195 protein-coding genes, 6 tRNA genes, 3 rRNA genes, 9 pseudogenes and 1 other annotated feature (2 of these 214 only partly in view) are annotated in these 230,686 nt (G+C 44.3%); of the genes and pseudogenes, 77 read left to right on the forward strand and 136 right to left on the reverse strand.

Annotated features, from left to right (window positions below):
- The 16 genes and pseudogenes from XPG1_RS12090 to XPG1_RS12160 form a co-directional block, all read right to left on the reverse strand.
- A protein-coding gene (locus XPG1_RS12090; protein WP_045959284.1) for an isopenicillin N synthase family dioxygenase crosses the window boundary here: on the reverse strand, positions 1–35 show its 5' portion. Its footprint begins 973 nt before the window's first position; 35 of the gene's 1,008 nt are visible here — the first part of the coding sequence; the start codon lies at positions 33–35; its stop codon lies beyond the left edge, outside the window.
- 435 nt (positions 36–470) lie between these two features.
- The gene (locus XPG1_RS12095; RefSeq protein WP_157879533.1) at positions 471–1,403 is read right to left on the reverse strand and encodes an IS3 family transposase; all 933 of its coding nucleotides are present in this window, start codon (positions 1,401–1,403) and stop codon (positions 471–473) included.
- Complete coding sequence (locus XPG1_RS12100; RefSeq protein ID WP_045957803.1) at positions 1,313–1,819, reverse strand: helix-turn-helix domain-containing protein; 507 nt, start codon at positions 1,817–1,819, stop codon at positions 1,313–1,315. The genes XPG1_RS12095 and XPG1_RS12100 overlap by 91 nt, the downstream gene beginning before the upstream one ends.
- A gap of 39 nt (positions 1,820–1,858) precedes the next feature.
- Positions 1,859–2,130 (reverse strand): annotated as a pseudogene (locus tag XPG1_RS17700) (DDE-type integrase/transposase/recombinase); the annotation flags it as partial.
- 425 nt (positions 2,131–2,555) lie between these two features.
- Entirely contained in the window at positions 2,556–3,461 is a 906-nt protein-coding gene (locus XPG1_RS12110; protein ID WP_045959286.1) for a LysR family transcriptional regulator, read from the reverse strand.
- 231 nt (positions 3,462–3,692) lie between these two features.
- Complete coding sequence (locus XPG1_RS12115; RefSeq protein ID WP_045959287.1) at positions 3,693–4,295, reverse strand: nitroreductase family protein; 603 nt, start codon at positions 4,293–4,295, stop codon at positions 3,693–3,695.
- An 8-nt stretch (positions 4,296–4,303) separates the two neighbouring features.
- The gene (locus tag XPG1_RS12120; protein ID WP_071825382.1) at positions 4,304–4,843 is read right to left on the reverse strand and encodes a DMT family transporter; all 540 of its coding nucleotides are present in this window, start codon (positions 4,841–4,843) and stop codon (positions 4,304–4,306) included.
- A 493-nt stretch (positions 4,844–5,336) separates the two neighbouring features.
- Positions 5,337–5,601, reverse strand: a pseudogene (locus XPG1_RS12125) (hypothetical protein); the annotation flags it as partial.
- 55 nt (positions 5,602–5,656) lie between these two features.
- The gene (locus XPG1_RS12130) at positions 5,657–7,327 is read right to left on the reverse strand and encodes a WD40 repeat domain-containing protein (protein ID WP_045959288.1); all 1,671 of its coding nucleotides are present in this window, start codon (positions 7,325–7,327) and stop codon (positions 5,657–5,659) included.
- 17 nt (positions 7,328–7,344) lie between these two features.
- Positions 7,345–7,953 (reverse strand): GTP cyclohydrolase II, encoded by a 609-nt coding sequence (locus XPG1_RS12135; RefSeq protein WP_045959289.1) that lies wholly within the window; start codon positions 7,951–7,953, stop codon positions 7,345–7,347.
- Positions 7,953–8,963 (reverse strand): formylglycine-generating enzyme family protein, encoded by a 1,011-nt coding sequence (locus XPG1_RS12140; protein ID WP_045959290.1) that lies wholly within the window; start codon positions 8,961–8,963, stop codon positions 7,953–7,955. Before XPG1_RS12140 ends, XPG1_RS12135 begins: the two co-directional genes overlap by 1 nt.
- A 15-nt stretch (positions 8,964–8,978) precedes the next feature.
- Positions 8,979–9,797: a class I SAM-dependent methyltransferase gene (locus tag XPG1_RS12145; RefSeq protein ID WP_084717309.1), complete on the reverse strand. Its 819-nt coding sequence runs from the start codon at positions 9,795–9,797 to the stop codon at positions 8,979–8,981.
- A gap of 135 nt (positions 9,798–9,932) precedes the next feature.
- The gene (locus XPG1_RS19015; RefSeq protein WP_366300585.1) at positions 9,933–10,064 is read right to left on the reverse strand and encodes an IS1 family transposase; all 132 of its coding nucleotides are present in this window, start codon (positions 10,062–10,064) and stop codon (positions 9,933–9,935) included.
- Positions 10,016–10,431, reverse strand: a pseudogene (locus XPG1_RS18775) (IS1 family transposase); the annotation flags it as partial. The gene XPG1_RS19015 and the pseudogene XPG1_RS18775, both read right to left, overlap by 49 nt.
- 476 nt (positions 10,432–10,907) lie before the next feature.
- Positions 10,908–12,224, reverse strand: coding sequence for an MFS transporter (locus tag XPG1_RS12155; RefSeq protein ID WP_084717310.1), 1,317 nt, complete (start codon positions 12,222–12,224; stop codon positions 10,908–10,910).
- 581 nt (positions 12,225–12,805) lie between these two features.
- Positions 12,806–13,393, reverse strand: a complete 588-nt coding sequence (locus XPG1_RS12160) for a TetR/AcrR family transcriptional regulator (RefSeq protein WP_045959292.1) — start codon at positions 13,391–13,393, stop codon at positions 12,806–12,808.
- 240 nt (positions 13,394–13,633) lie between these two features.
- On the opposite strand from XPG1_RS12160, the gene XPG1_RS12165 reads away from it, so the two are divergent.
- Positions 13,634–14,818, forward strand: a complete 1,185-nt coding sequence (locus tag XPG1_RS12165) for an MFS transporter (RefSeq protein ID WP_045959293.1) — start codon at positions 13,634–13,636, stop codon at positions 14,816–14,818.
- Between the two features lie 363 nt (positions 14,819–15,181).
- Here the strand turns inward: XPG1_RS12165 and XPG1_RS12175 are convergent, their stop codons facing one another.
- Positions 15,182–15,787, reverse strand: coding sequence for a LysE family translocator (locus tag XPG1_RS12175; RefSeq protein WP_045959295.1), 606 nt, complete (start codon positions 15,785–15,787; stop codon positions 15,182–15,184).
- A gap of 322 nt (positions 15,788–16,109) precedes the next feature.
- A complete protein-coding gene (locus XPG1_RS19105) occupies positions 16,110–16,220 on the reverse strand; it encodes a DUF2938 family protein (RefSeq protein ID WP_366301140.1) in 111 nt (36 codons plus the stop codon).
- A 164-nt stretch (positions 16,221–16,384) separates the two neighbouring features.
- Here XPG1_RS19105 and XPG1_RS12180 point away from each other — a divergent pair, with 164 nt between their 5' ends.
- Positions 16,385–17,056, forward strand: a complete 672-nt coding sequence (locus tag XPG1_RS12180; RefSeq protein ID WP_045959296.1) for an ArsR/SmtB family transcription factor — start codon at positions 16,385–16,387, stop codon at positions 17,054–17,056.
- Positions 17,057–17,150: 94 nt separating this feature from the next.
- Here XPG1_RS12180 and XPG1_RS12185 read toward each other — a convergent pair whose 3' ends face one another.
- On the reverse strand, positions 17,151–18,593 hold the full coding sequence (locus XPG1_RS12185) for an MFS transporter (protein WP_231853016.1): 1,443 nt from the start codon (positions 18,591–18,593) through the stop codon (positions 17,151–17,153).
- A 593-nt stretch (positions 18,594–19,186) separates the two neighbouring features.
- Between XPG1_RS12185 and XPG1_RS12190 the strand changes: the two genes are divergently transcribed.
- The 8 genes from XPG1_RS12190 to XPG1_RS12225 all read left to right on the forward strand — a co-directional run bounded on the left by XPG1_RS12190 (position 19,187) and on the right by XPG1_RS12225 (position 28,488).
- A complete protein-coding gene (locus tag XPG1_RS12190) occupies positions 19,187–19,405 on the forward strand; it encodes a hypothetical protein (RefSeq protein WP_045959297.1) in 219 nt (72 codons plus the stop codon).
- Positions 19,406–19,535: 130 nt separating this feature from the next.
- Positions 19,536–22,910 carry a non-ribosomal peptide synthetase gene (locus XPG1_RS12195; protein ID WP_045959298.1) on the forward strand — a complete coding sequence of 1,125 codons (3,375 nt, stop codon included), beginning with the start codon at positions 19,536–19,538 and terminating at the stop codon, positions 22,908–22,910.
- On the forward strand, positions 22,907–24,538 hold the full coding sequence (locus XPG1_RS12200) for a GMC family oxidoreductase (protein ID WP_045959299.1): 1,632 nt from the start codon (positions 22,907–22,909) through the stop codon (positions 24,536–24,538). Before XPG1_RS12195 ends, XPG1_RS12200 begins: the two co-directional genes overlap by 4 nt.
- Positions 24,535–25,293 (forward strand): thioesterase II family protein, encoded by a 759-nt coding sequence (locus XPG1_RS12205; protein ID WP_045959300.1) that lies wholly within the window; start codon positions 24,535–24,537, stop codon positions 25,291–25,293. The genes XPG1_RS12200 and XPG1_RS12205 overlap by 4 nt, the downstream gene beginning before the upstream one ends.
- Positions 25,294–25,300: 7 nt before the next feature.
- Complete coding sequence (locus tag XPG1_RS12210; RefSeq protein WP_045959301.1) at positions 25,301–26,431, forward strand: acyl-CoA dehydrogenase family protein; 1,131 nt, start codon at positions 25,301–25,303, stop codon at positions 26,429–26,431.
- A gap of 30 nt (positions 26,432–26,461) precedes the next feature.
- On the forward strand, positions 26,462–27,331 hold the full coding sequence (locus XPG1_RS12215) for a GNAT family N-acetyltransferase (RefSeq protein ID WP_045959302.1): 870 nt from the start codon (positions 26,462–26,464) through the stop codon (positions 27,329–27,331).
- Between the two features lie 48 nt (positions 27,332–27,379).
- Positions 27,380–27,844, forward strand: coding sequence for a group II truncated hemoglobin (locus XPG1_RS12220; protein WP_045959303.1), 465 nt, complete (start codon positions 27,380–27,382; stop codon positions 27,842–27,844).
- Positions 27,845–27,864: 20 nt separating this feature from the next.
- Entirely contained in the window at positions 27,865–28,488 is a 624-nt protein-coding gene (locus XPG1_RS12225; protein ID WP_231853017.1) for a flavoprotein, read from the forward strand.
- 114 nt (positions 28,489–28,602) lie between these two features.
- Here XPG1_RS12225 and XPG1_RS12230 read toward each other — a convergent pair.
- Positions 28,603–28,813 (reverse strand): annotated as a pseudogene (locus XPG1_RS12230) (transposase); the annotation flags it as partial.
- Positions 28,814–29,126: 313 nt separating this feature from the next.
- Here XPG1_RS12230 and XPG1_RS17720 point away from each other — a divergent pair.
- Positions 29,127–29,409: pseudogene (locus XPG1_RS17720) on the forward strand (transposase); the annotation flags it as partial.
- A 125-nt stretch (positions 29,410–29,534) separates the two neighbouring features.
- On the opposite strand, the gene XPG1_RS12235 reads toward XPG1_RS17720, so the two are convergent.
- The 4 genes from XPG1_RS12235 to XPG1_RS12250 all read right to left on the reverse strand — a co-directional run bounded on the left by XPG1_RS12235 (position 29,535) and on the right by XPG1_RS12250 (position 33,453).
- Positions 29,535–30,752, reverse strand: a complete 1,218-nt coding sequence (locus tag XPG1_RS12235; RefSeq protein ID WP_045959304.1) for an MFS transporter — start codon at positions 30,750–30,752, stop codon at positions 29,535–29,537.
- A 34-nt stretch (positions 30,753–30,786) separates the two neighbouring features.
- Positions 30,787–31,692, reverse strand: coding sequence for an acyltransferase family protein (locus tag XPG1_RS12240; RefSeq protein ID WP_084717311.1), 906 nt, complete (start codon positions 31,690–31,692; stop codon positions 30,787–30,789).
- Between the two features lie 138 nt (positions 31,693–31,830).
- Positions 31,831–32,616, reverse strand: a complete 786-nt coding sequence (locus XPG1_RS12245; protein ID WP_045959305.1) for an SDR family NAD(P)-dependent oxidoreductase — start codon at positions 32,614–32,616, stop codon at positions 31,831–31,833.
- Positions 32,617–32,664: 48 nt separating this feature from the next.
- Complete coding sequence (locus tag XPG1_RS12250) at positions 32,665–33,453, reverse strand: SDR family NAD(P)-dependent oxidoreductase (protein WP_045959306.1); 789 nt, start codon at positions 33,451–33,453, stop codon at positions 32,665–32,667.
- Positions 33,454–33,717: 264 nt separating this feature from the next.
- Between XPG1_RS12250 and XPG1_RS12255 the strand changes: the two genes are divergently transcribed.
- Positions 33,718–34,254 (forward strand): dihydrofolate reductase family protein, encoded by a 537-nt coding sequence (locus tag XPG1_RS12255; RefSeq protein ID WP_045959307.1) that lies wholly within the window; start codon positions 33,718–33,720, stop codon positions 34,252–34,254.
- Positions 34,255–34,648: 394 nt separating this feature from the next.
- On the forward strand, positions 34,649–34,981 hold the full coding sequence (gene raiA / locus XPG1_RS12260) for a ribosome-associated translation inhibitor RaiA (protein WP_045959308.1): 333 nt from the start codon (positions 34,649–34,651) through the stop codon (positions 34,979–34,981).
- 188 nt (positions 34,982–35,169) lie between these two features.
- On the opposite strand, the gene XPG1_RS12265 is transcribed toward raiA, so the two are convergent.
- The 4 genes from XPG1_RS12265 to XPG1_RS12280 form a co-directional block, all read right to left on the reverse strand.
- Positions 35,170–36,060: a DNA-3-methyladenine glycosylase 2 gene (locus XPG1_RS12265; RefSeq protein ID WP_052708315.1), complete on the reverse strand. Its 891-nt coding sequence runs from the start codon at positions 36,058–36,060 to the stop codon at positions 35,170–35,172.
- A gap of 94 nt (positions 36,061–36,154) precedes the next feature.
- On the reverse strand, positions 36,155–37,309 hold the full coding sequence (pheA, locus tag XPG1_RS12270; RefSeq protein WP_045959309.1) for a bifunctional chorismate mutase/prephenate dehydratase: 1,155 nt from the start codon (positions 37,307–37,309) through the stop codon (positions 36,155–36,157).
- Between the two features lie 300 nt (positions 37,310–37,609).
- Positions 37,610–38,527, reverse strand: a complete 918-nt coding sequence (locus XPG1_RS12275) for an AEC family transporter (RefSeq protein ID WP_045959310.1) — start codon at positions 38,525–38,527, stop codon at positions 37,610–37,612.
- Between the two features lie 234 nt (positions 38,528–38,761).
- Entirely contained in the window at positions 38,762–39,529 is a 768-nt protein-coding gene (locus tag XPG1_RS12280) for an SDR family oxidoreductase (protein ID WP_084717313.1), read from the reverse strand.
- 172 nt (positions 39,530–39,701) lie between these two features.
- Here XPG1_RS12280 and XPG1_RS12285 point away from each other — a divergent pair, with 172 nt between their 5' ends.
- Both XPG1_RS12285 and XPG1_RS12290 read left to right on the forward strand, forming a co-directional pair.
- A complete protein-coding gene (locus XPG1_RS12285) occupies positions 39,702–41,189 on the forward strand; it encodes an NAD-dependent succinate-semialdehyde dehydrogenase (RefSeq protein ID WP_045959311.1) in 1,488 nt (495 codons plus the stop codon).
- A 308-nt stretch (positions 41,190–41,497) separates the two neighbouring features.
- A complete protein-coding gene (locus XPG1_RS12290; protein ID WP_071825409.1) occupies positions 41,498–42,238 on the forward strand; it encodes a sulfite exporter TauE/SafE family protein in 741 nt (246 codons plus the stop codon).
- Positions 42,239–42,582: 344 nt separating this feature from the next.
- Here the strand turns inward: XPG1_RS12290 and XPG1_RS12295 are convergent, their stop codons facing one another.
- From XPG1_RS12295 to syd, 4 genes are all read right to left on the reverse strand, one after another.
- Complete coding sequence (locus tag XPG1_RS12295) at positions 42,583–43,029, reverse strand: flavodoxin (RefSeq protein ID WP_045959313.1); 447 nt, start codon at positions 43,027–43,029, stop codon at positions 42,583–42,585.
- 35 nt (positions 43,030–43,064) lie between these two features.
- Entirely contained in the window at positions 43,065–43,817 is a 753-nt protein-coding gene (truC, locus tag XPG1_RS12300; RefSeq protein WP_045959314.1) for a tRNA pseudouridine(65) synthase TruC, read from the reverse strand.
- Between the two features lies 1 nt (position 43,818).
- Positions 43,819–44,145, reverse strand: coding sequence for a YqcC family protein (locus tag XPG1_RS12305; protein WP_045959315.1), 327 nt, complete (start codon positions 44,143–44,145; stop codon positions 43,819–43,821).
- Positions 44,146–44,700: 555 nt separating this feature from the next.
- The gene (syd, locus tag XPG1_RS12310) at positions 44,701–45,252 is read right to left on the reverse strand and encodes a SecY-interacting protein (RefSeq protein ID WP_045959316.1); all 552 of its coding nucleotides are present in this window, start codon (positions 45,250–45,252) and stop codon (positions 44,701–44,703) included.
- Between the two features lie 352 nt (positions 45,253–45,604).
- On the opposite strand from syd, the gene queF reads away from it, so the two are divergent.
- The 3 genes from queF to xni all read left to right on the forward strand — a co-directional run bounded on the left by queF (position 45,605) and on the right by xni (position 48,795).
- A complete protein-coding gene (gene queF / locus XPG1_RS12315) occupies positions 45,605–46,450 on the forward strand; it encodes an NADPH-dependent 7-cyano-7-deazaguanine reductase QueF (protein ID WP_045959317.1) in 846 nt (281 codons plus the stop codon).
- 166 nt (positions 46,451–46,616) lie between these two features.
- Positions 46,617–47,984: a nucleotide 5'-monophosphate nucleosidase PpnN gene (ppnN, locus tag XPG1_RS12320; protein WP_045959318.1), complete on the forward strand. Its 1,368-nt coding sequence runs from the start codon at positions 46,617–46,619 to the stop codon at positions 47,982–47,984.
- Between the two features lie 28 nt (positions 47,985–48,012).
- A complete protein-coding gene (xni, locus tag XPG1_RS12325) occupies positions 48,013–48,795 on the forward strand; it encodes a flap endonuclease Xni (RefSeq protein ID WP_045959319.1) in 783 nt (260 codons plus the stop codon).
- Between the two features lie 160 nt (positions 48,796–48,955).
- Here the strand turns inward: xni and XPG1_RS12330 are convergent, their stop codons facing one another.
- From XPG1_RS12330 to tssI, 17 genes are all read right to left on the reverse strand, one after another.
- Positions 48,956–50,350, reverse strand: coding sequence for a TolC family outer membrane protein (locus tag XPG1_RS12330; RefSeq protein WP_157879497.1), 1,395 nt, complete (start codon positions 50,348–50,350; stop codon positions 48,956–48,958).
- On the reverse strand, positions 50,350–51,687 hold the full coding sequence (locus XPG1_RS12335; RefSeq protein WP_045959321.1) for an HlyD family type I secretion periplasmic adaptor subunit: 1,338 nt from the start codon (positions 51,685–51,687) through the stop codon (positions 50,350–50,352). Before XPG1_RS12335 ends, XPG1_RS12330 begins: the two co-directional genes overlap by 1 nt.
- Positions 51,688–51,738: 51 nt before the next feature.
- The gene (locus XPG1_RS12340) at positions 51,739–53,517 is read right to left on the reverse strand and encodes a type I secretion system permease/ATPase (RefSeq protein WP_045960739.1); all 1,779 of its coding nucleotides are present in this window, start codon (positions 53,515–53,517) and stop codon (positions 51,739–51,741) included.
- A 112-nt stretch (positions 53,518–53,629) separates the two neighbouring features.
- Positions 53,630–53,962 carry a protease inhibitor Inh/omp19 family protein gene (locus XPG1_RS12345; RefSeq protein ID WP_045959322.1) on the reverse strand — a complete coding sequence of 111 codons (333 nt, stop codon included), beginning with the start codon at positions 53,960–53,962 and terminating at the stop codon, positions 53,630–53,632.
- 240 nt (positions 53,963–54,202) lie between these two features.
- Positions 54,203–55,633: a serralysin family metalloprotease gene (locus XPG1_RS12350; protein WP_045959323.1), complete on the reverse strand. Its 1,431-nt coding sequence runs from the start codon at positions 55,631–55,633 to the stop codon at positions 54,203–54,205.
- A gap of 407 nt (positions 55,634–56,040) precedes the next feature.
- The gene (locus XPG1_RS12355; protein ID WP_045959324.1) at positions 56,041–56,244 is read right to left on the reverse strand and encodes a YbdD/YjiX family protein; all 204 of its coding nucleotides are present in this window, start codon (positions 56,242–56,244) and stop codon (positions 56,041–56,043) included.
- Positions 56,245–56,391: 147 nt separating this feature from the next.
- Complete coding sequence (locus XPG1_RS12360; protein ID WP_045959325.1) at positions 56,392–58,545, reverse strand: carbon starvation CstA family protein; 2,154 nt, start codon at positions 58,543–58,545, stop codon at positions 56,392–56,394.
- Between the two features lie 198 nt (positions 58,546–58,743).
- A complete protein-coding gene (locus XPG1_RS12365; protein WP_045959326.1) occupies positions 58,744–60,330 on the reverse strand; it encodes a phosphoethanolamine transferase in 1,587 nt (528 codons plus the stop codon).
- 473 nt (positions 60,331–60,803) lie between these two features.
- On the reverse strand, positions 60,804–61,640 hold the full coding sequence (locus XPG1_RS12370) for a hypothetical protein (protein WP_045959327.1): 837 nt from the start codon (positions 61,638–61,640) through the stop codon (positions 60,804–60,806).
- A 55-nt stretch (positions 61,641–61,695) separates the two neighbouring features.
- The gene (locus XPG1_RS18535) at positions 61,696–61,842 is read right to left on the reverse strand and encodes a hypothetical protein (protein WP_157879498.1); all 147 of its coding nucleotides are present in this window, start codon (positions 61,840–61,842) and stop codon (positions 61,696–61,698) included.
- A gap of 187 nt (positions 61,843–62,029) precedes the next feature.
- Positions 62,030–62,881 carry a hypothetical protein gene (locus tag XPG1_RS12375; protein ID WP_045959328.1) on the reverse strand — a complete coding sequence of 284 codons (852 nt, stop codon included), beginning with the start codon at positions 62,879–62,881 and terminating at the stop codon, positions 62,030–62,032.
- Positions 62,882–62,930: 49 nt separating this feature from the next.
- Positions 62,931–63,434: a hypothetical protein gene (locus XPG1_RS12380; RefSeq protein ID WP_045959329.1), complete on the reverse strand. Its 504-nt coding sequence runs from the start codon at positions 63,432–63,434 to the stop codon at positions 62,931–62,933.
- A gap of 210 nt (positions 63,435–63,644) precedes the next feature.
- Complete coding sequence (locus XPG1_RS12385; RefSeq protein WP_045959330.1) at positions 63,645–64,496, reverse strand: hypothetical protein; 852 nt, start codon at positions 64,494–64,496, stop codon at positions 63,645–63,647.
- 52 nt (positions 64,497–64,548) lie between these two features.
- Positions 64,549–66,171 carry a hypothetical protein gene (locus XPG1_RS18075; RefSeq protein WP_052708316.1) on the reverse strand — a complete coding sequence of 541 codons (1,623 nt, stop codon included), beginning with the start codon at positions 66,169–66,171 and terminating at the stop codon, positions 64,549–64,551.
- 11 nt (positions 66,172–66,182) lie between these two features.
- On the reverse strand, positions 66,183–66,452 hold the full coding sequence (locus XPG1_RS12395; protein WP_045959331.1) for a PAAR domain-containing protein: 270 nt from the start codon (positions 66,450–66,452) through the stop codon (positions 66,183–66,185).
- A gap of 20 nt (positions 66,453–66,472) precedes the next feature.
- Positions 66,473–67,303, reverse strand: coding sequence for a DUF4123 domain-containing protein (locus tag XPG1_RS12400; protein ID WP_045959332.1), 831 nt, complete (start codon positions 67,301–67,303; stop codon positions 66,473–66,475).
- Positions 67,300–69,312 carry a type VI secretion system tip protein TssI/VgrG gene (gene tssI / locus XPG1_RS12405; RefSeq protein ID WP_045959333.1) on the reverse strand — a complete coding sequence of 671 codons (2,013 nt, stop codon included), beginning with the start codon at positions 69,310–69,312 and terminating at the stop codon, positions 67,300–67,302. The genes XPG1_RS12400 and tssI overlap by 4 nt, the downstream gene beginning before the upstream one ends.
- A 657-nt stretch (positions 69,313–69,969) precedes the next feature.
- On the opposite strand from tssI, the gene mutS reads away from it, so the two are divergent.
- Positions 69,970–72,531 (forward strand): DNA mismatch repair protein MutS, encoded by a 2,562-nt coding sequence (mutS, locus tag XPG1_RS12410; RefSeq protein ID WP_045960746.1) that lies wholly within the window; start codon positions 69,970–69,972, stop codon positions 72,529–72,531.
- Positions 72,532–72,548: 17 nt separating this feature from the next.
- Positions 72,549–73,343: a tRNA isopentenyl-2-thiomethyl-A-37 hydroxylase MiaE gene (gene miaE / locus XPG1_RS12415; protein ID WP_231853019.1), complete on the forward strand. Its 795-nt coding sequence runs from the start codon at positions 72,549–72,551 to the stop codon at positions 73,341–73,343.
- A 139-nt stretch (positions 73,344–73,482) separates the two neighbouring features.
- On the opposite strand, the gene rpoS is transcribed toward miaE, so the two are convergent.
- The 8 genes from rpoS to ftsB all read right to left on the reverse strand — a co-directional run bounded on the left by rpoS (position 73,483) and on the right by ftsB (position 80,210).
- Positions 73,483–74,478, reverse strand: a complete 996-nt coding sequence (rpoS, locus tag XPG1_RS12420; RefSeq protein ID WP_045959334.1) for an RNA polymerase sigma factor RpoS — start codon at positions 74,476–74,478, stop codon at positions 73,483–73,485.
- Positions 74,479–74,531: 53 nt separating this feature from the next.
- Positions 74,532–75,602, reverse strand: coding sequence for a murein hydrolase activator NlpD (gene nlpD, locus XPG1_RS12425; RefSeq protein ID WP_045959335.1), 1,071 nt, complete (start codon positions 75,600–75,602; stop codon positions 74,532–74,534).
- 145 nt (positions 75,603–75,747) lie between these two features.
- Positions 75,748–76,374 carry a protein-L-isoaspartate(D-aspartate) O-methyltransferase gene (locus tag XPG1_RS12430; RefSeq protein WP_045959336.1) on the reverse strand — a complete coding sequence of 209 codons (627 nt, stop codon included), beginning with the start codon at positions 76,372–76,374 and terminating at the stop codon, positions 75,748–75,750.
- The gene (gene surE, locus XPG1_RS12435; RefSeq protein WP_045959337.1) at positions 76,368–77,132 is read right to left on the reverse strand and encodes a 5'/3'-nucleotidase SurE; all 765 of its coding nucleotides are present in this window, start codon (positions 77,130–77,132) and stop codon (positions 76,368–76,370) included. Before surE ends, XPG1_RS12430 begins: the two co-directional genes overlap by 7 nt.
- Positions 77,133–77,477: 345 nt before the next feature.
- The gene (truD, locus tag XPG1_RS12440; RefSeq protein ID WP_045959338.1) at positions 77,478–78,527 is read right to left on the reverse strand and encodes a tRNA pseudouridine(13) synthase TruD; all 1,050 of its coding nucleotides are present in this window, start codon (positions 78,525–78,527) and stop codon (positions 77,478–77,480) included.
- 21 nt (positions 78,528–78,548) lie between these two features.
- Positions 78,549–79,022, reverse strand: a complete 474-nt coding sequence (gene ispF / locus XPG1_RS12445) for a 2-C-methyl-D-erythritol 2,4-cyclodiphosphate synthase (protein ID WP_010845610.1) — start codon at positions 79,020–79,022, stop codon at positions 78,549–78,551.
- Positions 79,019–79,855, reverse strand: coding sequence for a 2-C-methyl-D-erythritol 4-phosphate cytidylyltransferase (gene ispD / locus XPG1_RS12450; RefSeq protein ID WP_045959339.1), 837 nt, complete (start codon positions 79,853–79,855; stop codon positions 79,019–79,021). The genes ispF and ispD overlap by 4 nt, the downstream gene beginning before the upstream one ends.
- Before the next feature lie 52 nt (positions 79,856–79,907).
- Positions 79,908–80,210 (reverse strand): cell division protein FtsB, encoded by a 303-nt coding sequence (gene ftsB, locus XPG1_RS12455; protein WP_045959340.1) that lies wholly within the window; start codon positions 80,208–80,210, stop codon positions 79,908–79,910.
- 206 nt (positions 80,211–80,416) lie between these two features.
- Here ftsB and XPG1_RS18540 point away from each other — a divergent pair.
- The 6 genes and pseudogenes from XPG1_RS18540 to XPG1_RS18650 form a co-directional block, all read left to right on the forward strand.
- Positions 80,417–80,530, forward strand: a pseudogene (locus XPG1_RS18540) (IS5/IS1182 family transposase); the annotation flags it as partial.
- Positions 80,531–81,164: 634 nt separating this feature from the next.
- Positions 81,165–81,659: a VapA/VapB family virulence-associated protein gene (locus tag XPG1_RS12460; RefSeq protein WP_045959341.1), complete on the forward strand. Its 495-nt coding sequence runs from the start codon at positions 81,165–81,167 to the stop codon at positions 81,657–81,659.
- A 273-nt stretch (positions 81,660–81,932) separates the two neighbouring features.
- Positions 81,933–82,107 (forward strand): annotated as a pseudogene (locus XPG1_RS19020) (IS5/IS1182 family transposase); the annotation flags it as partial.
- Between the two features lie 471 nt (positions 82,108–82,578).
- A complete protein-coding gene (locus XPG1_RS12465; protein ID WP_045959342.1) occupies positions 82,579–83,676 on the forward strand; it encodes a hypothetical protein in 1,098 nt (365 codons plus the stop codon).
- Between the two features lie 208 nt (positions 83,677–83,884).
- Entirely contained in the window at positions 83,885–88,948 is a 5,064-nt protein-coding gene (locus XPG1_RS12470) for an RHS repeat domain-containing protein (protein ID WP_045959343.1), read from the forward strand.
- A gap of 32 nt (positions 88,949–88,980) precedes the next feature.
- Positions 88,981–89,094, forward strand: a pseudogene (locus XPG1_RS18650) (IS982 family transposase); the annotation flags it as partial.
- Between the two features lie 58 nt (positions 89,095–89,152).
- Here the strand turns inward: XPG1_RS18650 and cysC are convergent.
- The 7 genes from cysC to cysJ form a co-directional block, all read right to left on the reverse strand.
- Positions 89,153–89,749 carry an adenylyl-sulfate kinase gene (gene cysC / locus XPG1_RS12475; RefSeq protein ID WP_045959344.1) on the reverse strand — a complete coding sequence of 199 codons (597 nt, stop codon included), beginning with the start codon at positions 89,747–89,749 and terminating at the stop codon, positions 89,153–89,155.
- Positions 89,750–91,192, reverse strand: a complete 1,443-nt coding sequence (gene cysN / locus XPG1_RS12480) for a sulfate adenylyltransferase subunit CysN (protein WP_045959345.1) — start codon at positions 91,190–91,192, stop codon at positions 89,750–89,752. It lies immediately after the preceding gene.
- 11 nt (positions 91,193–91,203) lie between these two features.
- On the reverse strand, positions 91,204–92,112 hold the full coding sequence (gene cysD, locus XPG1_RS12485; protein ID WP_045959346.1) for a sulfate adenylyltransferase subunit CysD: 909 nt from the start codon (positions 92,110–92,112) through the stop codon (positions 91,204–91,206).
- A 43-nt stretch (positions 92,113–92,155) separates the two neighbouring features.
- Entirely contained in the window at positions 92,156–93,595 is a 1,440-nt protein-coding gene (gene cysG / locus XPG1_RS12490; RefSeq protein ID WP_045959347.1) for a siroheme synthase CysG, read from the reverse strand.
- A gap of 319 nt (positions 93,596–93,914) precedes the next feature.
- Positions 93,915–94,646, reverse strand: coding sequence for a phosphoadenylyl-sulfate reductase (locus XPG1_RS12495; protein ID WP_045959348.1), 732 nt, complete (start codon positions 94,644–94,646; stop codon positions 93,915–93,917).
- Complete coding sequence (gene cysI / locus XPG1_RS12500) at positions 94,643–96,382, reverse strand: assimilatory sulfite reductase (NADPH) hemoprotein subunit (protein ID WP_045959349.1); 1,740 nt, start codon at positions 96,380–96,382, stop codon at positions 94,643–94,645. The genes XPG1_RS12495 and cysI overlap by 4 nt, the downstream gene beginning before the upstream one ends.
- 1 nt (position 96,383) lies before the next feature.
- On the reverse strand, positions 96,384–98,183 hold the full coding sequence (gene cysJ / locus XPG1_RS12505; RefSeq protein WP_045960748.1) for an NADPH-dependent assimilatory sulfite reductase flavoprotein subunit: 1,800 nt from the start codon (positions 98,181–98,183) through the stop codon (positions 96,384–96,386).
- A 269-nt stretch (positions 98,184–98,452) separates the two neighbouring features.
- Between cysJ and queD the strand changes: the two genes are divergently transcribed.
- Positions 98,453–98,815: a 6-carboxytetrahydropterin synthase QueD gene (queD, locus tag XPG1_RS12510; protein ID WP_045959350.1), complete on the forward strand. Its 363-nt coding sequence runs from the start codon at positions 98,453–98,455 to the stop codon at positions 98,813–98,815.
- Between the two features lie 34 nt (positions 98,816–98,849).
- Here queD and queE read toward each other — a convergent pair whose 3' ends face one another.
- Complete coding sequence (gene queE, locus XPG1_RS12515) at positions 98,850–99,521, reverse strand: 7-carboxy-7-deazaguanine synthase QueE (RefSeq protein ID WP_045959351.1); 672 nt, start codon at positions 99,519–99,521, stop codon at positions 98,850–98,852.
- A 169-nt stretch (positions 99,522–99,690) separates the two neighbouring features.
- Between queE and XPG1_RS12520 the strand changes: the two genes are divergently transcribed.
- Entirely contained in the window at positions 99,691–101,076 is a 1,386-nt protein-coding gene (locus tag XPG1_RS12520; RefSeq protein WP_045959352.1) for an amino acid permease, read from the forward strand.
- Positions 101,077–101,187: 111 nt separating this feature from the next.
- Here the strand turns inward: XPG1_RS12520 and XPG1_RS12525 are convergent, their stop codons facing one another.
- The 8 genes from XPG1_RS12525 to gmhB all read right to left on the reverse strand — a co-directional run bounded on the left by XPG1_RS12525 (position 101,188) and on the right by gmhB (position 108,567).
- A complete protein-coding gene (locus XPG1_RS12525) occupies positions 101,188–102,000 on the reverse strand; it encodes an endonuclease/exonuclease/phosphatase family protein (RefSeq protein WP_269450595.1) in 813 nt (270 codons plus the stop codon).
- Positions 102,001–102,420: 420 nt separating this feature from the next.
- A tRNA-Asp gene (locus XPG1_RS12530) sits at positions 102,421–102,497 on the reverse strand.
- A gap of 56 nt (positions 102,498–102,553) precedes the next feature.
- Positions 102,554–102,669 (reverse strand): 5S ribosomal RNA (rrf, locus tag XPG1_RS12535).
- A gap of 79 nt (positions 102,670–102,748) precedes the next feature.
- Positions 102,749–105,656: ribosomal RNA gene (locus XPG1_RS12540) — 23S ribosomal RNA — on the reverse strand.
- A 168-nt stretch (positions 105,657–105,824) separates the two neighbouring features.
- Positions 105,825–105,900: transfer RNA gene (locus tag XPG1_RS12545), tRNA-Ala, on the reverse strand.
- Positions 105,901–105,942: 42 nt separating this feature from the next.
- Positions 105,943–106,019, reverse strand: a tRNA-Ile gene (locus tag XPG1_RS12550).
- A gap of 71 nt (positions 106,020–106,090) precedes the next feature.
- Positions 106,091–107,633 (reverse strand): 16S ribosomal RNA (locus XPG1_RS12555).
- The 16S, 23S and 5S rRNA genes sit together here with 3 tRNA genes alongside, the layout of an rRNA operon.
- Before the next feature lie 367 nt (positions 107,634–108,000).
- On the reverse strand, positions 108,001–108,567 hold the full coding sequence (gene gmhB, locus XPG1_RS12560; protein WP_045960749.1) for a D-glycero-beta-D-manno-heptose 1,7-bisphosphate 7-phosphatase: 567 nt from the start codon (positions 108,565–108,567) through the stop codon (positions 108,001–108,003).
- 191 nt (positions 108,568–108,758) lie between these two features.
- On the opposite strand from gmhB, the gene metN reads away from it, so the two are divergent.
- The 7 genes from metN to rof all read left to right on the forward strand — a co-directional run bounded on the left by metN (position 108,759) and on the right by rof (position 115,096).
- Complete coding sequence (gene metN, locus XPG1_RS12565; protein ID WP_045959354.1) at positions 108,759–109,790, forward strand: methionine ABC transporter ATP-binding protein MetN; 1,032 nt, start codon at positions 108,759–108,761, stop codon at positions 109,788–109,790.
- Entirely contained in the window at positions 109,783–110,436 is a 654-nt protein-coding gene (locus XPG1_RS12570) for a methionine ABC transporter permease MetI (protein ID WP_045959355.1), read from the forward strand. The genes metN and XPG1_RS12570 overlap by 8 nt, the downstream gene beginning before the upstream one ends.
- 22 nt (positions 110,437–110,458) lie before the next feature.
- A complete protein-coding gene (locus XPG1_RS12575) occupies positions 110,459–111,274 on the forward strand; it encodes a MetQ/NlpA family lipoprotein (protein ID WP_045959356.1) in 816 nt (271 codons plus the stop codon).
- Between the two features lie 114 nt (positions 111,275–111,388).
- A complete protein-coding gene (gene rcsF, locus XPG1_RS12580) occupies positions 111,389–111,784 on the forward strand; it encodes an Rcs stress response system protein RcsF (RefSeq protein WP_045959357.1) in 396 nt (131 codons plus the stop codon).
- Positions 111,785–111,815: 31 nt separating this feature from the next.
- Positions 111,816–112,523: a tRNA (N6-threonylcarbamoyladenosine(37)-N6)-methyltransferase TrmO gene (gene tsaA, locus XPG1_RS12585; protein WP_045959358.1), complete on the forward strand. Its 708-nt coding sequence runs from the start codon at positions 111,816–111,818 to the stop codon at positions 112,521–112,523.
- A 115-nt stretch (positions 112,524–112,638) separates the two neighbouring features.
- Entirely contained in the window at positions 112,639–114,360 is a 1,722-nt protein-coding gene (gene proS, locus XPG1_RS12590; RefSeq protein WP_045959359.1) for a proline--tRNA ligase, read from the forward strand.
- Between the two features lie 469 nt (positions 114,361–114,829).
- The gene (rof, locus tag XPG1_RS12595) at positions 114,830–115,096 is read left to right on the forward strand and encodes a Rho-binding antiterminator (RefSeq protein ID WP_045959360.1); all 267 of its coding nucleotides are present in this window, start codon (positions 114,830–114,832) and stop codon (positions 115,094–115,096) included.
- A gap of 149 nt (positions 115,097–115,245) precedes the next feature.
- Here rof and ettA read toward each other — a convergent pair whose 3' ends face one another.
- Together ettA and XPG1_RS12605 are read right to left on the reverse strand one after the other, a co-directional pair.
- Positions 115,246–116,913: an energy-dependent translational throttle protein EttA gene (gene ettA / locus XPG1_RS12600; protein ID WP_045959361.1), complete on the reverse strand. Its 1,668-nt coding sequence runs from the start codon at positions 116,911–116,913 to the stop codon at positions 115,246–115,248.
- A 258-nt stretch (positions 116,914–117,171) separates the two neighbouring features.
- On the reverse strand, positions 117,172–118,188 hold the full coding sequence (locus tag XPG1_RS12605; RefSeq protein WP_436286831.1) for a GlxA family transcriptional regulator: 1,017 nt from the start codon (positions 118,186–118,188) through the stop codon (positions 117,172–117,174).
- 209 nt (positions 118,189–118,397) lie between these two features.
- Between XPG1_RS12605 and XPG1_RS12610 the strand changes: the two genes are divergently transcribed.
- From XPG1_RS12610 to trpR, 3 genes are all read left to right on the forward strand, one after another.
- Positions 118,398–120,296 (forward strand): beta-ketoacyl synthase, encoded by a 1,899-nt coding sequence (locus XPG1_RS12610; RefSeq protein ID WP_045959363.1) that lies wholly within the window; start codon positions 118,398–118,400, stop codon positions 120,294–120,296.
- Between the two features lie 514 nt (positions 120,297–120,810).
- Complete coding sequence (sltY, locus tag XPG1_RS12615) at positions 120,811–122,727, forward strand: murein transglycosylase (RefSeq protein WP_045959364.1); 1,917 nt, start codon at positions 120,811–120,813, stop codon at positions 122,725–122,727.
- Between the two features lie 133 nt (positions 122,728–122,860).
- Positions 122,861–123,199, forward strand: a complete 339-nt coding sequence (trpR, locus tag XPG1_RS12620; RefSeq protein WP_045959365.1) for a trp operon repressor — start codon at positions 122,861–122,863, stop codon at positions 123,197–123,199.
- Positions 123,200–123,303: 104 nt separating this feature from the next.
- Here trpR and yjjX read toward each other — a convergent pair whose 3' ends face one another.
- Positions 123,304–123,837, reverse strand: coding sequence for an inosine/xanthosine triphosphatase (gene yjjX, locus XPG1_RS12625; protein ID WP_045959366.1), 534 nt, complete (start codon positions 123,835–123,837; stop codon positions 123,304–123,306).
- 54 nt (positions 123,838–123,891) lie between these two features.
- On the opposite strand from yjjX, the gene gpmB reads away from it, so the two are divergent.
- Positions 123,892–124,539, forward strand: a complete 648-nt coding sequence (gene gpmB / locus XPG1_RS12630; RefSeq protein ID WP_045959367.1) for a 2,3-diphosphoglycerate-dependent phosphoglycerate mutase GpmB — start codon at positions 123,892–123,894, stop codon at positions 124,537–124,539.
- Here gpmB and robA read toward each other — a convergent pair.
- A complete protein-coding gene (gene robA, locus XPG1_RS12635) occupies positions 124,536–125,417 on the reverse strand; it encodes an MDR efflux pump AcrAB transcriptional activator RobA (protein ID WP_045959368.1) in 882 nt (293 codons plus the stop codon). The two genes, gpmB and robA, sit on opposite strands and share 4 nt — an antisense overlap.
- A 351-nt stretch (positions 125,418–125,768) precedes the next feature.
- Between robA and creA the strand changes: the two genes are divergently transcribed.
- Entirely contained in the window at positions 125,769–126,245 is a 477-nt protein-coding gene (creA, locus tag XPG1_RS12640) for a protein CreA (protein ID WP_084717316.1), read from the forward strand.
- Between the two features lie 134 nt (positions 126,246–126,379).
- Here creA and arcA read toward each other — a convergent pair whose 3' ends face one another.
- On the reverse strand, positions 126,380–127,096 hold the full coding sequence (gene arcA, locus XPG1_RS12645) for a two-component system response regulator ArcA (protein WP_045959370.1): 717 nt from the start codon (positions 127,094–127,096) through the stop codon (positions 126,380–126,382).
- A gap of 706 nt (positions 127,097–127,802) precedes the next feature.
- Positions 127,803–127,922: a sequence feature (Thr leader region), on the forward strand.
- 26 nt (positions 127,923–127,948) lie between these two features.
- Between arcA and thrA the strand changes: the two genes are divergently transcribed.
- Genes thrA through thrC form a run of 3 tightly spaced genes read left to right on the forward strand, consistent with a single transcriptional unit; the run spans position 127,949 to position 132,650 of the window.
- A complete protein-coding gene (thrA, locus tag XPG1_RS12650) occupies positions 127,949–130,423 on the forward strand; it encodes a bifunctional aspartate kinase/homoserine dehydrogenase I (RefSeq protein WP_045959371.1) in 2,475 nt (824 codons plus the stop codon).
- Positions 130,424–130,425: 2 nt separating this feature from the next.
- The gene (gene thrB, locus XPG1_RS12655; protein ID WP_157879566.1) at positions 130,426–131,355 is read left to right on the forward strand and encodes a homoserine kinase; all 930 of its coding nucleotides are present in this window, start codon (positions 130,426–130,428) and stop codon (positions 131,353–131,355) included.
- 2 nt (positions 131,356–131,357) lie between these two features.
- Complete coding sequence (thrC, locus tag XPG1_RS12660; RefSeq protein ID WP_045959373.1) at positions 131,358–132,650, forward strand: threonine synthase; 1,293 nt, start codon at positions 131,358–131,360, stop codon at positions 132,648–132,650.
- Between the two features lie 68 nt (positions 132,651–132,718).
- On the opposite strand, the gene yaaA is transcribed toward thrC, so the two are convergent.
- Complete coding sequence (yaaA, locus tag XPG1_RS12665; protein ID WP_045959374.1) at positions 132,719–133,495, reverse strand: peroxide stress protein YaaA; 777 nt, start codon at positions 133,493–133,495, stop codon at positions 132,719–132,721.
- Between the two features lie 172 nt (positions 133,496–133,667).
- Here yaaA and tal point away from each other — a divergent pair, with 172 nt between their 5' ends.
- The 3 genes from tal (at position 133,668) to XPG1_RS12680 (ending at position 136,856) form a co-directional block, all read left to right on the forward strand.
- Entirely contained in the window at positions 133,668–134,621 is a 954-nt protein-coding gene (gene tal, locus XPG1_RS12670; protein ID WP_045960750.1) for a transaldolase, read from the forward strand.
- Positions 134,622–134,738: 117 nt separating this feature from the next.
- Entirely contained in the window at positions 134,739–135,314 is a 576-nt protein-coding gene (mog, locus tag XPG1_RS12675) for a molybdopterin adenylyltransferase (RefSeq protein ID WP_045959375.1), read from the forward strand.
- A 264-nt stretch (positions 135,315–135,578) separates the two neighbouring features.
- The gene (locus XPG1_RS12680; protein WP_045959376.1) at positions 135,579–136,856 is read left to right on the forward strand and encodes an MFS transporter; all 1,278 of its coding nucleotides are present in this window, start codon (positions 135,579–135,581) and stop codon (positions 136,854–136,856) included.
- Positions 136,857–136,963: 107 nt separating this feature from the next.
- Here XPG1_RS12680 and satP read toward each other — a convergent pair whose 3' ends face one another.
- Entirely contained in the window at positions 136,964–137,536 is a 573-nt protein-coding gene (gene satP, locus XPG1_RS12685) for an acetate uptake transporter (protein ID WP_045959377.1), read from the reverse strand.
- 350 nt (positions 137,537–137,886) lie between these two features.
- Between satP and dnaK the strand changes: the two genes are divergently transcribed.
- Positions 137,887–139,797 (forward strand): molecular chaperone DnaK, encoded by a 1,911-nt coding sequence (dnaK, locus tag XPG1_RS12690; protein WP_045959378.1) that lies wholly within the window; start codon positions 137,887–137,889, stop codon positions 139,795–139,797.
- Positions 139,798–139,900: 103 nt separating this feature from the next.
- Positions 139,901–141,028: a molecular chaperone DnaJ gene (gene dnaJ, locus XPG1_RS12695; protein ID WP_045959379.1), complete on the forward strand. Its 1,128-nt coding sequence runs from the start codon at positions 139,901–139,903 to the stop codon at positions 141,026–141,028.
- A gap of 87 nt (positions 141,029–141,115) precedes the next feature.
- On the opposite strand, the gene XPG1_RS12700 is transcribed toward dnaJ, so the two are convergent.
- A complete protein-coding gene (locus tag XPG1_RS12700; protein ID WP_045959380.1) occupies positions 141,116–142,000 on the reverse strand; it encodes an IS982 family transposase in 885 nt (294 codons plus the stop codon).
- A gap of 389 nt (positions 142,001–142,389) precedes the next feature.
- Positions 142,390–143,238 carry a helix-turn-helix transcriptional regulator gene (locus XPG1_RS12705; protein ID WP_197541106.1) on the reverse strand — a complete coding sequence of 283 codons (849 nt, stop codon included), beginning with the start codon at positions 143,236–143,238 and terminating at the stop codon, positions 142,390–142,392.
- Positions 143,239–143,636: 398 nt separating this feature from the next.
- Between XPG1_RS12705 and XPG1_RS12710 the strand changes: the two genes are divergently transcribed.
- From XPG1_RS12710 to nhaR, 3 genes are all read left to right on the forward strand, one after another.
- On the forward strand, positions 143,637–144,824 hold the full coding sequence (locus XPG1_RS12710) for an MFS transporter (protein WP_045959382.1): 1,188 nt from the start codon (positions 143,637–143,639) through the stop codon (positions 144,822–144,824).
- Positions 144,825–145,220: 396 nt separating this feature from the next.
- Positions 145,221–146,402, forward strand: coding sequence for a Na+/H+ antiporter NhaA (gene nhaA, locus XPG1_RS12715; protein WP_045959383.1), 1,182 nt, complete (start codon positions 145,221–145,223; stop codon positions 146,400–146,402).
- Between the two features lie 224 nt (positions 146,403–146,626).
- Positions 146,627–147,553, forward strand: a complete 927-nt coding sequence (gene nhaR / locus XPG1_RS12720) for a transcriptional activator NhaR (protein ID WP_045959384.1) — start codon at positions 146,627–146,629, stop codon at positions 147,551–147,553.
- A 105-nt stretch (positions 147,554–147,658) separates the two neighbouring features.
- Here the strand turns inward: nhaR and rpsT are convergent, their stop codons facing one another.
- Complete coding sequence (rpsT, locus tag XPG1_RS12725) at positions 147,659–147,919, reverse strand: 30S ribosomal protein S20 (RefSeq protein ID WP_045959385.1); 261 nt, start codon at positions 147,917–147,919, stop codon at positions 147,659–147,661.
- Positions 147,920–148,267: 348 nt separating this feature from the next.
- On the opposite strand from rpsT, the gene ribF reads away from it, so the two are divergent.
- The 8 genes from ribF (at position 148,268) to carB (ending at position 159,961) form a co-directional block, all read left to right on the forward strand.
- On the forward strand, positions 148,268–149,212 hold the full coding sequence (ribF, locus tag XPG1_RS12730) for a bifunctional riboflavin kinase/FAD synthetase (RefSeq protein ID WP_045959386.1): 945 nt from the start codon (positions 148,268–148,270) through the stop codon (positions 149,210–149,212).
- A gap of 26 nt (positions 149,213–149,238) precedes the next feature.
- Complete coding sequence (gene ileS, locus XPG1_RS12735) at positions 149,239–152,052, forward strand: isoleucine--tRNA ligase (protein ID WP_045959387.1); 2,814 nt, start codon at positions 149,239–149,241, stop codon at positions 152,050–152,052.
- The gene (gene lspA, locus XPG1_RS12740) at positions 152,052–152,564 is read left to right on the forward strand and encodes a signal peptidase II (protein ID WP_045959388.1); all 513 of its coding nucleotides are present in this window, start codon (positions 152,052–152,054) and stop codon (positions 152,562–152,564) included. The genes ileS and lspA overlap by 1 nt, the downstream gene beginning before the upstream one ends.
- Before the next feature lie 175 nt (positions 152,565–152,739).
- Complete coding sequence (fkpB, locus tag XPG1_RS12745) at positions 152,740–153,210, forward strand: FKBP-type peptidyl-prolyl cis-trans isomerase (RefSeq protein WP_045959389.1); 471 nt, start codon at positions 152,740–152,742, stop codon at positions 153,208–153,210.
- Positions 153,191–154,144, forward strand: coding sequence for a 4-hydroxy-3-methylbut-2-enyl diphosphate reductase (gene ispH / locus XPG1_RS12750; protein WP_045959390.1), 954 nt, complete (start codon positions 153,191–153,193; stop codon positions 154,142–154,144). The genes fkpB and ispH overlap by 20 nt, the downstream gene beginning before the upstream one ends.
- 152 nt (positions 154,145–154,296) lie before the next feature.
- The gene (gene dapB, locus XPG1_RS12755; protein WP_045959391.1) at positions 154,297–155,118 is read left to right on the forward strand and encodes a 4-hydroxy-tetrahydrodipicolinate reductase; all 822 of its coding nucleotides are present in this window, start codon (positions 154,297–154,299) and stop codon (positions 155,116–155,118) included.
- A 437-nt stretch (positions 155,119–155,555) separates the two neighbouring features.
- Positions 155,556–156,716, forward strand: a complete 1,161-nt coding sequence (gene carA, locus XPG1_RS12760; RefSeq protein ID WP_045959392.1) for a glutamine-hydrolyzing carbamoyl-phosphate synthase small subunit — start codon at positions 155,556–155,558, stop codon at positions 156,714–156,716.
- 17 nt (positions 156,717–156,733) lie between these two features.
- Positions 156,734–159,961: a carbamoyl-phosphate synthase large subunit gene (gene carB, locus XPG1_RS12765; protein WP_045959393.1), complete on the forward strand. Its 3,228-nt coding sequence runs from the start codon at positions 156,734–156,736 to the stop codon at positions 159,959–159,961.
- A 115-nt stretch (positions 159,962–160,076) separates the two neighbouring features.
- Here carB and XPG1_RS12770 read toward each other — a convergent pair whose 3' ends face one another.
- The 16 genes from XPG1_RS12770 to XPG1_RS12845 all read right to left on the reverse strand — a co-directional run bounded on the left by XPG1_RS12770 (position 160,077) and on the right by XPG1_RS12845 (position 178,295).
- On the reverse strand, positions 160,077–160,352 hold the full coding sequence (locus tag XPG1_RS12770; RefSeq protein WP_045959394.1) for a helix-turn-helix domain-containing protein: 276 nt from the start codon (positions 160,350–160,352) through the stop codon (positions 160,077–160,079).
- An 18-nt stretch (positions 160,353–160,370) separates the two neighbouring features.
- Positions 160,371–161,210 carry an MrpH family fimbial adhesin gene (locus tag XPG1_RS12775; RefSeq protein ID WP_045959395.1) on the reverse strand — a complete coding sequence of 280 codons (840 nt, stop codon included), beginning with the start codon at positions 161,208–161,210 and terminating at the stop codon, positions 160,371–160,373.
- 66 nt (positions 161,211–161,276) lie between these two features.
- Positions 161,277–161,840 (reverse strand): fimbrial protein, encoded by a 564-nt coding sequence (locus XPG1_RS12780; RefSeq protein ID WP_045959396.1) that lies wholly within the window; start codon positions 161,838–161,840, stop codon positions 161,277–161,279.
- Between the two features lie 116 nt (positions 161,841–161,956).
- The gene (locus tag XPG1_RS12785) at positions 161,957–162,715 is read right to left on the reverse strand and encodes a fimbria/pilus periplasmic chaperone (protein ID WP_045959397.1); all 759 of its coding nucleotides are present in this window, start codon (positions 162,713–162,715) and stop codon (positions 161,957–161,959) included.
- Positions 162,716–162,858: 143 nt separating this feature from the next.
- On the reverse strand, positions 162,859–165,540 hold the full coding sequence (locus XPG1_RS12790; protein ID WP_231853020.1) for an outer membrane usher protein: 2,682 nt from the start codon (positions 165,538–165,540) through the stop codon (positions 162,859–162,861).
- A 589-nt stretch (positions 165,541–166,129) separates the two neighbouring features.
- Positions 166,130–166,672, reverse strand: a complete 543-nt coding sequence (locus tag XPG1_RS12795) for a fimbrial protein (RefSeq protein WP_045959399.1) — start codon at positions 166,670–166,672, stop codon at positions 166,130–166,132.
- A gap of 491 nt (positions 166,673–167,163) precedes the next feature.
- The gene (gene deoD / locus XPG1_RS12800; RefSeq protein WP_045959400.1) at positions 167,164–167,880 is read right to left on the reverse strand and encodes a purine-nucleoside phosphorylase; all 717 of its coding nucleotides are present in this window, start codon (positions 167,878–167,880) and stop codon (positions 167,164–167,166) included.
- A 73-nt stretch (positions 167,881–167,953) separates the two neighbouring features.
- On the reverse strand, positions 167,954–169,177 hold the full coding sequence (deoB, locus tag XPG1_RS12805) for a phosphopentomutase (RefSeq protein WP_045959401.1): 1,224 nt from the start codon (positions 169,175–169,177) through the stop codon (positions 167,954–167,956).
- A gap of 78 nt (positions 169,178–169,255) precedes the next feature.
- A complete protein-coding gene (deoA, locus tag XPG1_RS12810; protein ID WP_045959402.1) occupies positions 169,256–170,626 on the reverse strand; it encodes a thymidine phosphorylase in 1,371 nt (456 codons plus the stop codon).
- Positions 170,627–170,710: 84 nt separating this feature from the next.
- Positions 170,711–171,490, reverse strand: coding sequence for a deoxyribose-phosphate aldolase (gene deoC / locus XPG1_RS12815; RefSeq protein ID WP_045959403.1), 780 nt, complete (start codon positions 171,488–171,490; stop codon positions 170,711–170,713).
- Between the two features lie 408 nt (positions 171,491–171,898).
- Positions 171,899–173,164, reverse strand: coding sequence for a NupC/NupG family nucleoside CNT transporter (locus XPG1_RS12820; RefSeq protein WP_173425903.1), 1,266 nt, complete (start codon positions 173,162–173,164; stop codon positions 171,899–171,901).
- 342 nt (positions 173,165–173,506) lie between these two features.
- Complete coding sequence (locus XPG1_RS12825) at positions 173,507–174,277, reverse strand: TatD family hydrolase (RefSeq protein WP_045959405.1); 771 nt, start codon at positions 174,275–174,277, stop codon at positions 173,507–173,509.
- Complete coding sequence (locus tag XPG1_RS12830; protein WP_045959406.1) at positions 174,278–175,408, reverse strand: patatin-like phospholipase family protein; 1,131 nt, start codon at positions 175,406–175,408, stop codon at positions 174,278–174,280.
- Between the two features lie 243 nt (positions 175,409–175,651).
- Positions 175,652–177,241: a peptide chain release factor 3 gene (gene prfC / locus XPG1_RS12835; RefSeq protein ID WP_045959407.1), complete on the reverse strand. Its 1,590-nt coding sequence runs from the start codon at positions 177,239–177,241 to the stop codon at positions 175,652–175,654.
- Between the two features lie 222 nt (positions 177,242–177,463).
- Positions 177,464–177,916, reverse strand: a complete 453-nt coding sequence (gene rimI / locus XPG1_RS12840) for a ribosomal protein S18-alanine N-acetyltransferase (RefSeq protein ID WP_045959408.1) — start codon at positions 177,914–177,916, stop codon at positions 177,464–177,466.
- A complete protein-coding gene (locus tag XPG1_RS12845) occupies positions 177,885–178,295 on the reverse strand; it encodes a DNA polymerase III subunit psi (protein WP_045959409.1) in 411 nt (136 codons plus the stop codon). The genes rimI and XPG1_RS12845 overlap by 32 nt, the downstream gene beginning before the upstream one ends.
- 141 nt (positions 178,296–178,436) lie before the next feature.
- On the opposite strand from XPG1_RS12845, the gene rsmC reads away from it, so the two are divergent.
- The 3 genes from rsmC (at position 178,437) to XPG1_RS12860 (ending at position 179,886) form a co-directional block, all read left to right on the forward strand.
- Positions 178,437–179,450 (forward strand): 16S rRNA (guanine(1207)-N(2))-methyltransferase RsmC, encoded by a 1,014-nt coding sequence (rsmC, locus tag XPG1_RS12850; RefSeq protein ID WP_045959410.1) that lies wholly within the window; start codon positions 178,437–178,439, stop codon positions 179,448–179,450.
- 216 nt (positions 179,451–179,666) lie between these two features.
- A tRNA-Leu gene (locus XPG1_RS12855) sits at positions 179,667–179,753 on the forward strand.
- A gap of 46 nt (positions 179,754–179,799) precedes the next feature.
- Positions 179,800–179,886, forward strand: a tRNA-Leu gene (locus XPG1_RS12860).
- Positions 179,887–179,932: 46 nt separating this feature from the next.
- Here the strand turns inward: XPG1_RS12860 and phoA are convergent.
- Positions 179,933–181,366, reverse strand: a complete 1,434-nt coding sequence (gene phoA / locus XPG1_RS12865) for an alkaline phosphatase (protein ID WP_045959411.1) — start codon at positions 181,364–181,366, stop codon at positions 179,933–179,935.
- A 399-nt stretch (positions 181,367–181,765) separates the two neighbouring features.
- Between phoA and uriH the strand changes: the two genes are divergently transcribed.
- Positions 181,766–182,722, forward strand: a complete 957-nt coding sequence (uriH, locus tag XPG1_RS12870) for a uridine-preferring nucleoside hydrolase UriH (protein WP_045959412.1) — start codon at positions 181,766–181,768, stop codon at positions 182,720–182,722.
- A 66-nt stretch (positions 182,723–182,788) separates the two neighbouring features.
- Here uriH and XPG1_RS12875 read toward each other — a convergent pair whose 3' ends face one another.
- Both XPG1_RS12875 and XPG1_RS12880 read right to left on the reverse strand, forming a co-directional pair.
- A complete protein-coding gene (locus tag XPG1_RS12875; RefSeq protein WP_045959413.1) occupies positions 182,789–183,568 on the reverse strand; it encodes a sulfite exporter TauE/SafE family protein in 780 nt (259 codons plus the stop codon).
- A gap of 230 nt (positions 183,569–183,798) precedes the next feature.
- Positions 183,799–184,038 carry a helix-turn-helix domain-containing protein gene (locus XPG1_RS12880; RefSeq protein ID WP_071825385.1) on the reverse strand — a complete coding sequence of 80 codons (240 nt, stop codon included), beginning with the start codon at positions 184,036–184,038 and terminating at the stop codon, positions 183,799–183,801.
- Positions 184,039–184,187: 149 nt separating this feature from the next.
- Here XPG1_RS12880 and XPG1_RS12885 point away from each other — a divergent pair, with 149 nt between their 5' ends.
- Positions 184,188–184,400 carry a helix-turn-helix domain-containing protein gene (locus tag XPG1_RS12885; RefSeq protein ID WP_045959415.1) on the forward strand — a complete coding sequence of 71 codons (213 nt, stop codon included), beginning with the start codon at positions 184,188–184,190 and terminating at the stop codon, positions 184,398–184,400.
- Between the two features lie 42 nt (positions 184,401–184,442).
- On the opposite strand, the gene sugE is transcribed toward XPG1_RS12885, so the two are convergent.
- Both sugE and efp read right to left on the reverse strand, forming a co-directional pair.
- A complete protein-coding gene (gene sugE, locus XPG1_RS12890; protein WP_045959416.1) occupies positions 184,443–184,757 on the reverse strand; it encodes a quaternary ammonium compound efflux SMR transporter SugE in 315 nt (104 codons plus the stop codon).
- A gap of 207 nt (positions 184,758–184,964) precedes the next feature.
- Positions 184,965–185,531: an elongation factor P gene (gene efp / locus XPG1_RS12895; RefSeq protein WP_045959417.1), complete on the reverse strand. Its 567-nt coding sequence runs from the start codon at positions 185,529–185,531 to the stop codon at positions 184,965–184,967.
- A gap of 41 nt (positions 185,532–185,572) precedes the next feature.
- Between efp and epmB the strand changes: the two genes are divergently transcribed.
- Positions 185,573–186,604: an EF-P beta-lysylation protein EpmB gene (epmB, locus tag XPG1_RS12900; RefSeq protein WP_045959418.1), complete on the forward strand. Its 1,032-nt coding sequence runs from the start codon at positions 185,573–185,575 to the stop codon at positions 186,602–186,604.
- 188 nt (positions 186,605–186,792) lie between these two features.
- Here epmB and XPG1_RS12905 read toward each other — a convergent pair whose 3' ends face one another.
- The 4 genes from XPG1_RS12905 to XPG1_RS12920 form a co-directional block, all read right to left on the reverse strand.
- Positions 186,793–187,134: a DUF4156 domain-containing protein gene (locus XPG1_RS12905; RefSeq protein WP_045959419.1), complete on the reverse strand. Its 342-nt coding sequence runs from the start codon at positions 187,132–187,134 to the stop codon at positions 186,793–186,795.
- Between the two features lie 159 nt (positions 187,135–187,293).
- Positions 187,294–188,940 (reverse strand): chaperonin GroEL, encoded by a 1,647-nt coding sequence (groL, locus tag XPG1_RS12910; RefSeq protein ID WP_045959420.1) that lies wholly within the window; start codon positions 188,938–188,940, stop codon positions 187,294–187,296.
- A gap of 50 nt (positions 188,941–188,990) precedes the next feature.
- Positions 188,991–189,284, reverse strand: a complete 294-nt coding sequence (locus XPG1_RS12915; protein WP_045959421.1) for a co-chaperone GroES — start codon at positions 189,282–189,284, stop codon at positions 188,991–188,993.
- A gap of 174 nt (positions 189,285–189,458) precedes the next feature.
- Entirely contained in the window at positions 189,459–189,992 is a 534-nt protein-coding gene (locus XPG1_RS12920; RefSeq protein ID WP_045959422.1) for an FxsA family protein, read from the reverse strand.
- A 360-nt stretch (positions 189,993–190,352) separates the two neighbouring features.
- On the opposite strand from XPG1_RS12920, the gene aspA reads away from it, so the two are divergent.
- The 7 genes from aspA to XPG1_RS12960 all read left to right on the forward strand — a co-directional run bounded on the left by aspA (position 190,353) and on the right by XPG1_RS12960 (position 199,467).
- Entirely contained in the window at positions 190,353–191,777 is a 1,425-nt protein-coding gene (gene aspA, locus XPG1_RS12925) for an aspartate ammonia-lyase (protein ID WP_045959423.1), read from the forward strand.
- A gap of 1,130 nt (positions 191,778–192,907) precedes the next feature.
- Positions 192,908–193,810 (forward strand): TauD/TfdA family dioxygenase, encoded by a 903-nt coding sequence (locus XPG1_RS17735; protein ID WP_084717317.1) that lies wholly within the window; start codon positions 192,908–192,910, stop codon positions 193,808–193,810.
- A 54-nt stretch (positions 193,811–193,864) separates the two neighbouring features.
- A complete protein-coding gene (locus XPG1_RS12940) occupies positions 193,865–194,776 on the forward strand; it encodes an AEC family transporter (RefSeq protein ID WP_045959424.1) in 912 nt (303 codons plus the stop codon).
- Positions 194,777–195,405: 629 nt separating this feature from the next.
- The gene (locus tag XPG1_RS12945; protein ID WP_045959425.1) at positions 195,406–196,707 is read left to right on the forward strand and encodes an anaerobic C4-dicarboxylate transporter; all 1,302 of its coding nucleotides are present in this window, start codon (positions 195,406–195,408) and stop codon (positions 196,705–196,707) included.
- 195 nt (positions 196,708–196,902) lie between these two features.
- Positions 196,903–198,660 (forward strand): protein-disulfide reductase DsbD, encoded by a 1,758-nt coding sequence (locus tag XPG1_RS12950; RefSeq protein WP_045959426.1) that lies wholly within the window; start codon positions 196,903–196,905, stop codon positions 198,658–198,660.
- Positions 198,661–198,689: 29 nt separating this feature from the next.
- Complete coding sequence (gene dicD / locus XPG1_RS12955; protein WP_045959427.1) at positions 198,690–199,262, forward strand: division control transcriptional repressor DicD; 573 nt, start codon at positions 198,690–198,692, stop codon at positions 199,260–199,262.
- Positions 199,263–199,391: 129 nt separating this feature from the next.
- Positions 199,392–199,467: transfer RNA gene (locus XPG1_RS12960), tRNA-Phe, on the forward strand.
- 359 nt (positions 199,468–199,826) lie between these two features.
- Here the strand turns inward: XPG1_RS12960 and XPG1_RS12965 are convergent.
- The 8 genes from XPG1_RS12965 to XPG1_RS13000 all read right to left on the reverse strand — a co-directional run bounded on the left by XPG1_RS12965 (position 199,827) and on the right by XPG1_RS13000 (position 205,862).
- Complete coding sequence (locus XPG1_RS12965) at positions 199,827–200,840, reverse strand: tyrosine-type recombinase/integrase (protein WP_045959428.1); 1,014 nt, start codon at positions 200,838–200,840, stop codon at positions 199,827–199,829.
- A 210-nt stretch (positions 200,841–201,050) separates the two neighbouring features.
- Positions 201,051–201,944, reverse strand: coding sequence for a TraI domain-containing protein (locus XPG1_RS12970; protein WP_045959429.1), 894 nt, complete (start codon positions 201,942–201,944; stop codon positions 201,051–201,053).
- A 227-nt stretch (positions 201,945–202,171) separates the two neighbouring features.
- A complete protein-coding gene (locus XPG1_RS12975; RefSeq protein WP_045959430.1) occupies positions 202,172–202,855 on the reverse strand; it encodes an N-6 DNA methylase in 684 nt (227 codons plus the stop codon).
- A gap of 116 nt (positions 202,856–202,971) precedes the next feature.
- Positions 202,972–203,895: a DUF1281 domain-containing protein gene (locus XPG1_RS12980; RefSeq protein WP_045959431.1), complete on the reverse strand. Its 924-nt coding sequence runs from the start codon at positions 203,893–203,895 to the stop codon at positions 202,972–202,974.
- Positions 203,896–203,987: 92 nt separating this feature from the next.
- Positions 203,988–204,284 (reverse strand): TA system toxin CbtA family protein, encoded by a 297-nt coding sequence (locus XPG1_RS12985; RefSeq protein WP_045959432.1) that lies wholly within the window; start codon positions 204,282–204,284, stop codon positions 203,988–203,990.
- Positions 204,281–204,841, reverse strand: coding sequence for a hypothetical protein (locus tag XPG1_RS12990; protein WP_045959433.1), 561 nt, complete (start codon positions 204,839–204,841; stop codon positions 204,281–204,283). Before XPG1_RS12990 ends, XPG1_RS12985 begins: the two co-directional genes overlap by 4 nt.
- 120 nt (positions 204,842–204,961) lie before the next feature.
- On the reverse strand, positions 204,962–205,423 hold the full coding sequence (locus XPG1_RS12995; protein WP_045959434.1) for an antirestriction protein: 462 nt from the start codon (positions 205,421–205,423) through the stop codon (positions 204,962–204,964).
- Entirely contained in the window at positions 205,413–205,862 is a 450-nt protein-coding gene (locus tag XPG1_RS13000; protein ID WP_045960755.1) for an antirestriction protein, read from the reverse strand. Before XPG1_RS13000 ends, XPG1_RS12995 begins: the two co-directional genes overlap by 11 nt.
- Before the next feature lie 678 nt (positions 205,863–206,540).
- Between XPG1_RS13000 and XPG1_RS13005 the strand changes: the two genes are divergently transcribed.
- Positions 206,541–207,656 (forward strand): hypothetical protein, encoded by a 1,116-nt coding sequence (locus XPG1_RS13005; protein WP_155399078.1) that lies wholly within the window; start codon positions 206,541–206,543, stop codon positions 207,654–207,656.
- A 192-nt stretch (positions 207,657–207,848) separates the two neighbouring features.
- Here the strand turns inward: XPG1_RS13005 and XPG1_RS13010 are convergent, their stop codons facing one another.
- Positions 207,849–209,456, reverse strand: a complete 1,608-nt coding sequence (locus XPG1_RS13010) for a competence protein CoiA family protein (protein ID WP_045959436.1) — start codon at positions 209,454–209,456, stop codon at positions 207,849–207,851.
- Positions 209,457–209,704: 248 nt separating this feature from the next.
- Between XPG1_RS13010 and XPG1_RS13015 the strand changes: the two are divergent.
- The 3 genes and pseudogenes from XPG1_RS13015 to XPG1_RS13025 all read left to right on the forward strand — a co-directional run.
- Positions 209,705–209,884: pseudogene (locus XPG1_RS13015) on the forward strand (IS110 family transposase); the annotation flags it as partial.
- Positions 209,885–210,082: 198 nt separating this feature from the next.
- The gene (locus XPG1_RS13020) at positions 210,083–211,129 is read left to right on the forward strand and encodes an SIR2 family protein (RefSeq protein WP_045959438.1); all 1,047 of its coding nucleotides are present in this window, start codon (positions 210,083–210,085) and stop codon (positions 211,127–211,129) included.
- Entirely contained in the window at positions 211,126–212,982 is a 1,857-nt protein-coding gene (locus tag XPG1_RS13025; protein WP_045959439.1) for an ATP-binding protein, read from the forward strand. Before XPG1_RS13020 ends, XPG1_RS13025 begins: the two co-directional genes overlap by 4 nt.
- Before the next feature lie 776 nt (positions 212,983–213,758).
- On the opposite strand, the gene XPG1_RS13030 is transcribed toward XPG1_RS13025, so the two are convergent.
- From XPG1_RS13030 to tnpA, 17 genes are all read right to left on the reverse strand, one after another.
- On the reverse strand, positions 213,759–214,766 hold the full coding sequence (locus XPG1_RS13030; protein WP_231853021.1) for an HlyD family secretion protein: 1,008 nt from the start codon (positions 214,764–214,766) through the stop codon (positions 213,759–213,761).
- A 139-nt stretch (positions 214,767–214,905) separates the two neighbouring features.
- On the reverse strand, positions 214,906–215,535 hold the full coding sequence (locus tag XPG1_RS13035; protein ID WP_045959440.1) for a hypothetical protein: 630 nt from the start codon (positions 215,533–215,535) through the stop codon (positions 214,906–214,908).
- A complete protein-coding gene (locus XPG1_RS13040; RefSeq protein WP_231853022.1) occupies positions 215,535–217,100 on the reverse strand; it encodes an MDR family MFS transporter in 1,566 nt (521 codons plus the stop codon). The genes XPG1_RS13035 and XPG1_RS13040 overlap by 1 nt, the downstream gene beginning before the upstream one ends.
- Positions 217,101–217,169: 69 nt before the next feature.
- A protein-coding gene (locus tag XPG1_RS18085; protein ID WP_157879417.1) for an IS1 family transposase occupies positions 217,170–217,864 on the reverse strand; the annotation gives its coding sequence in 2 pieces (ribosomal slippage) (positions 217,170–217,612 and positions 217,612–217,864; 696 coding nt in all).
- Positions 217,865–217,999: 135 nt separating this feature from the next.
- Entirely contained in the window at positions 218,000–220,762 is a 2,763-nt protein-coding gene (locus tag XPG1_RS13055; protein WP_045959441.1) for a conjugative transfer ATPase, read from the reverse strand.
- Entirely contained in the window at positions 220,762–221,163 is a 402-nt protein-coding gene (locus XPG1_RS13060; protein ID WP_045959234.1) for a TIGR03751 family conjugal transfer lipoprotein, read from the reverse strand. The genes XPG1_RS13055 and XPG1_RS13060 overlap by 1 nt, the downstream gene beginning before the upstream one ends.
- Positions 221,151–221,507, reverse strand: a complete 357-nt coding sequence (locus XPG1_RS13065) for a hypothetical protein (RefSeq protein ID WP_045959442.1) — start codon at positions 221,505–221,507, stop codon at positions 221,151–221,153. The genes XPG1_RS13060 and XPG1_RS13065 overlap by 13 nt, the downstream gene beginning before the upstream one ends.
- Complete coding sequence (locus XPG1_RS13070) at positions 221,507–222,937, reverse strand: TIGR03752 family integrating conjugative element protein (protein ID WP_045959235.1); 1,431 nt, start codon at positions 222,935–222,937, stop codon at positions 221,507–221,509. Before XPG1_RS13070 ends, XPG1_RS13065 begins: the two co-directional genes overlap by 1 nt.
- A complete protein-coding gene (locus tag XPG1_RS13075) occupies positions 222,927–223,670 on the reverse strand; it encodes a TIGR03749 family integrating conjugative element protein (protein WP_231853096.1) in 744 nt (247 codons plus the stop codon). The genes XPG1_RS13070 and XPG1_RS13075 overlap by 11 nt, the downstream gene beginning before the upstream one ends.
- Positions 223,671–223,753: 83 nt before the next feature.
- Positions 223,754–224,410, reverse strand: a complete 657-nt coding sequence (locus tag XPG1_RS13080; RefSeq protein WP_045959444.1) for a PFL_4703 family integrating conjugative element protein — start codon at positions 224,408–224,410, stop codon at positions 223,754–223,756.
- Positions 224,407–224,781 carry a TIGR03750 family conjugal transfer protein gene (locus XPG1_RS13085; protein WP_045959238.1) on the reverse strand — a complete coding sequence of 125 codons (375 nt, stop codon included), beginning with the start codon at positions 224,779–224,781 and terminating at the stop codon, positions 224,407–224,409. Before XPG1_RS13085 ends, XPG1_RS13080 begins: the two co-directional genes overlap by 4 nt.
- A gap of 10 nt (positions 224,782–224,791) precedes the next feature.
- On the reverse strand, positions 224,792–225,169 hold the full coding sequence (locus tag XPG1_RS13090; protein ID WP_045959239.1) for a TIGR03745 family integrating conjugative element membrane protein: 378 nt from the start codon (positions 225,167–225,169) through the stop codon (positions 224,792–224,794).
- A gap of 35 nt (positions 225,170–225,204) precedes the next feature.
- Positions 225,205–225,441, reverse strand: coding sequence for a TIGR03758 family integrating conjugative element protein (locus tag XPG1_RS13095; protein ID WP_045959240.1), 237 nt, complete (start codon positions 225,439–225,441; stop codon positions 225,205–225,207).
- Entirely contained in the window at positions 225,438–225,767 is a 330-nt protein-coding gene (locus XPG1_RS13100) for an integrative conjugative element protein, RAQPRD family (protein ID WP_045959445.1), read from the reverse strand. The genes XPG1_RS13095 and XPG1_RS13100 overlap by 4 nt, the downstream gene beginning before the upstream one ends.
- A 164-nt stretch (positions 225,768–225,931) precedes the next feature.
- Entirely contained in the window at positions 225,932–227,437 is a 1,506-nt protein-coding gene (gene tnpC, locus XPG1_RS13105; RefSeq protein WP_045957449.1) for an IS66 family transposase, read from the reverse strand.
- Positions 227,438–227,507: 70 nt separating this feature from the next.
- Positions 227,508–227,861 carry an IS66 family insertion sequence element accessory protein TnpB gene (gene tnpB / locus XPG1_RS13110; protein ID WP_012986901.1) on the reverse strand — a complete coding sequence of 118 codons (354 nt, stop codon included), beginning with the start codon at positions 227,859–227,861 and terminating at the stop codon, positions 227,508–227,510.
- The gene (gene tnpA, locus XPG1_RS13115) at positions 227,858–228,187 is read right to left on the reverse strand and encodes an IS66 family insertion sequence element accessory protein TnpA (RefSeq protein ID WP_231853008.1); all 330 of its coding nucleotides are present in this window, start codon (positions 228,185–228,187) and stop codon (positions 227,858–227,860) included. Before tnpA ends, tnpB begins: the two co-directional genes overlap by 4 nt.
- A 94-nt stretch (positions 228,188–228,281) precedes the next feature.
- Between tnpA and XPG1_RS13120 the strand changes: the two genes are divergently transcribed.
- Positions 228,282–228,974 (forward strand): DUF5710 domain-containing protein, encoded by a 693-nt coding sequence (locus XPG1_RS13120; RefSeq protein ID WP_045959447.1) that lies wholly within the window; start codon positions 228,282–228,284, stop codon positions 228,972–228,974.
- Positions 228,975–229,091: 117 nt separating this feature from the next.
- Here the strand turns inward: XPG1_RS13120 and XPG1_RS13125 are convergent, their stop codons facing one another.
- Both XPG1_RS13125 and XPG1_RS13130 read right to left on the reverse strand, forming a co-directional pair.
- Positions 229,092–229,952, reverse strand: a complete 861-nt coding sequence (locus XPG1_RS13125) for a hypothetical protein (protein ID WP_045959448.1) — start codon at positions 229,950–229,952, stop codon at positions 229,092–229,094.
- A 181-nt stretch (positions 229,953–230,133) separates the two neighbouring features.
- A protein-coding gene (locus tag XPG1_RS13130) for a TIGR03747 family integrating conjugative element membrane protein (RefSeq protein ID WP_045959449.1) crosses the window boundary here: on the reverse strand, positions 230,134–230,686 show its 3' portion. The gene runs 206 nt beyond the window's last position; 553 of the gene's 759 nt are visible here — the last part of the coding sequence; its start codon lies off the right edge, out of view; its stop codon occupies positions 230,134–230,136.

A 230,686-nucleotide genomic window follows, 5' to 3' on the forward strand; every position in this document is an offset into this window, starting at 1 on the left:
AACATGTTTAATTTTAATACAGGTATGGTTGCCATTTTAAGCCTCTCAGTAAAAAAATGATTTATTCAACATGTAGTTGTGTTAAGTAGTCACCGTTCTGCTGCATTAAGTCATCGTCAAGTAACTCAGTAATTCTATATAAAAAATATGGGTATTACAGATTACTATCCTGTTTCTGTATTCTATTATAATCCTATTTCTATACTCAAATACACATCACGTATGGAACTCATCCCATATTTCATTAATTATGCAAGCATAACCGTGATTATTTTACAAAGAAATTATTTTATAAGAAATAAAATATCTATATGCCTTTTCATAATTATGAGACATTTATATTTCTTATTCCTTTCCGGTTATTTTCTGAAGCTGCATGCAAAAAATTCTTATTTTTTTAATCAATTGATAGAAAAAGGCTGCGAGTGACATCGGGCATTGAACTGACCCCAGAAAGTTGGACATTTTAGTTAAACGGCGTGTAAGGCCTGGTTTCGATATGCTATCGGAGTTAGGCCTTTTAATTTCACCTTGATCCGTTTTGTATTGTAATATTCAATGTATTCTTCTATTTTTTCAATCAGTTCATCCGCACTTTTAAAGTGCTGCTGGTGATACATTTCTGTTTTGAGTAAGGCAAAAAAGTTTTCTGCCATCGCATTATCCAAACAGTTCCCTTTCCTCGACATACTTTGTTTAATATCTTTATCAGCAAGTTGCTTTTGATAAGCCTTATGCCGATATTGCCAACCTTGATCACTGTGAATGAGTGGCTTAGCGTGAGCATCTAGCCCATCTAATGCCTCTTTTAGCATCTCTGTCACTAAAGGCAGACTCGCCTTTTTCGCCACGTTGTAAGCGATAACCTCTTGATTAAATAAGTCAATAATAGGTGATAGATAGACTTTTTGTTCATTCACTTTAAATTCTGTCACATCCGTTACCCATTTCTCATTAGGTTTTGTCGCGCGAAAATCTCTTGCCAACCAATTCGGTGCTGTTTTTCCAACTTCCCCACGATAAGAACGATATTTCTTCGGCCTTACCGTGGATTTTAGGTTTAATTGCCTCATTAATCGTTGTACTGTTTTATGATTGATTTTAAAGCCATTTTTTCTCAATGCTAAATGAATGCGGCGATAACCATAACGACCTTTATGCTCATGATAGATAGTTTTAATCATCTCTATTTCTTGTTCATAAGCACGCGTTTTTTTAAGCGCCTGGCATTGATAGTAAAACACGCTTCTTGCAAGATTAATGGCACAAAGTAAGTGCTTTAATGGATATTTCTTTTTAAGAGCTAAAACAATTAACGCTTTTTCTTTGCTCGTGGGCGTTTCTTCTGTTCCAGCTCTGCTAACTTTTTTAGGACCGCATTTTCTGCACGCAAATAAGCTAATTCTTCTTTAAGTTCCTTAACTGTCATTTCGTCATCAGATTTCGGCGGGGTTTTAGATCGGGATTTCATTGGGGGTCTTCCTCGCTGAGGACTTTCGAGTCCTTTGATACCGGTTTCATTATACTTATCAAGCCAGACTGATAAGGTACCTGGAGTCGTTAAATTGAGAACTGCACTAGTGTGAGTGAGGGACCAATCATGTGTCCACATTAATTTTAAAGCCTGGAGTTTTGTGACAGCACAAAGAGAGTGAGACGTTGGCAAAAAGGCGTTATCGCCATGAATGGCAACAACTTGAGCCCAGTATCGAATTTGTCGAGAAGAGATTGAATATTCCGCTGATAGCTTATCCGATGTGTTACCTGCCAGACATCGTTTAGCAATAATGATTTTTAGCTCACGACTATATTTAGACATAAAAAACCCCCCAGTAATTAGTTGTCCAACTATTGGGGGTCACTTCAAAACGCGGCTTTTGCAAATATTGTCCTTACGCACCATACTCAGCAATTCAATGCCTGCCAACAGAATCTGAGTTCGCCTGAACTTGTTGAATCCCAGCATGGAAGCGGTTCGCCGTTTGATGTTGCGATGATCCTGCTCAATGAGGTTATTGAGGTACTTAATCGCTTTTTTGAAAAAGCGCAAGGCCACTTTCTTATCCTGGCAGGCCGTCAGCAGAAAATCAAGGTATTACCGTCTGAGTCCATCGCCTGATAGAGGTAACGTCATTGCGCAGGCTCAGGGTATAAGCCAGATACCAACGAACACATCAGATGAATGGCCTTTATAACAGTGTCACCCGTGGCGACAACTTTGCTGTATTATTCAAAAAATAAACTTATCGTACGTTTCCGTACGGTTGGGCTTCAGACCCCTTAACCCTAAATTAGCTCAACCCTATGTAAAGCTCCGATATTGCTAGGTACAGATTCAGTAAACCTATTTTCATTTTCGGTAGAAAAACTATCTAAAAACTATCTAAAATAACAGTATTAGAACTCTTGAATGTTGAATATTTCCAGAAAGATATTAAATTAACATACGGGTGTACTATCCAATTAAATAACACTGTTTAATAAAAAACTTCACTCATAACAGACGAAAGTGAAGCTTTTTAGTAAGGATATGGAACAGATAACTGTACTCAATGTTATGTTTCGGAGAGAGAACGCCGAATCATTTTTCTCAACCAGATATGCGCTGGGTCTGTTGATTTCCTCTTATGCCAAATAGCACCAAAGTCAAAATTATCGATATGAAAAGGTGGCTGGAATATCGTTAGTTCATCCGTTTTTCCTAACGAGTCCAGCGCCTTCGAAGCAATAGTCAGTATCAGGTCAGTTCCCTTAACTAAATCACATGCTATGCCCCAATGAGGAAGAATCATGCTAATATTTCGCTTGTGACCTATTTTGCTCAAAGAGTTATCAATTTCGTTATCCTTGCCTTCTCTTAACGCGACAAGAAGATGAGAGCGTGCTAACCAAGAAGAAATATCCAAATAACCACATTCAGGCATCGTTGACTTATCCGCTACACATAGAAACTCCTCTTTAAAGAGTGTTTCTGATTGTAGTTCAGTGCCAATAGTCGGAAAAACGCCAAACGCCAGATCCGTTTCTCCATCAATGACACTTGCTATCATGGCTTCTCTACTTCCTTGAGTAACAATCAATTTAATGTTTGGCCCAATTGTACGGATTTGGCGTAGTAAGTCAGGTAGGAAGAGCTTCGCTCCGTAATCAGACATAGCGATTCGGAACGTACGATCAGCAAGATTGGGATCAAACTCTGGAGCCTCAAACAGTGATGTAAGTCTAGCAAGAGCCTCATCCAAAGGCTGCAACAGCTCTCCTGCTTTTGGTGTAAGCTCTAACTTTCCAGACTTCCGAATCAATAGAGGATCATCAAAAGTTTTCCGAAGATAAGCTAGAGAGTGGCTTACAGCAGGCTGGCTCTTACTCAGCCTCACTGCTGCACGTGAAATATGTTTTTCAGTTAATAAAGCCTGTAGGGTAACTAAGTGATTGAGGTCAATACGTCTTAGGTAATTCATATTATGATTTCTGATAAGTATAGCTACTTAATTCAATGTACAATATAAAAAAAATTACTTCATCCTAAATCATCCATCAGTCTATTTTGTGAACTACTGCATAAAGTTAATCTTTAACTCTATTGTCTTTAGTATCATGAATATCTGGAAGAAAATCGCTCGAAACAGAAGTTGCCGAGCGATTATCTTTGCTCTGAATCCGAAACTATCTGTTTGGATTCATGACGGGTTCTAGTTGAAAATGAGACAGCGCTCTTCATCAGGAATGAATTTTTTGTCATCTGGCATACTTTCTATCGTGCCAAATGGCATTTGTGCAATCAGTTTCCAGGATTGAGGAATTTGCCATTCTTGCGCGACAGAATCGTCAATTAACGGATTGTAATGTTGTAAATTTGCACCGATGTTCTCTGAAGCAAGTGCTGTCCAAACTGATAACTGAGCCATCCCATTTGCTTGCTCAGCCCACTTTTCAAAATTATTAGCATAGAGTGGATAGGTTTGTTCAAGTTCTTGGATAACGGAAATGTCCTCAAAAAACAGTACCGTTCCAAAACCAGCTGCAAAACATGCGTCAATTTTTGACAAACGACTCTCAAGCTCTTCTGGAGAAATCCGTTTACTCAATTCACGTTTTACCATAGCCCAAAGTTTTTGGTGATGGTCCCCAAAAAGAACGACAACACGTGTACTTTGTGAATGAAATGCAGAAGGCGATAACTTAATGGCTTGGTTAATCAATTCAGATATCTTATTCACCGGTAGCGTTACACTATTACCTAAATTATAAACTGATCGTCTTTTTTCTAAACTGGATAAAAACATATTATTCATTATTTCACCTATTTATTATATTCAATTACTGAAGTTTCTTGGGTTATTTCTTTATCAATAGAAACTTGCTTGTTTTTACCAACAGTAAAATATTGGACTAGCACCATCCCTAATATGATTAGAAAGACTCCAAAAATTCTGCCAGTGTTCATTTCTTTAATCGGCAACCCCATCAACCCGAACTTATCAATTATCAAGGAAACAATAACTTGACCTGAAATGACACAAACAATAAAAGCGGTAGCCCCAAGCTTTGGTGTTAATATCAAAGCTGCGGATATATAGATCACTCCCGCTATACCACCGAACCAGGCCCACCATGGCACACTACTAATAGCTTCAACTTTCATCATTGGTACTTTAAGTACCCAAATGACAGGTAATACAACGAATAAACTAACCAGAAGTGATACAACTGTAGCCCACAGGGGATGACCCAATTCTTTTCCTAAAAATGCATTACTACCCGCTTGGAATGGTACTAATGCGCCTGCAATCACTGCAATCAATGACAGTATAAATAAGGTTATCGTAAAGTTAGAAGACATATTATTACCTTTAATGACTTTAATAGAAGATAGAACTTATTCTTTCATAATTAGGATGACGAATAAAATTCTAATAAAACATTTTATATATTCGCCTGACGAATAATATTAAAGTTTAAATTAAAGCTAAAAAATAAAAAGGCTGTAATAAACGCAGCCGACCTTGTTTATGATTTGGTGTCATCGCCATTCTCATACCCATTAAATATAACCGTTTAAACGATCGCCGAATTCAATCATAAATCGACCCATCGTAAGACGCTCGGCTGATTTGGGGATAACACTCATCCCATTGTTCAGTAAAAGCCTGCAGAACCACTTCTTCTGCCGGGGTCAAATCTATTTCAAATCTTTTACCACCGCTTTCGCGTCTTTCTAAGGACACATAGCGCAGATTATTCCGTATCATGTGAACAATACGCAGTTGAAACCACGTTTAATTTTGCCTGACAATCTGGAGTTCAAACGTGCTTTCACGATCACGGGGAATTTATGGATCTAATTCCCCGTCTTCGGTCAGCAAGGTCTTGGTCGAGTAGCCATTACGGGTATTGTAGCCCAATTTCAGTTGGTGTTTTTCATGGCCCGATGCGCAGCCAGTTCGGTCTTAAGGTGGTTTCAACAATCAGTTTTTTGAGGATGTGGGCGAGCTGACTCAAATCTTCCGGCGTCTTAAGATTTTTAGTCAGCTCAGTGACCAGAACCTGTAACTTTTTTTCGTCCGTCTTTTCGCCTGTTTTAGTTGATGAATTAAACATACTAAAGACAGGCAATTACACAAATTTATTTACAGAGTCATGCAGCCTTAATTGACTATATATAATAGACTTGGCCATCATAAGAACTGGCAATAAAGGATTTCATTTTTTTGCAATATGTAATGCAGGAGATACCGCTTGTCGTTGGTTTTACTAACTTAACCCACTTACGTTCTACGAAATCGAAAATCGCAACCGTTCCGCCGTAGCTTCCAGTCGCAATGTGTCTTTCATCTTCACTACAAGCAATACATTTAATCGAGTTTTTATGAGGGCTACTATAAATATGCGGCTGTCCGTCAATCCAAAGTGTCAGTTTTAGGTCTCTACTGACACTCGCATATTGCATACCAACATCTACACATGCGTTCGAGATTTTCTCATGAGCATCTGGCAGATATTTAGATACTTCAAAATCTTGAATCTCGTGATAGGCTGCAGCTCCCGTTGCGCACACACTAAATATACTCTCACCGTTGGAAGCCAGTCCCTTTATCGCATTATCATGCATGGAAAGCGTTCCGTAATATTGAATTGTACCATTTTCATCTAGATTGAAAAGGATGCCTTCACCGGTGTATGTCCCCACAAGCGCAAACTGGACGCTATCGCGAATAAACGTAGTACAACAATTGAGAGGCGAACGGTGTTGATGTATAACTAGACCCGTTTTACCATCAAATATTGCACCCATCTGGCCACCAGAAAGGAGGTATTTACCGAACGGTTGGAGAAAATTACATAGACTCGACATATCATTGAGCTGTTGACCATTTTTAAATAACTTGCCTGAATCTCCTACCGTATATAGGTTACCATCAATACTAGCCACAGCATTGAGGCTTTGTGAATCTTCTATATGGTCGGTAGACCAAACATCTTCAACATAATCCCAGACCGCATAAGTTGACCCAAACGTAACAAACGCAACTTTGTCACTACCTAAAAATGTACAACTTCTTGGCCAAACAATGCTAGGTAACGCAGTTTGTGATTGTTTTACGAGAGTTCCATCAATTAACTGCCAAATGATTGCACTACGATCATAACTCAAGCTAATCAGTTTTTGATTTGATTCATCCCAAACAACACGCTTAACACCTGCCTTATGGGCATTAATTTGTGTCGTGTTTTCACCTTCAATGATGGTCAATCTACCGTCATCATCCCCAGCAAAGATCTTTCCATCGCAGCTCAACGCTATAGTGTCAGTTTCGACTCCCCCAAAATCTATACAATCTACTTGTTTTCCCTGTTGAACATCCCATGTTCGAATGGTGCCGTCATCGCTACTGGATATGAGGGAAGTACCGCAGGCGGACCAACTGATCGAAATAATATCGGCCTCATGACCATGCATAACTTTTAGAGAATTACCTTCTAAATCGAAGACACGTATGGTTTTATCTCGTGAACATGTAGCAACAAGTTTATTGTCTGGCGAAAACTGTGACATTTCTACATCATCCATATGGCCATATAGAACTGTTTTAAGGCGCAATTCTGGTAGCACCCAAATTCTCGCACTATAGTCACTGCTTGAACTCACCAAATATTTCCCATCAGTACTAAAACTGCACTGATTTGCTAGATGGTCATGGTTTACCTTATTAATCGGAGTACCGTCTAATGCATTCCACAGAATAATACTGTTATCATAACCTGCAGTTGCTATATATTGAGTTGAATAGCTGGCAATACCACTAATAGAAGAAATATGTTTCATGATCGCTTCCCTAGATTTCACAATGCGATGGAATGTTTTTTCTTGTCTGCTTTAGATTTCAGGTAACTGTGATTGTGCTCAGTAATATATACACCTGTTGGTATAATCTCTACCACATCAATCCCCATTTTCCTTAGTGTCGCGACCTTATCCGGGTTATTCGTGATAATACGACATTGAGTGATTTCAAGCGCTTCTAGCATTTTGACCGCATCGGAAAAATCTCGATCATCTTCAGGCAAGTTTAATTGCGTATTGGCTTCAAATGTATCAAATCCCATATCCTGTAAACGATAGGCTTCAAATTTAGAATACAAGCCAATACCTCTACCCTCTTGACGCAAGTAAAGCAGCACCCCTCCTTCGCGACTGATGATGTCAACAGCCTCATTCAGTTGCGGACCACAGTCACAGCGTTGTGAGCCAAATACATCCCCAGTCAAACACTCAGAGTGAATCCGAATCACAGGCACAGAATCAGAGGGAAGATCACCAAACACAACAGCAAAATGTTCTTCATTCCAATTTTTTCCAGCAAATGAATGAAATCGTCCGTTACGATTCTCTGGTCCCATAGGAATGAGGACAGCAGTTTTTACTTTCAGTTGAGTCCCATCGTTAATCATTATTTTCCATCCTCTGCTAACCTAAACCCCATTACATAGATATCGCTAGGAAACGCCCCATGACGACGAGTGTTTCTAGTCAAATCTTGGAATCTTGAAAAGCTGCCTCCGCGAGCAACTCTATATGCCCCAAGTTTGTTAACTAAATCATCTTCTATAAAATCTGCACCTGGGTAAGGGGCGTAGAAATCTGCAACAAATTCTTCAACATTCCCTGCCATATCTGTACAACCAATTGGAGAGTCAGCATGACAGAACAAACCAACAGGGGTAGTTGTTAGTAACCCAAACTCTGCAGTGTTGCAGTGATCTGGAAGAAAGTGATTACCCCAAGGGTATTGCAACTTGCCAGGACCAGAGGCTGCATATTCCCATTCATGTTCAGTGGGTAGCCTGAATTTACGGCCTGTTTTTTTATTCAACCATGAGATATAACATTCAGCATCTTCTTCACTAATTCCCATTACAGGGTGATTCGCGCATTCTCTTGGATAACGACCTAAAAACCAGTGTCTGGGAATTCGTTCTTCTCGGCTATCCAAAAGAAAATCTTTATATTCTTTGTTGGTAACTGGATATTTACCAATACGATAGCTGTCTAGATGAACTTGATGTTCTGGCGTTTCTTTCTCTATCCATATTCGATCGAGTTTTAAGTGATCGCAATCAACCATTACTTGGTCAATTTGCTCCGCGTCAATACCTACCGATACTATACCTCCCTTTACATCACACATTGACGGGTTTAGCGTCTTTATACGTGGATCGTCACGGTAGCAAAGAGCTTGACCTGCAAAATAGCGTATATCTAGAGATACATCTTTGTTTTCAATAAGATCAGCAAGGTATATCGATGTTTTATTTTCGATGGCGGTCTGGATCTCTTTCGTAAAAATAAATTCTCTCAGTTCAGTGAAACTCTCCGGAAAACCTATCAGTTCTCTATCCGTCATCTCAGGACGAGCTGTTTTTGTTAACAGCGGAGGGTAATAGTTAGTTCCATGCTTCATTACCATTACTCCAATCTACATTTTACAAACCAGGCCAGTTTGCAGACAGTTATTTTGGAATACATCCCAGAAACCGTCTGGACGATTTATAATATCTTGCTCTTGGAGTAGCGGCTTTTGCCAATAAAACTCACTGAAACCTGCTTCTTTTATGGCTTTCTCATAATCATCTCGACTCCAGCGGAAAAACGTAAATGGACTAGGAGGCGTCGTCACAAATTCAGCGGTATACCTATAGCCTTCTTCCCAAACTTCTTCTGTTTTGACATTTACGCCATATTTATCAAAATTACCTTTTTCAAGAGAAAAACTTGGTTCAACCGTGTAAGCAACCAATTTTGCTCCTGGCTTTAAGTTCGTGGCTATGTTTTTGAACATTGCCTTAAGTTTCTCAATAGATGAAGAGTAGTTAAACAACCAAGCTGCGTTGATTAAATCAAACTCACCTAGTTTTTCCATTTGAGCGGCATCTCGAACCCAGTATTTAATATCACGCTGGTTAGAGTCTGCAAAACCTTGGGCCAGCTCAATCATCTTCTCAGAAATATCAATCCCAACAACTTCTTTTGCTCCAGCCTGATGAAAGCGATTTGCAAAATACCCATACCCACAAGCTACATCGAGTACAGATAATCCCTCTACACTTCCAACCATAGACATTATTGTTCTGACTTCAATTTCTCGTTGTGCAGCCGTATTTGTAAAATCATTAAATAATTTTCCTATTGAGTCATAAGTAACCGCAGTTGACACAATTGTTTCTCCTACGTTATTGGTATTTTTAGTATTTACACCTGATTTACAGGTTATATTCTTTTGGTAAATTCCGGTCATTATTAATAATCTTTTTGCTTGAACTCCAATTACTTTGACTGATGATTACTATTCGCGATACGAATAATAGTTTTCTACTCTGATTTTTAGCTAAACAAATCCCGAAGATCTTTATAGACATGCTTATTACCCTTATTATTGGTCTTGACTCCAAAGGGTTGTAATGATGTTTTTCAATATATGATATGCGCCAATAAGTTTTTCGTGGATTTCCATTGAACGTGAGTAACAAATTGTTCTTCTCGCCAAAAAGCATACCAAAGCCAATGACGTTGTTTTTTATGACCGACAAAAGACCATTGCTCATCCAATTCACAGATAAGTGCGGCATCGTCATCAGCGGTCTGTCGCGATATTACTTGTTTTGGCGAGAGTTTTTTAATGTCCGCATCACCGTATTGATACCGAGACCTAACACACGGCCTGTGTCTCTCACGCCAGAGCCATTCATTGCCATATCCACAATTTTTTCTTTCATACCCGGTTTATGGCCGTTATAACGATAGTTGAGTTGAAAGGTTCTTTGGCAATCTTTGCAATAGTATCGAGGAAAGCCGGCCTTACCTGTTCCATGTTTGCGTACAGGTTCAGCTTGGTCGCAATATCGACAAGTCACTTCTATCGTAACAGTCATGATGATATCCCATTAAAAGGTACAAGAATATCAAATTAACGCTTTGAAGTCATAGCCCTATTATTGATGCTCTGTCGTGGTATGGTGAAGTAACAATAGTAAAGTTTCCCCGTCTCTTTATGCACCGGCTTATCATTCATGCAGAGCAATAGCCCTTACCACGTTTACAATTTATATCGAATGATATTTATATCAATGAATGGAGAAGCCTGATATAGCACAGATGAAACGCCTCTACCCCTTTGAGCATAGGTATCTACACATCGCCAAACTGACCTAACATCTGTACGGCAAGTTGGGTCAGTTCTTCTACTGGATATTTTGATGATAATCGACTTTGCGACGCTCTTTGCCCCTAATAAGCCAGCGGTATCCGCGGGCGCTGAGGGGCTTCATTATGCTGCGGGTACAGGATAACTGAACGGCGGATTAATCATTATATGTCTCTCGATATTTTATCGAGAGACAACATCAAATTATTTGTCATCAATATTTCTAATTCGTATATGTAAATATAATGAAGACACTAAAGAAACAAGCATCATTAAAAAAGCCATGCCAGAAATAAAATTAGGCTCTTCTGGTCTAATACTCATGATTAACACACCAACACCACTTGCTGCATATAATATCGATGTATTCCAGGACAAGCTTGTAGGAATATTATCTTTAGATAAAAAAATCACCGAATGTTGCTGGCAGCTATCAAAAGATCCTGAAAATAAAAACCAAATAAAGATAAAAATAACAGATAGTATCAAATATGACATTTGAAACGCCAATGGTACAGCTATCATTCCACCTAAAGAACAATATATCAAAAATATAATCACTCCATTTCTTCTTTTTACAAATAATCTTTCAGAGATATACCCGATAACCAGAGAGCCCAAAAAAGTGCCTATTCCACTTAATATTCCGATGAAACCAATATACTTATCATGAATAAAAAAATGCTTTGATAAATATATAGCCAAGAATGAATAAGCCCCTAAACTCGCAGAGTGAAATAAAAAAGTAACAATATAACTCCATCGCAAGTTTTTATCTTGCCAAGGAGATAAAAGTGTTTTTATTATATTATTATCAAAATGAGTATTATCTGGTGCCATTTCTATAGCATTTGATGAATGAGATGAAATTCTTTTCCAGATGCTAGGTAAAAGTAATATCGCGGCTATACCTATAATAGCTAAGACTAATTGCCATGAAAGAAAAGCAGCAGAATAGGCTCCTATAGGAACGCCAAAAACCTGCCCTAAAGCAAAAGAGGCCATACCAAAAGCAATAGCTTTGCCTCGTAAATTTTCTTCAATTCTATGGCTAATCCATACCCATGTTGAAGGACCAAAAAAAGCAACACCCAGACCAGCAATTCCACGACTACATACTACAAACCAATAATTATACGTCAGCGCAGATAAGATATTTCCGATAGAAAATATTATAATACCAATCGTTATCATAGCCCTAGGGCCTAATTTATCATACAAAGTACTAATAAATGGCCCAAGAATTGCCTGTATAATGACATAAGATGTGATTAACTGCGCTGAAGCAGCAATAGATACACTCAAATCGTAAGAGACTGCTTCAAGTAAAGGAGAAATAATATACATTTCACTTCCTACAAGAAATAATCCCATATAGAGTGGCCAAAATATCTTTATTAATCCACTAGATTGAGACAACTTAAAGTGTGACATTGACATTCTCTCCATATAAATTATACCAACAATGAAAGTTAAGAGCTGATTATGTCGATGAGTTAGATATAAATACCCCAGCTTCATCTACTACTACTAATACCAATTTGTTTAATTTTTTGAGATCAAATAATTCCCCAAAACGGGGATTATTCTAATCTAATATAAATTCTGGTTATTTTATGATTAAAAATTTGGCTGGAATTATATTTACATATTAATTTGTTTTATGTGAATTGCAACCTAATATTTTACCTATACTTTTACAATTTATTTTAGACATAAAAAATCAAGTTTGATTATAATAATCAAAATTAATAGTTACAATTTTTGATTACACCCATCTTCATTAAATACACAGCCATGATGAAATTAGCACCTTCCTAAGTTTATTTTATTGAGTTATTATAAAATACAATAACTAATAAAATCAGTACATATCACAAGCAAGGCAACCATATGAATATTTAAATTTCATCCATATCAGCAAAACCCGCTTGTAATATCTGCTCCAAAAAACTGTTTTTCATCCAAGCACGTTAACGTTTTTTTCCTAATACTTAACGTCTTACCATCTTTCTTTGTTGTTAACCCCTACGGCTCATGTCTTTTCTGTACCTCTGGTTTCCCTACCTGAAGCTATTTGAAACCTTACACACAAACGTCGCTTAACTGCGTTTTAAACCTTCAAGCATTAAGTCAAATGCAGAAAGCGTTTTTGAAAGTTTCGTTTCTGGGTCAGTATCTTCAGCAATCCATAAAGCAGCTTCAACTAAACTCCCATTGATTAAACAAGCCAAAACATCTGTATCAACGTCTTTTATCTTTTTTTCAAGAATCATTCTTTCCAAAAGAATTCTCATTGATGAAATACAATGCGTTTGCGACTCTCTAAATCGATCTCCTAGAACAATCCTCGAATCTTTCAACACGATTTGTTGAAATTCTGAATTGAGTGACATTGCCAAATAAGCTCGGCATCTATCACGAAATCCAGCCCATGAGTCAATTGTATTATCCGATATAGACTGTAGATGCTGATCCATTTCAGCGTCAATTTGCTCAACAACAGCCATTAACAAACCTTTTTTATCACCAAAATGATGATATAGCGCCCCACGCGTTAATCCCACTTTAGCGGTAAAATCATCCATTGAAGTATTAAAGTAACCTAAAGAACCAAAGGCATGGCGAGCAGTTATCAATAGCTTAATTCGAGTCTCTTCTTTCATTTCTAGACGGGTTCGCCGAGTCATTTATCCCCCAGTAATAGATTAACGATTATCAAAATAGCTACACCCAATATTCAATATAACGTAACTAATTGTATTTATAGAAAATAAATTAAATACTATCGAATATAAAAGGACATAAGGTTAATATTGTAACAATATTTTGACATACATTGTGTATGTTGATATGTTATTTAGCATACGCGACGTATATTAATTCCTGGATAAAACGTTATACAACCCATTATCACAATGAGAAACAATATGAGTAATCCTTATCGTGAATTATTCAAGCCATCGGGTACCGTAGGATTTTCCTTCGCTGGCTTTGTCGCTCGTATGCCACTCCCAATGACGGGAATCGGTATTATAACTATGCTATCACAGCTAAGTGGTAGCTATGGATTAGCTGGAGCAGTATCAGCAACCTTTGTATTCACTTATGCATTGCTAACCCCACAAGTTTCCCGTTTAGTCGATATTTATGGGCAATATCGAGTGTTACCTATTGCGGCAACGATCAGTGTCTTAGGTACATTATCTCTTTTAGTGTGTACACATTGGAATTATCCAATATGGACATTTTTTTTATGTGCTATTTTGGCGGGTTTTATGCCTAGTATGTCAGCGATGGTTCGTGCCCGATGGACCGCTATCTATCGTGGACGACCTCAACTACAAACAGCATACTCTCTAGAAACAGTCTTTGATGAAATATCGTTTATTGCTGGCCCACCGATATCGGTTGGTTTGAGCATAGCCGTTTTTCCTCAAGCTGGACCACTCGCAGCCGCAATTCTGTTAGCATTAGGTGTGTATTTGTTCGTTATGTTTAGGCACACAGAACCCCCTGTCAATGCTCATAACGCTACTTTGGAAACAAAAGGTTCCGTTATTCGCATTTCTGGTGTATGGGTTTTGGCATTACTACTTGTCTTCATGGGGATTATTGTTGGCACTGTAGACATAGTGAGCGTTGCTTTCGCTGAACAGGTAGGACGTCCAGCAGCCGCCAGTATCGTGTTGTCTGTTTACGCTATAGGCTCTTGTTTGGCAGGATTGATATTTGGTGCCCTTAAACTGAAAACACCATTACACAAACTTCTCCTGATAGGAGGATTAGCGACTGCTTTGACTACTCTTCCTTTTTTGATGGCTAATAGTATTTCGAGTTTATCTCTGGCTGTTTTTATCGCGGGGTTATTCTTTGCACCAACAATGATTCTATCTATGGCATTAGTTGAAAAAATGGTGCCAGAAAGAAAATTAACGGAAGGATTAACGTGGTTACTTTCTGGTCTCAATACAGGCGTCGCTTTGGGCGCTGCCACTGCTGGACAATTTGTCGATATCTATGGTCCTCGTGGTGGCTTTACCGTTTCCCTGATGGCCGGGCTAGGGATTGTTTTAGCGACGTTGTACGGTTTCTCGCGCAAGCGTTTTCTTTGACTGAATATCAACCAACGCATGCTCGCGCCCTGCCATATTTTCAAGGTTAATTTATTAGCCTATTAATATGGAGAAGACAAGGCCGCGCGTCGGTATCAGCCTAAAAAAACCAACGAATTTTTGTTACAATCAACAACTATACTAGACATATAAATAACTTCTAATTTAATAAAATTTCTTGTAATTTAGGTAATAGTTTTTCCTGAATCTGAGAGAGGTAATATATAAGGTAACTAATCACGATAACACAGAATTTGACACGCATCGTGAAGCCCAATGTTTGGAAGACAAAAGCATGACGATAAAATACATCCGTTTCATTGACGATCGCAAAACACAAGCATACCTGCAATGATCGGAGATTTAGTTAGAGTAGTTATGCAAAGAAAAATAAAATAGGCAGCATCCACCAATAATATTGATTGTTTTACTCAAAATGAGTAAATTAATTTTACTAGAGGCCAAAGAAACTAAATAGGCCATAATAGCCAACCATAGTACCATAATTAAAATATGAATTGATGCCAATATCATAAAGTGATCGATATAGGGCATGGCAACATCAGAAAAACGAGGTATAACTGTTAGATAAAACATAATGGCTTTTATATTAAATAGATTGGCAATGTAGGCTTCTTTTATTGTGATTTTTTTAGCCATTCCATAACGATAATTAGCGGTGTTAGATATCCCATTTTTTATCAGCAAAATAGCAATGTACATCAGGTAAACTGTACCAATTATATTTATAATACTCATTATGTGAGGGTATTTAGCAACGATACTACTTGTACCTAAACCAGCAAGGAAAGCGTGTGTATAAATACCTAAAGCGGTACCTAAAACAACAACGATTAGGCCTTTTATTCCCTGACTAACTACATTGGTCATCGCTAAGGTAAAACTGACACCAGGAGATAGTACAATAGGCAGAATAGTAATAATAAATTCCAAAATGTTCAATTTCATATCTCCATAGCCCGGTGCAGATTAAAATTTTTTATTTTGTGAAGTAAACAGGTCAGAGTAATCTGTTAACTTTATATTTTATGATTCAACTACAACCTAAAGATACTTTAACATATTGAATAAAAAAATATTTTAACGTAACAGACTGCAATTAAATTAAACAAGATTCCGTGTTATATTCATAATTCATTGTTTTAAATTAATTTTTAAGTGAACCTAAAACGGAAAGCGCTATGCCTTTCGAAAAACTATGCCTGTAAAATAGCACTTAGGTATATCCCAATTCCATACGAACCAAGTGAAATCAAGCTACGTTGGTGCGCTATATTAGGCCGTGGTGTCTTTTGGATGCAGCAAAACCAAAACCGAATCCAGGCTGCATGATAAAGAAAGGGGCAACGACGCTGATAATACCTATGGCAAGCGCCGTCAGGAATGCGGGATGTTCAAGCCAGCCCTAACCAGCGTCCGAGAACGTAACCTGTTTTGTAACACACTTCAGGTCAAAAGAAAGCAACGGTCAACTGGTTAGCCTCTGCAACCTTTGGTATGATTATTGTCAATTATTATATTGAATGATGAGGTAATAGAAACAGTATGCCAACACTCAATGGTGATAGTCAACGTCAAGTTTTTAACGAATTTGCAGAAGTGACACGTTCCTTGGGGAATTCACATCGTCTGCTGTTACTTGAACATATCGCACAGGGAGAAAGACCGGTCGAAAGGCTAGCGGAATTGTCTGGCCTTACGATAGCCAATGCTTCTCAGCATCTTCAACATCTCAAGCGTGCGGGGTTTGTACAATCACGCCGGGAAGGGAAAAATGTCTACTACCGTTTGGGTAGTGGGCCAGTCCAAAATATCTTGACGGCGATTCGGCAATATGTGGAATACCGGCATAGCGAGATCACGTTATTCGTTACCGATATTTTCAGTCAGCGTGAACGGCTGGAATCGATTTCTCGCGAAGAGCTGTTACTCCGCTTGAATGAGGGAGATATTACCCTGCTGGATGTGCGTTCACCGGAAGAGTTCGCTTCCGGTCACCTGCCCGGAGCGGTCAATATTCCGGCTGAAGAGCTTGAGGGTCGCCTGTCTGAACTGCTTAAAGAACAGGAGGTAGTTGCGTATTGTCGCGGACCTTACTGCGTTCTCTCTCTCAACGCCATTGAGACCCTGCACACCAATGGGTTTCTTGCCCGCTGCCTGGAAGATGGATTTCCTGAGTGGAAAGCCGCCGGACTGGAAGTGAAAACTAACCGGTAATCTTCCCATTTTCGCGGTTTATCGGTATAACTGGCCACGGGAATACCACCAGATCCTAATACTCAGCATTGCGGATCCGGTGGTATTCAGATTATTACGATTGATTGATTTTCCTCATTAAAATTAGCGCACCTATCGCAGTCAGCAAATAAATGCCTGCTGCCGAGCCAAACGCCCATGCGTAACCATTAACCACGTTCGTCTGGGTTGCCGCTACCGCCATGAATGCAGCCAGCCCCATCGTTGGACCTAATTCCATCGATGTGTTCATTACACCGCCCGCAAGGCCCGCTTGACATAAGGGAACATTTGCCGTTGAGAGCACCGCACTGCCAGAAAAGACCAAAGACGCCCCTGCGGGGAGAATAAATAAGCCAGGTAACAAACCAAATGCATAGTGGGTTTGCTCATTGAGCTGTGCCAATAAAAGCAGCCCAACGGCACCGATCACTAGGCCGACAATAGTGATCTGAAGAGCGCCGAAACGCATAATGAGCGCCCCGGCGACACGGTTCATGATCAAGAGTCCAACAGTATAAGGAATAAAGGCCATAGAGGTTGCGAAAGATGACCAGCCGCGGAACTGTTGCAAATACAGGGAAAGCAAAAAGGTAATCAACCCCATACCGGCAGCAGCGAGTAAAATACCAATCAGACCAGTCATGCGCGTAGGGTTGCGGATAAAGCCAGGAGGCAACAGAGGGGAGATAACATGCCGCTCGACGATCATAAATGTGAAAATGAGTAGCAGACCAACGGCAACTGGCAGGTAGACTGGAACAGCCAGCCAAGAATATTCACCACTCATGATCAGACCAAAGCTGAACAGTGAAATGCCACAGGTCGCCAATAGGGCACCACTTAAATCCAAGCCTGGAGAATCGTTGTTACTTACGGGCAGCGGCTTCATCATGCCACGCACCAAAAGCAGGCCGAACACGCTAACAATAACCGGAACGATGAACATCCAACGCCAGGATAACCATGTGGTGACGATGCCTGATGAGAGGAAACCAACGGCACCTCCCAATACCGATACTCCGCCCCAGGTTGCCATTGCATGGTTGAACTGGCCCACGTCGCGGTAGAGTTGGCGCAATAATGCCATCAGGGCTGGTGCAGTAAGCGCAGCACCGATCCCTTGAAGGAAACGAATTGCCACCAGGGTCCAATAGGTGGAAGCGAACATGCCGCTCAGCGACGCAAGGCCGAAAATCAGCATTCCCCAAGTAAACATTTTTCTTCCACTGTAACGATCAGTCAGCCGCCCGCCAAACAACAGTAGACCGCTAAATGGCAGCCCATAGGCGGCACTCACCAACACCAGTTCAGCTTGAACCAATTGGAATTCTGAGCCAATAGCTGGCAGTGGAACCCCAATCATGACAATAGTAAAAATCAATGTTGCCTGAATCGTGGCAAGGATAGCAAACACCAAAGCGCTATTTTCCTCTACTGGAATACTAGTAGCTAATGGTGGAGCCACGCTTCCAGAAGGTGCCGAATCGCGGTTATCTGTCATAAAGCTATTACTCATCTTATCACCTTGCTTATCATTTGTTAGCTGGGTCGATTTTCTTCTTAACTTTATTAATTATTTTCACATCTCAATAAAAAACATTCAATTGATTAATTGAATATTGTTCATATCAGTTTGATATTGTCAAGGTGAAGATAAAAACACGTAGGAATTAATATTAAATTTTCTTTTCTTTTTTTGGGGGTGAAGTAATGATTTTTTTCATGATCAATACTGATATTTTATTTTTATTTGAATAAATTCAAATTGTTATGTTATTTATGTCATGTTTTTTTTATGATATCAAATTGTTATATATTATGATGTTTATGCTTGACGTGGTAAAACACACTACTGTATCATTCAAACAATCAACAAACTCATTGAGTGATTGATATGTGCGACAGATGCTTAGTACGGCTTTATCTCAGACGCTTTTAACATCTCATCGATTCGATGCTTACCCTTAATAACCTTTTGAGTTTGCTATTAAGGTATTTTTGTGAATTTTTTATCTATAAATTTTAGTTACTCTAATTTTTATTACTCTTGAATCGATGAGTAACGCTCTTACATGCTATTTTTATCAAATAATTTCATAGGAGTTATCTATGCAAATAATGCAGGAGTCGGCCAATAGAATTGGTTTGAAACTTTCAGTGGAAGAAAATGGTCTCATCATCAATCAGGCTGAAAATTCCGTTGAGGAAAACTCTGTAAAAATAAATGAATTGCTCAACGGAAAATTACCTGTAGATAATTTAGTCGCATTTTATAATACGGTAGAAAGAAAAAAATATATTCGATGCTTGCCCTTAATAACCTTTTGAGTTTGCTATTAAAGTATTTTTGTGGATTTTTTATCTATAAATTTTAGTTACTCTGATTTTCATTACTCTTGAATCGATGAGTAACGCTCTTACATGCTATTTTTATCAAATAATTTCATAGGAGTTATCTATGCAAATAATGCAGGAATCGGCCAGTAGAATTGGTTTGAAACTTTCAGTGGAAGAAAATGGTCTCATCATCAATCAGGCTGAAGATTCCGTTGAGGAAAACTCTGTAAAAATAAATGAATTGCTCAACGGAAAATTACCTGTAGATGATTTAGTCGCATTTGATAATACGGTAGAAAGAAAAGAATATGATTCATTTCCCCTAACCGATATTCAATACGCTTATTTAATTGGTCGCAATGCGGGGATGCCCTTAGGAGGGATTGCGACACATTATTATTTTGAAGTAGAAATTTTTAACCCCGACCTTCAGCGGCTCAATGCGGCCTTGAATCAAACATTATCCCTTCATACTATGCTACGTGCTGAGCTGATCGATAGTGGCCGTCAACGTATCTCTGCGGTTCTTGAACATTATGAGATTGCCGTGACAGATTGCCAAGATATGGATGATGAACAGTTACAGGTATTTATTAATAGTACACGAAGTGACATGGAGACGCATTTACGTTCGTTAGCTATCTCGCCTTCTTTCGAAATCAGAGCCTCCCTGCTGAAGAATAAGAAGGTTCGTTTACATCTCTGTTTTGAACTCATGTTTCTTGATTTGCTTAGTGTGAAAATAGTGATGAGGGATTGGTGGCTGTTTTATAAAAACCCCCAACGAGTAAAATCTGCACCAAAATTTAATTTCGCCGATTATATTGAAAGAGAAAAGCAACTTCTGCAAAGTGCACAAGGTTATCGGGATAAGAATTATTGGTTAAAGAAAATAAATGCGATTGATACAGCACCTGAATTACCGCTGTATCAATCGCCAGAATTAATCAAAAAGCCCACGTTTAAAACGTTTTCACACCCGATCCCACTTGAATTAGTCAATAAGCTCCGCCAGAGCGCGACAGAACAAGGGATTACCCTGGAAACGCTTTTTCTTGGCGTTTATGTTGAAACATTGCGGCAGTGGTCCCGCCGCCAGAATTTTACCCTCACTTTAACCCAGCATGCGCGACGTAACTATTTCCCAGAAGTACAACAAAGCGTAGGGAATTATATTCAGTCAAGCCTATTGTGTGTTAAGGATGGTAAATCGGCGACATTTGGTCAACGCTTAGTGATGTTACAGACTGAACAACTGGTGAACTACTGGCATTCTTCATTCAATGGTATCCAAGTTCTACGCGAGATGACGCGTCGGAGTCAGGGAGGACGGGCACTCTCCTTCCCGGTAGTTTTCAGCAATACCTTGAATGCGGAACTACAAGATATAGTCACCGACTATGCCTGGGAAGGTACGGCGACAGTTAAGTATAGTAGCACCCAAACGCCCGGAGTCTGGCTCGAAAACCAGTTATTACGTATCAATGGTGATCTGGTAATGAATTGGAACTTCGTCGAGGGACTGTTCCCGACAGGGATGCCAGAAATGATGTTTGAAGCTGCCATTAAACTGCTGAACGCCTGTGGTGAAAACCCGCAGATTTGGTCACAGCAGGGTGCAGTGGTAACTTTAAGCATGGCCGACTGGCAGGAAAGGCAGGCCGCGAATGCGACGTATGATAAGAATCCACCTGCACTGTTGCAGGACTTGATTTTACATGCAGCACGCCAGTTTCCTACTAAAACAGCGGTTATCCAGGGGCAAAGAGAGGTTAGCTACGGGGAGTTGATCACCAGCGGTAACCACGTTGCCGAGCAACTGAGCTCTGCTGTCACAATTGAACCAGGTGACATTGTAGCTGTTTCTTTGCCGCAAGGACCGGAAATGCTGGCAGCCATTCTGGGCGTACTATTCGCGGGTGCGGCATATGTATCGATTGACCCACAACTTCCTGTGCAACGTAAAGCGAAATTGATTGAGCGCTGTGCTGCAAAAGCCATCGTGACACCTGCTGGCTTGGAACCAATAGATGGATTAATCAATATCGGTGTAGTCATTGATAGCACTGCACCGGTGAAGTTTCCTGCATCAGTGGCAAAACAGACACTGGATGATTTGGCCTACATCATCTTTACTTCCGGTTCTACCGGTGAGCCAAAAGGGGTGATGATTACGCACCGCAATGCCGCTAATACGATTTTGGATATTAATCGTCGTTTCAATGTCAATAAACATGACCGCGTCTTCTCCGTTGCGCCTGCAGGGTTCGATCTGTCCGTTTATGATTACTTTGGGGTTTTGGGGGCCGGTGGCAGCATCCTGTTTACTGCGGAATATGAGGCTAATGATCCGAAAATATGGGCCGAACAGATCACCAAACACGGGGTAACTTTGTGGAATAGCGTTCCGGCACCGATGAAAGCACTAGTTGAGCGAGCAGGTTCGTTACTTACCAATAGCTCTTTGCGCCTAGTGCTGATGAGTGGAGACTGGATCCCGGTCAACCTGCCGGATCAAATCAAAGCCGCCATCAACGGTGTTGATGTGATCAGCCTGGGGGGTGCGACAGAAGGCTCGATCTGGTCAATTGTTTACCCTATCCGGCACGTAGATAGCACCTGGAAAAGCATTCCTTATGGTAAGCCATTAGCTAATCAGCAATTCCATGTACTCAATGAATGGCTTGAACCTTGTCCCAAGTGGGTCACCGGCGAGCTATTCATTGCTGGCGAGGGGGTAGCGCAAGGTTACCTAGGCGATGCTGAAAAAACGCAAGCGAGTTTCTTTAACCATCCGCTCACAGGCGAACGGCTGTATAGAACCGGCGATTTGGGGCGCTATATTGATGAAGGGCTGATTGAGATCCTAGGGCGTGAAGATAATCAGGTAAAAATTAACGGTTATCGTATCGAACTGGGTGAAATAGAAGCTTGCCTGTTGGGACATCCGCAGGCGAACCACGTCGTAATCAACGCGGTCAGCCATCCGAAAACCGGTCAAAAACAGTTAGCTGCTTATATTGTGCCTAAACACCAGACTAGCGAGAACGAGAAAAATGTATTGGAAGGTGAACTACGCGGGCTTGCTCAAGCACATCTCCCTTCTTATATGGTACCAACTTGGTTTGTATTACTGGACAGTATGCCATTGACCAGTAATGGAAAAATAGATCGTAACGCTTTGCCCGTGTTATGGGGGGAAGCCGCGGCTACTGCGGACAAGAACGAACCCGCCGATGAGCTTGAAGCCCGTGTGTTCGACTTATGGTCAAAACAGCTTCAACACAATGATTTTGATGTCACTGATGGCTTTTTCGACATTGGCGGCGATTCATTGCACGCTGTGGGGCTGTTGAGCGCTGTACGCGAAACCTTCAAAGTAGGCCCATCCAGTGAACAGGATATGATCGAAAGCCTGTTCATGAATGCCTCTGTGCGTGATTTTTCGCGCATCCTTTCCAGTATATCGGACAAGGCTCAGGAGCAATACGTATGACGCATCCATTTAAACCGGCTCCAAAGTCGGTTGATTATGACTTTATTGTAGTTGGTGGTGGGACAGCAGGGTGTGTGATGGCTTCTCGTCTTTCCGAAAACGGCAAACACCGGGTTTTATTGCTTGAGGCAGGGCAGGATTCTGACGTTACTCAACCCGATAGCCCGTTGCTGGACGCTTCCCGTCTGGTTCTTGAAGGCTATAACTGGTCATACGAAGCCAATGTGCATGGGGCCGAGCGATTTTCCCATTTCGTCCAGTCTGAATCTCATCAGCCGTTAGCTCGTAACCGGCGTAAAGCCTTTAGCTATTGCCTGGGGAGAGTCATGGGCGGATCGTCTGCGATTAACGGTGCCGTGGCCTTAAGAGCCTTTCCCAGCGATTTTAACCATTGGGTAAATATGGGGTGTCGCCAATGGGCATGGAGTGACGTTTTGCCGTGGTACAAGAAGCTGGAAAATGATGTTGATCGTCCTGATTCTGCACTACACGGTTACCAAGGGCCGCTAAGATTGCGCAGGCCCGCAGGAGACGAGATCTTGCCGTTGGAACAAGCCTTTGCTGATGTATGCCAGCAGAATGGCATCGCTTTTATTGACGATCTAAATGATGGAGAGCATGCGGCGGTGGGTGTCGTGCCCGCCAATGTGGTGCAAGGTGTGGAAAGATACGATCTTTACCGCTCTTATCTTTCTGCAGCTCGCGAGCGGGAAAACCTCCAGATCCTCCCGCACATGACGGTTGAGAGAGTACTGTTTAACGCAGGCAAAGCGGTTGGTGTAGAAGTATCACACAACGGGGACTACATCACTTACCGCGCTCATCAGATTGTGCTGTGCGCCGGGGCAATAGGCTCTCCGGCGCTCCTACAGCGTTCAGGCGTTGGCGATACGCGTTTGTTACAGCAACTGGATATTCCCGTGGTTGCCGATCTGCCTGCCGTTGGTAACCATCTATCCGATCACGCTTCGGTAGTACTATGGGCGCTCCCCAAATCTGGAAATAGCATCCAGAAAACGCCGTGGCGGCAAACTGCGGCGCGCTTGAGCAGTGGCTACGATACTCAGATTGATGTGCAATTGGGATTAATGAACAACGTAGCAAGTAAGACTGTACCCGGTTTTCAGAATCGCATCGATTATCCGCGTCTAGTCGGTGCTTCTGTGATGCTTATGCGTCCCAAATCCAAAGGACGGGTGTTTATCCAGAGCAGAGATAGTCAGCAACTGCCGATGATCGATCTGCCTTTATCACAAGAACCGGAGGACATTGCACGTTTGATCGGGGGGGTACGTCAAATGTGGCGGTTGATCAATCACCCTGAGCTTGCGGCTTATCTCGACGGCATCCAATTCTGGTCTGAAGCAATGATCAACAATGATGAAGTTATGCAAAATGCCATCAAGAACCTAGTCAGCCCTGGCTGGCATGCTTCTGGTACGATACGGATGGGATGCGCAAGCGATCCACACACAGCAGCGGATGAACGGGGTAACCTGCACGGTCTGAGTCAAATCACTGTTGCTGATGCATCACTCTTCCCTTGTATCCCCTCCATGCCCACGAACCTCACTACTGTGATGGTCGCCGAGCGTATCGCCTCTTTCTTACTGGAGAGCCATGTATGAATCCGTCTACGCCCAAACGCGTTATTTATGCCTTCCCACACGCAGGTGCTAGCGCGAGCGTTTATCGCACTTGGCTCAGCCGTTTCAAGGAGGATACCAGTCTAGTGTTCAAGCCTATCGAAATACCTGGCCGTGACATGTTGAACCATGAAAAGGTGATCGATAATTTGCCGTTGTTAGTCGATCGGATCTGCACAGATATTCATGTGGATTTTATCAATCGCCAGCAGGCTGGGGTGACTGAATGGGTGACGTTTGGTCATAGTTTTGGTGGTGTGCTGAGTTTTATTGTGAGTGCAGCATTATCGGAAAACTACGCTATGCACCCGTTATTTTCCGTGATTTCAGGTTCCATTGCGCCGAGTATACAGGCTGATGATGACCGGCATTTGTGGACGGACGAGCAAATCATTTCAAAAATGCGGGCGGATAACGGGACGCCGGAGAGCATTCTCAATGAACCCGCCTTCGCCCGCAGGTTAGTGACCTCGCTCCGTACCGATTATATCTTGCGCCATCAGTTTCTAGCGTTTGCAGATAAAAAAGTGTCACAACCCTTAGACATTATTTCAGCGGATAAAGATGAACATGTCACCGAAGAAATGCAAGCAGCGTGGCGGCATCACACGTTTGCCACCACCCAGCTGCATCTTATCGAAGGGGGCCATTTCGCCATTTATAACTATTTTGACCTGGTAAAGGCGCTATTTTTACAGACACCAGAGACACCGGCATTAGTAGCGGAATCTTTATGAGGATAATATGAAAAACAAAGAGTTAGAACATTTTCGGCTCACCTGCCGTGATTTCTTGACGCATAAGGCTAAACCTTTTCTGTCTGAGTGGGAAGCTAACGGACTGATTGGACGTAATTTTTGGCGACACGCAGGTGACGCGGGATTATTAGGATTGGGCGTTTCCCGTGAATTGGGCGGCCAGCATAAGCTTGATTATCACTATGCTGCTGTCTTGACGGAGGAGTTAATCCGCGCCGAGATGACCGCGCCAGTCATTATCTCGCATAATGATGTCATTGCCAGCTATATAGACAGTCACGGTACCGATGAGCAGAAAGCTCGTTGGCTACCAGGGTTGTGCAGCGGCGAACTTATTGCGGCGATCGCCATTACCGAACCCAATGGTGGATCGGATTCGGCGGATATTGAGACGACTGCGTTAAAGCAAGGGCAGCACTATGTTGTCAATGGCCACAAAAGCTATATCACCAATGGGATTAATGCCGATCTTATTCTGACCGCAGTTAGAACCTCAGAAGCGTCACGCGGGCAGGGTATCAGTTTGCTGATTATAGAACGAAACACGCCAGGTTTTGAGCGCGGGCCACTGCTGAAAAAAATAGGTTGGCATGCCAGTGATACTGCTGATCTTCATTTCACCGCTTGTCAGGTTCCCTGCGAAAATCTTATTGGTCGTGAGAATATTGGTAACTTCTATCTTATGGGAGGAATGCCACGAGAAAGATTGAGCATTGCGACCGTTGCTGTTGCTACGGCGGAATATCTGCTCGAAAAAACGTTGGCATGGGTAAAAACGCGCAAGGCTTTCGGGCAGCCTATCGGATCATTTCAAGCGAATAGATTTATGTTGGCTAAGCTGGATACGGAGATAAAAATAGCCAGGGTGTATTTAAACGATGCCATAGATCGCTTTAACCAGAAAAGCCTTAGTGTTATTGATGCGGCAAGAATTAAACTCTGGACTACCGAACTTCAGATCAAAGTGGCCGATCGCTGTTTGCAGTTGCATGGAGGGGCTGGCTATATGAGTGAATCATATATAGGTAAAGCCTGGACAAATAGTCGGGTACAAACTATTTATGGTGGCACGAGTGAAGTGCTTAAAGAGTTTATCAGTAAGTCTATGGGGCTGTAACCTCAGTTACTTATCTGGCCAGGAGATAATATGAGTAAAATAACCAATTCCCCTGAAAGCCAATTTCAGGTAAGCGTCGCTACACCCGAAACATGGCAGGTAGTAGAGGAAATGGCACGTCAGGAGCGCTGGGATCTTGGGAAAGGAGACGCAGGTCGTTTCCTTAACGTGGATACACAGGGTTTTTATATCGGTTATTGGCAAGATAAGCCGATCTCTTCGATATCTGCGGTGAACTACACGCAAAATTACACTCATGTCGGTCATTATATTGTTAATCCCGATTTTCGTGGCCAAGGGCTTGGCTTGGCTGTTTGGCGTATAGCAATTGAACATGCTGAAGGGCGCTGTATTGGCTTGGATGGTATGCCTGCTCAAGAAGCCAATTATAAGAAGTGGGGGTTTAAAACACATTATCACACTTTCCGCATGGCGGGGGCTGCGACTAAAAACATTGTCGAGCTACACAATATTGAACTCGTTGATCAAAAAAACATTGCTTCTGTGATTCATTATGACGAGAGCTTCGTTGGGTATTCTCGTGCCAGTTTACTTGCCGAATGGTTTTTCGGACAGGGACGCAAAGGTCTCCTGAAAGTGGGCAATAAAGGGATTGAAGGCGTAATTGGTTTACGCCCTTCCGATGACGGGTATCGAATCGGGCCCTTCTATGCTGTTAATGAACACAGTATGAAAACGCTGATGTTAGCTGCAATGAATGAGATACCGCAGCAGACAAATGTCACACTGGATATTCCAGAATATGCTCAGCAAACCATCGCATTTGCCAACGCTTTAGGATTCAAGACGTTGTTTCATACTTGCCGGATGTATCGTGGAGAGCCTCTTGTCGACTATCAGTTAGGAATTAATGCCTTGGCTTCTCTGGAGTTAGGTTAAGTAATCAATTCATCTGAATCATCATCAATTAACTTTGCTGGAGTACTTATGTCAGAAAATACACCAACTTTATTTGAATGGATGGGTGGGAGAGAAGTATTGCAAAAACTCATGACGGCCTTTTATGCCAAGGTTGAAAAAGATGAGTTATTAGCGCCGATGTTTGCTCATATGGCGAGTGACCACCCAGAGCATGTAGCTATTTGGCTGGAAGAAGTTCTGGGGGGTGAGGCTAATTACACGGCTCATCGGGGTGGGTTTAAGGGCATGATTTCCAAACATCGTGGCAGGAGAATCCAACCTGAACAACGACAGCGTTGGGTGGACTTAATGATGGAGTGTGCTGACGAGGTTAACTTACCTACCGATCCTGAATTCCGTTCTGCATTTGCCGCTTATATTGAGTGGGGATCGCGTCGCGCCCAAGCGAATTCACAACCGAAAGCTCCGCGCCCTAAGCGGGAAACGGTTAAAAAATGGGGCTGGGGCGAAGCACCTCCAGGCACATTGTAATTCTAACAGGTACTGGATACATGAAAGTAAAAGCAGCAGCTTTTACTTTCATGATTGTGACTATTAACGAAACTTTTGTGTGGAGAACGTTTATGACGGGGAAGAAACGGATTTTAATTGGTGCTACCGGCTCGGTGGATATCACTTATCTTCCTGAATACCTGAAAGCGATTAAAAAGAATATTCACTGTTCGTTAACCGTGTTGATGACCCGGCAAGCGGAACTATTTATTCCTGCTGAAACATTGGGATTGTGGGCTGACCGTGTGATTGCGGGTGAAAAACCAGCTGATTGGCCTAATGACAAGCCTTCAAAAATTGTTGCTGACCATGACATCATGGCAGTGTTGCCAGCAACGGCGAATACACTGGCCTCAGTCGCTCAAGGTGCAGCACCGAATCGCTTGACCACGGTAGTGCTTGCTGCAAATTTTCCGGTGTTGTTCTTCCCAGTAATGGGAGCCGTGATGTGGGAGAAAGCGGCTGTACGCCGCAACGTTAACCAACTGTGTGAAGACGGTTACGAAATGATTCAACCGGTTTGGCATGAAAACTATGATACTGCGTTACAGCGCATGGTGAGTCATCCGTCTTTACCATCGGTGGATGATGTGGTGAAGTTGTTAACTTCTCGACTTACATAAGACTTCACAAAATGGAGCGGAAGCGATGGCAACAAAAGTGACTTGTCGCATTAACCATCCCATCTATACCGCAATGATGTCATCCGAGCCCTGTATCCTTATCACTATACGCAATTAACTTGAAGATGCAGGAATTAAAGTCTGGAAATTATCAGTCAGCCGGGTAACTAATTCCTGTCCTTTTTCGGGTAAGGTGACATGAAAAAAATGATGAAATGTTTCACGGAACGTTTTCATCCGGGAAATAGACATTGTTGCGTATCTGCTCATTCGCGTACTTCCATAATCGCTCAATCGGATTGAGATTTGGGCTATAGGGCGGTAGGTCAAGTTGCGCGGTGGCGTGCATCAAATTTGCAGTCAATGATGAATTTTCATGGTTGTTAACATGAGCTAATGTGGGTGAAAAATCAAGCATCTTCAATTACGATAGGTATATGTATTTTCACATCAGATTAACATTGAGAAATATAATTAATGTTTATCACCAGTAGAAATAACTATGCGATTAAATCGCATTAATAATTGATATTAACAAATCAACTATTTATTTCTCTGTAAAATAATCATTAAGAGCCTATCTCAAAAGGTATTTTGTAGTATAGTTATTCCGTCGTTTTATTGACCTCCATTTAGTGATGATTATAAGCAACAAAACGACATCACAATGGATCATTTCCGATGAGCTTTGGCAAAAAATGGAACCGTTACTGCCTGAACATAAAACCCATCATCCTTTGAGGTGCTATCGTCATTGCGTCGATAACCGTGCCGCGATGGCGGCTATCTTCTTTGTCTTGAGAACCAGATGTCAGTGGATGCCCTCAATGCCACGGGAATTTGCTCTTCAAACAGCGCTCATCGCCGTTTTCTAGAGTGGCAGACAGCGGGCGTGTTGAACAATGTTGGCAAAATGGCTTACGCGAAATGTGGGGTGTAGCCCCACTTATTCGCTCGAAGCGCCTGGTTCGCGTTTTACCTGAATGGGTAGATGAAATTACGCCAATCAATGTGGTTAGCGCTGTTCGTGAACCCGTTCCGCTTCGCTATTCACCATCAGCACCTGATGATAAAACGGGGCCATTTGATTTGCTCACAGACCTCATTGTATCCATATTCATCTGGACAAGTAGGATAGCTATAGCTATCACCGTTATAACAGAACCTACCCACGATAGACTTGTCAGTCCAATAGTATTAATTGCTACCCCACCTAATAAAGATCCGCATACAACACCTGCATTGAATGCAGCAATATTCATTCCAGAAGCAGTATCAACGGAATCAGGGCTATGTTTTTTAGCAAGATCAATAATCCTTGACTGTAATGGCGATATAGCCCCAAACGTTGTTAACCCAAGTAGAGTAATCAATATTGAAATCATGATGACATCACTTGAGCCAAACCAAGTGAGAAGTAATGTTACTCCAATACCAATTAACATCGTCAAAGAGGCTTTATCATTTCCTAATTTGTCAGTTAATACCCCACCAACATAGTTACCAATGGCTGCACCGATACCAAAGGTAAAAAGAAGTAAACTAGCCATAGTGACTTCTAAGTGTGTCATGTCTCTCAGAACCGGGGAAATATAAGTATAAAGAGTAAATGATCCTGTATATGACACCATTGGGATCAACGCGGCGCCTAATAAACGAGGATTGAGGATGACAGCCAGGTTTTTAGATATCCCACCAGGTTCTTTATCTGATTTATTTCCTTCATGAGGCATTAATTTCAAAAGACCTATTGTTCCTATAAATCCGAAGATACTTAACATCAAGAAAATAATTTGCCAATGGAAAACACTCCCCATCCACGTTCCAAGTGGTACACCAAAGGCCATTGCTACTGTGGCACCACCAAATACGAGTGATATAGCTGCCCCAGATTTGTTCTCAGGAACCAATCTTGTTGCGACACCAGCAGCAACTGCAATGAAGACACCATGCGCCAACCCTGATAGTAATCGACCAAAGAGTAACATTGTCAGATTATACGACATCCCTGCAATTAAATTGGCAATGATAAAGGTGCTCATGGCAGTAATGAGTAGTTTCTTCCTATTCCACTTGTTGGCTAAGGCTGTAAGAATAGGGGCACCAATAACGACACCAAGAGCGTAAGCTGTGACTGAAAGACCTACCGATGTTATGTTAAGATGAAGGTCATCAGCGATCGCTGAAACTAATCCTATAGTAACGAATTCAGTAAATCCTATTGCGAATGAACAAATGGTGAACATATATATAACTAAAGGCATTATCTTACTTCCTTATTTTACATATGAGAACTGTTTACATATCACCAAGCAGCGGCTTGTTATTTGTGATTTTTTGTTTGGCAAATTTCATTACTGGTTTCTCGACAAACACATATATCAGCCAAGCTAATAAAATAGAAACCATTAGAGAAATGAGTAGCATGACCATTGATGAGATGAAATCAAGGCTACTATGAATAAAATGCTTTTTAATGAATACTAGAACCAAGTAATGTACCATGTAAAAGGCGAACGAAATCTCACCTAATAAGATCATAACATTGCTACTTAGAAAGTTTTTCTCACCAGATAAATCCATTTTTGTTAAGATAAGAATAATCACTGCTATAGATATTATAGTGGTAACATTTAGGCCATATTGGAATGGTGCATATAACGCCAGCATATATCCGATAACAGCTGCTATGATTGCTATTTTCACCGATGCATTTTTCCATAATCCCTCAATGGCAATTCTTGATAGGATCATCCCAATGATAAATTCAAAAAGTCTCCCTGGTGGATAATTATATGATAACCACCATTGATTTTCAGATAACGGCCATAGTTCAAGTTTAGGTATTGCTGGAACAAAATCATCAACAAAAAACTGATACGCGATCAATCCAATAAAAGATAAAAAAAATGACATCCATAAATGCTGAGTTTTAATATTAAGAACAGGCTTTAATAATAGTGGGAACAACGCATAAAAAAGAAGTTCCGAACATAAAGACCAACTCGGCGGGTTAACACTCACAAATACAGACATCTGTGAAAACCACGAATGAACCAAAAATAAATTCGGTAGCCATATGTCTAGATTACTAAAATTTACAAATCCTAATATCATTGCTATCCCCCATGTAACGACATGCACAGGATATATTTTAAAAATACGATGAATAGCGCAACCAGAAACCTCATTCCAGTCAGTGATGGTAGAGAGGGTCTTTTAAAATCTGGTAAACATTTGCCTACATCAATATTCATAATATACCCGCCGATAATAGCAAGTGCTGGATGAGGGGGCCTCATCCTTCCTGCATAATTTAATTAACCAGTAATTCTACTGTTATCAAAAAATACTCTGGATAACACCGCCATCGGCTCGTAAAGCAGTCCCTGTGATTGCTGATGCTTGTGTTGACGATAAGAAGATAACCGTATTCGCAATTTCTTCTGCTGTAGCAAGTCTGCCAAGTAATGATGCAGGGCGAGCGGTTTCAATAAAGCGTTTACCCGCCTCTTCGATTGAGAGTGTTGGATCCGGGATAAGTTCTCGAATAAACCGTTCAACCCCTTCACTCTGAGTTGGTCCAGGGAGAATACTATTAACGGTCACTCCTGTTCCCGAAGCTGCTTGAGCAAACCCGCGAGCCGCTGCGACTTGAGCTGTTTTGGTCAAGCCATAATGTGGCATTTCGGTAGGAATTTGTAGTGCTGATTCACTGGAGATGAAAACCACCCGTCCCCAGCCTTTCTTCATCATTTTAGGGACATAAAATCTTGATAACCGAATTCCGCTCAGAACGTTTATATTGAAATAATTAATCCACTCATCATCCGTCAGTTCGAAAATTGACCGAGGTGAGAAAACCCCCGCATTATTAACAAGAATGTCTATTTCTGGATGTTTCTCGAAAATGAGCTCACATCCTCCTGCTGTTCCTGCATCAGCAGAAACATAGGACAGACGGGTAGAGTCGGGAAATGTTGCCATAGCCTTGACCAGTCGTTCTTCACTTCTTCCATTTAAAACAACTGAAGCTCCAGCTTGATAAAGCCCATGAGCTATTGCCAATCCGATTCCGGCAGTTGAGCCCGTCACAATGGCAGTTTTTCCCTCTAAATTGATATTCATATTAACCTCTATTTAATCAGCCTGATTGATATGTGTTTATGTCAACTTCTAAATAAAAGGAGTAACCCCACCGTCAACGAGATAATTTGCGCCAGTGATAAATGCCGCAGCATCCGATGCGAGAAATAGGAGAAGTGATGCAACTTCATCCGGTTTACCTAATCGACCTACAGCAACCCCCACATCCTCTGTATAACGCTGGATTGCTTCTTCCCGACCAATTTTATATTTCCGCTCAAGTTCGTCTCCTAATCCCCCCGACTTGTCATAAACAGCGGTGCGCACAAAGGCCGGTGATACGACATTAGATCTAATGCCATCTTTCCCGAATTCACGGGAAATTACCTTTGATAATGAGAGTACAGCAGATTTCAGAATGCTGTAGTCAGGTAAGTTCATGTTCGGCATTAGAGCCGCTTCTGAGGCTATGTGGAGTAAGACACCCCTTTTCCTACTCTGCATATAAGGTAGAACAGCTCTAGCCATTCTGATATAACCAAGAAGATTGATATCAATGGTGGTATGCCAATCTTCATCCTTGACATCAAGGAAACCTTTTCGGGGCTGAACTGATGCAGCATTATTGACCAAAACATCAATCGAACCATAACGTTCAATAACGTTTTTTACTACCTCATTGATATTATCCAAATTGCAAACATCAAATTCACAAGGTACTAATTTGTCATTAACTGGAAGGCTAAGTAATTGGCTAAGGTTAATATCCCCAGCAATTACTCGAGCTCCCGCAGATAAAAATGCAGTCGCTGTAGATAATCCTATACCAGAGCCTGCTCCAGTGATAATGATAACTTTGCTATCAAGGCCTTGTATCATAATGCCTTCCATTTATCCTTTGTAACCAAAGCGAGAAAATATTATTTGTTCTTTCAGCTTCTTTAAATTTTCCCTTATAGAATGCCTCGATGTTAGCGTGAATAGTCAATCTTTTGAATTTCAATAATGTCACATCTTTTGTGATTATTTTTCACATATAAAATTTAATTTATTGACATTGAATTGAGTTCCTGAATATATGTCTATTTTCCCATTTAACAGTTTTTGGTTTGGCGTGCTTAAACAAGCTATTAAGGAAAAAGAATGTCGAAGCTAGTTTATTACGTTGCCTCTAGCATGGATGGCTATATTGCCACTCAACAACACCAGTTAGACTGGTTAGAAAATTTCACGCTGGGGGATGATGCGACGCCCTACGATGACTTCTATCAGACTATTGGGGCGGTGATCATGGGGCGCGAGACCTATCATTGGATCATAAAAAACGCGTCCGGTGATTGGCCTTATCAAAATATTCCCGCTTTTATCATGACCAGTCGAGATTTACCGATACCCCCGGGTCTGGATATAACACTTGTGCAAGGAGAAGCTCGTGTTATCGCCGCACAAGCAAAGTGCGCCTCTAGGGGACAGAACGTTTGGCTGGTTGGTGGTGGAAAAACGGCAGCTTATTTTGCCGAGGCTGGTGAGCTGCAACAACTGTTTATCACTACCATCCCTGTTTTCATTGGTTCCGGCGTTGAGGTACTCCCTGTCAGTCATAATGTGAATGTGACCCCCAAAGTCCAGCGCATTTTGCAAAGTGGTGCGATAGAATGTATTTCTGATATAAACATCTAAAGCCTATCATGTGCCATGATAACGCCTCTTCTCTTCCTCAAGATCAGGGCAGTGCCAAATATAATCACCGGCGTGCGCCCAATGGGAGAGCGAGGCGACCCACGATATTTTACGTGATGACGGTGTGACGGAGCAGTTGGACGACAAACCCGACGTGCTCATAATCACTCACATTTCAGAATTATCACTCAGTTTATAATACCAAAACTGATCGATAATGATGCATAACCCCCCCTTTCGCAACAAATATTCTCCATATCTTCCTTGACTATCACAATTCTGCCACTGACTTCCGAAATCACCCGACAAAAGTGATTTAGATCATTCTTTTTACGCAAAAGAGCGCTATGCTGGTTACAACAAAGACGGAGCAATATTAAAGAGGTAACTATATATGTTAATGAACATTACCAGCAAACAAATGGAAATTACCCCCGCAATTCGTAGCCATATAGAAGACCGTCTAAATAAGTTGGGTAAATGGCAAGTCAATCTCATTAATCCACATATCGTACTCTCAAAAGAACCACAAGGATTCCTGGTTGATGCGACAATTGGGACCCCCAATGGCACATTAGTGGCGAGTGCCAAACATGAGGATATGTACACTGCTATCAATGAGTTGCTGACAAAATTAGAGCGTCAGCTCAATAAGGTGCAGCATAAAGCAGAAGGGCGACGCGCAGATAATAGTGTTAAAGAGTCTAATCTCAACTTAGAAGTATAATTAGCCTCAGTGTTGCTTAATCATCGCAATTTCATAGTCACGTAAATCTCATTTCGGCTTTTTCGCTTGGCATGTATAGGTAATGAGCACGAATACAACCGCCAGTAAAAAGCCGATTATGCTTCAGTGTCTTGAATATAAAATATGTAGAAAAATTTATAGATTGAATCCATTTTTGCTCTGAATAACTAAATCAAATTCCATAATTGGATGGACAAATAACTGCGCCAAGGACAGGAATTCTTATGATCGAAATTGTCGTATTTTTTTATTGCTTTCTTAATTCCCAAATCAGCCCCCATCCATATATCGGGATCCTTATTTGCTCTTAGTTTGATATAGTTCAGTGTCCAAGGGCCAACGCCTTTTATTGACAGGATATTATTGATATCGTAGTCAGGAGATTCGGGATCGTTTTCCATAAACCACCTTGCCAGAGCAAGGATAGTCTGTTTTTTGCTGTTGACTGTTTTTAGCACCGTCAAATCACTGTTTATCATGTCAATAGGCAATGGCATATAAACAAGACCATCGTTATCCATATAGCCGAAACGGTGTACTAATTGATTAAATAATTTGGTTGCGGCAGATACCGTGATTTGTTGTCCACAAATTGCCCTTAAGCCAGCTTCAAATTCACTAAATACCCCCGGTATTCTTAAGCCTTTTGATATGCCTATTTCAGGATATTGTCTAGAAAGAAAATCTTCTACGTATGTTAAATTGACATTCAAATCAAACATTTTGATAATTCTTTGATACACCTGTTCGAAAAAACGGGGGTTATTTACTTGAATGGATAGCGACATGCCTTTTTTAGTGGGACATATTTCAAAATACCCCCTATAGTTTAGCGAGTTAAACGTTCTGCCATACGTTTTGTCTCGTATCCATTCCATTCCTTCAACGAGCCGTTTTTGCTGAAATGATAAGAAATGTTCCCAATCATACGCATCGCTGAGGGGGTAAGTTATGTTTTTTTTCACGTTGCAATTTTGCATATTGGTTTTTATAGACGTCATCTTCGTTGTTTTCACCCAAATGAAAAAATTACCATTCAATCTCTTATCTCTACTCATGCTCGCTGATTGATAAATTTTCCACGGCTTAATAGAATTCAGGTTAATCAAAGATATTTAAACCGGATGCTTTCATCCGGTTTTGTTTTTTATATCAAACAGGATCGACAGGAATAATATTTTCGGATGGATAAGATCCCAACACTTTCAGTAAACGAGTAATTTCTGTAAGTTCTTTCAATGCCTGTTGCATTTTCATGGAACGTAGATTGGTTTGCACATCAATATAAAACATCTCTTCCCACGGTTTCCCATTTATCGGGCGAGATTCTAATTTACTCATGGGGATACCATGTTTCTTTAAAATAATAAGTACATCGACCAGTGCGCCTGCTTGCTGTCCAGTTGACATGATAAACGTGGTTTTGGCTGGCACTTGATCAGAAACATCAATAGGCTTACGGGAAACAACGATAAAGCGAGTACTATTTTCTTGCTGATTTGCCAGATCGTTTTCTAAAACATGTAATCCATACAGCGCCCCACCCGCCTCACTTCCTAAAGCAGCAACTTCTGGCGAATTGAGTTCAGCAACTTTTTGCATCGCAGCCGCTGTGCTTTCACAGTAGACAATCTTCCAGTCGGGATATTTATTGAGATATTGACTGCATTGTTGAAAAGGCTGTGAGTGGCTGTAAACGGTTTTGATCGTTGAGATATCAGTATGTCCGGCAATCAAAAGACAATGGTTGATGGGGAGAGTAATTTCGCCAACAAGGGATAAAGGCGTCTGTTGCAATAAATCATAAACTTCGTTGATTGCCCCTGAACTGGTATTTTCCAACGGAAGAATGCCATAATCAGCCTGACCAATCTCAACCAATGAGAAAATATCTGAAAATTTATGGCAACTACACTCAATTAACTGACTGAAATGACGGGCGGCAAATTGACGAGCGGCAATATGAGAATATGAACCTTTTGGCCCCAGAAAAGTAATGCGGGCAGAATCGTCAGCGGTCTGATTCAGGTGTTGCTGTAATAAAGCTTGTTGAGTGAGCACAGAATCTTCGATGATCATCTGAAATAGTCGGGTAATATAAAAACCGTCTAATCCGCGTGATTTCCCTTTATCTATTAATATATTTAATAGTTCCCGCTCTCGATTTTTATCCCGGATAGGGCGATGATCGAGCAATTTTGTTCGGGCGATGTTAACGGCTAACTCCCGCCGCTTAGCGAGTAAAACCAGCAAATCAGCATCAACCTTGCTAATTTCTTCTCGTAAGTTAACTAAATCTCGTTCCATAGTATATTCCTGACAGGCTTATTATGAGTATAGTTGATGTATCGTAGATATTTTTATGACCCGTAAAACAAAAAACCTCCCTGCTGATAGGAGGTTTTTATTCGTTTTCTTACCATTCTTCTTAGAAACGAAGCAACCTCCTTATAAGAAGGTGAAAAAGAAGAAGAAAAATAAGAAAGATGATTGACTAATCATATGGCCTTTAGCACGGTGTTTGTTGCAAAAATAAGGTTTCAATAATGTACTTTAATTAACCTATTTGGCCTGGAGTGTCAACCGAAGGCTTTTCATATTTATCTTTCAAACGGTCACACTACCCAGCATCAAACTCAAGGTGATAATCGACAGTAAGGTTGTCCAGGTGATAATGGATGCCATCACTTCATGATTCCCTCCCATTTGCCGAGCCAAAATATAAGCGTTCCCCGCACAGGGAACGGCAGAATAGAGAATCGCAATACTGGCAGGGAGTCCAGAAGCACCAAAATATTTCACCAGAGCAATGGTAATGAGTGGCATTGCAACCAGCTTGAGCAGCGTGGTATAAAAAATAGAAATCATTTGGTGGATATGCATACTAATAATCAGCCCTGCCCCAACCGACATTAAACTCAATGGCGTCGCTGCATTCGCCAAATACAGGAAAAGTTGCTTGAGTGCCCCCGTAATATGGATATTGAGTATATTCATCACAACGCCCAACACGGCACCGATAATCAACGGGTTTTTAGCCAACGCTAACACAGCGCTACTGAGGTTCTTTTTGCTACCAGTACCGTAATGATTCATCACTAATACACTCATGATATTCGTTAAAATGATCATATAGGCAACAAAAAAACCAGATAGCGCAACGCCTTCACTGCCAAACAGGGATTGGGAAAGGGCGATAAACACATAAGAATTATATCTAATTCCTCCTTGAAAAATTGAGGTAAAAAGCGCCGGAGGTATTTTCACAAAAAACTTAACGATAAATATAATGAGCGCGATAATTATCGTTGAAATGATGGTCGCCATAATGGGGTGAAAATTATCCGCACCGCTAAAATTTGCCTCGCTAATATCTAATATCAATAGCGCAGGAAAAAAAAGATAGTAAACAAATTTATCAGAAAATCCCCAAAATACCTTAACATCCTTAATATATAACTTAGATAAGAATCCTATAACGATGAGTAAAAAAATCGGAAGTATGGATAAGAAAACGTTCAACATTGTAGGTTTCTCTTAAATAGAAATATTAATGTCATGAATGAAATTCAAGAAACATTAACATCTTATTTAAGAAATTATAAAGATTAACTAACAAGATCCGTGATCGTAATCACTTGCCATAAATAGGATCAATATGAACGCCTCGCATTTGCAAGGTAGATAAAAAAAGAACGGCGCTATAGCCATTACCGGCTGGTACACCGCAGCCGGGATAACCCTCTAATGACAAAACAACTACAACGATAGTACTAACTCCTCACGAGTCGGGCCTTGGAAGTAAATTTCGCTAATATGGCAGCTACGGGGTTGGGAAAGCACAAACCGTATGGTTTCCCAGATTGAACGCCCATTCAGTAATTGCTGCCTCATCGTTTTATGATCATCCAATACTTCATCAAAATCATTAACTTCGAAATCCGGAGGATAAATCCCCGTTACCCGGATATTGTCTTTGCTTAATTGGGGAGAAATATTTTGGCAAAAACCACTCATGGCATGTTTGGCAGCAAAAAATGCGGGATGCGCGACAGATTGGGTAAAGTGAGAAATACCGCAGACTGAAACCATGGCAATAATATCGGCACCCTGCGATTTACGCAAACTCGGCAATAACGCTTTCGTCAATAATATCGAGCCGGTCGCTCCCGAATTGATGGTACTGATAATCTCCGCGTCGCTGTCTTCATCACTCAGATGACCTTCCAGCCATTGCGCAGCACTCAGGATCAGGATATCGATAGGCAGGTCATCTCGCAGCAACTTCTCGGCAAAAACACTCACCGATTGCGCATCACTAATATCACATTGATAACTTCTGGCGCTACCACCTTCATTGTGAATGATGTCACAAGTGGCTTCGGCACTGGCTAATTGGCGGGCACAAAGATCAACATGAGCGCCTTCACGCGCCAACCAAACAGAGATGGCTTGACCAAAGTCACGGCCACCTCCGGTCACGACAACCCGCTTACCTTTCAAGCCATTCAGCATACTGTAAGACATAGTGTTAACTTTCCTTAAGCCACGATCAAATTGAACAAAATTATGCCAACATGCGGGCGCTGGCGTTTATCATTGTCTGGTTGACGATGTAGACTGAACAAATGCTGAACAATAAACATCAACGACCTCGAAATCAACGTCTGTTTTCATTTTGTGAAATAAAGAGGAAATTATGACAAGTCATCTGGATACAGAATTGGCAGTCCAACAGGCTTATATCAATGGACAGTGGCTCGATGCGGACAACAAAACAACCTTTAAAGTCACCAATCCTGCCAATGGTGAAATCATTGCTAATGTCAGTGATTTGGGCGCGACTGAAACACAACGCGCCATTGAAGCCGCTAACAATGCACTTCCCGCATGGCGGGCATTACCCGCCAAACAGCGCAGCCAAAAGCTCAAACAATGGTTTGAGCTGATTCTGCATCATCAAGATAAATTGGCTGAAATACTGAGCACCGAACAGGGCAAACCCTACGCAGAAGCCATGGGTGAAATTGCTTACGGCGCCAGTTTTATTGAATGGTTTGCAGAAGAAGGTAAACGCACTTATGGTGAAACGCTCCCCTCTCCCATACCGGGACGTCGTCTTGCCACCATTAAGCAACCCATTGGGGTTGTCGCCGCCATTACACCCTGGAATTTTCCCCATGCGATGATCACCCGTAAAGTCGCGCCTGCGCTGGCTGCCGGGTGTACGGTAGTTCTAAAACCTGCGGCTGAAACGCCACTCTCTGCACTGGCACTGGCCGTATTGGCAGAACAAGCAGGACTTCCGGCGGGTGTTCTGAATATTGTCACTGGCATGGACGCCAAAGCAATCGGTGAGGTGCTGACATCAAGCCCGATCGTGCGCAAACTTTCGTTCACCGGCTCTACCCGTGTTGGCAAGTTGTTGATGGCTCAATGTGCCGATACCGTGAAAAAACTCTCCCTCGAACTCGGCGGCAATGCGCCTTTTATTGTGTTTGATGATGCTGATCTTGATGCCGCTGTAGAAGGTGCAATGGCAGTAAAATTCCGTAACAGTGGGCAGACTTGTGTCTGTGCCAACCGTATTCTGGTACAGGAACGTATTTACGATGCTTTTGCTGAACGTCTGGCACACGCCGTAAAACAACTTAACGTCGGGCCGGCAATCGATCCTGCGTCACAACAAGGCCCTCTGATTAATCAAGCGGCGGTAGAGAAAGTACAGGCACACATCAGTGATGCCGTTTCCAACGGCGCCCGGATTCTGGCTGGCGGCACACCGCATGCATTGGGTGGGCTGTTCTTTGAGCCAACAGTCTTGATCGATGTTACCGAAGCCATGCAAGTTGCCCACGAAGAAACCTTCGGCCCTCTGGCGCCCCTGTTAAAATTCGGTGATGAAGCCGAGGCTATCCGTATTGCCAACGACACAGAATTTGGTCTGGCGGCTTATTTCTATTCCCGCGATATCGGGCGAATTTACCGAGTGGCGGAAGCACTCGAAAGTGGCATGGTCGGCATCAATGAAGGTTTGATCTCCAACGAAATTGCACCATTTGGCGGTATCAAACAGTCGGGGCTAGGGCGTGAAGGTTCACGTTACGGTATAGAAGATTACCTGGAAGTGAAATATCTCTGCTTCGGGGGGTTAGACGCTAAAGGGAATGAATCCCCGATGCGATAGTCAGTCGCCGCATCCCTGATGACTCCCCGTTGACATCGGGCAGAGAAAAACCGTGAGCAAACCCGGAAAATTTTACTATCCAGACATTGTCATAGGTGAATGAGCCCGAAAACCTCACAAGCCGGCCAATTGTTAGGGGCTGCTGACGTTTTGAATTCATGATTCATGCAGCCCTCATTGGCAACCATAGGATGATAAAAAAGTCGTTTAATATGACAAAACCATTATATTTTGGCATGTTTTATGACAATATTTAAAACTAATCATAAATTCAGTGAATTACCTCGATAAGGATAAATGCCTTGAATGTGATTATATTATCGTTGCTATTTATCACGGCGGCTTTATTGCACGGTATCAGTGGTATTGGTTTTCCTATTGCCAGTACAGCAGCACTCAGTTTGTTTATGCCATTCAAAGAAGCGGTGATCTTAGCATTATGGCCAACGCTGTTAGTCAATGTCTGGAGTGTCGTTTCTGGCGGTAAAGTGGGTATTATATTACGTAAGTACAGTTTACTGGCCCTGTTTTCTTTGTTGGGTAGCTTTGTCGGCGCCAAACTGTTGCTATTGGTTAATCCAGCCTATTTACAGTTGCTGATGAGCGGTATCATTATTTTTTATATCATCAATAGCCTTTGTCGTAAAAATCAGCGCTTGCCAGATAATGTCGTCGTTTTGGCGTTATTTGGTCTGGTCGCCGGTATTATTGGTGGGGCTACAAATGCAATGTCACCAATATTAATGATGTGTCTATTGTCAATGAGTCAAAATCATCATGAAATTGCACGAGCTGCAAATTTATGTTTTTTACTGGGTAAAATTAGTCAATTAGTCGTGCTACATCAAGAAGCATTTGCACTTTTTTCTTCGGAATACTTGTGGGTAGTCCTTATATTGACTGCGTTATCACTACTGTCTCTCATTATTGGCACACGCCTAAGAACAAAAATCAGTCCATTATATTTTCGCAGGTTTGTTCTCATTATATTAGGCGGGTTAGCGGGAGTATCGGCAATTCAGTCTCTACGCGTTTTAGTGTTATCATAGTGCTATCTGTCATATTTGGATTGCGGCTTTGTTGGCTGCTGCTCATCCGCTTTCGGCCATATAGCGAGGTTGTCAGCCAGAATTGCCGAAGTTTCAATTCATCTGGACGTCACTCCCCTTTTCGACGATATAGGCCGATACAACGTTTGCCGGGTGATATATTGAACTAAGTGCCCGGAGAGTATAAAAATCTGTGAGGCACTTATTCAGCAACAGCTTCTGGCAAATCGCGAGTCTCCCCACCTAATTGTATTCCCAGATACCCATGCTCAAATCGGGCTTTTCAACCATCATGGAGTACCGCGATTCGTGTCTGAAGTATTAAATCCAGTTTATGCAAACTGTTATAACAATCCTCCCCACTGTTCAATCCAGTCCAGGGCAAAAGCTTCAGGCTCATACACCTCAGTGGCATCAATCAACAAGATCTCACCCATTCGTTTTGCTTCCTGTTCCTGTAACAGCTCATCAAAAGCCCGGCCACCACCACAGAAAGTGTCATAACTGCTATCACCTAGCGCGATCACACCATAGCGTAAATCAGGCTGATAGCCCAACGTATCATTCAATTCTGTATAGAGCGGCTGGATATTGTCAGGCAAATCCCCCTGCCCCGTTGTCGACGTCACCACCAGAACAACATGCTGCAAATATTCTTGCCATTGCGCTAAGGTCGCCTCTTCAAAAATCTCAACCTCATGCCCTTGCTGCTCAAGGAGCTGTTGCGCGTTTTCCGCAACCGCTAACGCATTACCATAAACAGTACCAACGAAAACACCAATCTTTGCCATAAATATTGATCTCTTTAACGGGTTTGATATTCAGTTCACTGATGAATAGTCAGACATTCCAGATCAGGCACAATACCCTGCCAGCCAAATTGTTCAAGTAAATGCTGCCATGATGGTTCCCACCGAGCCGTCAGAAACAGATCGACACCGGTCACAGGATGCCTGAGTTGAAGGTGGCTGGCATGTAACATTAACCTGCTTGTCTGATAATATTTAGCCACACCTCGGTTTTGTCGCAAATCACCGTGGGTGGTATCCCCAATAATCGGGTGTCGAATATGTGACATATGTCTGCGTAATTGATGCTTACGACCGGTTTTTGGCATCAATTCCAAAAGACTGAAACGGGATGTTGGATAACGCCCTATTGCAACCGGACACTCTACTTTTGCCAATGAACGGTAAGCCGTCACAGCTGATTGCGCTTCTCGCTGGGTATCCGCAAATTTGTCTGCAATTTTATCCAACTGCTCCATTAAGGCGTAGTCGATAATATCATTACCTTCGACATAACCCCTAACCACTGCGTGATAGGTTTTTTGTATATTGTGGCATTCAAACTGTTGGGAAAGTGTTCTGGCGACTTGACTTGAAAGTGCCATTAATAAAACACCGGAGGTTGGCCTGTCCAGACGATGGACAGGGAAAACATGTTGCCCAATTTGATCACGCAGGGTTTGCATCACAAACACGGTTTCATGGCGATCCAGCCAGCTACGGTGAACTAACCATCCGGCTGGCTTATTAACTGCAACAAGATGTTCATCCTGATAAATAATATCCAGCATCTCAAACATCCTGTGCAAACAGACTGTCTAATGTGCGTAAATGGTCAAGCAAAGGTAAATAGCGCTCTGTTTCTTCTTTATAAACTTCTTCAAAATACGGGGCAATCGTAAACGCCGTCGGTAAACTGGCTTTTTGCTCTATCAAAGCGCGCATTCTGGGGATTAACACCCACTGCAACCACACTTCCGCCGACATGGTATCAATGGAAAAAGGTTCGGTACTCTCAAAGGCCTCCGGTTTAGGTGGATAATGTTGCCATATCCCTACCGCCTTCATGGTAGCTTCAATTAACTGTAATTTATGTAGAATTTGTTTCTCGATACTCATGATATTGGATCTGATACTTGTCTGTTATTCAGATGACAAACAACGGCCATCACGTCATTGGGATCTAAGAATATCATTGATACGATTACAGCGGAAAAATTGTGGTCATTTAAATGAAATAAGGGAGGAGATAAAATCTCCTCCCTCTAGACGGGCTGTCGTAGCCATCCTGCTACATAAAGCATTCCCTGCTTATTTCCCTGACAAAAAGTATCCTTACCGTTGTCCTTAACTCAATCATTATATTGCTAGTTTTTGGCGTCCGGCCTGTACCTATCATCCTTGTACCATCTTCCTGATGGATTTATTCCCTGGTCATTGTTTGCTGTGATTCCTTGCGGAACAACAAAATGATCGCTGATTCAGCCTGTTGAAACAAGGTACTGGGTCAGCTTCACAAGGGAAATAATAAAATTAACGTAGTGATAACATCACTCATGTTATTGATATAAAATAAAAATAATATCATTAGGTAATATTCATACCGTGATTCAAAGAAATCTCTCACGCAACGTGTGAGAGATCTCTTACAAAAAAGGGCATCAATATCTGCAATCAACTGACCATGACCGGCGTCAGCGCGGAAAGAAAACTGGCTAAATCTTCGGATAACGTGGTTCGATCATGGCGACCAAACTGTTCAAGGATCACCTGCCCCGTCAAATTACAGACAGAAATCAATCCCATTTCTGACTCAGTTGTACCAATAAATACGGTAGGTGAAAGTTTTAAACGTTTCTGTGTGACAAGATGACCAATGAGATTTTCCTGTAACCGGATAAAATCATCTTCACTCCATACCTGAATCAGACTCAGGTTTTGCTCCCCAAAATGGGCAACCATATCACCCGCTAACTGCATCGTATAGTAATCATGAATAGATTCCTGTAAACGAATGTCCAATGCAGTCTCTACCTGTCTTAGTTTCTCCTGAGGCGAGAATGGGCGAGGTAACCAATGCACCACACCATCACCCGTACGTTCAATACAGGGCGAAGGGACACCATATAGCTCACTGCTGGCAGGGGGAAATCTCGTTTTCTCTTGCCACAGCTCAACATAACGGCGGGTAAAATCAGCGAGGGCTTCGGTCACATTAAAGGTCATGCTATATCATCCATCATTTTCAGGTCAGCAATGTTATCCCACTTATTCCTATCTGCTTTTCAGTAAAATAACAACGAAGCAATGATATTAGCATTTTCATCATAAGATGTTGATATTACTTTTATTAACGTTAGCCCCGCTGATTTATTCCAATAAAATCTAAATATGACAGATCCCTTTATTCCTGTTAAAGCCCACCTTCCCTGAATTTAAAATAATGGATTTGCAACAACACGTTGTGAATGTTCACACTCACTTTGCGGGGGTGAATAAAAATACGAAGCCTCAGCATTCCTTGATACACTACAAACTGTCTTACAGTCGAAAGATTCTTCAGTTTTAAGGAATAATCATGTCTTTATATCAGGATAATCAAGCGCTCTCCCAACTCACGTTAGGTAAACCAACTCCCTACCGCGATAACTACGATCCCACTTTATTACAGGCCGTTCCTCGCAGTATGAACCGGGAACCGCTCGGGCTATTTCCGCATAACCTTCCTTTTCATGGTGCGGATATCTGGACACTGTACGAACTTTCCTGGCTCAATGCGCGTGGCGTTCCTCAGGTTGCTATCGGCCATGTCAGCTTAGATTCAGCCAGTGAAAACCTGATCGAATCAAAAAGTTTCAAACTTTATCTGAACAGTTTTAACCAGACTCGCTTTGCTGATTGGGAAACAGTACAAAAGACCCTGCAACACGATTTATCGGCTTGTGCCAACGGCAATATTGAGGTTGTTTTATATCCCCTCCATGATTTCAGTCAACAGCCAATCGCTGAATTTACCGGGAAATGTATCGATCATCAGGATATTGACATTGATGATTATCAGTTTAGTCGGGATTATCTTCACCATGCAGCTACGGGCGCTGTCGTTGAAGAAACGTTAGTGAGCCATTTACTCAAATCGAACTGTCTGATCACGCATCAGCCCGACTGGGGCTCGGTCATGATCCGCTATAAAGGCGCGAAAATTGATCAGGAAAAACTGTTGCGTTATTTAGTCTCTTTCCGGCATCACAATGAATTTCATGAACAATGTGTCGAACGCATTTTCAACGACTTAATGACGTTATGTGCACCTGAAACGCTCACTGTTTATGCCCGCTATACCCGGCGAGGGGGCTTAGATATCAATCCGTGGCGCAGTAACGAAGCGTTTACACCGGCAACAGGAAGATTAGCCCGCCAGTAATCGGAGCAACCTGAATAATGACCGCTAACCATGCTGCCGGATGAAATCAGCGATACCCGCGAGATTCAGGTTGTTGTGATGGCGAAAAACCAGCAAAACGGCCGCTGACCAGACTACGGGTATCCATCATTATTGGGAAACCCCATAAAGGGGAAAGGAGATATTCTTGATTACACATGTCAATCCATTAGGATCAATGGATTTACTCTCTCAGCTAGAAGTCGATATGCTTAAGCGTACCGCAAGCAGTGATTTATACCGCCTTTTCCGTAACTGTTCACTGGCGGTTCTTAATTCAGGGAGTCAAACAGATAACAGCAAAGAATTACTGTCAAAATACGAAGATTTTGACATCAATGTACTGCGCAGAGAGCGTGGCGTAAAACTGGAACTCATTAATCCCCCAGAAGATGCCTTTGTTGATGGCAAAATCATCCGTTCTCTGCAAGCCAATCTTTTCGCGGTATTACGCGATATTTTGTTCGTTCACGCGCAAATTGCGAATCAACAGAAAACGCATAATTTGAATATGGAAAATGGTATGCACATTACCAATATCATTTTCTCTATCCTGCGCAACGCTAAAGCGCTGCATATTTCAGAAGACCCCAACATGATTGTTTGCTGGGGAGGGCATTCCATCAATCAGAAAGAGTATCTGTATGCCCGTAAAGTAGGAAATGAACTTGGGTTACGTGAACTGAACATCTGTACGGGGTGTGGGCCGGGCGCAATGGAAGCCCCCATGAAAGGGGCCGCAGTAGGACATGCACAACAAAATTACAAAAAAAGCCGTTTTATCGGCATCACAGAGCCATCAATTATTGCGGCAGAGCCACCCAATCCGCTGGTGAATGAATTACTCATTATGCCTGATATTGAAAAACGTCTGGAAGCCTTTGTCCGTATTGCTCATGGCATCATTATCTTCCCCGGCGGAGTGGGAACGGCAGAAGAATTACTCTATCTGCTGGCTATTTTGATGAATCACGACAATAAAGATCAAATTCTGCCGCTGATCTTGACCGGTCCCAAAGAGAGTGCCAATTATTTTCAGGGGCTGGATGAATTTATTGTTAGTACTCTGGGAAAACAGGCTCAGAATTATTACCGCATTATTGTGGATGCTCCTGCGGAAGTCGCTCGTATCATGAAAAAAGCCATGCCAAGCGTCAAAGAAAATCGTCTCTCGACCGGAGATGCCTACAGTTTCAACTGGTCATTGAAAATCACGCCTGACTTACAATCTCCCTTTACGCCATCCCATGCAAACATGGCTGACCTGAATTTGTACCCGGATCAACCACCGGAAAAACTGGCCGCAGCGCTACGACGCGCATTTTCAGGTATTGTCGCTGGTAATGTAAAAGAAGTGGGTATCCATGCCATAGAAAAATATGGTGCCTTCAAGATCCACGGTGATGCGGATATTATGCGCCGAATGGATCACCTCCTGAGGGACTTTGTGGCGCAAGATCGTATGAAACTGCCCGGTGGCACAGCTTATGCGCCTTGTTATGAATTAATCAGATAAAAACACGGCAAGGATGGAAGACAACGACATGATACACCTTTTGATTATAGACGCCTTAAATCTGATTCGGCGCATCCATGCAGTGCAGGGAAGCCCCTGTCTTCCTGCCTGTCAACATGCGTTAAAGCAGATCATGACGCATGCCACCCCAACCCATGCTGTCGCAGTATTTGACGAAGATGATCGTAGCCATAGCTGGCGCCATCACCTTCTGCCTGATTACAAAGCAGGTCGCTCGGCTATGCCCGATAATTTGCAGCAAGAAATGCCGTTGATTAAACAAGCATTGACGACATCCGGCGTCGCATGCTGGCATGCCGAAGGGCATGAAGCAGATGATTTAGCCGCAACACTCGCCACAAAAGTGGCTGATAGCGGACACCGGGTCACGATCGTTTCAACCGATAAAGGCTACTGCCAACTTCTGTCTCCCACTATCCAAATTCGTGACTATTTCCAAAAACGCTGGCTGGATTTACCTTTCGTTCGGCAGGAATTCGGCGTTGAACCGAACCAATTGCCTGATTATTGGGGGCTTGCAGGTGTCAGCAGCAGTAAAATTCCCGGCGTGCCGGGTATTGGTGCCAAAACCGCCGCCATCTTGCTACAACAAGCCGGTTCACTGGATAATTTATTTCTAAACCCGGAAGCCCTGCCAGATAAATGGCAAAAAAAATTGGCGTCTCATAAAGAGACGGCTTATATCTGTCGTGAAGTTGCGTCCCTCAAAACCGATTTATCACTCCAGGGGAATTTACAGCAACTTAGACTGACTCATTTCAACTTTGCTCAAAACAATCAAGATGACTGATCAATGAGGAGATGAAAAAAATTCAATTCATTATATTTGATAACGTGATTAAAAATAAAAGCAGCATAGTCTTACCAGGCAGATATGCTGCTTATCTGTCTCGATCTTATTGCGGTTTCAGCGTCAGTGATTATAATATTTTGGTTAACTGTCACTGCTATCAGCTAAAATAATTAGCAATTAATTGAATATGTTCACCGTTCAATTGACCAGACTCACTTAATAACCCAATCCACGCTTTCATATAGTCATATTTTGCCTGAGATAATTCACGGCGAGCGGTATAAAGCTGCTGCTCAGCATTCAATATATCGACATTGACTCTCTGCCCCAATGCAACACTTTTCTGCGTCGCTTTCACTTGTAATGCTGCCGCTTCCACCGCCATTTCATAGGCTCGTATCCGCTTTTCACCATTCACACAGGCATTATAATTGCGTCTCAGCGCATTCAGGATCTCCCCCGTCTGCGCATCCATTTCAAATTTCACCTTGCCATAGTTTGCGGCTGATTGACGCACCGCAGCCGACGTTCCCCCGCCATTATAGAGGTTCATGGATAAGCGTAATCCAATAGAATCCGTCCTGTATTTTTGATCAATACGATTATCGCTATTGGATTTATTTTCGCTATGAGAAGCATACAACTCCAGTTTTGGCAGATATCCCGCCCGATGACGTTCAATCTCGTGATACGCTGCTTCCACTTTCTGGCGCGCCGTGGCCAGTTGTGGATTATGACGTAATGCCCGCTCCTCCCAATCGGCGTAGTGTACGGAGTCCAGTTTAACTGTTTTGAAACGCTGAGAATGGGGTAAACGATTAACCGGTAAATCGGCTGGTAAGGGGATACCAACCAATAATTGCAAGTCACGGATTGCGGCATCCAACTCATCCTGCACCACTAACTCATCAGCCAGAACCTGACTGTAACGTGTCTGTGTTTCAGCAACATCAGTGCGCGTACCTTCGCCAGAAGCAAACAATTTCTGATTAAGCGCCAACTGCGCCTCATAAGCTAGCCGCTGCTGAGTCACCTGTGTCAACCGATCCTGCGCATTCGCCACCGCCATATAACTGTTGACCACCCTGACCGCCAACTGCTGACTATCCATCTGAAAACGGGTATCACTCATCAGCGCATAAGCCTGACGGGTTCGATAGCGTGCCCACGCTTCAAAATCCACCAATGACTGAGTCAGAATAATCGTTCCACTGTAACTGTGATACTGTCGGTGACGGCTTTCCTGAACGGCATTTTTCCGTAGATCAGAAGACGACGATGTCATTTTCTGCCAGTTTTGGGGCGCATTCTGGTAACTCATGGCAATGTTGGGCAACAACTCGGCTAACCCAAGATTTTTCTCTTCCTGTCCCGCTTCCTGATCTTTAATTGCCGCCTGAAATGTTGGATCATGCTGCAATGCCAATGCATAGGCTTCCGTCAGGGAAAGGGCATGTGCGGAACCGGAAATTAACGCAGCTAACAAGACCATCAACAATCGGGGCAATAAAGTCCGTTTATTGGCAAAACTGCAATACCTCAACATCTTCATTACTCCTCAATCAACGATGTCGATGCCCTATCCACCAGCGGCTTAAACAAATAGCTCAACAGAGAACGTGATCCTGTTTTGACAAAGACGTCAACAGGCATCCCCGGTTTGATCTTCAAGCCGGCCAGCTTTGCCATCCCCTCAGGAGTGACGCTCAATCGCATCTGGTAATAAGGCTCTCTTGTCACACCATCGACCAAACGGTCAGCAGAAACCACCGTCACCTTGCCAGCCACTTTCGGTGTCCGGTTCTGATTGAATGCAGTAAACATCAAGTCAACATCTTGCCCCACGGTAACCTTATCAATCAGGTTTACCCTCAAACGCGCTTCAACTTCCAGCGGACTCCGGGCGGGCAGAATCTCCATTAATTTCTCACCCGCAGCAACGACACCACCTTGCGTAAACACGGTTAATCCAACGACTGAGCCATCGACTGGGGCAATAATTGAAGTATGTGACAATTCAAACTCGGCCGTTTCCAGTTTATTTTTCAGTTCATTCGCTGAAACCTGTACTTCTGCCAACTGGTTGCGTACTTCGCGCAGGTAATCCGCCTGACGCTGGATAACCCGCTGCTGCGTTTCCTGCCGCTGTTTTTCAAGCTGGCCGATACGTCCTGTCATTTCCGCCATACTGCCACTCAATTCACTTTGACTACGCAGTAATTCCAGATAACGGTTACGGGGAAAATAGCCCTCTTCCGTCAGCGGCCGCAGGTTAGTCACTTGTTCCTTGAGCGAAGCCTGTTGCTGCTGCTTGTTTATCAGGGCTTCCCGCAACCCTTTAATTTGAAAACTCAGCCCTTCTCCGGTCTGCTGCATCCCCGCCAAATCACTCTGCAACATCTCCCGTCGGGACAGAAAGAGTTGTTTTTGCAAGGCAAGAATTTCAGTCAGGCGCGTCTCCGCTTGCTGATTCAATAATGTAGGGGGAAAAATAACGGCATCCAGCCCCTGCTGCTCAGCCAAAAGCCGAGCTTCTGTTGCCAATGTGGTATAAAGCTGCTGTTTCAGGGAATCAATGTGGGCATTAACCTGTACCTGACTGAGCTGAACCAACACCTGACCGGCCTTCACCTGTTCGCCTTCTTTCACCTGAATTTGCCGGATAAGGCCATTAACCGGAGATTGTACTGTTTTGCGGTTTCCATCAACCACAACCATTCCCGAAGAAGCGACCCCTTTATCAAGCGGTGCCAATGCCGCCCAAATAAGAAACCCCAGAATGCCAATCCCAATAACCAGCCAGCCTATTCGCAGGTAACGATTTGCATCCAGCGGCAATAATTCCGCTACCTCATTTCGGGCATCCTGTGCGTTAGTCTGATAGGACATCTTTACTCCCGGATAGAAATATCCCAACAATTGAAATATGGCTGAGTCATGTTACGAGGCATGTTCGACCGTTTTTATTTGTGATTGTGTGGGTGATTGCGAGGGTGATTGTGATTGAGACAACGCCGCCATCACCTGTGGTGAAGATCCAAACATTTTCATTTTCCCCTGTACCAATAACAAAATCTTGGTTGTTTGCGAGAGCAATGAAGGCCGGTGGGTGATAACAACCACGGTTTTACCTTGTTCCCGTAATTGAGCAATTGCCTGGTTCAGCGCTTTTTCCCCCGAATCATCCAAATTGGAATTAGGTTCATCCAACACCACAAGCGAGGGATTGCCATACAGTGCTCGAGCCAAACCAATGCGCTGTTTCTGCCCACCAGATAGCCCCATGCCACCCGCGCCAATCACCGTGTCATAACCCTGCTCAAGGTTGAGTATCAATTCATGGACACCGGCTTTTTTTGCCGCCTCAATAACCTTTTCAGGTTCAACCTCATGAAAACGAGCGATATTCTCCGCGATCGTGCCACCAAACAACTCAATATCCTGTGGCAGATAGCCGATGGAGATCCCTAACTCATCTTTATTCCATTGGTAAATATCCGCACCATCAAGCCGCACAACCCCCTCTTGTGCCGGCCAAATCCCCACCAACAAACGGGCCAGCGTCGATTTCCCCGATGCACTGGGACCAATCACCCCCAAGACATCCCCCGAACGCAAGGCGAAGCTGATATCCTGCAAGACATAAGAGGGCTTGGGTAATGCGCCATTTGGTGATGCCGGAACGGCTCGCCTTTTACTCGGTGGCATAGCGGATACGTTTTCCAGCAACAACGCGCCTTCAGGCGTCGGTAATGACATTCCTCTTTTCCGTTCAGGTTGGGCTGTCAGGAGCTTATCCAATCGTTGCCAGGACAAGCGGGCAGCACTCCAACTCTTCCATGCCTGGATTAATTGCTCAATCGGCGACAACGCCCTGCCCATCAAAATAGAACCGGCAATCATCATCCCTGGCGTGATATGCCCTTCAATTGCCAACCAGCCGCCCAAGCCCAGGATCAACGATTGCAAAGCCATGCGCACGGTTTTACTCAACGCCGTGATCGCCGCAGATCGTTCACTGGCAATACGTTGAAAATTGAGAAAACGTTGATGTAAACCAAACCAACGATGGCGCAATGTCGGCAACATGCCGAGTGCTTCAATCACTTCAGCATTGCGTAAGTGAGTACTGGCCAAATGCGTTGATCGCAAAGAAAGCGTATTGGCGGCCGCCAAAGACGCCTGAGATAGCCACTGATTTAATACCGCCAGCAAGATCAAAATAATTGCCCCAACCAGTGCCAGTAAGCCCAGATATGGGCTGAACAGGAAAATAACGCACAGGTAAACAGGAAACCAGGGCGCATCAAAAAAAGCAAACAGTGCACTGCCTGTCAAAAACTGGCGGATAGTCGCCAGATCATTGAGCATTTGACCTGCATCGGTGGAACCATTTCTCAGATTAGATTCATAAGATGCGGTATAAACCCGCTGGTTCAGGCGCATATCAAACTGACTGCCAATACGGATCACCACCATACTACGGATATATTCCAGCCCGCCCATCATAGCGAACATACCCAGAGTGATTAATGTCAGCATCAGCAAGGTCATCTTATTACTGGATGGCAACACCCGATCATACACCTGAAGCATATAAACCGAGGGAACCAGCATCAGCAAATTGATGAATGCGGTAAATAACCCCACAGTCCAGAAGACCTTGCTGCGTGCACGGATAACATCCGTTATTTCATCCTTTGGAAAGCGTAATTTCACGGCAATCCCTTCATCATTAACTGAAGCAAAATGCATGAGTGATCTCCCCTTATTGCGTTCAACCCACCGGAGTGTCACGCAAAAATAATGGGATATAAACCCGGCATCATTTTTATTTTGTTCCTGTTTTTGCTGCGCCGCTGAATGTCATGATCAGTTTCCTACCATCAACAAAGTAGGCGGCCCACTGTTCCGATTCATGGCTAAAAAAGGCCAGACTATTGCCATCCTCATCAGTCAGAGTGAGTCCATCGGGAGAGGGATACCATCCTTCAACAGACGCGCCAATCAATTGCGCTACACAAGCATCGCTTTTCAACGCCCAAATAAAACCGTCCGCTAAATGCGTATCCGTCAATTCAATGTTGCACTGCTGATTCCCATCGGTGAGCTGCCATAATCCTTTTAACTCGCCAGCAGACGGAAGTTTCAAACTACTCGCCATACATCCTCCAACAAAAAAGAGAGAAAAAATCACCCATAAAGTTAACGTTGATCGACGCCATTTCGAGATAAAAAATGACCCATCACCGGACAACACGTTGAAGAAAACAGACAGTAAACTTCGGCATCGATATAACACGTCGACCTCCTTTCCATCATGTCCACTTTTCACCCTTTCTTTGATAAGGCTGCCGCATTCAGGGCGGAATACGGCAGCCTTCGACCTATTTCATGACATCAATTAGACGATGAAATCTGCCTCCGTCAAGGGTTGACCGATAACCTTCACCAGAAAATCATTGCCAGCCAGATCCCCCCCCAGACTGATCCCCAGATCAGTAACATCATTTGCTTCATCGTAAGTGAGCAGCACTTCACCCGCCTTACCTGAGAACGCCTCCACAAATTTGATCTCGCCAGTTTCGCCGAAATTGAAATCAGACAAATCAATCTTATCTTCACCAGAGATGAAATCATGGATCCAATCCGGGTTATCTTTCAGTGATTCTTTGCCATCCAGATAAACAAAGGTATCGTTACCTTCTCCGCCCCACAAATGATCCCCCCCCAGGCCGCCATAAATGACATCATCACCCGCGCCCCCTTTCAGGATATTGTCGGCACTGTTACCCACCAGAATATCATCACCGCTGCCACCTATTGCGTTCTCAATCACAACGCCACGGGCAATAGACACGTTACCTTTCAGACCACCAACATCCGAGAAAGTCCCTTCATTCAGGTTAATACGCTGATTTTGGGTAAAACCCGAGAAATCAAAGGTATCTTCGCCACCCGCATCCCAGACACTGAAAACGAGTTTGCTGTCTGCATCCGTTGCCGTCATAAAATCGCGATCAGTATTGGAATTGAAACCATAGACGGTATCTCCCTGACGGGTTTCCATATTTGCACCATACAGTTCCTGGATGGCAGCGATATCATTCAGTAAAGGTGCCGATGAATATTGATATTTGAAATCTTGACCGGTGAATTTTTCACTGAAGTAACTCATCACTGTGTAAGCACGAGAATCTTCGAAATAATCCGCAGAGTTGATATAGCTTGGACGCTTTTTATCAGAAGCATCATAATCGGCAGGATGTTCTAGCCCTAATGCATGGCCAATTTCATGCGTGAAGGTCTGACGAGCATAACCATTCACGTCAATGTCATTGTCGACAAAAGTATGGCTTTCAGAATCATACCAAGTATAAGCTGTTCTCTGTCCCTGTGGCAGGGTCGCAAAGGCATAATCGTTATCGACACTATAATCAAAAAAACCAAAAGTGATATTCGCTTTATTTTCGCTACTCACCTCAGTAAATTTAATATTGGCAACATCAGCCCAGGATTGTAACGAAAGTTTCGCGGCATCTTTTTGTTCTTCATTAAACGCACTGAAGCCAGAAATTTTAAACAACGGCATGATAGCCGGTTGTGATTCCAGAAAATGGTAAGACAATTCCAGAGTACCGGAATGAATATATTTCTTGCCCCACTGGTAATCGCCACGTAAAAGTTTATCCGGTGCGTCTTCTGCTAATACTTTATGCGCAACGTGAATACCAGGGTCCACGTTTGGCATATAGGCGGTGAGAAGTGAATTCACATCCTGTACGGAATGTGAATCAGATAACCCCACATAGGTATATTTTTTCTTTGAGGCCATATTAATCTCCTGAAAAAAAGACAAATATCCTAGAACCCGAAAATTTTAAATAACGGGAGTAAAAGTTTTAAATGCTTCCTGAAACCTACCTGGAAATAAAACTCCAGAATAAAGTAGCGTTAATTACCGCCTGTGTAAAAATAATTAATATATCTTTTTAGCATACAAATTAAGTGAATTTAATTTATGTAATTAATTATTCATTCTTTAATTAAATTTTTTGACAATAACAAAATAACATTATTGCGTTATAAATAATGTTGCTTTTATCTACTGAAAATTGATCCTAAGGGAGAATTATCTCTTCATCCTCTTCTTTAAAAAAAGAGAAAACCGAACAGGAAAAAGGACATAAAAAAGGGAATGATCACCATCCCCGTTCTTGCTGTCATTCCTGCCGTTTTTCGCTAACAGCAGCGCATACCGCCTTTTCCATCACCACCATAGCGAGCATTCTGGCGTTCGCGAAAAAATTCTTCATAAGTCATATAAGGTTTATCAGGATGATGTTCCTTCATATGCTGTACATAGGTGTCATAGTCAGGCACGCCCACCAACATACGGGCAGCCTGTCCCAAATATTTGCCGGCACGACCAAAATTACCACGCATAAATCTCTCCTCAGGGCTGATTATAGCTAGCTTGTTGCATAAGGAAGGTTCCTCAATTAAGTACCCCACACAATATAGAGTCGATTATGTGGGGTATCATTGTGACTGATACAGAACCGTTATTCTGCTTTCAGTTTATATATCCAATCAGTGCGTAGAAGAAACTTTGACCCCACCTTCTGGCACCGGAACATAAGGTGTTTCATTATCAGTACGCTCCGGGTTTTTGCTTGCTTTGATCGCCGTTTTAATTCCGTAGATGATGATGCTATATACCACCACCAGGAACAGAATGCTTAAGCCAGCATTGGTGTAGTTGTTCACAACAATGTGATTCATGTTACTGATTTGTTCGGCAGTCAATTCTGCTCCCCCTGCCGCAATCCGTTGTTTATACTCTTTCGCCAGGAAGAAGAAGCCTTCAAGTCGTGGATCATCACTGAATAATTTCAGCCCCAGAGCCCAAGTAGTACAAATCAATAACCAAACCGCCGGGATCACCGTGACCCAAATATATTGCGCACGCTTCATCTTAATCAGCACAACCGTACCCAATACCAACGCAACCGCAGCCAGCATTTGGTTAGAGATCCCAAACAACGGCCACAGGCTCTTGACGCCGCCCAATGGATCAACCACGCCCTGATACAGCAAATAGCCCCACAGACCGACACAACCGGCTGTGCCAATAATGCCGGCAATCAGGGAATCTGTTTTTTTCAGGAATGGCACAAAATTACCTAAAAGATCCTGCAACATAAAACGACCAGAACGTGTCCCTGCATCCAACGCCGTCAGGATAAACAGCGCTTCAAACAGAATACCGAAGTGATACCAAAAACCCATATCGGCCGCAGGCAGGATCTGATGGAAGACGTAAGCAATTCCCACCGCTAACGTTGGCGCTCCGCCTGCACGATTCAGGACAGAGGGTTCACCAATATCTTTGGCCGTTTGCAGAATTTGATCTGGCGAGATGACAAAACCCCAAGCGCTAACCGTCGCTGCCGCATGAGCTGTGACGTCTTTCAGCGAAGCCATAATGGCAGGCGCTTCAGCCGTCCCCAGATTATGCAGATCAGGCATGGTAATACCCAACGCAGCTGGTGGGGTATTCATGGCAAAATACAAACCCGGCTCAATAATGGATGCAGCCACTAAAGCCATGATCGCCACAAATGATTCCATCAACATGGCACCATAACCAATGAAACGCGCATCGTTCTCATTGGCCAGCAATTTAGGCGTTGTTCCCGAAGCGATCAGGGCATGGAAACCCGATACTGCACCACAAGCAATAGTAATGAACAAGAATGGGAACAGTGTTCCTTTCCAAACTGGCCCTGTACCATCAATAAATTGTGTGGTAGCGGGCATTTTCAGTTCAGGATTCAGGATAATGATCCCAACCGCCAGACCAACAATGACCCCGATTTTCAGGAAGGTTGCCAGATAGTCACGCGGCGCCAAAATAAGCCAAACTGGCAATAATGCAGAAATAAAGGCATAACCAATCAGGGCATAAGTGATAGTGGTATCTTTGAAAGTCAGAGCTGGTCCCCAGTAGGGATCGGCCGCAACGACACCACCAAACCAAATGACAGCAATCAGCATAATAATACCAATCACGGAAACTTCACCTACACGTCCCGGACGGATATAACGCATGTAGATCCCCATGAAAAGCGCAATCGGCACTGTTGAGCAAACCGTAAATACGCCCCACGGACTTTCTGCCAAGGCTTTCACGACGATCAAAGCCAATACCGCCAGAATGATAATCATAATTAAGAAGCAACCAAACAAGGCGATAGTACCCGGAACCCGCCCCATTTCTCCTTTAACGATCTCACCCAATGATGCCCCATTGCGGCGGGAGGAGATAAATAACACGATAAAGTCCTGCACCGCCCCGGCAAGCACAACCCCGGCCAATAGCCACAATGTTCCCGGCAGATACCCCACCTGCGCCGCCAAAACAGGCCCGACTAACGGGCCGGCTCCGGCAATAGCGGCAAAGTGGTGACCAAACAGGACATTTTTGTTGGTGGGAACATAGTTCAAACCATCATTATTCACAACCGCCGGGGTTGCTCGTGTCGCATCCAGCTTCATCACCTTAGTGGCGATATAAAGGCTGTAATACCGATAAGCAACCAGGTAAACCGCCACGGAAGCAACAATGATCCACAAAGCGCTAACCTGTTCTCCCCGACGCAGGGCAACAACACCAAGGCAAAATGCGCCAATTATCCCTAGTATTATCCAGGGAATATGTTTTAAAAACTTATTATTATTCATAAAACTTCCTTTCCACAATAAGACAAACAGTCATGCATTATTTATACGTTATTCCCTATAAACCAACCCTCTATGGCACAATAAAGAAGCAATATCCATAAAAGAGATGCCCCCTCGCCACACGGCACTATGATATAAAACTCTTTCAGGCAAGACCAAGAGGAACGGGGTCAGCGGTTATCGCATTAAACGGGATATTTATAAAGCGAAATTAATGGCATCATCCGTCAATTGATGAATATCTTGATATTCATCACTAAATGAAATCACTGTATGTTGGTTCTGGCACGTTTGATTGGAAAACCAATCACATTTGGATTCCAGGCGGGGTTCTGCAACGCCCAACCAGGTGGATAGCATAGGTAATAAATTCAGGCCACTGCGGGGGGCCTCTATGACATTTTTACCGGTTTTGTTTCCGTCAGTATTTTTGAAGGAAAAGTTGTATCCAGTAATGAAAAAAGGCACTTGATAGTTCTGTTTATTCGCGTCGTTATGGGTCAGATTCTCACTATCCGTATTTTTATTCACAAATGACAAACCATGATCCGAAAAATAAAGCATCGTCCAGTGCAATTGATTTTTATTGGCCATATTTTCAACATCAGCCAGCAAAGTATCCGTATTTTGGATACTCTGGAGATAACATGAGATCTGTTTGGCATGAAAATAGCGATGATACTTTTCGTTAGTTCTGGCACAAGGTTGTGGATGCGACCCCATTAAATGAATAACAATAAGTTTCTTCTTATTCTCTTTTACTAATGCCTTGCGAATGTAAGGCAATAATTTGTCATCCGGTATATAACTACGGTCATCTGAACTGCCTTCTTTTAGAAAAGTATAATGATTGGCCTGCTGGCCGATCAGTGCGACAGGAGAATCAAAACCCCCTTTCATTCCCTGATTGGACAGCCAGTAAGTTTCAAATCCTGCTTTTTTTGCCAATGCAATAATACTGTTATTCAGTTGGATTTCATTGTCTGCACGAATTGCCAGAGAATTAGTCAGAGATAACTGTGTTGATGGTGCCGCCGAAATGTAGTTGGTTAACACTGTGGCAGGCGTGTTATCCAACCAAGGGGTATTTTTATCTGGAAACCCATAGGCATGCATAAAATCTTTTCGGACACTTTCTCCAATCACCATGATATAAGTATCATACTTTTCTTCTTTCACCACCGGCTGCCAGTTATCCCGATATTGGATGATCTTGGCAAACCGATTATTTTCTGACATAACCTGATGGTAGCTCTGATAGGCATCACTAAAAAAGCGGACTTCCGGTAAACTGACATGCAAAAGTTCCGAACTCTCTTCAAAATCCGATTTGATATATCCTTTGACTGGTGACCAGAAAGCCGAGATAACAAACAGGGTAAATAACCTTTTTTTACTTTTGCCTGATAAGGTAACATTTAACTTACAGGCAAATAACATCAGAAAAAAAATAGCGATAGCTGTTAAATAAGTTGAAATTGGCAGTCCACCAATATACTCCGCTGTTTCATGCCTATTTGTATAGATTAATGATCCGACTGCGTTGACATCGGGATAACCGTAATTGAGACCGATTGGGGTATAAAGGGCACCGACCAAAGAAAAGAAAGCAATCGAACAGATATATATCCGTTTACTTATTGCAGCCAACAATAAAAAGAAAACAAACGCACTTAAAACATAGATCAGTTTTAATTGATATCCCAAACATTTATGTATCAAAAAAATAAGAGAGAAAAGAACAATAAAATAAGAAAAATTCTTATTATCATAAAACCAAGACATAATTCCCCTGTCATTTCACATAGCTTTAAATAAATTTTATTTAAGTCAATTAATGGTATTTAGACAAAATCGAACTCATAGATTTTGTTCAATCCCCTAATATATCGTCATTTTCGTCAAACTTGAAGATAAAGATAAGTTTACTTTGTATCACGTTATGTCAGTTCGTTTCGATGAGGCACTGGTACTCATGAACAGTTCAAGCCAATATGCATCTTATCACTCATCAACCCCAAAGGACAAAGGGTAAAGCAGGGACCAATCAGACTCAATACACACATCAAGAGAACAGGTGATACATTCCGTTAGTTTTACGATTTTGGCAACTATTGGGAACATGAAATTGTTCTTAAAGAACCATCCCATACAGAATACAGATATCAACACCCGCATTTTCTCGAATAACACATTATTTTTGTTCATGAAATTTGGCTAATTATGATCTCTGATCACTAATTAGCCAAACCAAGCCATTACCTTGCGATAACAACTTTTCCATTAATTATGGATAGATAAGGGTTGTAAGTAATATCTTCTTTATTTTTCTTATTATGAAAGATGATAGGAGAAGAGCCTAATACACCTCTTTCTAAACGGAATAAACGGCCGTTTTTATAGTTAACCAATTTATAATTTTCCCAATCAGGTTCTTTAATAGAAAATTTATCGCTTATGTTTTCTTCAAAATCCATAGAGTTAAAAAATATTTTAGCGCTACTATTTTCTGCAATAGCCCACTCTTCCCATGCTGGTTGGCTCATTTTCCATACTTTATCCAAATCACGATGAGAAAAAGCATTGCTGATTTCCTGATAAATAGCCTTTATAGAAGGTAAATCATTTTCAGTAACCGGTGTGGCTTTTGTCCACATCCAGTTTGGCAATCCAGTAACAGAAAAATTTTTTTGTGCGGCAAAGATGTTTTCTTCTCCTTTCTTTGTTGACATATTTGCGTAAGCAAATTTTTCATTCGGATTTATTGAATTTTTAGTCGTTACGTTGCCATGTTCATCCACCGTTAACTTAATATTACTGATCATTTCGCCTTGGTCACCATGGGAAGAAACTTTTTTGATTGTTGCTTCACACCATGATTCTGGATGAAACTTTTCGTTTCCTTTGTCAAATGATTTACGCCCCATAAGTACTTCCATTGTATTATAGCCATTTTCCAAAAATGCAGATATATTATAGCCGCTGGATTCTGTACCTGTTCGTGAAGAGATATTTTCTAGTGTTAACATTCCATTTATTTTTAAAACACACAGGCTACGATGAGTATTAAATGAGACGAGATATTTATATTCCATAGTTGATTTACCTGATGCACATTTTATTGTCATTAACAATAAAAAAAATAATAAGCTACCCCAAAGAGATCCTGTAAGGAGATTTTTCTTTTGGCAGTGGTTCTTGAAATATCCAGTTTTTTTCAATTGGTTTATCTTCATTTGTGTTCTCTTCTAATTTATCCCATCCACCATAAATACCTTCTTCTTTTTTGATGCTCATCCTATATTTCACACTCGCTGATGAAAAATTAAGCTTCTAATTATGTCTACTTTTTAAAATAACAATATCATTTATCATAAGATTCCCAATCAAACATAACGTTCAGATCAACACTAAGGGATTTTTATTTTTCTAATAGGTATTTGGCTAATCATGCTCATTGGTCATGATTAGCCAAATTACGCCATTACCTTGCGATAACAACTTTTCCATTAATTATGGATAAATAAGGGCTGTAAGTTGCAGTATCACCTGTATATTTATTATCAAGTAGTATAGGTGAACGACCAAAAGCGCCTTTTTCAAGGCGGAACAAACGGCCATTTTTATAACTCACTAATCTGAATTTTTCCCATTCAGGCTTTACTCTTACAGAGTAATTATCACTATTTAGCATTTCTTCAAAGTCCATTGAGTTAAAGAATATTTTGGGATTACTATTATCTGCAATAGCCCACTCTTCCCATGCAGACTTACTCATTTTCCATAATTTATCTAAGTCTTTTTGTGAAAAGGTATCAATAACTTCCTGATAAAAAGCTTTGATAGAAGGTAAGTTTTTTTCTGATACAGGACTTGCTTTTGTCCACATCCAATCAGGTAATTCATTAATAGAATAAGTTTTTTTCGCTTGATACAACCCTTTTTCCCCACGAGTTTTAGACATACCTGAAAAATCAAGATCTGATGAATTATCAGTAATATGATTTGGTGAGGTATGGGTAACAACATCTCCATTTTTATCTACAGATAATTTAATGTAACTAATAATTTGACCTTGGTCATGTGAAGATGCTTTTCTGATAATTGCTTCACACCATGAATCAGGATTAAATTTTTTAAAATCCCTATCAATAGCTTTTTTTCCCATTGAAACAGAAAGTGTATTATTACCATTTTCTAAAAAGGCAGTGACATTGAATCCACTGGATTCTGTTCCACTCCGTGAATCTACGTTCTCCAGTGCCATCATCTCATTAAGGCGTACAACACAGACACTCCGATGCGTGTTCATTGATAATAAATATTTATATTCCATATTTGTTTTCCCTAACACATTAATAGCGGCTATAGTAAAAAAGAGAATACTAACCCAAAGAAATCCTGTATGACGATTTATCTTTAGGTAATGGTTCGTGAAAAACCCATTCTTTTTCAGCATTTGTATTTACTCCGTTATCTTTCTCTTCATCATTGTCATTACCTTTCTTACCTACACCAAAAGCCAACTCTACATTCACCATTGCTTTTATACCATCATGGTAAAATACCAAATCTAAAACTTTTTCATTTTGGGGATTTGGAGCAAACCCAATAAGCGCTTTAGCGTCTGCCGTAGCAGTTCCATTGACATAGCCACTTATAATGCCGTAACACACTCCTCCGCTGATATTGGCCTCGGCTTTAATGCTAAATCCCACTTCAAATATATCGTCTTTTTTAAATGACCAATCTCCTTTTTCATCCGATTCCCAACCAAATTTTACATCTAAGGCGCCCTCTGCAATGAGGTTTAATTCTACACCTGCATAAGCACCATCTTCACCTTTTTTCACTTTTTCCTCATAGAGTTCCCTTGCTTCACGAAGCATAGAAACCGCAGTATTGATTCTATTTTTTCACTTATAGAATGAGATAAATCGCCAAATGCCATAAAAATAAATATTGGATTTTTATAATATGCTTTATTAGCATAATGGATGCGGGGATTATATCAACCTAAGTTATTCTATGAATAACGGGCTTTTATTAATTAGCATTTGGTTAACCAAGTTAATTAGCAACAGGTTAACCAAAATTAATTATCTGGCAATAACAACCTTCCCATCAATAATTGATAGATATGGATCATAGGTATAAATATAGTCAGTTCCATTCTCATCCATTATTATTGGAGATCTCCCAAAATTCCCTTTTTCTAAACGAAACAGCCGCCCTCCTTTATACTTGACTAATCTGAAATCTTGCCATTTAGGAGACAGTCTGGGGGTATATATCTTGCTATCAGTCAGTCTTTCAAAATTCATTGAATCAAAAAATATTCTGGGATTGCTATTCTCAGCCATTGCCCATTCATCCCATGCAGGTTTACTTATTTTCCATAATTTATCGAGATCCTTATGTGCAAGAATATTGAGAATGTCTTGATAAAAATGTTTAATTGCAGGGAGGTCATTTTCTGTCACCGGACGCGCTTTAGTCCACCTCCAGTCGGGTAATCCATTCAGGTTAAATGATTTTCTTGCCTTGTAAAAGCCTTTATCACCAGGTGTGGTTGCCATCCCCGTGAATTCAAACTCTGATCCTGTTCTTCCTATTTGATTGAGTGACTCTGATGTTAGGGTATTGCCCTCCTTATCGACAGTCAATTTGATATGACTGATTATTTCCTCATCACCGAAAGCGGATACTTTTTTTAATGTGGTTTCACACCGCGCACTGGGATCAAATTTATTTGATTTTTTAGATGTTCTATCTTTAAAAAGTAATTCTATGGTATTAGTACCATTTTCCAGAAAAGCGGTTGCATTTAGACCACTGGATTGGACGCCATGGGTACCCGCACCGCGATTATCCATAGCAGGCATACCATTTACGCTTAAGTAGCAAAAACTTTTACTTGTGTTTATTGAGAGCAAGTATTTATAGTCCATTTTAGATTTTCCTAATGCATTATTTGATAAAGTACATGCAAAAAATAGAACACTAACCCAATGAAATCCGATACGTTGAATCTTCTTTAGACAGTGGTTTTTGGAATACCCATTCTTTTTCAGCATTTGTATTTACTCCGTTGTCTTTCTCTTCATCATTGTCATTACCTTTCTTACCTACACCAAAAGCCAACTCTACATTTACCATCGCTTTTATACCATCATGGTAAAATACCAAATCCAAAACTTTTTCATTTTGGGGATTTGGAGCAAACCCAATAAGCGCTTTAGCGTCTGCCGTGGCAGTTCCATTGACATAGCCACTTATAATGCCGTAACGCACTCCTCCGCGGATATTGGCCTCGGCTTTAATGCTAAATCCCACTTCAAATATATCGTCTTTTTTAAATGACCAGTCTCCTTTTTCATCCGATTCCCAACCAAATTTTACATCTAAGGCGCCCTCTGCAATGAGGTTTAATTCTACACCTGCATAAGCACCATCTTCACCTTTTTTCACTTTTTCTTCATAGAGTTCCCCTGCTTCACGAAGCATAGAAACCGCAGTATTGATTTTTAAAGCAGCTGCGACTAGTTGGATAACATCGAGCTTTAGTGATAATCCGAACAGAGGGGAAGCCGAAATTTCAGCACCAAATTTGCGGTATAATTTAAAATCGTCATTATGAGAAAGCTCATATTCGCCATGAACTTGAATTTCAGGATAAAGAACTTCCAATTTCAGAATTTTGAATTTATCACTGGGATGACCTGCGGTAAGGAAATTTGTGAATTTATCAATATTCTGTTTGAGCGAGTCAATGGATTTTAAAGTATTTCTACTTTTCTTAAATTCCTTTTCTAATAAGGTTTTTTTCCATGTTTGACTCGCTCCGCCTTTTTGAGTTTTAACGGCTCCTTCAATAGAATAAGCATTCCTTACTGCATAACGTGTCGTGTCATTACGCCAGCCTCTGTGTCCTCTCTGTCCTAAACCTTGTTCTCTATTAGTTTTACGTTGCTGCTTTCTTCTTTCTTGGTCTGTAAATTCATCCACTTCTTTATCAGCACTAAACGTCAGATCAACTTCTATCTTTTCCTTAGTCACTAAATAAATACTTGAGTTAAGTACCGTTTTTTTGCCACGCAGATAGAATAATGCTTTGTCTATTCCAGACTGTGTTTCCTTTGTTAGGGGGTTGTTAGAACATTCATCAACCAGAATCTGGTAATGTTGTTTCTCTATTCCCACATAGAAATCCTTGTCTAAGAAACGTTTTAAGATCATGAATGGACCGGGTATTAAAGTTAAAAAATCCTGTTGCGTTTTATTGTAAAACAGTTTTCCTTTGTACGTATTTTTTGGGGAAAACTGAGCAATAGGTTGGCCCTGTTCATTGAATACATTACCAATCGGACATTCTGGATTATGGGAGACACAACCTTTACTGACCGAACTTAATTTAATTTCTACATTCGGTTTTTCCTCCTTAGGCCATTCATCCAGAGAGGTAAACGTTGTTTTTGGTGCATCAAGCACATAATAGAGGGCTTGTGGGAACCAAGATTGTGTGTAGCTGAAGGTTTTATCACCTAATGTAATATCAATCTTATGTGTACAATCATCCGGGTTATCACAACCACATATTGCTGAACCGGCCTTTGTTGATGTCATTGATTATCTCCTTAACCGATATTCACACTGCCACCGCCAATTACAATACCGCCACAATCAACGGCATCCCCTGTTCTGGCAGCCGGTTTCCCCTCAATAAACACGGAACCGGAACCCCCGGCTATCGCCCGTGAGTGTGACGAATGAGAAGCCAGTGCATCCCCCTGTCGGGCAAGATAAGCCCCATCCACTTTCACCGTGCTGGCCCCGGTAATGACGGGCGTTGCCGAACAATCACCGTGCTCTGTGCCGATATCACCAATTTTGACTGCATTTCCCATCTTATTGTTCTCTGTTTTGGTTAAAGAGGCACTTGCCCCATTTCTTGGATTAACAAATTTTCTGCTCGCATATGCCCCGGCTGGTTATATTCAGTTAATTGGGAATATATCGCAGTCGGCAGATCATCAATCGTGAGGTAATGCCGCGTAATAAAGAGCTGAAGTAATCCGCGAACATTGCGATCATCGGTAATGCCGTTCTGGTTAAACCAGTCAAAAAATTGCCGGGCACACTCCACCGTGTCAATATGAGGGATAAAATCAAAATGCGCCTTTTCCAGCCATCCCGGGATCATACTGGCCAGTTTCTTGATATAACGCGCCGTGAAAACAGCCTGTATTTTCTCCAACTGAATGTCGGTAATGGCGAGCATCTTACGCTTGCTGGTTGCACCGGCAGGAAAAGGTTCTCTGATTTTAGCAAAGTTATCCGTACGTTCTTCCTCGAGGTAAAGGGTTGTGATCCGCGTGATGGGGCCCAAAAAACAATGCACTTCCCAGTCACTTAATACCCCGAGAAAATCCCAGATATTGCGGGGATCATAAAAACGGAAAAAAACCGGTTTTTCCTGTTGCGGAAGCAGAACTTGCAGGTATTTTCGTAAATGCTGGCGCACGGTTTTCATGTCCGCCGCACTATGAACGAAAATTCCCCACGGCGTTTTGCAACATTCCAGCCAGATTTTGACTTCTTCAGTGACCTGTACCAGATAAGGAGCGATTTCCACCAGTTCGGGCTGGAGCGGTTCGCCATAAAGACAGGCGGAAGGCGGATCATAACGCGCCAGCATCAAAAACAGATCGGATTCCGCCGCACCATCAATAATGGCGTAGAGCTTTTCCTGACTCATTCCTGTTTCTCCTGCTCTTTCATTGGGCAGTGAGCGACAAACATGGAACCTTCACTGGCTGCCGCCAGCAGGATGGCCGGGTTGGCCGGTGCCAGTAAATCACCGGGACTGCCACCGGAGTTCAGGTTGATGGCGGCCCCTTTGATATCAATCCCGCCGGCATGAAGCACAACAAAATTCCCCCCAACACTCAGGGTGATTTTGCTGCCACTTTGCAAAGTCAGATCGCCCTGCGCATCCACACTGACGATACCCTGAATTTTTTCAGCCAGATCGCCTTTGAGCTGTAATGAGCGGTCACCGTCAATCTGTTCAATATAATTACCCGTGGTTTTATGATCCTGCTGACCTTCCACAGTCACCTTGCGGTTATTGGCTATCACCAGTTCATCGTCATGACCAATGTGGGTTGTACGGTCATAGTTGATCCGTTCTCCCCGGGAATTGCGTACCTGAATGGCGAGGTTTTTCTGTGCGTGGATAAAGACCTCTTCGCGATCTTTCTCATCTTCAAAGCGCAGTTCATTAAACCCTTCACCTTTGTGGGTTTTCGAGCGGATCGACATCTGGGTTTTCGCCATTGGCAGGCGGTTCGGCGGGATGTTGTTGGCGTGATAAGCCCGCCCGACAATAATCGGCTGGTCGGGGTCACCGTGGACAAAATCCACCAACACTTCGTGTCCGATGCGCGGAATAGCAATCATCCCCATTAATTGCCCGGCCCACGCCTGGCTGACCCGAACCCAGCAAGAGCTGCGGTCATTAAATTCACCGTCTCTGTCCCAGTCAAACTGGATGCGAACGCGCCCGTGTTCGTCACAGAAAATTTCTTCCCCCTCCGGCCCAACAACCGTGGCAATATGCGGGCCTTCCATTCTGGGTTTTGGATAGGGCGAAGGCCGATACGAATTTTTCCGGCTGGTGAAGGTAAACTGATTGGACAGCCATGTGCCGCTATCGCCGGACGGGCTTTCGTCGGCTTGTGGTTGCCGGCCAGAATGGGTGATTTGAATAAGCTGCCATTGATCATTGAACGTTTCTCTGGGGTGATCAGTCAGATAAAAGAGCTGCCCCGGCCACATGGCGAAACAGTCCCCCTGACCGTTGCCACGCTGAGTGTCCCGGCGCAGATATTCCAGACGATACTGACTTGCCCGTTGCCCCAGTTCATCATCCTTATAACGGCTGGGAAAATCGTAATAGTGATAGCTTTTCAGGACACGTTGATGATCAAGATTGCGCCCTTCGTACCAGAATTCCCGATTCCAGCGCGGGTTTTTGAACGTTCGGTCTTTGGTGGTGATATTGGCAACCCCAACACGTTCTGACCAGCTCACTTGACGGATACCGGTTGTTTCACCTGTCACATCACTTTCCGGGCGATAAGGCACGGTTATCACCTGATTGAGAGACAGGCAGGAATCATGAAACATGATGCGTTGCTCGTGCTGAGCCTGATCGAAAATGAAATAGTAGAAAATGCCCTCATCAGCCAGCAGGCGTTGGATAAAGGCCAAATCACTTTCATCATACTGAACACAAAATTCCCGGGGAGGATGTTTATAACCGAGCGCAAAGAAAAAACGATGTACCCCATTTTCCCTGAGCAGAGTTTCAACGATATCCATAACGCATTGGTTCTGAAAGATACGGCTATTGACCCGTAAGGATGCCCGCCATAACGGGGGTTGAATGGTGATATGGTAGTGGCTGCAATGGCGTCCGGTTGATTGCAGGGAAAAATGCGTCACCATGCCGGTGATTTGTCGTTCAACTTGCCCGTTGCGGTGCATGGCAAAAGCAGCGCTTCTGTCGAGGACATCAGCAAAATTAATTTCCGGGGTTTTACAGATTAGTGTCGCTTCCAGTCGAAAGGGGGAAGAGAGTGACTCATGAAGTGAAAAATCAACAACTGCGAATGTTTGTTCGGGTAAATTTTCTGTCATCAGTGTGAATATTAAACCTGAGCGATCAAGTAGTTGATTGATTTTATCCATTACCCAGCTCATTTTTGTTCTCCATAATCTTTTGGTGTGTCAATCCTTAGTTACTGCCTGAATAGTAAACGCAATTTAGTAAAAAATTCCTATTGCATATTTTGAGTTCATTACAACAGGGCAGAATATAATAAAACTATTTATATGTTCCAGTGCGAATAAAAGTCCATCAGGAAAATTGTGATTAACTTCTCTAACTAAATAAAATCAGATAATTACATCACTTAAATTTCACATATTGCAATAGATTGCAATAATACTGATACGTTGCGCTTATCTTCTCTGATTTGACTGGCTAATACATTAACCAGACAAACCCGATATTCTGAAAAACACGGTGCCAGCACATGAGTCATTGAGCCACCTAAAAAAACACCATGTCATGATGTTTGGCATTAAATCGAGCCGCTTCGCAATCTCTCTGAATAGTGAAAAAATCTGATGCATTCCGGCGAAGAATCCTGCTAACCTAACGGCAAAACCTTCCTAATCTAATCCACAGATGAATCACACAGATTATCAGTGATAAGATAGCATTTTCGCCGGGATGAGGTTTGTTAGCGTTCCATCCTTAGCTGATTATATTTAAGTTTTGTCATTTAGATGGATTGACTGAGCGTCGATGGCCCAACTGAGTCAACAGGAATAATAGAATTGAATCAAATCAATATGAAAGAATCTCCAGCAAAGGATATCGATAGCCACACCCCTATGATGCAACAGTATCTGCGCCTGAAAGCACAACACCCGGATATCCTGCTGCTTTATCGGATGGGCGATTTCTACGAGTTGTTCTATGACGATGCCAAAAAGGCAGCGAAGTTGCTGGATATCTCCCTAACTAAACGCGGGCAATCGGCTGGCCAGCCTATACCGATGGCAGGCGTTCCTTATCACGCAATCGAAAACTATCTGGCAAAACTGGTACAGCTCGGTGAGTCTGCTGCACTCTGTGAACAAGTGGGCGATCCTGCCACCACGAAAGGCCCGGTTGAACGCAAGGTCGTGCGGATTGTCACGCCCGGTACAGTCACTGACGAAGCGTTATTACAGGAACGTCAGGATAATCTGCTGGCCGCGATTTGGTATGATAGCCAGGGTTTTGGTTACGCAACACTGGATATCACGTCTGGTCGTTTCCGCGTTTCCGAAATGGCCGATGAAGATACCATTGCCGCAGAATTACAACGTACCCGTCCTGCTGAGTTGCTCTATCCTGAAACCTTTGAACATATGACGTTGATTGAAAGTTATCGTGGTCTGCGCCGACGTCCAATGTGGGAATTTGAGCTGGAAACAGCAAGACAACAACTGAATTTGCAATTTGGCACCCATGACCTGATTGGCTTCGGTGTGGAAAAAGCCACTCTCGCTCTGCGGGCTGCCGGCTGTTTGCTGCAATATGTCAAAGATACACAACGCACTGCCCTGCCCCATATCCGCAATCTGACCATGGAGCGCCAGCAAGACACGGTCATTATGGATGCTGCAACCCGTCGTAATCTGGAACTGACGCAAAATTTGTCCGGTGGTACGGAAAATACACTGTCCTCAGTACTGGATCAGTGTGTAACACCAATGGGCAGCCGCATGCTAAAACGTTGGCTGCATACGCCGATCCGTAATCAAGCTGTACTGGAGAACCGTCAGCAAGCCATTGCTGCGTTACAAGAAATCGGTGACGAATTACAGCCCTTTTTACGTCAGGTTGGTGACTTAGAACGTGTGCTTGCCCGTCTTGCACTCCGTTCTGCCCGCCCTCGTGATTTAGCCAGAATGCGCCATGCTTTCCAGCAATTGCCTGATATTCACCAAATCATGACATCCTCTGATTCCCCTTATATTCAGATGCTACAGCAGCGTGTCGGGCATTTTGATGAATTGCAGGCACTCTTAGAGAAAGCGATTGTCGAAACGCCCCCTGTTCTGGTGCGTGACGGCGGTGTCATCGCCACGGGTTATCATACTGAGCTGGACGAGTGGCGGGCATTAGCCGATGGCGCCAGTGATTATCTGGATCAACTGGAGATCCGTGAACGTGAAAAACTCGGTATTGATACCCTAAAAGTCGGTTTCAATGCCGTGCATGGTTACTATATTCAAGTCAGTCGGGGACAAAGCCATTTAGTGCCGATTCATTATGTTCGCCGGCAAACACTGAAAAACGCTGAACGCTACATCATTCCTGAATTAAAAGAATACGAAGACAAGGTACTGACTTCCAAAGGCAAGGCGCTTGCCATCGAAAAGGCGCTATATGAAGCGTTATTCGATTTGTTATTGCCCCATCTGGCCAATTTGCAAACCTGCGCCGAAGCACTGTCAGAGCTGGACGTATTAGCGAACCTCGCCGAACGCGCGGAAACCCTGAATTACACATGCCCAACATTATCGGATAAAACCGGTATCCAGATCACCGGTGGCCGACACCCGGTCGTCGAACACGTCTTGAGTGAACCGTTTATCGCGAACCCATTGGCACTCTCATCACAACGCCGTTTGCTGATTATTACAGGGCCGAATATGGGGGGAAAAAGTACCTATATGCGTCAGGCCGCGTTGATTACTTTGCTGGCCTATATTGGCAGCTTTGTCCCGGCTGAAAAAGCGGTTATTGGCCCTGTCGATCGCATTTTCACCCGTGTCGGGGCATCCGATGATCTGGCATCAGGGCGTTCTACCTTTATGGTGGAGATGACGGAAACGGCCAACATTTTACACAATGCAACCGAGCATAGTTTGGTTTTGATGGATGAGATCGGTCGTGGCACATCTACTTATGATGGTTTATCCCTTGCATGGGCTTGTGCGGAGAATTTAGCCAACCGTATCAAAGCCATGACACTGTTTGCGACTCACTATTTCGAACTCACAACATTACCTGAAAAGTTGGAAGGCGTCGTTAATATTCACCTTGATGCTGTCGAGCATGGCGATACTATTGCCTTCATGCATAATGTACAGGAAGGCGCAGCAAGCAAGAGTTATGGACTGGCCGTCGCATCATTGGCGGGTGTCCCACGTGATGTCATTAAACGTGCCCGTCAAAAATTAAAGGAGTTGGAATCTCACTCCAATCAGGCGGCAGCAAGCCACGTCGATACACCACAATTAACCTTGCTGACCGAAGAAACGTCGCCAGCAGTGGAAGCCTTGGAAAACCTGAATCCAGATACCTTGACACCACGTCAAGCATTAGAATGGATTTATCGTCTGAAAGATATGGTCTGACCATGGTCGGAATAGCAATGAATGGAACCGCGATGACTGGAGCCGCAATAAAATTTGATGCTAATCTGTTAGCCCCCATTTATCAGTTTTTACCGTGTGCCACCCCCGACGCGTGGGTAGAAAAAGCTCGGCAACCCGAAAACCTGCCGATTTTACTGCGCGATCATCTGCTATGTGAATTGAAAGCAGCACAAAGTGCGATGTTCTTAATTCGTAAATATGCGGTTGATCCTGAGAGTGCCGATACGTTACTGGCCTGGTTTCGGCCCTATGAGGATTTTGCCTATAAAAAAATTGGCGATATCAATTCATTAAAAGGGAAAAACCAAGTCACCAAGCAAATTATTGCCCGAGTAAAATCACCTTATAGTCAGGATCTGATCGATAAGATGGTGCTATTGATTAAAGAGGAGTTGCACCACTTTTATCAAGTCTTGGAAATCATGGATGCCAGAAAGATAAGCTACGACAATATTAGCGCCAGCCGTTATGCCAAATCGCTCTTTCAGCATATCACTCACCACGAACCTCATACGTTAGTCGATAAGTTGATTATTGGTGCTTATATTGAGGCTCGTTCATGTGAACGTTTCGCTAAATTGGCACCCCATTTAGATGAAGATTTAGGTAAGTTTTATATTTCTCTACTTCGTTCAGAAGCCCGCCATTATCAAGATTATTTAGCCCTGGCTCAATCGATATCCCAAGAAGATATTACAGCAAAGATAAATTATTTTGGTCAGATTGAAGCAGCACTCATTCAATCCCCTGATCATGATTTCAAATTTCATAGTGGTGTTCCCGTTGCCTGATATTGATAAATAAAATCCTCAGTCACCCATGAATATAAATAATCAGTAGATAAATAAAAGGTGGGCAAAATAAGCCCACCTTAGAATTATTATCTAATATACTTGCGTTTTTCTGTTGCAATTTATCAGATATAAAAATTTATGTATGAAATAATGATTCTATATTCAAGCCTTGGGTATGCAATATATCCCTAAGACGACGCAATCCCTCAACTTGAATCTGACGAACTCTCTCCCTTGTCAATCCTATTTCTCGCCCAACATCTTCCAATGTTTCTGCTTCATATCCAAGCAGGCCAAAACGGCGGGCAAGCACTTCACGTTGTTTGGCATTTAATTCAAACAACCATTTCACAATGCTCTGTTTCATATCATCATCTTGAATGGTTGTTTCTGGCCCTGAATCATTTTCATCAGATAAAATATCTAATAATGCTTTATCTGAATCCCCACTAATGGGTGTATCGACAGACGTAATACGTTCATTAAGCCGCATCATACGGCTGACGTCTTCAACAGGTTTATCCAGTTTTTCCGCAATTTCTTCAATACTGGGTTCATGATCCAATTTATGCGCCAGTTCTCTTGCCGTACGTAAATAGACATTCAACTCTTTGACAATGTGAATAGGCAGACGAATTGTGCGAGTTTGATTCATAATGGCGCGTTCAATGGTTTGACGAATCCACCATGTTGCATAAGTAGAAAAACGAAAACCTCTTTCCGGATCAAATTTTTCTACTGCACGAATCAACCCAAGGTTACCTTCTTCAATCAGATCTAGCAGTGCTAGCCCGCGATTACTGTATCGGCGGGATATTTTTACCACCAACCGCAAGTTACTTTCAATCATGCGTTGGCGTGCGGCAAGATCACCCCGCAATGCTCGTCTGGCAAAAAAAACCTCTTCCTCTGCTGTTAGCAGAGGCGAGAAACCAATCTCGCCCAGATAAAGCTGTGTCGCATCGAGAACCCGTTGGTTTACCTCTTGCAATACATCCAAATCTTCATCAAGATCAGTGACATCACCTTCATCTTTCAGCAACGCTTCATCAAAGTCATCGGCTTCCATGCTATGTTCGTCTAAGTCCGCATCATCATACAACTTATTAACTTTAAGCGTACTTTGGCTCATCAGCTACTCCTACCCATGATAATGCGGGCAGGAACTTCAGATCCTGCCCCGGTTTATCGCTGCGGAAGATAACGCAGCGGGTTTACGGATTTTCCCTTATAGCGAATTTCAAAATGCAATTTTACTGAACTTGTTCCAGTACTACCCATCGTGGCAATCTTTTGTCCCACTTGAACATTCTGCTGATCACGGACCAACATGGTGTCGTTATGTGCATAGGCACTTAGGTAGTCGTCATTGTGTTTTATAATTATTAAATTTCCATATCCACGTAATGCATTTCCGGCATAAACAACTTTTCCACTCGCTGTTGCAAATACGGGTTGACCACGATCCCCCGCAATATCAATGCCTCGATTTCCTCCTTGAGCATCGGAGAAACCAACAATCATTTTTCCTTTTGCTGGCCACCTCCAATTATTAATAGTGTCAGTACCATTAATAGCGCTGTTTATTCCCGCATCTGCCGCTGCAGGTGATTTTGAAACGGCATTATCACCAGAAGAAACAGTTTCTTTTGGCAACATATTTTCTGATTCTTGTCTATCAATATTTGCAGGATACGCATTAATTTTTTGAAAATCAACCTGCTTAATTTTAGATTGGGTACTATTTGATGCTATTAATACACCATTTCTGGAGGTTGCATTGCCTATTTTTAGTACTTGCCCCACTTTTAAGTTATAAGGCTCTAAAAGATTATTTTTGTGAGCAAGATCACGAAATTCTTCGCCTGTAATCCAGGCGATGTAAAATAACGTATCGCCGTGTTTAACGGTATAAGTATTCCTGCTGTAGCTCCCTTTCGGAATATTCTCATAGTTGCGGTTATAGATAATTCTCCCTTGAACCTCCCTGTCAGCAGCAGCATCATTCACTGGTATACGGTGTTTGACAGCACGATTATCTGACGTGCGATTCGTTGATATTGGGGGAGAAGAAGATGGCATAGGTGTCGAAATTGATGATGGTTTGGAGAGTAATCCTCCACTATTTTTCTTATTATCGATAGTAACTATCGGGGCTGGACGATTTGGTGTATTACTGCAACCGACCAGCACAGCCGCCATCACGGTACTGGCTATTATCCACTTCATTTTCTTCACTGTTTTTTTTAAATTCATACCCTATTCCCCTATAAAGGCAAATATCAGTGTCAATGATGACTTATAAAGAATTTAGAATCATAAAAGATTTAAGGCTAACTATTTGCTTAAATTAAGAAAAATAACAGCTAATTTTAAAATACATCTCAAATAAATTAGCTAATTATGCTAGCTCGCCTTGAATTAGAGGTACAAAACGGACAGATTCAACAACATCGCCATGAAAATCATTCCCATAACGGTGTACCACTTTCAATAATTGTGTGTGCTCACCAACAGGTAAAACCATGACGCCGCCATCGGCAAGCTGATGGAGCAATGCTTGTGGGATCTCTGGTGGTGCTGCGGTGACAATAATGGCATCAAAAGGGCTTTTTGATGGCCATCCTTCCCACCCATCACTATGGCGGGTTGAAATATTGTGTAAGTCAAGTTGCTTTAATCTGCGCTTAGCCTGCCACTGTAACCCCTTAATCCGCTCAACGGAGAAGACATGCCTGGCTAAATGAGCAAGGATGGCGGTTTGATAACCGGAACCGGTTCCGATTTCCAATACATGGGATTCCGGGGATAAATTCAGTAACTCGGTCATGCGAGCAACAATATAAGGCTGAGATATGGTTTGTCCATGACCGATTGGCAGTGCGGTATTTTCATACGCCTTATGTGCCAAAGCCTCATCGACAAAACGTTCCCTGGGTACGTTGGCAATCACCTCTAACAAATGCTCGTTATGAATTCCTTGCTGACGCAATTGCGCCAGCAGATTTTTTATTGAGCGATTTAGCATTCTCCAACATCCCCGACTTTTGCCAACCAATCATTGATTAATGCTTGGGCTTGATAGGCGGTTAAGTCTACCTGCAAGGGTGTAATGGAAACAAATCCTTCTTCTACCGCAGCAAAATCTGTTTCAGGCCCAAAATCACGTTTTTCTCCCGGTGGACCTATCCAATAGAGCATATTGCCTTTGGGATCGGCCAGAGTATAGACATTTTCAGCCGCACTGCGACTACCACACCGCGTCACCCGAAACCCTTTGATTTGCTCAATGGGGATATCAGGCACATTAATATTCAGAATGTTACCCGCTCTCAATGGATATTTTTGTAGCAAAGCCAATAAACGCAGCGTCACGTCTGCGGCCGTTGTATAATGTTTGTCACCATTAAGTGATATTGCCAGTGCCGGCAATCCCAAGTGACGTCCTTCCATTGCAGCCGCGACGGTGCCTGAATAAATGACGTCATCACCGAGATTAGGGCCGCAGTTAATACCTGAAACGACAATGTCAGGACGAGGATGAACCAGATTATTGACGCCCAAATAGACACAATCCGTCGGTGTTCCTTCCTGAACGGAAATATCGCCATTTTTCAGTGTGTTGATGCGTAAAGGACAATCCAGTGTTAAGGCATTCGACGCACCACTACGGTTACGGTCAGGTGCAATCACCTGAACATGATAGTGTTTACGCAATGTCGCCGCTAAAGTTTGAATACCCGGTGCGGTCACACCATCATCGTTACTCAGCAATATCCGCAGCATTAATATATCTCATTGATTTAATTATTAATAATATGTATTGATACGGTAACTGACCCTGTATGTTGTCCATGGGTTTCGTGTAACCGATACTTAGACGATATGAGAGTCATTAAAAAATCGATTGATCTTAGCATGAGGCCGCCAGTTTTGTAGAGTGCTTTGCATTCAGCCCCTCTCAATGACCATCGGCAACCTCAAGGAAAGCTATTTATTGTAGAATTCAGCGACACTCATTTTCAGGAAAAATGCAGGACAGCGTCGCCAAGATACCCAAATGCATCACGTCTTCCTGATGTATCCTGGCATACAAATATGATGAACGTGTTGTGTGATTAGCTGATGCCATTATTCCGTCATATCCACAGTATTACTGTGATCCTGACTGAGCAGTTCCCTGACAACACTGGTTGCAAAACTCCCTGATGGCAGAGAAAAATGGAGAATAACGGTTTGATCATCACGCCAGTCCCAACGCAGGTTAAGCGGTTTCACTAACATTGCCCGGCGACTGCTTTCCACCCGTTCACGTTTGACCAATGCCCAAAGCGGTTCATAATCCAATAAGCATTGTTGTTCAAAATCCAACGCCTGATGTTGCGTTCCCAATGCATTGTCACCCGGTAAAGGCGCCGTTATCTGTAACTCACCTGCCATGACTCGCTGCTGTAAGGCAGATAATTCAGCCTCATCCGCCACAAACCAGCTACCGCGCCCTGTTAATTGTAATGCATCTCCCTTTTTTACCTGTTGATGTTCATGCTGGGCGATGCGTGTACTGGTGATAGCATTAAACATGGCACTACGGCAGGCTGAAAGGTAAAAACTACGACGGTTACGCTCTTTAACATGGATTTCATTGGCCGCCCAACGCTGAGCCTGAACCAAATTTTGACCATCCCGCCCAAAACGCTGTTCACCAAAGTAATTGGGTACACCAGCGTGGGCGATTTGCTGCAAGCGTTTTTCCACCCATTGTCGATCAGAGATTTCTCTTAATACTAACGTGAAATCATTCCCTTTCAATGCCCCAATCCGTAGCTTACGTTTTTGGCGAGTCACGGCCAACACTTCACAACCTTCCAGTTGAAATGCTGCTAAATCCGGCGTCTGTTTTCCCGGTAAATGCAGGCAAAACCACTGTTCCGTAACCGCATTGCGGTCTTTTAATCCCGCATAACTGACAGCGCGCGCCGGGATTTTGGCAAAACGGGCAAGGTGATCCGCGACAAATTGGGTATTACAGCCCGTTTTACGGATATGTACCATTAAGTGTTCACCTTCTCCCTCAGGGGAAAACCCCAAATCTTCGCGAACAATAAAATCTTCTGGCGTGGCTTTGACAATCCCCGTTGCTTCCGGTTTACCAAACAGCCAATGTAATTCACTCAATGTCATCTTTATTCTTTTTTAACCTGTTTATTCTTTTACCAACAAAGCGACAGCTTCGCAGGCAATCCCTTCTTTACGACCAACAAAGCCTAATTTTTCGGTGGTTGTCGCTTTAACATTAATGTCATCCATATGGCACTCAAGATCCTCGGCCAGATTAACCCGCATCTGTGGAATGTGCGGTAGCATCTTTGGCGCCTGTGCAATAATAGTGATATCCAAATTACCGATTCGGTAGCCTTTTGCCCGAATACGACGATAGGCTTCTTTCAATAGTTCACGGCTATCCGCGCCTTTAAAAGCAGGATCGGTATCAGGAAATAATTTACCAATATCACCTAAGGCGGCAGCACCCAGTAGCGCATCTGTGGCAGCGTGCAACGCGACATCGCCGTCAGAATGGGCAATTAATCCTTGTTCATAAGGAATACGAACCCCCCCAATCACTAATGGCCCTTCTCCACCAAATTTATGCACATCAAAACCGTGTCCAATTCTCATTCAATAGATTCCTTAGATTTTCGGGATAGGTAAAATTCAGCCAGTGCCAAATCTTCAGGTTGAGTCACTTTTATATTGTCGGCCCGTCCCTGGATCAAGACAGGACGATAACCACAATATTCCAGTGCGGAAGATTCATCAGTGATACAGGCTTGTTCTGCAAGTGCTTTGATCAAGCAATCACGTAATAGTAGCAAAGGAAATAATTGTGGGGTCAGCGCATGCCAAAGCCCGTTACGATCAACGGTATGATCGATCAAGGTATGGGGAAGCATTATTGATGCTGATATTTTTTTCACCGATGACGATACCATGCGTTTCATCGTATCCCTTACCGGAGAAGCCAAAAGACCACCGCAGACGTCAGGCGAGGCGCTAGCGTGATCGACAAGTTGTAGCAGATTATCGAGATCCGTTCTCTGCAAGCAGGGGCGGGCAGCATCATGCACCAAAACCCACGTTGTTTTACTTGTAGGCCAGCTTGCCAGGTAATTCAATCCGGCCAGGACGGAATCAGCTCGCTCTTCCCCCCCCATAACGGTTGTCACTCTTGGATCAGAAGCGATAGGCAATCGGGCAAATTGGGTATCAACCGGATTAAGCACAATGATAATACGTTGTATACGAGGGTGCTCAAACAGTGCTGCCACAGTATGTTCAAGAATCGTTTTTTGGGCAATTTCAAGATACTGCTTTGGGCAATCGGATTTCATTCGACTACCAATACCTGCGGCAGGAATCAAGGCGACGATGTCAGTTGTGTCAGGATCTTCAACAAGGGTTTTGTCGGAAAGAAAAACATCAGCAGAGGAATGAGGTCGTGGATTATTCATTGCCATTAATTATTACTTACTGTTTTAATTTAAAAAAACTGAATCTCAAACGCTATTTCGAGTGATGTTTCGAGGCGTCTGGTACGATACGATAAAAGGTTTCATCCGGCTTAATCATACCCAATTCATTACGCGCGCGTTCTTCAATGGCTTCCATATTACCTTGAAGATTTTTAAGATCTTTGACTTCAGCAGTGAGCTGCTCGTTACGAGCCTTAATTTTAAGCGTATTTACCGCTTGTTTTTCAACGTCGGCCTGAACCCTCATATAATCGTAAATGCCATTTTTGCCGAGCCACAGCGTATACTGCAACCACCCCAGTATCACCAATAATAGTAGCGTTAATTTGCCCATATCCCCCCCTAAAAACCCGTTAATCATCCCACAACTAAAAGAATGATGCCACTGACTCTCAAAAAACCCGTTATCAGATCACTTATAAGGTGATTCATTGACAAAACCGCACCTGAATTCCCGGTAAAACGTGTTTAACCATAAACTTAATAAGCTGATTTCATGGTATACACAGCAAAATAAGGAATACATTGGATGAAATGAGAGTTGAAAATGCTTTTCTTCGCCTTAAACGCTGGCGTGGCATCGCGACTCGTTATACTAAAAAAGGTACATCGTTTCTGGCTGCTGTCCAGATCCGCTGTCTTGCGCTTTGGTGAAGTATCTCATGGCGATATTATGTTAATTTTTTAAAATTATTTTTAATTTCAATTAAATGATGAAAAACAATAAAATGATTATTAATTTGTTTTTCAACTTCCATGTAAATTTTATAATTTATTGTTGAAATTACTCCAATGTGTACTAATATTTTAAAGTATAAAGAAAAGACTATTTTGCACGGTAAACAGTAAAATATGACCTTGTATATATGGAGAGTGAAATAAGTCGCTATAACGTTAATATTAATGGATTGCAATTCATTTAATCTGTTAAATTTTAACATAATTTTCAATTATTGCGTCAAGTTTTCTGTATATTCATTAATGCTTTTTAAATTAAAGCAAGTGGAGTGATTTTTCAGAATAAAATCCAAATAACAATGATAAACATATTGAAGGATGGATAATTTATTCATTGTTAGATAATGTTTATAATGAGATGAGAAAAATTGATTGTTATGAAAAATTGACTCATATTTACATCTCAGGCAATTATCACCGTTAAGTGCGTATGGATTTATCCTATATATTAAATGGAGATATCTATACATAAAAAATAATAAATATTTTTCAATTGATGGATTGATGCATGAAATATCCATCACATTAACTTTTAAATAAGGTGGCCGTTATGTCTAAAATAAACACTGAAATTTATTCTGCATTCACAGATGAAACCAAAGATTCAATAACACGCAGTTTCAACCTTTCAATGCAAGATAAATTATCTCCTGATGAACTTAAAAAACAATCTAGTGAGCTTTTTAGCGTAAATAAAATTGCAATAAAACTAGATGCCGGTGCGTATATCATTCACAAAAATCTTTTTCAGACAGCTGTCACTGTGAGGGTAGAAGAAGAACCTAATATTTATTCTAAGAGGTTTAAAGGCGTGGGATCGGGGATCATTCTTGGACTCGCGGGATTATATTGGGGGGTGATATATTCTGACGTTGAGCCTGATACCCTTTTTAATACTACAAATAATTTTTGGGCAGGTTCAGCCATAGGCGGATTGTATGTTGGGTTCTATCATGACTCTTGGAAAATGGCATATTTTTTGGCAGCAGGTCTGGCGTTTATAGCTGGAGCCTGTGCTGGAGATGGACGTTTTTATGATATATAATCTCTACTATTCATTGTTAATTGGATTGTATAGTTGAATTTTTAATCTAAGAATCTATATATTAAATTTTAAAGCATAAAATAATTCTTAATGAGAAAGCTTAGTTGTTACTTGGTGAATATAAATACAATTTATTGTGGGGATGAAGAACATTATTTCTCAGATGATTTTTTTATTCTTAGTTGCTGACCATCTACAGTAAAGATGGTCAGCAATAGGGCTGGGTCACTCACGCGGTCGGTAATTGTCAACATATTTAGCACCAAAATAGTTGGCACCAAAATCCCCCCGGCAACCGAACAAAAGGGTTTTCCCCTCAACCTGCTTTTGACGGCGGAGGCAATCTCATGAAAGTCAATCCACCCTCCCTTTGCTCGACGGCATTGGCGTACAACACAAAAACGGTTTCATGAAACGGCGTGGCAAAACCGTGCTGGCAGATCAAAGCGGGTACAAAGTGACTTCAAATCAAAGTATATTGGTTATGCTGCATAAATGATGTATTTTGCCGCCGGGTTAATAATGAATTTTCATCATTAAATAATATTATGAAAAAATATATCATTAAATAATATTATGAAAAAATATATCATTAAATAATAATTTGTTACTATTTTTATTTTAACTTCTATCTGGAGTATCAAGTAATTTAATTAATGTAATATTTGTTTTTATGATTTATTCTTGAAGTATTTCAAGGTTGGGTCTAGTATTTATATATACCTAATGTGAACAATGGAATGTCGCTATATTATTCTTTAAAATCGTATTGGTGGGAGAATATCATTAACGATAGAAATTTCTATTGTTAATAGGATTGTATCTAATAGATCCCTGGTTATATCCTAATGGAAAGAACAAGGTTACATTAAAAGGATAATTCGTTTTTTTCATTCTTGCTTTTCAAAGGGGAATTATAATGAATACACAGCAAAATAAGAGTTTTTCAAAAGAAATCAAGGGACTACCAACCTTTAATCTCGTATTATCTGATGGCAGCATGAATGGCGAGCTGTTTGCCAATGGAAATATGCAAGTTGGTATCATTATTAATATACGAGCTGCGACTGATAATAATGAGGATATTGTACAACTATCTCCTGAACAATTAGATAGTATTGAATTAGTTAATAAAATAACCCGCGAAAAATTATCGGGTGAGTGGGAATACAGTTCTGAGCCAAACGATTACTTTCACCAGTTTCCACGCAGTGGTACAACAAGAGAAGCAAATGTATCATATGGAAGAGACACCGCCAATGATGACAATGAACCCCAATTAAAAATTTATTGGCTGAAAACAAAAAAAATTGAAACCATCGAGATAATAGCAAGAGTAACATTGGATGGAAAAACATTTTTATCAGATGATTCTCATCATAAGGGATCACATATTGTCGTTACAAGCCATCGACCAATCATTTATCATGCTGATAGTCTGATGTTACAAATTGAAAATCAAGTCGCTTATGGCACATATGAAGTTAAAGAGACCGTTGTTATGTATGATATTTTTGGAACACACTCGTCGGTTACATATAAATACCCGAATTGGACTCAAAATAATTATTATCTCATCCCTAAAGAAGGTAATGGATTTGCAGTGCATGATGTTGATATTCAAAACACCATAAACGATGATGATCCTCTTCAATATAATTACCGAAGATTTACCCATCATACAAAAGGTGACAATTTTTACCTTTGGTTTATTTGGGGGACATATAGCGCTAAAAGAACGGCTGGAGCAGCTTATCGAAGCTTAACACTGGAGCCCATGTCTCATAGTAGCAGTGTAACAAGGGAAGCAACCCCACAAGAGGAAATACTCACAACACCACGCACTGATGTTGTGAGTTTTAGTCGGCTTTATTTCGAAAGTCCAGCAGTTAATTTTTGGGTTGATAAACCAGATCAAATCCCAAAATTCAAATTCCGTGATATCTATGGTAATGAGTCTGTTTTTCTAAAAGTTATCATGGATAATGCAGATTCATTTCATCTACAAGAGGGCTGAATGGTATAATTTCTATTTCATACCCTAGAGATAGAGGATATAAACGGAAATATTAAAAATAGGATTATATTTCAATTATTATTTTTAAACCTAAATATTATTTAATGTTTTATCTGGCTATTAACCTTATTTATTCATGATATTAATTGTCATTTAAATAGCGATTTATGACTACCATAACATTCTGCCCTTAAAAAAGGTGATGAAGATGAATAATAATTTTTTCTCTCAGGCGGCTAATTTTCAGAGCACGGCGGCGGGTAGTGTCGATCCGCGTACCGGACTATTTAATTACGTGATGCCGGTGGCTCACCTTATCGGCAATAACCGTCTTGGTCCAGAGCAAATTTTCGCACTTACTTATAGTCCCCTCAACGGGGTGGATAGGGGATTTGGCATCGGTTTTTCCCTGGGACTCACTCAATATGATGCCAAAAACCGACTTTTAATGCTCTCAACGGGTGAGCAGTATAAAGTGTTTGAAACGGATGAAAAGGTCACTTTAAAACAATATAAACAGGATGTGGTTCGCTTTGAAAAGGACGTCGAGCAGAATGTCTACCGAGTGACTCATAAATCCGGTCTGGTGGAGATCCTCAACGGTTCCCGGCATCTCTATGATCTCAAAGTGCCTACTCAAATAGTCAACCCGTTGGGATATACCCTAAAACTGGACTGGGTTTATGATACGGAGAGTATACCCCGTCTTACTGCTGTATCGGACGAAGGGCAGATACTGTTAAAAATCCATGAAAAAACGGCCGCCTATACCTATATTACGGTCTGGCCTGAATCATCGGAATCTTATGGTATCCGGTTACTTTTTGAGAATGATAAAGTCACTCAGATTAACAATGAGACGAGTAACCAAACGTTAATCTGGAAGCTGGAATATGACTCAGACAGCGGTTTTTTAACCCGAGTTTTATCTCCGACAGGCAACACTGAATTTGTGGATTACGATTTTGACGGTCATCAGTTTCCCGAAGAGGCAGATTTGCCGCCTTTGCCGTATGTCACCCGGTACATACAACATTCAAAACAAAATCCTGAAATCATCAGACACTATGAATATACCGAATCTAATTTTCTGGGTTATGGGAGTAAAGAGAGCTGGAATGAGGATGAAGATTATCTCTATGGTGTCCTGACAGACTATCACTACGGCTCAACTGAATATTGGGACAATGGCCATGAGCAGCGTAGCATTACCCGACTTTACAATAACTACCATCTGCTGATTTCAGAAAATGTGCAACAAAACAGCTGCCAGCGGCAGCATGAGACGAAATATTATGCCCGAATAGGGCAGACATTTGATGAACAGCCGAAGCAGTTCCAGTTGCCGGAATCCGCCACGGTTCGCTTTATCAGCGACAGCGGTCAGCGAGAGGAAGAAACCCAAACCGAGTTTGATTCGACAGGCAATCCCACCGTCCAGATCGCGTCGGACGGTACTCGAACGGCGTGGGATTATTATCCGGCAGAGGGGGAAGCGGGTAAATGTCCGGCTGATCCACACGGGTTTGTTCGTTACGTAAAATCCAAAACGATCACTCCGCCATCGGCAGAGGGCTATAACGATGTGCCTGTTTATCAGGTGATCTACCACTATGATCCATTATCCACGCGCCCTGGCAGTTTGACCGATTATGCGGTCGTTTGTGCCTGGCAGGGGGTGTACAGTGACGGTCAGCTGCTGCACGCGAGTCAGACCCGGTATATGGATAAGGAGGCGTCTCCCCATCATGGGCGGGTGGCGTCCATTGAAGAGACCGTGTACAGCATACCGGAGGCCGGTTCAGCGGCAACCGTCCCACACTGGACAAGTCAGAAGACCTTCAGCTATATCCTAAAAGAAGGGAAACTACAGCGTACTATACAGTGGCGTGGGTATGACGGACTCACCGCAGTCGGAACACAGGTTAAATCGTGTTTCAGTGGTAAAGTGTTGCATGAACAGGATCCGCTGGGTTGCACGATCCATTATGACTACGATGATATCGGACGTTTACTGAAACAGGTGAATAATGCCCACACCCGTTATGCCCGGGAAACACAGTATGCCTACACCATTGAAGAACAGCCCTGGGCGGTCACCACTGCCCAGCAGGATGTCTGGGGCAATCAGGCCCGGATCCGATTTGACGGACAGGGACGGCCCTGTCATCAGGAAATACTGGCGAAGGGGCAGGAAGCGCAAGGCTGGTTTCGGGTGTTTGACACTGAGTATGACAGCTGGGGGCGGGTAGTTGTCCAGAACGCCTATGATTGGCTGCCTGTGGGCACAGACCCGGAACAGGTTGAGCCGATTTCTATCCGTCAGCAGGTCACCTATGACAACTGGGGGGAGCTCTGCCGGATAACGGATGGGACAGGCAAACGAGTACTGAAGGATTACGATCCAGTGACCCAGACAATCCGCAGTACGACGGAAGCGGATGGCCTGCTTTTCGGCCACACGGAAACGGTGTTCGATCTGCGGCATCGGCCACTGACGGTGACCCTGTACGACAGTCAGGGCAAACAGGCAAGTCAGCAACGGTATCATTACGACGGTTTGGGACGGTTGCGGGCTACGGTGGATGAACTGGAACAGAAGACCGAATACACCTATGACGTGTTTAACCGGATATCAACTATCCAGTACAGTGATGGTACGGTAGTCCGGAAATGCTATGCGCCATTCAGCACCGACAACCTGCTTACGCAGATTGAAGCAGATGGGAATGTGCTAGGTAAACGTGAGTTTGACAGCCTACACCGGATGATATCGACCACAGTTAGTGGCCGCACCTACCTCGCCACCTATCAGGAAAGTCTTCCTGCGCCTGAGACGGTCACCGACCCGCTCGGGCAGACCGTACACCATCAGTATGAACCCCTGCTCGGCAACGCTCTGCTCCAAATGACGGCGCAGGGCATCAAACAACACTTTACCTATGATACCAAAACCGGCGTGGTGGCCGGGGCGGTAGCGGAACAGCAGACGTCCCGGGTATTCAAGTATACGCCTGCCGGGCAGTTACAACAGGAAACCGTACGTTTTGATGATCCCGGTGCCGGTGCTGCCCGGAACACCGAGTACATTTATTCGCCGGCAGGGAAATTGACGGCGTACCGGGATGTGACAGGAAAAACCCACCAGATGCGTTTTGACACGCTGGGGCGTCCGATTGAAACGACAGACGAGGCGATTAGCGTGACATACCGCTATGATGCCGCTAGTCGAGTGTACAGCTGGACAGTACACGACAAAGAAACTGAGCAACAGCTGATCACAACCCTGACATGGGATGACTTTGGTCGGGAAATAGGTCGCCGGATTGAAACCGGCACGGAAGTTCTGACACAAGAGCAGACCTATACGATCACCGGTCAGCTGGCGAGCAGGATCACCCATTCCCAGCAGGTTGGGTTGTTACGTCAGGAAAGCTATACCTATGATATTGCCCGTCGCTGGCTAACGGAATATCAGTGTGCGGGGGCAGAGTGTCCGCAGGATGCGTATGGGATGTCTCTGACCTGCCAGCAATTTACCTATGACCGGCTGGGGAATATCCTGACCTGCGTTACGACGTTGTCGGACGGTAGCCGTGATATGGCTACATTCAGTTACAGTCCATCAGATCCCTGCCAGTTGCAGCAGATTACTCACACGCACCCGGAATATCCGGCTATTATCACACTGACCTATGATAAGGCTGGCCGATTGATCCGGGATGAGGCGGGGCGTGAACTCACCTACGATGCTCTGAGCCGGCTGGCTTCAGTGACGCTTAAAGATAACGCCAGCCGTTATGGGTATGATGCGGCTGGCCAGCTGGTGCTACAACAATTGGGCAGCGAACAAACCCGTGAACTGTACTATCAGGGCAGTGTCCGGGTGGCGGAAGTGCTGCGCGAAAGCGGGGCAGAAACCCGGCTGGTGCACGCAAACGGAGTACCAGCGGCGACATTGACCGGACGTGGTGCGTATTTGCTGGGTACGGACAGGCAGGGCAGTGTGTTGATGAGTCAACAAAATACAGACACACTGACCCGTTATTGCTTCACACCCTATGGGCAGCAGGCGGCAGAAGCGTGTAACCCGGATCTACCCGCTTATACTGGTGAACGGTTAGACCCGGTGGGAGGTGGCTATCATTTGGGGAATGGCTACCGCACGTATAACCCGGTGCTGATGCGATTTACAACGCCGGACAGTTTAAGCCCGTTCGGTGCTGGTGGTCTGAACCCGTATGTCTACTGTCTGGGCGACCCGATCAACCTGAGCGACCCGAGCGGGCATATGAGTCTGGGGAGTATTCTTGGAATTGTGTTTGGTACGATTGGTCTGATCGTGGGGGTGGCGGCGGCTATCCCGACTGGCGGGGCGTCTCTGAGTATCGGGGCGGCGATTTTAGCCGGCGTGGGTTTTCTGGGAGATGCAACGGGTATTGCCAGTGCAGCAACTGAAGAGAGCAATCCGCAGGCATCGGCAGTACTGGGCTGGGTGTCTTTAGGGCTGGGCGCTGTGAGCCTGGGGAGCGCGCTACTTGGCGGACTGGCTCGGGGAATGCGACAAGTAGATAAACGGTTGGTAAGCAGTTTTGCGCAGGGGCTGAGCGGAAGGGGTGCCGCTGCCGCGGGAGGAAGTGGTCTTCACACTACCGCTATGGCAGGTGCTCAGGCTGTCAGAGAAACAACGTATGTACGCGCTTTCAGAGAGATTAAAAACTTACTGGGTAGTGATGTTGTGGAAACCATAGGTAATAGCCAGATAAATAATATTGAGGTTAATTTGGAGACGCTTAGTAATAGGGTTCAACCCCAGAGTTATAGTACAGTGTTCGGAAATATTTTAAAATTAGGGTTTTGGGAAACCTCCCCAGGAAGTAATCTATGGAGAATAGATAACACTGTGGCACTCAGGTCTTTTCCTGGTCAAAGCACTCATGTGAATATAACAAGTGATATTTACCTAAAGTTATATGCGCAATATATTACTGACGTTTGTGCTGTAACGCATACTTCCTATATTAATTCAGCGCGTTCAATGATTGATTTTTACGTAGCAAATGGAACGCACTTTAATGAGAATATGATGTTAACAATACAACTAATCTGGGGGTACTCCGAATATACGCATAGCGTAGCGTTTAAAGATTGGCTAGTCACTGAAATGGCACTAAGATTTCCTTCCAGGGAACAAGATATACTAGCAAGTGGTACCCGTATTCCAGCCGACGACCCAAATGCCCTTTGTTCATTATATAATAGCTACTTTTAACCCGATTTTTGGATAAGAAATCGAACTAATAAATTTCTCAAATAGGGCACTCTCACCACCGAAGTATAACAGGATGTCTGTTGACCATTTTAGGGTGTGTGATTGCTGACCACCTTAAATGGAAGAAACCGTCACTGAAAATTTTCAGTGACGGTTTAAACGAAATTCGGGTTAATGACATAGAGTGTTTTTTTGATGTTGTTGCTAAGCTAACAGGAAACCGCGGTTTTTCAGGACAAAAAGGATTTTTTCAATAGAAGCGCCTATGGATTGTGCGCCATCCAAATGCACGTCTGGCCGGTCAGGCGCTTCATAAGCTGCATCAATTCCGGTGAAATCGGGTAATTCTCCCGCTCGTGCCTTTTTATACAATCCTTTGGGATCACGGGATTCACATATTTCCAGGGGAGTATCAACATAGACTTCAATAAATTGAGCTTTTTCCATTAATTCACGTACTTTTTGCCGTTCTGCCCGATGGGGGGAAATAAAAGCGGTCAATACGACCAACCCCGCATCCACCATCAATTTTGAGACTTCACCGATCCGCCGGATATTCTCCTGCCGATCCCTTTCAGAAAAGCCCAAATCACGGCACAAACCATGACGAATATTATCGCCATCCAGTAAATACGTTTTGATTCCCTGAGAAAATAATGCCTGCTCCAATGCCCCCGCCAGGGTCGATTTCCCTGAACCAGATAGTCCGGTAAACCAAATCACCAGGGCAGGATGCCCATTGGCATGTTCTCGCTGTGCTCTCTCTAAAACATGTGAGTGCCAGATGATATTCTGAACCACTTATTTTCCTCCCAGTAAATCACGCGCTTCCCAGTGAGGGAAATGGCGACGCACTAATTGGTTCAATGCCAGCTCAAACTCACTGTATTCTTTAGGCACTTCATCAGCTTCGGGTTGGATTTCACGGATTAATCCCGCACCGACTGTCACATTTGTCAGGCGATCAATCAGGATGAGGCCGCCGGTATCCGCGTTTTGTGCATAACTGTCGAGCAATAATGGTTCATCAAATGAAAATGCCACCAGCCCGATTGCATTAAGAGGCAATTCAGCCGCATCCTTTTGCGTCAATTTATTGATATCTAATTGATATTGAATATTATCGACTTTACCTCGACTTTTCTTACCTGCAACTTTGATATCCAGGCTTTGTCCTTGCACCAGCGGCTGCTCTGACATCCAGACAACATCAACCAAAGCATGACGCGCCACGTTCATCTGATCTTCAACCGCGACCAATAAATCACCACGGCTGATATCTATCTCATCTTTTAAGACAAGGGTGATTGCTTCTCCGGGGACGGCGAAGGCGAGATCACCGTTAAAAGTCACGATCCTTGCTACCGTAGAAACCACACCTGACGGCATGACTTTAATTTGCTGGCCCTGCCGTAATATCCCCGCTGACAATGTGCCGCTGTATCCACGAAAATCAAGATCGGGACGATTGACATACTGTACGGGAAAACGCAGAGATTGCTCTGTCGCCTCTGTTTGAACATCCACAGTTTCCAGGATCTCCAGTAGCGTTTCTCCCGTATACCACGCCATGTTTTCACGATGGTCAACAATGTTATCCCCTTCCAATGCCGAAATGGGCACGAAATAGAGATTGAGATCAGTCGGTAATTGTGTCGCGAAATTCAAATAATCTTGTTTAATCTGTTCAAATGTCTTTTGTTGATACGCCACTAAATCCATTTTATTGACGGCCACGACCAAATGGCGAATCCCCAACAAGGTGCTGATAAAACTGTGACGACGCGTTTGCTCCTGAACCCCTTTTCGGGCATCGATCAACAAAATGGAGAGATCACTGGTTGAGGCGCCTGTCGCCATATTACGGGTATATTGTTCATGTCCCGGTGTGTCTGCAATGATGAATTTACGTTTTTCTGTGGAGAAATAGCGGTATGCCACGTCAATCGTGATCCCTTGTTCCCGTTCAGCCGCCAACCCGTCAACTAATAAAGCCAGATCGAGTTTTTCCCCCTGAGTCCCTATCCGTTTGCTATCGCTTTGTAAAGTTGCCAGTTGATCTTCATAAATCTGGCGCGTGTCATGCAACAAGCGGCCAATCAGCGTACTTTTACCATCATCCACACTGCCGCAAGTTAAAAAACGAAGTAACCCTTTTTCTTGTTGTGTTCGGAGATAAGCTTCAACCCCACCCTGTTGCTTAATCTGGCTCGCAATGATTTCATTATGTGCAAGTGCTGGCATAACTGGACTCCTTAAAAATAACCCTGACGCTTTTTCAGTTCCATCGAACCTGACTGATCACTATCAATCAGTCGCCCTTGCCGTTCACTCGTGGTTGATATCAACATTTCTTCTATGATTTCCGGCAATGTTTCTGCTTCTGATTCCATCGCCCCGGTCAATGGCCAGCAACCCAGTGTTCTGAAACGCACTTTTCGCTGGCTAATCACTTCCCCGGCTTGCAGATCAATTCGATCGTCATCAACCATAATCAATGTCCCATCACGCTGAATAACCGGGCGGGGTTTAGCAAAATAGAGGGGAACGATATCAATCTGCTCCAGATAGATGTATTGCCAAATATCCAGCTCGGTCCAGTTGGATAATGGGAAAACGCGGATACTTTCCCCTTTGTTAATCTGGCCATTGTAGTTACGCCACAGTTCAGGGCGCTGATTCTTGGGGTCCCAACGATGGGAACGATCGCGGAATGAGTAAATGCGCTCCTTAGCCCGTGATTTTTCTTCATCACGCCGTGCCCCACCAAATGCAGCATCAAAGCCATATTTATCCAGTGCTTGCTTTAACCCTTCTGTTTTCATGATATCTGTATGTTTGGCGCTACCATGAATAAAGGGATTGATTCCCAATGACTCTCCCTGTGGATTACGATAAACCAGTAATTCAAAGCCATATTTTTCCGCAGTACGATCACGGAAGTGATACATATCCTGAAATTTCCAGCCAGTATCCACATGCAATAAAGGGAAAGGCAGTTTTCCCGGATAGAATGCTTTACGAGCCAGATGCAGCATCACAGAAGAATCTTTACCAATCGAATAGAGCATCACCGGGTTGGCAAACTCGGCCGCAACTTCCCGTATGATATGAATGCTTTCCGCTTCCAGTTGTTGCAAATGTGTCAGTCTTTTTTCGTCCATTACTCATTCCTTATACTCAATCAATCACTGCAGAGCGATTGACTTAATCCGCAATATTTCCTGGTTCCATTAAGGGGTGTTGATCAACAGACTTTTCTTGATCAATACATTGCTGTCCAAACCATGCGATCTGATGATGAAGTTTAACCACCTCGCCGACGACCAGTAAGGCAGGTAATGGCGCGTCTTGAGCCAATCGTTCCAATTCGGATAACGTTCCGGTCAATACTTGCTGTTCCGAACGCGTACCACAACCAATCACAGCAACCGGAGTATTGGCATCTCTACCATGTGCAATCAGCTTCTGGCTGATCAACGCAGCCGTCATAATCCCCATATAAATGGCCAATGTTTGGTTACCCCGCGCTAATGCGAGCCAATCCAATTCACTGCCATTTTCACGGCAGTGTCCTGTCATGAACGTGACACTTTGCGCATGTTCTCTGTGGGTCAATGGGATACCGGCGTAGGCTGAAGCCCCCACTGCGGCAGTAATACCAGGTACGACCTGAAAAGGAATGCCCGCTGCGGCCGCAACTTGTAATTCTTCACCGCCACGACCAAAAATAAAGGGATCGCCACCTTTCAGACGAACCACTTTTTTGCCCTGATTGGCTAATTTGATGATAAGTGCATGGATCTCTTCCTGTGCCACTGAGTGGCTGCCCGCTCTTTTCCCAACACAGATTTTATCTGCGTCACGTCGCACCAACTCCAGAATTTCGGCACTCACTAAATGGTCATAAAGAACAACGTCTGCTTGCTGGATCACCTGCAATCCCTTTAAGGTTAATAGCCCTGGATCGCCCGGCCCGGCACCGACCAACGCCAGTTCACCTTGGGGTTGCGGATCAGCTTGAGCTAACTGTTGTTCAAGCTGTTGCTCTGCCTGTCGTAATTGGCCATTGGCAACCAGTGTGGCAAAACGTCCATTAAACGCCTTTTCCCAAAAATAACGCCGTTGATGTATGGCGGTAAAACGCTGTTTGACGCGCCCACGCCAACGTCCTGCAATCGTTGCCATTTTGCCAAGACTAAATGGCAACAAGGACTCCAGTTTTTCTCGCAGTAATCTTGTTAAGACCGGGGATGTTCCGGCTGATGAAATCGCTACCATCATCGGTGAGCGATCAATAATTGATGGAAAAATTGCCGAACAAAGGGATTGGTTATCCACAACATTGGTTAAGATAGTGCGCTTATCGGCTTCGGAAAAAATCTGTTGGTTAAGGAGAGGATCATCGGTCGCCGCAACCACCAGAAATGCGCCAGCAAGATATTCTGTCTTAAACGTTCCCGGTAACCACGTAAATTCGCCTTTCTGATGACGTTGTTGTAATTCGACATGCAGCTCAGGGGCAACAATAGTCAGCACTGCGCCAGTACGAAGTAATAAGTCTGCTTTGCGAGAAGCAATTTCTCCGCCTCCCACCAGCAATACAGATCGGGCTTTAAGCTCAATAAATAAAGGTAAATAGTCCACGATACCATCCCGTGCAACCCGAAAAATAACAGGTATGAGCGTTTAATTATTATGATGACTAAAGAGACAATGAATATATGAGGCTGTGGTTAGGTTATGAAATGACAAAAAAGAATTATTTGTTCCTAAAATGAATAAGCATAATATTCAGGTTATCTTTGATTGTAATCCCTCTCAGATCACTGGATTGAGTATAACAATCAGCAATGCAATCAGGGGAAGACGATACCTTACCCAAGAAGATACCAAAACAGCACATAAATCACATAAATGTGCGCTCTCCCCCGCATGTTTCTATCTTGGTGACTATTCTTGGCAACTATTCGTGCAAACCGCATTCACGTTTCAAGCCAAAGAAACGGGTTTGTTCTTCGCTCATGCCCGGTTCCCATTTTTGCGTAGTATGAATATCACCTACCGACAGGTAACCCTGCGCCCATAATGGATGATATTCCAGACCATGTTTTGTCAGGTATTGATGTACCTGGCGATTATCCCAATCAATAATAGGCAGAATTTTGAAAACACCCCGTTGGATTGCCAGTACCGGTAAGTTAGTGCGGCTCTCCGATTGCTGGCGGCGCAAACCGGCAAACCAGCTTTGCGCTTGCAGTGTCTGCAATGCGCATTTCATTGGTTCCACTTTGTTGATGTGATTATAACACTCAATCCCTTCGATTCCTTGCTCCCATAATTTGCCATAACGCGCTTCTTGCCAGGCCGGAGAGTGCTCTGCACGAAAAATTTTCAAGTTCAGGCCGAGTTTTTCCGTTAATTCATCGATAAATTGGTATGTTTCAGGAAATAAATACCCCGTATCAGTCAGCACGACCGGAATATCAGGATATTCCCGGGTCACAAGATGCAAACAAACTGCCGCCTGAATACCAAAACTGGACGAAAGCACAAATTCACCGGGCAGATGCTCCAGCGCCCACTTCACGCGTTCACGCGCATCCAGTCGTTCCAGTTGTTGATTGGTTTCTGCCAATAACGTCGCTTGCTGTGCTGGTGTTAATGCGACCAGCTCCGATAAATCCAATCCACTCATACCGCCTCCTGCCAGTCATAAAAATCGACAGCGGAATTCAATACCGGCTTGATAATATCCGCACGGATCAGAAAATCGCCAAAACATTCATTGGTATGGCGTTCTGATGCCCAACGGCCAATGAGTTCATCCAATATCTGAAGGATCTCCGCTGAAGTGATATTTTCCCTGTACATACGAGGGATCCGGTCACCAATACGGTTTCCGCCAAGATGCAGGTTGTAACGATCCAATGCTTTACCCACCAGCCCAATTTCTGCCAGCATCGCCCGGCCACAACCATTGGGGCAGCCTGTGACTCGCAATATGATCTCTTCATCACCCACACCATGCTTTTCCATTAATACATCAACAGCGTCGATAAATGTCGGCAAGAAACGCTCAGCTTCGGCCATCGCTAAGGGGCACGTCGGGAATGAAACACAAGCCATCGCATGATGACGCAGCGTTGTCACGCTATCATCCATTAAGCCGTAGGCGCGAGCAATGTCTTCAATCCGTGCTTTTTCACGCTCAGGAATGCCCGCCACAATCAGGTTTTGGTTGGCGGTCAAGCGAAAATCACCTTGGTGGATTTTCGCAATTTCTGCGATCCCCGTTTTTAGCGGCTTGTTGGGATAATCGAACAACCGACCATTTTCAATAAATAAGGTCAAATGCCATTGATCATCAATACCTTTTAACCAACCAATTTGATCACCCCGCCCTGTGAATGCATATGGGCGAATGGCTGCAAACTTCACACCAGCACGCTTCTCAACCTCTTGTTTAAAAGTGTCGATACCGACGCGCTCAAGGGTATATTTGGTTTTCGCGTTTTTACGTTCGGTTCGGTTACCCCAATCACGCTGAGTTGTCACTATTGCCTCTGCAATAGCCAGTGTGTGTTCCAGAGCAATGAAACCAAATTCACTCGCCAGCCGTGGGAAGGTCTTTTTGTCACCGTGGGTCATGGCTAATCCCCCCCCCACCAGCACGTTAAAGCCAATTAATTGATCATCTTCTGCAATAGCAACAAAGTTCATATCATTGGCATGCAGATCCACATCATTTTGTGGCGGAATAACCACTGAGGTTTTGAATTTACGTGGCAGATAAGTCGCGCCCAGAATAGGTTCTTCATCGGTTGTGGCGATTTTTTCTTTATCCAACCAGATCTCAGCATAGGCATGAGTACGAGGCAACAAGTGTTCCGAGATTTTTTTCGCCCACTCATAAGCCTGTTGATGTAACACCGATTGCACCGGATTGGATGTACACAGCACGTTACGGTTGACATCATTGGCCGTAGCCAGTGAATCCAGTCCGATCTGTGCCAGTAATTGATGGGCGGGCTTGAGGTTATTTTTTAAGATCCCATGAAACTGGAATGTCTGTCGGTTGGTCAGCCTGATGCTGCCGTATAGCGTATTTTCGGTTGCAAAGCGATCGATGCCTAACCATTGGTTAGGGGTAATAATACCGCCCGGCAAGCGACAGCGCAGCATCATGGCATAGCGGGGTTCGAGTTTTTGTTCTGCGCGCTCTGCGCGAATATCACGGTCATCTTGCTGATACATGCCATGAAAACGGATGAGAAGGAAATTATCCCCCTCAAATCCCCCGGCCAACCCATTTTTTAAATCTTCGCTGATCGTGCCTCGCAGGTAATTGCTGGTCGACTTCATACGCTCACTGTCTGCCAGTTTGCCTTCAACGATCAAAGAACCTGTTTTTTCTTTGCTCACATTGCTCATATTAGTACACATCTCTCTGATAACGGCGCTCAAGGCGCAATTCGCTCAAGAATTCATCGGCCTGTTCAGCATCCATGCCACTATATTGTGAAATAATGCTCAATAGGGCTTGTTCTACGTCTTTTGCCATGCGGTTCGCATCGCCACACACATACACATGTGCGCCATCCTGAATCCAGCGCCAGATTTCTTCACCCTGTTCATTCAGTTTGTCTTGTACATACACTTTATGCTGCTGATCCCTTGACCATGCCAGATCAATACGGGTCAATAAGCCCTCTTTCACGTAGCGCTGGAATTCAACCTGATAAAGAAAATCTTCGACAAAATGGGGATTACCAAAAAACAACCAGTTCTTACCGGTGGCTCCCTGATTGTCACGATGCTGCAAAAATGCCCTGAACGGAGCAACCCCGGTTCCCGGTCCAATCATAATGACCGGGGTATTCGGATCTGTCGGTAAACGGAAGTTATTGTTCTGTTCAATGAAAACCCGGATGTTGTCATCCTCCTGCAAGCGATCCGCCAGATAACCTGACGCACCGCCAGTACGCGCACGCCCTTCAATGTCATAACGAACCACCCCCACGGTAATGTGGACTTCGTTTCCCACTTCCGAGGGAGAAGAGGAGATAGAATAGAGTCGCGGCGTCAACGGACGTAATAAGTCAATAAATTGTTGGGCCTCTGGGTGTGCTGCAACCGATCTGACCATATCGACAATCGGTGTTGTCTGGGCGTATTGCTGCAATGCAGGTTTGTTTGCCACTAATGCCAACAATGAGTCATCCTTTGCCAAGGCGGCATATTTCTCAACAATCATGCTGTTATTTTGCGTCAGCTCTACATGGCTGATCAGCGCTTCACGCAATGAAAGTGACTTTCCATGCACAGTGACGTGTTCTGAACCATCCCTCCAAAGCAGAGCGATTAATTCATCCACTAAAGCCGGATCATTTTCAAACCAAACCCCCAGCGCATCTCCTGGCTGATAACGCAACCCGGAATCACCTAAATCAATTTCAATATGGCGAACATCTTTGTCAGATCCACGCCCGGTTATTTTCTGATTAGTCAACAGAGAGGCCGTTAGAGGCATTTCTTTGGTATACGTTGGGGCTTCTTTGCTATGTTCTGCCATTACCGTTGACGGAGTCGGTCGTGTAGTTTGCGCTGACAACCGCTGTGTCAAAATCGCCGTGATTTGCTGACGCCATTGATCCGCTTGTTCCTGGTATTCCACATCTGCATCGACTCGTGCTAGCAAACGTTGTGCCCCAAGTTCATGCAAACGACGGTCAAAATCTTTCCCCGCTTGACAGAAGTTTTCGTACGACGTATCACCCAGACCAAAGACGGCATATACTGTCTCTTTCATGGATGGCGCTTTTTTGGAATAAAGATATTTATACAGTGCTACAGCTTCTTCAGCAGGCTCGCCTTCACCTTGTGTTGAAGCAATCACAATCAATACGCGTTCTTGAGAAATCTGTTTAAATTTATAGTCACCCGCATTCATCAAGTTCACGTTGAGATTTTCAGCCAACAGTGAATCTCTCAGTTGTTCAGCTAAACGACGGGCATTGCCTGTTTGCGATGCAGCAAGCAAGGTTACGGTTTCCGGGGCGGAAACGGTTAAAGCTTCCACCCCAGTTTGAGGTTGTTGGTTTACCATTCCCCAAAAATAGCCAGATAACCAAGCTAATTGATGTGAGGAAAAATCACTAATTGCAGATTGCAAGCGTGATAATTGTTCTGGAGAAACAGGTAGTAATACTGTTGAAGGTGGTTTTACGGTCATGATCCCAGTGCCTTTTGCCATCGCCAATATCCATGCCGTAAAAAGTGTAGAAATCATAAACATGGATTAATTATCAGGTTATCCCAGAATAGGCGCAGTCTTTAAAGAAAGGATCGCAATATATCATAACCAAAATGCCTAACTTTATTTACAGATTTAATATATCGATAAAGTCGTTAAGGATTGTGCTTTTTACCTCCAGAAAAATCACGTTATGCTTGCAAAGTTCAGGTAGAATAGCCGGCCTTTTGCAATCAGGGGAAAGCATTATGAGTACAACTATCTTTAAAGATTTTCAATTCGAGGCCGCGCATCGCCTTCCAAACGTACCTGAAGGACACAAATGTGGGCGTCTGCATGGGCATTCATTTATGGTACGTCTGGAAATAACCGGAGAAATCGATCCTGTCAGTGGCTGGCTAATGGATTTTGCCGATGTGAAAGCGGCTTTTAAACCGATCTGGGAACAACTTGATCACCACTATCTCAATGAGATTCCTGGGCTTGAAAATCCCACCAGTGAAGTCTTGGCGAAGTGGATTTGGGCAATGTTAAAATCAACATTACCTCAACTCAGTGCTGTGATCGTCAAAGAAACCTGTAGTGCAGGCAGTATCTATCAGGGCAAATAAAGATTCAGCACCAGAAGCTGGTGCTGAATGTGATTTAAGCAATATTCAAGTACTTATGCGTTTGCATCGAAAAACGCCAGTTACGAGCAATACACGTTTCGATGCACAGGCGGGTTGCATCTTCTTTCTGACTAATCGGCTGTAAGGCGATAACGGGTATCGGGTTTCCATCAAGCATAGTCAATAATTCATCCAATGCTTCAATATCGCGCTGCCGCCCGACAGGATGTTTGATTTCATCAGCGCGTTTCAGCGCTTCAGGCAAAACCTGATACCCTCCACGCATTTTCACTTTCGGCGAGACTGTTACCCAAGTTTTATCCGTACATTGAATCACGTGTGTCCCGCTTGTCTCTATCTGACATTGATAGCCTTCACTTTCCAGTGTCGCGGTCAAAGGGCGCAAATCATACAGGCACGGTTCTCCCCCAGTGATAACAATATGTTTCGCACTGTAACCTTGATGAATAAATATATTCAGCAACTGTTTTGCAGTAGCGACACCCCACAAATCACTTTCTTGTGATTTCAATAAGATATTTTCTATCGGCTGCTGTTTATCCGCCTCTTTTTCCCACGTATGTTTGGTATCACACCAACTGCACCCTACCGGACATCCTTGTAATCGAATGAAAACCGAAGGTACGCCGGTAAATACACCTTCTCCCTGTAAAGTTTGAAAGATTTCATTTATTGGGTAAATCATAAAAAAACTCTGGTTTTAATAAACTGCCCGTTATTATTACAGATATCTATCCCGCGAACATCCCTCTTTATGATATGGTACGAGGTTGCTTTTACTGGCATCTCACGCCAGACAGAGCATTGTGTGCCTGAAATACTCTCTGGCATGAAAGGATAGATGGGAATAACGAATGCAAAATAATGAAAATCAGCTTAAACAAGGTCTAAGCGTGCGGCACATTCGCTTTATGGCTTTAGGCTCTGCAATAGGTACAGGGCTGTTTTATGGCTCAGCAGCGGCGATACAGCAAGCCGGCCCCGCAGTATTGTTGGCCTATTTACTCGGTGGTGCTGCCGTATTTATCGTGATGAGAGCACTTGGCGAAATGGCCGTTAACCATCCCGTTTCTGGTTCTTTTTCACAATATGCCAGCCATTATCTGGGGCCTTTGGCCGGTTTTTTAACTGGCTGGATCTATATCCTCGAAATGCTGTTTGTTTGTCTGGCTGATATTACTGTATTCGGCACTTATATGACATTTTGGTTTCCCGATGTTGAACAGTGGATCTGGGTTCTGGGCATTGTATGTTTTATTGGTGCCTTGAATCTGTGTCATGTCAAAATTTTCGGTGAAATGGAATTCTGGCTTTCGATCGTTAAAGTCAGTGCCATTATTGCGATGATTATTGGCGGGCTGACCATTATGTTTTACGGTTTCGGGCAAACAACTGCACATGCCCCCGGCTTGTCTAATCTATGGGAGCATGGCGGCTTTATGCCAAATGGCATCAGCGGCGTGATCGCTTCATTCGCCATTGTCATGTTCGCTTTTGGCGGTATCGAAGTTATTGGGATTACGGCCAGTGAAGCAAAAGATCCAGAAAAAACGATCCCTAAAGCAATTAATGCGGTTCCCTTTCGTATCTTGATCTTCTATGTCTTGACGCTGTGTATTCTGATGAGTATTTATCCATGGAATCAAATTGGTCAAAGTGGAAGCCCATTTGTACAAATTTTTTCCAATTTAGGTATTGGTTCAGCCGCAAATATTCTGAATGTGGTCGTGATTACCGCCGCGATTTCGGCTATCAATAGTGATATTTTTGGCGCAGGCAGAATGATGTATGGCATGGCTCAAGAAGGACAGGCGCCAGAATCATTCAAAAAATTGACCCGCAATGGTGTTCCATGGATGACCGTGTTGGTCATGATTGCAGTCCTGTTACTCGGCGTGGTTCTCAATTATCTGATCCCTAAAAAAATCTTTATTCTTATCGCCTCTGTCGCCACATTCGCAACCGTCTGGGTATGGCTGATGATTTTAATTTCACACGTTGCTATGCGTCGCCAAATGAGTGCGGAAGAAATCAAAACACTGAAATTTCCAATCCCAATGTGGCCAATTGCGCCTGCAATTACGATCGTTTTCATGATCAGTGTTATCACATTGTTAGGCTATTTTGAGCAAACAAGGGATGCGCTCTATGTTGGTTTAGGTTGGGTATGCGTACTTACTCTGGCCTATTTTTTCGGTGTGAAGAAGAAGCTATCAACAACACGTTCCGCTAATCGGTAATCATTAATCCTGTTGTAAAAAGCGTCGGTCATCTCCGGCGCTTTTTTATCTGTTCTTTCTCTATAGCGCCCGAATCTTTTTTCTTCCCTGTGATCAGCCCACAAAATATGGTCACAAGGAGAAATTCACTCTCAGTGGGTTATGATCAGAAGCGCCTGTCGTAACAACAGTTGCTTGCGAAACTTTTAGTCCACGATAAAAAATAAAATCCAACGGTTTGCCAAAAACGATCGTTCTATGATCATCATTAAAATACACTTCTTTCAATTCCATGCGATGTGTGAAACGTTCCAATATGTCTAATCGCTGTCGACTCCATGCATTAAAATCTCCGGCAAAAATGACCGGACCATGATGCAAGCTTATATGCATACCAATATTATTTAATTGCCGACGATAAACATCGACACCAAGACTGAAATTAATGGCATGCACGTTAATCACCATCAACTGGCGTTTATCGGGCAGCGAATAAACGGTGATTAATGATGATTTAGATAACCTGAGTATTGGCTCTTTCTCACGAAGTGGACAGCAATATATTGGTGGAGACGAGGCTAATGTCATCACTCCTGATGGATGCTGAGGAAGCGATAATGCTGGCACCTGATCAGCAACCAAACCACTCTTTGTAATGAATTCCTGTAAAGCTGGGGTGGTTTGTGCCTCTTGCAACAAAATAAGGTCACTCCCCTTAATTAAAGCAGCTAAAACATGGTGCCATGATGGACGGTGTTGCTTATAGATATTCCAGATAGTGACAGAAAGTTCAAGATTGTTGGTCAGAAACGGCTCACCATGTGGTAACGATGCCTCTTCAAGTAGTTGCTTAGATGTGGGGAAAACGCGCTCTACAGGCTGACCAGCGACATATCTCATTGCGTAATCTTTTTGAGCATATTCTTTTCTTGCCCAACTTCTTATTAGATAACTGTTTCTGATCAAGTTTCCCCCAACCGACTTTAACACCGCCACCCGACTAATATGACATTTTACCCATTGATTTCAATTTTTAATGCTTAAAAATACCACATTGTGCTATAACACCATGTAAAAATTTATTTGTTTTAATCTAAGCATGAAATCAATAGCGTAATAAATTAACATTAAAAAAACGTCATTTTTAACTAAAATAAATTAATTCATCAAATTATTTACTATTCATTAAAAAAGCAGAAATAAACGGGGACCTGCACTAAAGGTGTCACGCTATCAACATGGGATAAGATCAGCCTGTATCAGGCGTAATATAGAAGAGTGTCAGAATACGACTTTTATCGCTATAGAAGACGACAAACAGAAAAAACCCTGCGAGAAATCTCTCAGGGTTTTTTCCAAATACGGTGGCGGTGCGGACGGGACTCGAACCCGCGACCCCCGGCGTGACAGGCCGGTATTCTAACCAACTGAACTACCGCACCACCGAATTTCTTTCGCCTGGCTGCCTTTTGTGCCGGCAACCGGCCTTTTAATCAATGTCTGGCAGTGTCCTACTCTCACATGGGGAGACCCCACACTACCATCGGCGCTACGGCGTTTCACTGCTGAGTTCGGCATGGGGTCAGGTGGGACCACCGCGCTATTGCCGCCAGACAAATCCGGTTTTCAATCTCGAACAAGCTATTTCTCTCTGAAACTCTCTCTCTGCCCACTAAAACACCTTCGGTGTTGTCAGGTTAAGCCTCTCGGTTCATTAGTACTGGTTAGCTCAACGTATCGCTACGCTTACACACCCAGCCTATCCACGTCTTCGTCTTAAACGTTCCTTCAGGACCCTCTAAGGGTCAGGGAAGACTCATCTTAAGGCAAGTTTCCCGCTTAGATGCTTTCAGCGGTTATCTCTTCCGCACTTAGCTACCGGGCAATGCCATTGGCATGACAACCCGAACACCAGTGGTGCGTCCACTCCGGTCCTCTCGTACTAGGAGCAGCCCCTTGCAATCTTCCAACGCCCACGGCAGATAGGGACCGAACTGTCTCACGACGTTCTAAACCCAGCTCGCGTACCACTTTAAATGGCGAACAGCCATACCCTTGGGACCTACTTCAGCCCCAGGATGTGATGAGCCGACATCGAGGTGCCAAACACCGCCGTCGATATGAACTCTTGGGCGGTATCAGCCTGTTATCCCCGGAGTACCTTTTATCCGTTGAGCGATGGCCCTTCCATGCAGAACCACCGGATCACTAAGACCTACTTTCGTACCTGCTCGCGCCGTCACGCTCGCAGTCAAGCTAGCTTATGCCTTTGCACTAACCTCACGATGTCCGACCGTGATTAGCTAACCTTCGTGCTCCTCCGTTACACTTTGGGAGGAGACCGCCCCAGTCAAACTACCCACCAGACACTGTCCGCAACCCGGATGACGGGTCCACGTTAGAACATCAAACATTCAAGGGTGGTATTTCAAGGATGGCTCCATGCAGACTGGCGTCCACACTTCCAGGCCTCCCACCTATCCTACACATCAAGGCTCCATGTTCAGTGTCAAGCTATAGTAAAGGTTCACGGGGTCTTTCCGTCTTGCCGCGGGTACACTGCATCTTCACAGCGAGTTCAATTTCACTGAGTCTCGGGTGGAGACAGCCTGGCCATCATTACGCCATTCGTGCAGGTCGGAACTTACCCGACAAGGAATTTCGCTACCTTAGGACCGTTATAGTTACGGCCGCCGTTTACTGGGGCTTCGATCAAGAGCTTCGCCTTGCGGCTAACCCCATCAATTAACCTTCCAGCACCGGGCAGGCGTCACACCGTATACGTCCACTTACGTGTTTGCACAGTGCTGTGTTTTTATTAAACAGTTGCAGCCAGCTGGTCTCTGCGACTGGCCTCGGCTCCGGACGCGCGGTCCTTCACCTAACGCCAGCGTGCCTTCTCCCGAAGTTACGGCACCATTTTGCCTAGTTCCTTCACCCGAGTTCTCTCAAGCGCCTGAGTATTCTCTACCTGACCACCTGTGTCGGTTTGGGGTACGATTAATGATAATCTGGAGCTTAGAGGCTTTTCCTGGAAGCAGGGCATCAGCAACTTCGCCACCGTAGTGACTCGTCATCAGACCTCAGTGTGATGGTCAGCCGGATTTACCTGGCTCACCCACCTACATCCTTAAACCGGGACAACCGTCGCCCGGCCTGCCTAGCCTTCTCCGTCCCCCCATCGCAATTATCACCAGTACAGGAATATTAACCTGTTGCCCATCGACTACGCTTTTCAGCCTCGCCTTAGGGGTCGACTCACCCTGCCCCGATTAACGTTGGACAGGAACCCTTGGTCTTCCGGCGAGCGGGTTTTTCACCCGCTTTATCGTTACTTATGTCAGCATTCGCACTTCTGATACCTCCAGCAGACCTCACAGTCCCCCTTCAACGGCTTACAGAACGCTCCCCTACCCAACAACACCTTAAGTGTCGCTGCCGCAGCTTCGGTGCATGGTTTAGCCCCGTTACATCTTCCGCGCAGGCCGACTCGACCAGTGAGCTATTACGCTTTCTTTAAATGATGGCTGCTTCTAAGCCAACATCCTGGCTGTCTGAGCCTTCCCACTTCGTTTCCCACTTAACCATGACTTCGGGACCTTAGCTGGCGGTCTGGGTTGTTTCCCTCTTCACGACGGACGTTAGCACCCGCCGTGTGTCTCCCGTGATAACATTCTTCGGTATTCGCAGTTTGCATCGGGTTGGTAAGTCGGGATGACCCCCTAGCCGAAACAGTGCTCTACCCCCGAAGATGAATTCACGAGGCGCTACCTAAATAGCTTTCGGGGAGAACCAGCTATCTCCCGGTTTGATTGGCCTTTCACCCCCAGCCACAAGTCATCCGCTAATTTTTCAACATTAGTCGGTTCGGTCCTCCAGTTAGTGTTACCCAACCTTCAACCTGCCCATGGCTAGATCACCGGGTTTCGGGTCTATACCCTGCAACTTAACGCCCAGTTAAGACTCGGTTTCCCTGCGGCTCCCCTATACGGTTAACCTTGCTACAGAATATAAGTCGCTGACCCATTATACAAAAGGTACGCAGTCACACCCTAAAGGGTGCTCCCACTGCTTGTACGTACACGGTTTCAGGTTCTCTTTCACTCCCCTCGCCGGGGTTCTTTTCGCCTTTCCCTCACGGTACTGGTTCACTATCGGTCAGTCAGGAGTATTTAGCCTTGGAGGATGGTCCCCCCACATTCAGACAGGATACCACGTGTCCCGTCCTACTCATCGAGCTCACACTGCCAACGCCTTCGGATACGGGGCTATCACCCTTTACTGCCGGCCTTTCCAGACCGTTCTCCTGACGCTGACACTGCTGATGGCTCTGGGCTGCTCCCCGTTCGCTCGCCGCTACTGGGGGAATCTCGGTTGATTTCTTTTCCTCGGGGTACTGAGATGTTTCAGTTCCCCCGGTTCGCCTCATTAACCTATGAATTCAGTTAATGATAGTGTGACAAGTCACACTGGGTTTCCCCATTCGGACATCGCCGGCTATCACGGTTCATATCACCTTACCGGCGCTTATCGCAGATTAGCACGTCCTTCATCGCCTCTGACTGCCTAGGCATCCACCGTGTACGCTTATTCGCTTAACCTCACAACCCGAAGGTGTCTTCGGAGATGCGGGTTGAGAGACGCCTCAATACTGTCTTAACAGCACTGAGTGTTTCAAATTTTCAGCTTGTTCCAGATTGTTAAAGAGCAAAAATTTCACAACACACGCCGTGCCTGTGTTCTGAAATGGTTTTATTCATCGAAGAGGATGGTGGAGCTAAGCGGGATCGAACCGCTGACCTCCTGCGTGCAAGGCAGGCGCTCTCCCAGCTGAGCTATAGCCCCATTAAGATACCGTGCGCCTTCACCGTCTGCCGGGTCTGGACTTGGTAGGCCTGAGTGGACTTGAACCACCGACCTCACCCTTATCAGGGGTGCGCTCTAACCACGTGAGCTACAAGCCTATGCCGATACCGTCTCTTCATTTTCATCAGACAATCTGTGTGAGCACTGCAACAATAACCTATCTTCGGTTTAAGGAGGTGATCCAACCGCAGGTTCCCCTACGGTTACCTTGTTACGACTTCACCCCAGTCATGAATCACAAAGTGGTAAGCGCCCCCCCGAAGGTTAAGCTACCTACTTCTTTTGCAACCCACTCCCATGGTGTGACGGGCGGTGTGTACAAGGCCCGGGAACGTATTCACCGTAGCATTCTGATCTACGATTACTAGCGATTCCGACTTCATGGAGTCGAGTTGCAGACTCCAATCCGGACTACGACAGACTTTATGAGGTCCGCTTGCTCTCGCGAGGTCGCTTCTCTTTGTATCTGCCATTGTAGCACGTGTGTAGCCCTACTCGTAAGGGCCATGATGACTTGACGTCATCCCCACCTTCCTCCGGTTTATCACCGGCAGTCTCCCTTGAGTTCCCACCATCACGTGCTGGCAACAAAGGATAAGGGTTGCGCTCGTTGCGGGACTTAACCCAACATTTCACAACACGAGCTGACGACAGCCATGCAGCACCTGTCTCACGGTTCCCGAAGGCACTTTCGCATCTCTGCAAAATTCCGTGGATGTCAAGAGTAGGTAAGGTTCTTCGCGTTGCATCGAATTAAACCACATGCTCCACCGCTTGTGCGGGCCCCCGTCAATTCATTTGAGTTTTAACCTTGCGGCCGTACTCCCCAGGCGGTCGATTTAACGCGTTAGCTCCGGAAGCCACAGCTCTAGGCCACAACCTCCAAATCGACATCGTTTACAGCGTGGACTACCAGGGTATCTAATCCTGTTTGCTCCCCACGCTTTCGCACCTGAGCGTCAGTCTTCGTCCAGGGGGCCGCCTTCGCCACCGGTATTCCTCCACATCTCTACGCATTTCACCGCTACACGTGGAATTCTACCCCCCTCTACGAGACTCTAGCCAACCAGTCTTAGATGCCGTTCCCAGGTTAAGCCCGGGGATTTCACATCTAACTTAATTGACCGCCTGCGTGCGCTTTACGCCCAGTAATTCCGATTAACGCTTGCACCCTCCGTATTACCGCGGCTGCTGGCACGGAGTTAGCCGGTGCTTCTTCTGCGGGTAACGTCAAACGCCAACCTTATTCAGGTTCACGCCTTCCTCCCCGCTGAAAGTACTTTACAACCCGAAGGCCTTCTTCATACACGCGGCATGGCTGCATCAGGCTTGCGCCCATTGTGCAATATTCCCCACTGCTGCCTCCCGTAGGAGTCTGGGCCGTGTCTCAGTCCCAGTGTGGCTGGTCATCCTCTCAGACCAGCTAGGGATCGTCGCCTAGGTGAGCCTTTACCCCACCTACTAGCTAATCCCATCTGGGTTCATCCGATGGCGTGAGGCCCGAAGGTCCCCCACTTTGCTCCACAGAGATTATGCGGTATTAGCCACCGTTTCCAGTGGTTATCCCCCGCCATCGGGCAGATCCCCAGACATTACTCACCCGTCCGCCGCTCGCCGGCAAGAAAGCACGCTTTCTCCCGCTGCCGCTCGACTTGCATGTGTTAGGCCTGCCGCCAGCGTTCAATCTGAGCCATGATCAAACTCTTCAATTAAAAGTCTGATGCTCAAAGAATTAAACGGTTTATTCATAATGAATTCACTGTTAGTCACTCTTTAAGACTTGATTCTTTCTTTCGCCTTTCGGCGTTGCGATAGTGTCTTGCGAGTGCCCACACAGATTGTCTGATTAATTTGTTAAAGAGCGTGTCAACCGGGCATTGCTGCCGGGTTGCGAGGCTGCGTATCTTACGCTTTCCTCTCTCAGTGTCAAGCCTTATTTTTCAAGGCGTTTCACTTTGTCATCCTGACAGGTTTGTGTGTTTGTCGTGACAACGGATGCGCATTATAGGCATCCTTCTAATTTAGGCAAGCCTTTTTTTGTGATTTATCATTTAACAGCTCACAATTTAGTCCAACAGGCTATTTTTGCCTGTTTTTTATCACATCTGGCAGATCTGACAAGCGATTAATGACTAAATCGGCAGCATGTTCTGCATCTTCTGTGATGGGTTTTCCTGTACGAACGAGAACCTTAGTACCAATTTTCGCGGCATCGGCTGCCAACATATCTTCTATTTTGTCCCCGACCATATAAGAAGAGGACATGTCGATATGTAATTCTTTCTGTGCATCCAGCAACATACCCGGTTGTGGTTTGCGGCAGTTACAGTTCTTCTTATATTCTTCATCCTCTGCTTCTGGATGATGTGGACAATAATAGATGCCATCAAGATCAACCCCCCGATCTGCTAATGACCAATCCATCCATTCAGTTAATTGCATAAACTGCTCTTCAGTAAAGAACCGACGTGCAATACCTGATTGATTTGTCACCAAAACCAGAGCATAACCCATTTTTTTCAACTCAATCATGGCTTCAATCGCACCATCAATAAATTGAAAGTTATCTATCTCATGGACATAACCATGATCGATGTTAATCGTGCCGTCACGATCTAAAAATACGGCGGGAATACCTTGAGTCACCTGATTGCTCCAAGAATGTACCGAGTAATGTACCAAGTAGAGAGTATCGCATGATTTATCACTGAATGAGAATGCAGCATTTAATTTATTCATAGTTGACTTAGACGTCTAGACGCCTTAACATCCACTTTAATTCATGACTTGTTGAAGTATTCTCAAGTCATTCATCTTGATATCTAATAAGAAAAAAAATGATAAGACTGACTCAGATAAATAAAGTATTTCAACAAGGAACGCGCTCGATAAAAGCGCTTTCAGATATCAACCTACATGTCCCACAGGGACAAATTTATGGTGTTATTGGTTCTTCCGGTGCCGGTAAAAGCACATTAATCCGCTGTGTTAATATGCTGGAACGCCCGACTTCTGGACAAGTATTCGTTGCAGGGCAGGAGCTCACTTCGCTTTCGGCGCGTGAACTCACTCATGCACGTCGTCATATTGGTATGATTTTCCAGCACTTTAATTTGCTGTCATCCAGAACCGTGTTTGATAATGTTGCGTTACCTTTGGAACTGAGTAACACGCCAAAAACTGAAATAAAGGCCAAAGTTAACGAATTACTAGAATTAGTCGGTCTCGCTGACAAACATGATGCCTATCCTGCCAATTTATCTGGTGGACAAAAGCAACGTGTTGCAATTGCACGGGCACTCGCTAACTCACCCAAAGTCCTTCTGTGTGACGAAGCGACCAGTGCTCTTGATCCAGCCACAACCCGTTCTATTCTGGAGCTATTAAAAGACATTAATCGTCGATTGGGGTTAACTATTTTGTTAATTACCCATGAAATGGATGTCGTTAAACGTATCTGCGATCAAGTGGCCGTCATCAGTGGGGGGCAACTCATCGAACAAGATAGTGTAAGCGAGATCTTCTCGCATCCTAAGACGCCTGTAGCTCAGGAATTTATCAAATCGACGCTGCATTTGGATATTCCTGAAGACTTCTTGAAGAAGTTAAAACCGGAACCTGCGCCTGATCTTAGCCCATTATTGAAGTTAGAGTTCACGGGTCAATCCGTTGACGCACCTCTGATTTCGATGGCTGTTCGCCGCTTTAATATTGATATCAGCATATTAAGTTCTCAAATCGACTACGCTGGCGGGGTTAAGTTTGGCGTTATGCTGGCTGAGTTAGATGGGGAAAACGATAGTATCAAATCAACAATTGTCTTTTTAGAAGAGCATCATGTAAAAGTGGAGATTCTCGGTTATGTCTGAAGGAATGATTTTATTGTTAGCTCAAGGAGTCTGGGAAACTCTTGTAATGACTTTCGTTTCCGGTTTCTTTGGTTTTGTTATCGGATTACCGGCGGGCGTACTTTTATATGTCACCCGTCCTGGGCAGATCATTGAAAATGTAACGCTTTATCGCGTACTTTCTACCCTGGTAAATATTACACGTTCAATCCCTTTTATTATTCTATTGGTATGGATGATTCCATTTACTCGTCTGATAGTCGGAACCTCCATCGGTTTGCAGGCAGCGATTGTTCCATTGACCGTGGGAGCTGCACCATTTATTGCCCGCATGGTAGAAAATGCATTATTAGAAATTCCGGCCGGTTTAATTGAAGCGGCACGTGCAATGGGAGCAACACCGTTTCAGATTGTCAAAAAAATCCTATTGCCAGAAGCATTATCCGGTTTGATTAATGCCGCAACCATAACCCTCATCACATTAGTTGGTTATTCCGCCATGGGCGGTGCCGTTGGTGCTGGTGGTCTGGGGCAGATTGGCTATCAGTATGGATATATCGGCTATAATGCGACCGTGATGAATACCGTATTAGCGTTATTGGTTGTTTTAGTGTTCTTAATTCAGCTAAGTGGTGATCGTTTAGTCAAAGCTGTAAATCGTAAATAAGATTATTTCAACAGGGGTGAATATGTCAGTAAAATTGAAATCCATTGCTACAATCAGCGCATTGTTAGGAACATTAATCCTCGCAGGTTGCGGACAGGAACAACGTGACCCAAACCAAATTAATGTTGGCGTTATTTCAGGACCTGAACTTCAAGTTGCTGAAGTTGCCAAACAAGTAGCTAAAGAGAAATATGGCCTTGATGTTAAGTTGACGACATTCAATGACTATGTTCTGCCAAATGAGGCATTGAGCAAGGGAGATATTGATGTGAATGTCTTTCAGCATAAGCCTTATTTAGATCAGCAAGTCAAAGAACGTCACTACAAATTAGCCATTGTTGGTCACTCTTTTATATTTCCAATGGCCGCTTATTCCAAAAAAATTAAGTCACTGGATCAGTTACAAGATGGTGCTCAAATTACCCTCCCCAACGATCCAACCAATTTAGGCCGCGCTTTGCTGTTATTACAAAAACAGGGTCTTATCACCTTGAAAGAGGGGGTTGGTCTGCTACCCACTGTACTGGACATTACCAGTAACCCTAAACACTTAGATATCGTACAACTGGAAGCGCCACAACAACCACGTTCACTGGACGATCAAAAGATTGTTTTTGCGATTATCAACAATACCTACGCTGGACAGGTTGGTTTAACGCCAGAACAAGATGGCCTCTTTGTGGAAGATAAAAATTCACCTTACGTCAATATTATTGTCAGCCGTGAAGACAATAAGGATGCGGAAAAAGTGAAGAAATTTGTGGAAGCGTATCAATCTCCAGAAGTAGAGCAAGAAGCACAGAAAGTCTTCAAGGGCGGTGCAATAAAAGGCTGGTAATCTTTCATATTCAGTCAATCAAGATTAAAATTATCGGGCGGATATGTTATATCCGCCCATTTTTATGAGGAAAACCCTCAGTTACTGACTTGATTAATATAAGGATTCAGATTGATGCGTGTGTTACCTGTCTGTTTCATGGTGCTTTTCATGGTTGGTTGTTCTTCCCTGCCAACGCAAGTCAATAAGGCGGATACGCCAAATTCAAACTCAAAATCGCCTTCGGTCACGAAAAACAAAGCTTCTTCTTATGTCCGCCTCTACACCAAACCGGATGAAATTTCAGGTTTATCATTTAAAGAATTAGGTATTGTTGCCGGAGAATCCTGCCGCAGTACGTTTCAGGACTCTCCGGCCAGTATTGCAACCGCACGGCAAAACATGTTAGCAAAAGCCGCTTATCTAAACGCAAACGCAGTTTTACTACACAAATGTGCCATTTTATCTGGTCAGGGTTGCTACCAAATTGCCATTTGTGAAGGCTCAGCATTACTCATGACTAACAATTAATTGTAATTAAAACAATAGTATAAAAATAATTATGGCAAATTTTCATTTTACGCAAATAGGTACTATTCATTCTCCTTATAAAGAGAAATTTGCCATTCCCCGTCAACCGGGTCTGGTCGAAGATGGTACAGGGCAACTCGAATTACTTGCCCCCTACAATCAGGTTGATGCCGTACGCGGGCTGGAACAGTTCAGCCACTTATGGGTTATTTTTGTGTTTCATCACACGATGGAGGGGGGCTGGAATCCATTGGTGCGGCCTCCCCGTTTGGGTGGAAATGCAAAAATGGGTGTGTTTGCCACTCGTTCAACTTTCCGTCCCAATCCCATTGGCATGTCATTAGTGGAATTGAAGGGTATCCAATGCGAGAACAGCCGCATCATGTTAGAACTGGGGAGTTTAGATTTGGTGGACGGTACACCTGTTATCGATATCAAACCTTACCTGCCTTTCGCCGAATCACATCCAGAAGCCAGAGCGGGTTTTGCCCAGACAGTGCCAGATGCAGATATGGTGGTCAATTTCACCCCAGAAGCAGAATGCCAACTTTTATTCCATAAAACGCATTATCCCCACTTGAAACGATTTATTGACCAAATATTGGCTCAAGATCCCCGTCCCGCCTACCGTAAAAAAGCACAGGAAAACCGAATATATGCCGCTCATATTCTGGATTTCAACGTTCGGTGGCGAGTTTTTGATGCCATGACCGAAGTGGTTTCTATCGAGCCTCGCTAAAACTCCTTTTGACATCGTAATCTCGCTGGTAGACTAGCGGTTTGTCTTTATTTTCTGGGGTGGGTGGTAATATCTTATCGCCCAGAAGCAATTTGCTATCCAATGGAAACTTACTATGCGTACTAGCCAATATCTGCTCTCTACTTTAAAAGAGACGCCTACTGATGCGGAAGTCGTCAGTCATAAACTGATGCTTCGAGCCGGAATGATCCGTAAACTCGCCTCAGGTCTATACAACTGGATGCCGACCGGTGTCCGCGTATTGAAAAAAGTTGAAAACATTGTTCGTGAAGAAATGAATAATGCAGGGGCGATTGAGGTTTCCATGCCGGTAGTTCAGCCAGCAGATTTGTGGCAGGAAAGTGGCCGTTGGGAACAATATGGCCCAGAATTGCTACGTTTAGTTGATCGGGGTGAACGTTCTTTTGTGTTAGGCCCAACCCATGAAGAGGTTATTACTGATCTGATTCGTAACGAAGTCACTTCTTACAAACAACTGCCACTGAATGTGTTCCAGATCCAGACCAAATTCCGTGATGAAGTTCGTCCACGCTTTGGTGTGATGCGTTCACGTGAATTTATCATGAAAGATGCTTACTCTTTCCATACCAGCCAAGCGTCTCTGCAAGAGACTTACGATAAAATGTACGATGCCTACAGTAAAATCTTTACCCGCATCGGTCTAGATTTCCGGGCAGTGCTGGCTGATACGGGTTCAATTGGTGGAAATGCGTCTCATGAATTCCAGGTTCTGGCTGCCAGCGGTGAAGATGACATCGTTTTCTCTACCGTGTCTAATTATGCGGCTAATATTGAATTGGCTGAAGCGGTCATGCCATCTCAGGAACGGGCCGCCCCATCTGAGGAAATGCATCTGGTCGACACGCCAAATGCAAAGACCATCGCTGAACTGGTCGAACAATTCAATCTGCCCATTGAAAAAACCGTCAAGACCTTGATCGTTCATGCCGCAGAAGAAAGCGGGCATCAATTAGTCGCTTTGCTGGTACGGGGTGATCATGAGTTAAATAGTATAAAAGCAGAAAAATTGCCTTTGGTCGCCAACCCTCTCAATTTCGCTACCGAAGAAGAAATTCGCACCATCGTAAAAGCTGGTCCCGGCTCTTTAGGTCCTATCAATTTGCCTATGCCTGTCATTATTGATCGCAGCGTATCCGTCATGAGCGATTTTGGTGCTGGCGCGAATATTGATGGCAAACACTACTTCGGCATTAACTGGGAGCGTGACTTACCTTTACCAGAAGTGGCGGATCTCCGTAATGTCGTTGAAGGTGATGCTAGCCCTGATGGTCAAGGGACGCTGTTAATCAAGCGGGGAATTGAAGTTGGGCATATCTTCCAATTAGGCACTAAATATTCCGACGCACTGAAAGCGACAGTGCAAAATGAAGATGGACACAATCAAGTTGTCACAATGGGATGCTATGGTATTGGTGTGACCCGTATTGTTGCCGCGGCCATTGAACAGAATCACGATGAGCGTGGAATTATCTGGCCAGATGCGATTGCCCCATTCCAGGTCGCCATTTTGCCAATGAACATGCACAAATCTTACCGCGTGAAAGAAGTCGCTGAAAAATTATATGCCGATTTACATGCCAATGGTATTGATGTGATTTTTGATGACCGCAAAGAGCGCCCCGGCGTCATGTTTGCAGACATGGAATTGATCGGTGTACCACATGTGCTGGTTATTGGCGATCGCAATTTGGATAACGGTGAGATCGAATACAAATATCGTCGCACTGGTGAAAAACAACAATTGAAATTAGAAGATATTGTTGATTTTCTGAAAAGCCAGATTCAACAAGCCTAATTTTGCTTGAAAGTACCCGCTTAAATTGAAAAGCCTGCGCATTTATTGTGCAGGCTTTTTATCCGTCGCTTATTTGCTAATGTCACTCTCCCCTCTTTCATTGAAGGGCAAGGTCAAGGTATTGCTACGTACTTTTTCTTCCGTGGCAAGAAACCTACGGTCGAGGTATCGTATGCGAATCAGTAAACAAAACCTTAAGCACTTCACTAATTCTATGATCAGACGCCACTCAGTGACTAAGATTAAACACGAAGAAGACTCAGTGAGGAAAATCAAATCGTGTGACTGAATGTCGTTGCTTAATGGTAAGATACTGGTTTAACCTATTCTTTGCTTTAGCAAATTTTCACAAAGTTATCCAGTAATCACGGAAGCTTACTGTGTTATAGTCGTAATTAATATTTTGCGTTTGATTTTGGTCAATCACGGGCGGCACGATAACCGCCACTGAACATAGTGGTGAGCGAATATGTCTATAGATAACGAAGTATATCAACCAATTAACTGTGATGATTACGATAGCCTTGAGCTAGCGTGCCAGCGCCATCTGCATTTGCATCTCCAATTACGGGATGGTGAGATATTTAACGGGAAAGCGAATAAGCTGATTTTAAGAAAAAAAATTGAATATCTCCTCATGGATTCAAACGAGGGATCCCGAGAATTTAGGTTGGATTATATTATCAGTTTCAGCAATCCAGAAATAGGAACGATTGTTATCGAGCATTCGTCATGATCTGTCAATAACGATTGAACCCTCCTCCCAAAGCACACCGCTATCCCGATAAAAAGAGAACCGCTCGCGCTTAAGCGAGCGGCATTACCTGATAGCAAGCCGTTTTTTCTATGAATCAACGTGATAAACTGCTACCACGATCAATAGGTTTATTTACTGATCTTTTTATACTTAATACGATGAGGCTCCAGGGCTTCCGCTCCCATCGTCCTCTTCTTGTAATCTTCGTATTCGCTAAAGTTCCCTTCAAAGAAAGTCACCTTACCTTCGTCCTGGTAATCAATGATGTGTGTCGCAATACGGTCAAGGAACCAACGGTCATGGGAAATAACCATGGCACAACCCGGGAACTCCAACAAAGCGTTTTCCAAAGCCCGCAGCGTTTCAATATCCAAATCGTTGGTTGGTTCATCGAGCAGCAACATGTTGCCGCCAACTTGCAGCAATTTGGCTAAATGCAAGCGACCACGCTCACCACCCGACAATTCGCCAACACGTTTACCTTGATCTACGCCTTTGAAATTAAAGCGGCCAACGTAGGCACGGCTTGGGATCTCAAAGTTGCCAATGCGCATGATATCTTGCCCACCAGAAACTTCTTCCCAAACCGTTTTTTTATCATCCATATCATCGCGGAACTGATCAACAGACGCTAATTTAACGGTTTCACCTAATGTAATTGATCCGGAATCAGGCTGCTCTTGACCAGATAACATACGGAACAGGGTTGATTTACCCGCCCCATTCGGACCGATAATCCCAACAATCGCCCCTTTCGGCAAAGAGAAACTCAAGTTGTCGATCAGAACACGATCACCATAGGATTTGGTCAGATCGGTGACATCCAACACCTTGTCACCCAAACGTGGGCCAGGTGGAATGAACAATTCACTGGTTTCATTGCGCTTCTGATACTCAACATTATTCAGTTCTTCAAAGCGAGCCAGACGAGCCTTCCCTTTTGCCTGACGTCCCTTCGGATTTTGGCGAACCCACTCAAGCTCTTTCTCAATGGATTTACGGCGAGCCGCTTCTGACGCAGCTTCCTGTGCCAGACGAGCATCTTTTTGCTCCAGCCATGAGGAGTAGTTACCTTCCCACGGAATACCCTCACCACGGTCAAGTTCCAAGATCCAACCAGCAACGTTGTCCAGGAAATAACGGTCATGGGTAATCGCAACGACAGTCCCTTCGTAATCGTGCAGGAAACGCTCCAACCAAGCGACAGATTCAGCATCAAGATGGTTAGTTGGTTCGTCAAGCAGCAGCATGTCGGGTTTTTCCAGCAGCAACCGACAAATTGCGACACGGCGACGTTCACCACCGGACAGGTGTTCAATCTTGGCATCCCATGCAGGCAGGCGCAGGGCATTCGCCGCCCTTTCAAGCTGATTTTCCAGATTGTGTCCGTCATGAGATTGGATGATTGCTTCCAATTCACCTTGTTCTTTTGCCAGCTTATCGAAATCTGCATCCGGATCAGCATAAGCAGCATAGACTTCATCAAGGCGAGTCAGGGCATTTTTGACTTCGCTAACCGCTTCTTCCACTGCCTCACGAACAGTATGTTCATGATTCAGTTTGGGTTCCTGAGGTAAATAGCCAATTTTAATCCCTGGTTGTGGGCGAGCTTCTCCCTCAATATCTTTATCAATCCCCGCCATGATGCGCAGTAAGGTCGACTTACCCGCACCATTCAGGCCGAGAACACCGATTTTTGCTCCAGGGAAAAAACTCAGAGAAATATTTTTCAGAATATGCCTTTTCGGGGGAACGATTTTACCCACCCGGTGCATACTATAAACATATTGAGCCAATGTAGTTTACCTTTTGATTGTTAAGGAAATTTAAAAATAGTTTGCGCTTGTAGGGCTTAAATGACGTATTTTACCCTAAATTTTAGGTATCGTGTTTTTATGTCTCACATACTACCTCATTAGGATTAAATTTAGGTCATTCTCGGCGGGTAGTCTGATCGAAGGATAAGTCACGAGGGAAACGACTAAACGGAGTAACTAATCGAGTCCCTCTGGCTCTCATGCAACTGGAGGTGAATATCTCGATTTATCCGGTTCCTATCGTTCGGCATGAAACATTTTTGCACGTACCGTTTTGCGATAATCCCTCGGAGAAACACCTGCTCTACGTTTGAAGTGGCGATTAAAATTCGTCATATCTTGATAACCAACTAAGGCGGCAATTTCCTGAACAGTCAAATTTGTTAATTGCAAAAAATCAATTGCATAGTCAATTCTAACTTTCAGTAAATATTGTAAAGGAGACATGTCTGTTGCATTTTTAAAGCGACGATTGAAGTTTCGTAGGCTCATGCCAGCTATATCCGCAAGTTTTTGCATTTGCATTGGCTCGCCAGTCATGCAGTTATCTTTCATCCACATTTGAATTTGAATAATATCCTCATCTGGATGAAATTTATTTTTATCACTATAACAATGACGCTCAACATTACTGCGGATCTCATGGAAAAATGTACGTTGTGTATGATTAGCGACTTGTTCCCCGTAAAAAGTCTCAATAAAGTGTATAGTGAGATCGGAAAGCGCTTTTACACTGGCCGCACAAAAAATATTATCCGCTTTTGTAATAAAATGTTCTGTTTTTAAATGAACAGATGGATAGTCACGTGCGAATTGCTTGAAATAGTGCCAGTGAGTCGTTGCTGGTTTATTATCCAATAGTCGCGCGTCTGCGAGGAAACAACATCCTGTACCGACAGCGGTTATACAGGTTCCTTTTTCTGACTGGGCTGACAACCACTGCGTAATGGCAATATTACGTTTAACAACAGGGCGGGGATTTCGCCATAAGGCGGGAATGTAAATAATATTATAATCTATATCATCCGTTAACATAGTATCAGCAATGAGATTAAAACGACTATATGTAGGGATGGGATTGTTATTAACCCCGATCATTCGGATGGTGAGTAGATCATCTGGTTTACGTAGTTTAGAAGAATTCTTATTTTCTTTAGGAAAGAGTACTTTTTGCTCAGAAAAATAGCGGCTGGCTGCTGATTTCCACATTTCTATTGGTAAGCAGAGACCCGAGCTTAACATATTCTCACACAGTAAAAAGCCGATCGTTATCTTTTTCATTTATTGATTATTAATACCTTGCTCATTATTTTACTATTAAGTTTTTCCACTTGTCTGGCCAAAAACACCTATATGTTGTCCTTATTTACATATTAAGTTTTACTAATAGTTTGTAAACTAAAATTGTAAATCTCATAGTGTGAATGACTGATGTCTATGTCATGACAAGATTAGGATGTTCTATGGTTAGGTTACCTGTCATAACTGCATTTGGTGGCTTTTGCCCTGCTGGTAGAAGTTCTTCACATCATGCGTTTCGTCGTATGGTAATAGAGTCTTTGACTGAAGATCAACGTCAGGAAACACTATTATCATTAGCTGTATTAATGGGATTGCTTAGGTGTGACAACAATGGCTATCGTGACATGCATAACAAAAAATTATCGGCTGGGCAGGCGACGGAGCAGATAAAGTACGCGGTGTTGGAAGGTACATTGATAAGAAAGATCGACAAGAACTATTTTGATGTTGATGCCATCGCCAGCCATGCCCGACTAAATATGGCCTCGGGCGCGAGTCCCTTTAGTTTTGAGTTACCCTCCCGACAATTACCTGATCCTCTGCCACAGGGGTGGTTTGTCGAGCCACTAACCGACGATAAGTTGCGCGTAACCGTGCAGGGCGAGATGACGTGCAAAGTCGATGTGAGATTACGCACGGAGGTTCAGGGGGCGGGCCAATTACCACAGGGATTCCGGCCTGGCGAACACTACAATTCTCAGTTTCATCCACGCGCGTTGCAAATGGCGATTGTTGGGGCATCCGATGCCATTAATGCACTTGGTATCCCGTGGAGTGAAATACGTGCAGTGATAGCGCCAGATCAATTAGGCGTCTATTCCGGCAATATTATGGGTCAGCTCGATGATTATGGTTTTGGCGGTATGCTGCAATCACGCCTGAAGGGGCATCGAGTCAGCGCCAAGCAGTGCCCGTTGGGACTGAATAGTATGTGCGCCGATTTTTTAAATGCCTATGTACTTGGCAACGTGGGTCATACCAGCGCAACCCTGGGTGCCTGTGCCACGTTTCTTTACAACCTGAATGCAGCAGTTGAAGACATTAAGGCCGGTAGGATCCGCGTGGCGATTGTTGGAAGCGCGGAAGCACCGATCACTCCGGAAGTGATCGAAGGCTTCGATGCGATGGGGGCGTTGGCGACGGAAAGTAAACTTCGCCGTGTCGACGAAACGGCGACGGCGGACTGGCGCAACAGCAGCCGACCGTTTGGCAACAGTTGTGGTTTTGTCATGGCTGAATCCAGCCAGTATATCGTGCTGATGGATGATGAACTTGCTCTGCAGTTGGGGGCGGAAATTCACGGTTCGGTGAGTGATGTTTTCATCAATGCCGACGGTTATAAGCGTTCTATTGCCTCGCCGGGGCCGGGTAACTACATCACCATGGCGAAAGCGGTGGCTTCTGCGGTCACAATGGCCGGGCTGGACACCGTACAGACGGGTTCTTTTATTCAAGCGCATGGCTCCAGCACGCCGAAGAATTGCGTTTCCGAAGCGGAAATTTTTGACCGGGTTGCAGAGGCGTTCTCCATCCATCACTGGCCGGTCACCGCCGTAAAATCTTATCTGGGTCACTCGTTGGGACCTGCCAGCGGTGACCAGTTAATTAGCTGTTTGGGTACATTCCATTATGGAATTTTGCCGGGGATTAAAAGTGTGTCGCATATTTCACCACAAGTGAATGACGCACGTCTGATGATCTCGATGCAGGACCAGGCATTATCAACTGAACAGACGCAAATTGCCTTTATTAATTCGAAAGGATTTGGCGGAAATAACGCTACCGGTGTGGTTTACTCGCCACATCTGACGGTGAAATGGTTGCGAAAACGGTATGGCGAGCAGGTTTTTGCCGATTACCAGCAGCGTAATCGACAGGTGCGGCAGCAGGTAAGCACTTACGATACGGCGGCATCGCGGGGCGAATTAAACGTGATTTATCTTTTTGGGCAACATGCACTGAACGAAGATGAAGTCAGAATTGATATGAACGGCATTACAATGCCAGGTTTTGAACAACCGATTCTATATTCAAAAACGAAAGAATATATCGATTTTTAAATTTGTAGTTAATCTCAGCTTCGTTTAAGAATAACGATATCATTATCCTGTAAATTCAAGCTCGATTTTTTAGGTTGGAATATATAAGCAATGAGACCCGCGGTATCACGATAATGGCTCATGTGGAATAAAATGAGGTTCATCATGCCTGAGGATCTCCACGATTTTGTTTTCTTTAGCAAAAACTTTACTCGTGCCTCAGGCGCTTTAGTTCCCTTCTTAAACAAATCCCAGGTTTATTACCCTTCACCATTTACCGAAGCACCTTACAGGGTTCTGTCGCATTAACAGAAAGATCGCGTGCTAAATCATTTTGAGTCATTTTCATGCAGTTGGTTGATAGAAAAAAACGACATATTATCCATTCCCCCATTAATGCGACAACCCCTTAATTGCAATAACGTATATCAATAATATGGTTATAATTACACTATATTTTGACAATACGCTGTGCCAATACATTTGGGCACTGTAAATTCAGGCATGAGCAGTAGCTTTCTGGAGAGATGTGGCAATGAGTAAGTGGCAGTATTACGTAATGGCAGTAAGTGTAGTTTCTCTTTTTGCTGGGATGGCACAGGCGAACTCTCTGGATGCCCAACGTCAGCGGTTTCAAGAAATAGAGCGAGCATGGAAAGTAAAAAATATGGCCGAAGTGAAACGTCTGATGCCAACGCTGAAAGATTACCCTCTCTACCCTTATCTCGAATATCGTCAATTATCCCAGACGTTAGCAACAGCAACACCCCAGCAGGTACAGCATTTTATTAATACTCACCCTACTCTGCCCCCCGTACGTTTACTGACGTCTCAATTTATCAATACACTGGCTAACGAGGGGGACTGGCGCGGAATTCTGGCATTTAGCCCCACTCCACCAAGTTCAGTAGTAGGGCGCTGTCATTATTACTTTGCTCAATGGGCAACTGGACACCAGCAAGTTGCCTGGCAGGGAGCTCAAGAAATTTGGCTAAGCAGCAACTCATTGCCTGATAACTGCAATAAATTATTCAATGTCTGGGAGCAAGCGGGGCACCTTTCTCCAGATTTAATCCTGCAACGCATCCAATTGGCCATGAAAAGCAATAACCCGACACTGCTGACTTATCTTGCCAAGCGTTTACCTTTGAACGATCAACGTCTGGGTGCTAGTTTGATAAAACTGCAACATGATCCTGCATCGATTGAACAATTTGCCACCACCACTCCCACTGATTTTACTCGTTCAATAATCCTGTCAGCCTTTTCTCGGTTTGCCCGCATGAATGCTGAACGGGCTATCAATCGTGTTCCGGTGCTCGCCAAAGCACAAAAAATGAACGACACTGAGAGACAGCAATTAAAAGATACCGTCGCATGGCAATTGATGGGAAACGTCACACCAGAACTGGCAAAATGGCGAGATGATACAATCCGTAATTCTCACTCAACCACGTTACTTGAGCGGCGTACTCGCCTGGCATTACAACATAATGATCATGCCGGCCTTAAAGAATGGATTGCACTGCTACCTCACCAAATATGGCAAAAAGAGGAATGGCAATATTGGCGAGCGATGATTCTCCTCAACCAAGGAAAAACCGCAGAAGGCAACGCGATATTACATAACTTAATCCAATCTCGTGGTTTTTATCCCATGGCCGCCGCCCAGAAATTAAAAATCGCTTACCCTCTACTTATCAATAAAGCAGAAAAGCCCGACAGTGCTATCGCCAACATGCCGGAAATTAAGCGTATTCGAGAGTTACTGTATTGGAATATGGACGGCTTTGCCCGCTCAGAATGGGTTCGTTTGGTTTCTTCGCAAGATCGCGTAAAACAAGAACAGTTAGCCCGTTATGCGTTTGAGCAACACTGGCCAGCATTCAGTGTACAAGCAACCATTACCGGAAAAATGTGGGATTATCTCGAAGAACGTTTCCCACTGGCGTGGGAAAATGCATTTACACATCTCACATCCGATAAAAGTATTTCACGCAGTTATGCTATGGCCATTGCCCGTCAGGAAAGTGCATGGAATCCACAAGCCCGTTCTGCCAAAGGAGCCAGTGGCTTAATGCAGATCATGCCCAAAACCGCTGAGCATATCGTCAAGCGCAATAAAATTCAGGGTTATATCAGCAACAACCAATTATTTGATCCTATCACCAATATTAAAATTGGCACCGCCTATCTGGACTCACTTTACCAACGTTTTGATAATAACCGCATTCTTGCCAGCGCCGCGTATAATGCCGGCCCGACAAATGTTGAGCGTTGGTTGGCGAATACCTCCGGTAATGTTGACCCCGTCGCCTTTATTGAGAGTATTCCTTTTTCTGAAACACGCAATTATGTCAAAAACGTTCTGGCCTATGATTTGTTCTACCATCATTTTATGGGGAAAATGACGAATGTCCTGACAAATAACGAGTGGCAAAGACGTTATTAACTTCGTCGTTATTAACTGCGGCGTGATTAAATTCGACGTGATTAACGTCGACGTGATTAACTTCGCAGATAAATGTGATATGCTGCCGTACTAGTTAGATAGTATGGCAGCTAATAGAGTATGGCAGTTAATTATGACACCTAATCACTTGATTGATCCGGCCCTGGCTCCAGAAGATGGAGACGACTGGCTCACTTTTGTCAGATTGTTACAAACCGCATTTGAGCAAGATTTGCAACATCCTATTTTACAGCTATTATTGACTCCCGATGAACGCACGGCTTTATCAACTCGAGTGAGGATCATTCAGGAGTTAATGCGTGGGCAAATGAGCCAGCGTGAACTGAAAAACGAGTTGGGTGTCGGGATTGCGACAATTACACGCGGCTCCAACAGTTTAAAAAATGCACCCGCCCATGTTAAAAAGTGGCTGGGGGTTCAGTTATTAACTGATGATTCGAAGTCGTCATGATAAGATAACGCGAATGCCACTCTGTGGGGCCAGCCTACGGTGCCCCCAGAGACTATCGTATGATTATTGTATGTAGCATATCCGGTTAGCACTGACCGGTGCCGTTAAGATTGATTATTCAACGCTTTGTAAATTTCATGATGGATAGGCACAAGAGCCAGTATCAGAGCCTGATGATAAACGCTGGTACGCGTCAGAATACCGTTGGTAAAAAAGCCGATTGCACCGCCTTTTTGCTTGATATTATCGATGCCAGCCACATAAGCCATTTCATGACCAAGCTCGCGTCCTTCACGAATGCCCGCCAGCACTTTTTCAGGCAACATCAGGCTGGCAGAACGCGATTCTCCACGAATTTGTTTATGCTCAACGACCATCCAGGCAAATGTCATGTCATCTTCAATTCCTGCTTCAACCCCAACCCAGAAATCAGCTTCAGGCCGAACTTGACGAGCAGCCATCACTCGATGGCGGGCACCAGTACGGGTTTCAGTATTACCCATCGGTTGCTGAGGTACGCTGCTATCTACATTGACATCTTCTATATGATAAGTGCCTGGGCCAAAAACATCATCGAATGCAAGGCTAATCGCTTTTATCTTCGCAGGATTAGTTGTTGCTGCAATAACATGGTACATATAAATAAATTATCCTATAAATTATTTCATGATGCAGTATAACGGAAAATAACTATGTTACAGGTCTATCTTGTTCGTCATGGCGAAACCGAATGGAACGTAGCTCGTCGTATTCAGGGGCAATCTGATAGCCCTTTAACTGAAACAGGTCGGCATCAAGCTCTCCTGGTTGCGCAAAGGATCAAATCAGAAAACATTACCCATGTTATCACCAGTGACCTGGGTCGGGCACGCCAAACAGCAGAAATCATCGCTCAGGCTTGCGGCTGCGACGTCATACTGGAATCACGTCTGCGAGAGCTACATATGGGCGTTCTGGAAAATCGTGAACTGAGCTCCCTCACACCAGAAGAAGAGTCTTGGCGTAAAAGTCTTGTCGATGGTACACCAAATGGACGGATCCCAGAAGGTGAATCGATGCATGAAGTTTCCACTCGTATGCGCGCCGCACTGGAAAATTGCCTTAACCTGCCTGTCGGCAGCCGTCCACTGTTGGTCAGTCATGGCATGGCGCTCGTCAGTTTGGTCTGCTCTATTCTGGGTCTGCCTGCTAATTCAGAACGTCGCTTGCGGTTAAGAAACTGTTCTATCTCGCGGGTGGATTATCAGGATAGTCCCTGGCTGGCATCAGGTTGGATAGTTGAAACAACGGGCGATATCACACATCTGGATATGCCCGCTTTAGACGAATTACAAGGCTAACGCTCAATCGGGATGAGATACTCAAATTCCACAACATGGTTTTGGGACTCATCCCCAAGATTTTTCCATTCAAGGTTGGTGAGGTAATATCGCTCAACATCATATCCCTTTCTGCGAGTGATGTTCAGTGTCGGTAAACAGATACCATAAATGGTAAAAAGGAACTCTTGTAACTGCTCTTTCTCACCAAAATAACTAAATGAAATATAATCTCCCCCCGGTAAGACAACCGGCCGACTATCTTGCGTATCAAAGGTCGCGTATTCAGGCTCGATGGCAGTCGTATAGAGTACCATCTGTTCATCCTCGCGTTCCGTGCTGAGCGTAGCATGGTGTAATCCATAAAGCCTTGGAGGTAAAACCTCAGCATCCTGTAGATAGTTAATCCAAAAGTCATGACGCATCGTTTTACAAGCATCTGACCATTGCTCAAGCGTATAACTACAAGTGTGCTCAGTACCGATCAGCGGCTTTTCTTCCAATGTGACAAATTTATGCGCTGGCAGAGGCTTGTTATCCAGCAAGATAGGTGGACAGATCCCCCCGGCGCACCACTCTTCACTCCGACGATAGGATGCCGGTGTCCGATCAAATTGTTTTTTGAAAGCTCTGGTGAAGGTTTGCTGAGAGTCAAAGCGATATTGTAGGGCAATGTCCAAAATAGGACGGCTGGTTAAACGTAATGCAACGGCAGCTCTGGATAATCTTCTCGCACGAATATAAGAGCCTATTGCCTGACCGGTTACCTCCTTGAACATACGTTGTAGATGCCATTTGGAATAACCCGCTTTTGCTGCAACATGATCAAGGGACAATGGACGATCCAGATTATTATCTACCCAGCGCAGCAAATCCCGAATGATGTTGGTTTGATCCATACATCTCCCTAAGCCATTAAGACAAAAAGAAAATCATATAAATGTAAAGCAACTTAATTAATTTGAAAACACATAGTTTCTGACTAAAAACATATTTTATGGCGTTTGAATAATCATCAACATCTATACTTTCCCTAAAAAATAAACACAGATTTTATTTATTTCACTCAACATGATAATAGTGACATCTACATGAAAAAAACGACAATGAACCTTGAGTAAGTATTCAGCTATAATGCTATGTCTTTTCATTCTGGAGACATGCCGGATGAAAAATATTTAACTATTGATTCACATTATATGTGAATGATAAATATTTTCACTGTATTTATTTAATTCAAGTAGGATGATATGACAGTAATGAAAAAAGCAGTCATCACCGTAGCCTTACTTTTTTCTCCAGTCATTCTGCATGCTGAAGAAGTTGGCTCAGTCAGTACCGTGTTCAAAGTTTTTGGCCCTAATAACAAGATAGTCGTAGAGGCTTTTGATGATCCTGATATTAAAAATGTGACCTGTTATTTAAGTAGATCTAAAACCGGTGGGATCAAGGGAGGGTTAGGATTAGCAGAAGATACGTCCGATGCAGCCATATCCTGCCAGCAAGTCGGCCCGATTGAATTGACAGATAAGGTAAAGGAATCGTCTAAAGAGGGACAAACCGTTTTCCAGAAACGAACTTCTTTAGTATTTAAAAAATTACAGGTTGTCCGTTTCTATGACGAAAAGCGTAATTCCCTAATTTACTTAACTTATTCTGACAAAATCATCGACGGTTCCCCTAAAAATGCAATCAGTGCCGTACCGATTATGCCGTGGAAAGGGTAACTAATACATCAAAACAGGCACACCATCAAAAAAGCCCTGATGTAAAAAAAACATCCAGGGCTTTTTTCACTGATACACTCACTTAAAGCGGTATGCCTCTCACAGTCAACATCACGCTTTCAGTCACGGATCAATTAGTCTTCTAAATCACCACAAAAACGATAACCTTCACCGTGGATGGTCGCAATAATTTCTGGCGTATCGGGTATTGATTCAAAATGTTTACGAATACGGCGGATTGTTACATCAACAGTACGATCATGAGGTTTCAGTTCGCGGCCCGTCATTTTTTTCAACAATTCTGCCCGGGTCTGGATTTTTCCTGGATTTTCACAGAAATGAAGCATCGCCCGGAATTCGCTGCGTGGCAGTTTGTACTGATCGTCCATTGGGCTAACCAAAGAGCGGCTATTAATGTCCAACTCCCAGCCATTGAACTTATAACTTTCAACCTGACGACGTTCTTCACCTGAGTGGCTCAGATTCATGGTCCGCGAAAGCAAGTTCCGCGCACGAATGGTTAATTCACGCGGGTTAAATGGTTTGGTTATATAATCATCAGCGCCAATTTCGAGACCCAGGATCTTGTCTACTTCGTTGTCACGACCCGTTAAGAACATCAGAGCGACATTTACCTGCTCACGCAATTCACGAGCAAGCAGTAATCCATTTTTCCCTGGCAGATTGATATCCATAATGACTAAATTGATATCATTATCTGACAGAATATTATGCATTTCTGAGCCATCAGTGGCTTCATAAACAACGTACCCTTCCGCTTCAAAAATGCTTTTAAGGGTATTGCGTGTGACAATTTCGTCTTCAACAATCAAAATGTGCGGGGTTTGCATGGTTGCTACCTAAAAATCGCTAAAAAACAGAATCTGTATGACACAAGCTGTTATTATTAAAAGAAAAAATATACTGATCTCGTTCTGAGTCACAGAAAACCAGCTTATGTCCAAAATAAGTGTTGATATGTTTTACGCTAAAAGCCAGCTTCGCTTTTCTGAGGGTACATACCCGAAAAAACCCGATTTAAACAAGGCACTATATTAGTCTATTAACAGCAATATAACAGCTAGTAATGCACTCGCCTGCTAAAAAAACTAACTTTTGTTGATACATATCAAAACCAATTGTAGCACGTTAACATTCATTGTAATTGTTAATTTTAATTTAGGCTGTTTGTTATTAATCTGAATAAAATATGTTAATGAATGTCGAGGCCTTATCCGTGCTTAAAGCGCCTGGTGCAGCATAAAAAAATCCAGACAGCACGTTTTTATCATAAAGATGAAATAATTACAAAATATGTTTTTTCCAAAATTAAATGCTAGTGTAAAAGATAACTCACCAGATAATGATTTGTTCATGTTGTTACATTTTGAATAATTACGATACGGAAAATGACGGTTTTTTCTCCTTTTTCATAAAAAAATATTTGACATTGACCACAATTTAATTTACCCAATAAAGGGTCAAACAAATTAAAAAGACAGACAGGAAACTATGCAGCGTCTCAGCCCGAAAAAAGTGGTTCTCAGCAATATCGCCATCATCGCGACAACCACCATCACGACGATTACCACCGGAACCTTAAGTTGCGGGGCGGGCTGACGCATATCACGAACACAATCACAAGCCCGTATCCCACAAGATACGGGCTTTTTTTTGGACAGAAATCAAAAAGAGGAACGTTAATGCGCGTATTGAAATTCGGGGGAACATCAGTTGCGAATGACCAACGTGTACTGAGTGTTGCAGATATCACCGAGAATGAGTTATCCCTTGGGTCCGTTGCCCTGGTTCTCTCTGCACCGGCAAAAATCACCAACCATTTGGTGGCGATGATTGAAAAAACGGTTGCAGGGCAAGATATTGTTTCCAATATGAGCGATGCAACCCAAATCTTTGCTGATTTACTGTCAGGATTAAAAGCACGACAACCCGGTTTTGATTATGAACGTCTGAAAGGGCTGGTAGAACGTGAACTGGCGAGCCTGAAACAGACTCTGCACGGTATTGCTTTATTAAAACAGTGCCCGGATAGCATTAACGCTTCCCTGATCTGTCGTGGTGAGAAGCTGTCAATCGCGATCATGGAAGCCGTACTACAGGCTCGTGGACATAAAGTCACGGTCATTGATCCCGTCCAACATATTTTGGCGCATGGGCACGCTCTCGAATCGACCGTCGATATCCATGAATCTTCCAGACGCATTGCTGCGCTTAATATTCCTGCTGACCATATCATCCTAATGGCAGGCTTCACGGCGGGGAATGAAAATGGCGAATTGGTTGTCCTCGGGCGCAATGGTTCTGACTATTCAGCGGCGGTACTGGCCGCATGCTTAAAAGCGGATTGTTGTGAAATCTGGACGGATGTAGACGGTGTTTATACTTGTGATCCAAGAGTCGTTAAGGATGCACGCTTACTGAAAAGCCTGTCATACCAGGAAGCGATGGAATTATCTTATTTTGGTGCGAAAGTCCTTCATCCCCGTACCATCGCCCCTATCGCCCAATTTCAAATTCCTTGCCTGATAAAAAACACCGCTAACCCCGATGCTCCCGGGACGTTTATTGGTAACGCTCCCGCCGATGTTGAACAAAAAGCCCATGACATGCCGATTAAAGGGATTACCAACCTGAATCATATGGCAATGATCAACGTTTCCGGCCCCGGCATGAAAGGGATGGTTGGCATGGCAGCACGGATATTTTCCGTCATGTCACGTAAAGGTATTTCTGTCGTATTGATCACACAGTCTTCATCGGAATACAGCATCAGTTTCTGTGTCCCACAAAAAGAGTTGGTGAAAGCACAAAAAGCCTTAACAGAAGAATTTTATCTGGAATTGAAAGACGGTGTCCTTGATCCTATCGACGTCATGGATAACCTTACTATCATCTCTGTCGTTGGGGATGGTATGCGTACCCGGAAAGGCATTTCTGCCCGTTTTTTCTCCGCATTGACTCGCGCGAACATCAATATCATTGCGATTGCACAAGGATCTTCTGAACGCTCCATTTCCGCAGTCATTGAAAATAATGCGGCAACAACGGCTGTCCGACTCTGCCACCAAATTCTGTTTAACACAGCTCAAGTTGTGGAAGTCTTTGTTGTTGGCGTGGGAGGGGTAGGAAGTGCATTAATCGAGCAAATACGCCGTCAGCAAATCTGGCTCAAACAGAAACATATTGAATTGCGTGTCTGTGGCATCGCCAACTCCCGTGCTTTATTGACGGATATGCAAGGTATCTGTTTGGATAACTGGCAGCAAGCACTGTCAGAAGCCACAGAGCCGTTTAGTCTGAGCCGGTTGATCCGCCTTGAAAAAGAGTATCATCTCCTAAACCCGGTCATTGTGGACTGTACTTCTAATCAGTCGATTGCGGAACAATATGTCAGTTTCCTTAACGACGGTTTTCACGTTATCACACCGAATAAAAAAGCCAATACGTTGTCGATGACGTATTACCATCAACTCCGTCAAGCAGCAGAAAAGTCAAAACGCAAATTTCTGTATGACACCAACGTAGGCGCCGGGTTACCCGTTATTGAGAACTTACAGAATCTGCTTAATGCCGGTGATGAATTAATCCAATTCAGTGGCATTCTGTCCGGGTCGTTATCTTACATTTTCGGTATGCTGGATGAAGGCATGACGCTTTCACAAGCAACCATGCTGGCAAAAGAGAAAGGTTTTACGGAGCCTGATCCACGGGATGATCTCTCCGGTATGGATGTTGCCCGCAAGTTGCTTATCCTGGCGCGAGAAGCCGGTTATGAACTGGAATTGGAAGATATCCATGTTGAACCCGTTTTACCCGACTCGTTCGACGCCAGTGGCGATGTTGGCAATTTCCTGCAACGTTTGCCACAGTTGGATCAGGCATTCAACCAGCGCGCTCAAGATGCGGCTGAACAAGGCAAGGTTTTACGTTACGTTGGCCTGATTGAACACGGCCGCTGTACAGTGAAAGTAGTTTCTGTGGATGGCAATGATCCACTTTATAAAGTCAAGAATGGCGAAAATGCGCTGGCTTTTTATACCCGTTATTATCAACCCATTCCGCTCGTCTTACGGGGTTATGGGGCAGGAAATGATGTCACGGCGGCAGGGGTTTTTGCTGATATATTACGCACTCTATCATGGAAATTGGGGGTTTAATGGTGGTCAGGATTTATGCGCCTGCCTCTATCGGGAACGTTAGCGTTGGTTTTGATGTACTCGGCGCAGCGGTTTCTCCTGTTGATGGCTCGTTGCTGGGAGATTGTGTCTCCGTCAGTGACGCTGAACGTTTCAGCCTGAATAACAAAGGACGATTTGTTGGTAAATTACCGGCCGATCCGACACAAAATATTGTCTACCAATGCTGGCAGCTTTTTTGTCAACGACTGGGGAAACCATTACCCGTGGCCATGACATTAGAAAAAAATATGCCGATCGGTTCGGGACTGGGTTCCAGTGCCTGTTCCGTGGTGGCCGGCTTGATGGCATTGAATGAGTATGCTGGCCGACCGTTTAACCAAAACCAGTTACTGGACATGATGGGAGAGTTAGAGGGGCGTCTTTCCGGCAGTATTCATTATGATAATGTCTCCCCCTGCTATTTAGGCGGGTTACAATTAATTTTGTCGCAGGAAGGGGCTGTCAGCCTGCCCGTTCCCTCATTTGATGATTGGTTGTGGGTCATGGCTTATCCGGGTATCAAAGTATCGACATCTGAAGCCCGCGCGATCCTGCCGACACATTATGTCCGTCAAGATCTCATTGAACATGGGCGTCATCTGGCGGGTTTTATCCACGCCTGCCATACCCGGCAATCAGAACTCGCCACCAAATTAATGAAAGATGTTGTGGCAGAACCTTATCGCATACCTCTCTTACCCGGGTTTATCCATGCTCGTGATGCCGTCAGAAAATTAGGCGCGCTGGCGTGCGGCATTTCCGGCTCAGGCCCGACAATTTTTGCAATTTGTAACGAACTGGCTGTAGCAGAAGAGGTTTCGCAATGGCTACAACAACATTACGTACAGAATGACGAAGGCTTTGTACATATTTGCCGTCTGGATCTCGCAGGCGCACGACAGGTAAAGTAATCATGAAATTATATAACTTAAAAGACAGCAGCGAGCAGGTCAGTTTTTCACAGGCGGTCAAACAGGGATTGGGTAAACAGCAGGGACTCTTTTTTCCACAGGATTTACCTGCCTTCAGTCGTGATGAGATCGATGATTTATTGAAACTGGATTTCGTCAGCCGGAGTCAACGTATTCTCTCCGCCTTTATTGGCGATGAAATCCCCGCAGAACAATTGGCTGCCCGTGTGCAAAACGCATTCACCTTTCCAGCACCCGTTACCGCTGTTGAAGAAGATATCGCGTCACTGGAGCTGTATCACGGCCCAACACTGGCTTTCAAAGATTTTGGCGGCCGTTTCATGGCGCAAATTCTTGCGCAGATCGCGGGAGAAAAGCCCGTGACGATTTTGACCGCAACATCCGGTGATACCGGCGCCGCCGTTGCCCATGCTTTCTATGGTTTAAATAACGTACAGGTTATCATCCTCTATCCCGAAGGAAAAATCAGCCCGTTACAAGAAAAACTCTTTTGTACTCTGGGTGGTAATATCCATACTGTTGCCATCAAAGGTGATTTTGATGCGTGTCAAGCGTTGGTCAAACAGGCCTTTGATGACGAAGCATTAAAACAAGCCTTACATCTCAACTCCGCCAACTCAATTAATATCAGCCGCTTATTGGCACAAATCTGTTACTACTTTGAAGCGGTAGCACAAATCCCCGCAGAAAAACGGGAGCAGTTGGTTATTTCCGTTCCAAGTGGCAATTTCGGTAATTTGACCGCCGGGTTATTGGCAAAATCACTGGGGTTACCAGTAAAACGTTTTATCGCAGCAACCAATGTTAACGACACCGTTCCTCGTTATTTGGCGGAAGGTCAATGGCAACCACATCAAACCATCGCTACCCTTTCCAATGCGATGGATGTCAGCCAGCCCAATAACTGGCCACGCATTGAAGCCTTGTTTACACAAAAAGGTTGGTCACTGAGTGAACTCGCAAGCGGGGTTGTCGATGACGCCACCACTCAAAACACGCTACGTGAACTGGCAGCAAACGGTTATATTTCAGAACCACACGCGGCTGTTGCTTATCGTGTTCTGCGAGATCAATTACAGGAAGGAGAATATGGTTTGTTCCTGGGCACCGCGCACCCTGCCAAATTTAAAGAAAGTGTCGAAGCAACGCTCGGCCAGCCGCTTCCCTTACCTGTCGAGTTGGCAGATCGTGCTGATTTGGCTTTGCTATCCCACTTTTTACCGGCTGATTTCGCAACATTGCGTGAATTCCTGCTGCAAAAAACACCAAAATAAACCTCACTGACTTTCTATTAAGCAAGGACATCACTCCCCTAAAGGGGGAGTGATAACTATCGAAGAAATTAACCCTGCGCTGACCGCTTAAATACCCACTCATTTCCTTTGGAAAGCGATTCATCAAAAGCATACCCTGCCAGATTAAACGCCATCAGATGCTCTGGATCAGTCAATTGATTCTGAATGATAAAACGGCTCATCAATCCACGCGCCTTTTTAGCATAAAAACTAATCACTTTATATTTGCCATTTTTTTCATCAAGAAAAACAGGTTTGATAATCTGAGCGGCTAACTTTTTGGTATTGACTGATTTAAAATACTCATCAGATGCCAGATTGATCAGAACATCATCACCTTGCTGCTCCAGTGCCACATTCAAATTGTCAGTAATGCGATCGCCCCAAAACTGATACAGATCCTTGCCTCGCGGATTTTCCAGCTTAATGCCCATTTCCAGACGGTAAGGTTGCATCAAATCAAGAGGACGTAAAACACCATACAAGCCAGATAAAATTCTCAAATGTGTTTGGGCAAAATCAACATCGTCAGCCGAAAAAGTTTCAGCCTGCATACCAGTATAAACATCGCCCTTAAATGCCAAAATCGCCTGACGGGCATTTTCTAGTGTGAAATTGGGCTGCCATTCACCAAAACGGGCAGCATTCAACCCCGCCAATTTATCACTGATATTCATCAAACTTGCAATTTGCGCAGGCGTTAACGTCCGGCAAACCTCAATCAGTTGTTGGGATTCCGCCAATAATAAGGGTTGGCTAAATTTCGCGGTTGCGAGTGGGCTTTCATAATCGAGTGTCTTTGCCGGTGAAATGGTAATAAGCATGATTTTTTTCCTGATAATCCAGACATTCTTCACTTTAACAAAAAAGCACAAAAAGGGGAGAATCTCAGCGAGAGGATTTTCCTACCTTACAGCCGCGCTTGACCATGTTATTATCACTGGATGGCGAGGCAACGTTGCCAAAGATTTTACGTATAACGATGAGATATTAAACATGACCGATAAACTGACTTCCCTGCGTAAACTGACAACAGTCGTAGCAGATACCGGGGATATCGCGGCAATGAAACTGTACCAGCCGCAAGATGCGACCACCAACCCTTCCCTGATTTTGAATGCAGCTCAAATTCCAGAATATCGTCAACTGATCGATGAAGCCATTGCCTGGGCTCGAGGTCAAAGTGATTCCCATGAGCAGCAACTTATTGATGCCAGCGATAAATTGGCTGTCAACATTGGTCTGGAGATCCTGAAACTGATCCCTGGCCGTATCTCTACTGAAGTCGATGCTCGCCTGTCTTATGACACCGAAGCAAGCGTAGCGAAAGCAAAACGTCTGATCAAACTGTACAACGAAGCGGGCATCAGCAATGATCGTATTCTGATCAAACTGGCTTCCACATGGCAAGGTATCCGTGCGGCAGAACAACTGGAAAAAGAAGGCATCAACTGTAACCTGACGTTGTTGTTCTCCTTTGCCCAAGCCCGCGCTTGTGCAGAAGCCGGTGTCTACCTGATTTCTCCATTTGTTGGTCGTATCCTTGACTGGTACAAAGCAAATGGCGACAAGAAAGACTTCGCACCACATGAAGATCCTGGTGTAGTTTCTGTTTCTGAAATTTATCAATATTACAAAGAACACGGTTACCACACCGTGGTGATGGGAGCTAGTTTCCGTAACGCCGGTGAAATTCTGGCGCTGGCAGGGTGTGACCGCCTGACTATCTCTCCCGCTCTGCTGAAAGAGTTATCGGAAACAGAAGGTGAGGTAGAGCGCAAATTGGGTTACGAAGGCGAAACGAAAGCGCGTCCGACCCCAATGACTGAAGCAGAGTTCTACTGGAGCCATCACCAAGATGCAATGGCAACTGAAAAACTGGCAGAAGGTATCCGTAAATTTGCCGTAGATCAGGGTAAACTTGAGAGCATGATCGCTGATCTGCTGTAATCTGCAACGATACGCTATTTTTTCTGATATCAAGGCGACACATAATAAGTCGCCTTTTGTTTTTTTATTTCACCATCCATCACATTGACTCTACTTTTGTCGTGAATTGAGGTTTGTATGAACGTATTGCGCATTGGCCTCGTGTCTGTTTCTGATCGGGCTTCCCATGGAATTTATCAGGATAAGGGGCTACCGGCACTGGAAACATGGCTCACCAAAACAATCACCACGCCCTTTAATATCGAAACCCGTCTGATCCCTGATGAGCAAATCCTGATTGAACAAACATTGTGTGAATTGGTGGATGAGTTGGGTTGCCATCTGGTACTGACGACCGGCGGAACTGGGCCAGCACGCCGTGATGTCACCCCCGATGCAACATTGGCAATTGCAGATCGTGAAATGCCCGGATTTGGGGAACAAATGCGCCAAATCAGCCTTCAATTTGTGCCAACGGCAATCCTGTCCCGACAAGTCGGCGTGATCCGCAATCAAGCGCTGATTTTAAATCTTCCGGGACAACCTAAAGCTATCGCAGAAACACTGGAAGGCTTAAAAGACGAAAATGGCAATGTACTGGTGGCAGGCATTTTTGCCAGTGTTCCTTACTGCATTCAGCTATTAGATGGCCCTTATGTTGAAACAAATGAGGCCATTGTGGCCGCATTCAGGCCGAAAAGCGCTCGTCGTTAAAAGCCCACATGTTATTTTTTGTTCTCCATGATTGAATAACAAAAAGACAGGCTATCAAGGTTCTGAACAAACTCAGAACCTTACGAATAAATTCTTCTTCTGTATCGACCCAAAAGATATATCACTACAATAGACTCATTCAAAAAATTGTAGAATAAATGTCTTTTAATATAGTATAAGACTCTTTTTCATCCATTTTGAATCAGGCAGTTTCCTTAAAAAAATTTATTAAAAAACCATTTTATAACGATAAATCGGCCACTTATGTCACAACATCACAATCGAACATTAAACAAACAAGATTATAAAACGCTGTCTTTGGCGGCGTTAGGTGGTGCTCTGGAGTTTTACGATTTTATTATCTTTGTCTTTTTCGCTACGACGCTTGGCGCACTGTTTTTCCCTGCAAATATTCCTGAATGGTTAAGGCAATTACAAACCTTTGGTATTTTTGCCACGGGTTATCTGGCCAGACCCTTAGGTGGGATCATCATGGCTCATTTTGGTGATCTGGTTGGGCGTAAGAGAATGTTTTCTCTCAGCATATTACTGATGGCCATTCCAACACTGACCATCGGCATGTTACCCACCTATGATGCTATTGGCCTGACAGCCCCTGTGTTGCTGTTACTGATGCGGATCATACAGGGAGCGGCAATAGGTGGAGAAGTCCCCGGAGCCTGGGTTTTTGTGGCCGAACATGTTCCCGATAAACGTATCGGATTTGCCTGTGGTGTTCTGACCGCCGGATTAAGCCTGGGAATTCTATTTGGTTCTCTCGTGGCAACCGTTATTACTTCCACTTATACCAAACATGAAGTTCTGGATTGGGCATGGCGTCTGCCCTTCTTTTTAGGCGGGATTTTTGGCCTGTGTGCCATGTACCTGCGCCGTTGGTTGCATGAAACGCCTATTTTCAAAGAAATGCAGGCACGCAAAGCACTGGCAGAAGAACTCCCCCTCAAATCCGTGATTTCTAATCACAAAAGTGCCATCACAATTTCCATGCTGCTAACCTGGCTACTTTCCGCTGGCATTGTCGTCGTCATATTGATGACACCAACCTATCTGCAAACAGTGTTTCATTTGGAACCATCATTGACGTTGAAAGCAAACAGTCTGGCGATTATTTCATTAGTGATTGGCTGCATTTTTGTCGGTTATTTATGTGATAAATGGGGAGCCAGTATCGTGCTCATGATCGGCTGCATACTGTTAGCTTTCTCAAGCTGGTTTTTCTATCACAATATTAGCCATGAACCGCTCAAACTCTTTAGTGCTTATTCCCTTGTTGGTCTGACGGTCGGCACCATTAGCGTAACACCTTTTATTATGGTCAACAGTTTTCCACCAGAAATCAGGTTCAGTGGTATTTCATTTTCATATAATGTGGCTTATGCCATTTTCGGCGGACTCACTCCGATTCTCGTCACCTTGCTGCTGAGGTATACCTCACTGGCACCCGCTTATTATATGATAGCTTTATCGGCTGTTGGTTTCATATTAGGAAGTTACTTGTGGAAAAGTCAGAGGGGAAAATGAAAAAGTACCGTGAATGCCCTTAATCATAAAGATGAAAATTCAGGATGAGCGTCAATCACTCATCCTGTCTAATCTAGATTTATCTAAACTAAATTTATCTAAAATAGTTAAGCGTGTTTCACTTCACCAATGGGCAAAATAGTACGGCCATATTGTTCATTCAGAACTTCAGCCATAGCCAGGTAAAACGCACTCGCACCACAAATAATGCCTTCAAAACCAGCAAAGATCAGGATACTGGCATTACCTGTTATATTACCAATTGCCAGTAATGCGAACAGCAACGTCAGGCTGCCAAAGACAAATTGCAGAACACGGTTCGCTTTTAGCGTACCAAAGAACATGAACAGGGTGAAAACACCCCACAGCGCGAGATAAACACCCAGGAATTCACGGCTGGTTGCTTCAGCCAAATTCATCATTGGCAGGAACAACAAAGCAATCAGGCTCAGCCAGAACATACCATAAGAGGTAAATGCGGTTGCAGCAAACGTATTCCCCTTTTTGAACTCAAAGATGCCAGCCAGCACCTGAGCCAAACCACCATAAAAAATGCCCATGCTCAAAATAACGGATGTCAATGGGAAAAGACCTGCGTTGTGCAGATTCAACAAAATGGTTGTCATGCCAAAACCCATTAATCCCAATGGGCCTGGGTTCGCCAACTGATTAGAATGCATATATCCCCTAGAAAATACAAATAATACAATAAATTAAAACAGCTTACCTGGATGCGTTCTTGCACCAAGAAACCCTAAAAGGCGGCGGATCATAATGTGATGACAACAACTACACAATGGCCTTCGAAAAATTTTTTGATTAAATCTCAATTTTTTTTCAATTCCCCCCTTGAGGATGAGATGAATGACCCCATCTAAGTTTCAACTACAGTTACTACTGAATGTTTCAGCATTAGCTGAAAAAAGAAATGAGGAATTTCTGGCAAACAGAGCCATTGAAAAGAAAACATTCGTCCTCATATAGCTTAGTAACTTGACCGAATATATGAATTCTTTGTGGAGGCGTTTAGATGGGTAAGATCATTGGTATCGACTTGGGAACTACCAACTCTTGTGTAGCAATTATGGACGGCACAACAACGCGTGTGCTTGAAAACAGTGAAGGTGACCGTACCACGCCTTCCATCATCGCATATACTCAGGATGGTGAAACTCTGGTTGGTCAACCAGCTAAACGTCAAGCTGTTACTAACCCGCAAAATACGCTGTTCGCCATCAAGCGTTTGATCGGCCGCCGTTTTCAGGACGAAGAAGTACAGCGTGACGAAGCCATCATGCCATACAAAATCCTGGCAGCGGATAACGGCGATGCATGGCTGGAAGTGAAAGGCCAGAAAATGGCACCTCCTCAGATTTCTGCTGAAGTTCTGAAAAAAATGAAGAAAACAGCGGAAGATTATCTGGGTGAACCCGTTACCGAAGCCGTTATCACCGTACCGGCATACTTCAACGACGCACAGCGTCAGGCCACTAAAGATGCTGGCCGTATCGCAGGTCTGGAAGTTAAGCGTATCATCAACGAACCTACAGCTGCTGCGCTGGCTTACGGCCTGGACAAAGAAATAGGCAACCGCACTATCGCAGTTTATGACCTGGGTGGTGGTACTTTCGATATCTCTATCATCGAAATCGATGAAGTTGATGGCGAAAAAACGTATGAAGTTCTGGCAACGAATGGTGACACTCACTTAGGTGGTGAAGACTTCGACAGCCGCATGATCAACTATCTGGTTGACGAGTTCAAAAAAGAGCAAGGCATCGACCTGCGTAATGACCCACTGGCAATGCAGCGTCTGAAAGAAGCGGCAGAAAAAGCGAAAATCGAACTGTCTTCTGCGCAACAAACGGACGTAAACCTGCCATATATCACGGCAGATGCAACCGGTCCTAAGCACATGAATATCAAAGTGACTCGTGCAAAACTGGAATCTCTGGTTGAAGATCTGGTTAAACGCTCTATCGAGCCACTGAAAGTTGCCCTCAATGACGCCGGCCTGTCAGTCTCTGACATCAATGACGTCATCCTGGTGGGTGGTCAGACACGTATGCCAATGGTGCAGAAAGCCGTTGCAGACTTCTTCGGCAAAGAGCCACGTAAAGATGTGAACCCGGACGAAGCAGTTGCAATGGGTGCGGCAGTTCAGGGCGGAGTATTGGCGGGTGATGTGAAAGACGTTCTGCTGTTAGACGTCACACCGCTGTCTCTGGGTATCGAAACCATGGGTGGCGTGATGACGGCCTTGATTGCCAAGAACACCACTATCCCAACCAAGCATAGCCAGGTGTTCTCTACCGCAGAAGACAACCAGTCGGCGGTAACCATTCACGTATTACAAGGTGAACGTAAACGTGCTGGCGATAACAAATCATTGGGTCAGTTCAACCTGGACGGCATTCAGCCAGCAATGCGTGGCACTCCGCAGATCGAAGTGACTTTCGACATCGATGCTGATGGTATCCTGCACGTTTCTGCGAAAGACAAGAACTCAGGTCGTGAGCAAAACATCACCATCAAAGCATCTTCTGGTCTGAACGAAGAAGAAATCCAACAGATGGTACGCGATGCCGAAGCAAACGCAGAAGCTGACCGTAAATTTGAAGAGCTGGTTCAGGTGCGTAACCAAGCTGACCAACTGATTCACGGTACGCGTAAGCAGGTTGAAGAAGCGGGTGACAAACTGACTGCTGACGATAAATCAGCGATTGAGAAAGCAACGTCCGAGTTGGAAACAGCGGCGAAAGGCGAAGATAAAGCGGAAATCGAAGCGAAAATCCAGGCTCTGGTTGAAGCATCCAAGAAACTGCTAGAAATCGCACAGCAACAAGCTCAGGCAGGGGCTACCGATGCGGGTGCAAGCAACGCGAAGAAAGAAGATGACGTTGTAGACGCAGAGTTCGAAGAAGTTAAGGACAAAAAATAATAGCCCTTAGCGGGCAAAGTAACAGGGCGCCTGTTACTTATTAACTGCACGGGCGTTGAGGTAACTCCACGCCCGTGCGTGCGTGTTAAGGGTAAACAATACGATGGCTAAAAAAGATTATTATGAGGTTTTGGGCGTCACCAAAACTGCTGACGAAAAAGAGATCAAAAAGGCCTATAAACGGCTGGCAATGAAATATCACCCTGACCGTAATCAGGGGGATAAAGAATCTGAAAGTAAATTCAAAGAGATTAAAGAAGCGTATGAGATCCTGACCGATTCTCAGAAACGTGCCGCTTATGACCAGTATGGTCACGCTGCCTTTGAACAGGGTGGCATGGGCGGTGGTGCCGGTGGCGGCGCTGACTTTAGCGATATCTTTGGTGACGTTTTCGGCGATATTTTCGGTGGTAGTCGTCGTCAGCAGCGTCCATCCCGCGGCTCAGACCTGCGATACAGCATGGAATTAACCCTGGAAGAAGCCGTCCGTGGTGTAACCAAAGAGATCCGCATTCCAACACTGGAATCTTGTGATCGCTGTCATGGCAGTGGCGCGAAAACCGGCACCCGCCCGGAAACTTGCCCGACCTGTCACGGTGCTGGTCAAGTACAAATGCGTCAGGGCTTCTTTGCTGTTCAGCAACCTTGTCCTCAATGTCATGGACGCGGAAAAATCATCAAAGAACCTTGTGGTAAATGTCATGGGCATGGTCGTGTAGAAAAATACAAAACCCTGTCTGTCAAAATTCCCGCCGGCGTCGATACAGGTGACCGTATTCGCTTGAGTGGCGAAGGTGAAGCAGGTGAACAAGGTGCACCAGCAGGTGACTTGTACGTACAGGTTCAAGTCAAGTCTCACCATATTTTTGAACGTGATGGCAGCAATCTCTATTGTGAAGTTCCAATCAACTTCGCAACGGCAGCACTGGGTGGCGAAATTGAAGTTCCGACCCTTGATGGTCGCGTCAGTTTGAAAATCCCTGCGGAAACTCAAACAGGTAAACTGTTCCGCATGAAAGACAAAGGCGTTAAATCCGTCCGTGGCGGCGCTCAAGGCGATTTGCTGTGCCGTGTCGTGGTAGAAACGCCAGTTAAGCTAAACGAAGAACAAAAAGAGCTGATGCGTAAATTAGGTGAGTCTTTTGGTGGAAAAAGCGGTGAAACCAACAGCCCTCGTTCCAAAAGCTTTCTGGATGGCGTGAAAAAATTTTTTGATGATTTGACTAAGTAATTGATACCTTAGTGAAATCTTTATTAACAATACCTCCTTATTATTCCGATCCATTGATAATAAAGAGGTATTTAACCCGAATTCCGTTTAAGCCGTCATTGGAAAATCTTCTTCTGAGTAGAAAACTTTCAGTGACGGTTTCTTCCATTTTAGGCAGTAAGCAATGACACCACCTAAAACGGTCAATAGAAATCCTTTTATACTTCGGTGCCGGGAATGCTCTATTTGAGAAATGGTTTTTAATTGCCCATTAATTGTTTCAATAATAAAACGCTTTGATAACATCATATTATCCCATTCAGCCAGCACTTGCGCTTTCATGTGACGGCGCTTTTTTGTCATGAACGTTACACCCGCTTGCGCTAAAGCACCTGCCAGTTCTTGACTAAGATAGCCTTTGTCACCATAAAGAGAACCCGTTAATGCTTTTGCTAATTCGCGAACCGGTTCCCGATCATCCACATTACCGGCGGTGATTTTGAGTGCCAGAATTTCGCCCTGATGGTTAACAATCAAGTGTAATTTGAAACCGTAAAACCACCCTATCGAGGTTTTTCCTCGCTGTGCCACCCCCTCAAACACCTTATGGCGGGGAATACGAATGTTATGGCACACGCGTAAACTCGTGGAATCAATAAAAGCGATCCCCGTGGGCTTTCCTTTTAACTGAGTCAGATAACTGCACAGCGGCACTAAAACGGAAGGGGAAACACTGACAAAACGGGTATAACTGAGCAAAGTTGGAAAATCGTGATGATGATATTTCCAAATATGCTCCAGATAAAAATGTTTAAAATCACGGTAATGCGACATGTGAAAGCGGATCAGGATGGTCATCATTTCACTGGGATACATGTGACCTTGCCTGCGGCGTAGACGATGCCCCTTATTAAGACAAAACTGTTCCCATTGAGGAATGAAAAAACGACAAAAGTCATCGACATCGCAGAAAATTTCAACTAGTTTGTTCATTGCCTGTTCCTTCTTAGAGCGGTTTTTGGTGTGCACCAAAACTTTGCTCTTGGAACAGGCACTTCGCCAATTTTTTATCCAGAATTCGGGTTATTTATTTTGTGTTCTTTCCGACCACACTAAAAAATAGAGAGACTTTCTTGCATAGTCATATGGAATGAAAAGATATAAGACTCAACATCTGGAAATCATAAGTTGGTCGGGTCGTCCAGCTTTCTGACGCCAAAAGCACGGCCTTGATGCAGTCACATACTCACCTATCATGGGTCGTATCATGCATCCATTCAGGGGCTTCTTTTTGAGCACCTGTCAGATTAATTCGCCTGGGTGAGATCATGAGCTGATACGCATAAGGAGAAATCATTACACTTCAATAAAATATTCTGTTATTACACAGCAAGTTTTATTTTTTCTATTAACCAGTTATTAAAAATTTCATTTTTGTCATCCTCTTTTACAGCATAGTAGACCATTCTAATATCCTGATGTGCGTCTAAAATGAGTGAGCAATGTTCGAATTTTAGCGTACCTATTTCATCAATAAATAAATTTCTCTCTCCACTACAAGGTCCATTAATATCATAACAATCCCATAACTCATTAAATTCATTTGATACTTCCTTAAGCTTATCAATTAAACATAGTAATTCTTTATTTTTTAGTGCCTTTGCGTAATCTCTTCTGAAACTATTCACCATCTGTATGACTTGTTCTTGGTATGGCTTGATACGCGATTTTATTTTATTATCCGTGAATAATAACCATAATAAATTACGTGATTGCGATCTATGCTTAGAAAAATGAAATATACAATCCGCGGCATGATTCCAAGCTAATACATCCCACCTTAAATTTAAAATATAGCTAGGCCGTACAGGTAAATCATCTAACAATTTTTTAATCAACGGAGGCACATAATACGTCGTTTGCACTAATTCATAAGGAAGTCTCTGTTGTACCAGTAAATACAAGTGTTGTTTTTCTGATTCATTTAATTTCAATACATTGGAAATATTATCTAAGAGCGTAGTTGAAACGTTGATTTCTCTGCCTTGTTCCAACCATGTATACCAAGCTACCCCAACTCCTGCTAAAGCAGCCACTTCTTCTCTTCTTAATCCTGGTGTTCTCCGCCTTTTTCCTGTCATCAATCCAACATCTTCTGGCTGTATTTTTCTTCTTTTTGAACTCAGGAACTCTTCTAATTCAGGTCGTGTTCTGGGAGGAACTTTATTCATGCTCATCATGATACCCTTACTAATAGTATATTGAATTATATTGTATCAATTATTTTTAGTCATAAAATGATATTTAAAAATCAGGTATGGCTTGTATCAATAAAAACGCGCTGAATTATATCCACACGATTACAAGAGGAAAATATGTATCAACACTGTCTTCAAAGATATGAATCGGTGTCATTATTAGAAATTTTATGCCAGATGCACCGTGCGTTCACAAGCGAGCTAATGACATATTTAGTGGATATAGATGGTTTTATGATCCTGAATCTATGCATTCCAATACATATTCTTGGTTAAAAAAATACAAAATTGAATTGAATTTTTGATAAGTACTCATGCCGCATTTTCACTTTTGAAAATAGCATAATAACAAAAATCACTGAGGTCTGAATATGCACTCAAACAATCCTTTTTCTGTATATCTCATCGCCATTGGTGCATTTTCCCTTGGTATGGCTTCATACGTAACAGCTGGATTAATCCCTTTAATCGAAACATCTTTTTCTGTATCCGTCTCTATGGCTGCACAGCTAGTGACAGCTTTCACATTGGCATATGGTTTGGGTTCGCCATTATTTGTTGCAATGTTACCGATGAATAAACAAAGACAAGGGCTTTTGATAGCACTTGCTATTTTCTTTGTGGCAAATGCAGCCAGCGCATTAAGCACTCATTTTCACACCTTATTACTATTCAGAGCAATTGCAGGCATTGGTGCCGGGGTCTATCTGGCTATGGGGATCGCAGCGGCGGCAGCCCTTTCAGGACGTAATAATCAAGGTAAATCCATCGCCATTATTATGGGAGGAATGGCAAGTGGTGTGGTCTTAGGTGTTCCACTAAGCCTTATCTTAGCTAATCATGCTGGCTGGCCAGCGGCATTATGGCTAATCAGTTTATTGGGATTGGCTTCATTTATTGGACTGGTTTTAAAACTTCCAACCTTACCTGATGCGCCACATATTCCCCTAAAAAGAAAAATAGCGATGTTAGCGGATAAAAAAATATTAATGATTCTGTTGGTCTCTCTTTTAGCGGCAATATCCAGTTTGGGAATGTATACCTTTATTGCTCCATTAATTTCAGATCCAAGCTATAACGTGACGATTTCTATTACTTCTTATTTATGGGTATGGGGAATTGGTGGGGTTATCGGCAGCTTCCTGATTGGGCCAATTGTGGATTGGATTAAAGGCCCATTACTAACACTGATTATCATGATCTTGCTAGCGATTTCCTTATTATTACTTCCGCTATTCGCTGAAATCAATCAATGGCTGGTGATGTTGCCAATCGCATTATGGGGAGCCGTGGGATGGGCATTACAAGTCCCACAAAATAATGAATTACTGAGTACACGTGAGAAACTGGGAGATGGTAATTTAGCTGTAGCGTTGAATGAATCAGCACTTTATCTTGGTAGTGCTATTGGTGCTGGACTCGGAGGATTATTACTTTTATTCAATTTCTCGGTATGGTTTCTCGCTATTGCTGCTGGTATCGTTGCGTTTCTAGGGGGTATTATACAAATCTTTTATCTTCTTCAAACAAAGAATAAGGTAACGAAAATTTCTCAGTAGAATGATGATAATCAGATATTGCATCAAGCTCAATCCGGCTAAATTATTTTATTATTCAATCCGATTGAGCTTTCAGCTATTTTTATAATCCCCTCAATAAGTAAACGTTTTATCAACTACATAACGGCAGCACCATTGCCCGCAGCGTTAACCAACTTAACAACACGATCATTCCCTCTGGCGATGGGAGAAACCGAAGCCAAATCTCCCATAGTCGTTGTTGCTTAAAATATCTTCTATTATTGATCAGTGTTATTTATCAATATGCCAGCCGGTTACCTCGACAAAAATACAGATCGGATATCACGAATAAAATCACACAAATAATCTGCTTTTTCCGAAGTCATAACTAGCATAACATAACGACCTCAAACAATTTCATAGGTTAATTTATTCATGACTGCAATCATTCGCCAATTCCTGAAATTAGAAGCAGCCGGAGGAATCCTTCTCATCATTGCGGCCATCATCGCACTGATGATGGCGAATACGCCATTGCAGGGTATTTACCATCAATTCCTCAATCTTCCTGTTGCTATACAATTCGCCGCATTGGAAATTAACAAACCGTTATTACTCTGGATCAATGATGGATTAATGGCGGTATTTTTCCTGATTGTCGGGCTGGAAGTGAAACGGGAACTCATGGAAGGCTCACTTGCTGGGCGTGACAAAGCCATTTTTCCAGCCATTGCAGCACTGGGCGGGATGCTGGCTCCTGCATTGATCTACCTACTGTTTAATGGCGGTAATGAGATCACACAGCAAGGTTGGGCAATTCCCGCAGCAACCGATATTGCTTTTGCGCTTGGGATCATGGCGTTGCTAGGAAAACGTGTGCCTACCGCCTTGAAAGTGTTTTTACTTGCCCTGGCAATCATTGATGATCTCGGGGTCATTATCATTATCGCGTTGTTCTATACCAAAACCGTCTCTTTGGGCGCATTAAGTCTGGCTGCTGCGATGATTGGGCTGCTGGTTTGGATGAACAGGAAAGGCGTCGCTAAAACATCCGCTTATCTGGTTGTTGGTGTTGTTTTATGGGTGTGTATCTTGAAATCAGGGATTCATGCCACCTTAGCTGGGGTTATCATCGGGTTTTTAATCCCGCTTCGCGATAAAAAAGGCGACTCCCCTTCTGAAACACTGGAACATGAACTGCACCCGTGGGTCGCTTATTTTATTCTGCCACTGTTTGCTTTTGCCAATGCCGGCGTTTCATTGCAGGGAATCACATTCGATGGCCTGACAAGTATGCTGCCTGTCGGCATTGCACTTGGCTTGTTTATCGGTAAGCCATTAGGGATTTTCCTGTTTAGCTGGACGTCAGTAAAACTGGGGATCGCCAAATTGCCGGAAAAAATCGGCATGTGGCAAATCTTCGCAGTTTCCGTCCTGTGTGGTATCGGCTTTACTATGTCTATCTTTATTTCTAGTCTGGCATTTGACGGTCACCACGACGCGTTTAGTACCTACTCCCGCTTAGGCATATTGATTGGGTCTACCAGCGCCGCTGTCATCGGTTATGGGCTGTTAAAGCGCTTATTACCGAAGAAGAATACCAAAGAAAAAACATAGCCAAACGAAAACGAATAGACTAATTTAAGCACAGAATCAGAAAGAGTTTCCGAATTCATTCATCCTTTTTTATTTTCGCGGCAGGACAGTGATAAAGAACTGATAACGACGATGCCGCGAATATTTCATCTCAATAGAAATTAGGAGAACGCCATAATCTGGCGGCCTGAAATGTATGGTCACGGCTGTTATACAGATGTGAGGCAATACACAAGGATCAATATATGCGGGTTTCACATTTAAACTTTAACCACCTCTATTATTTTTGGCACGTTTGCAAAGAAGGCTCTGTTGTGGGAGCTGCCGACGCACTCTATCTGACACCACAGACCATTACAGGGCAGATAAAAGCGCTGGAAGCACGGCTAGATGGGAAATTATTCAAACGTCAAGGAAGAGGTCTCGTGCCCTCAGAACTGGGGCAATTAATTTTCCGCTATGCAGATAAAATGTTTACACTCAGTCAGGAAATGCTCGATATCGTGACTTACAGCCAAGAGTCAAACCTGCTGTTTGATGTCGGCGTCGCTGACGCACTCTCCAAACGCCTGGTTAGCAAGGTATTGGAAACCACCGTCGTCGAGCATGAAAAAATTCACTTACGTTGTTTTGAATCAACACATGAAATGCTGCTTGAACAACTTAGCCAGCATAAACTGGATATGATCCTCTCTGACTGTCCCGTCGATTCATCGCAACAGGAAGGATTATTTTCTGTCAAGTTAGGGGAATGCAATATCAGTTTTTATTGCCGTCAACCGATCCCGGAAAAACCGTTTCCTGAGTGTTTGGAAGAGCGCCGTTTGTTAATTCCAGGTCGCCGCTCTATGCTGGGCCGAAAACTCCTGACATGGATTCGTAATAAAAACCTTCAAGTTGAAGTGTTAGGTGAGTTTGATGATGCAGCCTTGATGAAAGCCTTTGGCATGTATCACAATGCCATTTTCATTGCACCGTCTTTCTATGCCAATGATATTTTTGCCGATAGCGATATTGTTGAGATCGGCCGATTGGAGGCCGTGCAGGAAGAATATTATGTTATTTTTGCCGAGCGGATGATCCAACATCCGGCAGTTCAGCGTGTATGCAATAAAGACTTTTCTGCTTTATTCAGTTCTCCACCCAAAAGCCGACCTGAGAAATTACGTTAAAAAAATATTTTCGTAAAATCATCATGTTAATTTCAACATTGCCTAACTGACAGGTATAAAAAAACCGGCTTAAGCCGGTTTTTTCTAGCATATCAAAACCAATAATTACATTGCCTTGATTTGCGCTGCCAGAGCAGATTTATGACGTGCTGCTTTATTTTTGTGGATCAGACCCTTACAGGCTTGACGATCAACAATTGGTTGCATGTCATTGAATGCTTTCTGTGCAGCTTCTTTATCGCCAGCAGCGATAGCCGCGTATACTTTCTTGATAAAAGTACGCACCATGGAACGACGGCTTGCGTTGTGCTGACGGCGTTTCTCAGACTGTATGGCGCGTTTCTTAGCTGATTTGATATTAGCCAAGGTCCAACTCCCAAATATATTCTATCGAGGACAATTCAAAGGCCGAGGAATATGCCTGTTCAGCCTTCTTTTGTCAATGGATTTGTGCAAATAAACGTCGTTGTACGGCGACGCTGCTTACGTTGTGATGGGGCGAGATTTTATCAGCTTACTGAGAGGGAATACAGTCTTTCGCAATAAAAATCTGAATGAATCACCGATAAATGCGATAAATTAAATATTTTTCGGGCATCAGGCCTATTTTTATTGTATGAATCAGGTTATTAATAAAAACCCTTTGTGATCGTGGGTTAACCTTGCGCTTTGTACAAGGTATAATCCGGCAATTTCCACGGTATTGAGCCAGCTATGGAGCTAATTCGCGGTATACACAATATCCGGTCGCGTCACCATGGTTGCGTGCTGACGATTGGTAATTTTGATGGTGTCCATCGCGGGCACCAGGCTTTATTAAAACACTTGAAGCAAGAAGGGCTGAGTCTCGGATTACCGACGATGGTCATGATCTTCGAACCGCAGCCTCTGGAAGTTTTTGTGGCAGATAAATCGCCAGCCCGCCTCACAAGGCTGAGAGATAAAATAAAGTATTTGGCTCAAAATGGCGTTGATTATCTGTTATGTGTGAAATTTGACAGACATTTTGCGACCAACACACCTGAAACCTTTGTTTCACAGTTGCTCGTTAAAAAACTGGGTGTTAAGTTTCTGGCAGTAGGGGATGATTTCCGTTTTGGCAAAAATCGCCTCGGGGATTTCCACTATTTGCAGCAAGCAGGTCAACAATACCATTTTGATGTCGCCAGCACAGACAGCTTTTGTGACAGCGGTCTCCGGATCAGCAGTACAGCCATCCGTCATGCACTACAAACTGATGACTTAGCCTGGGCCGAAATATTACTGGGGCATCCTTACAGCATAAGTGGCAGAGTCGTTCATGGTAATCAATTGGGGCGCACGATTGGCTTTCCTACGGCTAACTTACCCTTGAAACGTCTCGTGACGCCTGTTAAGGGCGTTTATGCTGTTGAAGTCCATGGATTGGGCGATACTCCCCTACCGGGTGTTGCGAACATAGGCAATCGCCCTACAGTTGCAGGCCAGGGTCAGCAGCTTGAAGTGCATTTGATTGATACCCAAATGGATCTGTATGGACGTCATATTGATGTGGTATTACGCAAAAAACTGCGTAATGAGCAACGATTTGCGTCGCTTGATGAACTTAAACAACAAATCGCAAATGATGTGATTGCTGCCAGGAACTATCTCCTGCGGCTATCCGAGTCATGTATCTAGCGGAAAATTGGAACTGAGAATCTATAATGAGTGACTACAAAGACACCCTGAATTTACCAGAAACAGGGTTCCCTATGCGCGGGGATCTAGCCAAGCGCGAACCAGATATGTTGAAACGTTGGTACAAAGAAGGTTTGTATCAGGCAATTAGAAAAGCAAAATCTGGTAAGAAAACGTTTATTTTGCATGATGGCCCTCCCTATGCAAACGGCGATATTCATATTGGTCACTCAGTTAATAAAATTCTCAAAGATATTGTGATTAAATCCAAAGGGCTCTCAGGCTTTGATTCCCCTTATATTCCGGGTTGGGATTGCCACGGTTTACCCATTGAACTTAAGGTTGAGCAACTTATTGGTAAACCGGGAGAAAAACTTTCCACCGCTGAATTCCACGCTGAGTGTCGCAAATATGCGCAGTCTCAGGTTGAAGTACAGAAAGCAGGCTTCAAGCGTCTAGGCGTACTCGGTGATTGGGATAACCCTTACCTGACCATGGACTTCAAAACCGAAGCAGACATCATCCGGGCACTGGGACGTATCATCAAAAATGGTCATCTGCTGAAAGGGGTAAAACCTGTTCACTGGTGTACTGACTGTGGTTCCTCCCTCGCAGAAGCAGAAGTTGAATATTACGATAAAACCTCGCCTTCCATTGACGTGCGCTTTACTGCGGTTGATGCCGATGCCGTGTATGCCAAATTTAATGTACAACCCCAGCATCTGCCTGTTTCTCTGGTCATCTGGACAACCACGCCGTGGACATTACCCGCAAACCGGGCAATCTCATTAAATGCAGAGATCACTTACCAATTAGTCAAAGTTGGCAACGAATGCCTGATTCTGGCAGCTGAATTAGTCGAATCCGTGATGCAACGGGCGGCTATCACTTCATGGGAAGTGATCGGGGATTGTACTGGCGCTGAGCTGGAACTGATGCGCTTCAACCATCCCTTTATGAGCTTTGATGTACCCGCTATCCTCGGTGATCACGTCACACTGGAAGCCGGTACGGGTGCAGTCCATACCGCCGGTGGTCACGGCCCGGATGATTACGCTATCAGCTTAAAATATGGCCTTGAAATCGCCAACCCGGTGGGGCCGAATGGCTGCTATATCAAGGGGACTTACCCTTCACTGGATGGGCAATTTGTCTTTAAAGCCAACGATATCATCGTGGAATTACTGAAAGAAAAAGGCGCACTACTGAATTGCGTTAAGATCCAGCACAGTTATCCTTGCTGCTGGCGCCACAAAAAACCCATCATCTTCCGTGCAACACCTCAGTGGTTTATCAGCATGGACAAAAATGGCTTACGCGAACAATCACTGAAAGAGATCAAAGACGTTCAGTGGATCCCTGGCTGGGGACAGGCACGTATTGAATCCATGGTAGAAAACCGCCCGGACTGGTGTATCTCCCGTCAACGTACATGGGGTGTACCAATGTCACTGTTCGTACACAAAGAGACACAAGAACCCCATCCTCGTACCGTTGAATTGATCGAAGAAGTCGCCAAGCGTGTCGAAGCAGATGGCATTCAGGCATGGTGGGATCTGGACGCCACAGAACTGTTGGGTGATGAAGCCGCTGATTACGTTAAGGCACCCGATACGCTGGATGTTTGGTTTGATTCAGGAAGTACCCACTTTTCCGTTGTGGATGCACGTCCAGAATTTAACGGCAATTCAGCCGATATCTATATGGAAGGTTCTGACCAACATCGTGGCTGGTTCATGTCCTCATTAATGCTGTCTACCGCAATCAAAGGCAAAGCCCCTTACCGCCAGGTACTGACTCATGGTTTCACCGTTGATGAGCAAGGACGTAAAATGTCCAAATCCATCGGTAATACCATTAGCCCGCAAGATGTGATGAATAAACTGGGCGCAGATATTCTGCGGTTATGGGTTGCCTCCACTGATTATACCGGTGAAATTGCCGTTTCTGATGAGATCCTGAAACGCTCTGCGGATGCTTATCGCCGTATCCGCAATACCGCGCGCTTCCTGCTGGCAAACCTGAATGGTTTCAACCCAGAAGAGCATATGGTAAAAGCAGAAAATATGGTTGTCCTGGATCGCTGGGCAGTCGGCCGTGCTCAAGCGGCACAAGCAGATATCCTCAAATACTATGAGGAGTATGATTTCCATTCCGTAGTTCAGCGCCTGATGCAATTCTGCTCCATCGAAATGGGTTCGTTCTATCTGGATATCATCAAAGATCGCCAATACACCGCAAAAAGTGACAGCCTTGCTCGTCGTAGCTGCCAGACTGCGCTGTTCCATATCGCAGAAGCGCTGGTGCGCTGGATGATGCCTATTCTGTCGTTCACTGCGGATGAAATTTGGCATGAACTTCCCGGCAAACATGCCCAGTATGTCTTCACAGAAGAGTGGTATGACGGGCTGTTCGGTCTGGCAGAAGGCGAAGATATGAACGATACTTTCTGGGCGGATCTGCTGGCTGTTCGTGGTGAAGTCAACAAAGTTCTGGAACAGGCTCGCGCCGACAAACTGATTCGCAGCTCTCTGGAAGCGGCTGTCACACTCTATGCAGATGAAGCACTGGCAGAAAAACTCAACAAACTGTCTGACGAATTGCGTTTTGTTCTGCTGACCTCTCAGGCTGAAGTCGCTGCTTATGCGGCCACGGGAGAGGATGCGCAGCAAAGCGAACTGGCTGGTCTGAAAGTGGCCTTCCGCAAAGCTGACGGAGAAAAATGTCCACGTTGCTGGCACTATGCTAAAAATGTGGGGCTGGTAGCGGAACACGCTGAACTTTGCGGCCGCTGTGTCACTAACGTTGCCGGAAACGGTGAAGAGCGTGAATTTGCCTGATGAATAAGCCCATTTGTTCCACTGGACTTCGCTGGCTTTGGCTGGTTGTTATCGTCTTACTCCTGGATTTGGGAAGTAAATACTGGGTATTGCAGCGTTTCACGCTGCATGAATCCATGCCATTAATCCCTTATTTCAACCTGACTTATGCTCAGAATTTAGGGGCAGCATTCAGTTTTCTGGCGGATAAAGGCGGCTGGCAGCGTTGGTTCTTTGCATTAGTGGCGGGGGCTATCACCGTTGTCTTACTGGTGATGATGTCTCGCTCCAGTGCTAAACAGAAACTCAGCAATATCGCCTACGCCTTAGTGATTGGTGGGGCATTGGGGAACTTGTTCGATCGGCTGATCCACGGTTTTGTTGTCGATTTCATCGACTTTTATATCGGAGCATGGCACTGGCCGACCTTCAATGTTGCTGATTCTGCCATTTGTATCGGTGCAGTTCTCATTATCATAGAGAGCATGATCAATTCAGATGACAAAAGCAAGAAAACAGCCCCGAAGGCCTAGTTTTTATAAAAAATAGTGATTTAAAAAAGCTATCGAGAGAATGATAATAAACAGCCCCGGTGCGTATTCACTGGGGCTACTCACATCATCTTTGCCTGATGGATGTCAAGATGCAGCAGGTGATAACCCATTACGGTATACCTGCCATCGTTTTTAGATAAAAGGTTTGAGCAATATGTCAATGCAGGTGCAAGCGCACAGTGCCGTTTTATTACACTTCATATTAAAGCTGGATGATGGCTCTACGGCAGACTCGACTTACAGTCAAGGCAAACCCGCATTATTCCGCCTCGGTGACGGAAGCCTCTCTGCCCCACTGGAACAACAGCTTCTCGGTTTGAAAATCGGTGATAAACACCAATTTACGCTGGCAGGAGAAAGCATTTTTGGCAAACACAATCCTGATTTAGTCCAATACTTCACTCCCCGTGATTTTTCTGACGCGGGAACACCAGAAGTCGGCACCATCATGCTATTTACGGCCATCAATGGCAGTGAAATGCCTGGCCTTATCAAAGAAGTAGCAGAAGGTTCTATTACGGTTGATTTTAACCATCCACTGGCTGACCAGAACATCACTTTTGAGATTGAAGTGTTAGAAATTGACCCTCAGTTGGAGGAAAACCATGCAAATATTGCTGGCTAACCCTCGTGGTTTCTGTGCTGGTGTTGATCGTGCCATCAGCATCGTCGAACGGGCGCTGGAATTGTACGGGGCGCCTATTTATGTCCGCCATGAAGTCGTGCATAACCGCTATGTCGTTGACGATCTCAGAAATCGTGGGGCTATTTTCATTGAGGAAATTTCAGAAGTACCCGATGGCGCTATTCTGATCTTCTCCGCACATGGCGTTTCCCAAGCCATTCGTACCGAAGCCCGCTCCCGTCATTTAACCATGTTATTTGATGCGACCTGCCCGCTGGTCACTAAAGTCCATATGGAAGTGGCAAGGGCAAGTCGCAAAGGTAAGGAAGCGATATTGATTGGACATGCCGGTCATCCTGAAGTAGAAGGGACGATGGGGCAATACAATAATCCAGCAGGTGGCATGTATCTGGTGGAATCCCCGCAGGACGTATGGAAACTGCACGTCAAGGATGAAAATAACCTCTGTTTTATGACACAAACGACACTGTCTGTTGATGATACTTCAGAAGTCATTGATGCGCTTCACGCAAGATTCCCCAATATTGTTGGCCCACGCAAAGATGACATCTGCTATGCCACGACCAACCGCCAGGAAGCCGTGCGTGATTTAGCGGCCGGTGCTGATGTTGTTTTAGTCGTCGGTTCAAAAAACTCATCAAACTCTAATCGCTTAGCTGAACTTGCACAACGTGTAGGGAAACCGGCTTATTTGATTGATTCTGCGAATGATATTCAAGAAGAGTGGATTAATGGCGCCAATGCCGTTGGGGTGACAGCAGGTGCATCCGCACCGGATATTTTGGTGCAGCAAGTGATTGAACGACTAAAAAATTTCGGGGCAGAAACAGTTAACGAACTACATGGCCGTGAAGAGAATATTGTTTTCGAAGTACCGAAAGAACTGCGAGTTGACGTGAAAGAAATTAATTAATGCCAGTTCTGCCGGGTGGGTATTTGAAAACTGACTATACGGGGGAACGCGGGAGGCTCTGTCCACCAACCGGGTATTTGCCATTCCAGGCAGTTAAGTTAAAACAATTTCCTTTGTGACCTCACTTAAACATGATTAACAGAGAGGGCCTTATGGCTGATACAGATATTCGCATTGCTATCGTGGGCGCAGGCGGCCGTATGGGGCGTCATCTTATTCAGGCCATTCAGCGATTGGATGGCGTAACGCTTGGCGCTGCATTGGTGCGTTCCGGTTCTTCATTGGTGGGCACTGATGCCGGAGAGCTGGCCGGCACGGGTAAAAATGGCGTGATGATCAATGATGATTTGCATCAGGTCATTGAACACTTTGATGTCCTGATCGACTTTACCCGTCCAGAAGGCACACTGGCTTACCTCGCCATTTGCCGGCAGCATCACAAATCAATGGTTATTGGCACAACCGGTTTTGATGATATCGGGAAGCAGGCCATTACAGAAGCCACTGGTGAAATCCCCATTGTTTTTGCAGCGAATTTTAGTGTCGGTGTCAATCTGGTACTCAAATTGCTGGAGAAAACCGCCACCATTATGGGGGAATATAGCGATATCGAAATTGTTGAAGCACATCATCGACATAAAGTGGATGCGCCGTCGGGAACCGCACTGGCAATGGGAGAATCCATCGCTCATGCACTAGGGCGTGATCTTAAAACCCACGCCGTCTACGCCCGTGAAGGGCATACCGGCGAGCGAAGCCCAAAAAGTATTGGATTCGCTACTATCCGGGCAGGGGATATCGTTGGCGAACATACCGCAATCTTTGCAGATATTGGTGAGCGGGTGGAGATAAGCCATAAGGCTTCAAGCCGTATGACCTTTGCAAATGGCGCTATTAAAGCTGCATTATGGCTAACAGGCAAAAAGAATGGTCTTTATAACATGAAAGACGTATTAAGCCTCGATAATATTTAATTTACAAATACTGTAACTCCATATAATTACGTAGTTATTTATAGGTTAACTGCGTAATTTTCACCATATATAAATTTTCACTAACATCGCTAAGTTAATGCCTTCTTTTATGAAAAAAAAAAGCTTTTTTGTCACTTTTTTCCCCGGAGTCCGAAAAAAAACCGCCTTTTTTTCTGTTATTAAGTTTTCCCTCACCATAATCGGTAACCTACGCCGACTTTTCTGATATTTTTTCACTGAATTGGCTTAATACAAGACTCAGTGTTGTAAAAAGGCCAATAAATTTGCCATTTTTTGTAGACAACCCCTCTTCTCATCATTAGAATGCGCGGAATTTGCCAAAATTTTGACAAAAATTATGATTGGCATTGATTTTAAGGATTAATTCTGAATTAATATGCATGGAATGCGATTGATTATTCATTCTGGAGGGCGTTTTGATTAAGTCAGCTATATTGGTTCTAGAAGATGGAACCCAATTTCACGGTCGCGCCATTGGGGCTGAAGGTGTGGCTGTTGGAGAAGTGGTCTTCAATACCTCAATAACCGGATATCAAGAAATACTTACCGACCCTTCCTATTCCCGCCAAATTGTTACTCTTACTTATCCCCATATTGGTAATGTCGGCATCAATGCCGCTGATGAAGAATCCCCCTCCATTCAGGCTCAAGGCCTAGTCATCCGTGATCTACCGTTAGTGGCCAGCAACTTCCGCAGCGAAGAAAATCTGTCTGATTACCTGAAACGCCACAACATTGTTGCTATCGCAGATATCGATACGCGCAAACTCACCCGTCTCTTAAGAGAAAAAGGGGCACAAAACGGCTGTATCATTGCCGGTGATGGCGCAGATGCTCAGGTTGCCCTGGAAAAAGCACACGCTTTCCCCGGCTTAAAAGGGATGGATTTAGCAAAAGAAGTGACAACCGCCCAAGCTTATCAATGGGGACAAGGGAGCTGGACGTTAGCCGATGGGCTACCAGAAACAAGTGAAGCGCAAGCATTACCTTACCACATTGTCGCCTATGATTTTGGCGTGAAACGCAATATCCTGCGTATGCTGGTCGATCGCGGCTGTCGCGTGACCGTTGTACCGGCAAAAACCCCGGCAGATGAAGTACTGAAAATGGCACCGGATGGTATTTTTCTGTCCAATGGCCCGGGTGATCCAGAACCCTGCGGCTATGCTATCGAAGCAATCAAAACCTTCCTGAATACCGAGATTCCTGTCTTTGGGATCTGTCTGGGGCACCAATTACTGGCGCTGGCCAGCGGGGCAAAAACCGTGAAAATGAAATTTGGTCATCACGGTGGCAACCATCCGGTTAAAGATCTGGATCGCAATGTCGTTATGATCACGGCACAAAACCACGGCTTTGCCGTTGATGAAAGCACCTTGCCAGCCAATCTGCGCGTCACACATAAATCACTCTTTGATGGCACATTGCAAGGTATTCATCGCACCGATAAACCGGCCTTCAGTTTCCAGGGGCATCCTGAAGCCAGCCCCGGCCCACATGAAGCGGCATCTTTGTTCGATCACTTTATCGAACTGATTGAAGAATACCGTCAGACACCCGTTCAGAACACCAAATAATCAGGAGAAAAAGAAAAATGGCAAAACGTACTGATATTAAAAGTATTCTGATCTTAGGTGCTGGCCCCATCGTTATCGGTCAGGCATGTGAATTTGACTACTCAGGTGCTCAGGCTTGTAAGGCGCTGCGGGAAGAAGGTTACCGTGTCATTCTGGTCAACTCGAATCCAGCGACAATCATGACCGATCCAGAAATGGCAGATGCGACCTATATCGAGCCAATCCATTGGGAAGTCGTACGTAAAATTATTGCAAAAGAACGTCCAGATGCCGTCCTGCCAACCATGGGCGGGCAAACAGCACTCAACTGTGCGCTGGAGCTGGAACGTCAAGGTGTCCTGGAAGAATTTGGCGTCACCATGATTGGTGCAACGGCCGATGCGATTGATAAAGCCGAAGATCGTCAACGTTTTGACCAAGCGATGAAAAGAATCGGTCTGGATACCGCACGTTCCGGCATTGCCCACACCATGGAAGAGGCGCTGGCTGTCGCGGAAGACGTTGGTTTCCCTTGTATTATTCGTCCTTCTTTTACCATGGGCGGCACCGGTGGCGGTATCGCTTATAACCGTGAAGAATTCGAAGAAATCTGTGAACGTGGTTTAGATCTTTCGCCCACCAATGAACTGCTGATCGATGAATCATTAATTGGCTGGAAAGAGTATGAAATGGAAGTGGTGCGGGATAAAAATGACAACTGCATCATTGTCTGTTCCATTGAAAACTTCGATCCAATGGGCATTCATACCGGCGATTCCATCACCGTAGCCCCCGCGCAGACACTGACCGATAAAGAATATCAAATCATGCGTAACGCTTCGATGGCGGTACTGCGTGAAATCGGTGTTGAAACCGGGGGATCAAACGTTCAGTTTGCGGTGAACCCGAAAAATGGCCGCCTGATTGTCATTGAAATGAACCCGCGTGTATCCCGTTCATCAGCGCTGGCGTCCAAAGCAACGGGCTTCCCGATCGCAAAAATCGCGGCAAAACTGGCCGTCGGCTATACCCTTGATGAACTGATGAATGACATCACGGGCGGGCGCACGCCGGCATCTTTCGAGCCTTCCATCGATTATGTTGTGACCAAAATCCCCCGTTTCAACTTTGAAAAATTTGCTGGCAGCAATGATCGTCTGACCACTCAGATGAAGTCTGTTGGTGAAGTGATGGCCATCGGCCGTACTTTCCAGGAGTCGATGCAAAAAGCCCTGCGCGGTCTGGAAGTCGGCGTAACCGGATTTGATCCTAAAGTCAATCTGGATGATCCGCAGTCTCTGACCAAAATCCGCAGTGAATTGAAAAACGCGGGGGCTGAGCGTATCTGGTATATCGCGGATGCTTTCCGTGCGGGCATGTCCGTTGACGGGCTTTTCAATCTGACCAATATTGACCGCTGGTTCCTGGTGCAAATTGAAGAACTCATTCGTCTGGAAGAACACGTGACAGAACAAGGCGTAAATAGCCTGACCGCCGATTTCCTGCGCCACCTTAAGCGCAAAGGTTTTGCTGACGCCTATCTGGCGAAACTGGTGGGGATCTCGGGTCAAGAGATCCGCAAACTCCGCCATCATTACAACTTGTATCCGGTTTATAAGCGTGTTGATACCTGTGCGGCAGAATTCGCAACAGATACGGCTTACCTGTACTCCACCTATGAAGATGAATGTGAAGCTAACCCGAACAATGATAAACCGAAAATCATGGTGTTGGGTGGCGGTCCAAACCGGATCGGGCAAGGCATTGAGTTCGATTACTGCTGTGTACACGCTTCTCTGGCGCTGCGTGAAGATGGTTTTGAAACCATCATGGTGAACTGTAACCCGGAAACCGTTTCCACCGATTACGACACGTCTGATCGTCTTTACTTTGAGCCTGTCACACTGGAAGATGTGCTGGAAATTGTGCGCGTTGAACAACCAAAAGGCGTGATTGTTCAGTATGGCGGCCAGACTCCCCTGAAGCTGGCTCGTGAACTGGAGGCTGCCGGTGTACCGATTATCGGCACCAGCCCTGATGCTATCGACCGGGCAGAAGACCGTGAACGTTTCCAGCAAGCGGTTAACCGCCTTGGCCTGAAACAGCCAGCAAACGCCACCGTCACGGCTATCGAACAGGCCGTTGAAAAAGGCAATGAGATTGGTTATCCGCTGGTCGTTCGTCCCTCTTACGTTCTGGGTGGACGAGCAATGGAAATTGTATACGACGAATCTGACTTACGCCGTTACTTCCAGACAGCCGTCAGCGTCTCCAACGATGCGCCGGTGCTGTTGGATCGCTTCCTTGATGATGCGATAGAAGTCGACGTAGACGCTATCTGTGATGGTGAGCGTGTTCTGATTGGTGGCATCATGGAACATATCGAACAAGCCGGGGTCCACTCTGGTGATTCCGCCTGTTCTCTGCCGGCTTATACGCTAAGCAAAGAAATTCAGGATGTTATGCGACAGCAAGTTGAAAAACTGGCCTTTGAACTGCGCGTCCGTGGCCTGATGAACGTTCAGTTTGCAGTGAAAAATAACGAAGTTTACCTGATTGAAGTCAACCCACGGGCAGCACGTACCGTTCCCTTCGTTTCCAAAGCCACTGGCCTGCCTCTGGCAAAAATAGCCGCGCGCGTCATGGCCGGTCAGTCTCTGCTTGAGCAAGGCACGGTTGAAGAGGTGATTCCGCCTTACTACTCCGTGAAAGAAGTCGTACTGCCATTCAATAAGTTCCCGGGGGTTGATCCCATTCTGGGGCCAGAAATGCGCTCTACGGGGGAAGTGATGGGCGTTGGCCGTACCTTTGCTGAAGCTTTTTCAAAAGCGATGCTGGGCAGTAACTCCACCATGCGTAAAATAGGCCGGGCATTACTGTCTGTCCGTGAAGGCGATAAAGAACGTGTTGTCGATTTGGCCGCTAACTTACTCAAACATGGCTTTGAATTAGATGCGACACACGGTACTGCGGTCGTCTTGGGTGAAGCAGGCATCAACCCACGTTTGGTCAATAAAGTTCATGAAGGGCGTCCGCACATTCAAGACAGGATCAAAAATGGTGAATATGACTATATCGTCAATACCACCGAAGGCCGTCAAGCCATTGAAGATTCAAAACTGCTACGCCGTAGCGCACTGCAATATAAAGTGCATTATGACACGACCCTGAATGGCGGTTTCGCAACCACGATGGCACTCAGCGCTGATCCAACTGAGCAGGTCATTTCGGTTCAAGAAATGCATGCCAAAATTGCCAGACAGTAAAAAGATTATCACACTCACTGATAGGATAACGTCATTTTTGACAATATCCTTCTAAAAAAACGGCCTCCCCAACGTTGGATATTCAACGAATAAGGAGGCCGTTTTTATGAGGTCGTTACAGGCCCAATACCGTTTCCGCGACACAAGCATACTGATTATTCATATTAACCTTAGGGGGCGTAAAACAGTCCACCAAAAACCAATCCACCGGCGTCTTCAGGGCGATAGAAATAGCGACCAAATGCTCCAGACTGATCCTATTTGTTCCCCGCTCATAGCGTGACAATTGCTGATGGCTTACTCCAATTCGGTCTGCCAGCTCTACGGCAGTCACACCAATTTCTTTTCTTTTCATTTGGATTCTTTTTCCTACCAGCATACTGACTTGCATAATATCTCTATTCTCACTTTATAGATAAGTTAAAAAAACGACTGCAGTACCTTCGTATTGACCGGGTTTGGGTAGCGTTATGGTATGTAGTACTGATTTGAGGTTGAAAGAAACGGGAATATTATTTCCCGGCGCAGTGATATTCACACCATTTTCCGCATTTTTTCCATTAATGTGTAATGTTGAATATATTTGTCTGTCAGAATCGAGATACACTCTCTCTTCATTATTAATTGATCTGGCAAGCAGCATTATTTGGTCGCTATAAACAGCACATGAGAATTGGCCTGTAATTGTGCGTGTTTGATTATTCACCTCTCTCGCAATTAATTCCCCATAGGCGATTTCAGAGGGAAGATTGAGTTTGCAATTTTGATTTGGAGGAGGCGTTTTGTTACAGGTTGAATCCGGGAATTGTTGTGCATCCCCATATTCCGGATTCAGCTTTTCGGAGTAAAATAAACCGACGCAGTCGGCCTCTGTACTAATAATGGGAAATGAAACCCGTATAGGGACACCAAACTGTCTTTTATATGCTCTCATGACATCGGCAGTTGTCGGATATAAATGCGCATTTTCCAGGCATACTCTTGAATCATGACAGGAACCGTACATACCGGGCGGATAACCATTTCGATAATTAACATCAGGCCCCACATAGCATTGTTCGTTTCCATAGCAGGGATTAGGAATCCCTTCTTCTTCTGTCCAGGCAATAATCTCCAGGGTCGCACGAGCTTGACCATATACGACTTCCATATTCACCGGCATGACATAAGCACCCGCATAAGCATGGGCGGTACTGACTAAAATAAATAAGGCTGCTAGCTTCAATAACGTTTTTTTAATATGGTACATAACTTATTTTCCAAATAGCCTCTGATTCTGATTACAAAAGCGTGAATGAAAAGTTAATCAGCATGACTAGTCATAACTAACTTCAAAATTTGCGATTGCCGTAAAATAACCCGCACCAATTGTTTTTCCTTTAATCGCACTCGGTTCAGCTTGTACAAATGCCCGGAGTGGGATCACGTTTTCTCTGCTATTTTCTAATAATGGGAATTCGCTGATTTTATTGAAAGGCATTAACGTGCCATCAGTTTTTTCTATTCCAATAGCAATTCCACTCACTTGACCATCAGATCTCACGGCTAATAAATCAGGTGATTCTTGGCTGGTTTGTCCTAAGAATTTAATTTTCAGTCGCTTTGTGATACGAGGATCACAATTTTCTAAATGCAGATTAAATTTATAATCACCGGCACGTGGTTTATAGTAAAAATCACGGTTAATAATTTCTCTAAAATTAATTTCTAAATTGAGATCGTCTGTCTTAATTGAACAAGCCGGAGCAAGTACCGTTAGCGAAATTTTGACGTTTTGACGCAGTGTATCTTTTGCCTCTGCCTTTTGCTGGCCGCTAATGCCAAAAAGAAACAGTACTGGCAAGACATATTTGGATAATTTAATGCTTAATGAACCCATTATCATTTACTCTACTTTTATCCGCTCATTGACGAAAAACTCATCCTATTCCAGCCAGTTATGCGTCGATATCCCGTCAATATTATGATTGATGGGATATCACTGACATAACCCAATCAGTTATTTTCAGCGACGGCTTCTGACACCGTGCAGGTATTGCCACCACATTTGAATGTTAACTGTGGATGTCCACCATAATCATTGACATAAGTCAGTACCGGTGTATTCCCCAGTGCATTAATTGTTCCACCTAGTGTTTCGCTGCTTTTGGGCGCTAACATCAGGGGTTTAAATCCCACCACACTATTCCCTCCTATCTTGTTTGATGCTTCTGAAATAGTGATGTAATAAGGTGTCGGGTTATTGACGACATAGTGATTTTCCTGGCGGGTTAAGGTGAGTTTTTCCTGCCAAGGATTATCAAGATCTATACGGCGTGCAATGACCGCTTTCGGGCGGTAGAACAATTTGATACGAGTCTGCAAAGCCAATTGCAATACATTTGGCTTGTCACTGCGTGGCGGAATTTCACGAATGTTGAAATAGAACACACTCTCCCGATCTTGCGGCAATTGAGCAATGGCGGGTAATGTCTGGAGCTTAACCTGACTTTTTGCTCCAGCTTCAATACGTTGTACCGGCGGCACAACCACAATCGGGCTATTGATCTTATTGCCATTCTCATCTTCGATCCATGACTGAGCCAGATAAGGCAAATCAAGATGTTGATTTTCCACGTTAAGACTAACGGATTTCATATCCTCATTAAAAATGACCCGGGTACGATCCAACGCGATGGCTGCCATGGCCTGATGAACTGACATCAAGCTGCTGACCGTTATCGCCGTTATCATTAGAATTTTTTTCAGTTTCATAATGTTCTTTGCTCATACTCAAAAAAGTTCAGGTTTATCTTACTACGCTCAACAATGTCTCTGTTTTTACGTCAAAATTTCACATAAACAAAACAATATAATACGCTGTTTAAAACAGATTTCATGGGCTGTTTTATTACATTTTATTTAGCTTTCCCTGTTAAAAACTGACAAGACAATAATGTTGTAGTGAAAGATTTCGCAGAAATATCATCTGGCACAGTGATTTCACACTGCGCCTCCCCATCCCAATGTACCTGTACTTTTTCCCCCTGATTCATGCCGCTGAGGTAAGCATATCCCTCATCACTGATAATCCCGATCTCCCGCTGAGCAGCATTCACAACAGAAGCACCAAAAGGCGGGAATGAACCGTCAGGCAGACGAATAAGGGTCATCGCCTTGATCCCTGACATCACCTGGAATTGACGATAACCAATCGCCCCTTCCGTCAATGTTGCCTGCTGGACAGAACGTAATGCCTCTACATCATCCGGCAAATTATCTAAATCAACATTTGCCTTATTACGGAAGTAGTTGTTCACATCAACCAGCACCGCCTTACCAAAGTAGTTAGTATGCACTGCCGAGCCAAATCCACGGACCGGAACGTTACTAACGCCTTCGGTATCGACCATCAAACGAGTCGCGCCCGGCTGATTGATACGGTGCAGAGCCGCGCCATGTGCTGTGACCGTCACTCCTCCCTGCAAACCAAGGGCAACCGTTGTATTGATACCATCCTGATAACTGGCACTGGCATTCAACAACGCCTTATCGCCATAGTGAGTGTAATAAGCATCTGCCAATGCTCTGCCACCCATGCTGGTTCCTGCTGAAATACGATAATTATTACGATCATCGATACGGTTAAAATACCCTACCCGATGAGCGTTGCCCTGACGATTTACCATACCGTTGTAGCTGAACGTGCCACTTTCTCCCCACGGAATAGAAAGGTTCAGGTACATGCCATCATCTTTTTTATTGTCAAAATTATTGCGGTAAGCAGAAAGATTCACACTGATATTTTTATAACGCCCAATATCGACGTATTTGGATAATGAAATGTTATAGCGATCATTTGTTGGACGATTCCAATAAGTCTGGTGGCTATAATTAAGGTGGGCACTCAAACCAATATCACTAAACTGTTTATTGAAAATAATGGTGTATAGTTCTTTGCCGCTATCGGAAGAAAGATCACGATAACGACGATTAATATACTGCCCCATATTCATGAAATTACGCTCAGAGAAACGATATCCGGCGAATGTCACCTGGCTATTGTATTGATCAAAACGTTTCGAATAACTCAGACGATAAGATCCTCCCGTCAGCGTCTCGCGCTCTTTCGGTAATCTTGCCCTGGATTCCGTCGCATCAAATGACAGGGAGCCAAACATCATCAGGTCACGACCAATCCCCAATGACAGGGCGTTATAGTCTCCGGCAGCCAGAAGACCACCATACAATGACCAACCGTTATTGATACCCCAGGAAAATTCCCCCATACCAAACGCGGGTCCTTCCCGACGATGCTTATCATTAGTCGATTGACCGCCCACAATTTTATACTGCACCCGCCCCGGGCGAGTCAGATAAGGGATCGTCGCTGTATTGACCTGAAATTCCTGTACACTACCGTCTTGCTCTTCCACTCTGACATCCAATGTGCCTGATACCGCATCACTGAGATCCTGAATACGGAACGGACCAGACGCCACTTGGGTTTCATAGAGTACTCTGCCCTGTTGTTTCACCGTGACCTTAGCATTGGTACGTGCAACCCCTGTCACTTCGGGCGCATATCCCCGTAAATTCGGTGGTAACATATTTTCATCAGTGATTAAACTGACGCCCGTGTAACGAAAGCTATCGAAAATGTTGGAGTTGAGGTAATCCTCACCCAAGGACAGTTTTGCTTCCAGGCGAGGCAACACCCGATACATGTAGTAACGGCTCCAGTCCCACTCACGCTCTCTCTCACTCACATGGCCAAACTGATCACCCTGCTTATCTTTCGAACGGTGATATCTGGCCTGCCAATCAGCCCGAAAACGCCACGCACCTGCATTCATCCCCGCTGTTCCGTTCGCACTTATCTGCTGATTACTGTTACCGTGAGCAGGTTTGGTGTTTTGTGCATTCAGGTTATAGTCAAACAGCAATCCGGGAATTCCATTATCCCAACGAGAAGGCGGATCCCAATCCGGTAAGTCATATTCCAGATAGATTTTCGGGACGATTAAATACAGGCTATAAGTGGCCAAATCACCTCGGGCTGACATACCGGGCAACGTATTGAGATCAAGGCATTTTCCCTCATTCCGCCAACCTAATTTTTCCAGCCATTCCTGTTTCAAATCGATTTGCTTCACTATTTCGGGAGATACACAGGCTTCACTGCCTTCTGGATCATCCGCGAGCGTAGTGAAATCAACAGAATGCATCTCCAGCAATTCGTTTTGATTCACCCGGACAGCCATGATGTAGTTGCCCGGCATGATATAACCTGCCCGGGCGAACTTATCCAAATCAATATTGGCACGTTCACTAATATCCAAAGCGTCAGTATTGAACTCAAGCGGTGGTCTGGCATAGCCGACCTGAATACCAGAGAGAATCAACAATACCAACGCAGCAAAGGGGGTAATTCCGGAAGCGAAGTATTCTGTTTTTGCCTGACTAGCTATCTTCTTTTGATTAACTATCTTCTTTTTACTCACCCCAATTTTTTTATTAAAAATATCTTTTCTATTACTGGTTATTCTTTTATTAATAGGTGAAAAATCATGATTCATAGAATCTGAAAACAAAGCCATAGCATCCTCTAAACAATGAATCGTTAACAATCCAATTTGAATTTAGCTGCTGTTTGATACTGCCAAGTCTGTCAGTGTGTCGGGGTTATCACCAAATACATGGCATCATTAAAATTCATCGTTCTAAATTGAGTACTGTGACCGATACTGGGTTTGCAGAGGTCGCCACATATCCTGCATCCGTAATAGTTACGTTCTCTGTTTTACGATTTACTGGCTTTACCATACTGCGGGGAATAAAGAAAACATTGTCACCATCGATATGCCATTAAACATGATTTTTGAACGGCAAAATTTGTTATTTTCCTAATACAGCCAATAGAGAACACCGTAGACTAAATAAACAAAAAAGGGTATTTCAATTTACCTCTACAGAAACCATTTGGTTAATAGCACTGCTGTTTACCTAATTGTCAGTAATATTGATTTATATCAATATTACTGTTCGCGTTACAGAATATCGTAGTGCTATTCACTAACGCAGGATGTTCAAGAAATACCCTTAAAGTATCATCAGGAAACTTATAATATAAATCGCGATAGGTTTCCTGATATTCAACGAATAAAAACTACCTGTCAGTGCTTAATATTACAGGTAGTTTAAAGCGAAGTTTGCGATAGCCGTAAAGTTACCGGTTTTCACTGCAACTGGATCTTTACCTTCCGCGCCTTGCAGGCCTTTCAGACGGGCAGCGAAACGCAGGGTGTTATCACCGTCATGTAAAGACATGACGTCTGACGCTTCACCTAAAGGAATCAACTGGTTACCGTTATTAGTGATCTTGATCGCCGCACCTTCCGCTGGGCCTTCCAGCGCTAACAGACCTTTCACTGTACCATCAGCTTCTGGTCCAGTGAACGTTGTTGTGACACCTTTAAGTGTACCAAGCACACAATCTTGCAATTCAATCTCAAATTGCTTAGAAGCAGATTCACCACCGTCTTTCAGAATAACGTTGTTGACTTGTCCCAAATCAACTTCAACATTGTTATTTTTGATTGAACAAGCTGCATTGATAATAGCGCCAGTGAATTTAACTGTACCATTACCTTGAGAAGGTGCTGCATTTGCTGCACCTGCAGTTAAAGCCACACCTAAACCTAAAACCATCGCCAATTTGTTGAGTTTCATAATTAACTTAGACCTTTAATAGTAAAATAAATACTGATAGTCAAAAGGAATCCAAAGCACAGAAATTAATTTCTGACGCTTAGACGAATGATTATTTAGTTTTTTGACACAAATCATAACAGGCCAAAATAAACCAAATCGGCGGTATCATTCTACATAACATATCTTAAGTCAAATTTCAGGTGATAAAACTACTTATGCGCCTTAACATCATATTAAATATGAATTTTTGTCAAAAAGTACGTGTGGCGAGTAGTGTATTTTACTAATAATTTTTTTATTTTGGGTTATTACCCTGAATTATATCAAGCGATGTTTAGTAGTTTAGTATCTTAATTGGCATCGCTTTTTGCTTTGTTTTATTTTCCTGAAAAAACCACCCATTTATTAATGAATAAAATAACCATTTCACCCAATAAATAAAAAGCCCCTTCCATTATTGGAAAGGGCTTATCATTTTTTAATGATGCACGAAAACAAGTTATGTTTTCTTAATTATCACCCATCAAAATAGACTCAAGGGCAATTTCAATCATGTCATTAAACGTAGTCTGTCGTTCTTCGGCCGTGGTTTGTTCGCCCGTACGAATATGATCAGAAACAGTACAAATTGTCAGTGCTTTTGCACCAAATTCAGCAGCAACACCGTAAATACCAGCGGCTTCCATTTCAACACCCAGAATGCCGTATTTTTCCATGACATCGAACATCTGAGGATCAGGTGAATAAAACAGATCAACAGAGAAAATGTTACCAACACGTGCGTTGATATTTTTCGCTTTCGCCGCATCCACCGCATGACGAACCAGCTCAAAATCAGCAATCGCTGCAAAATCGTGATCTTTAAAACGCTGGCGGTTGACTTTGGAATCAGTACAAGCGCCCATACCAATCACAACATCACGAATTTTAACGTCTTCGCTGACTGCGCCACAGGAACCAATACGGATGATTTTTTTAACACCAAATTCAGTGATCAATTCTTTGGCGTAAATAGAGCAAGATGGAATCCCCATTCCATGACCCATAACAGAAATGCGGCGGCCTTTATAAGTCCCGGTGAAACCGAGCATACCGCGAACATTGTTCACCTGACGGGCATCTTCCAGATAAGTTTCTGCGATGTATTTTGCACGTAGTGGATCACCTGGCATCAAAACAACATCAGCAAAATCGCCCATCTCAGCATTAATATGTGGGGTGGCCATAAGTTTATTTCCTTGTTTTTATTACGTATCAATATAGGTGAGAATGTGGAGACTCATGTGTCTCCACCAAATATTAAAACATTACCTTACCGTGCTCCATCGGTGTCAGACCGAAGTATTTTGCAACAGTCTGACCAATATCGGCGAACGTTTCACGATGCCCCAATGAACCCGGCTTAATTTTCTCCCCGTAAACCAGCACCGGGATATGCTCACGGGTATGATCAGAACCCGCCCAGGTTGGGTCACAACCATGATCAGCCGTTAAGATCAGGATGTCGTCTTCTTTCACTAATTTCAGCATTTCGGGCAAACGGCGGTCAAACAACTCGAGTGCTGCCGCGTAACCCGCCACATCACGACGGTGACCGTAAGAAGAATCAAAATCAACGAAATTGGTAAATACGATGGTGTTATCTCCCGCCTGCGCCATTTCAGCCAGTGAAGCATCAAACAGCGCATCAATGCCCGTGGCCTTGACCTTTTTGGTGATCCCGACATTCGCGTAAATATCGGCAATCTTACCAATGGAAACAACTTCCCCCTGCTTTTCATCAACTAATTTTTTCAGAATAGTGGGCGCCGGTGGCTCAACAGCCAGGTCATGGCGGTTGCCAGTACGCTGGAAATGACCGACTTTGTCACCCACAAATGGACGGGCAATCACGCGACCAATGTTATATTCACCAAGATTCAACTCTTCACGGGCAATTTCACACAGTTCATACAAGCGATCCAGGCCAAATGTCTCTTCATGGCAGGCAATCTGGAAAACGGAATCCGCCGAGGTGTAGAAAATCGGTTTACCAGTTTTCATATGTTCTTCACCCAGTTTATCCAGGATCACGGTGCCTGAAGAGTGACAGTTCCCCAGATAACCCGGCAAATTAGCGCGTTCGACCAGTTTATCCAGCAACGCTTGTGGGAAGCTGTTTTCTTCATCGTGGAAATAGCCCCAGTCAAACAAAACTGGAACACCGGCAATTTCCCAATGGCCTGACGGCGTGTCTTTACCAGAAGAAAGTTCACTCGCGTAACCATAAGCGCCAATAATTTCGGCATCGTTATCCAAACCAATCGGAAAAGTTCCACAAGATTCTTCCGCGGCCTTACCCAATCCCAGGCGGCTTAGGTTTGGCAAATGCAGTGGCCCTTGACGGCCGATATCAGCCTCACCACGGGCACACCATTCTGCAATATGCCCTAACGTGTTAGATCCCTTATCACCAAACTTTTCCGCATCCGCACTTGCGCCGATACCAAAGGAATCCAATACCATGATGAATGTACGTTTCATTATTTTCTCCTGCGTCAATTCACGCTATTCATGCGGAAATTGCCCGCTATTAAAATCGATTTTCAATTCTTGCCTGATTTATCCAATGATATGACGATAAATCATGGGTGTGGTGGCTTGTGTTTCTGTCTCATTAAACGCAATGTCTTTAAAAACAAAGGCATTACGGACGGTTTCTGCGGCTTCATGCCAATCATGTTCACTGTTAGCGTGGAGCATGGCCAACGGTGTATCCGCCGTCACTTCTGTGCCCAGGGCAACGATCTCACTGAGCCCCACACTGTAATTAATCGGGTCAGCCGCCTTACGACGCCCGCCCCCCAATGCAACAACCGACATGCCCAACGATCGGGTATTCATTTCGGCAATGATACCACTTTGGCCTTCTGTGACCTGCTCAGCAAATCGCTGTCCGGCCAGTACCGGCCTGATCACGGCGGCGGTCGGCAAGTAACGGTCGTAATGGTCAACAAAATCCGTCGGTCCTTTTTGCGCGGCGACCATACGACCCAATGTTTCTGCGGCGCTGCCATTGTCTAGTACGGCCTGTAACTTACGGCGTGCATCATCACGATCACGGGCTAAATTGCCCGAAACCAGCATTTCAGCAGACAACGCCATCGTGACGTCGAATAAACGAGGATTCCGGTATTCCCCCGTCAAAAATTGAACCGCTTCACGAACTTCCAATGCATTCCCTGCGCTGGATGCCAACACTTGATTCATATCTGTCAATAGTGCGCTGGTTTTGCACCCTGCACCATTGGCGACTTCAACGAGCGATTCAGCCAGCTTTTCTGATTGTTCGTAGGTGGGCATCAATGCGCCAGAACCCACTTTCACATCCATGACCAAAGCATCCAGCCCTTCAGCCAACTTTTTACTCAAAATAGAGGCGGTAATTAAAGGGATGGAGTCAACTGTCGCCGTAATATCACGGGTTGCATAAAAACGTTTATCTGCCGGTGCTAACGCGCGGGTCTGCCCTATAATGGCAACCCCCACGTCACGAATAATGTCCCGGAAACGGTGCTCATCGGGAAAAATGTCAAAACCGGGAATAGATTCCAATTTATCCAACGTGCCCCCGGTATGCCCCAGGCCACGTCCCGATATCATTGGCACATATCCCCCACAAGCAGCCACCATTGGGCCCAGCATCAAAGAGGTGACATCCCCCACCCCCCCTGTTGAGTGCTTATCGACAACCGGGCCGGGTAAATTTAGTGCCTTCCACGCTAAAACCGTACCAGAATCACGCATTGCCAATGTCAGTGCAACGCGCTCTTCCATTGTCATATCATGGAAATAGATAGTCATCGCCAGTGCTGCTATCTGCCCTTCGGAAACCGTATTATCACGAACTCCGTTAATAAAGAAGCGGATTTCCTCTTCATTCAAAGGGTGACCATCACGTTTTTTGCGGATAATTTCCTGTGCCAGAAACAAAGCTACCTCCCAATCATGATTATCTGAAAAGAATGGCAGTCATGCCCACTATCTTAGCGTACATTCAACGCATAATTAGTGTGCTCAATAACCGTTACTCTGTTTTTGTCCCTGATACCCCAGTGTCGTCAGCAAGCTGTTCAACAAACTGGATGCACCAAAACGGAAATGACGGGCATTAATCCATTGTTCTCCCATAATACGCTCTGCCAGCGCCAGATATTGTGTTGCTTCTTCGGCGGTACGTACCCCGCCTGCGGGTTTAAAACCCACGCGATTGCCTACGTTCATATCTCGAATGACGTTCAGCATAATTTCAGCACTTTCCAGGGTGGCATTAACAGGCACTTTACCGGTTGAGGTTTTAATAAAATCAGCACCCGCTTTAATGGAAATTTCAGCGGCTTTGCGGATCAACGCGGCTTCTTTTAATTCACCCGTTTCAATAATGACTTTCAGCCAGACGCCAGATTCAGCACAGACCGCCTGACAAGCGTGAACCAAATCAAAGCCAACTTGCTCATCACCCGCCATCAAAGCGCGATAAGGGAAAACAACATCCACTTCATCAGCACCATAAGCGATAGCTGCCCGAGTTTCAGCCAGCGCAATCTCGATATCATCATTACCATGCGGAAAGTTGGTTACGGTGGCAATGCGGATATCGGGCGTTCCCTGTTCACGTAATACCTTACGTGCCAGTGGAATAAAACGTGGGTAAATACAGATCGCGGCGGTATGCCCTGCGGGGCTGTTTGCCTGACGACAAAGTGCGGTTACCGTCTCATCTGTATCGTCATCATTCAGTGTCGTTAAATCCATCAAACTCAGCGCATGCTGAGCGGCAGCGGTTAAATCGGTCATAAAACTCTCCAACGGTATGATTATCGTGACTGAATCAGTTCACTCATTCTTTTGTACGATTATTTTGCATGAACGATGATTTTTGAAGGTGATTAATCTTTAATCATTATATCTTAATCACAAACTCGTTCATTTGTTGGTGAGCGGACTTGGTTCCTTGAAGATGTTGCTACAGCCATGAGCCACGACAACAACAGAGTTCCCTCTCTCCGCGCTATAATTTTTTTTACACACCATCATTTGAACATGTAAATGAACACCAATTTGTGCTTAAAATCACGCTAAATGTATGAAGATTGCAACTGAAATCATTTTATTGTGAAATCAATCACATTAAATGCTTGCAGGAAAAACAAATGCAGGTGAGAAATCTCACCTGCATTCAATTGGATAGGTATTCCCTGCGTGTTACAACGAGAGGAAGAAGCCTGCAATGGTTGCACTCATCAAGTTAGAAAGTGAACCGGCTAATACCGCTTTCAGGCCGAAACGGGCGATATCACCACGGCGATTTGGCGCCATTCCGCCTAAGCCGCCCAACAGGATCGCAACAGAAGACAAGTTCGCGAAACCACACAAGGCAAAAGAAATGATCGCTTTCGTGTGTTCAGAAAGGACTTGCAAGCCCGCAGCCTGAACCACATTATCCGCTTTCAGGTATTCACCAAAGTTCATGAATGCCACGAATTCATTGACAACGATTTTCTGCCCGATGAAAGAACCGGCAATGGTCGCTTCATGCCAGGGAACCCCGATCAAGTAAGCAATAGGGGCAAAAACCCAGCCTAAAATCAGTTCCATCGATAATTGAGGATAATCGAACCAGCCGCCGACGCCACCTAAGAGGCCGTTCAATAAAGCGATCAACGCGGTGAAGGCCAACAGCATTGCACCGACGTTCAAAGCCAGATGCATCCCCGATGACGCACCCGATGCCGCCGCATCGATAATATTGGCAGGACGCTCGTTCTCTGAAACCAATGACATCGCATCAGCAGTATCGTGCGTTTTTTCTGTTTCCGGCACCATCAGCTTCGCAAACAACAAACCACCTGGCGCAGCCATAAACGAAGCCGCGATCAAGTATTCCAATGGAACACCCATTGATGCATAACCTGCCAGGACTGAACCGGCGACGGACGCCAGGCCACCACACATCACCGCAAACAATTCAGACTGCGTCATGGTTGCAATATAAGGACGCACAACCAGCGGGGCTTCAGTATGTCCTACGAAAATATTCGCCGTTGCAGACAACGATTCCGTCCGTGATGTGCCCAATACTTTCTGTAATCCACCACCCAGTATTTTGATCATGAGCTGCATAATGCCCACGTAATACAACACGGCAATAAGTGATGAGAAGAAGACAATGACAGGCAGAACACGCAGCGCAAAGACAAAGCCGCTGCCACCGAACAACTCAAACATTTTGTCGGAAACCAGTCCGCCAAAAATGAAATCAGTCCCTTTTTGACCATATCCAATCACGTTGGAAACACCTTTTGACATTCCTATCAGAATGTCTTTACCGGCGGGTACGTAAAGTACAAATGCCCCAATAGCGACCTGAATCAGAAAGGCGCCCAGGACAGTACGGATTTTAATGGCTCGATAGTTACTGGAGAAAAGCACTGCGATAAAAATCAGTACTGCCATCCCGATCAGGCTCATAAGGAGTTGCATTGGAAGAATCCCTGTTCACTGAATAAATAATAAAGAAATATGCCAGTTACTTTATAAATTCCTACTGACATTGTGTGTGCGCCGATTATACCTAGTACCAAAAAAGAACAAGCAACTAACATCACAAATTATTGCAGCAAAAAGTAATATAAACACAAAAAATGAGATCTAAATCACATAAATCCATTTAGTTTCAGTGGGATTAGATAATTTAACGGAAAAAAAGGGGAAAAAGAGGATAAATAGGCAAGGTTTATAAATTAAACATTATTAATGTTTACAATGTCCTCCATCAATTTGAGCCAGTCCCAATAAGTACTCAAACATCACTCAGGCAATGGCGAATAACGTCACACTATTTTGATAAATTTGACGGGCAATATCATCTGGCCGCTCTTGACGCAGTTGACACAATACAGAAAAAACCTGTGCCACCCTTTCTGGCCGGTTAGGCTGTCCCTGAAACCCCGATAATGGCATGTCAGGCGCATCCGTTTCCAAGACCAACGATGACAAAGGTAATTGTGAAATGGTGTGACGTGTTTTTTGCGCCCTGTCGTAAGTGATTGTTCCTCCGACGCCAATGTAAAATCCCAGCCGAATAAAGGCTTGAGCCTGAGATAAACTGCCTGAAAAACCATGAATAACCCCGGTTCGTGGTAACTTATGCTTTCTCAACATCGCGGCCAACTGATCATGACTTTTTCTGGCGTGGAGGATCACGGGTAACTCATGTTGTTTCGCCAGCATTAGCTGTGCACCTAACAGGCTTTTCTGCTTTTCAAACTGCGGATCGGGCATGAAAAGATCAAGCCCAATTTCGCCCACGGCGACACATTTAGCTTCTTTTTTCTGTAGTTTCTGATCCAACGCCACTAAATGCATTTCTTGGTGTTCAGCAACATAGAGCGGGTGTAAACCAAATGCCGCATAGATTGAAGAATACGTTTCAGCCAACGCAGAAACGCTCTGGAAGTGCATGTGGCTCACCGTGGGAACGATTATTTTCTCCACCCCCATTTGTCTGGCTTGTTCCAGGCTCGCTATTTCATCACCCGCAAAAGGGGGAAAGTCAAAATGGCAATGTGTATCAATAAACATCTACTTATTGTCTGAGTTGTCCATCATCATGGTTTCTGTCGTGTGTCCGTGTTCCATGCTATCAGATACAGACGATCCCACTATCGGATAAGTGTCGCAGGTGTTCAGAAAACGGTTTCTTCGGAAACAGTGATGCTTGACCTCCTCAGGATGTAACTTCATGCGGCTTACTCCATAATTCTTACATTCTTCATACCCAAATTTTCTTTCTACAAAAGTATGGCCAATTGTCGCCAGAAAATACCGTCCACAACGCCGTCCCAAATGGTAATCCTGATGTAGTGCGCTGAAACTGCTTCCCAGAGCCATCGTCGCTAAGGGAGCAGGCGGGTAGATTTCAAAGATTTGGACATCATTCGGTGGGTTTTTTATAAATTTATGTGTCCGGCGGTAACTTTCTGCATGACGGCTGATCATCTTGACCATTTTTTGTAAGCTACTGGTCTCTAACCAGCGCTTCATACGCTTAATCCACTGAGGGGTATAATAAAGTTGTGAAGGAACTGTCCGAATCACGACAATCGTATCCGCGCCGCGCCGATAGGCTTCCTGCACAGGAATCGCATCGCCAATACCGCCATCCTGGTAAACCACATCATCCAGAGTAACCCCATTACGGTAAAACCCCGGAATCGCACTTGACGCTTTGATAATATCCATCCAATTCTGAGCGTCAGGATGCAGGTAAACCGGCTCAAAATTATCCGCACGGCAAGCGCACATATAGAATTCACGCCCGGACTCAAACTGACGCATTGCAACAGGGATATTGAGTGGCAATTGCGCAGAAATTGTCTCAATATACCAATCCAGATCGATGAGATGCCCGCCGCGTACAAAACGTAATGGATTAAAGAAGGCGGGATCGGTGGTATAACGGTTAATCACTTTACGTGCATAACCGCGCTGACCGCAAAGGTAGGCGGAAATGTTTTGGGCTCCCGCCGATGTCCCAAGAAACAGTTCAAACGGATTAAAATTAAGACGGAGAAATTCATCTAAAACACCCGCGGTAAAAATTCCCCGTTGCCCCCCTCCTTCACAAACCAGTGCAATTTTTCCTGGTTTTATGTGTGAGTGATAAGCCAACGGTGCGATATTACCCAACGTTACTGGAACATGTTTTCCCACGTTTCCCCCTCTAAAAGTCAATGGCTGTCATTAAGGCCAATCCACACGATGAATATCTATCAGTATATGGTTTCAAATAACTTTTTTATAAAATTTACGTTACATCATGAAAAAATAGAATGCGGATTTATCCGATAAGATTTCAAACCGTAGAAATAGAAAAGGAAAAAACGACGGGATTTATCCGTGATCCGAGCCAATAATGAATATTATTGGCTCAGAAAACGGAGGCTGAAAAGCGTATTAGTGTTCCCGGGTCTTACGGAAAACAACATCAGGGTAGCGCTCACGGGTCAAATTCAAGTTGACCATTGTGGGGGCAATGTAAGTGAGATTCTCACCGCCATCGAGAGCCAGGTTTTGTTCATTCTTGCGCTTGAACTCTTCCAGTTTCTTCACATCACTACACTCAACCCAGCGAGCCGTCGTTACGTTAACAGGCTCATACAGTGCTTCAACGTTGTATTCACTCTTCAAGCGAGCAACAACAACATCAAACTGAAGGACACCTACCGCCCCCACGATCAGATCGTTATTGGACAGAGGACGGAAGACCTGTACCGCACCTTCTTCTGATAACTGAACCAGACCTTTCAGCAATTGCTTCTGCTTCAACGGGTCACGCAGACGGATACGGCGGAATAATTCAGGTGCAAAGTTAGGGATACCGGTAAATTTCAGCTCTTCACCCTGGGTAAATGTATCACCAATCTGAATTGTGCCATGATTGTGCAGACCGATAATATCCCCCGGATAGGCATGTTCAACATGCGAACGGTCGCCTGCCATAAACGTCAGTGCATCAGAAATCACGACGTCTTTCTTAATGCGGACTTGACGCAGTTTCATGCCTTTCTCATATTGACCAGAAACAATCCGTAAAAAGGCTACACGGTCACGGTGCTTCGGATCCATATTGGCCTGGATTTTGAAAACAAAACCAGTGAATTTTTCTTCGTTGGCGGTCACTTCACGCCCATCGGCCTGACGCGGCATTGGCGTTGGCGCCCATTGAACAAGGCCATCCAGCATGTGGTCAACACCGAAGTTACCCAATGCCGTACCAAAAAAGACAGGCGTCAACTCTCCCTGTAAAAATGCGTCTTGCTCGAATTCATGGGATGCACCTTTGACAAGCTCCAGCTCTTCACGGAGTTGATTTGCCAGCTCTTCGCCCACAGCGGCATCTAGCTCTGGATTATCCAATCCTTTAATCGCCCGCACTTCCTGGATCGTATGCCCTTGACCAGACTGATACAGATAAATTTCATCAAGATAGAGATGATAAACCCCTTTGAAGGACTTACCACAACCGATCGGCCATGTTATCGGACTACAGGCAATGTTCAGTTCATTTTCCACTTCATCCATCAACGCCATGGGATCACGGATATCACGGTCAAGCTTGTTCATGAAGGTCAGGATCGGTGTATCGCGCAGGCGGGTCACTTCCATCAGCTTACGGGTACGATCCTCAACCCCTTTTGCGGCATCAATCACCATCAAACAACAGTCAACCGCGGTTAGCGTACGGTAGGTATCTTCAGAGAAGTCTTCGTGTCCGGGGGTATCCAGTAAGTTAACCAGACAATCGCCATAAGGAAACTGCATGACGGAAGTGGTAATGGAAATACCACGCTGTTTTTCCATCTCCATCCAGTCTGATTTGGCGTGTTGGTTAGAGCCTCGCCCTTTTACCGTACCCGCTTTCTGGATCGCCTGTCCGAACAGTAATACTTTTTCGGTAATAGTCGTTTTACCTGCATCGGGGTGGGAAATGATGGCAAATGTGCGTCGTTTCGCAACTTCTTGCAGAAAGGGAGAATTTGACATTAATTGGGATCTTCTAGTCTGTACACGGATTGACACCATTTGGGAAGTCCCCCCTGTTGGTGCTTCCCATGCCAATCCGTCATATTGTTAATCGTGATTGGCCGTTATTTTCGCTGAACTTGGATTTATAAACAATCAATGATTGCGCATGTGCCGAAACCGCTACTGAACGTTTTCTACTCAGCAGAAAGTGTTTCAATGACGGCTTAACAGTGATACTGTTCAGAATTCACTCAATAACGGCAACGCCATAATAATGGCATCTTCCTTTCCCGTCGCCGTCGGGTAGTAATTCTTGCGGACAGAGACTTCATTGAAGCCTAAATCTTCATATAAACGAATCGCGGCGTGATTAGAACGCCGCACCTCAAGCCACAAGGTGTTTATCTGCTTGTCAGGCAATATATTGATGAGATGGGTTAATAATGCTCTACCATATCCTCGTAATTGATGTTCAGGATGAATAGCAATATTAAATAGGGTGGCTTCATCCATCACATATTGGGTTATCGCAAAACCGATAATCTGGTCATTCTGCGTTATTTTATAGTTGATATAACGTTCTCCCTGATTGGAATAAAACGTTTTTTCACTCCACGGAAACGCATGGCTGGCCTGTTCTATCTGAAATGCGCTGGGAAGGTCAACGGGGATTAATAGAGAAATATTCTTCATAATGGTAAATTTGTTGCCAAAGAGCACGTTTTGCATTCCCATCAAGAGATAAGTCATTTAATGTTGGGCTTCTCAAAGAAATCCCTTGTATTGATAAGGTAATATCAACGCCCAACAGCCAAAATGGGCAGTGGATTGATTCCAAAAGTAACTCAACATCTTTTGTCGTGATGCAATATACCGATGAGGCATCAATCCCCATGGCGGTAAAAATGTCAGTAAACAATGAATGACTTAAGTCGATGTGATCGTGGCTAATGATCAATAGACGGGTTGAATCAGGGATGAGGACAGATAATTCACCTTGCAAAGCCATTGGGCTACGCAAAACCCATTGGGTGATCCCCAGTTGGGAAAGTAATCTGTCACGCTTTGTCATCGTGTTTTATTCCATCTGCCATAAAAAAATAACAGGTAATATATTATCAGAGGGCTTAGCGCGGCGCCAATCAACATGGCATCCCGGTTCTGCTCACTGATACTTATGTTTGGATAAAGATTTATAAGGAGCTATACATAGATGTCAGTATTAACCCCGGCCAGCGAAGTGATCCTGCGCCACCATGAGCATTTACGTGCTCATCATCTGCTCTTTGCCGGTGATCTTCAAGACGACCTGGCAACGGAAATTGAAGCGGCCAGTGTGCGTGTACATACTAACCAATATCACCATTGGCAATCGCTGATCCGCAAACTGGGTGATCATGCCTGGTATGGCCTGGTTGCAGACAGCGCATTTATTCAAGACTGTGATACGCTGATTTATTACTGGCCAAAAAGCAAACAAGAGGCGCGTTTCCAACTGCGGAATCTGTTTTCCATCCTGCCCGTCAATACGAATATCTTTATTGTCGGTGAAAACCGCAGTGGTGTGCGCAGTGTGGATAAATTAATGGAAGATGTGATGACCTTCCGCAAAATTGATACCGCACGCCGTTGCAGCTTGTTCTATGGGCAGTTGAAAGATCAGGTTCAGTTTGATCAAAATAATTGGTGGAACAGTTATCAGGTAGGCGATGCCACCATCAATACGCTACCCGGCGTATTTAGCCAAGATGATTTGGATGTCGGCAGCCGTCTGCTGCTTTCTACCTTTGATGCGCCTATCTCTGGAAAACTGCTGGATATTGCTTGTGGTGCTGGCGTTCTGGCAACCGTATTGGGTAAAAAGAACCCTGATTTGTCCCTGACACTCAGCGATGTCAGTGCTGCCGCCATCACATCCAGTAAGGCAACATTGAAAGCCAATAAGCTGAAAGGCAATGTGGTTGCCAGTAATGTCTATTCTGCGATTGAAGAGAAGTTTGACTGGATCATTTCTAATCCACCCTTCCATGATGGTTTGAAAACGACCTTAGTTGCCGCCGAGGATATGATTCGGATGGCACCAAGTTATCTTAAATCGGGTGGTCAATTGCGAATTGTCGCCAACGCTTTCTTGCCCTACCCGGATCTGCTGGATAAAGCCTTTGGCGGCCATGAAGTCATTGCGCAGACAGGCAAGTTCAAAGTATACCGCGCGACAAAGAAATAATCATTCAGGTCACCAACGCCATGGCTGTTTTGCCTGCTCCAGTGTCATGGGCAGGCAATCTGTTTTTCAGTCTTTCATTTCTGCCTGCTCGGTGTTCAGCATATGCTGATTTTTAAACCAATCGCACGTTTTCTCACTAAATAATGATTGACGTCAGCCATAAAATCTCTAGAATGCGCCCCCATGCTATCTGTTTGAGTGATAGTTCTGAAATATGCGAGGGTGGCGGAATTGGTAGACGCGCTAGCTTCAGGTGTTAGTGTTCTTACGGACGTGGGGGTTCAAGTCCCCCCCTTCGCACCAAATCAGAAAACTATTCAGTAAACAAATGAGATAAATGGCAGTACCTGCGAGGGTGGCGGAATTGGTAGACGCGCTAGCTTCAGGTGTTAGTGTCCTTACGGACGTGGGGGTTCAAGTCCCCCCCTTCGCACCACTGTTTCATTTTCTTCCCCACGTTTCACCTTATTCCCCAAATGACCTTACAATCCCATAGCCCCGCGTAGGGTAAAGAACAGATCCGTCTGATCGGTCAAACCCACAACGTTAGCGGCATGAGGGCCATAAGCGGCAACACGCAGCTGTGTTCCGGTATGCTCCTGATTATCCCCTTCCGAATTGCCATAATTCACTGTCATCACTGCGCCATCTTTTGTTATCAGTGAACGTGTCAAGCCGGGGGATTCAACATTGGTACCAATGATCTGGCTGGCATGAGCGTGATCCGCCGTCACAATCACAAGCGTATCACCCTGCTCTTTGGCAAATTGCAGGCCAACCTGTACGGCCTGGTCTAAAGCAACGGTTTCACCAATCTGTGCGCAAGGGTTGGCATTATGATCCTGTTTATCAATCGAAGCACTTTCAACTTGCAGGAAAAAACCATTTTGGTTCTTTTTCAGTAAATCAATGGCTTTTTCTGTCATTTGCGCCAAAGTGGGGGCATTAGGATCTAATTGAGAATTCACGGCGCATTTCAGCGGTTTTTCATCAATATTACCGTGATAAACGGCTTTTGCCCCTTCCCAGGCAACATCCATATTTCCCTCATGGAACAACCCTAACAATGGTCGTTGTTGATTAGCCTCTTTGACCGCTGCCAGCGATTTCGCATCAGTTACCCATTGATATCCCTGTTCCAATGCCTGTTGCCGCAACGTTTTCCCTTTATTAAGGCCGAAAACCGATTGTTGGGAAAAAGTTTTCGCCCCTCCTCCCAACGTGACATCTGCCCGTGCTGCCAGCAACTGTTCGGTAATAGATCCCTTGCCGCCATTTTCTAACGCATCAGTGACACATTTCTGCGAAGTTTCTTCTGGACCATAACATTTACGCATCGTGACATGCGCATATAAAGCCGCGGGGGTGGCATCCTGAATTTCAGCCGTGGTGACATTTCCCGTTGCCTTACCGTTCTTTTTGGCCAGTTCCAAAATGGATTGATGCGGTTTGCCAAAAACATCAATGCCCAACGCGCCATTATAGGTTTTTACGCCCGTCGCCCAGGCTGTAGCAGAAGCGGCTGAATCTGTCACATAGTTGGGTTTCTGCGTCTTCCTATTCAACGAATAGTGTGTATATTGCCCTGTGAATGGTAACGCATCGATCCCTTTAAAAAATCCACCTGCACCTTCTGCATAATTACGGGCAATGGTAATTTCAGAATCGCCCATACCATCACCGATAAATAAGATCACATTCTTAGCCTTGTTGCTATTCAAGGCTGCCTTAAGTACGGCAGTTTGATCCTGAGTCACACGGCGCGCACCACCAAACTCGGTAATATTGCCTTGTGCTGCCCGGTGTTGATCCAGCACATGATTGGCATCACTGACCGCCCAGACAGGCAGCGTTGCGCCTGATATCAATATCGCAACCACCGTAGCCAACCGATTTTTTTCATCATTACGCGACATATTGTTTTCCTTGCAATCAGATAAATAGAATAAAAAATCATCGTGCTCATTTGCTCGGATAATAGATATGTCATATGACATTTATGTGAATCTATGACGATACTATTATGACAATGCATGTATGACAATGCATGGCTAAACCCATGTTTCAGCAAGTCAGGAAAGAAACTGAGCGTTGCAGCAACCAAAGATCGAGCCACGATCCAACCGTACCTGACGTGATCTTATTAACAAAATGTAATTTTTATATTTCCAATTTGTGATAATTTATAGGATGTTTTTCCGATAGTAAATCATTATGAAAATAAATAATTTCATACCTATCTAATAGGTGTCGAGTTGCCACTGACAAAACAACAACTTGAAAAATAATAGGTATAGTGACTAGAAGGAACAAATATGCTACCCAAGAAAATTATCCTGGATTGCGATCCCGGACATGATGATGCCATTGCGCTTCTGCTTGCCCACGGAAACCCTGATATTGAACTATTGGCTGTCACGACAGTTGTTGGTAACCAAACCCTGAATAAAGTCACCCGTAATGCCCTTTGCATCGCACATATCGCCAATATTCACAACGTTCCCTTTGCCGCAGGGTGTCACCGTCCACTGGTCAGAGAGATCAAGATCGCCCCGGACATTCACGGGGAAAGCGGCTTAGATGGCCCGATTCTGCCTGAACCAACAATGAAACTGGATGCGCGTCATGCGGTTGATTTAATTATTGATGTGATTATGGAAAATCCCCCCAACAGTGTGACACTGGTTCCGACTGCAGGTTTGACCAATATCGCGATGGCCGTGCGTAAAGCGCCGCAAATCGTTGAACGTGTAAAGGAAGTCGTATTGATGGGAGGGGGTTATCATAAAGGAAACAAAAGCGCCGTTGCCGAATTCAATATCGTGATCGATCCCGAAGCCGCCCACATTGTTTTTAATGAAAAATGGCCGCTGACGATGGTCGGTTTAGATCTTACCCATCAGGCTCAGGCAACACCGGACATTATTGATGCAATCACCCAGATTAACACACGTACATCTCAGTTCGTGTTAGATGCACTGAAATTTTTTGGGGACAGGTATCGTGAACATCAGGGATTTGGCTATCCCCCGGTCCATGATCCTTGTGCTGTAGCCTATGTGATCGATCCTCATGTAATGACGACGCAAAAAGTTCCCGTGAATATCGAGCTAACAGGCACATTAACAACCGGGATGACCGTGGCGGATTTCCGTTTTCCGCCCCCTGAAGATTGTCATACCCAAGTTGCAGTCAAATTAGATTGCGCCAGATTCTGGCAGTTAGTGATTGATGCCCTGAAAACAATCGGTGAAACCACTGATCCTGGTTAATGTCGTTCAATATCTTCTTTGACTATTAGACACACGTTTTCGTCTTAATGGTCAAAGAAGACGCTATCAAACTAATCGGAATCCCATCAACACGGCGCTGCACAAGATCAAAAATAATGTGACGTATTGTAATACCTTGTCAGACAAACGCTTCATCACATACCGGGCAAAAGGAATTGTCAGCAAAGATCCCACAAACAGCACCAACGCTAGTTTCCAATTCGTATGCCCGCCATATGCATAAGCGAAAGCCGATGAGCCGGATAACATCATGGTGACAAAAAGGGAAGCACCAACGGCTTGCTTAATACTCATCTGTGCATAACGCAACATTAACGGCAGCACGACGATGCCCCCACCGACCCCCGTTGCCCCCAGTACTAACCCTGCCCCTGTCCCTGGCAATAAGAGCGGTTTAATCAGCCTGGATTGTTGTGTCTGGCTTATCTGTGACTGTGGCTGACGTATTCGGTGATAAAAAAGATAAAGGGAAAATAAGATAGCCAATAAAACTAACAAATTAATTCCCCATTCAAGTTGCACCTGATGATGACTGACATGATTCAACATTGTTACCCCATAACTGGCCAACATCGTACCAGGTATCATGATAAGCAGAATAATCAACGATTGACGTAAGGGAATGTTGCCCATACGAAAGTGCATATAAGAAGATGATATTTTCATCAACATTGAAAGGAGATTCGCAGTGGCTACAGATGCCAGCGCATCCAATCCAAACAGATAGGTCAGGATTGGCAAAACGACGACGCCACCACCCACACCTGTCGTGCTGATAATTAAGCCTACCATTGCCCCAACCGCCAGTTCAGGGATCAATAACATCGTTTCTTTTCCCGTTTGCCTCTAATCAAAGCACATCTTCTCACCCGACTTCGGCTATCATTGCTCATCATATGACAAAAAAGAATACCATACTCTAAAAACAGAATAGGCATTTCAACGTTGCTGGCGGTCACTCAAAAAGCCCTTGCAAGAGGGTAGATATAGGGAATTAATTGCTGGAATGATTTACCGTTAAAACCGGGTATCCAACGTATTCTTTGGGTAACGTTTTAATGAGGGTGATGGATTACCTCAAAATTGAACAATTCACTCAGTTCAATCTGTAGGCCATTCGCTATTATGTAAATAATTTCTAAGGTAGGATTTCTGACACCGCGTTCAATGCCACTGACATAAGTTCGATCCAGCCCGCATTTGTCAGCAAAAGCTTCTTGTGACATCCCAGCTTCTCTCCTGAGATACCTAATTCTTTGCCCAAAACGGGATCTGATATTGTTCGATGTTTTCATCCGATAAGTATCGATTCGTGTTACTTATCCGACCACGGACTATGAGTCACGTTTCAATCTGAGTTATGCTATGATGTGTGACTTATAGTCTACTTAATAGTTAATGGCTTTTTAATTGAAAAAACAATAGATAATTGGAGATATTAAGGATGGAAAAAAAAGATTGGCATCCTGCTGACATCATCGCTGAATTAAAAAAACGCGGCACCACATTATCAGAAGTCTCTCGAGAAGCAGGGCTGGCGTCATCCACTCTTGCCAATGCACTGCAACGACACTGGCCAAAAGGTGAGCGTCTGATTGCAACAGCGCTGGAACGCACGCCAGAAGAAATATGGCCTTCGCGTTATGAAAGAAAATAGTCAAAGACAGAACCCAGCCCCGCTGGGTTTACTGACAAAAAATCAACTCGCCAGTTTTAAGCCCATAATGCCAATAACTATCAGACCAAGGCTCAATATCCGGGCAACGTTCACCGATTCGCCTAACACCATAATGCCAAAAATGGCTGTTCCTACAGCACCAATACCTGTCCACACGGCATACGCAGTGCCGGCTGGCAGCGTTTTCATCGCATAGGCGAGTAATCCCATACTGACAGCCATCGCGCCAAGTGCCATAACACTTGGCCCTAAACGCGAAAACCCCTGAGTATATTTCAGCCCAATGGCCCAAACGACTTCCAACAAACCCGCAATAAGAAGGATCAACCAAGACATGTCTTTCCCTTGATATGATAATGAGTGGGGTCGTCCCCAATGAAATGACGTTTATCCAGGTCGTCCAGGATAACGATGAGAAATGAAATTGTATTATAACTAGCCGATTTGCCAGCCGCAATGAAATGTAACGAGTGATGGGCGATAACAAAAAAAACCGCGACCTCTAGACGAAGCGGCTGCGGTTTTCTAGAATAACAACAGCGATTATTTCACGCGAGATACGTATTCGTTAGAACGGGTATCAACTTTGATGACTTCGCCGATTTGTACAAACAGAGGTACTTTTACCACAGCACCCGTGCTTAATGTTGCAGGTTTACCACCAGTACCCGCGGTATCACCTTTCAGACCGGGATCGGTATCAACAACTTCCAGTTCAACAAAGTTTGGTGGTGTGACAGCGATAGGACGGCCATCCCACAGAGTCAGAACACATTCTGCCTGATCGATCAGCCATTTGGCATTATCACCAACCGCTTTCGTATCCGCAGCCAACTGCTCGAAAGTTTCGTTGTTCATGAAATGCCAGAATTCACCGTCGTTGTACAAATAAGTCAGGTTGACATCCATGACATCTGCACTTTCAACAGAATCGGTTGATTTAAATGTTTTTTCTAACAGTTTACCCGTAATCAGTTTACGAATACGAACGCGGGCAAATGCTTGTCCTTTACCTGGTTTAACAAATTCACTGTCAAGAATAGCGCACGGCTCGCCATCTAACATGATTTTAAGACCTGAACGGAATTCATTGGTACTATAAGTAGCCATGGAGATCCTCTAATTTTTAACAAAATGGCTTAGCCAAAAAAATGGCACATATTATAACCCATATTAACCCCGTCAGAGAAGTCTGGCTAAAACAACTTGCGGATGTTATTACTGATCCCAGTGAGTTATTACAATTATTGTCCTTAAACACGCATACCATGCTGAAAGAAGGCAATGAAGCAAAGCGCTTGTTTCCTCTGCGGGTCCCAAGAACATTTGTTGCTCGGATGAAAAAGGGCGATCCCCGTGATCCGCTCCTATTACAAGTACTCACCTCTCGGGAAGAATTCGCCACCTCCCCTAGTTTTTCCACCGATCCGCTGGATGAACAACGTAATGTTGTTCCCGGCCTGTTACATAAGTATCGCAATCGGGCGCTGCTATTGGTCAAAGGCGGTTGCGCGGTCAATTGCCGTTATTGTTTTCGGCGCCATTTCCCTTATGAAGATAATAAAGGGAACAAAAACAACTGGCAGCTTGCCCTGAATTATATTGAACAGCACCCTGAACTTGACGAAATCATCTTCTCTGGTGGTGATCCCCTTATGGCTAAGGATCATGAACTGGATTGGTTAATCAGTCGAATTGAATCCATCCCACACATTAAGCGACTACGAATTCATACACGCTTGCCCGTCGTGATCCCCGATCGTATCACGCTTTCACTGTGTCATCGTTTGGCACAAACCAAATTGCAAGTCATCATGGTGACCCACATCAATCATGCCAATGAAATTGATGATGCATTACGCGAAAGTATGATGCGGCTAAAACAAGTTGGTGTGACACTTTTGAACCAAAGTGTGATGCTACGTGATATCAATGATAATGCAGATACGCTGGCTGATTTGAGCAATGCTTTGTTCAACGCAGGGATATTACCTTACTACATTCATGTTCTGGACAAAGTGCAAGGTGCGGCTCACTTTCTAGTAGAAGATGAAGAAGCAAAATCTATCATGCGGGCATTATTAACGAAAATATCCGGTTATCTGGTACCGAAACTGACCAGAGAAATTGGGGGGGAGCCAAGTAAAACGCCTTTGGATTTAGGGCTAATCCAGAATGCGTGATATTTTTTACATGGGTCGATAACTGGCTCGCTCTCCATCACCGCTGAAATGATCTGAATGGGCAGCGCACAGAAGTTGAATATTTATATGCAACGTTGAATGTTACGAAACATTCGTTCTGAGCATTGCCCAACTCTCTTTCTCACCGATCCCAAACAGAGAAAGCGTACTATCAACGTCCTTCATGCTTATGGACACTGATAGACCTGACCAACCATTTTGCTATCTAAAGGAACAAAACTTGTCAGTAACCCTTCTGATGGGCTATTTACACCATAAATAACATTGCCACCTATTTCAGCGGCCTTATTACGTAAGTCATTGGCGGCGCTACGCATCGAGCTACTTTCATGACTGACGCCATTAAGCCAGTTGCTTTGTATACCAGCGACTTCCCCTAACCGCTGGCATTCGCTGCCTGGTTGAGTATCGACAAAGCGCACCTTAGCACCAGCAGAAGTTAACTGATGAGTTGTCGAACAACCTGCCAACAACAAGACTGACGCGCCAAGCAACATTTTGATTCGCATAACATTTCCTCATTGAGTATCGGCATTCCCACGATGATGATAACTATACCCTTTTGTATCCGATGAAGACAAAAAAATAAAAAGGCGAGCAATTTTTTCTGCTCGCCTTCAATGTCTTATCCTAGTGGATGGGTAATCCCATCAGCAGGATGAACAGCATTACATCATGCCGCCCATACCACCCATGCCGCCCATGCCACCAGCAGCACCTAAGTCTGCTTTGTCATCTTTAGGTAGCTCAGTCACCATGGCTTCAGTCGTGATCATCAGACCCGCGATAGAAGCTGCGAACTGCAATGCAGAACGAGTCACTTTAGTTGGATCCAGGATACCCATTTCGATCATATCGCCGTACTGTTCAGTTGCAGCGTTATAACCGTAGTTGTCTTTACCTGCTTTCACATTGTTAACAACAACAGATGGCTCTTCACCCGCGTTGTCTACGATCTGACGCATTGGCGCTTCCATGGCACGCAGTGCAACACGGATACCTACGTTCTGATCTTCATTGTCACCGGTCAGGTTAGCGATAGCGCTAGCGACACGAACCAAAGCAACACCACCACCCGCAACAACGCCTTCTTCTACAGCCGCACGAGTTGCATGCAGTGCATCGTCAACGCGAGCGCGTTTTTCTTTCATTTCAACTTCAGTTGCTGCACCCACTTTAATGACAGCAACACCGCCTGCCAGTTTAGCCACACGCTCTTGCAGTTTTTCGCGGTCATAGTCAGAAGTTGATTCTTCAATTTGCTGACGGATTTGAGTCACACGTGCAGCAATTGCGCTTTCTTCACCAACGCCATCAATAATGGTTGTGGTGTCTTTGTTGATAACAACGCGTTTTGCCTGACCCAGATCTTCCAGAGTTGCTTTTTCCAGCTCCAGACCGATCTCTTCAGAAATAACAGTACCGTTGGTCAGCGTCGCGATATCTTGCAGCATGGCTTTACGACGATCGCCGAAACCAGGTGCTTTCACCGCAGCCACTTTCACGATACCACGCATATTGTTGACAACCAGAGTTGCCAGCGCTTCACCTTCAACATCTTCAGCGACGATGATCAAAGGCTTGCTTGCCTTAGCGACACCTTCCAGAACTGGCAACAGTTCACGGATGTTAGAAATTTTCTTGTCAACCAACAGGATGTAGGGGTTTTCCAGTTCAACAGAACCTGATTCTGGTTTGTTGATGAAATAAGGAGACAGGTAACCACGGTCGAACTGCATACCTTCAACAACATCCAGTTCGTCTTCCAGACCAGTACCTTCTTCAACGGTGATGACACCTTCTTTGCCAACTTTGTCCATCGCTTCTGCGATCAGTTTACCTACTGTTTCGTCGGCGTTTGCAGAGATAGTACCAACCTGTGCAATAGCGGTGGAATCAGAACAAGGTACGGACAGTTTTTTCAGTTCTTCAACGGCTGAAATCACTGCTTTATCGATACCTCGCTTCAGATCCATTGGGTTCATGCCAGCAGCAACAGCTTTCAGACCTTCGGTGACGATAGACTGAGCCAGTACGGTTGCTGTCGTAGTACCATCACCCGCTGCGTCATTGGCTTTAGAAGCAACTTCTTTAACCATCTGAGCACCCATGTTCTCGAATTTGTCTTCCAATTCGATTTCACGAGCTACAGACACACCGTCTTTAGTGATAACAGGCGCACCGAAAGATTTATCCAAAACAACGTTACGACCTTTAGGCCCCAGGGTCACTTTAACCGCATCAGCTAGTACATTCACACCACGTAGCATTTTGTTGCGAGCATCATTACCAAATTTTACGTCTTTAGCTGCCATTGTGTCTTTCCTTTAAATTCATTCAATTAAGAAGATCTAAGCGTAAAAAATTACGCCTCAACAATTGCCAGAATGTCGTTTTCAGAGATGATCAATACTTCTTCATTATCGATCTTTTCTGTTTTAACGCCGTAACCTTCATTAAAAATGACAGTATCACCCACTTTTACGTCCAGCGCCTTAATCTCCCCATTTTCCAGGATGCGACCATTGCCGACTGCCAAAATTTTTCCACGGGTAGATTTGCCCGCAGCTGAGCCGGTTAGCACAATCCCGCCAGCGGATTTTGATTCAACTTCTGTACGTTTGACAATAACACGGTCATGTAATGGACGAATTTTCATTGAGAGATCTCCTATAAATAAAGTCCATATCAGGTAAAAGGATTGATACCAGAACCCAACAGAACCAGTATCATGAAGCTACAAATTGGGGCTTGCGATGATGACTTCAAGGGTCGGGAGCAAAAATATTTTACTTTTTTTCATCCACGGGGATTTCGGCCAAAGCAAAGAGCACTACTTCTTGTTGTGCTCACTGCCATGTTCATCATGCTTTTTTTGCTCACTGGATTTCTGATGATCTAATGTAGGAGACGCGCCATCTTGCCTGCGTTCATACTCTCCCTCAAAAGTCTGGCCATGTTGGTTATCACCGCCGTTATTATGGCCGAAGCCGTAAAAAGTATTCGGGCGGTATACCTTAATATGGGGTAATAACTTCGCTGTCAGAAGCGCCTGTACCGGGGACAGTAACAACAGTAACCCAAGAAAATCCGTGAAAAATCCGGGTAATATCAGCAAAAATCCGGCAATGACCAAGGAAACACTTTTGATTGCTTCTTTTGCAGGACTCTCACCCGCTACGATTTTTTGCTGCATAGAGACAAAATTTTTGATGCCTTGATTACGTACAAGGGATACGCCAAGACAGGAAGTCAGAATCACTAACAACAGGGTCAGCAAAACCCCTATTTCGGAGGCAATCCGAACAAACAGGACGGACTCGATGTAAACCAAAAGGCAGATAAGAATAAGTGGGAGCCAGCGCACGTGAGTCTCCTTTGATTATCGGTGAACGTTCATACTATATTGATCATTCACTCGCTATTCGATCACATAATATGGGCTTAGATAGCACATGTTGGGACAATGCTCATCGTTTTCAATACTTCAGACGTTTAACTTTCCCTCTGTGTAATTGTGACTTCAATCACACATATGTTATTTCTTCGGTAGAATAGCACTATATAGTGATCCAGATTCAAGGCATTTCTCACAAATCCACCTATGATCGCGCCAGCCATTCCCTGATAACTTATTAATATCAGGTAAATTGTTGGCGGCAACATTATTTCTCTACAAACACGAAATAGAACACTAAAAAACGTATCCAATTTTAAGAAGGTTCTCATGTCAAACAACATTCGTATCGAAGAAGACCTGTTAGGAAAACGAGAAGTCCCTGCTGAAGCCTATTATGGTATTCACACTCTGCGTGCGATTGAAAATTTTTATATCAGTAACAGCACCATCAATGATGTGCCTGAATTTATTCGAGGCATGGTGATGGTAAAAAAAGCAGCGGCACTCGCCAACAAAGACCTCCATACGATTCCTGGTAAAATAGCGGACATTATTGTCAAAGCCTGTGATGAAGTCCTCAACACCGGCAAGTGTATGGATCAATTCCCTGTGGATGTCTTTCAGGGCGGCGCCGGTACTTCATTGAACATGAATACCAATGAGGTCCTGGCGAATATTGGTCTTGAACTGATGGGACATAAAAAAGGTGAATATGAGTACCTAAATCCTAATGATCACCTTAATAGAAGCCAGTCAACCAATGATGCTTATCCAACAGGCTTCCGTATTGCCGTTTATAACTCCTTAATGCACTTAATTGACGCGATTGAGTTGCTGAAAGCCGGCTTTGACAAAAAAAGTGTTGAATTTGATGACATTCTGAAAATGGGTCGTACTCAGTTACAGGATGCGGTTCCAATGACTCTCGGTCAGGAATTCCGTGCTTTCTCCGTGCTGTTAAAAGAAGAGATCAAAAACATTACCCGCACGGCAGAACTGTTGCTGGAAGTAAACCTTGGTGCTACTGCGATTGGTACAGGCCTAAATACTGCACCTGGCTACCAACAACTGGTCGTTGAAAAACTGGCTAAAGTCACCGGTCTGCCTTGCCAACCAGCAGAAGATTTGATAGAAGCTACTTCTGACTGTGGTGCTTACGTCATGGTTCATGGGGCATTGAAGCGTCTGGCTGTTAAGATGTCCAAAATTTGTAACGACTTGCGTCTGCTTTCTTCCGGCCCTCGGGCTGGCCTGAACGAAATTAACCTGCCAGAATTGCAGGCGGGTTCTTCCATCATGCCAGCAAAAGTCAACCCCGTGGTGCCAGAAGTCGTTAACCAAGTTTGCTTCAAAGTCATTGGTAACGATACCTGTATCACCATGGCAGCAGAAGCAGGTCAGTTGCAACTTAACGTGATGGAACCCGCGATTGGTCAGGCGATGTTTGAATCTATGTCTATTTTGAGCAACGCATGCCGTAATCTGGTTGAAAAATGCGTTAATGGCATTACTGCCAACAAAGAAGTTTGTGAAAGATTCGTCTTCAATTCCATCGGGATCGTCACTTATCTGAACCCATTCATTGGTCACCACAATGGCGACATCGTGGGCAAGATCTGTGCTGAAACGGGCAAAAGCGTTCGTGAAGTCGTCCTTGAGCGCGGTTTACTGACTGAAACTGAATTAGATGATATCTTCTCTGTTGAGAACCTAAAACATCCAACGTATAAAGCAAAACGTTTTAATGACTGATTAATGATTATAATAACGAGTTCGTCTTAATTATTAAGGCACGCTATTCCAACCGGAAGCGTGCCTTTTTAATTTATTATTATAGATTATTCTATTTTTATCATCTTAAATACTACAGCCATAACAAGAGTAAAATCAGTGCATTATCTGACACTCAAAAAATTCAGAAATAGCATCAATTCAAGCTATTCTATGTGTTTATTCTCTATTGAGCAAAGTGAATACGGCTGTAGTATAAAATAGCTTCATCATAAAATGCTTAGCCAAAGCTCGAATCAGCAGATCTGAACAGTAGTAAGAAATGAAACACTATTTTTGGCCTAGTGGGTCGCTATACCACGCAGCGTTTAAGATGAAAAAAACATTTTCAACTAACTGCCTGAGTCGATAGAGGTTCCGATCATATTCTCGTTTCACTTTGTGATTTTGTGGCTGGGAATATGCGCGACTACTCCTTGTTTTTTGCCTGTTCAACAGCGGAATGACTGTCATAGCTCCGATCCGCTAATCAGTGGCATGCTTCTATTCCTTCAATCAAGTCCTCAGCGTGTGAGCAATCCGCTGTAGTATCACGTGTAATCAACTCTCTGATGCATACCATATGCGTCCACAGTCAGATGTATCTTGGTATTGAGCCTCCTTTTGCGCCACCCCATATCCTGATTGTTTCCTGCAGCATGGGGTGAGCCTCAAGCAATCTTTCCTACATGTTTTTGTCCCACACCGACAAAAACGGCGATGCATATTTTTCCAGTCACCACCTTCATGCGATAAATCTCTCTAGGGGAATCTGCCCGTAAAATCCAGAACATGGCATTAATAAATACAACACACCCTAAGCTCCCTTACATTCCGGTAATGAACGGCTATTATTACATGAAAGAATTAATTTATGACGATAACATCTAGTAAAAACAAAAAAAATCACTAATAACAACAATCACATTATTAAATTAATAGATAAAGTAAAAATCCCATCATTAAATTAAAGCAATAATACCTAATGTCATTTCGTTCATATTAAATATTATTACATCATGATATTTATTATTTATTTACACAAGCAGAGAAACACCGTATTATCAAAAAACAAAACCCACGTAATAAACATTAACACCAAGAATATAATCATGAAAATCGTTATACCTAGTCAAACATACAAATTATGGCAAGAGGAACTTTACGTAATAACAAGAAACGTAACAGGAATTAATAAAGGTATAATTGTAAAGAGTAAAGAAATAGCTGAAAAATTTTTACCTGACATTAAAGAACTTCGTAATGAAATTAATTACGGGAAAGGGTATATCCAGTTTTCTAACATCCCTATAGATAAAACCATACCTTCCGTTCCAACTGATGGCACGGTCTCTAAAGAAAAAGGAATTATCTCAGAGCTTAGTATTCTTGGAGTAAGTAACGCACTAGGCTTCAATCCATTCTCATATAAGGAAGAAAAAAATGGAGCCCTTGTCCACGAAATTGTTCCTGTTAAATCCAAAGAAAATATACCATCGAGTAATGGAACAGTAGAGTTTGATTATCATACTGATGCAGCTTACTTAAATAGGAATATTAGACCACATACTCTATCATTAGTATGTTTGACTGATAAATATAAAACAGGAACAAGATTAGCATCACTTAGCGAAGCCTTGGAAAAAATCTCAAAAGATGAAATAGATATATTAATGAGTAAATTATATATTCATACTGCTCCTGCTACATTTAATGTTAACTTTGAAAAAACAAAAACATCTGTACTAGATCGTATTGATGGAATTTATGAAATGAAAGTAGCATTCCATAATACAGCTGGTATAAATGAAAAAGCCCAAAAAGCCTTATCTAGCTTACATGATGCCATTGATAGTGTCGTTTTTACTCATGAATGGCAACCTGGAAATCTTATTATATTTAATAATTTAAGATGCGTACATGGTAGAGGGGAAGTGAAAGGTGAACGCTGGCTTCAGCGGTGTTATGGTTCATCCATAATTCCAACGGCTACTGTACTGGAATTAACATGTTAAAGTTATAAGCCTACTAATTTGTAGGCTTATAATTTTATAAAAATTAGGTGATTTATGTTTTTTGAAGTCATGTTTAGAGTATTTTTATTAGTATTTATCACATTAATAGGCTTTGTTATTGGCAAGGTGTTAAATTTAAAAACAAAAGATATATCATCATTATTAATATATATTATATCCCCTGTTGTTATTTTCACCTCAATAATACAATCCCCCTCAGACTTAACCTATTTCTCATATTCAATCGCAAGTTTTTTGACAGCGTCAATTTCTGCATTCATGGCTTATTTAGTAGGAAAAATCTTATGGGACTGCAATAAATCAAATCTATTCGGATTCGCAGGTGGAACAGGTAACACTGGCTATTTTGCATTGCCGATAGCCTTTGCTATTTTTAACTCTAATCAAATAGCCATTACCATTTTTATCATTATAGGCATCAATCTATATGAATTTACAGTGGGCTATTTTATTACCGCCAAAGGTAATTTATCCACAAGAGAATGCCTAATAAAAATCATTAAATTACCAATCATTTACTCTGCAATATTAGGCGTGTTTTTTAAAAGTAGTGAGATCACATTAAATCCAATACTCATTTCTACACTAGAAAATTTCAAAGGTGCTTATAGCGTTCTTGGCATGATGGTTATTGGGATTACTCTATCTTCTTTTTATAAGATAAAGATTGATTGGAAATTTTCTTTCTTTTCATTGTTATGGAAACATCTGATATATCCTGTTGTTGGTATATCCTTTTTTTATTATATAATTGATGTCCCTAATAACTTACTAACTGTAATAGCATTAATGTTAGCCACACCGATGGCCGGTAATGTAGTTGTTATTGCAAGTAACCTTAATTTACATCCTGAAAAAGCAGCTTTTTCAGTAATGTTGAGTACAATACTTGCCATTATTACTGTACCAATTTCCATCATCATATTTAGCAATTTTACTAGTTGAATTTAATAATTATACTTAAAATCACATCCTCTTTTAAATAGAAGTCAAAATATAATATGAGCTACAACATGGCTCATATTATAACAAGTAAAATAACATTACATTTTTCTCGATTCCGCATAGTAACTGCAACATGAAATTTACATTAAAATCACTTATAACGATTTAATGTAAAATACTATTTTCTAACTATAGTCAACCTTCATATCAAAAATTAAACGTAATTTATACTTATAAAAACATAAAAAGTTTGTGTTAAAACAATATACAATGATGTAATCTCTATTAAATTACTCAATAAATAAAACAGCATATAAAAGTAAAATGCTTTGATGACGATGGCATACAATATAAATATTTTTAGTAAAAAAATCAATTAATTAAGATGATTTACTGATTTTTATGTCGTTACAATCAGGAGATTCTTGACCTCAATTCTGAGTCGATCACATAACTCAACATCGACTGAAAGTCTTGTATATCAGGAACCGAAATAAAGAGTCCTATTATTGGGAAATTAGAACCTAATGGGTAGATGTTTAGTTAGATACAGAGTGTTTAGCTTTACCAATCACACTAAAATTTAACAAAAAATTTTCACAATATTAAAAAACAAAGGAGTACGTAATATGTTAGCCGTAGAATTAATTATCGTTCTGCTGGCCATTTTTTTGGGAGCGCGATTAGGGGGAATCGGTATTGGCTTTGCAGGGGGAATTGGTGTCTTAGTTCTGTCTATAATCGGAGTCAAACCGGGAAGTATTCCATTTGACGTTATTTCAATCATCATGGGAGTTATTGCGGCTATTTCTGTCATGCAAGTAGCTGGTGGGCTAGATTATTTGGTCCAACAAACAGAGAAGCTACTGAGAAGAAACCCGAAGTATATCACTATCCTCGCACCAATCGTCACTTATTGTTTGACGTTGTTGGCTGGAACAGGAAATATCTCTCTGGCAACACAACCGGTGATCGCCGAAGTAGCAAAAGAACAAGGCATTAAACCATGTCGGCCACTATCAACAGCCGTCGTAGCCGCACAAATTGGACTCACCTCTTCACCAATCTCCGCCGCAGTAGTTTATATGTCTTCTATTATGGAAGGGCAAGGTATTAGCTATATTCAAATGTTGATGGTAATAATCCCCTCATCGTTTACTGCGGTTATTTTGATGTCATTCATTATTTCATGGTTTTTCGATTCTAAATTGTCTAACGATCCGATTTATCAAAAACGCCTTGCAGATGGCCTAATCGAACTACGCAGTAACCATAAAATTGATATCAAACCCAAAGCAAAGCTCTCTGTCCTACTGTTTCTATTAGGGGTAATTGGGATCGTTATTTATGCAATTATCAACAGTCCGAGTATTGGTCTTGTTGCAAAACCCCTGATGAACACCACAAATGCAATTCTGATCATCATGCTCAGTATCGCTACTCTTACCACCATTCTCTGCTCTGTCGATACGGATGCCATTCTGAACTCAAGTACTTTTAAAGCAGGCATGAGTGCATGTATCTGTATTTTAGGGGTTGCATGGCTAGGGGATACTTTTGTACAGGCTAATCTTGACTGGATCAAAGCAACTGCCGGGAGTTTGATCCATGCTCAACCGTGGCTGCTGGCCGTCATTTTCTTCTTCTGTTCCGCTTTGCTTTACTCGCAAGCAGCAACAGCAAAAGCATTGATGCCAATGGCACTGGCACTGCATGTCACACCATTAACCGCAATTGCTTCTTTCCCGGCAGTATCGGGGTTGTTTATCCTGCCAACGTACCCAACACTGGTTGCCGCAGTACAAATGGATGATACTGGAACCACCCGTATCGGGCGTTTTGTCTTCAATCACCCCTTCTTTATTCCAGGCACTGTTGCCGTTGTCTTGGCGGTCGCATTCGGCTTCCTGTTTGGTGGTATGATTTTGTAGTCTTAGACTTGAAAGGTATCAGGGGTGGAACACCCCTGATACCTTTCTTCTTATCTCTCTTTTCCTGTCAAAAAAACCGTACTGACTTAATATTAGACAAGCGGCTTTCTGCCATCAGCTTCATCGGTTATAGTGCAAAGTCGGATAGCTTATCTTTACAAATCAAACCCACGATTAAGCAGGTTAAAGATTCTTATGATGAAACGTATTCTCATGTTGTGTTTCTTGTTTAGCAGTATTGCGTTATCTTCTGTCAAAGCTAATGCACTGTTTGAACAAACCGGCAACAGTTTTTACCTTCCTGCTAACCAGGCATTCATGTTTGATTTCCAACAACAAGGAAACAAGCTCATCCTGAACTGGGATATCAAACCCGGTTATTATCTCTACCAACGACAATTCAATATCGTTCCTAATGAAGAAATATCATTGGGTAAAATTGAGTACCCCCAAGGGGTAACGCATCAAGATGAGTTTTTTGGCAAAACAGAGGTTTATTTTCAATCGGCACGCATTGATATCCCTCTCCTCTCTGCCACCAATGACGGCGCTCTCCAAGTCACATACCAAGGATGTGCAGAAGCAGGCTACTGTTATCCCCCTGAAACCGTCAGCGTACCACTGCAAGCCATTGTGGCCTCCAGCCAGTCACCATCAGCTGATAGCGCCACAAATGCAGAAAACACATCCTCACAAAAGACACTGCAACAAAAAGAGGTTCCCGCTACACCCCATGATGCACCATTTTCACCGCTCTGGGCATTGCTGATTGGTATTGGGATCGCGTTTACTCCCTGCATACTGCCCATGTACCCACTGATATCCAGCATCATTTTGGGTCAAAAACGCCCTGAGAGCCTGAAAAAAATCTTCTGGCTCGCCATGAGTTATGTCCAGGGAATGGCCCTCACTTATACGTTGCTTGGGTTAGTCGTCGCAGCGGCGGGTTTACAATTTCAGGCTGCCCTGCAAAATCCTTATATTCTTATCGGGCTGTCAGTACTCTTTATCCTGCTCGCTTTCTCCATGTTCGGACTATATACATTACAACTACCTTCTACTCTCCAAACGACTTTAGTGAACTGGAGTAACCAACAGCAAGGCGGCTCTTACATTGGCGTATTCGTGATGGGGATGTTAGCAGGATTAATCGCCTCTCCCTGCACGACTGCACCTTTGAGCGCTATTTTGCTTTATATCGCCCAAAGCGGTAATACCTTGATCGGTGGCTTAACACTGTATCTCTACGCATTGGGAATGGGTTTACCGCTGATCGCAATCACCCTGTTTGGTCACAAACTGCTACCACGCAGTGGTCCGTGGATGCAGTACGTAAAAGAAGCCTTTGGATTCATCATATTGGCTCTGCCAGTATTTTTATTGGAGCGGGTGCTTGGTGACTCATGGGGCATAAGATTGTGGAGTCTATTGGCTGTCTCTTTCTTTGGTTGGGCATTCGCATTAACACTGCATAGCAAAAATGGCTGGCAGCGAGTCTTACAAATCGCCTTCCTGGCTCTGGCACTCATTGCTGCACGACCTTTACAAGACTGGGTATGGGGAAGCCCTGCAGCAGAACAGCAAAAAACCACCTTACAATTTCGACAAGTCAATGACTGGCAAGAATTAAATCAAATTTTAACGGAAAATCGCCATCAACCGATGATGTTGGATCTCTATGCTGATTGGTGTGTCGCCTGCAAAGAGTTTGAAAAATATACTTTCAGTGATCCACAAGTACAGGCACAATTGAGCGAATTTATCCTATTACAGGCAGATGTTACAGATAACACCCCAAAACAGAAAGAATTGTTGCAAAAGCTGAACGTACTGGGGCTTCCCACTATCTTATTTTTTGATACACAGGGAAAAGAGCTGCCCCATTCGCGAGTCAACGGATTCATGGATGCACCACGTTTTGACCAGCATATTCAGCGGATACAACAAAATTGACAGTAAAATCATCTGAAAGGAGAGCACCTGTGCAACGCGAATACGTGCTTAGTCATGTTCTTAACTCATTAGAACAACATGGGCTGTCTGCAACACTGGAGACACTGTTAACGCCTCTACCTCTTGATATGAGTCAACTACTGCATTTTTGGCCGAATCGTGAAGCGTTAATCTATGATTGTCTTCGTTATCACGGCCAACAGATTGAGATCTGGCAACGCCAAACTCTGTTGGATGAGACTTTATTTCCTGAGCAAAAACTATTAGCGCGCTATGATGCCCTCAAAGAAAAAGTCCAAGCACAACGTTATCCAGGTTGTCTGTTCATTGCTGCTTGCAGTACTTTTCCTGATGCTGATCACCCCATCCACCAATTAGCGGAATTACAAAAACAACATTCTTTTCACTACACCAAAGAGCTATTACAGCAACTTGATATTGATGACAGTGAACAAGTAGCCAAACAAATGGAACTTATCCTTGAAGGGTGTCTTAGTAAGCTATTAGTGAAAAGAGAGCTTGAAGATGTGAACATCGCAAAACGGCTGGCACAGGATATATTAACCATCGCAAAATGCCGAAAAAACGGGGCGTTAAGTTAATAAAAAACAATCAAAGCTGAATAACCATACTAAATTGGTGCAAAAACACAGCAATCAATCAATTTTTATTGTTTTTTCGCAGAAAATGTTTGACGGATTGGGCTGAATACGGTTTAATGCGCCCCGTTAGCCCGGATAGCTCAGTCGGTAGAGCAGGGGATTGAAAATCCCCGTGTCGGTGGTTCGATTCCGCCTCCGGGCACCAATTTTAAAACTCGTTTGTTGAAGTGATATCAATAACTTAACAGATGAGTCAGAAATAAGTGCTGTTAAGCAAATGTTAATGAATATAATCTATTACTTTGCGTAAGTTAATAAACTAAGAACAGCCACTCTATACGAAGTCAGGTGAACACAGTTTGTGCTCACCTTTTTACGTTTAAAGTAATGATTTCAGTAATTGATTCTGATGTCAAGTCAGGTGATGGTCAGAATTGCTCTTTGAGCACACTTCCCGGTTTCTTCGTTTTGTGTCTCCACCTCCAAACCATCCCATAATCCAGTGACACAGTCAGGGCAATCCCGCTGATATCCTGCCCTGTTTTTTTACATCACGTTAACGAGTTACACAGCAAGATCCAGATAAAACGCCAGTTCATTCGCCAGGGTTTTACCCGCGATTTCCATATCGATATCAATATATTCCATCGTGGTCGCCACACTGCGGTGTCCCAGCAGACACCTGACCAGCTGCAAATTGCGGTCGGGGGCTTTCATCAGCTCTGTCGCCAGCGTATGACGGAAGCGGTGGGGCGAGACAGCAAAACCACATTCTTTAGACAGGCGGTTAAAGAAAGAACGGAGATGTTGCTTTTCTCTGTCATGATGATACTGGTGACTGACATGGCGTCCGTGATGACAAAAACGCAGGCGGGTTAAATCAAACAGCGGATCATCCTCTTTCGCGCCACAGGCTTTTGCCTGTTCAACCAGCTGCGCCAGCCGGGGTTTCAGCTGCGGGATCATCGGCACCCGCCACTCACTGTGGTTTTTACTGCCTTCCACACGCAACTCAATGTAACTGTTGTCCAGATTAATATCCCGTAACCGCAGATGCAGCAGCTGGTTCAGGCGCATGCCCGTCAGCCGGAAGATATCCAGTACGGTCAGCCAGTACCCCGTCGGGTATAAGGCACAGCGTCCTCCCCGCGGGGCAGTCTGTATCTGTAAACGTTCTTCCTCTTCATACTGCTGCATCCGCAGGTAAATCCCGGTTATCTGAGCCTTACTCAGGGTTTTCTTTTGTTTCTTCTCTTTTTTGACTGCCGCGTCATTAAACGGATTTTTGGGGTGTGACAACAGTTTTCTTTCCATCCCGAAATTAAAAATGGCCCGCAGGTGCGCCACCTTATTGTTCCACGTATAGCCGGACTGATTTTTTTCCATCAGCAGATGACGCCGCCAGCGCAGGACATCCCGGTGAGTCACGCTCTCCGGCGACCCCGTTTCCCCCAGATACCGGATAAAGACCCGCACTACCTTGCGATAACTCCATTCGGTTGCCGGCCGTAATATCCGTGAGAAGAAATACTCGTCCAGCAACGCATCCCAGCCCATTTTTTCCTCATTATTTAACATATTGTTGTTTCCTTAGTGTGTAATATTGTGTCCCGGTACAGAAATGTCCCGTTAATAAACTGAAAGATTAATTAACACATTGAATTATTTCATTTTTCATATAATGACCTTTTGTACATTGCAGAAACAAGGCCTTCCGGCGCTGATGTGGTGCGTTCGGATAATTTCGAATCGTTATCGTTACCATTTGCATTATTTTTCATCAAAATTTCATTCCTCTGCCTGAAACAATGACAGTAATCTCCGGGTATCCTCGGTGGTGTCGGGCGCAGGGGCTATTCCCGGTGTGACAGGCGGAATAACCGGATCGGGTTCTGATGATGACAGCCTGGTATCGGTAGCCGGTTTAGCAGATTCAACGGGATTCAGCAGCGGTGACTGCACCTGCTCAGCGGCAGACTGAAGCAGTGAGTCCGTCAACGGGACAGAAGACGGATGTCCGCCAAGATGCAACATCAGGCACTGCCACGCACCGGGCACTAAAGACAGCCAGGTCACCGCTTCCTCCGGTAACAAACGGGCAGCCAGCAGCGTCTTATAAAGGACAGGCAGCTCAGGCCGCAGTGCCTGAAACCGGAAGCGGAAACGACGTTCAGGTATCCACAATCCCGGCGGCCAGTGATGCCCGTCTTCCAGTTCCCCTTCCAGTTGCCGCAGCAGAGGCAGGTGGTAAAACAGCGCCGCCCAGAACACCACCGCCTGCCACAGCAGACTTTGTGCGGCCTGTGTTTCCGGTGCCACCCCCGGTGGCAACATATGCCCTTTTGCCAGCCGCACGGCACAGGCAGTAAATTGCAGGGTCAGATCGATAAATCCACCGCGATAAGACCAGATGCCCTCTTGTGTCGCGGGAACATGCTGCACACGGGCGCATAATTGCCGGAGCGGATCCAGATAGAATTGCTGATACAACCCGGCGGGCAGCGCACTGTTTTCCCACAGTTGCCGGAGATACTGACCACGCTCTGAAGTTGCCAGCAGCACCTCTGCTGACTGTGGACGGAAATAGCCCCGGCTGTCGTGAAGGGTTTGTGGTTGTTGTCCGGATAATGTTGGCTGTGTCACAGACTGACGGGTAAAACGGGATTTAAAACGCTGAAACATGGTCTTCCTCTTTCGGTTCAGATTTGGCTCAGTGTCGGTGAATCCCGGCCGGAAACAAGGAACAACTCTTTTTGCAAAAATGAAAATTAATCTGACCCGGTTCATCCCCTGACTGACAAAATCAGCTTAATTTTCACCATAATTCATTGTATTAACGCCATTTAAAAACAAAAAAAGCGCCCCGAAAGGCGCCAGTGGAAGAAAAGAAAGTCAATGTGAAAAAAGGTTCATGCGGCTTGTTCATATGCCTGCAAACGGCTTGACCAGTTGCCCAGATAATGGGCGGGTGTGTAACGGGTCCGTTTGTTGTCGCCATCCTGTAAGGCATCACCGATAGTCACGGCGGCCGGTATGCCGGTCAGCGAAAACTGGATATAAGCCATCACCGCCGCCAGCGGGTCAATATCAATCGCGGACACCCACAGGCTGCATAACGGGTCATGCCCCTGCTCTCTCAGGACGTCGGCGGCGGCCAGGGTCATGCAGCCCGCCCCGCAGGCGGGTTCATACAGTGTTACAAAGGGTTTCTCCTGCAATAGTATAGAGACATCCTGCAACTGTATTTTCGCCATCATTCTGGCCATCTCCCAGGGGGTGAAAAATTGATTGAGGGCTTTATCCCCCAAATTCAGCTGCATAAACACACGGCCCAGAAAATCACAAGGACTCTGAGCCAGTCCCAGCACGGTATAAGAAAAGAGTTTTACAATCCGGTCAACATCTTCCCGCTCGTACTTTTTGTGGGTTTTCAGGTAGTACTGCTCCAGCTTCTCGCAATAACTGTACTTATTGTGAATCGCAGCCATTGCACAATTACAAAAATCCTGAAAGACCTGATAACGACGGTGGTAACGCGCCGTCTGGTTAAACAGAGAAATAAACTCTTTCTGATGATCGGGTCGAGATGCCATAACGTGTTTTCCTTGCAAAAAAAATACGGGGAAAACACGTCCGAAAAGGGAAAATGTTTCCCCTTTCGGTTGAAGTGAAGATAAAACAATAAATTAATGATGAGTTAAACGAATGGCTATTGCCCAACGGCGATGGCCGATACGGGCAGGTTCATATCCCGCTTTTCATCGTTGACCAGATAAAGCGCAGGCCGGTTCTCCCGTCCTGACTGCCCGTTGCCACTGTCCACATGCTCGCCCTGGTCATAGCAATCGTAGCCTTTGAGGCTTCCTGATGCTTCGCTGTACCAGTGGCGGATTTCACAGTCAAACACCGATGACAGTTCGCCCACCAACTCGGCCGAAGGCGGTGCCCAGGGGGAGTCAAAACGCATGGTTAAGCTGCTGACATTCCGGCGTTCCCAGCGAACATGGTGGCCAAACGGCCATTCCATTCCGTATTGTTCTTCGTAAAACTGCGCCGTCGTGGCAATGCCTTTCAGCAGCGTGCTATTACCGTTGATTTCAGTCGCCAGATTCGTTGACATAATCATCAGCATATCGCAGGGCTGTGCCGCCTGCGGGTACGCATTCAGCTTATCCCAGCATGCCCCGATATCGGGTGTGTCAGACCAGCCCACCATGCCGAACCAGTCGGTATACTGGCGGGTCAGAAGACGGGCGATAATATCACGCGCCGCTTCCGGCACCTTGTCCCAGGACATCAGGCTGAGACCGGACTGACGATACAGGTTATCAATGCGTTTAATATTGTCCGTATTCAACGGCACATTATTCTGTAACAACAACAACCACTGTTCAAAGGCCAGATGCTGCGCCGTTGGCACCGCCGTGCCGCGCACCAGCGCCGGGTACGGGGTGTAGGTTTGTGGTTTGGTCGGTTTCAGTATTCCCGCACAACCCGCCAGAAATAACCGCAGGCTTTGTAACACCGCCTGACGGTAACGGGGGACTTCTTCCCCGCAGACCCACTGCTGCATTACATCGAGACAGACGGATTTGCCGGTGATTTCCAGTTGATTGGTGCACCATTCTGTCATAATTAAGTTCCTCACTTGAATGATAAAAATAAACAGGAGGAACCGCCCGGTCGGGGCACAATTCCCCCGATGGGTAGATTGAACAAAAAGTATTACTGTCCGGTCTGCCTGAATAGCCTGTCAGCCAGACCACTGTCAAAAATAACCGTCAGCTCATCGTGGATATCCAGATAAGGCGTACTGCGCGGGATAACCTGCGTGTTCAGCCGGATTAAGTCGTATTTATCCACCAGTTCGTTAATGGCTTCTGAAGGCTGGACACCGCGGGCTATCAGTGCTGCCACCGTGTCGGTTTCACACAGGACCGTATCGGTCAGGCTCAGGCCAAAATGCCGTTTCAGCAAGGCAGCCGCAATCACCTGCCAGACGGTTAAACGTAACGTGGTCATAACGTCACCTCAGAAAAGACACTGACGGAGACGCCATACCGGAGAATATCCCGCACTTCATGGCACTGCTGATAACAGGAGGAAACCCCATGCAGTGACAATAAATGCGCCTGATGCCATAACGCACGGGCCGCCGGCGCATTCTGCCAGCTCTGCTCAAGCATTGCAGCCTGACATAATCGCTGTTGCTGTCGTTTCAGTGACAAACGTTCCGACGTGAGCGTGACCGGCTGCGCCCAGACAATTTCGTCATCAAATCGGCCACCGAGCACTTTTCTGTCCTGCGCGTCAACAATCATGACGGTCAGCGGAAAAAAAGCCCGCTCACACTGACCGGATAACGTCTCCAGTGCCGGCCAGTCCCCCAAAATGTGAATGACCCTCAGGCGTTGCACCACTTCTGTAATGGTGGAGGCTTCCCCTATCGTCAGGGTATCTGTCAGCAATGGCTGTGACGCTGTCGGATGTTGTCTCAGGCCGGTTACCTGCGCAGTAAACAATGCCTCATGTACTGCGGTGTCGGCATCATCCGGTGCCGGTAAAAAAATAGGGCTCATGATGGTGTTCCTTGATTTCACGTTAAATAAAGAAAACACCCGCCCGAGGCCGGGAAGGTGTTTTTGCTTCCCTGGTCAGGCGCTTAAGAAAAGCGTTAACAGCCTCATGCGCTGATAACGTCAGTGATGATTATTGTTGTTATGAATAAATGACAGGCTGATAGCCGCTTCTTCAGGCTTCAGTGTCATGACCATTCTTATCAGGTCGTTTTCAGGGTGCTGCTGCGCGTACTCCTGCAATGCACAGAACCGATACGTTTCCTCATTCGGTTCATCCAGCACCACAACACGGGCCAATACGATTGAGGTAACCGCCAGTCCGAAAGCATCCGCGGAGAGCGTGACCGTTAATTGCGTGTCCGGCAGGTAAACAGAATAGGTTTCTGCCCGCATCGGCACCAGATAGATCAGTGACTCAGACACGTGTCGGCTCGTCCACTGTTCAGGCTGGTAATCGCCGTATAACGTTGACGCGGTATTGGCCAGCAGGAACCCCAGAAACAACCGTTCCAGCGGGGTCTTATCGGGAAATACGGCCGACAGCGCAAGACTGTCCAGCATAATGTGTGCATTATTTGGCATCACAGTCTCCTTTTAAGCCCAGAGCCGCCCGGATGCACTGAGCCTGGGGATGCAGTAACGCCGCATATTCCCGCAGGTTACAAAACTGCTCAGCATACTCGCCTTGCTTCATGAGTGCGGCCAGATAACCTAATACGGTCAAGGTCACCATCAATCCGAACGTATCAGCAGAAACTTCGCCGTTAAAGCCCGTTGTATTGACGTTGACAACATATGCATCCGACCGTGTTGGTACGACATAAGCAACAGTATCTGACACCTTTCGGCACTGCCACCGATCACGCCGATAGTTTTCACATAGCACAGCGGCAGCTTTAACGAACGTGTGCTCCAACAGCATCCGCTCCAGTGAACTGGTTTGCGAAAAAAGGTCAGCAAAAGGGGAATGTTCAGACACGGGCGCAGTGTGCACCGTGGTCGGGGGTGTATTTTGTTGCATGGTATTCTCCTGAATAAAAAACGGAGAACACCGACCCAATGGGAAACGTATTCCCCGTTGGGTGACTGGCCGGCTGGCCATGATGGATAAAATTAAACAACCTTCATCGTCATCAGACTGACGATATCTGCTTCCAAAGGTGCGCAGATGTACCACACGGTCGTGTACTCCCTTGCAGGCTACAGGAGTATTGCTGTCGCTGCCCGAAGGTGATCCTTACAAGCGACCGGATCATCGATAAGTCTGACTACGCTAATAAACGGACATCATCAGGTCAATGGGTAATTCATTTTCTGGGACAGAAAATAAGGTTGGGAGATAGGTTGGAATTTAGGTGACCACATTGAATGATATTGGGTGATCTGCTTTGAGCGAGAAGCGGACATTGCCTGTTCTTATCAATCATAGCAATCAACTAAAATGACGACTGCCAAAGCGGTGCCAATGCCTTCGGCCATTAAATCGTCTGTGTGATGGCTGAACAACTAGCTGTCTCAAAAAGTTCGTGGAACTAAAACGGAAAACCGGACCCGACGCCACAGTCATCTGGGTAGCGTCTGTCCGGAAGCTTTCGAAAAGTCCTCACCGTGAGGGCAGCGAATGTCTACGAGGCGTGGTCATTCCAATATTATTCTGAAATAATCTAATTTTGGAGCCAGTTAATCAGGGGGAATGCAGGTGAGTGAACACAGTGAGTCGGTGAAAGATTATATACAGATAAACCTGTTCTCAAAAACAGGTGAAATTTTCTTCAACTATGAAGATGCAGAGGATGATATTTATCAAAAACTGAACGCGATAGGGATCCGGCTGACCAAAAATTATATTCCAGGAGATTCAAGTTTTTATCTTGTGGAAAGTCAGCGAGTTCAGGCTGCCGCTGTTCATACCCATCATATCGTTCTGGTCTACAAAGGGATGCTGGAGTACATATTTCGTACGGCATCTATGATGACCGGCGTTGAATGTCGTCAGAGAGAGCCAGCCACAAAAAGATTTATGCCTTGGGAAAATAATATGGGCAGTTGGTTGCAGGGTGGCGAGTTTGAATGGAAAAATGAGAAGTCCTGGTGGTTATGGGAGCCAGACTACCGTCTAGTTTTTAATGAATTCGTTGAAACGTTGTTCGTATTCCTGGTTCTCCATGAGATTGGTCATTTCCATAACTTACATGGTGAGAGAAGAACGCTTAACAAAAAGGGAGATACACCAACCACATCTGATAGTTTTTTCATTCACCGCGCTGTTGATGAGGGGGATGATAAAATACTTGCTGATCGGATTGCAGGTCATGTCAGGGAAATCGTTGCTGATACCTTTGCGTTTCAGTTCATGGTGAACGAACGTAAATACGATTTTTTCCCGGAATTAAGGCTACCTGCTATTGATTCGGATTCACGAAGTGCTATGGAAGTGACAAACTTCGCATACTGCCTCTATGCCGTAGCTGCATATTTCTGGGCTTTACATTATCGCAGTCCCATGACTAATGACTCTCAGGTGAATAGTTACCCTTCCCATGCTTTCAGGCTTGTGAGTATCGAAGCTACTTCATTAGAGCACGGTCTGTGTGCAGACCGGCACGATCCGGCTGCAGGGCTAAAGCTTGGAATACAAAATTATCTAACTAAATTACCTATTGCCTCTGGCAATACTGATTTTATCGACTGGCGTCGCTCGGTAGACAATAAAGCTAGTGAGGCGCATTACTTTAAAATCTGTAATATTACAAAGCATTGGTCGAATATGGTTTTTGGTGTTCGCGACGAACACTGGTTGAATCACCACGGATAATCTAGATACTTCCGAGCCGTTGATAATATTGGTTTTCGTATTCAGCAAGTGTCATCTGATTACTCGAACTCAATGCGGGGCAGCTCAGCTTAGCAGTGAGAGCAGCCCTACCCCTAGCTCTGTATAGAATTGCAGCATTTTGTTCTAAATGCTTGTAAAAAAATCAGTAGATAGCATATAAATAACATGAGGCTAAATTACTAGTGCTAATATAAGAGAACCTTTTCTTATTAAGTGATTCTTGCTAACAGAAATGATACCCATCTTAGCAAAGGGTGTTAATGCATCTTGAATCATCCTATCTTCAGCAATAAGTGAGTCAAGGGTAGATAATGCATCTTGAATTATTCTATCTTCATCAACAAGTGAATCAAAGGTAGTAATTGAAGTATTTAAATCTTTAAACTCTTTCGATAGGTATCGATATTGTTCTGATAAATCATATTTTCCTGCGAGTTCAATAAATAAATCGTGATAATATATCTTCTGGCTAACAGGGTAAGCATCCACCATTTCTGCTAAATGACTTAACACTATTATATCCAATGCTTGGAATGGCCAGAGCATGCGATACTCCCTCTTCTTCAAGATATCAGGGAATGAAGGATTTTTTTTATTTTGGCTAGGTATAAATAACTCTTTGTTAATCATCCATCTTTTCCATTTCTGATAGTCCCGATTAAAGTAACATTGACGGTTATCTAAGTATTCGGATGCGAGTTTGGTCACCTCACCCTTTAGATATACTGACCTTACTCTTTTATGATAGACATGCTTGCAATCAGATATGAATTGTAACTTTATTTTATTAAATTTCGCGGATAATGATGGATGCTTAATCCAAGTCCACTTTGATGCATTCGATTCATTTGAATAATGACGACAAACTATACTTCTGTCATCTTGATAATTTAGAGTAAATATCTCTTCGGTAAAAGAATAGATAATCGATATCACACGATTATTACTATATCCTTCGATTACCGCATAGTCACTTGATTCATAACAAAGTAAAACCTTGTCACAGGTTATATTCCTTTTGGAATAGATCAACAGTCTTTCTTTATAAGATTGTCCTGCATAAATATACTCCATCTCTTTATGTATATTGGGTAAGTGAATTTTTTTGCTAGATATGGCCTTCCGAAGCGATGATAAAGCCCTGTTTCTTCTTTCTGCCTTTTTATTCCTTTTCTCTTCTTCTATCTGTTTAAAATACTCGATTTTCTTAATTTCAAGTTCTGAGTGATAAATCCATTTGTATTCAACGAGATTATTTCTTACTAGAGAGATCCATTCAGAGATGCTATTACCTTTAGCAAGAGGAAAGTAGTACTCAATTGAATCAATCTGTTGGTCAATGTAATACCGTTCTTTATCCTCATCACATTTGTGAGTAACACAAACTTCAATAGCTACATCGCCAGTATCTGTCGCAAGATATACGTCTGCCAGGTAGGGCCCGATCCTATATTCTAGTACTGACTTTTTAACTTCAGTTGTTAGGTCAGAAATGACGATATCTGTTTTGTCGATGGTTATCTCATTTGCTGGAAGAGTAATTTCAGATAGCGAAGAAAAATGTAGCTGCATCGCTATATGTAACTGCGTCATTCGACAGTCACGGCTTTCTTCCTTTGTAGTATGAGAAAAGTGGTGTGCGACGATTTTCCCATTATTCCTTGCAATGAGGGTATCACCACAGTGCTTACAAACACAGTTACAGCGCTTTCCGTTCGGCACTGAATCTACGTGAACTATTGTGTTTGAATCATTATGAAGGGCATATTCAAAAAGCATCCGTACTGTCCACATCCTAATTTATCTATATACTTAATTAGACATATCTAGATCCGGTTTCTATTGTCTACCTATTCAGACCACTCATCAAGCTTAGCAACCCATTCTTATCCCACTTTAATTTAATATGTCGTTATCTCTCACTTAATCAAAGCATCAATTGATGTGATGGACGTTCCCTTCTTCAGTGGCTGACAGTGTCATCTTTAACTTGATACTGAGTATATTGCATTTCGGGAGATCCTCTCATGAACACAATTAAAGTGGTGGGCATTGATCTCGCCAAAAACGTTTTCCAAGTCTGTGTCTGGTTAACGGATAACTCTGTGGCCTGGAATAAAAAAATCTCACGGCAAAAATTGCTGGATACGCTCAGGGCGTTTCCGCTCAATACCCTCATTGCGATGGAAGCTTGCCAAGGCGCCAACTAAAATTGGTCACATCAGGACTATTTTTATAGGAGATCGACCTAGACGCTAAAGGAACTTGTGGAGCCTCCGGTCAGACTGAATACCGGTTTGCTTATCTGAGTCATCATCCCATACCAATAACATATAAACATTATACATGCGATGTCGTAGTATGTAGGATGATTTTTATCCATCACACATAAGGAACAGCATAGCATGGCTCTTCAGCGGGCGTACTACGGTCAGGACAGAGATCGGGAGTTTTTCGAGCGAATTTTCCAGTCTGCTAACATCAATTTTCTTATCGGCTCAGGCGCTTCCCTTCCTGCAATTAAAGTTCTTGGTGATATTGAGAATGAACTCGAAGCCCTTGTGCGGTCAGAGAATGATGAAGAATACTTCAACAAAGCAGAAGAATTTCTCAGCGACATATGGAGGGCAAATAATGTTCTTCTCAAACGAAACCAGCCTAGTGAAGAACTCCTCCCAGATATCGCGCAAGAGGTTAAGGTGACTCAGTGTAACTATACAAAGTTTATGCGGGCGCTTGAAATGCTCCTGACACGGCGACGAACAGGGCTGTTACCTCGTAGGATTAATTTATTTACGACCAACTATGACCTGTTTATTGAGAATGCAGCGGTTACCAACAACAATATTATTCTTAACGATGGCTTCCGCCAGCGTGCCGATATCTATAATCGAATGATATTTGATGCAAAATGCTTTTATCAAACGATCCATGCCACCGGAAATCTGTATAATTACAGCGTAGAACTACCTACCGTTAATCTGATAAAACTTCATGGTTCCCTCTCCTGGCATAGTTTTGAAAAAAATATATATTACTCAATTAAGGAGTTTAAGCCGACGTCTTTTGACAGCCTAGTTAAAAGGCAGGAGTGGGTCACTTCGCATCAGCTTGTTCTTCCAAGAAAAGACAAATTCCGTGAAACTGTGTTGGACAATATCTATTACGATTTGCTGCGCACTTACGCCAATGAACTGGATAAGGAAGGCACGTTACTGGTAGTTTTCGGCTTTTCGTTTGCGGATGAACATATTGAAACGCTTACGAAAAAAGCTTTACGCAATGCTACGCTAAAGATTGTTATTTTTGCTTATGATGACGCTGCACGCTTCCATTTCATTGATAAATTTAGTGATTACTCAAATGTCGACGTGGTTTATACTCCTGGTGTTTCCCTCGACTTTTCGAAACTGACTGAAATTATTACCTGTTTTTTAGGAGAGAGGAAATGACGTTCGCTCTTGTTAATGAAGAGGCAATATTAAGAATCGGAGAGGTCTGTGAGGTATCAGGCAGAACGGTGAGCGTACTGGTTGATAAAAACAAAAATCTCAGCGATCTTTTTTTTCACGGGAAAGTACTCAAAAATGTTTCAGTAGGTAGTTTCATTGAAATAAAAAAAGGATTTGTGAGCCTAATTGCTAAAGTGGAAACTGAAAAAATCGTCGAAGAAAAGCCCTCTTCCGGCAGCGGAAGTGATTCGCTGCGTTATCGTAGATATCTGACTGCTACCCTTTCAGGATACATTGATCGCTACGGTAGGTTCACGGGCGGGACGCGCGAGCTCCCTTTGATAGGTAACGAGGCCTTCATTCTTACTGAAGAAACCCTTCAGCTTATTCACTCCATTACAGATGCAAGTAAGGGCGGACTGCAATTCTCGCGTACAGATCTGGAGGATATTGATATCACCCTTCCGGTCAGTGGCCTACTCAATTCACACATTGCTATTTTCGGTAATACGGGCAGCGGGAAATCAAATACGCTCGCTGCCCTTTACCAGCACGGCTATAAAGCGCTGGGTGAGCTACTTGGCGAGGGTTTTAAACAACAGGCACGCTTTATACTGCTTGATTTTAATGGTGAATACGGCTGGGAGGACTGCATCACGCGTGACAAGGTTGTATATAACCTTAACACACATCGTAATGACGGCGATCGTATACCGATGCCTGCGGGTGTGTTACTTGAACATGAAATTCTCTCCGTGCTGACAGATGCGACAGATAAAACGCAGAAGCCTTTTCTGAAGCGCGTTCTTGAATTCAGGCAGTATGTTGAAGCAAAAGAAAATCCTCAGGCTTATTTTCGCGGAATTCTAACAAGACGGGTGACTGAAACTCTTTTCAGATGTGAAAAGAAGAAAAGCGATGATCTCATTGATTTATTCCGTCCAGTATTAAAGGATGAAAATCTCACCGCTGACATTAATTTTTATTTTAAAAATGGGGGAGTATGGCGAACGAATTCTGGTATTCATTTCAATAAAGAAGAAGATACACGACAGTGTAATATGTACCATAAAGCTGAGGCCTATAAATTTCCTGATGACCTTATGGAAGAAATGCTAGATTACATGTATCTGCAGTTGATCATCGAATATCTGTCCAACCGCTCAAATCCTGAACATCTTTCTCCGGTCATCAACAGAATGCGCGGGATACGCAAGGATATAAGGAAAATATTTGATACCTCAGCCGGTGATGATCTCTGGAAAACTAAAAATTTTGTCGTATTGAATTTGAACATGGTCAATCTCACCATGAAAAAAACTTTACCCTTACTGCTGGCAAAGTGGGCTTACTCGGTAAAAAAATCAAGCCAGATTCCGTCTACACTACATCTAATTATCGATGAGGCGCATAATATACTTTCCAGTGCATCATACCGTGAATCTGAAAACTGGAAGGATTACAGGCTCGAAACATTTGAGGAAATAATCAAAGAAGGCAGGAAGTTTGGCGTTTTTGTAACTATTTCCAGTCAGCGTCCAAACGATATATCCCCGACAATTATTTCTCAGGCGCATAACTACTTCATTCACCGACTGATAAACCAAAACGATCTCTACGCAATCGAGAAGTCAGTTTCTTATATTGATCATCTTACTGAGGAATCAATTCCAACGCTTGCAACCGGCACCTGTATATTCAGCGGCGTGGTTTGCCCGATGCCACTGAAACTGCGTATTGCAGAGCTTGGAGAAAACGAGAAACCGCGGAGTCATACTCTGACTTTTGAGGAGTTGGCTCGTCTGAATTCTTTACCGTTTGATGAGCAACTAAATGGTGGAGTGCCTGACTAGTTAAAGAGCATCGTACAGGCAGAATGTCAGTTAATGGCCTCTTTTTCGCGGTTTCACTGGGTAATTCGGGGATCAAATCGGTCGTAAAGGCAGGCCGGGCGTGTTCTGGACGTTGGTCGCCTGACGGCGTCACTTGGTAATCGCGCTGCGTTTACGCAAGTGACGCCGCACTGCTGTGGACGCTGAAAATATTGACGTCATCTGATCCTGATGTGCCATCACTGTACAGGATTCAGAACGTTTATCGTGCGTGACTTAAAACGTGGGTTAATGTCATACCTCATTCGGATCGAAGCAAAGAAGGTTCTGCCCGTATTGTGTGGTAAGCCGATTGTTCATAACACCGGATAACTTTCATCGCCGGACAGTGGGTTATTTACCCGACGATATCTGCTTCCAAAAGTGCGCAGATGTACCGCATTGTGATGCACTCCCTTGCAGGCTACGGGAGTTTTGTTTCGCCATCTAATCGGTGATCCTTACAGGCGATGGATCATACGTAGTTACAGTTAAATACTGTATCGGTTGGGTTAAACGGGGTCAACTTTTTGTTTGATGATAAGTTGTGTTAAGGAAGGGAGTCATTATTTTCTGAATGAGAATAACAAATTCATCGCGATTCATCACATTAACAAGTTCAATCTCCTAAAATGTTCTGACTTATTTAACAACAAATTTATCATAGATAATTTCCACCTTCCTACATCTCGTCTGTACACCTAATATGTTAACTCAGCAGCACCCATTTCATTTTCTAAAACATTTGAATCCCCTCCCTATGAACGAGTATCCACCGTTACCGTGGCAGATAATCCACTATCAATTTCTTCTGGCAGATCAAAGACTATCTTTACTGATACTCGTTGAACTATCTTTGTAAAATTTCCAGTCGCATTATTTGGGGGAAGTAAGGCAAAAGTAGCTCCAGTCGCAGGTGAAATACTATCTACCTTTGCCGGAAAAATTTTATCAGGATAAGCATCAATAGAAACTTTTACTGGTTGGCCTTTATGCATACGTGAAATTTGCGTTTCCTTAAAATTGGCTCGTATCCATGGTGTTTGATTAGATACAATATTGGCAATGCTTTGTCCTGCTTGAATCATCCCACCAACTTGTATGCTACGGTTAGCGATCACTCCATCCCTTGGTGCAACTATCCGTGTATAGTTCAACATAAGTTCCGCTTGATTTAAAGAAACTACGGCCTGCCGTATAGTGGCTTTAGCTTGTTTAATTTTACTCTCTTGTACAACAAGTTTGCTAATTTGTGTTCTTAGCTTTGCTTGTGCTTCATGATACTTAGATGTAGCGATTTTATAATTCGAAATAGCATCATCTAAATCATTTTGAGAAACATAATGTCTTTTTTTTAAAATCCAAAAACGTTCAAGTTTTTGATACTCATATTTTAAACTCACTTTTGTCGAAATTAAACTATTACGATATTCTTCAACTACATTCTGTTGCATTTTGTAGCTTGCCTGTGCATTAATTAATGTGCTTTCATTCTGTTCCAATTTTGCCATAGCTTTTTGTTTATTTAGCATAAATTCACTCTTATTTAACTGTACCAAAAAGTCACCTTTTTTCACTTTATGGTTATCCTGAATGTTAGATTCCATTACTATGGCACTTAAATGGGAATTAACATTTGTAATATCCGCTTGCACATAAGCATTATTTGTAGTTTGAAAAAAACGCCAATAAAAATACCAATAAAAATAAAAGACCACTAGAGACAAAACAAAAGCAATGATAATTATTCTAATGCTTTTCATCATGCTATTTCCTATGATTTACTTTTAAAGTATCTATGGTTTATAAAAAACTCACACTTATAACAATTAAATATTACAAGCCAGAATAAAACATAGCTTAATAAAACAAAAACTTAATATATTATTTAATAACTTTCACTTACTACTTACAGTGTTTATTATACGCATTAGATTTCCAACGATATTTTGCCCACCGAAAACTAAACAATATCATTAAAAATGTTAATGGCCAGCCACTAATAAAAATAATTATATCAATAGGTATATTGCTTTGACGAGAAAGAATATAGATCCCCATTGCTTTCAATGAAAAGACCAAAATCCAAGCTACTGTAACTTCATGCCAAACTCTGGTATACAACGCTGTACCATAAGCAGGAATGCTCTTCAATCTCGGCATAGCTTGCTCAGCTATTATCTGGATGATTGGCAATCTGATTAAGGAATAAAAACTAAATACCACTACTACAGTAAGAGCACCACTGACAGATAAAAAAACATTTTCTTCACTAATGTTGAACAAAGTATACCCATGAAGGTAAAGATAGTGACTGCCCCCTGACACCACTATTAAAACAACAATGGATAAAGAGCCTCTCTGTCGGCTAACCAACTGTACTACACCAGAATAAAGGACAACTGTCAGCACAGCAATACCAACTCCCATTATCCAGAACATGATATTGTAAAGAACAATAGGAATAATAATGGTCATTACCCCATCACGTGATAATAAGTAATGCCAAATAGTCATTGGTTTTTGTTGATTCATTATGATTCCTTCTTAGCCAAATGCAAGTAAAAATCATAAGTAGAAAATAATACTAAAAAAACTGTAATCAGCATTATTCCTCCCATGATCAAAAACAAATCGTTGAAAGCCATAATTTCAGCTTGCTGCACTATATTCTTCTCCAATATAGCAATAGCTGTATGTTTCACATCCTGTGTATCAGATTCTAATCCATGATGAATCATCAGGTTTTTGACACTGTTAAGATAATAAGTAAATACACCACTACTAGATATTAGAGATGTTTTAATATCATAAAAATGGGTATTGAAACGCGAAATAAAAAATGTGGTCAACATAGCAATACCGCATGAACCACCCAAACTACGAAAAACATTTATTAAGACAGCAGAGGAAGTGCTATCTCTTTGCTGTATATGGCGAGTGGCTAATAAAGAAAGTGGAACCATAATAAACGGTTGTCCCAGTGCACGTATCAGCATTGACCAAATCATCTGTGATTCAGAAAAATCCCCATTCATACTACTATTCATAAAAGCACTAATTGCTAATCCAGAAAAGCCAATACAAATTAGATACTTTAGATTGAATCTTTTCACCAAAAAAGGAATAAATGGTAGAATAATTAATTGTGGAAATCCCATCCAAATCACCATACTACCAATTTGTGATGCATTATAATCATATACTCTAGTCAAGTAATAGGATACCAAAAATAATGTACCATAAATCGATAACCCAAACATTGAAAAAATGAAAAGAGAAAATGAAAAATAAAAATCCCTAAACAATTTAATATTTATTAACGGATATTGATAAGTAAACTGATTATATATAAACACAATTAAACCAATCGTAGATATAATAGTTAAAATGCAAATCATGTCAGATTCAAACCAATTTAGCATACTACCTTTTTCTAAAACAACTATCAATGCCCCTAAACATAACATCATAGAAAAAACACCAACAAAATCACCTGTTCGAATAGCATTCCAATTAATTTTTTGATATTTTAGAGAATAACTAATTAATATATATGATAATAATGCAGGAATTGCGTTAATATAAAATATCGCGTGCCAAGACAATTTGTCGGTTAACCACCCTCCTAGTGCAGGCCCAACAGCAGGAGCAAATGTGCTGATAATACTAAACAATGACATACCTAATGGACGTTTTTCCTGTGGAAAAAATTCAATAATCAAACGAAATGAAATAGGAATCAGTGCACCACCGCAAAATCCTTGTAATGTACGAAAAAGAATCATTGAATTGAGATTCCACGCAAAGGAACAAAGCAATGATGTACTTAAAAATCCGACAATGCACCATAGGGCATAGCGTCCCGTTCCCAAAATCTGGCAAAGCCAGCCACATAGAGGAATAGCAATGATCTCTGATGTAAAATATGAAGTTATCAACCACGAACTTTCATCCAAACTAGCAGATAATGCCCCTTGAATCACTTTCATTGATGAATTGGTGATTTGAATATCCAAAATAGCCATGAAACCACCAATTAATCCACCACCAGCAACACACCATTGACGGCAAGTAAGTTGAGGCCGTTCTGATTCCACTGTTATTATGTTACCTCTCATAGAAGAACGTTCCGAAGCTGGTCGTGTATTAAATGGTTAGAAGGATCACTAAATATAGTTTTCACGCTCAATGAAAGTGCCTATCACTTTATCGTGCATTTCTTCAGATTTGGAATAACCGATTGTTTTTCTATTCAGCCTTTTTATTCGGGTACGATGGGTAAGGTTGGTTCTCTCTATACGTTGGGTAAATATCTTTCCAGTAAGATGGACTTCTTCAGGAAGACAATCATAAACGGCATAATCATCCGTACAGTAAAACCGGATATTAAAGGGTGACAAGAGTGCCAGTAGTTTTTCCCATGTTTTTCTGCTGCGATCCCCAAAAGTATGTGCCACTATCCGTTTCATACGCGGCTCCCAGGCATACCAGAGCCAGCGCTGATTTTTCTTACTCCCCACAAACGACCACTGCTCATCCACTTCACAGATAAGATGAATGTCATCCCCGTCAAGAGGAAGCGTCGTCACGTTCCGGGGGTTGAGTTTTTAAGCGTTTTCATCACAGTAGCTGTTGCCACCTTCAATACGCGGGCCGTGTCACGGATGCCGCTGTTATTCATCGCCATATCAATAATCTGCTCTTTGACTCCCGGTTTGCAAGCTTGATAGGTGTATGCCAACTGAAAGACTTTACTGCAGGCATAGCAGCGGTAGCGGGGATAACCTCTATGACCTTTTCCATGTCCTTTAACATCTTCTGATTTGTGACAATAACGACAATCAACTTCTACTTTAGCCATGTTCCACCACGAAATACCGGAAGATTATCATAACAACTAACTATTTAATACATGACCATCATTTTTTGGCTATAATAAATGGCATATCCCATACACCACTTAATATCCTGATAAATAATAAAAAATAGAGTTACTTTATCTCCCTGTATCAACCTTTAACCACCGCGCCACATCCATTTTTCTGGCCACCAATACCGCCGCCGCCAGTTCACTGCACTGATGTTCCCGCATCAATGCCCGCCGTTCGGCTTTTTCTTCTTTTTCTGTCATGCCCAGCGCCAGATATAGGCTTGGCGGAACAACCCGGAACAAGGCTTCGATTTTCTTTGCCAGCACCACGCCTTCGGTATAACAACGGGGTAATTTACTGGCAGAGAGCAGCACCGCTTTCTGCTCTTCAGTCAGCTTTTTAAACCGGGCGATTTGCTCCACTTCATCCGGCGGCATGGTCAGGCACAGCCACCATTCCGCCATATTCAGCATCTTTTCAGCGGTATCGGGGTAGTCCGCCAGGTTTTGGGTGGCGAGCCATAGCCAGGCACCGAGTTTACGCCACATCTTGACCACTTTAGTCATATAGGGTGATAACAGCGGGTTAGTGGTGGTGATATGTCCTTCATCAATCACCAGTTGCAGTTCGCGATCCTGATATTGATCCCGTTCAGCCAGGTTATTGACTTTGTTAATCAGCGAGACCATCGCCAGTGCCATCTGCGCCGAGTAGTTCTCCCGCGCCAGTGTCCCCAAATCAATCAAGGTGACATCCACTTCCGGCCACGGCGTACCGGGACGGTTAAATAATTCTCCCTCAAACCCCTGTGTAAACATCGACATGGCGCTGGCCATTTCATCCGCCCGTGCCCGCCGGTGTGTAGTAATTAAAGGCTGACCGTGTTCATCCTGCTGGTGATTACGGGCGATGGCATAAAGGGCATTCTGTAAATCCGAGGCCACCATCTGGCGTGATTCGTCAAAACTGGTCTGAGCTGCCTGCATAATGGCTTCACGGATCAAACCACGGTCTGAACGGGTCAGACGCTCTTCTTCTCTTTTTTCACCACCGGTGATCATCAGCCGGGCGGCAATTTCCATTTCGCCTAGGATATCGCGCTGTTCATCCCCCTCCTCTTCCGGCTGTTCATCGGTATAGGGAATATCGGCTTCGTTAATCCGCAATTGCTCAGGACTGAATTGCAGCAGTTGATGGGCATCGGCAAACAGTGCCAGACTCACCCCACAGCCCGGTCTGATACCGATTTTATTGACCGTCAGCCCCAGACTTTCATAGTAATCGGCCAGTAAACCAAAACTGTTGCCGGCTTCAACAATAAACAGACGTGGACGGTGGATGGCCATCAGCTGGATAAGCGAAGCACACAGGGTGGCGGATTTTCCCGCCCCGGTCGGACCAAACAGCAATAAATGGGCATTCTGAGTACGATCCTGTTTGTTCATCGGATCAAAGGTCAGTGGGGAGCCGCCCCGGTTAAAGAAACTGAACCCCGGATGCCCGGTGCCGGTCGAACGGCCTGTCACCGGCAATAACCCGGCCAGATGCTGTACCCAGGTCAGGCGGCTGTACCCATGTTTTTTGTCTTTCTGCGGGTTAAAGCACATCGGCAGTGCCCGTAAGTAGGCATTCAGCGGTAACACACTGAATTCCGGCCGGACGGGCTGTAATCCGGCTGTCAGCAGGGTGGAGGATAACTGATGCACCCGGTGGTTGATATCATCCAGATCCTTGCCCCGCACCAGAAAAGTCAGCGCACTGCGGTACAGTTTATGCCGTCGCCCCAGCAACTCTTTGACTTCCTGCACATCCTGCCGGACGCGCAGCGATTCGGTATTTTCTCCCACCGCATTTTTTGAAAGCTGGGTAAAGTCCTCTTCCAGCCTGTCCTGTGCCTGTGCCACAATGGTCAGGGAAACTACCGTCCCTGCCGGCATCATATCCATCAGGGCATTGATATTGTCGCCCCGTTTCACTTCGCCTGTCAGTGTTCCCGGTTCTGGTGGACGGCGCAGGCGCTCAACCGGCACCGCTTTATGGGGCAGTCCGTCAAACCACCAGACACCGGTCTCAGGATCAGACACCGGCGGGTTAAACCATAAACTTTCGGCGAAATCATTATTAACCGGGAGATCAGGCGGCCTGGGAGGTTCGTAACCCACAGTACGGTAAAAATCGGCTTTTGCCATCCCCCAGTCCGGCGCCGGATTAAAATGACGCAACAGCCAGTTATGGATCTGCTCCCCGTTTTGCCTATGGGCCACGACACCGGCCGCTGCCAGTGATGAGACCAGCCGTTCGCAGACCTGATTGAGGGCGGCAACAGCCGGTAAGGTTTGGTTGTCATGGCGGGATTTTCGCGTGACCGGAAGCCATCGGTAAACCACCATACGGGTCTGGCGCTGCTGGCCCCGCCACGGCTGCCCGGTGATTAAGCTGTCCTGAAATATCCCGTCAGGCCGGGCAATGCTGGTCAGGTGGTGTTCCGATTCAGACAAAAAGGCGTCAGTAAAGGCTGTGCCCTGTGCCCAGGGTTTCACATAGCCCCGCAAGGTGTTGAGATAGTCAGCAGGATCATCTTCATCCTGACAAAAAAACTGCACCACCCACGGCGAAATATCGTCTTCTTCCAGACTGTCCTGGATCGCATCTTCCAGCTGATCCCGGATTTCAAGCAACCGCGCAACCGGGCGCCCTTCCGTGGCGATGGGGTCAATCCGGTAGACCGCCCCGACGGAAATCCCGTCATCCAGCAGCAGGCATTGTTCTTTTTCCAGATATTCCACCCAGGGCAGGTAATCGATGATGGAAGGGTTTGCATGGTAAATAGTAGTTTCATCCGCCTCACGCAATTTACCGGGACGGTTCAGTGCCTTGGGTTTTTCCATTACAGTGCCTCCGTGCGTTCACCCGGCAGGGCATATTGTACTTGGCTGTAAAACGGGAACACCGTGCTGTAGCCCGGTATCGGCGTATTGCCGGCGACCAGATGCGGAAAAACATACATCACCATATCGGGGTTGGGTAAGCGGGGAAATTGCTGGCTGATTTCCTGTGCCGCTGAACGGCTGTAATGATAAGGTGCTTCCAGTGCCCTGCGCCGTTCGGCGGGGGTTAACGTCCGGCGCAATGTTTCCCTTGCCGATACAGTAGCATGACCGACCTTGTTCCCCTGCCACATCGCCAGCACCGTCTGCTCCCCGGCAGGGAGTAAGGTCTCTTTCGAGGTCGCACAGCCGGCCAGCAGTCCGATTAAGCTTAACACTAAACAGGGGCTTAGTTTCCGCATGGTTCGGTCTCCGTCGTGCCGATGGCGGTAAAGGTGGCAAATTCAGGGTGTACCGCCAGTTCCGATAAAGTAAAGGGCAGCCGTTCCCACTGTTCAGGCTCTGCGCTTTCTTTGTTTTCAACCACGGCCTGCCACTGCGTCTGCGTCAGGCGAAAGACGGTAAAATCACCGTCACACAATGGCTGACATTCTCTGCCGGCTGAAAGATACAACCGGCACGCTTTTTTGCGCACTGTACGCCAGTAAAGCTGTACCTGTGCGGGTTCAGCCCGTGACGTCACCGACACTTGCAGGCAATACGGGGAACCCGCACTGAATATCCACTGAGAAGAGGTATTTTCCATTAATCTAATGCTTCCTGATTGTCACGTTGGGTGGTCTCACGCACGCCGTAGCGCACCTTACGTCCTTTCGTTTCATAATCAATCGCCAGGCGTTGTGTGATATGCACCACAACACGGGCACCGGGCGGGACGTAAACCGCATCAAACGTCTGGCTGTAGCGCTGTCTGAGCCATTCACTCAGGTCATTCATGCCGCCGGCCATCGCTTTGCCTAATGCCGCCTGTCCGGCATTGCCCGTTAGCGCGGTGGTGATACCGCCGGTGCCACTGGTCTGGGCGGTACGCTGACTTTCACTCAGGGCATCGCCGGCCGAATGCATGGCCGAGAGCGCAAACAGGGTCGGCAGATAGGTGGCGGCGTTGGATTTGCGCTCACCGCTGATACAGGGAATGCCGTTTTCATCGGACAGCCAGCCGATGCCGTTCGCGCTGGTATTGTTGTTTTGCCCGCTGCCCGGCAGGGTACGCACCGTGCCATCCTGAAAAACAAAGGTAATGGAATTAACCTGACCGCGCACGCAGGAAAGCGTCCAGTCGCCGCTGGCCGAACCGGATACCACCGCCCCTTCCACCGCCGGCAGTTCAATACCATTGGCGGTCAGGTTGTCTTTGCCGATAAGGATTTTGAACGGATAGGGGTCAGTCACCGTGCCATTCACGGGAACCCGGCCTAATAACGCGGTCATCGCCTGACTGCCCACTAACGTGGCATTTTCAGGCAGGGTATAGACCGGCTGTTCATTTTCTTCCTTTGACGGGTTTTGAAGCGAAGGGCTTTGGGGCTTACTTTGCCCGGCGGCGAGCTGTTCACTTAAAAATGAGGTCGGGAACTGCGCCGTGGCTTTTCCACTGCCGGGGGTTTGTATGTCTGCGGGCTTTTCATCGGCGGGTGTTATCCAGATAAGTTCATTCTGCCCTGAGCCTGAATTGGCAGAATACGGAATACTTCCCGACCCAAGTGGTATCGGACTGTCCGGCGCAGACAAAGGCGCTGAATTTAAGCGTTCCGTCAGTAAATCAATCTGTGCAAGCAATCCCTGCTGTTCATCCTGTAATTCACGCCGGCGCTGTTCATCGTCCTGCCGGATAGCTGCCACCGCCGCGTCTATCTGACCGGCGACATCCTGACGCTGATGCTTTAACTGGTCATTTTCTTTCAGGATATCGGCATTCTGCTGACCTAAACGCTTTTGCTCTGCCCGCACGTTATTGAGCGTTCCCACCAGCGTTCGCAGGGTATCTTCCGGCGTATCGCCACCGACACCCAGCGCCTGTAACTCCTCCGGTGACAATGTGGCCAGGACATTGTTGGGTGGCGTATCGGGCGCGGTAGTGTCGGTTGAACTGCAACTTTTCATCCCGATAAACCCGCCGAGAACCAACACCGCCGGCACCAGCATTTTCACCAGACTGTTGGATTTAACCTGCATGACGGCCTCCCGGTTTCACCGCTACCGGCTCAGGGATAAAAGCATTATCCGACTGTCCTCGGGTCACAAGATACAGCACGGTGGTATCTTCCGGTGTCCCGGCTTCGCCCAGCCAGCGATGCTGAAACGTCGCCGAGACAAATTGTCCCTGCAAAGCCCGTGGGTCAAGCGTGATATTGCGCTTAGCCGTATTGCGCAGTTTCAGGGCTACCACGGTGTAATTTTGCACGCCCCAGCCGGCCAGCGGGGAAACCGCAATCGGTTCTGAAGGGTAGAGTGTCGTGATAGATTCGGGTAAATGCAGACTGACCGGGTGGATCCCCGTAACCGGCTCGACGGTACGCAGCGGGGCATAAAGCTGCTGAGCGGCATAGCGGGTTAATATCACAGGCGCGGGAGCCGAAAGTGCTGATTTTCTCTGATACGGTGACCCCTCTTTTGGGGCAGAATTTTTTTCATCCGGATAAAGAATGCGGACGGGTTCCGTTGACCCCATTTTGGTGGCGGTGATATCCAGTAAGATAATTTCGCCGTTTTCACTGTCCTGCAATTGCAGACGAGTAGACGGAAAAGATTGGCTGGCTTTCAGGTAAACCGCGCCGCCTGCGCTCTGCACCCGCAGTTTATCGCTGAGTGACGGGGACAAACCAACACGGACATTTCTGTCTACGAAAATAATCCGCTCCTGACCCACTTTCAGCGCAATGGATAACGGAATGCGTTCCCATTTCATTAGCTCATCGGCCTTTGCACCGAGGCTGAACCACAAGAGACTGAAAAATCCCGCCAGAAAGTACAGATAACGAGACTGAGATATCACTGAAACACTCCCTTTTTCTCTTCCACAGGTTGTGGCATCGCTTCCAGTCGCTGCGGCATTCCGTCGTAACAATCCAGCGCCAGCCCAAAGGGGTTACGCTCCGCATCGCCCTCCCAGCGCACCACTTTCAGGGGATAGCGCACCAGCGCCCGTTTGACCGGTTCGGCGTGATAATATTCATCAGCCACCAAATCCAGCCGCACCACCCAGTTATCCTGGTTACGCACCGTCACACTTTTCGTCCCGTAGCCCCGGCCAGGGATCTCATACACCACCCGCACCCGGTCGAGCAGTTCACCACTGTCGGCCCGGGTTTTAGCATCTTCCCGTAAAAAATCCTGACAGGCGGGGGTCAGATAAGGCGACAAGGCCGCAATTTTAGCCGGGTAGTCCTGTGCCCCGTTTTTCGGCCAGGCGTTCAGTTGCTGGAAAAGATAAAACGCAAAACTGTAGACACTCGGCGCAGGCACTTCCCACCACGGGCGGGTGCTGCCGCTGCGTAAGTCCGGTGGATTATGGATGGTGAGACTACGCGGTGAGGCCATCCAGCCCGTGAGCGTAATCAGCAAGACCAGTACCAGCACCCCGCAGGCAAGCCGCAGGGTCAGGATATGCTGGTCACGGTTTTTCAGCGCATGACGAAACCGGCTCATCGCAGGCTCCCGTTACGATGAGACAGACTGCTTCGGCGCAACGACCAACCCTGAGCCGCAATAATCAATGCCGGATCACCGATGCCCAGCCGGCGTTTTTTCTCTTCCAGCTTCAGCCAGAGATAATTTTCCGGTTTGCCGCGCTTAAGCTGAGCGAGCCAGCGACCGCCAAAACTAATCAATAACAAGGGCATGAACAGCATACCCGTCGGTATCATGACCCAGCCGGCTAACGGGATAAAAGGAAGGCTCACCATCAACCCGAATGCCAGCCTCAGCAAAGCGGTCAGCCCCATTTCCGGTGTGGTGAATCCCCGGAATACGACCGGTTCGGCATTTAAGCGATCGGGTAAAAACGGGATCGTCTGCATCAGCGGTACCTCAAAAGATAATGCCGGCCGATTTCGCCAGCAACCAAATCACCGCAACCAATAGCACCACGCCGACCACGATAATGGAGCCAAACTGTGTCCAGGTGGCTTTGCCGTCCCGCACTTCCGAAAAGGTTTCAACCGCCGCCGAGGCGACCTTAAAAAACGCCACTGCCGAAAGGATCAGCCCGCCAATCACAATACCATCCTGGGCATAGCCCTTCACCTGTCCCAGTAATCCGCCCCCGCCACCACTTTTTGGCGGTTCGATAGCCGGCAAATCGGCCCAGGCGGATTGACAGAAAAGACCGGACAGCAAAAAAACGGTACTTATTCTGGTTATCAGATTCGCACTGATACGACGGCAAACGGTAAAAATTGGCTTCATGTTCAATTCATTCCTTTTTCATTATGTTCGTTGCATCAGCTGGCAAACATCCAGACCGCGACCACCAGTAAGATGGCGGTTCGCATAGCAAACTGGCTTATCGTCTGATTACGTACTTTTTCATTCGCCCAGCCGTTCCAGACATCCACTGCGGCCCAGGCCGCCCAAAGAAACAGGGTGGCTAAGAAAAATCCGACGCAGACCAGATACAAAAAGGTGATATCAAAGTGCCCCGAGGCCACGGTAAAGGCAATGCGTTGTGCCTCCGTCATTGCGGATGTTCCTGACGGTAATGACCGGATACACTGCCTGATCCCTGCTGCTGGGCGCGGGAAGGGGTCAGATAGTGATCGATACCGGCTTTGATGGTGCTGAGATCCGCTTTGATACGGAGGTAATCAAAGTGATAGCGAGGGCGGGTTGATATATCATCCTGTTTCTCCGCGAGGCTTGCACGCTCCAGTGCCATCTGCACCTGATCAATCAGATTTTTTGCACTGGCCAGTTCGTCTTTCTCAGCCGCCTGCGCAAGCGGTACACACACCAGGATCAGACTCAGCAGACAGGCAGAACGGGACAGGGAAAAGCAACCGTGCATAAACATTCACCTCGTCATGGAATTCAGGTAATCGAGGATGCGGGGTTTTTTAGGTCAAATCAGCAATAAACTCTTTATGCTTTGATGAAAATTAGCTAAATAGTCTGACTAATTTATTTGGTTAACGATTTAAGAATGAAGGAAAGCAGTAAGCGTCAACTAAACTACACCTTGCTTATCACTTTTTTCCAGGGCAGTAGTTTTTCCAGATCCGGGGTGGGTTGGCATAACTCATCCAGGCAAGTCATGACATAATCGAAAGGGATCAATCCATTGGCTTTGGCCGTTTCAATGACGCTGTAGAGGATCGCACTGGCTTGTGCACCGCGCGAGGTATGGCTGAACAGCCACGCCTTTCGCCCGATGACAAACGGTTTGATCGCCCTTTCGGCCCGGTTATTGTCGATTGACAAGCGGCCATCCTCACGATAGCGGATCAGTTTTGCCCATTGATTGCTCAGATAAGTGACGGCCTCACCCAGCTTGCTTTTGGGGATCACCTGGGATTGGGTTTTAACCAGCCAGGCCGATAACTTATCCCAGATAGGAAGCGCTTTTTCCTGGCGGATCCGGTATTTTTCTGCCGGGCTTAACTCCTTGATCTGATGCTCGACCCGGTACAGTGACTGGATCAGGCTCAGCGCGATATCGGCTTTGCCCGTTTTGTTTTTTCCCTGCGCCTGCTTCGCTTCCATAAATTTACGACGGGCATGGGCCATGCAACCGACCAGCCGGGCACCGGTCTGCTCATAGCCTTGATAGCCATCCACCTGCAGATAACCTTGGAAACCGGCGAGATAGTCAGCAGCGCAGGTGCCTGAACGGCTGGCCTGGTGGTCATACAGCACAATATTCGGTGTGAGCGCCGCCGGTTCGGGGGTATCAGTGCCCACACAATAGACCCACATGTAATGGGTCGTTTTTTCAGACGTCACCCCCTTCACCGGGGTTTCATCCGCATGGAGAACCGGTTGTTGCAACAGCATTTCCCTGAACCTGGCCACCAACGGCGTAAACAACTGCGCGGATTTTAATATCCAGTCACTCTGGGTCTGGCGGCTGAGGTCAATGCCATACTGTTTGAACACACTTTCCTGACGGTACAGCGGTAACCCATACTGATATTTACTGGTGATAAGCTGGCTGAGCAGGCTGCTGGTCGCCATACCTTTCCTGATGGGCATCGCTGGCAGGGAGGCTTGTTTGACAGGCGTCTGAATGCCGGATTTTTCACATTCACGGCAGGCGTATTTGGGGCGGACATGCTCAACCACCCTGATTTGAGCGGGAATGAACAACAGTTTTTCACTGCGATCTGCCCCCATCTGATGCAACCTGCCGCCACAGCACGCACACTGTTTTTCTTCCTCGGCGATATCATGGAACACGGTTTCGCGCGGTAAATCTTTGGGCAGGGGGTTGCGTGTCGGCTTACGGCGGGGAAGTGTGAGGGTTTCCTGTGCGGCGGCCGTTTCAGCCGGCAGCGCAATTTCTTCCGCTTCGTTAAACAACTCCCCCTGGCCGGGGAACGCTTCCGAGGAAGCCCCAAACCGTTTTTGTTGGGCTAAACGGAACTGCTCTTCCAAAAAGGCCAGCCGCTGCGACTGCTTAATCAGCAGCCGTTTCAGTTCAGCGGGGTCATTGGGCAGGGCATCAATATCAATTTTCATGGGGACATTTTATGCCATCCCCGGCGAAAAAGCGTAATTAATGCCCGTTGGTTTGATGATCATCAAGGGATCAGGCGACATGGCAATCCTGTACGGAGAAGGGCTGGTGCCCGATGACATCATAACCCGATAACAACCCGTGCAGTTGCTGCTCTGTCAGGGTCAGGGAGGCGCTGTTGACGGCGGTGGGCCATTTGAATTTCGCGTTCTCCAGCCGTTTGTACCAGAGCGCAAACCCGGTTTTATCCCAGTAGAGGATTTTGAGTTTATCCCGCTTCTTGTTGCAAAAGAGGAATAACGCGGTTTGCGTCGGAGACAGTTGCATTTCCAGCTCCACCCAGACCGCCAGCCCGTTGATGGATTTTCGGAAGTCGATAAATGAGCGGCACAAATACACCTCCGGCACATCCACAAACATTTTCATGCGGCGAGCCCCCGAATAATCGCAATGATAACATGCTTATCCGTGCCGGCAGGAAAACGCAGTGTGCCATGTGGTGTCTCAAATAAGATGGGGAGTGTGCTGGATGAGGCGGATTTTTTCTGAGCGGTGCTGACTTTAATAAAAGCAGACGGTGAAGCCAGCCCAGACGGCTTGTCTGGTGGATGGGAGGTGCGTTGGCGGTGGTGATAGAACCGGGTTGTCGACACACCGATTTTTTGGCAAAACTGCGGGACAGTCAGTTCGGATTTTTTCTGCTGTTCAAACAGGTCCCGCCACTCGGCTTGAGTAAACCTGGATTGGCTCATGTGAGTTTTTTCCATCATCATAATAGGTGAAACTAGTTTAATCAATGGATTTATCCTGGCTAGGTGGGGTTCCCCGTACGCTTACGGAAAGCACATGCTGCGGATTGATTTAAACGTCCCCGATGATGAATACGAAAAGGCACGGAAGCTGGGTGCACGCTGGGATGCCGCCGCCCAAATCTGGTATATTGACAACAGTGTTGACCCGACGCCGTTTATGAACTGGCTGCCGTTCTACAATGTCCACGCTGAATACTGGTATCTCGCCCAGACTCAAACATCCTGCCCGCACTGTCATGAACACACCATGGTGACCGCGTTTATGCTGCCGGCCGGGCATAAGATGCTGGAAAATAACGATGAAGATGACGGTAACATCAGCACTGAAGTGAGCTACGCAGAGCAGGACCGCCCGGCGTTTCTGTTTTATGTCGCCGATATTCCCACCACCGTGCGCAACGTATTATCCGGCTTTCACCATACCCTGTGTAAAGCTGTCAGCCAACGGCGACAGCACTGGATAAACCACTGCGAACACTGTGGCGCGCAGCAGGATGATACCGAACTGTTTGCCGAAGTCGGCGGGGCGTTTTTTCCGGCTTCCAGGGAGCAAGCGGCGGCTATTCAGCTGCATCGTATCGATCAGCCGTTTGTCGGGTATTGTGAAGATATTTCGCATCATCACTACTATTTCGATCCGAAGGGAAGCAGCCGAGCCTGTCAGGCTTGTGACTGGTTTGAATGGATGGCGCAAGTGGTTAACACCCCATCCGTATATCGCCATTAGTCCTGCATTCAGATCCAGATTTGATGCGGTTTGTAGCCACATCAAATCTTAGTTTTTAATGATAAAGACCGCCACTGGGTTAATCATATATTCAAATAGTAACTGACATAATTACTGTTAAGCACAGGCCCAATGAATTTTATTCGTTAACAAATCTATTTGAGCTACACCATCCCCGCCTAGATTGGGATCACCCAGACTTTCATCAAATTCAAAATAAAACTCGCTCAAGTCATCCGGAATAGATTGCGCTGGGTGTGCAGTCCCACCAAAATGGTGATCATAAAAATACTTATCTAAATTAAGATTCAGTTTCCCACTGACTCCATGAAATATCGGTATATACCCCTGAATATCTTCTACTTTCAAGCTATCAATAGCTTTTGTATCTTCAATAGCATCTAACCAATCCGGATATTCTTCTGGCTTTATTCCTACATTAGGATCATCAGAATGTGGTACTAAACTGAAACATTTTGCTGGCTGATCAGAGGAGAAACAATGGGTTTCATGCATTGATTCATAATCAACAGGCATGCAATCTTTACTGGGTAATTCGCACTGTTTTCCCGAACATTCCTCTTCGGTCAGATAAATAAAACACCAACTTCCACCTATATCGTCAACCTGATACACTTCACGCAGATGCCTATTGTTACGGTATAGGATCAATTCCTGCCAAAAAGCGTCATCGCCTAAAGCTTCTCCTCCTTCCTCTAAAAACTCATTTACACCTTCTTTATCGTCATCTTCAAAATCATCGCCCTGAAAAACAGATAAATATTCTACATCAGAACTTCTCACATTATATTCAGCAGGAATTTTCACGGTAAAAATATGTGCCATTGGTACACCGTTAACCCGGCTTCTTGGCCATTGCCAGGGTTGAATACCAGAAGGTCTTCCATATGCCCATCCATCAGTCCCGGTCTCAGAGTATGTCACGACATATATATTCTTCGGTTTTTTCATATCCATTTCCAAAAATCTTTCCTAATAAAAGCCATCCATAAGATTTAAATATTTTTTCATTTTTGTTGATATCTTCTTTATCACAAAAACTAATATCTGTTGCAAACTGACGCGCCGCTGTGCGGCTTGTCTGCTAGCAATGGAGTACAAAACAAAAAAACGTTTTGCACTCCATTGCCCAGCGCACTTAAAGGTATTTCTTAAACATCGATGTGGTGATCACCACTGCCATACCTAAAAGTAGCGCTGCTGGCAACAATATCACCGTAGGATACACCACATCCGGCCACGATAAATACAGTACACAGGGAACCGTGCAGGCCGGTTTTATCCCTCGCTTGGCATGGTGATAGACAAAACTAGATTCATACCCGGCTCCGTAACGTCGTAAGTCCCGCCGCCCCAGTCCGTCAACCAATGCAACCAAAACCACCATCACAAACAGTGGAACGGATAACACTAGAATCGCCAGCCGGATCAGCGTCACCATCGTGATAAATACCGTTGCCAGCGCATATTCCCGCAAATAATCCGATATGCTATGTAGTATCGCATTGAATTCACCCATAAAATCATTGCTACTATTGAGCTGATAGTGCGATTGCCCCTGTATCCAGGGCATAAAACCACTGTCCACAAAAATCCATTGATACACCTGTGCCAGCCCGTCAGAGACTGTTTGTGCGGGATTTGACAACAACAGGCTCTGGGTAAATTCCGTGGATAAAAATTGCAGCTCG

This window comes from Xenorhabdus poinarii G6, from assembly GCF_000968175.1.
Classification (GTDB): Bacteria; Pseudomonadota; Gammaproteobacteria; order Enterobacterales; family Enterobacteriaceae; genus Xenorhabdus; species Xenorhabdus poinarii.

Bases quoted from the DNA above. Each gene is read 5' to 3' on its own strand.
- XPG1_RS12970 (WP_045959429.1), bottom strand. From the start codon at position 201,944: ATGTTTCAGCGTTTTAAATCCCGTTTTACCCGTCAGTCTGTGACACAG.
- XPG1_RS13000 (WP_045960755.1), bottom strand. From the start codon at position 205,862: ATGCAACAAAATACACCCCCGACCACGGTGCACACTGCGCCCGTGTCT.
- XPG1_RS12100 (WP_045957803.1), bottom strand. From the start codon at position 1,819: ATGTCTAAATATAGTCGTGAGCTAAAAATCATTATTGCTAAACGATGT.
- XPG1_RS12195 (WP_045959298.1), top strand. From the start codon at position 19,536: ATGCAAATAATGCAGGAATCGGCCAGTAGAATTGGTTTGAAACTTTCA.
- XPG1_RS12460 (WP_045959341.1), top strand. From the start codon at position 81,165: ATGTCTAAAATAAACACTGAAATTTATTCTGCATTCACAGATGAAACC.
- XPG1_RS12965 (WP_045959428.1), bottom strand. From the start codon at position 200,840: ATGTTAAATAATGAGGAAAAAATGGGCTGGGATGCGTTGCTGGACGAG.
- XPG1_RS13085 (WP_045959238.1), bottom strand. From the start codon at position 224,781: ATGCAGACGATCCCGTTTTTACCCGATCGCTTAAATGCCGAACCGGTC.
- tnpB (WP_012986901.1), bottom strand. From the start codon at position 227,861: ATGAAAATGTTTGTGGATGTGCCGGAGGTGTATTTGTGCCGCTCATTT.
- mutS (WP_045960746.1), top strand. From the start codon at position 69,970: ATGAAAGAATCTCCAGCAAAGGATATCGATAGCCACACCCCTATGATG.
- XPG1_RS13065 (WP_045959442.1), bottom strand. From the start codon at position 221,507: ATGGAAAATACCTCTTCTCAGTGGATATTCAGTGCGGGTTCCCCGTAT.
- XPG1_RS12705 (WP_197541106.1), bottom strand. From the start codon at position 143,238: ATGAATAAAGTTCCTCCCAGAACACGACCTGAATTAGAAGAGTTCCTG.
- proS (WP_045959359.1), top strand. From the start codon at position 112,639: ATGCGTACTAGCCAATATCTGCTCTCTACTTTAAAAGAGACGCCTACT.
- cysN (WP_045959345.1), bottom strand. From the start codon at position 91,192: ATGCCAGCACTTGCACATAATGAAATCATTGCGAGCCAGATTAAGCAA.
- XPG1_RS12775 (WP_045959395.1), bottom strand. From the start codon at position 161,210: ATGTACCATATTAAAAAAACGTTATTGAAGCTAGCAGCCTTATTTATT.
- XPG1_RS12700 (WP_045959380.1), bottom strand. From the start codon at position 142,000: ATGAACAAACTAGTTGAAATTTTCTGCGATGTCGATGACTTTTGTCGT.
- XPG1_RS12200 (WP_045959299.1), top strand. From the start codon at position 22,907: ATGACGCATCCATTTAAACCGGCTCCAAAGTCGGTTGATTATGACTTT.
- phoA (WP_045959411.1), bottom strand. From the start codon at position 181,366: ATGTCGCGTAATGATGAAAAAAATCGGTTGGCTACGGTGGTTGCGATA.
- dnaK (WP_045959378.1), top strand. From the start codon at position 137,887: ATGGGTAAGATCATTGGTATCGACTTGGGAACTACCAACTCTTGTGTA.
- XPG1_RS13010 (WP_045959436.1), bottom strand. From the start codon at position 209,456: ATGCTTTTTGAATATGCCCTTCATAATGATTCAAACACAATAGTTCAC.
- XPG1_RS12160 (WP_045959292.1), bottom strand. From the start codon at position 13,393: ATGACTCGGCGAACCCGTCTAGAAATGAAAGAAGAGACTCGAATTAAG.
- XPG1_RS12205 (WP_045959300.1), top strand. From the start codon at position 24,535: ATGAATCCGTCTACGCCCAAACGCGTTATTTATGCCTTCCCACACGCA.
- thrA (WP_045959371.1), top strand. From the start codon at position 127,949: ATGCGCGTATTGAAATTCGGGGGAACATCAGTTGCGAATGACCAACGT.
- XPG1_RS12365 (WP_045959326.1), bottom strand. From the start codon at position 60,330: ATGTCTTGGTTTTATGATAATAAGAATTTTTCTTATTTTATTGTTCTT.
- XPG1_RS12680 (WP_045959376.1), top strand. From the start codon at position 135,579: ATGTCACAACATCACAATCGAACATTAAACAAACAAGATTATAAAACG.
- nlpD (WP_045959335.1), bottom strand. From the start codon at position 75,602: ATGAATTTAAAAAAAACAGTGAAGAAAATGAAGTGGATAATAGCCAGT.
- XPG1_RS12770 (WP_045959394.1), bottom strand. From the start codon at position 160,352: ATGCAAGTCAGTATGCTGGTAGGAAAAAGAATCCAAATGAAAAGAAAA.
- nhaR (WP_045959384.1), top strand. From the start codon at position 146,627: ATGCGGGTTTCACATTTAAACTTTAACCACCTCTATTATTTTTGGCAC.
- XPG1_RS12885 (WP_045959415.1), top strand. From the start codon at position 184,188: ATGGAAAAAAAAGATTGGCATCCTGCTGACATCATCGCTGAATTAAAA.
- truD (WP_045959338.1), bottom strand. From the start codon at position 78,527: ATGACATTGAGTGAATTACATTGGCTGTTTGGTAAACCGGAAGCAACG.
- cysJ (WP_045960748.1), bottom strand. From the start codon at position 98,183: ATGACCGTAAAACCACCTTCAACAGTATTACTACCTGTTTCTCCAGAA.
- XPG1_RS12225 (WP_231853017.1), top strand. From the start codon at position 27,865: ATGAAAGTAAAAGCAGCAGCTTTTACTTTCATGATTGTGACTATTAAC.
- rof (WP_045959360.1), top strand. From the start codon at position 114,830: ATGTCTATAGATAACGAAGTATATCAACCAATTAACTGTGATGATTAC.
- XPG1_RS13080 (WP_045959444.1), bottom strand. From the start codon at position 224,410: ATGAGCCGGTTTCGTCATGCGCTGAAAAACCGTGACCAGCATATCCTG.
- XPG1_RS12275 (WP_045959310.1), bottom strand. From the start codon at position 38,527: ATGTTGAACGTTTTCTTATCCATACTTCCGATTTTTTTACTCATCGTT.
- XPG1_RS12985 (WP_045959432.1), bottom strand. From the start codon at position 204,284: ATGACCACGTTACGTTTAACCGTCTGGCAGGTGATTGCGGCTGCCTTG.
- creA (WP_084717316.1), top strand. From the start codon at position 125,769: ATGACAGTAATGAAAAAAGCAGTCATCACCGTAGCCTTACTTTTTTCT.
- XPG1_RS13075 (WP_231853096.1), bottom strand. From the start codon at position 223,670: ATGAAATGGGAACGCATTCCGTTATCCATTGCGCTGAAAGTGGGTCAG.
- queD (WP_045959350.1), top strand. From the start codon at position 98,453: ATGAGTACAACTATCTTTAAAGATTTTCAATTCGAGGCCGCGCATCGC.
- XPG1_RS12155 (WP_084717310.1), bottom strand. From the start codon at position 12,224: ATGAAGCTGGGGTATTTATATCTAACTCATCGACATAATCAGCTCTTA.
- XPG1_RS12975 (WP_045959430.1), bottom strand. From the start codon at position 202,855: ATGGCATCTCGACCCGATCATCAGAAAGAGTTTATTTCTCTGTTTAAC.
- ispF (WP_010845610.1), bottom strand. From the start codon at position 79,022: ATGAGAATTGGACACGGTTTTGATGTGCATAAATTTGGTGGAGAAGGG.
- XPG1_RS12135 (WP_045959289.1), bottom strand. From the start codon at position 7,953: ATGATTAACGATGGGACTCAACTGAAAGTAAAAACTGCTGTCCTCATT.
- tssI (WP_045959333.1), bottom strand. From the start codon at position 69,312: ATGAGCTGGGTAATGGATAAAATCAATCAACTACTTGATCGCTCAGGT.
- sugE (WP_045959416.1), bottom strand. From the start codon at position 184,757: ATGTCTTGGTTGATCCTTCTTATTGCGGGTTTGTTGGAAGTCGTTTGG.
- xni (WP_045959319.1), top strand. From the start codon at position 48,013: ATGATACACCTTTTGATTATAGACGCCTTAAATCTGATTCGGCGCATC.
- XPG1_RS12945 (WP_045959425.1), top strand. From the start codon at position 195,406: ATGTTAGCCGTAGAATTAATTATCGTTCTGCTGGCCATTTTTTTGGGA.
- XPG1_RS12145 (WP_084717309.1), bottom strand. From the start codon at position 9,797: ATGACCGGAATTTACCAAAAGAATATAACCTGTAAATCAGGTGTAAAT.
- XPG1_RS12790 (WP_231853020.1), bottom strand. From the start codon at position 165,540: ATGGCTTTGTTTTCAGATTCTATGAATCATGATTTTTCACCTATTAAT.
- XPG1_RS12350 (WP_045959323.1), bottom strand. From the start codon at position 55,633: ATGGCCTCAAAGAAAAAATATACCTATGTGGGGTTATCTGATTCACAT.
- XPG1_RS12820 (WP_173425903.1), bottom strand. From the start codon at position 173,164: ATGAGCCTGATCGGGATGGCAGTACTGATTTTTATCGCAGTGCTTTTC.
- groL (WP_045959420.1), bottom strand. From the start codon at position 188,940: ATGGCAGCTAAAGACGTAAAATTTGGTAATGATGCTCGCAACAAAATG.
- XPG1_RS12950 (WP_045959426.1), top strand. From the start codon at position 196,903: ATGATGAAACGTATTCTCATGTTGTGTTTCTTGTTTAGCAGTATTGCG.
- XPG1_RS12380 (WP_045959329.1), bottom strand. From the start codon at position 63,434: ATGCTTCGTGAAGCAAGGGAACTCTATGAGGAAAAAGTGAAAAAAGGT.
- efp (WP_045959417.1), bottom strand. From the start codon at position 185,531: ATGGCTACTTATAGTACCAATGAATTCCGTTCAGGTCTTAAAATCATG.
- XPG1_RS12915 (WP_045959421.1), bottom strand. From the start codon at position 189,284: ATGAAAATTCGTCCATTACATGACCGTGTTATTGTCAAACGTACAGAA.
- XPG1_RS12780 (WP_045959396.1), bottom strand. From the start codon at position 161,840: ATGGGTTCATTAAGCATTAAATTATCCAAATATGTCTTGCCAGTACTG.
- XPG1_RS12785 (WP_045959397.1), bottom strand. From the start codon at position 162,715: ATGAAACTGAAAAAAATTCTAATGATAACGGCGATAACGGTCAGCAGC.
- XPG1_RS12165 (WP_045959293.1), top strand. From the start codon at position 13,634: ATGAGTAATCCTTATCGTGAATTATTCAAGCCATCGGGTACCGTAGGA.
- XPG1_RS12400 (WP_045959332.1), bottom strand. From the start codon at position 67,303: ATGAGTCAGGAAAAGCTCTACGCCATTATTGATGGTGCGGCGGAATCC.
- XPG1_RS12355 (WP_045959324.1), bottom strand. From the start codon at position 56,244: ATGCGTGGTAATTTTGGTCGTGCCGGCAAATATTTGGGACAGGCTGCC.
- trpR (WP_045959365.1), top strand. From the start codon at position 122,861: ATGACACCTAATCACTTGATTGATCCGGCCCTGGCTCCAGAAGATGGA.
- dnaJ (WP_045959379.1), top strand. From the start codon at position 139,901: ATGGCTAAAAAAGATTATTATGAGGTTTTGGGCGTCACCAAAACTGCT.
- XPG1_RS13025 (WP_045959439.1), top strand. From the start codon at position 211,126: ATGACGTTCGCTCTTGTTAATGAAGAGGCAATATTAAGAATCGGAGAG.
- arcA (WP_045959370.1), bottom strand. From the start codon at position 127,096: ATGCAAACCCCGCACATTTTGATTGTTGAAGACGAAATTGTCACACGC.
- queE (WP_045959351.1), bottom strand. From the start codon at position 99,521: ATGATTTACCCAATAAATGAAATCTTTCAAACTTTACAGGGAGAAGGT.
- XPG1_RS12395 (WP_045959331.1), bottom strand. From the start codon at position 66,452: ATGGGAAATGCAGTCAAAATTGGTGATATCGGCACAGAGCACGGTGAT.
- pheA (WP_045959309.1), bottom strand. From the start codon at position 37,309: ATGGAACGAGATTTAGTTAACTTACGAGAAGAAATTAGCAAGGTTGAT.
- XPG1_RS18075 (WP_052708316.1), bottom strand. From the start codon at position 66,171: ATGACATCAACAAAGGCCGGTTCAGCAATATGTGGTTGTGATAACCCG.
- XPG1_RS12335 (WP_045959321.1), bottom strand. From the start codon at position 51,687: ATGTCCTATCAGACTAACGCACAGGATGCCCGAAATGAGGTAGCGGAA.
- robA (WP_045959368.1), bottom strand. From the start codon at position 125,417: ATGGATCAAACCAACATCATTCGGGATTTGCTGCGCTGGGTAGATAAT.
- XPG1_RS13070 (WP_045959235.1), bottom strand. From the start codon at position 222,937: ATGCAGGTTAAATCCAACAGTCTGGTGAAAATGCTGGTGCCGGCGGTG.
- uriH (WP_045959412.1), top strand. From the start codon at position 181,766: ATGCTACCCAAGAAAATTATCCTGGATTGCGATCCCGGACATGATGAT.
- XPG1_RS12990 (WP_045959433.1), bottom strand. From the start codon at position 204,841: ATGAGCCCTATTTTTTTACCGGCACCGGATGATGCCGACACCGCAGTA.
- XPG1_RS12575 (WP_045959356.1), top strand. From the start codon at position 110,459: ATGTCAGTAAAATTGAAATCCATTGCTACAATCAGCGCATTGTTAGGA.
- XPG1_RS13090 (WP_045959239.1), bottom strand. From the start codon at position 225,169: ATGAAGCCAATTTTTACCGTTTGCCGTCGTATCAGTGCGAATCTGATA.
- XPG1_RS12140 (WP_045959290.1), bottom strand. From the start codon at position 8,963: ATGAAGCATGGAACTAACTATTACCCTCCGCTGTTAACAAAAACAGCT.
- XPG1_RS13020 (WP_045959438.1), top strand. From the start codon at position 210,083: ATGGCTCTTCAGCGGGCGTACTACGGTCAGGACAGAGATCGGGAGTTT.
- XPG1_RS13035 (WP_045959440.1), bottom strand. From the start codon at position 215,535: ATGAATCAACAAAAACCAATGACTATTTGGCATTACTTATTATCACGT.
- rsmC (WP_045959410.1), top strand. From the start codon at position 178,437: ATGTCAGTATTAACCCCGGCCAGCGAAGTGATCCTGCGCCACCATGAG.
- XPG1_RS12120 (WP_071825382.1), bottom strand. From the start codon at position 4,843: ATGTCTTCTAACTTTACGATAACCTTATTTATACTGTCATTGATTGCA.
- XPG1_RS12175 (WP_045959295.1), bottom strand. From the start codon at position 15,787: ATGAAATTGAACATTTTGGAATTTATTATTACTATTCTGCCTATTGTA.
- dapB (WP_045959391.1), top strand. From the start codon at position 154,297: ATGGCTGATACAGATATTCGCATTGCTATCGTGGGCGCAGGCGGCCGT.
- epmB (WP_045959418.1), top strand. From the start codon at position 185,573: ATGGCACATATTATAACCCATATTAACCCCGTCAGAGAAGTCTGGCTA.
- gpmB (WP_045959367.1), top strand. From the start codon at position 123,892: ATGTTACAGGTCTATCTTGTTCGTCATGGCGAAACCGAATGGAACGTA.
- fkpB (WP_045959389.1), top strand. From the start codon at position 152,740: ATGTCAATGCAGGTGCAAGCGCACAGTGCCGTTTTATTACACTTCATA.
- queF (WP_045959317.1), top strand. From the start codon at position 45,605: ATGTCTTTATATCAGGATAATCAAGCGCTCTCCCAACTCACGTTAGGT.
- XPG1_RS12280 (WP_084717313.1), bottom strand. From the start codon at position 39,529: ATGTCTTACAGTATGCTGAATGGCTTGAAAGGTAAGCGGGTTGTCGTG.
- XPG1_RS12245 (WP_045959305.1), bottom strand. From the start codon at position 32,616: ATGAATATCAATTTAGAGGGAAAAACTGCCATTGTGACGGGCTCAACT.
- XPG1_RS12845 (WP_045959409.1), bottom strand. From the start codon at position 178,295: ATGACAAAGCGTGACAGATTACTTTCCCAACTGGGGATCACCCAATGG.
- syd (WP_045959316.1), bottom strand. From the start codon at position 45,252: ATGACCTTTAATGTGACCGAAGCCCTCGCTGATTTTACCCGCCGTTAT.
- XPG1_RS12330 (WP_157879497.1), bottom strand. From the start codon at position 50,350: ATGAAGATGTTGAGGTATTGCAGTTTTGCCAATAAACGGACTTTATTG.
- carB (WP_045959393.1), top strand. From the start codon at position 156,734: ATGGCAAAACGTACTGATATTAAAAGTATTCTGATCTTAGGTGCTGGC.
- raiA (WP_045959308.1), top strand. From the start codon at position 34,649: ATGTTAATGAACATTACCAGCAAACAAATGGAAATTACCCCCGCAATT.
- XPG1_RS12255 (WP_045959307.1), top strand. From the start codon at position 33,718: ATGTCGAAGCTAGTTTATTACGTTGCCTCTAGCATGGATGGCTATATT.
- cysD (WP_045959346.1), bottom strand. From the start codon at position 92,112: ATGGACGAAAAAAGACTGACACATTTGCAACAACTGGAAGCGGAAAGC.
- XPG1_RS12980 (WP_045959431.1), bottom strand. From the start codon at position 203,895: ATGACAGAATGGTGCACCAATCAACTGGAAATCACCGGCAAATCCGTC.
- ileS (WP_045959387.1), top strand. From the start codon at position 149,239: ATGAGTGACTACAAAGACACCCTGAATTTACCAGAAACAGGGTTCCCT.
- tnpC (WP_045957449.1), bottom strand. From the start codon at position 227,437: ATGAAAATTGATATTGATGCCCTGCCCAATGACCCCGCTGAACTGAAA.
- XPG1_RS12250 (WP_045959306.1), bottom strand. From the start codon at position 33,453: ATGATACAAGGCCTTGATAGCAAAGTTATCATTATCACTGGAGCAGGC.
- XPG1_RS12185 (WP_231853016.1), bottom strand. From the start codon at position 18,593: ATGAGTAATAGCTTTATGACAGATAACCGCGATTCGGCACCTTCTGGA.
- truC (WP_045959314.1), bottom strand. From the start codon at position 43,817: ATGCTGGATATTATTTATCAGGATGAACATCTTGTTGCAGTTAATAAG.
- yjjX (WP_045959366.1), bottom strand. From the start codon at position 123,837: ATGTACCATGTTATTGCAGCAACAACTAATCCTGCGAAGATAAAAGCG.
- XPG1_RS12385 (WP_045959330.1), bottom strand. From the start codon at position 64,496: ATGGACTATAAATACTTGCTCTCAATAAACACAAGTAAAAGTTTTTGC.
- XPG1_RS12360 (WP_045959325.1), bottom strand. From the start codon at position 58,545: ATGAATAATAATAAGTTTTTAAAACATATTCCCTGGATAATACTAGGG.
- XPG1_RS12295 (WP_045959313.1), bottom strand. From the start codon at position 43,029: ATGGCAAAGATTGGTGTTTTCGTTGGTACTGTTTATGGTAATGCGTTA.
- XPG1_RS13055 (WP_045959441.1), bottom strand. From the start codon at position 220,762: ATGGAAAAACCCAAGGCACTGAACCGTCCCGGTAAATTGCGTGAGGCG.
- XPG1_RS12710 (WP_045959382.1), top strand. From the start codon at position 143,637: ATGCACTCAAACAATCCTTTTTCTGTATATCTCATCGCCATTGGTGCA.
- XPG1_RS13100 (WP_045959445.1), bottom strand. From the start codon at position 225,767: ATGCACGGTTGCTTTTCCCTGTCCCGTTCTGCCTGTCTGCTGAGTCTG.
- yaaA (WP_045959374.1), bottom strand. From the start codon at position 133,495: ATGCTTATTACCATTTCACCGGCAAAGACACTCGATTATGAAAGCCCA.
- XPG1_RS12210 (WP_045959301.1), top strand. From the start codon at position 25,301: ATGAAAAACAAAGAGTTAGAACATTTTCGGCTCACCTGCCGTGATTTC.
- XPG1_RS18535 (WP_157879498.1), bottom strand. From the start codon at position 61,842: ATGAGCATCAAAAAAGAAGAAGGTATTTATGGTGGATGGGATAAATTA.
- XPG1_RS12610 (WP_045959363.1), top strand. From the start codon at position 118,398: ATGGTTAGGTTACCTGTCATAACTGCATTTGGTGGCTTTTGCCCTGCT.
- XPG1_RS12285 (WP_045959311.1), top strand. From the start codon at position 39,702: ATGACAAGTCATCTGGATACAGAATTGGCAGTCCAACAGGCTTATATC.
- XPG1_RS12370 (WP_045959327.1), bottom strand. From the start codon at position 61,640: ATGGAATATAAATATCTCGTCTCATTTAATACTCATCGTAGCCTGTGT.
- XPG1_RS17735 (WP_084717317.1), top strand. From the start codon at position 192,908: ATGAAAATCGTTATACCTAGTCAAACATACAAATTATGGCAAGAGGAA.
- tal (WP_045960750.1), top strand. From the start codon at position 133,668: ATGACCGATAAACTGACTTCCCTGCGTAAACTGACAACAGTCGTAGCA.
- sltY (WP_045959364.1), top strand. From the start codon at position 120,811: ATGAGTAAGTGGCAGTATTACGTAATGGCAGTAAGTGTAGTTTCTCTT.
- XPG1_RS12470 (WP_045959343.1), top strand. From the start codon at position 83,885: ATGAATAATAATTTTTTCTCTCAGGCGGCTAATTTTCAGAGCACGGCG.
- deoB (WP_045959401.1), bottom strand. From the start codon at position 169,177: ATGAAACGTACATTCATCATGGTATTGGATTCCTTTGGTATCGGCGCA.
- ribF (WP_045959386.1), top strand. From the start codon at position 148,268: ATGGAGCTAATTCGCGGTATACACAATATCCGGTCGCGTCACCATGGT.
- XPG1_RS13095 (WP_045959240.1), bottom strand. From the start codon at position 225,441: ATGACGGAGGCACAACGCATTGCCTTTACCGTGGCCTCGGGGCACTTT.
- XPG1_RS12905 (WP_045959419.1), bottom strand. From the start codon at position 187,134: ATGCGAATCAAAATGTTGCTTGGCGCGTCAGTCTTGTTGTTGGCAGGT.
- miaE (WP_231853019.1), top strand. From the start codon at position 72,549: ATGAATGGAACCGCGATGACTGGAGCCGCAATAAAATTTGATGCTAAT.
- XPG1_RS12190 (WP_045959297.1), top strand. From the start codon at position 19,187: ATGCAAATAATGCAGGAGTCGGCCAATAGAATTGGTTTGAAACTTTCA.
- tsaA (WP_045959358.1), top strand. From the start codon at position 111,816: ATGGCAAATTTTCATTTTACGCAAATAGGTACTATTCATTCTCCTTAT.
- ispD (WP_045959339.1), bottom strand. From the start codon at position 79,855: ATGAATAATCCACGACCTCATTCCTCTGCTGATGTTTTTCTTTCCGAC.
- mog (WP_045959375.1), top strand. From the start codon at position 134,739: ATGAACGTATTGCGCATTGGCCTCGTGTCTGTTTCTGATCGGGCTTCC.
- metN (WP_045959354.1), top strand. From the start codon at position 108,759: ATGATAAGACTGACTCAGATAAATAAAGTATTTCAACAAGGAACGCGC.
- XPG1_RS12110 (WP_045959286.1), bottom strand. From the start codon at position 3,461: ATGAATTACCTAAGACGTATTGACCTCAATCACTTAGTTACCCTACAG.
- XPG1_RS12495 (WP_045959348.1), bottom strand. From the start codon at position 94,646: ATGAGTGGATTGGATTTATCGGAGCTGGTCGCATTAACACCAGCACAG.
- lspA (WP_045959388.1), top strand. From the start codon at position 152,052: ATGAATAAGCCCATTTGTTCCACTGGACTTCGCTGGCTTTGGCTGGTT.
- XPG1_RS12465 (WP_045959342.1), top strand. From the start codon at position 82,579: ATGAATACACAGCAAAATAAGAGTTTTTCAAAAGAAATCAAGGGACTA.
- surE (WP_045959337.1), bottom strand. From the start codon at position 77,132: ATGCTGCGGATATTGCTGAGTAACGATGATGGTGTGACCGCACCGGGT.
- aspA (WP_045959423.1), top strand. From the start codon at position 190,353: ATGTCAAACAACATTCGTATCGAAGAAGACCTGTTAGGAAAACGAGAA.
- XPG1_RS13030 (WP_231853021.1), bottom strand. From the start codon at position 214,766: ATGATGAAAAGCATTAGAATAATTATCATTGCTTTTGTTTTGTCTCTA.
- XPG1_RS12520 (WP_045959352.1), top strand. From the start codon at position 99,691: ATGCAAAATAATGAAAATCAGCTTAAACAAGGTCTAAGCGTGCGGCAC.
- nhaA (WP_045959383.1), top strand. From the start codon at position 145,221: ATGACTGCAATCATTCGCCAATTCCTGAAATTAGAAGCAGCCGGAGGA.
- rpoS (WP_045959334.1), bottom strand. From the start codon at position 74,478: ATGAGCCAAAGTACGCTTAAAGTTAATAAGTTGTATGATGATGCGGAC.
- XPG1_RS12940 (WP_045959424.1), top strand. From the start codon at position 193,865: ATGTTTTTTGAAGTCATGTTTAGAGTATTTTTATTAGTATTTATCACA.
- XPG1_RS12180 (WP_045959296.1), top strand. From the start codon at position 16,385: ATGCCAACACTCAATGGTGATAGTCAACGTCAAGTTTTTAACGAATTT.
- rimI (WP_045959408.1), bottom strand. From the start codon at position 177,916: ATGAAGAATATTTCTCTATTAATCCCCGTTGACCTTCCCAGCGCATTT.
- deoD (WP_045959400.1), bottom strand. From the start codon at position 167,880: ATGGCCACCCCACATATTAATGCTGAGATGGGCGATTTTGCTGATGTT.
- XPG1_RS12880 (WP_071825385.1), bottom strand. From the start codon at position 184,038: ATGAAAACATCGAACAATATCAGATCCCGTTTTGGGCAAAGAATTAGG.
- XPG1_RS12570 (WP_045959355.1), top strand. From the start codon at position 109,783: ATGTCTGAAGGAATGATTTTATTGTTAGCTCAAGGAGTCTGGGAAACT.
- thrC (WP_045959373.1), top strand. From the start codon at position 131,358: ATGAAATTATATAACTTAAAAGACAGCAGCGAGCAGGTCAGTTTTTCA.
- XPG1_RS12115 (WP_045959287.1), bottom strand. From the start codon at position 4,295: ATGAATAATATGTTTTTATCCAGTTTAGAAAAAAGACGATCAGTTTAT.
- cysI (WP_045959349.1), bottom strand. From the start codon at position 96,382: ATGAGCAATGTGAGCAAAGAAAAAACAGGTTCTTTGATCGTTGAAGGC.
- ispH (WP_045959390.1), top strand. From the start codon at position 153,191: ATGCAAATATTGCTGGCTAACCCTCGTGGTTTCTGTGCTGGTGTTGAT.
- XPG1_RS12235 (WP_045959304.1), bottom strand. From the start codon at position 30,752: ATGCCTTTAGTTATATATATGTTCACCATTTGTTCATTCGCAATAGGA.
- XPG1_RS12430 (WP_045959336.1), bottom strand. From the start codon at position 76,374: ATGCTAAATCGCTCAATAAAAAATCTGCTGGCGCAATTGCGTCAGCAA.
- ftsB (WP_045959340.1), bottom strand. From the start codon at position 80,210: ATGGGCAAATTAACGCTACTATTATTGGTGATACTGGGGTGGTTGCAG.
- XPG1_RS12215 (WP_045959302.1), top strand. From the start codon at position 26,462: ATGAGTAAAATAACCAATTCCCCTGAAAGCCAATTTCAGGTAAGCGTC.
- XPG1_RS13060 (WP_045959234.1), bottom strand. From the start codon at position 221,163: ATGCGGAAACTAAGCCCCTGTTTAGTGTTAAGCTTAATCGGACTGCTG.
- XPG1_RS13120 (WP_045959447.1), top strand. From the start codon at position 228,282: ATGCTGCGGATTGATTTAAACGTCCCCGATGATGAATACGAAAAGGCA.
- XPG1_RS12305 (WP_045959315.1), bottom strand. From the start codon at position 44,145: ATGAGTATCGAGAAACAAATTCTACATAAATTACAGTTAATTGAAGCT.
- XPG1_RS12220 (WP_045959303.1), top strand. From the start codon at position 27,380: ATGTCAGAAAATACACCAACTTTATTTGAATGGATGGGTGGGAGAGAA.
- tnpA (WP_231853008.1), bottom strand. From the start codon at position 228,187: ATGAGCCAATCCAGGTTTACTCAAGCCGAGTGGCGGGACCTGTTTGAA.
- XPG1_RS12130 (WP_045959288.1), bottom strand. From the start codon at position 7,327: ATGAAACATATTTCTTCTATTAGTGGTATTGCCAGCTATTCAACTCAA.
- XPG1_RS13125 (WP_045959448.1), bottom strand. From the start codon at position 229,952: ATGGATATGAAAAAACCGAAGAATATATATGTCGTGACATACTCTGAG.
- prfC (WP_045959407.1), bottom strand. From the start codon at position 177,241: ATGTCAAATTCTCCCTTTCTGCAAGAAGTTGCGAAACGACGCACATTT.
- XPG1_RS12345 (WP_045959322.1), bottom strand. From the start codon at position 53,962: ATGGCGAGTAGTTTGAAACTTCCGTCTGCTGGCGAGTTAAAAGGATTA.
- deoC (WP_045959403.1), bottom strand. From the start codon at position 171,490: ATGACCGATTTAACCGCTGCCGCTCAGCATGCGCTGAGTTTGATGGAT.
- XPG1_RS12375 (WP_045959328.1), bottom strand. From the start codon at position 62,881: ATGGAATATAAATATTTATTATCAATGAACACGCATCGGAGTGTCTGT.
- satP (WP_045959377.1), bottom strand. From the start codon at position 137,536: ATGCATTCTAATCAGTTGGCGAACCCAGGCCCATTGGGATTAATGGGT.
- XPG1_RS12995 (WP_045959434.1), bottom strand. From the start codon at position 205,423: ATGCCAAATAATGCACACATTATGCTGGACAGTCTTGCGCTGTCGGCC.
- XPG1_RS12825 (WP_045959405.1), bottom strand. From the start codon at position 174,277: ATGTTTATTGATACACATTGCCATTTTGACTTTCCCCCTTTTGCGGGT.
- XPG1_RS12875 (WP_045959413.1), bottom strand. From the start codon at position 183,568: ATGTTATTGATCCCTGAACTGGCGGTTGGGGCAATGGTAGGCTTAATT.
- XPG1_RS12795 (WP_045959399.1), bottom strand. From the start codon at position 166,672: ATGAAACTCAACAAATTGGCGATGGTTTTAGGTTTAGGTGTGGCTTTA.
- XPG1_RS12265 (WP_052708315.1), bottom strand. From the start codon at position 36,060: ATGAGTAGAGATAAGAGATTGAATGGTAATTTTTTCATTTGGGTGAAA.
- rcsF (WP_045959357.1), top strand. From the start codon at position 111,389: ATGCGTGTGTTACCTGTCTGTTTCATGGTGCTTTTCATGGTTGGTTGT.